The organism is Pelotomaculum schinkii (assembly GCF_004369205.1).
GTDB lineage: Bacteria > Bacillota > Desulfotomaculia > Desulfotomaculales > Pelotomaculaceae > Pelotomaculum_C > Pelotomaculum_C schinkii.
Window position 1 is genome coordinate 57,672 of the sequence record NZ_QFGA01000004.1, and the last position, 230,686, is coordinate 288,357.

Genomic DNA, 230,686 nt, shown 5'->3' on the forward strand with positions numbered 1-230,686 from the left:
GACCTTTATTCCCGAAGACAGAGGAGCGTCCGGCGGGGTGCGGCTGAAGATTACTGATTATCACAGGTTTAACCCGGCCCTGACCGGGATTTACGCCCTTACCTATGCCCATGGCTTAAACGGATTCGAGGTTCCCAAAAGTGGTGAAACGGTAGTGATGTTTGATAAGATAATGGGTACGGATAAAATCGGCCAATTTTTGGAGCAGGGGTTGTCCCCCCAGCAGATCAAGGCGGCGTACGAACCAGACTTGCAACGCTTTATTGAAGAACGCAAGCAATACCTTATTTATGGAGACGGAGACAGCTTGCTTCCTGATAAAAACAGAGAAGAGATCAAGATCGTGGTCAACGCCAGGGTAATCCCATTTGATTCCGCCCCGTATATTGACGAGCATGACCGTACCATGGTTCCCCTGCGGGCGATCGCGGAAGCGTTGGGCGCCGAAGTGGGTTGGAACGGTCAAACCAGGGTTGTTACCATCCGGAGGGACGATAAGGAAAGCCTCTTTACGATCGACAGCAATACGGCGGTCTTTAGCGGAGTGAGGGTCTCGATGGATACCTGCCCGGTCATTCGCAATGACCGCACCATGCTGCCTGTAAGGTACGTGGCCGAGTCACTGGGGGCTGAAGTTGACTGGAATCAGGACACGATGACCGTAAGCATTGAGTCTGAATAACGAAATTATATCGGACATAAGTAAAACTCCTGCAAAGGTTTAGGGAAACTCTTGCAGGAGTTTGTTGCCAAGGGCAGATATGCTTTCTTTGACAAGCTTTATGCCTCAGTAATCCTCGTCTTTTTCTACCTCTGCCTGTTCTTTTCCTTGAAAAACGATCTTGCTTGCTTCATGCCGCCCGTGCCGCCAAACATCCGGTTGATCTTTTCATGCTCAAGCTGGCGGGAGTTCAACCCTTGATAGCTCAGCTCGGTCTGTAGCTTTTGGTAGCTGCCAAGACGTTCTGCTGAGAGAATCCCTTTTTCAATCGCTGTTTTTACTGCGCAGCCCGGCTCGTTCTGATGTTTACAATCATTGAAGCGGCAGTAATTTGCCAGGTCCTCTATGTCGGCAAATGACTTGGACAGGTCGGCATTTTCTAATTGCAGCTCACGCATACCGGGAGTGTCTATGACCACACCGCCGTTTGGAAGAGCGATCAGCTGCCTGTGGGTGGTGGTATGCCTGCCTTTGTCGTCATCACCGGTTTCATAGGTCACAAGTATTTCTTCCCCCATCAGGCGGTTGATCAAGGTGGATTTCCCGACGCCGGAGGAACCGATGAAGGCTGCTGTTTTGCCTTGGCCGAGATATCTGTTTACCGCGGCATACCCCTCATCGCCCATGCTCGTGGTCACCAGTACATCAACACCCGGGGCAACAGAATGCGCTTCCGATAGTCTGGCCGAGATATCATCGCAGAGGTCTGATTTTGTCAGTATGACAACAGGGGTCGCCATACTGTCCCACGCGATTGCCAGGTATCTTTCCAGGCGGCGCAGATTAAAGTTGTTATTAAGGGACATGCAGATAAAAACAGTATCAATATTAGCGGCTACTACTTGCGTTTGATTGGACGTGCCTGCCGCCTTGCGTTCAAAAGCGCTTTGGCGCCGCAGGATGCGGTGAATGATGGCATTGCCGCCGCTGTCATCGATCCGGTCGACCATGACCCAGTCGCCGACAACGGGATAATCCGAGCTGTCCCTCGCGCTAAAGTCTATCTTGCCGGAAACCTCGGCCTGTATCTCGCTGTTTTCTGTAACTACCTTGTATAAATTTTTATGTTGTACCGATACCCTGGCCAGGTGCAAACCTTCATACATGGTTGCTTCCTGCTCAAAGCGGCCGGTCAGTCCTACTTTATATAAATTGGCTTTAGCCATTTTTTGCTGTCCTCCCATATTTTTGTGGTGAACTAGCGGGGAGGGCAGAGGGTATATTCTACTCTGCAAGCACCTCCCCGCATGATGCCGACTCGGCGCTATATGTTATAAACATAAAAATTCAACTCCTTTCATTTTGTTTTAGTATATCACATTTATACACATTTTGATTTGCATTGCACATGGGCTGGTTTCAACATAGGCATGCTATTTTGCCAATGTTTCTTTCATCCATTCCACCAGGCTCAGCCCGTACTGTTCCCGGATGTGATCCACTTCGTCCATACCCTTAATCTGCCCTTCATGTACTGAGATGACCAGATCCAGCACCGGTTCTACCTCGGACACTTCATGTGTCGATAGGAACACCGTTTGCTCCTGCAGATTCAGGTAGGAGATCATGGATTTTATAATGGAATCCCGCACCACAGGATCCAGCCCGGCCAGGGGTTCGTCCAGAAGGATGAGCGGCGCCCGGCGTGAGAGAGCCAGCAGGATTTTTAACCGGCCGCGGTTGCCCTTGGAAAGGTGCCTGACCTTTTTATTCGGGTCAAGCTGCATAAAGCTTAGGATCTCCTGTGCTTTTTGTTCATCGAAGTCAGCAAAGAGACCGGCGTTGAACTTGATAGTTTCCGCTACGGTAAAAAAAGGATAAAGAACGTCCAATTCTGAAAGGTAGGCCACCTCCGCGGCTATACGTCGTTCGGCAGTTTTTCCGTTAACAGTTACCGAACCCTGGCTGGGATGGACCAAGCCTGCCGTCAGTTTTAAAATTGTCGATTTGCCGCTGCCGTTCGGGCCCACCAGGGCGATTATTTTCCCGCGAGGCAGGTCGAAGCTCACGTTGTTTAAGGCTATCTGCCCCAAATATTTTTTGGTCACATTGGAAAAGCTTGCAATATGTTTGGACATAATGAAACTCCTCTCCTAAGCTTTAGGGTTGGACAGCTCTTTACGCACACCGTCCACAATTTCCTCCGGGCTAAAGCCCGTTTCCCTCATGTCTGCGATAAAGCTGCCGATCTGCTCACATTTTAAGTCTTCCCGCAACTGCTTCAGCCGGAAGGTATCTTCCGTAATATAAGAGCCGAGCCCTCGCCTGGTTTCGGCAATCGACAGGCGTTCCAGTTCCGTGTAAACCCGCTGGATGGTATTGGGGTTCACCCCGGTTTGTAAGGCCATTTCCCGTACTGACGGCAACTTGGCCCCGGCTTTCAGTTCGCCCCGCACCACCTGACGGCAGAGGCGCCGCATAATTTGCAGGTAAATCGGTTGGGTGTTGTTGAAGGTTTGACTCATATTGCTAAACCTCCACCTTGTGGTCGATGAGCCAGGCCGACAGGGCATATAAAGCCGCGGTCAGAAGCAGGTAGAATAGTATTTCACCGGCATAGAGCCGACCTATGGCGGCATTAACTGACAGGCGCGTTCCAAAATCAGGTAGTTCCGGAAGGCTCTGCAGTGGAATATTGATCAGTCCCCAGCGGGTAATCAGTTCATAAAGCCGGGTTTCCTGCAGCTGTCCGAAGCCCACTACAGCGACTACAAAAGCAGCTGCGCCGGCCAGCCAGCGGAACCTGCCCAGGATATTCCCGGCCAGGGCATTTACCACAGAGATCAGGGTTGCCCAGGCCCCGATGTAAATGCTCACGGCGAATGTGAAAACAGCAGCGTAAAAACCTACTTCGATAATAAAGGGAAGCCATGACGAAAGAGTAATGCCTCCCACGTCTTCCGGGATAGGGCTGACGGAAAACCCCAGCAACAACAGCGCCGCTGCTATCAGCATGATGGCCAGCATTTGCAGCAGGGCGACAGCCAGCTTGGACGACAACAGCATCCAGGCCGGTTGGGGGCAGTGCAGCCACAGGTGAGGTGTCACTTTCCATTCCCAATGAAGGCTTTTTAAGACGTAGATGGCCGGGTAAAACAACAGAAAGACCAGGAGAAAAGATGCCGGTACAATGATAATACCGATATTGTACCGGGAAGACAGGTAGACCAGCCATAGCCCTCCGATTAACAGGATGGCCAGGGCTAAGAGAGCAGAAGTGCGGGTCATGCGGAATTCCTTGTGCAACAGATTCCACCAGGCGCTCATGGTTTTTCCTCCTCAAATATACTATGAATGTGTATTAGATAAATAGTACACTAAATCACTATGGCTGTCAATGCTCTTTATAAATAGAAATTCTCTCCATGTAGCTGGAATAAAATCAAAAAGATACCGAGATATGACGCAGTGGATCTTTATTGACTGTAATCCCCTCGGCATGGTATTTTTAAACAAGGGGTTGACCCCCTTTTGTAGTGTCTGCAGGAAATGATTGTTTCCTTGAACAAGAGCTATGAACTAACGCTACGGAGGTGTTTTTTTATATGTCAAACTTAGCTGTTGGCGGCCGGGAGATTGAATTGGATGAGGACGGCTTTCTTGTTGATTTTGAGGACTGGACAGAAGATGTGGCCGGTATTTTGGCTTCTAAAGAGGGGATCGATGAATTAACTGAAAGGCACTGGCAGGTTATGAAATACCTGCGGGACTACTATAAAGAGTTTCAGATAGCTCCCATGATCAGGAAGCTTTGCAAGGATACGGGGTTGAGTTTGAAGCAGATCTACAGCCTGTTTCCATCTGGTCCGGCCAGGGGCGCCTGCAAAATAGCGGGACTTCCCAAACCGGCGGGCTGTGTTTAAACTGGCGGATCGTTCCCCCGGACGCCTTGAAAAGCGCCAGACAAGATGTAGGGATTAAGAGCCGTTATGAAATTACCATATGATAACCTGCCCGTTGTTGGCGGGTTTTCTTTTTTTAGGACACTTACATAAAAAAAGGATTACAAGAGAAAATATTAACATATTGCCAGGGGGTGAGGAACTATCTTCAAAAAACTCAGCGTTTCAAAAATGATTATCCTGTATTCTTGCTGCGCGCTGGTCCTTGCTGTAGCGGTAGTCACACTGTATTACCGCCAGGCCGCCGCCCAGACCCAGGGTGTAAGCTGGGGAAACAGCGGTGATGAGGTCACCAGTGTCCAGAATAGGCTGAGCCAGTGGGGCTATTATACCGGATCGCTGGACGGCTATTACGGCTACGACACCTACCGGGCCGTGCAGAACTTTCAGCGCAACAACGCCATTGAACCGGACGGTATTGTTGGAGATGCTACCTTGGAGGCCATGGGTCTGAGCTCTCCCGTAGCCGCACCGGCGGTTTCGAGAGGCGCTGCCACCGATCAGGGCGACGTATCCTTGCTGGCCCAGGTCATTGAAGGAGAGGCCGCTAATGAACCCTACCTGGGTAAGGTCGCTGTTGGGGCTGTCATCGCCAACCGCACCAAGAGCGCTTCTTTCCCACATACCATCAGCGGAGTGATCTTTCAGGATTTTGCCTTTGAATCCATCAGCAACGGTCAGGCTTACCGGCCGGTGACCAGTGAGTCGATTGAGGCAGCCCAGGCGGCCTTGGCAGGGTACGATCCGACAGGCGGAGCGCTGTTTTTCTGGAACCCGTCCAAACCGGTCAACCCCTGGATTTGGTCCAGGAACATTATAACCCAGATTGGAGAACACGTTTTTGCACGATAGGAGGGTAAGCTTTGAGAAGGTGGATAATCCCTGTTGTAATAGGGTTACTGGCGCTTGCAGCCGTAGGTGTCTGGGGGTACAACCAGCAACTGGCCAGGCGCGATCTGGAAAACTATCTGGGCAATAAGTACCGGCGGGCTTTTTTCGACATGGCCGGCCAGGTCCAGAACGTGGAGGTGCTTTTGTCCAAAAGCCTGGTGGCCGCCGATCCGCGACTGGAAAGCTCGCTCTTGAATGATATCCGCATGCAGGCCAACTTTGCCCAATCCAACCTGGGGCAGCTGCCCTTAAACGATGCCCTGGCCGGCCGGACGTCTAAATTTTTGACCCAGGTTGGGGATTATGCCGACAGTATGGTCAGGCAGATCAACCAGGGCCAGGCTATAGACGGTTCCAACTGGGATACGCTGAACAGTTTGTACCAACAGTCGACAGATTTAAACCGGGAGCTGCAAGGTATGCAGTACCAGGTGACCCAGAATAACCTTTATTTTGGGGAACTGCTCTCCCAGGTACGCAATAACCTGCAAAAGCAGCCGGACAACCTGGCTGTAACCAATTTCCAGGCTATGGATAAACAGATGCAGCAGTATCCTACCCTTATTTACGACGGACCGTTCTCGGAACACCTTGAGAAGACTGAGCCCGCGGCGCTTGGCGGGGAAGGTGAAGTCAGCGCGGAAGAAGCAAAAAACCGGGCGCTGGCTTACATCGATAAGAGGGCCGGCGTTCACTATCAGGCTACGGTAACCGGGGACGCCAACGGGCGTATACCGGCCTACCGGGTGGAGGTAAACCCCGGACAGGATGGTGGGGATACCACACAGTTGGATGTTTCAAGGATTGGGGGACAGGTTATTTGGATGCTGCAGGGCCGGAAGGCCGGCCAACCAGTGGTGGATATTGAGCAGGCGCGCCGGAAGGCCTTAGGCTTTTTAAAAGACCGGGGTTTCGGGGAAATGCGCTCTACCTATCACCTGCTCCATGGCAATTTTGCCACCTTCAACTGCGCAGCGTTGCAGGACGGAGTGACTATTTATCCCGACCTGGTGAAAGTTACGGTTGCCCTGGATAATGGTGAAGTTACAGGGTTAGAGACCTCCGGCTACCTGATGTCACACCGGAAGCGGGATTTACCAAAGCCTTCAATATCTCAGGAGCAGGCCAGGGCAGCCATTAATCCTCGTTTTGAGGTGTCCGGGGGCAAATTGGCCCTGATCCCTGTCGGGACCAAGGAGGAAAAACTGACTTATGAGTTTCAGGGAAAGCTGGGGCAGGAGTCCTACTTGATCTACGTGAACGCGCTCAACGGGAGAGAGGAAAACATATTGAAGCTGATCGACACTCCAGGGGGTACCTTGACCATGTAGCCCAGCTGAAAAACATTGCAGGTGTCAAGGACTGAGAAAATGTCACCCCCCTCTAAAACGTTAGGACTTAAAAGGGTGACATTTTCTCAGTCCGCTTACAGGGTGACATGATCACAGAACAAACACAACTGAAAAACATTGCAGGTTGACACCTCCCGGCGCGCGTGCTATAATTGTTTCAATTTTATGACAGGGTGATGACAGGGAAGAATGGCGCTGTATTCATTAGCGAGCCGGGGTTTGGTGCAAGCCCGGTTGAGGAAAGCGTCCGGGCCGCCCTTGAACCGCGGGCGAAAAACCTTTAGTGGGAAGTAAGCTTTGCCGGAATGCCTCCGTTAACGGGCAAAAGAGAATCGATTAGATCGTTTAAGCTTTTCGGTTAATTAGGGTGGTACCGCGAGAGTATTCCCGTCCCTTTGCTGTGAGGACGGGTTTTTTTATTGCAAACTTGGCTTTAAAAAAGGACGCTAACGAAGCAAGGAGGCTGTCACTTGAAGGAAATCCTGGAGATTTTACAGGCTGATGGACGACTTACCCCCAGGCAGATTGCGACAATGCTGAACAGGGACGAAGCGGAAGTTGCCGCCACCATTAAGGATATGGAAGAAAAAAAGATTATCCTGGGGTACTTCACTTTGATTAACTGGGATAAGGTGAAGGGGGAAAGGGTTTCCGCTATCATCGAAGTAAAGCTTTCTCCCCAGCGCGAGGTGGGGTTTGACGCAATTGCCGAGCGCATTTACCGTTTTCCGGAAGTTGGCAGTGTCCGCCTGATGTCCGGCTCATACGACCTGTCGGTGATGATCAACGGGCGCACGCTGCAAGAGGTAGCCTATTTTGTATCTAATAAACTGGCCACCATTGAAAATGTAATCAGCACCTGTACTCATTTTGTACTCAAAACCTACAAGTACCACGGGACTATCCTGGATGACGCCGAGGAAGACAGAAGGCTGGTGGTAACTCCATGACCGTAACCACTGACTGGCGCAGAAAGCTTAACCCGGTGGTCCGGGATATTCCGCCTTCCGGGATCAGGCGTTTTTTTGACCTGGTTAGCGAAATGAAGGGTGTTATTTCGCTTGGCGTGGGGGAACCGGACTTTGTCACCCCCTGGCATATCCGTGAGTCCTGTGTCTATTCTCTGGAGAAAGGCTACACGCACTATACTTCCAACCATGGTCTGCTGGAGCTGAGGGAGGAAATTGTCCGGGACATGGAGGGAAACTATAAAGTTTCCTATAACCCCTTAAATGAAATCTTGATTACCGTCGGGGTGAGCGAAGCGCTGGACCTGGCCATGCGCGCCCTCCTGTGTCCCGGTGACGAAATCCTGATCCCGGAACCATCTTACGTCTCCTACGCGCCCTGCGCCACTTTGTCCGGCGCCCGCCCGGTATACCTCAAGACCTCGGTTGAGAACGGTTTCCAGGTAACTCCGGAAATGGTGGAAAAGGCAATTACTCCTGCGACTAAGGTGTTGCTCCTGTGTTATCCCAACAATCCTACCGGGGCCACCATTGGCCGGGGGCAGCTTCTGGAAATTATGGAGGTTGTCAAGCAGCACGACCTGATCGTGATCTCTGATGAGATTTACGATAAATTGACCTACACCGGCAAACACACCTGTATACCTTCCCTGCCCGGTATGCGCGAGAGGACCATTTTGCTGAACGGTTTTTCCAAATCCTACGCCATGACCGGGTGGCGGGTGGGGTACGCGGCTGGAAATCCTGATTTTATTGAGGCGATGAAAAAAATCCACCAGTACACCGCGCTTTGCGCCCCCATCACGGGCCAGTCCGCGGCGCTGGAAGCTTTGAAAAACGGCCGGTCCCAGATGAACAATATGGTTGAGCATTACAACCGGCGCCGGCGTCTGGCTCTGCAGGCCTTTGAGGAAATGGGCCTGCCCTGTTTTGAGCCGGGCGGAGCCTTTTACGCCTTCCCTGATATCACGGGTACGGGCCTTACTTCCGAGGAATTTGCTGGAGAGCTTTTAAAAGAAGCCAAAGTGGCTGTTGTCCCCGGCAATGCTTTTGGGGAACAGGGCGAAGGGTTTGTGCGTTGTGCTTACGCAACTTCAGTGGAGGAACTCAGCGAGGCTTTCCAGCGCATGCGCCGGTTTGTCAGGCGCCGGCTGGGCCGGGGAAAAGTTTTAACAGGGTCGTTCGGGAAGCCGGAACCACTGAAAGAAGGAATTTTTCAGACGTTATAGAATTTAAAATCATGAACCTTTGCGCGTTATAGCCGGCCTCACCAACGGGGGACGGCTATTGCCATAAGTTATGCCCAATTTTTAGCCTAAGCATAGTAAAAAATATTCTTCCATCTTGCTCAGTCATGTTGTGGTTGTCACGACGCAGCCTTTGCTGGTCAGTAGTGGGCCGGATTCTATTATATTTAGAGGAAGTGTCTTAAAATGATTTGGAACCCTCGCTTTGAGTGCATGGACAGGGAAGAAATGCGCGCCCTGCAGTTGGCTCGGTTAAGAGAGACGTTGGCGCGGGTATATGACCGGGTGCCATTTTACCGTGAATCTTTTGACCGGGCCGGGGTGAAGCCCGCTGACCTGGAAACGCTGGAAGACATACGAAAGTTTCCCTTTACTGTTAAAACCGACCTGAGAGACCACTACCCGTACGGACTGTTTGCCGTACTTATGAAAGAGGTGGTGCGCCTGCACGCCTCGTCGGGCACTACCGGCAAGCCGATCGTGGTGGGCTACACCAAAAATGATCTGGAGACCTGGGCCGAGTGTATTGCCAGGATAGTGACCATGGCCGGTGTTACGGCCAGTGACGTAGCCCAGGTGACTTTTGGCTACGGCCTTTTCACCGGAGCCTTCGGGCTGCATTACGGTCTGGAAAAGGTGGGCGCCACAGTAGTGCCGTCCTCTTCCGGCAACTCGGAAAAAACGATTATGTTAATGAAGGATTTCGGCGCCACCGCCCTCATTGGCACGCCGTCCTACTGCCTGCATCTGGCCGAGGTAGCGATGGAAATGGGTATAGACCCGGTGAGCCTGCCTTTGCGCGTGGGACTTTTCGGTTCAGAGGCCTGGAGCGAGAAAATGCGCGGCGAACTGGAACGTGCCTGGGGTATCAAAGCCACCGACAATTACGGTCTAAGTGAACTTATGGGCCCGGGTGTTTCAGGCGACTGCGAGCGCTTCAGCGGCATGCATATTGCCGAGGACCATTTCCTGGTAGAGATTATCGACCCCGGGACAGGGGATCCCCTTGACTACGGGCAAAAAGGTGAGGTGGTAATCACCACTCTGACCAAGGAAGCTATCCCCATGGTGCGCTACCGTACCCGCGATATATCAGTCTTAAACCCGGCGCCGTGTGACTGTGGCAGGACCACGGTCAGAATGCGCAAGGTAACCGGCCGCACCGACGACATGCTCATTATTTCCGGGGTAAACGTATTTCCCTCGCAGATTGAAAGTGTGTTGATGGGTGTTGAAGGGATTGCGCCCCATTACCAGATCATTGTCGGCAAAAAGGGGCTACTGGATTATCTGGAAGTGCAGGTGGAGCTTACCCCCGAAAAATTCACCGGCAATTTCCGTGACCTGGAGGAACTGGAGGATAAACTACGCAGAAAGCTTTACAGTGTCCTTTCCCTGTCGGCTAAAGTCAGGCTGCTGGAGCCCAAATCACTTGAGCGGAGCACGGGCAAGGCCAAACGGGTTATTGACAACCGCCCCAAGAACGGTTTATAAACTAAGAAGAACATGTATTCATAAGCATGGTTCCCGATATAAGTGCGAATTCATTCGTACATGGCCTCAGGGGAATGCAGTATGAATTTTAAACTGTTAAGCAGTTTTTGTGCGATTGAAAATCGTACCACATGAAAACCAGCTAATAAAGTCCCAATGTGCATATTTTATTGGGAGTTTGCGTTCATTCGCATGTTGCGAGTGGAAATCGCACCTGCATTAAAGCGTTCCAGAATATTAAAAGCTGCCGGTCGGAGTGGAAAAACGGTTTCGCACCGGGCTTTTTTTATACGGATTATGACAACGGAGGGAATGTAATGAAGGAACTGCTGTCCGGCAACGCCGCCATTGCCAGGGGTGCTTATGAGTTTGGCGTGACGGTGGCTGCCGCTTACCCGGGTACCCCAAGCACGGAAATTTTGGAAAACCTGGTTTTATACCCGGGAGTTTACGCGGAGTGGGCGCCCAATGAAAAAGTGGCCATGGAAGTAGGTATCGGCGCTTCCCTGGGCGGGGCGCGCGCCCTGGTAGCCATGAAGCACGTGGGAGTCAACGTGGCCGCCGATCCCCTTATGACCTTTTCCTATACCGGGGTCAACGCAGGCTTTGTCCTGGTTTCAACTGATGACCCGGGTATGCACAGCTCACAGAACGAACAGGACAACCGCCATTACGCCCGCTTTGCCAAGATGCCCCTTCTGGAGCCAAGCGACAGCCAGGAGGCAAAGGACATGGTGGGATTGGCTCTTGACCTCAGTGAACGCTTTGATACCCCGGTGATGCTCAGGACTACAACCAGGGTGTCGCACTCACAGAGCCTGGTGGAAATTCAGGAACCGCAGCCGCGCAAGCTTAAAAACTACCTCAAGGACATCAAAAAGAACCTGATGCTGCCAACTTATGCCCGCCCGCGCCGTGTCGCGCTGGAAAAAAGTCTTACCGGTTTGAAAGAATACTCGGAAGAGAGTCCGGTGAACCGCATTGAGTGGCGGGACCGCTCCCTCGGCGTAATAACCAGCGGGATCAGCTATCAGTATGTGCGCGATGTGCTGCCCAACGCCTCGGTGTTAAAGCTGGGCTTTACCAACCCGCTCCCTGAGCAATTGATCCGCAGTTTTGCCGCAGGTGTACAAAAGTTGATCGTGGTGGAAGAGCTGGAGCCCTTTATCGAGGAACAGGTCAGGGCGATGGGTCTTGCGCTTGCCGCCGAAGGCTTTATCCCCTACACCGGGGAACTTGACCCCGGCATACTTGCCGCAGCGCTGATCAATGCGGGAATTATCACCTCCAGAGAAGGTATAGCACAGAACGGGTACAACCTTGAGGAGGCGCCGCCGGTTCCCGCGCGGCCGCCGGTTTTGTGCCCGGGTTGCTCGCACCGGGGGGTTTTCTACGCCCTGCGCCGGCTGAAACTTAACGTCAGCGGTGATATAGGCTGCTATACCCTGGGCGGGCTGCCCCCCCTGGAGGCTATGGACAGCAACATCTGCATGGGCGCCAGTATCGGCGTGGCCCACGGCATCGGGAAGGCCAACCCCGCGCTGGACGCCCGGACGGTGGCCGTAATCGGGGATTCAACTTTCCTGCACTCCGGCATTACCGGCCTGTTGGACGTGGTATACAATAAAGGCCACGCTACCGTTATTATTCTGGATAACCGCACCACCGCCATGACCGGTCACCAGCATCACCCCGGCACCGGCCGCACCCTGGCGGGCGAGCAGGCCCCGGCCGTGAACATGGAAGCGCTGGTCCGGGTTCTGGGCGTCAACAGGGTGCGGGTAATCGACCCGCTGAATTTGGCCGAGACAGAGGCCGCCATCGCAGAAGAGCTTGCGGCGAGCGAACCCTCGGTTATTATTGCGGACAAGCCATGCGCTCTTTTAACCAAAGCAACCCGGCCGGCTGTCAGGGTGCAGGCTGAAAAATGCACCGGCTGCAGAATCTGTACCCGCATCGGCTGTCCGGCCATATCTATTAAGGATAAGCGGGCGCTGGTGGATGCCGCTGTCTGTACCGGCTGCAACCTGTGCCTGCAGGTATGCCGGGAAGGCGCACTGGTAAAGGGGGAAGAGAAACATGCTTAAGTCTATCGACGTCTTGATGGTCGGTGTCGGTGGCCAGGGAACCATTTTGGCCAGCAGGGTGCTGGCCCAGGCGGCCCAGGCGGCCGGCTACGACATTAAAGTTTCGGAAATCCACGGCATGGCGCAGCGGGGCGGCAGCGTGGTCACCCAGGTCCGCCTCGGCGAAAAAGTATATTCACCTCTGATTGTCAAAGGTGGCGCTGATGTTCTTCTGGCTTTTGAAAAATTAGAGGCCTTGCGCCTTCTCTCTTACCTTAAAAAGGATGGCGTATTAATTGTCAACGACCAGGCCATTGACCCTGTGCCGGTCCTGGTGGGGGCGGCGGAGTATCCGCCTGATATTCCGGAGTACCTGTGTACCACAGTACCCGGGACGCTGGTATTCGACGCTACGGAAATAGCGGGCCGCTGCGGGACTGCCAAGGCTGCCAATGTGGTGCTGCTGGGCGCGATGGCCCGCCGCCTGCCGATTGAACGGGCGATATGGGAAAAAGCGCTGGCTGAGCGGGTGCCGGCCAAACTTTTGGAAGTCAACCAAGCTGCTTTTGCGGCTGGTTATGAGCTTGGTTAGATTCGGACAACAATTATCATTAAGGACGATAAGGACGATGTTAAAAAAGCTGCAGGTAAACCCCGGCAGCTTTTTCTTTGGTTTGTTTAACCAACCGAATTTGTTCAAATATCTGGAAAAAGGGTTGATTGAAAGGCTGTGGTGTATGCGGGGAAAGCCTTTCGCAAGACTGTCTGGGTTTACTTGACAGGCTTGGGCGGAAGTATTAATCTAAAGTGTGAACCTCCTCCGGGACAAGCCCGGAGGCTTCTCGCGGAAGTTTCTCATTTTAACGAGAGCTACCCTGTCAAGTCAAGGTCTTACGCTCTCTCGTGAGCAACAGCACTGTGTCGCCACAGCCTTGGCCCGGTCCATGGGCATCTACTACTTTGCCAAATGGCTACGTAGATACGTGCTTTCTTCAAAAGCACCACAATCTCTTTCGGGAATTAGTTTTACGCAGCAACCCATTTGACCTGCTGCAACCCCGAACTGATTGTTAAAGAGCACAGGAATATTATACCATTGGGAACGCCTGTTTGTAAAGATGCTTGTCGCCCTACCGGGCGAAGGTCTATGAATTGATTTGGGATGGTAAAAACCCAAGGAGGGTAACTAATAAATGAGCGGTTTGGTAGAGGAGGTTCGTTCCAAGCTGGCGGAAGCCCTAAAAGGCTCCTTGCAGGCAGCCCGCCGTAGCGGGGCAATCCGGGTCGACGAAGTACCTGACTTTACGGTGGAAGTGCCGCGGGAAAAAGACCATGGGGATTTTGCCACCAACCTGGCCATGCTGCTGGCAAAACCGGCCCGCATGGCGCCGCGTAAAGCAGCAGAGATTTTAACCCAGCATTTTTCCCCGGTTGACTCATGGGTGGAGCGGGTGGAAATTGCCGGTCCGGGTTTTATCAACTTTTACCTTGATCCGGCCTGGGTTTACCAGGTCATCCCGGACATCTTGCACGCCGGCAGGGACTATGGCCGGCTGGATCTGGGCCACAATAAAAAGGTCCAGGTAGAATTTGTCAGCGCCAACCCCACCGGCCTCTTACATATGGGAAACGCTCGCGGGGCGGCCCTGGGGGACAGCATCGCCGCCATCCTGGATTTTGCTGGGTATGAGGTTAGCCGCGAGTACTATATCAACGATGCCGGCAACCAGATTGAAAATTTCGGCCTTTCCCTGGAAGCCCGCTACCTCCAGTTGTTCGGCCGCGACATACCTGTGCCCGAGGGTGGCTACCACGGGGAGGATATCCTTGCGTCCGCCTGCTCGTTCCGGGACTTGAACGGAGACTCTTACCTCGAACGTGACCCGGCTGAACGTCGTGCCGCCCTGGTGCAATTTGCGCTTGAGGAAAAACTGGGGCACATTAAAAGGGTCTTAAGCGATTTCGGCGTCAAGTATGATGTCTGGTTTTCCGAGCAGTCCCTGCACGATGCGGGGGCGGTTCAGAAAACCCTGGAATTTTTAAAAGGCCGGGGTTTTATTTATGAAAATGAGGAAGCCCTCTGGTTTAAGGCCACGGAATTCGGGGTCGAAAAGGACGAGGTGGTGGTGCGCTCCAACGGTGTGCCCACCTATTTTGCAGCAGATATCGCTTATCACTGGAACAAGTTTCAGCGGGGGTTTGACTGGGTTATTAACATTTGGGGAGCAGACCACCATGGCCATGTCCCCAGGATGAAGGGAGCGGTCGCGGCCCTGGGGTATGACCCGGCAGCGCTTGATGTGGTAATTATGCAACTGGTCCGTCTGTACAAGGGGGGAGAACTTGTCCGGATGTCCAAGCGATCGGGCCAGTTTGTAACCCTTGAGGAGCTGGTGGAGGAAGTAGGAAGGGATGCTGCCCGCTACTTCTTCGTCATGCGCGGCGCCGACAGCCACCTGGACTTTGACCTGGATTTAGCAAAGGCGGAGACCAATGAAAATCCGGTATATTACATCCAGTATGCTTATGCCCGTATCTGCAGCATTTTCCGGCAGCTCACCGAGCAGGGCGGGGCGCGACCACAGCCGGATCAGATCGATTACAGTCTGCTAAAAGAAGAAGCCGAGCTGGCGCTTGCCCGCAAATTGGCGGACTTTCCCGGTGAAGTTGCTTCAGCGGCAGTAGGGCTGGCGCCGCAGCGGATTGCCCGCTATCTCCACGAGCTGGCCGGGTTGCTGCACAGTTTTTACAACAGCCACCGTGTGATCACCTCGGATCAGGCGCTTACAGCAGCCCGCCTGGTACTGATGGACGCCACCCGCATCACTTTGAAAAACGCGTTGGGCCTCCTGGGTTTGACGGCTCCGGAAAGAATGTAGGACACTGTAAATAATGTTCTCCACTGGTCTCATATGGGCCTCTACATTTTTGACAATCTATTGACATGTCAAGTGGGCACATATAAAATGTTAAAGGAGTTTAATCAGCTTTTACAGGAAATCACAGGAGGCTGGCCATGGGCAAGTTCGTGTTTGTTACCGGTGGGGTCGTTTCATCTTTGGGAAAAGGAATTACAGCCGCCTCCCTGGGGCGGCTTTTAAAAAGCCGCGGCTTGCATGTCGCTATTCAGAAGCTCGATCCTTATATCAACGTCGACCCTGGAACCATGAGCCCTTACCAGCACGGGGAGGTTTTTGTGACCGAGGACGGCGCTGAGACAGACCTGGACCTGGGTCACTATGAGCGATTCATCGACATTAATATTTCCCGCAGCTGCAATGTAACTACGGGTGGGATTTATAGTTCTGTCATCAGTAAGGAGCGAAGGGGCGACTATCTTGGCGGCACGGTGCAGGTTATCCCCCATATTACCAACGAAATAAAGGAACAGGTCCGGCGTGTGGCTGCCGAATCCAACGCGGATGTGATTATTACCGAAATCGGGGGTACGGTGGGTGACATCGAATCACAGCCCTTTCTGGAAGCGATACGCCAGTTAAAATCGGATCTCGGGCGGGGAAACGTGGTCTATATTCATGTGACCCTGGTGCCTTACCTGCGGGCGGCGAACGAGTTGAAAACCAAGCCCACCCAGCACAGTGTCAAAGAACTCCGGGGCATCGGCATTCAGCCCGACGTAATCGTCTGCCGCAGTGAATTGCCCCTTTCAAAAGAAATGGAAGAAAAGCTGGCCTTATTCTGCGACATAGACAAAGAGGCGGTGATCCAGGCATTGGATGCACCGTCTATTTACGAAGTGCCTCTGGCGCTGGAACAAGAGGGACTGGCCGATATCGTTTTAAGAAAGCTGGGTATGCAAACCGGAACGCCTGATTTATCCGAATGGTCCGAAATGGTTTACAGGCTCAAGAACCTGCGTTATTTAACCAAAATAGCATTGGTTGGGAAGTATGTTTCCCTGCACGACGCCTACCTCAGTGTGGCGGAAGCCTTGCGTCATGCAGGGTTTTACCATGAATCGGCCGTCGAGATAATATGGGTTGATTCTGAAGGCGTCACACCGGACAATGTCCATGAATTGCTGCAGGACGTGGACGGGATCCTTGTGCCGGGTGGTTTTGGTGATCGCGGTATCGAGGGTAAAATTGAAGCAATCCGCTATGCGCGTGAGAACGGTCTGCCATACCTTGGCCTCTGCCTGGGTATGCAGCTGGCAGTGATTGAGTTTTGCCGCAATGTGTTGGGCTGGCGGGATGCCAACAGCACGGAATTTAATCCTGGAACACGTTACCCGGTGATTGATTTGCTGCCGGAACAAAAAGACCTCGATATCAAAGGAGGCACGATGCGTCTGGGGGGATACCCCTGCAAGCTGCTGACCGGGTCAAAGGCCCACCAGGCCTACAAACAGGAGCTTATCGTGGAAAGACACCGCCACCGCTATGAAATGAACAATGACTTCCGTTCTGACATAGCGGGTCGGGGAATGGTTTTCAGCGGGACGCTGCCGGACGGCTACCTGGTGGAAATCATTGAGTTGCCCGAACACCCGTGGTTTGTCGCCACCCAGTTTCATCCGGAATTCAAGTCCCGTCCCAACCGGGCGCACCCACTGTTCCGGGAATTTATCGGGGCGGCCAGAAAATATAAAGAGGCCAGGTACCTTTAACCACGTGTATAAGCTTTGGATAAAACCCAAAGCTTTTTTTGCACCTTGACGGAAGCAGGAGAACCGCCCCCTTGCTTCCAAGCAGGAGAATCGTTCCATGCTTGCTTCCATCGGGAGAGGCAGGTGTGTATGATTTGGTGGTGAATATAACAAGCTATTAGCAAATTAGGAGGTTGATCGCTTTTGAAGAAACAAATTATTGCCGGGCTTATTCTGGGAGTTGCCGCGATCTCCCTGGTGTTGGCCATAGCCATGAAGCCGGTTGGCCGGACTGCTGAAAATTCGAGCGCGGGCAGGGGAGAGGTCGGCGTAATTTACATAGAAGGAACTATCGCCAGCGGCCGGAGCGTCTCTCCTTTTGAAGCCCAATCGGGCGCGGAGGCCATTGCCTCTTCTCTCAGAGAGGCAGCCAGAAAGCCGGGACTCAAGGCCGTGGTGGTCAGGTTGAACAGCCCCGGTGGCACCCCCGCGGCATCCCAGGAAATTGACGCCGAACTGCAGAGGTTAAGAAATTCAGGCAAGATAGTGGTGGCTTCCATGGGTGATGTGGCAGCTTCGGGCGCGTACTGGATCGCCGCCGGCGCCGATCAAATTGTCGCTAATCCCGGCACCATTACTGGAAGCATCGGCGTGTTTATGCAGACTACAAATTTAGAGGAGTTGTATGGTAAAATCGGTATGGACAGGGAAATTTACAAGAGCGGCCCGTACAAGGACATGGGGTCGCCGGATCGCCCGGTAACACCCGAGGAACGGGCTATCTTCCAGTCCATGGTTGACGATATTTACAACCAGTTTGTAGATGTGGTGGCCCGCGGCAGGCACAAGGATGTCGCTGAGGTCAAAGCCCTGGCGGACGGGAGGGTTTACACCGGGCGCCAGGCTAAAGAGCTCGGACTTGTAGACCAATTGGGAGATTTCCATGACGCGGTTCTCCTCGCCGGAAAAATGGCGGGGATAGCCGGAGAACCGGCGATTGTTGAAATAGGTGAAAAGAGCTTTTGGCAGGGGTTGTTTGCCGGGGTGAAGGGGAACCTTTTGCCGGGGCTGGGCTGGACGGATTTGCTGGAAGAAAATGCAAATTCCCTTAACCCTCGCTAAAGAGCCGTAAAAGGAGAAAGTTGCCATGAACGATAACACTTATAAGATCGATCAAAACTCTTCGGGTGAGGCATCCAGCTCAGGTGGCGCTGACAGGAGCGGGTTGGAGCCGCAAGAAAAACCATCATGCGCTCCCTGTTTCAACAATACCGAGGATCCAAATGTTGGCTGTGACGAGGATGAACCTGTCCAGAGCTTTCTGGAACTTGTTTACGGGGTGCTTTTTGAACCGGTCAAAACCCTGAAAAAGGCTGCCCGGCGTCCGCCGCTGGCCAATGCTCTATTGCTGGTGACCATCCTCGGATTGGCCGGGGTGTTGATGTGGCTGTTAACCATCTCAAGAGTTTTAAACCAGGCCGCCGAGCCTTCCGCCATGGTTCCTTTACCGTCAACAGCGCCGCTTTTGGTTTTGGGCGCGGTTTTAATTTTCCTGTGGGGTTATATAAAATGGTTTAGCTATAGCGCCTTTATCAGCCTTGCCGCCGAAATGCTGGGCGGGTTGGGGAGCGCCAGAAATGTTGCCGCTGTCGTTGGCCTCTCCTTAATCCCGACTATTTTAATGATTCCTGCTCAGATGCTCAACTACTACCTGGCTTCCGCGGCATTTATATGTACCACGATTTTGGTTGTATGGATCTGGGTAGCCGCACTTATGGTAATCGGGGTCAGGGAGGTCCACAGACTCTCTACAGGCCGGGCATTGCTTGCCGTACTTAGCCCGGTGTTGGTTCTGGCCGTATTCACGGGCTTACTTTTAGCCGGATTGGTGGCTGTCGCAGTGAGCATATTTTCAGGGATGAACCTGCCGGGTTATTTTTGACTGAATTAAGGAGATATTTTATTGTACACAGGAGGTTTTTAGGAAAGTCCGACGAATATTTACGTTTACATTAATTAATAAATATAGCTATTACAGGGCTGGAGTGGAATATATATGCCGGGGTAGCTTGCGATTTGCTCATTGTGGATGATCAGGCAGGTGTGCGCCGTCTCCTATATGAAGCTTTTTCTGATGAAGGATACCTTGTTGAAACAGCTTCCAGCGGGCTGGAAGCCATCATGAAGGTAAGCGATAAATCCCCTTTATTAGTCCTCCTTGATATTAAAATGCCGGGCATGAGCGGCCTGGAAACACTTGATGAGCTGCTTAAGATCATTCCTCAAACGCCGGTGGTGATGATGACTGCCTATGGTGAACTTGATATAGTGGCGGAGGCTAAAAGGAGAGGGGTAAAGCACTATATCAATAAACCTTTTGACCTTGATGAAATTCGCTACCTGATCAAGGGATTGCTTTTGGAGGAAAAGGACAGGCTGGCGATGATTAAAGAAATTGGCTGATTGCACTCTGCTTATTTAAGGGGCCGTCCTTGGTTGGTTTCTTAGATGCGGCTTTAGCTTTGGCTGGAAATCGCGTCCGGTTTGTAATTGCGGCGCTAAAACTCCGGCTGTTTTTATTTGTATGGTCAGAATGAAAAAGGACTTTTAGGAGCAGTGGCGAAGTATTATATAACAGATTGGGGACATGATCTTTTGGGGAAAGCCGGTTTCGATTTTCAAGAAAGCCCCGGATATCTTGCCTGGAATCTATCCCCTATTGTTGTAGGAGGGTTTAGCAATGGGTATTGACATAAACACCGTGCTGGCCATGCGATGCCCTGATTGCGGGAAAATGGAGTTTCATGAATTTTCCCGGTTTTCCATTGCCAGGGGGCATGCTTTCCATGTTACCTGCTCCTGCGGCGCCACCAAGCTGACCGTCAGTACAAAAAACTTAAGCTGCTACTGGCTCCAGGTTCCCTGTGTGGTATGCGAAACCAAACACCTCCGGGAGATATCCGGGAAAAGGCTATGGTCGGGAGAGGTGGTAACCCTTTCCTGTGACGATACCGATATGGAATTGGGACATATTGGACCCGCATCAAAAGTGAAAGAGATGACTGCCAGTTATGAGCAGGAATTGGAAGCCCTGGTCAATGAATTTGGCTGTGACAGTTACTTTAACAACTCCAAGATAATGTATGAAGTACTGAGTTGTCTCCACGAGATCGCCGAGCGGGGGGAACTTTACTGCCAGTGCGGTAATTATAAAATCGAGGTGGATATCTTTCCGGATCGGCTGGAACTCCAATGTAAAAATTGCGATAGCCTCAACATCATATATGCTGAAACGGAAGAGGATTTAAAAGTAATCCAGCAGGTCGACATGATCGAATTGGCCCGGCACGGCTTTAAATGCCTGGACAGTCTGGCCAACACCGGTAAGTCCAAAAAAGCCCGCCGTAAAAGGAGTAAAACATAATACTGCTTGCTTCCGGTCATACTGTTATTACCGGACCAAAAAGTTGGCTTAATTTCACTGGCATTTGACTTGGTCAAATGTCAGTTTGCGTAATTTTATCCTTCCGGCGGGAAAAGCCAATATTCGAGTTTTGTTGCGTTGTTCGCAAACAGAACCGCTCCAGTCGCGGGTATCTACCGAAAAGGAGGAAATGCTTTGTCTCTCGTACCTGTTAGTGAATTATTGAAACATGCCGAAGCCGGCGGTTATGCTGTGGGGGCATTTAACTGCAACAACATGGAAATTGTCCAGGCCATAGTTGCAGCCGCCGAGGCGGAAAATGCCCCGGTAATCATGCAGGCCAGTCAGGGGGCCATCAAATACGCGGGGATAGACTATATCGTGGCCCTGGCCAGACTGGCCGCGGAGCGCACTACCATTCCGGTGGCCCTGCACTTAGACCACGGCACCAGTTTTGAGCAGGTTATACAGTGTGTCAGGGCCGGGTTTTCCTCGGTTATGATCGACGGCTCCAAGTTGCCCCTGGAAGATAATATCGCCCTGACCAGGCGGGTGCTGGATGTAGCAAGGGCCGTAGGCGTTTCGGTAGAGGCGGAACTGGGAAAAATAGGCGGCACCGAAGATGATATCAGTGTTAGTGACCGCGACGCCCTTTTCACCGACCCCGAGGAGGCCGCCAGATTTGTCCGGGAAACCGGAGTGGATGCCCTGGCCGTGGCCATTGGCACTGCCCACGGTCAATATAAGGGAAAACCGGAGCTGGATTTCGCCCGCCTGGCCAAAATCAGATCTCTTGTCAAGATCCCCATCGTCCTGCATGGGTCATCCGGGGTCCCGGATGAAGACGTCCGCAAAGCTATCGGCCTGGGAGTGTGCAAAGTCAATATCGACACCAACATCCGCGAGGCCTTTGTTGCCGCGGCCCGCCAGGTGCTGGCAGACAACCCTAAAGAAATCGACCCGCGCAAAATGCTGGGACCGGCGAGGGAAGCCGCGATCGGGCTGATCCGGGAGAAAATCAGGGTTTTTGGCAGCTCGCATAAGGCTTAATTCTTAGCAGGCCAGGAGGTGTTAAAAGAAAATTGAAGCTTTTTCTTGATACGGCCAACATTGATGAGATTCGCAAGGCCTATGCCCTTGGTGTGATTTGCGGCGTGACTACCAACCCTTCTCTTATTGCCAAAGAAGGGCGCAATTTTGCCGAAGTGGTGCGAACCATTGCTTCTATTGTAGACGGGCCCATCAGCGCAGAGGCTGTTAGCCTTGATGCGCCCGGGATGATTGACGAGGCGAAAGCATTGGCCGCCATACACCCGAACATCGTGGTGAAAATTCCGATGACAGCCGAGGGTTTACAAGCCACGAACAGCTTGTCTAATGCGGGCATCCGTACCAATGTAACCCTGGTTTTTTCAGCCAACCAGGCCCTGTTGGCCGCCCGTGCCGGAGCCTCTTACGTCAGTCCCTTCGTCGGGAGGCTGGACGACATCAGCCTGGATGGGATGGAATTGATTTATGACATAATGGAAATCTTTAACCGCTACCAGCTGCCCACCGAGGTGATTGCCGCCAGTATTCGCCACCCCATCCATGTCATCACCGCGGCCAAGGCCGGCGCCCATATTGCCACCATACCTTACAGGGTGCTGATGCAGATGATCCAGCACCCCCTCACCGATGCCGGCATTAAAAAATTCCTTGAAGACTGGGAAACTGTGAAAAATAAGTAGAAAACACACTACCCTGAAAACAAATGTTCTGGACTTCTTAAAAATGTGGGTGCGAATTCATTCCCACAAATGCAACATTGGCTGCCACAAGTTCGGCGCCAGTGCGCCGGGTGCGATTGAAATCGCACCCGCATCGCAGATTTTCATTCTTTACCGGTACCGCGATAGCGGCATGGTAAACTGCCATAGAGAGTATATGTCAGGAGATTTTGCCTCTATCAAGCAAATGAAGTAAAATGATTTTTGTAAGGTTTTTTGATGGGAATAATAATATTGATAACAAGGACTAAAGGGGTAGGACATGTTAGCCGAAGGGATTTTGTGTTTGAAAAAGAAAATTGCCACACGTGTGCTGGAGTACCTGAAAAATTACTACGATAAGGTCATGAGCCTGCCTGATTCACCCAAAAAGATTGCCAGAGGAGTAGCTTTAGGAATTGCCTTTGACTTTTTGCCCATACCTATTATCAGCATACCGCTTTCCTACCTGGTGGCCCGCCTCATCCGCTGCAGCCCGCTGGCAGCCGTCGCTACGGTTTGTGTGTTTAAGGCGATGGTCCCTGTATTCTTCACCTTTGATATCCTGGTCGGCAAGTTTCTGTGCGGGGGTGCCCCCGAAACCGACGTTTCCATCAGTGGCTTGTCATTCGTGGGCCCTTATCTGGAAAAAGTGATTGAACACGGTTATCCTTTTCTGGTGGGCAGCCTGGTGAATGCCACACTGTTCTCCCTGGCGGTTTATTTTCTCCTGCTAATTCTTTTGGAGCGTCGCAGACGCAAGCGGAATACATAAAACCGCTCACCGTTGTTAAAAACTATCAAAATAATCGCTGGGGGGGTTGCCTTTGAATTATGCAGACTTAGAGAGTAAAACACTGGTTGAACTTTACAAAATCGCCAAGGACCTTGAGCTACCGGGCTACTATAAGTACCGCAAAAAGGAACTGATTTTTGAAATCTTAAAAACTCAGACCGAGAAGAATGGCCTTTTATATGCCAAAGGAGTACTGGATATCCTGCCTGACGGTTACGGTTTCTTAAGACCCTTCCAATACCTTCCCAGTTATGACGATATTTACGTATCCTCATCACAAATCAGGCGTTTTGACCTTCGTACGGGTGACATGGTGGCGGGTCAGGTGCGCCGGCCTAAAGAAAGCGAACGATACTTTGCCCTGCTGCGGGTAGAGCAGGTGAACGGCATTGACCCGCAGCAAGCCGAAAGCAGGCTGCATTTTGACGGACTCACCCCCCTTTATCCCATGGAGCGGATTAACCTGGAAACTGAACCGGATAAATTTTCAACCCGGATTATCGACCTGCTTGCCCCCATCGGCAAGGGCCAGCGCGGCCTGATTGTTTCCCCGCCCAAAGCCGGCAAGACCATTCTTCTTAAGGAAATTGCCAACAGTATCACCCGCAATAACCCGGAAATTACTTTGATGGTCCTTCTTATTGATGAACGGCCGGAAGAAGTAACTGATATAGAACGTTCCGTGGACGGCGAGGTTGTCAGCTCAACCTTTGACGAACCGCCGGAAAATCACGTCAAAGTTGCTGATATGGTTTTGGAGAGAGCCAAACGGCTGGTAGAGCACGGTCAGGATGTGGTTGTCCTGCTGGACAGCATCACCCGCCTGGCCAGAGCGCACAACCTGGTGGTCCCGCCAAGCGGGCGCACTCTTTCCGGCGGAGTCGACCCGGCCGCCCTGCATAAGCCCAAAAGGTTTTTTGGCGCGGCGAGGAAACTGGAAGAGGGCGGCAGCCTGACTATCCTGGCCACTGCCCTGGTTGAAACGGGGAGCAGGATGGACGATGTTATTTTCGAGGAGTTTAAAGGAACGGGCAATATGGAGCTGATTCTGGACCGGCGGCTGGCCGAAAGGAGGCTTTTCCCGGCTGTTGATGTACAGCGTTCCGGTACGCGCAAGGAAGAGCTGCTCTTATCCAGGGAAGAGCTGGAAATGATCTGGCAGTTCCGTAAATCCACCAACGGGGCAACCCCCTGGGAAGCCATGGATATGCTGGTCGAACAGATGAAGCGGACCAGGACCAACAAGGACCTGGTGGGCGCCTTTCTACACCTGCGAAGGGCCGAGGGGGGTTCCGTGAGCCGTCCCGAAAGCGGGCGCCGGGGCTCCTATACGGTAGGCGCTGACAGCAAGTAAGGGATAACAAAGTATAATAAATACCTCTTCTGGCAAAACTAGCTATTGATTTTGCTTAGAAGAGGTGTGTTTTTTTGACAAAGCAATTTTTTAATCTGCATATAAATTTGATTAGAGCTCTTACGGCGATGTTTCTGGCTGCTGTTATCCTATTGGGTACCAGTCCGGCTATGGCCCGTCTGGATGAGTTGATTGTTGGGAATAAATATATCTCACCCCCTGTGGCCCTGGTGGAGGATGACAACCAGAGCCTGTACGAGGTCAAGCCGGGCGACACCCTCACGGATATTGCCAGACTCAACGGTATTTCCCTCGAGACACTGGCCTTAGCAAACAGGCTGCCTGACCGGGATCACATTAAGGCTGGCCAGCGCTTAAAGATCCCCTCAGATTGCATCGTCCATCTGGTGCAGCCGGGGGAAACGCTGCTGGATATCTCTAAGCTCTACCACGTTAATGTAAATGTGATAGCCGCCAGAAACGGGCAGGCGGACCCAAACACCATCCTGGCGGGGCAGAAATTGATGATTCCCCGCAGTTTCCCCGCCCTTGAACCCCTTCCTTCCAGAGGTCTTGCCGCGGGATGGTTGTCCTGGCCGCTATATGGCGCCATCAGCTCACCTTTCGGTTTGCGGGATGGGAAGCCCCACGAGGGAATTGACATTGCCGTGGAAGAAGGCACACCAATCAGGGCGGCAGCGCCCGGCCGTGTGGTATTTACCGGTTCGAGAGGCACTTACGGCCTGGCCGTGATTATCGATCACGGCGATGGATTACGCACACTGTACGCCCACTGCTCAAAAATCTTGGTTGCTGAAGGAGATCCGGTGGACACAACCACAGTCCTTGCCCTTGCTGGTAATACGGGCAAGTCCACAGGACCTCACCTGCACCTGGAAGTGCTCATGAACGGCACACCCTTAGACCCGCTGAACTACCTGGAACAGGAACATTACTACGGCTAAAATGAGCTTCACCCTAAGGTGGAGCTTATTTTATTACAAAGAAGAAGCCGCCAAATCTTCTTGAAGCTCGTTTCCTGTTAAAGTTTATGGATGGAACAATAACTGCCTGATTATGGGTGCAGAAGGATTTCAACAGCAATGAGCCAAGTGTTTGCCAGGAATAGGAGTATCAATTATAATATTGCAATAGGTTGTCTTTAGGGGGAATGGCCAGTGTACCGCCTGGTTTTTGCAGGGGAAGACGGTCGCCTTTATGACCACCACAGCCTGGGGGCTACCGGCCGCACCGGGGACAGGTTTGTGGAGATAGCGGAGGAGGACCTGATTAAGCTGCCGCAAGGGGCTTCCCTGGTACTTGTGCCGGCCGGCGTCCCGCTCGGCGTAACGCGGTCCGGTCGTTTCACCCTGCTGGAGCAAAACCCGTGGAAATCCGGCCGTGCCTGGGCGGTGGGGGCACTCTTGCCCCAGGGCTATACCCGTACGCTGTTGCCTTCTTTTCAGCGCGGCAAACAAGAAAAACCGCTGCCTCTAATGGGTTATACAGCTGTAGCCTGCCGGAATGGCGAACTATATGCGGCTGCCCTGCCCACTGACGACCCCGGGCCCTGGGATCCCTCGGCATACGACAGCGGGGACCTGCCGTTCCGGGTTAAACAAAAACAAAAAGATTATCCGGCCAACCGGATCATTCGCCAGCTGGCTCATTGCGCCCTGAATTACCACTGTTTTACCGCCCAAAACATTTTTTATGGCCGCTGGGAGGGCGGGATCCCTGTTTCGCCAAGGTGCAACGCCAACTGTCTCGGGTGCATATCACTGCAGCCGGCTGAATGCTGCCCGTCACCCCAGTCGCGCATCAATTTCAACCCAACACCGCGGGAGGTGGCTGAGGTGGCGATCCCTCACCTGGAACCGGGGAACGGCGCCATCGTCAGTTTCGGGCAGGGCTGCGAGGGCGAACCTGCTCTGGCCTCGTCAGTTATTTCCGAAGCCATCGGCATGATCAGAGCTGAGACCAGTTCTGGCACCATCAATATGAACACCAACGGCGGGCATGCCGCAGGGATAGCAGAAATTTGCCGGGCCGGTCTGGACGCCATCCGTATCAGCCTGATCAGCGCCAGACCGGAGACTTACAACGCATACTACCGCCCTGCCGGCTTCGGCTTGGCAGAGGTCCGCAATTCCATTGCAAAGGCAGTTTCCGGCGGGGTTCAGGCTTCTTTGAACCTGCTCGTTTTTCCCGGTCTTACCGATCGGGAGGAGGAGGCGGCTGCTCTTATCGAGCTAATCCGCGACACCGGGGTCAATATGGTCCAGTTGAGAAACCTTAATATAGACCCCAACCTGCTCTGGCGGCATGTGCCCTTATACAGTGGTTCCACTATGGGTGTCCCGGAGTTGGTGGATGCGTTGAGAGAATTGCCCGGCTTGACCGTTGGCAGTTACAGCCACCCGTTAGCGTAATTGTCCGTACCTCAAGCGGGAGCCGGGAGGGGGCGAAATCTTAATAATGTTTGTCCTCGGGTATCCAAAGTAGCTTTTGCGGGCATGAATTCGCTGCATTTTACTTGGCCATTTTGTCAGACAAGAGCCGGCCGCCGGTTCCGATATTGTCCATATCATTTTCTTTAATCAGCGTAACAAAAGCCTGTTCAGGTATACTTAAAATCTCGCTTGCTTTTTGAGTAAGTTCCTTAACCAGCAGCGCCTTTTTGTTTCTGTCCATTTTACCTGCTTCAACTGTGATAACGGGCATAATAACACTCCTTCATTTATGAATTTCAACTTAATCTTAGCATTGTGATTTTATGGTGTAAATATGCTGCAAAAGTTTATGGCAGGCGAAAGGACGGCGAGTGCAGCAACTCTTCTTGCCCGGAACCCTGTTTGTGTTGCGGGGCAATAAAACGTATGCTATAATTAGGAAGTGTGTCCCTTTGCTATGTCAGGAAAGAGGTGAATAAAATGAAAGAAAACATTCATCCGAAGTACGGGAAAATAACAGTTTCCTGTGTGTGCGGTGCGACCTTTGAAACCGGCTCAACCCAAAAAGATATGCGCGTGGAGATTTGCTCCAAGTGCCACCCCTTCTATACCGGATCACAGCGGACCATTGAAACCGGCGGCAGGGCCGAGCGTTTCCGTAAAAAATACGGCCTGACGACGAAGTAGGGCAGGTAGCAGAGCACGAGCTCTGCTACTTTTACTATGCGGCGCCGTCCGGTTGTTTTAAGTTGGGGTAGCAGCAGGCGCCTGTTTAAAAGGAAGTGAAATAAATGTCTTCATTCCAATACGGCGGTCAGGCGGTCATTGAAGGAGTAATGATGCGTGGCCCGGATTCCCGCGCCGTAGCTGTCCGTAAGCCGGACCAGACCATTATTGTGGACGAAAAGACGGTAGGCTCCCTGACCAAGCGGGTGAAGTTTTTAAAGTGGCCCATGGTGCGCGGGGTGGTTATGCTAATCGAGTCCCTGGTTATGGGTATCGAGGCGCTTACCTTCTCAGCCGGTCAGGCCACCGGAGAAGAAGAAGAGCTAACCCCCGGCCAGATTTTCATTACGATTGCTGTTGCTCTCGGACTTGCCGTCCTGCTTTTTGCGGTTCTGCCTACTGCTGCGGCCCATATGTTGAACAGAATAGCCCCGGGCAGCTTGGTCCAGAACCTTATCGAAGGTTTCTTCCGTATTGCTATTTTTCTGGCTTATGTGGTGGCGATCGGACGGATGGCCGACATCCAGCGTGTATTCCAGTACCATGGAGCCGAGCACAAGGTCATCAACGCCTATGAGGCCGGAGACCTGCTCCAACCTGACCGTGTACAGCGGTATTCCACTTTGCATCCTCGTTGTGGCACGAGTTTCCTGCTGATTGTAATGGTCATCAGCATACTGATTTTCTCCATGTTAGGCGAGCAGGTATTGTGGTGGAGGATACTATCCCGCGTTCTCTTGCTGCCGGTTGTAGCCGGAATTTCATACGAAGCGCTTAAATTATCCGGTAAGTATGCTTCTACACCGTTATGCCGCTTTTTAATAGCGCCCGGACTGTGGTTGCAAAAACTGACTACCAGCCAACCGGACGATGGTCAGGTAGAGGTGGCCATTGCTGCTTTCGGGGCAGTGCTGAAGGAGAGCGATAAGAATGTTAAGTAAATTGGCCAGCCTGGAGGAAAGGTATGAAGAATTGGGTAACCTGATCGGGGACCCTGAAGTAATGGCAGACCTTCCTCTCTGGCAGCAGTACGTAAAAAGCCATGCCGACCTGACCGGCGTGGTTAACGTTTACCGGGAATATATGAAAATAAACAGGGAAATGCAGGAGGCGAAGGCCCTCCTGGCCGAGGATGCAGACGCCGAAATGCGGGAAATGGCCCAGCTTGAACTGGAAGAACTGGCGCCTAAAAAAGATGAGCTGGAACAGCGCCTCAAATTGCTGCTGCTGCCCAAAGACCCTAATGACGATAAAAACGTGATTGTTGAGGTACGCGCTGGTACCGGTGGGGAAGAGGCGGGACTATTTGCCGCAGACTTGTTCCGCATGTACTCCCGCTATGCCGAGCGGCAGGGATGGCACACCGAGGTGCTTGACAACAATCCCACCGACATCGGGGGTTTTAAGGAAATTATTTTTCTTATTAACGGAAAAGGCGCATACAGTCGCCTCAAGTTTGAAAGCGGTGTGCACCGCGTGCAGCGGATCCCCAGCACCGAGTCCGGGGGGCGTATTCACACGTCTGCCGCCACTGTGGCCGTATTGCCTGAGGCCGAGGAAGTCGATCTTGATATTGATCCCAACGACCTGCGCATCGATGTTTTCTGCGCGTCCGGGCACGGCGGCCAGTCTGTCAATACCACCCAGTCCGCAGTACGCATTACCCACCTGCCGAGCGGTATTGTCGTCTCCATGCAGGACGAAAAGTCACAGCATAAAAACAAGGATAAAGCTATGAAGGTACTCATGGCGCGCTTACTTGACCGTGCTGAGGAAGAGCGCCAGCAAAAGATGTCCACAACCAGAAAATCCATGGTGGGCTCCGGAGATCGCAGCGAGCGCATCCGCACCTATAATTTTCCGCAAAACAGGGTGACCGACCACCGGGTTGGGTTGACCCTGCACCGTCTTGATACGGTTTTGCTGGGTGACCTGGATGAGATTATCGACACCCTGGTTACCACCGACCAGGCTGAGCGTTTAAAACAGGATAACTGATACGGCAGGCCAGGCTTAAACACGATTTGTTCCTCTTCTCTGAAAATAACGGTACATCTGTTCAGCTCACAGAGCGAATCCAAAAAAATGCAGGTGCGAATTCATTCGCACAAACGTTACATTCGTTACACAAATCCGGCGCTGGCGGGCGATGTGCGATTGAAATGGCGCCTGCATCGCTTGGTATTTTCCATGATACGTGGCGCCGCGATCGCGGCGTGTGGAACGAACCTAAATATACACACAGTTGAGGAATGTAATTTGTCCCAAACAATAAGACAGATCCTCCAGGAAGCCAGAAGAAAATTGCAAAAGGTGGAGGGGGCCGCGCCGGCTCTGGATTCCGAAGTGCTGTTATCCCATGTCACCGGCCTCGACCGGGCCGGTTTATACCGGGAATGGGAATGCACTCTCCCGGCGCATGAGGAAAAATATTTTTGGGAAATGGTCATGCGGCGGCTTCTTGGAGAACCCGTGGCTTATCTTACAGGCTGCAAAGAATTCATGGGCCTGGACTTTAAGGTCAACCCTTCCGTTCTAATACCCAGGCCCGAGACCGAACTGCTGGTTGAAACAGCCCTGGCGCTGCTCCCGCCGGCGCCGCTGGTGATCGATGTCGGTACCGGCAGCGGGGCGATAGCGGTGAGCTTGGCTTCTTTTTTACCGGAGAGTATCGTTTATGCCACCGACTGTTCGGGAGAAGCTCTGGAAGTGGCCAGGAATAATGCTGCCAGGCATGGTGTTGGATCGCGTGTGAGGTTTTTCCGTGGTGAACTTTTAGAGCCGTTGGCAGGCGTTGTCCCTGCCAACGGGGTGGACTTAATCGCGGCCAACCTGCCCTATATATCCTCAGACGAACTTGCCGGTCTCCCCCGCAGCGTCCGGCAATTTGAACCCGTGCTGGCTCTGGACGGGGGAAAGGGTGGCCTGGAACTTTACAGGCGGCTTATCCCCACAGCCGCAATATTATTAAAAAAGGGCGGTTTGCTCTTGCTGGAAATCGGTTTCGACCAGGCCCGGGATATGCTGGGGCTGTTAGAAACCAGTTGGGAAGCCGATATTGTCAAAGACCTGGCCGGTTTGGACAGGCTGGTAGTGGCCAGGTTATGCGACGGCGCAGAATGTAAACCCGCATGACTCTGGCGAACCGGATGAGAACTTGCTCTTCTTTGACGGGGCAAAATATGAGGTAACTTTAGATGACTCAAAAGATATTGGCCACAAGGTACATAAAAGTTGACCCGCTTCATCCTGACCCCAGTGTGATCCAGGCGTCAGGGGATATCCTGGCGCAGGGAGGGCTCGTGGCCTTCCCAACAGAAACCGTTTATGGACTTGGCGCAAATGCCCTGGACGGCAGGGCGGTAATGCGGATTTTTGAGGTCAAGGGACGCCCTTCCGACAACCCCATGATTGTCCACGTGGCGGATTTAGACCAGGTCAAAGATTTAGTGGAAAGTCTCTCCAGCTCGGCGCAAGAGTTGATGCAAGCCTTCTGGCCTGGGCCGCTGACCCTGGTCCTGCCGGCTGGCGGGGTGGTGCCGCCGGAGGTGACGGCGGGACTGCCGTCCGTAGCCATCCGCATGCCCGGACACGCAGTGGCGCTGGCCTTAATCAGAGCGGCCGGGTCGCCGGTGGCGGCGCCCAGCGCCAACCTTTCAGGCCGCCCGAGTCCTACCGTGGCTGCTCACGTAATGCAGGATTTGAACGGACGAATTGATATGATCCTTGACGGGGGTCCGGCCGGGGTAGGTGTGGAGTCGACCGTTCTCGATCTGACCGGTCCGGTTCCCACGATTTTAAGGCCGGGAGGGGTTACTCCGGAGGCTTTGACGGGGATACTGGGTAAGGTGATGGTTGATCCGGCTGCGTTAAGCAGCCTGCAGGCAGCCAAACCGCGGTCTCCTGGGATGAAATATACTCATTATGCCCCCAGAGCTCCGCTCCTGCTGCTGGAAGGCGACCCGCGGGCCATCGCGGCAAAAATCAGGGAAATAGCCACAGAGTACCGCTCCAAGGGTAAGCAGGTGGGAATCCTTGCCTACTCAGACGGCGAGGATTATGCCGGGACAGGGCAGGTGGTCCTGGCCGGACAGAGGAGTAAACCGGAAACTGTAGCCGCTGGCTTATATGCAGCTTTGCGGCGTTTCAACGATTTGGAGGTCGACTATATCCTGGCTGAAGGCCTGCCGGAAAGCGGGGTAGGACTGGCTGTCATGAATCGCCTGAGAAAGGCTGCCGGAGGCAGAATTTTGCACGTTGTCGACCAGGATGCTGACAACCTTGATAAAATGCATGATGAATAAACTTCTCAGTTGGGAATAATTATCCTGAGCATAAACAAGTTTTCATCCGCTGCCGCTTCCGCGACAGCGATTATATAAGTTGTTCATGAAGGGCCAATAGGAGTGTGCCATGAGCCTTATTACCTTGATAGTTTTAGCCGTTGCCCTGGGAACAGACGCCTTTTCGCTTTGTGTCGGCATCGGCCTGGCCGGAGTCAACCGGCGCCAAATCATCCTGGTGAGTTTGACCGTGCTTATTTTCCACATTGCCATGCCTCTGACCGGCTGGTTGGCGGGTGAATTCGCCGGCAACCTGCTGGGTCGCGCGGCTGCAATTGCAGGCGCCCTGCTGCTGGTCTATCTTGGCATTAAAATGGTTTGGGAAACCTGGCGGCATCGCTTGGAGCAGGCGCCTGTCCGGGTTAATTTCAGTGTTGGCGGGTTGCTCCTGCTGGGGGCCAGTGTGAGCATGGACGCCTTGAGTGTCGGCTTTACCCTGGGGACCCACCAGGTCAACCTGCTGCTGGTGGCGGGACTAATCGGAGTTGTGGCAGGTATAATGACCTTTACCGGTCTGGTTTTTGGCCGTTTTCTGGGCGGGTGGGTCGGTGAGAGGGCACAGTTGCTGGGAGGATTGGTTCTGGTGGGTATCGGCGCCAAAATGATTTTTTGAGGTGTTATGATATGAAAATAATTTTTGTCTGTACGGGTAACACCTGCCGCAGCAGCATGGCCGGAGCCATAGCCAAGAGGCTGCTGGAAGACCGTCCGGGCTGCCAAATGGATATTGTGTTTGCCTCGGCCGGGGTGGCGGCTATAGCAGGGGAACCGGCTTCACCTGAGGCAGTCACCGCCCTGGCTGAAATGGGTATCGATTTGGACCGGCACAGAGCTGTGCTGCTGACCCCGGAAGCTGTGAGACAGGCCGATCTCGTGTTAACCATGACCATGGCCCACCAGCGGCATGTTCAGACACTGGTTCCCTCGCAAGCGGAGAAAGTGTTCACTCTCGCAGGGTACGCCAAGGCTGTTGGAGATATTGCCGACCCCATCGGGCAGCCGCTCGAAGCCTACCGCAACTGTGCCCGCAGATTGGTGGATTTAATCGGCAAAGCGCTGGACAGGCTGGGGGTGGCAAGCCAAAGCTCCGGGGGGACTTAACCAAAAGTGTTACAAGCAGCATTTGTTCGACAAGATTAAAGGGAAAATTGGAATTGCTGTAGAACTTTTGTTATGGCACAACTATATTTAAAAGAACGGTGATGCTTTTATGAAAATTGCCGTGGCCAGCGATCACGGCGGTTACATATTAAAAAAGACGGTAATCGCGCTTCTGGAGGAATCCTCCATAGCATACAAGGATTTTGGAACATTTTCAGCTGATCCGGTTGACTATCCGGACATCGCCCTGGCGGTAGCCGAAGCTGTAAGCGGCGGCGCCTATGAGCGAGGCATACTATGTTGCGGCACGGGGATCGGAGTAGCGATCGCGGCCAATAAAGTACCGGGGATCAGGGCGGGGCAGTGCCACGATACCTTTTCAGCCCGGGCTGCGCGCGAGCACAATGACGCCAACATCCTGACCATGGGTGAGCGTGTGATTGGACCCGGACTGGCCAGGGATATTGTTACAACCTGGTTGCAGGCAGAGTTCCAGGGGGGGCGCCACAGCCGCAGGGTAGATAAAATAGGAGTTATTGAAAGCAAATACAATTGTTCAAGCCGGTAAGTTTACAACCGGTTGTAGGGAGGATTTTTTATGTTGAAACGGCCCCTTGCTGAAGTTGACCCGGAAATTTCCCGTATTATTGAACTCGAAACCAAACGGCAGGAGTTTACCCTGGAATTAATCGCCTCTGAAAACGTAGCCAGCAAAGCGGTGATGGAGGCGCAGGGCACTGTCCTGACCAATAAATATGCGGAAGGCTACCCCGGGCGCCGCTATTATGGGGGTTGCGAGTACGTCGACATGGCTGAAAGCACGGCCATTGCCAGGGCCAAGGAATTGTTCGGAGTTGATTATGCCAACGTCCAGCCCCACTCCGGCAGCCAGGCCAACACCGCGGTGTACTTTGCCCTGCTGAAACCGGGCGATACCATCCTGGGCATGGACCTGGCCCACGGAGGGCACCTTACCCACGGCAGTCCCATCAACATTTCCGGCAAATACTTTAATTTCGTATTTTACGGGGTGGATCAAGACACCGGCCTTATTGATTATGAAAAGGTCCTCGCCACCGCCTGTGAGCATAAACCCAAGATGATTGTTGCGGGCGCCAGCGCCTATCCGCGCGCCATTGATTTTCGCAAAATGAAGGAAATAGCGGATGAGGTTGGAGCCTACCTGATGGTTGATATGGCCCATATCGCCGGCCTGGTCGCGGCCGGGCTGCATATGAGTCCGGCGCCGTATGCCGACATCGTTACCACCACCACCCACAAGACCCTGCGCGGCCCCAGGGGCGGCCTGATCCTGAGCAAGGATGGCGAAAGGTACGCGGCTAAAATCAACCGGGCGGTCTTTCCCGGCATTCAGGGCGGTCCTCTGATGCATGTAATAGCTGCCAAGGCCGTGGCGCTGAAAGAAGCGCTTGAGCCTGGTTTCAAAGAATACCAGCAGAATATTGTCACCAATGCCCGGGCTCTGGCCGAGGCTTTGCTGGAGCGGAAATTTGAGCTGGTTTCGGGCGGTACCGATACACACCTGGTATTGGTTGACCTGAGAGGTAAAAACATTACCGGCAGTGAAGCCCAGATTCTGTTTGACCGTGTCGGTATTACTATCAACAAGAACGCCATACCCTTTGACCCGCAGCCGCCCAATATTTCCAGCGGGATCCGCATCGGCGTCCCCGCAGTCACCACCCGCGGCCTGAAAGCGCAGGATATGGCGTTAATCGCTGAAATTATGGACTATACTATTGCCAACCGCGCTGATTCAGCCAGGTTGGACCAGGCCAGAGAACGGGTTGCTGAAATCTGCCGGAGGTACCCTCTGTATTGAGACGTGAGAAGCGGGAGTAAACAGGATCACATATGTTTAAACCCGTTAGCAATACCCGGACCCCACGACTCACGACCCACGTCCCATGTCCAAAATTGTGAGTGTGTTAGCGATAACCTGAGTTGGGCTGTCAGCACATGCAACTGCCGGGGCGGCAGCGAAATAAAATTGTAAGCGCTTGGCCAAGCGGGGAGGATAACTTGACCGGAGAAAGCAAGCAGAGGCCGACCTGGGACGAGTACTTTATCGAAATAGCCAAGGTGGTATCTACCAGGTCCACCTGCCTGAGACGTTTTTACGGGGCTGTTATCGTCCGCAACAACATCATTATCAGCACCGGTTTCAATGGTTCACCCAGGGGTGAGGCTAACTGCATTGACACGGGCAGGTGTATCCGGGAAGAACTCAAGATCCCCAAAGGAGAAAGATACGAACTGTGCGTTGCCGTCCACGCGGAACAAAACGCTATCATCAACGGCGATCCGGTGAAGATGATAGGCTCGTCTATCTACGTGACGGGTTTCAACTCGGACGGCTCCTTGGCCTCGGGCGCCCCCTGCCTGCTCTGCAGGCGAATGATCAGGAATGCCTTGATTGACAGAATCGTTTACTTGAATGAAAATGGCGAAATGGTCATCTGCAAGTGGTCGCCGGAGCAAAAAGACTGGCTGATGATTTAGACAATTATGGTATAATTTTGCTAGCCTGTCATCCTATAAGGCGGACGTGAGGTGTACAAGTGCAGAAGAAAAATATCCTTTTGCCGAAGTTGAATAATCTTTCCCCCACTATTGAATCCACAGCCCTGAAGCTGATGGAGGAAGCGGGGGAACTGGCCCAGGCCATCGGGAAACTGCGCGGCCTCTCGGGTGAAGCCAAAAGGCTCAGTGAAAAAGAGGCGATGATGAAGATAACCTATGAGCTGCTCGATGTTGCCCAGACGGCTGTATCGATGATGTTTGTGCTGGAGGAGCAGTACGGGATAGATTTGGAAAAAGCCCGTAATGAGCATATCGGCAAGCTGATTGAAAAAGGTTATCTAAAGGTTGTCTAGCGCATAGACTATTTCCAGTGGACTGGCCGGTATGGATAACCTTACATTATTCGTTATCAAGGAGATGTGTTTTTGCTTAAAGTACTGGCAGTATTCGGAACCAGGCCGGAGGCCATAAAAATGGCGCCCCTGGTTAAGGAGTTGGAAAAACACCAGGCGGAAATCGAATGCAAAGTTGCGGTTACCGCTCAACACCGCGAAATGCTGGACCAGGTTTTGCAGCTATTCGAGATCACCCCTGCTTACGACCTTAATATCATGCAGCAGGGACAAACCCTCTTTGATATAACCAATCGGGCACTGTCCGGGTTAAAGCGGGTCTTTGAGACGGAAAAGCCTGACCTGATCCTGGTGCATGGTGATACCACCACCACTTTTGTGGCTGCTCTGGCCGCCTTTTATCTGCAAATACCGGTAGGTCATGTTGAGGCCGGTTTGCGCACCCGGAAAAAATTTTCCCCGTTTCCGGAAGAAATAAACCGCCACCTGACGGGCGTTCTGGCAGATCTGAATTTTGCCCCCACAGCCACGGCGAGGCAAAACCTGCTGGCGGAAGGGGCAGAGCCGGAAACCATATTTGTGACCGGCAATACGGTTATAGACGCCCTGCTGGCCACAGTGCGGCCCGGCTACCGGTTCGATGACCCGGTGCTGAACGCACTGGATTATCATAAACACAGGGTGTTTTTAGTCACCACGCACCGCCGGGAAAATCTGGGGGAACCCATGCGTGAAATATACCAGGCGCTGCGGGAGGTGGTAGAGTCCTATCCCGATGTGCAAGTGGTCTTCCCGGTCCACAAAAACCCTGCCGTAAGAAGGGTCGTGGATGATGAGCTGGGTGGACTGGACAGGGTTCACCTCACGGAGCCTATGGATTACCAGCCGTTTGCCAACCTTATTGGACGCAGTTATCTGGTTTTGAGTGATTCCGGCGGCCTTCAGGAGGAGGCGCCTTCCCTGGGCAAGCCTGTCCTGGTGCTGCGCGATACCACCGAACGTCCGGAAGCGGTGGATGCCGGCACGGTGCTGCTGGTGGGAACCGGCCGGGAAGCGGTGGCTGCCGCCGCCAGAAAGCTGTTGGAGGACGGCGCTCACTATGACAGGATGGCCAACGCCGTCAACCCGTACGGGGATGGCCATGCTTCCCGGCGTATTGTGCAGGCCATCAGGTACCGTTTTGGCCTTTCCGGAAAACGTCCCGGGGAATTCAGGCCGGTTTAAATGTACTATAACCTGTAATATTTAACATAAATCCAATATTTATCTTCAATGGCATATATTTTGTAAGATTAGAAAAATTTTATTTAAAATTTATTATTCAAATGGAGGAATACCATTATTTTTGTAGAACAAATAAGGTTAAATACTGTTATAGGCCTCGTAGAAGCATGAGCCAGTCAGGTTGCGGTCAGTGATGGCCGAAAAAAAAGATAAAAAAATAGAAGAAAAAAGAGAAGGCCGGGGAGGCGTACTGCAGGCACTTGCCCTGACCACCACGATAGGTATGGAAATGGCTATAACGGTGGTTTTGGGATACTTTGGCGGCAGGTATCTGGACCAGATGCTCGGCACCGGGCCGTGGCTGCTTCTGGTAGGGGTCCTGGGCGGGCTTGCCGCCGGGATGCTGGGTGTATATAAAACCCTCAAAGGGTTTTTAGGGGAGTAAGGGAGTAAGAATATGCGGGATTGGGACTTTGACGGCCAGCTTGCCAGGACATTGAGGATATTGGCTTGTCTTTTGGTGTTCTTTTGCCTGGCTTTGCTTATCCGGCCCCAAGATCCGGTTTTATTGGGTCTTGGTATCGGTATTGCAACGGGCATGTGGAATGCTTTTTTTCTGGGTAAAAGGCTTCTCGCCATCGTCAGCATGGCTGTTCCCAATGCCTACGCTCATATGAAGGCCGGTTACGCCATGCGTATCTCAACCAGCATCGCGGTACTTTATTTCGTGTCGCGCACTGATTCCATTAACCTTTACGCGGCTGCGGCGGGTATTTTTGTAGCTCCCTGCATCTTTACTTTTAGTACTGTCTTGATGCTGATGGGCCTACCCAACAGGAAATCGGAGAGGCCCAATTCTTAAACATATGGGCATCAAAATTTAATATAGAAAGGGGTGAGAAAAGAGTTATGTTGAGTTTCGAAGAAGTTGAACACGAGCTAAACATATGGGGATGGCCGCACGATACATGGGATCTAGTGGTAGGCAACACCACCCTGGCTTTCAATCCAAAAACCTTGATCCTGACCTGGATTACCATGCTCCTGGTAATTCTTTTTGTTGTGGCTGCGACTAGAGGCATGGACATGCGCAGACCCAGAGGGGCGCAGAACATCATGGAGATGATGTGGGAGTTTATCAGAGGTCTGGTCAATGATAATATGAACCCCAAGATAGGCTTAGCCCTGCTCCCAATTGTAATAACCTATTTTATTTTTATTTTGTTCGCCAACTTAATTGGTCTCGTACCTACCCTCAGTTCTCCGACAGCAGATTATAATACGACGTTTGGCCTCGCCCTGTGTACCTTCATACTGATTTATATCTTTGGTATCCGGTACAAAGGTCTTGGTTACTTTAAACACTATCTGAAGCCATTCGTATTCTTCCTTCCCATTACAATCATTGAAGACTTAGCCAAGCCCGTTACGCTGACTTTCCGTCTTTATGGGAACATATACGCCGGGGAAGTGCTGATTGCCGTCCTGCTGGGCATGCTGGGAGGGTGGATCCATGTCTTTGGGGGTTTTATCGCTTCCGTAGTATGGCTTGCTTTTAGTATCTTCGTGGGTTGTATACAGGCCTTTATTTTCACCATGCTCAGCATAGCGTATGTAGGGCAGGCTGTATCTGATGAGCACTAGAATTTAATAGATTGATTTACGAGCTTGGATTTGCTTTATGATCCAACTACTTAGTTAACAATGGATTAAATTTACCTTGGAAAGGAGGGGAAATGCATGGAATTAGGAGCTGGCGCTGCTCTAGGAGCGGCTCTCGCAGTAGGCCTGGCCGCCCTTGGCGCAGGTATTGGTGACGGTATGGTTACCGGCAACGCCGTACAAGGTCTTGCCCGTCAGCCGGAGGCTAAGGGTTCCATTATGACCACCATGTTTATTTCAGTGGGTCTGATCGAAGCTATGCCCATTATTGCGGTCGTTATCGCCTTTATACTTTTGGGCAAAGCTGCCTAAGAAGGCATGTGTCAAGGCAAAAAAGGCATAGCATAATGGTCGTGTGTGGTTGGAAGTGAGTCGTTGGGAAAGATGTTGTCTTTCTGAAATCTTTCATCTTTAATCAATGACCAACGACCCCACGGCTCACGACCCACGACCAAAATGCTATCGCCTTCCTTTTGTCCACCGGGAGATGGAAGGAGGGGAACGAGTGTTAGAATTTAACGCTACAGTACTGGCGCAGATATTTGATTTTATAATTTTATTAGTTTTCTTGCGCTTAGTTGCTTATAAGCCGCTGGCTAAGCTTTTGGCTGACCGGTCGGAACATATTGCCAGCAACATCGCCGCTGCCGAACAGGAAAGGCAGCAGGCGGAACAATTGAAAGCGGGCTACGAGGCTGAAATGCGCCGCTCCCGCGAGCAGGCCCAGGAAATTATCCAGAAGGCTACCAAGGCCGGTGAAGACCAGGCTTTGGAAATCATTGAAAACAGCAAAAAAGAGGCTGCCAAGATTAAAGACGCCGCCCTGGCGGAAATTGAACGTGAAAAGCAAAAGGCGATTGCAGAACTGCGTGACCAGGTTGCTTCCCTGTCCGTACTGGTTGCTGGTAAGATCATTGATAAAAATATGGATGACCAGATCCAGCGCAGTTTGATTGATAACTTTATTAAAGAGGCAGGGGAACTGCAATGAGGGGCCCTGTAGCGGGACGTTACGCGCAAGCTTTATATGATATTGCATCTGAGGAGAAAACCTTACCGAAGTACAAGAGCATGGTCGACAGGATTGAGTCCGAACTTAAAGAGGTCAGAGGCATCCTGGACGAAAACATTGAACTGCAGAGGCTGCTTTACCACCCGCAAATCACCGCTGCAGCCAAGAAGGAATTATTAGACCAGCTTTTTAAAGGGAAAATATCTGAAGTCACGGGTAACTTTCTTGCCTTGTTGGTAGATCGCCGGCGGGAGACTTATTTTGGCGACATTGTCGATGAGTTTGTGGCATTGGCCAATGCTGACCGGGGCATCATTGATGCCAGGGTAACCACGGCGGTTGAGTTGAACGATGCGGAAAAGGGCGAACTGAGCAGCATCCTGGCCAGGCTGACCGGTAAAAAAGTACAGACCTCTTATGCTGTTGACCCGTCTATCATAGGCGGGGTTATAGTGCGTATGGGGGATAAAATTATAGACGGCAGTGTTAAGACCAGATTGACTACCCTGAAAGATCGCCTGAAGGCAATAAGTTAACTAGATAGGGGTGAACCAGTGAATGAATTTGCGACCTGAAGAAATCAGCTCGATTATTCGGCAGCAGATAGATAAGTACCAGGCCCAGATCGAGATGACGGATGTCGGTACCGTAATCAATGTCGGTGACGGTATCGCCCGTGTATACGGCTTGATGGACTGTATGTCCATGGAGCTGCTGGAATTCCCCGGCGGTGTGCTGGGGATGGCCCTCAACCTGGAGCAGGACAACATCGGCTGCGTTATTCTCGGGCCTTATAAGCATATTAAGGAGGGGGACACGGTCAAGCGCACCGGCCGGATTATATCCGTACCTGTAGGTGACGTCCTGATCGGCCGTGTAGTCAACCCCCTGGGCCAGCCGCTGGATGGCAAAGGACCCATTAACAGCGACAAATTTAACCCGGTAGAGAAAATCGCCCCCGGTGTTATGTTCCGTAAATCGGTGCACCAGCCTCTGCAGACCGGGATCAAGGCTATCGACTCTATGATTCCTATCGGCCGCGGCCAGCGGGAACTTATCCTCGGTGACCGCCAGACCGGTAAGACCGCCATCGCCGTTGACGCTATCATCAATCAAAAAGGCGGGGATGTCATTTGTATTTATGTGGCTATTGGACAGAAACAGTCTACTGTGGCTAACGTAATGCAAAAACTGCAGGATACAGGGGCTATGGACTATACCATCATCGTTTCCGCCACTGCATCTGACCCATCCCCGATGCTCTATATCGCTCCATTCGCCGGGGCAGCTATTGGTGAAGAGTTCATGGCTCAGGGCAAACATGTCCTGATTGTTTATGACGACCTGTCCAAGCAGGCTACCGCTTATCGTGAAATGTCACTTCTATTGCGCCGGCCGCCCGGACGTGAGGCCTATCCAGGAGACGTATTCAACCTGCACAGCCGGTTGTTGGAGCGTGCCTGCAAGCTGTCCGACGACCTTGGCGCAGGCTCCATGACGGCTCTGCCCATTATCGAGACCCAGGCTGGCGACGTTTCCGCATATATTCCAACTAACGTTATCTCCATCACCGACGGCCAGATCTTCCTTGAGCCCGACCTTTTCTACGCCGGTGTACGGCCCGCTGTTAACGTGGGTATCTCGGTATCCCGTGTGGGTGGCTCCGCACAGGTGAAAGGCATGAAAAAGATTGCCGGCAGCCTCCGCCTTGACCTGGCCCAGTATCGCGAACTGGCCGCCTTTGCCCAGTTCGGTTCCGACCTGGATAAATCTACCCAGGCCAGGCTGACCCGCGGCGAGCGTATGACGGAATTGTTAAAACAGGGACAGTACGTACCTATGCCGGTTGAAGAGCAGATCATGAGCATTTATGCCGCTGCCAATGGTTATCTGGACGATATGCCGATAGAAGCGGTACAACCTTTTGAAGCGGAATTGTTGAAATTCATGAAGGCTAACAAGCCCAGTATAGGTGAAACCATCAGAAAAACCGGAGAATTTGCAGCTGTTGAAAAAGAACTGCGTGCAGCCGTAGAAGAATTCAAGAGTGGTTTCAAAACTGCACGTGGCCTGTAGTAACAGAAGTCGGAGGTCAGAAATCAGAAGTCAGAATAAAAAGAATTCGCAAAGCGAATTCCAACTTAAATCCGACGTCTGACATCTGACGACTGACGACCGATTTTAAGGTAGCGGCTTTGGGGCATCAAGTTTTAGACCTGCTGCCGGCTACCTACTGCCGAATGTAAAAGGTGGTGAAAAAGTAGATGCCAAATTTGCGAGATCTTCGGCGCCGTATCAAAAGCACCCAAAACATGCAGCAGATTACCAAGGCCATGAAAGCCGTTTCGGCTGCTAAAATGCGCAAGGCACAGGAAGCTGTGACACTTGCCAGACCGTATTCCAAGCGGATAAAAAGTGTTCTTGGGCGGGTAGCCGTGGCCTCCGCTGGGGTTAATAACCCGCTGTTGGAGGTGCGCGAGCCGAAGAAAGCAGCATATATCGTTATATCAGCCGACCGGGGACTTTGCGGCGGCTTCAACAGCAATGTGATCAAACGTGCGACCCAGGAACTTAAGGCAGCGAGCGCAGAAGTAAGCCTTGTTACCATCGGTCGTAAAAGCCGTGACTTTTTTGTGCGGCGTGGATTCAATATCGCCAAGCAGTACATTGGGTTGGGCGACGACATCAAATACGGCACGGTAAGGGAAATCGCTTCCTATGTGATTGATAAGTACTCGAACCAGGACTATGATGTGGTGTACCTGATTTACAGCCAGTTTGTCAATGTGCTGGTACAAAAGCCGGTTGTCGTAAAGCTGTTGCCGGCCGAGCCGCCAACAGAAGCAGAGGGTGCCGACGAAGCGAAGAAGGTCTCTTATATTTTTGAGCCCTCGCCTGAGGCGGTACTGGCCGAGTTGCTGCCCAAATACATTGAGAACGCTATTTACCAGGGGCTTTTAGAGACGAAAGCCGGTTTTTACAGCGCTCAAATGACAGCCATGGAAAACGCCACAAAGAGTGCTTCAGAAATGATCGACAACCTTACATTGTCCATGAACCGAGCCCGCCAGGCCCAGATCACCAAGGAAATTTCCGAGATTGTCGGCGGCGTTGCGGCTTTAGAGTAACACAATTGTTGCAAAATTACGGGATTAACAGTGAATGGATCTACGTAAGTGTGAATGCATTCACCCAAGATATTAATTCCTGTAAATTCGGATCGTGGTTTAAGTTGTTGTGAAGGAGGTAAGAGAAGCGAATGAACGTTGGTAAAGTTGTGCAGGTTATCGGCGTTGTGGTGGACATCAGCTTTCCACCCGGCCAGGTGCCTGAAATTTATAATGCCATCAAAATTAAGAGTGACAAGGAAGACATGTTCGGCAGGAAAATCGACCTTACCCTGGAAGTAGCCTCACACCTGGGAAACAACATGGTCCGTACCGTGGCCATGTCCGCTACCGACGGTCTGGTACGGGGCATGGAGGCTGTAGATACAGGCGCACCTATTACAGTTCCGGTAGGCAGGGCTGCTTTGGGCCGGCTTGTCGATGTTCTGGGTGAACCTATCGATGGTAAGGGACCTGTAAACAGTGACATGAAATATCCCATCCACCGTCCGGCGCCTCCTCTGGTGGAGCAGTCAACCAAGGTGGAGCAGCTTGAAACCGGTATCAAGGTTATTGACTTGCTGGTTCCCTTCTTAAAGGGCGGTAAGATTGGACTGTTTGGCGGCGCAGGCGTAGGCAAGACCGTTATTGTTCAGGAGTTAATCAATAATATTGCCAAACAACACGGCGGTATCTCGGTGTTTGCCGGTGTGGGTGAGCGTACCCGTGAAGGAAACGACCTTTATAATGAAATGACTGAATCCGGCGTTCTGGACAAAACCACGATGGTGTTCGGCCAGATGAACGAACCGCCGGGCGCCCGTCTCCGGGTAGCTCTGACCGGCCTGTGCCTGGCAGAGTACTTCCGTGATGAAGAAGGCGCCGACACGCTGATCTTTATTGACAATATCTTCCGTTTTACCCAGGCCGGCTCCGAGGTTTCGGCGCTGCTTGGCCGGATGCCTTCTGCGGTGGGTTACCAGCCGACCCTGGCCACTGAGATGGGACAGATGCAGGAGCGGATTACCTCGACCCAGAAAGGTTCGGTTACCTCAGTGCAGGCCGTTTACGTGCCAGCCGATGACCTGACCGACCCGGCCCCGGCAACCACGTTTGCCCACCTGGACGGCACGGTTGTTCTTTCCCGCCAAATTTCCGAGCTCGGCATTTATCCGGCAGTGGATCCGCTCGACTCGACATCAAGGATCCTTGACCCGCTGATCGTGGGAAATGACCACTATGCTGTTGCCAGGGGTGTTCAGAAGGTGCTCCAGCGTTACAAGGAACTTCAGGACATCATCGCTATTCTTGGTATGGAAGAACTTTCAGACGATGACAAGCTGTTGGTGGCCCGCGCCCGGAAAATGCAGAGGTTCCTGTCGCAACCATTCCACGTGGCCGAAGCCTTTACCGGCAGGTCCGGGGTATTTGTTTCAATTAAAGATACTATTCGCAGCTTCAAGGAGATCCTTGACGGCAAACATGACGATTTGCCGGAGGATGCCTTTTTCTGGGCGGGGAGTATAGAAGACGTTGTGGAAAAAGCCAAAGAATTAGCCGGTTAATAGAGGGGAGTGCGCAATATGTCGGAAAAAAGCCAACGACTGGAAATCGTAACTCCTCAGAGAAAGGTATTCAGCGAGGACGTGAAATTTCTGGTTGCGCCCGGGACTGACGGCGAATTGGGTATCCTGCCGGAGCACGCCCCGCTTATTACATCTCTTAACATCGGCGTCCTGAGAATTCAGCAGGACCGCGACTTTATCAAGGTTGTCGTAAGCGGCGGATTTATGGAAGTCCGCAACAGCAGGGTTACGGTCCTGGCCACCTCGGCTGAGAGGGCTGACGAGATCGACGTAGCCCGGGCCGAAAAGGCCAAGAAGCGGGCCGAGGACAGGCTGGCCGCAAAAGCCGCCGACCTGGACGTGCTGCGGGCGGAGCTGGCTCTTAAGCGGGCAATAATGCGCTTAAGAGCTGCAAACGACAAGTAGATTACTACTAAAAAAGAAGATTTACCCTACCGGACCCGGAGCAATTTGCCCCGGGTATTTTTTTATTTCGTATTGCAGTAGAAATAATTGGAAATAATAGAGTATAAATATAATGCTGTACTTTTGGAGGTTACCACTTATGCTGAGAGTATTTCTCAGGGACTGTCCCCCAAAAAAGAAGTATATACTTGCCATGCTGATTGTCCTTATAGTTATTGCCCTGGCGCTGGCTCCGACGGGCCTGAAGATGTTGGCGTCATACCGGGAAGAGCGTTCCCTGATGGATATGATGAGACTTAGCGGAGCCGAATTGCAGTCTGTTAACGTAACCGGTTGGGCAAGAGTTGATGCTCCGGAGGAAATGGCCTTGGAAGTTTTGGTCAATCATACCGCTGGGTTGTTAACACTTGAGGAAGGACGGCCCATGGAAACGTGGGAGAACGCATACGCCAGGGGTGTCAAAGTCCAGGGAACCATGCCCGGAGGCGCCACTGGAGCAGTTCTTGGCCAGACCATGGAACTCTTGCAAGGCCAAAAAGTTACTCACTTAATGATCAGCCTTGGAACGGAGGCCGGTAAAGCCGGCTACTATAAGGAAAAAATCCGGCAGGCTTTAATAACGCAGAGCGCTGACGAGTACGTGGCCCTGACTTACACCGGGAAAATCAACTGGGCGTTAAACCAGGAGGAATTGTTGACCAGGGCTGAGGAAGTCATGGCCGGGGCCGGCGCCACCATTCAGGAAAAGACGGTCAAAGATAACCTGGTCAGCCTTACCGGACACAGCGATAACCTGCCTGACGGTTTGAGCTACGACGGCAAAGAGGTCAATCTTAACGTGGCCTTTCGCAGCAATATCCAGGAACAGGCCACCTATGTATACGTGGCTTCACCGGTAATTTATACGGAATATTAAGGCGGAGAGTATTTTGGAAAAACTGATCGTACGCGGCGGGGCCAGCCTTAGAGGAACCGTGAAGGTAAGCGGCGCCAAAAACGCAGTCCTGCCCATTATTGCAGCGTCTCTGTTGTCGGAGTGCGCCTGTACGCTGCAAGATATCCCCAATCTCGCAGATGTAGCCAGCATCTGCAGGGTTATTGAAAAATTGGGCGCCCGAGTATGCCGTGGTGATAAGGAAATAAACATTTCTGTCCCGGACCTGAAACAAGTTGAAGCCCCGTATGAGTACGTGCGCCTGATGCGCGCGTCTTTTCTGGTGATGGGGCCGCTTTTGGCCCGGGCCGGCAGGGCGGTAATGCCCTTGCCGGGTGGCTGCGCCATCGGTACCAGGCCAATCGACCTGCACTTGAAGGGTTTTAAAGCGCTGGGAGCTAAAATAATATATGGCCATGGCTGTATCGAAGCGGTAGCGGAAAGGCTCAAGGGAAGCCAGATATATCTTGATTTTCCAAGTGTCGGCGCCACAGAAAACCTGATCATGGCCGCCAGCCTGGCCAGAGGCGCCACAGTGATAGAAAATGCCGCGGAAGAACCTGAGATTGTAGACCTGGTTAATTTTTTAAACGCTATGGGCGCCCGCATCAAAGGGGCGGGCACCAAAATAATCAGGGTGGAAGGGGTACCCAGGCTCAGCGGAACCGTACATACCGTAATCCCGGACCGGATCGAGGCCGGCACTTTTCTGACGGCGGTGGCCATAACCGGAGGAGATGTGCTGGTTGACAACGTCATCTGCGACCACCTCAAACCTGTTACCGCCAAGTTAAGGGAGGCGGGGGTAAGGGTGGAAGAGAATGAAAACTCCATCAGGGTTTCGAGCGACAGCGAACTGCAGCCCGTTGACATCAAGACCATGCCCTATCCGGGCTTTCCCACCGATATGCAGGCCCAGTTGATGGCTGTTCTTTGCCTGGCCAGGGGAACCAGTATGATCACCGAAACTGTCTTTGAGAACCGGTTTATGCACGCCAATGAACTCAAGAGAATGGGGGCCAGGATAAAAATAGAAGGCCGCACCGCGGTTGTGCAGGGGGTGCCCCGGCTGACCGGCGCCCCCGTTAAAGCCACCGACCTGCGGGCAGGAGCGGCGCTGGTGTTGGCGGGTCTGGCCGCGGAAGGCCGCACGGAAATCGGCAATATATTCCATATCGACCGTGGCTATGACCGCCTGGAGGAAAAGCTGAGGGGCTTGGGCGCTGATATCCAGAGGTCGGCAGTGGTTTCCTGAACCGTTCCCAAGGTAGCCGCCCATACCAGCCGGCGGCGCCACATAATCGTGAAAGCACCAAACGATGCAGGTGCAATCAATCGCACACGGCGCGCCGGCGCCGGACTTGGGTAACTAACGTAATTTCTGTACGAAGGATTCACACCTGCATTTTTAAGGATTCGCTCTGTGGGCTTAAGTAGCTGTATAGTTATTTTCTAAGGAAGCAAAAGAAAGGAAGCAAAAGAACCGTCCCCCTGCTTCCTAATGATTTTGTCAGTTGATTAACCAATTTATGGTATAATATGCCAGTCCTTAAAATATACATTTATTACTAATGAGTTAGGTAACGGGGTGTCCCCTATGCGCCGGTTGACAATAGGTTCCCTGCTGCTGGCAGCTGCCCTGCTGTTTATTCTTCCCCATTTCATGAACAGGCAGTCGCCTGCCAAGTTCGGTTACGCAACAAGTACGGTAAGGTTGTACCTGCACCAGGAAAATAAGATCAAGAAGATACAGTTGGAAGAGTATCTGATTGGCGTGGTGGCTGCGGAGATGCCGGCTGAGTTCCCGCTCGAAGCCTTAAAGGCCCAGGCCGTTGCAGCCAGGACCTACGCCGTTAAACGCATGGGTACCGGGGGTGTGGCCAATCCCCTGCACCCGGGCGCTGATCTCTGCGATGATCACCGTCACGGTCAGGCCTGGCTGTCCAGGGAGGAGCTGAAAGAGCGCTGGGGTACCTTGTATTACTACAAATATTTCTACAAAGTGAAAACAGCGGTGGATGAAACCAGGGGGGAGGTCCTGACTTATCAGGAGCAGTTAATCGACCCGGCTTATCATGCTGCCTGCGGGGGTAAAACTGAGAACTCGGAAGATGTCTGGAAGTTCCAGGTCCCCTACCTGCGCAGTGTCCCCTGTCCTTACGAAGACGACCCGCAATCGGTGCAAGCAGTATCCATCAGTTTGGAACAGGTAGACCAGGCGCTGGGTACAACACTGGCAGCCGTACCGGCTTCAGGTAACAAAGCCGCGGGTGAGATGAAGGTGATCGAAAGGACGTCTTCCGGCAGGCCGAAAACCCTGGTTGTCGACGGCCAGCAGTTTCCGGCCGTATCGGTCAGGGATCTCTTGGGCTTGCGCTCAACCAATTTCACCTGGAAGCTGCAGGACGGTTCTATAACCTTTACCACCACCGGCTATGGCCATGGAGTAGGTATGTGCCAGTACGGAGCCAAGGGGATGGCCGAGCACGGCTACACTTACCGGACCATCCTGGGGCATTACTACAGCGGGGTGGAAATAACCGGCCTTGAAAACTAGGCGCCGCCGCTAACCGGTGCCCTCATGAAAACAACATGCTGCGCTGCCTTTTGCATGCGGTGCAAATTTACCGCACAAATGCTGCATTGGGCGGCAAAATCCTAATCCTATTGCTTTTCACTTGTTTTCGTGCTACACTTATTTGCGTGGAGGTGTTTTGAGTGGAGTATCAAAATATAACGCTATCTTTGCCCAAGGATGTCTTGCTAAAAGTAAAACATATTGCCGTAGAAAAGCAGATCTCGGTATCCGGTCTTTTGGCCAGGACATTAGAAGATATGGTCAGGAAAGAAGATTCTTATAAAAAAGCGCGTCAACGCCACATGGCTATTTTAAGTAATGTTCCCAACCTGGGGACAAATGGCAGTATAAGCTGGTCAAGAGGAGATATTCATGAGCGATAATCCGGTTTGGCAGTTCGTAGATACAAATATTCTGGTTTATGCTCATGATAGCGCCGCAGGATATAAGCACAACCAGGCCAAAACACTTATCGGTGAGCTTTGGAATTCCGGCTATGGTTGCCTTAGCATTCAGGTACTACAGGAGTTTTATGTGACAGTAGCGCATAAAGTACCCAATCCGCTACAGCCGGAGATAACCGCCAGGATCATTTCGGATTTATCGCAATGGCGGCTGCACGTACCGGATGTGGATGATATCCTGGAAGCCATTGATATTCAACAACGAAACAGGTTGTCCTTTTGGGATGCTATGATCATATGCAGCGCCAAAAAATTGGGCTGTACCGTGCTTTTGACCGAAGATCTCAACAATGGCCAATTTTATGAAGGCGTTAAGGCGCAAAATCCATTTATTTAATCCATTTCGATAATGACCTTATTTCCTCTAGCTTCTCCGGGGAGTATAAGCGCCGTTGTTGACCACCGGGCCGCCGCCATCCGGTGGTTTTATGCGTTTTTTAAAGGTTGCGGCCAGCAGCGCGCAAAGTATCGCCATAGCGGAGAGCGCCAGGGCGTGGACCTGGATGGCCTCTAAACCCAGATTTTTCACGGTTACCAGTCGCATGGCTTCCGCCATCCAGCTGTAAGGCAGAATTGCGGTCAGTCCGTTCACCAGAGACGGGATTTGGGTCTTGGGCCAGACGTAGCCGGAGATGATGAAAAAGGGAACGGAAAGGAGCATGATGTACCTGGTCACCTGCAATGAGTTAGCAGCCCGGACGGACAGGTAAAATCCTGCTGAGATAATGAGCGCAGCAAAGATTAAACCCATAGCCCCCACCAGCGGCATAGAGCCCTCGACTTTTACGTGCAGCAGGCGGTAGATAAACCATATCAACAGGCCAAAGTTCAACATGCTGCTTAAAAAGTATGGGAGCGACTTGCCCAAAAAGATTTTCCAGGGAGGAACCGGGGCGGCCAGATACTGTACCCAGGTATTGCGCTCCTTTTCCCTGGTAACGGTAAGGCTGACGCATAAAAGACAGATCTGGTGAATGATTAACACCACCAGCCCGATTAACATATAGGTGGTATAGCTGTAGGTGGGGTTGTACCAAACCTCGATATTGCAGGATACGGTGTTTAGAATATTGTTGATTTCCCGCGCGGGAAGTCCCAGCCCGGCCAGGAAGGCTGCGGTGTGGGCGGCGCTGAAACTGTTCACCACTTCCATCGTGTACTTGCGGATATTAAAGCCCCAGATCAGGTTGGAGGCGTCATATACTGTGAGGATCGCTGTTTGCCTGTGCTGGGCTACATCTGCCGCAAAATCCTCAGGGATCACCACGCCGGCCCGTACGGTCCCGGTTTTCATCCCTTCTTCCAACCGGGCATAGCTGTCTACCTCATGGATCACCTTAAACCGTGGGCTGTTGGCAAAGGCGTCGGCTACCTCGCGGCTTAAGGGGGATTGGTCCAGGTCCACAATGCCCAAAGGAATATCGGTTAGAACGGCCGAAGCGTAAACGATCCCGAACAGGACGGCGTACAGCAGAGGTACGGCGAATACCATCAAGGCGAGGATTTTGTCTTTGAAGACCTGTCTCATTTCAAATATAGCGATGTTTAATATCTGCCTCAAACCAAAAGGCCCCCTAGTTCCTGGAAGTTATTATGGCTGCTGTACCGTAGCATACCAGGGCGATCACGATCATTGCCAGAAAATAATGAGATATAAAGCCCCAGCCGGGATTTTTAAAGGTCAGGTAATTAAGTCCTTGAAAAAACCAGGTCTGCGGCAGGACCTTGACCAGCTGCTGGAGGTAGTGCGGCATGGCCTCAAGGGGCCAGGTATAGCCGCACAGGACAAATGACGGCAACGCAATAATCATGCCGAACCTGGAAGCGTTGACGGCGCTGTTGGAGAAACTCGACATCAGGGTCCCGATGCTGTGCAGCGAGACGGCAAAAACCAGGGTGAACAGGAAAAGCAGCCGGAAACTGCATTGCAGGGGAAGCTTAAAGATGTAAAAGGACAGGGCGTAAATGGGGAGCGCCATGATCATAAAAGCTGCGATGTGCGCCACCGACTTGCCGGCGAACAACTGCAGTTTTGACACCCCCATCGCTTTTAGCTGAAGCCGGCTATTCATGCCGGTTTCACCGATTACGTTCATGCAAGCGGCCAGCATGCAGCATTGCTGCCAAAAATTGAGAGCCAGCGCCAGTACCAGAAAGTAGGCATAGTTTAAAGCGGGGTTGAACCATCCCTCTTCACGAAAGGTGATTGACTGGTAGGCCTCCTGGGCCTCGGTCAGTTGAATGCCGCGGGCCACCAGGGTTTTAACGCCGATCTTGGCGCTGATGGCGCGGGTGACCAACAGTACGGCGTTGGTGGCGTTGGTGGCATAGGCGATATTGCTGCCGTCAATCATAATGGCGATATTGCTCTGGCGGCCCAGGGAGGTGTTTCTGGCAAAATCTTCGGGGATAACGATGCCGACAGTTACGCTTCCCCCCTGGAGCAGCTTTTCAGCCTCGGCAAAATTTTCCGGGAAAGCTACAACTTTTAAATACTCCGTGTTTCTGAATTGGTCGCTCAGTTCCCGGCTGGCCGTGGACCGGTCGAGGTCGACGACCGCTGTGGGAATCGCCTTGATCACCGGGGCGCTGTAGGTGGCGTAAAACAGGATTAGCCCCAGCAAGGGGCCGATTAACAGTATGTAACGAAGGCTGCGATCGCGCCACATATAGAAAAACTCACGCCGCATGATGGCCAGGCACTTTTTAGGCATGGCTTCCACCCGGCTGCGCAAAATTGTCCAGTCGTTGGTTCTCCCAAACCCTGCGGGCTTCTTCCGGTTGGTAGAAAGACAACGCGCCGTCCTCCAGCCAGCCGATCCGGCTCATGGAAGCGCAGAGGCTGATATTGTTGAAGGCCCAGATGCAAGTCCCTCCGCCTGCCAGAAAACCCGTCAGCTCATTGGCGATAACAGCGGTGGAAAAGGGATCAAGGCAGTTGCTTAAATCATCGGCAATTAATAACGACGGGTTGTTGAGGAGGGCGCAGGCCAAAGCCAGGCGCTGGTAAGGGCCTGGTTTCAGGTCGTGCAAGGGCTCGCTTAAGAAATCCTGCAGCTCAAGGCGCCGGATGAGGTCAAGGGCACTCTCACGCCGGCAGCCTTTAAGGGTGGCGATGAAATCAAGGTTTTCCGCCGCGTTCAGGTCTTCAAACAGGCTGGGCTGCTGGGTTACCAGGCCCAAAGCTTTTTTGAAGCTTTCTCCACGGCGGATGTCCTGGCCGAGAATTTCCACACTTCCCGAACTGAACCGGTCAACGCCGGCCAAAATATGCAGCAGGGCTGTTTTCCCGGCTCCCCTGGGGCCAAAAAGGCCAAACAGCTCCCCTCTGTAAACTTCCAGGTTAAGGCCGTTAAGCAGGATTTTTTTTCTGCTTTTCTGGACCAGGTCTTTTACTTTTACTATTGGTTCCACGCTATTCGCCCTCCTCGACCAGCCTCACCCGGGCGGTCATGCCGGTCTTTAAGACCAGGTCCGGGTTGGGGACGTCCACCTTTACTTCAAAGCTGCGGACATCGTGCTCGTACTGGTCGTTGACCGCCCTGTGCACGGCAAAATCCCCGGCGTTGTTAATCCAGACCACCTTCCCCGGTATCACCTGGCCGGGCAATGAATCCACCGTCACTTCCGCAGCCTGGCCTAGTTGGACACGCCCTATTTTGTTCTCGGTGATGAAGATTTTAATGTATGTATGCTCAACATCGGTGATTTCCAGGACCGGAGTCCCGGCATTGACCATCTCGCCCTGTTCAAGCAGCTTTTGGGTAATATAGCCTGATATAGGCGCCTTTAAAAGGGTGTTGTCCAGATAAGCCTGGGCCTCCTCAACAGCTCCCCCGGCCTGGTTGCTCTGGGCTACGCTGGCTTCATACTGGGACTGGGCGGCTTCTACCTTCAAACGCGCGGACAGCGCCTGATCGAGGCCGCTTTGTGCCTCGCGCAGCTTGTTTTGGGCCAGGTCAAAGTTGTTTTTGGCGTCATCAAAACTTTTATTGGATATAGCGCCGCTGTCGTGCAATGCCTGCGCCCGTTCAAGCTGCTGCCCGGCGTCGGTCACGCCCACTTCCGCCTGCGCGACCTTGGCCCTGGCCTGCTCTATGGCGGTCTCCACCTGCTGGCTGGTCAGAGGCACGGAACTGCCGGCCTGTCTGGCCTGCGCGCTGGCAGCCTCAAAAGCTCCTTTGGCCTGGATCAGTTTGGCCGTTAATTCGCGGCTGTCGAGGGAGGCCAGTTCCTGCCCCTGTTCGACCCTGCCGCCCTCGTCAACCAGGAGGGCGGCTATTTTGCCGGGGACTTTGAAAGAAGCCATGACCTTCTTTGCTTCAACGGTCCCGGTGGCTGTCAGGCTGTCATGGTCGCTGTTGACAGCGGCTTGATGTTTGGCCTGGAAAATGAAGAGAAATATTGTTGCTGTGATGATAAACAAAAATATAACGGAGACGGCGGCTTTCTCCCGTGTGATTTTGGCAAAGGCGTCCGGTAACATGCGAAACTCCTCCATCTTATATGTAGTAAGGAATTCGGGATGTCGTAAGGCATAGGGCGTAGGGCGCAGTTAGGGAGGTCTTTTAGCCATTAATTTTCCATATGTTAACACAACGTAAAAAGATGTTTTTACGCCTGACGCCTTATGCCTTACGCCCATTTTCAGCGGCAGATCCCGTTAAAAAAGATATCTTCGAGGGCAAGGCTGGCCGGTTCGAGCGGGATCCCTCGGGAGTAGCTGAGGTAGTGAAATGCAGTAATGGTAAGCATGCCGAAAAGGGCGGAGGTGATTATTTCCGGGTTTACGGGCCGAAAAACTTTCTTTGCAATCCCTTCCTCGAGTACGTTGCGGAACACCTGCAGGCACTTGGCCAGCATGTCGGCCAGAATTTCCCTGCTAAAGTCGGTGCTGCCCAATTCTTTTAGAAAAAGAAAGACCAGGTCTTTTTCTTTTTCGCAGAAAATGAAGTGACCGCGGATTAGTTTTCTAATTTTATCCTGTGGGCTGGCAGGGCTTTGGGCAGCTTTGGCGAGCTGCTCGTGAAAAAGGTCGATTCCCTCCCGGATAATGGCCAGGTATAGCTCCTCTTTGTTCTTAAAGTAATAATAAATAGTTCCCTTGGATACGCCGATGGCTGCGGCAATTTCCTCGACGGTGGTTTTATGGTAGCCCTTTTTGGTGAAAACCCCTGCCGCCGACTCAAATATATACTGTCTGCCTTCCTTTCCCCCTTTAAAAACCTCAGTAAATGGCAATTGACTCATATAGCGTACCCTCCCGTATCTGACTGACCAGTCAGTTATATTTTAAAATATTCCAAATCTGCCATAAAGTCAAGATCAAAACTTTCAAAAGGGGTCAATTGAAGTAGGCTGATACCCGAAGAATAACCATTCAGCACACAAAATGGTACCCAACAAACGCAGGTGCGAATTTATTCGCACCTATATTTTTAGGGATTCACTCTGTGGGCTGAACATCTGTACAGTTGTTTTCAGTACAGGAAGCAAAAGAACCGTCCCCCTGCTTCCGTTGCCCACGCCGCGATAGAGGCATCTATATCTAACAGCTCTTTCAGGAAATACCTTCTAGGCAGGTTCTTCTTTCAGCGGCGCATTTCTTCCCGGCCGGCGCATATATATCTAGAAGGAAGTTGGTACTAAGGATCTCATTCAAAACTTTGCATTATTTACGACCTCCAACTTCCAACTTCCATAATGCAGGAGGTTGGGTAAGTGCAGGAATACATACAAAAGCGGGTACTGGATATCTGTGTCTATATTTTGGAGACCCAGGCCACGGTCAGGCAGGCGGCTCAAGTATTTCAGGTCAGCAAAAGCACTGTGCACAAGGACATGACCGAGAGGCTGCCTTCGCTCAATAAACAGCTTGCCCAGGAGGTCAAAACAATCCTGGAGTACAATAAAGCCGAGCGTCACCTGCGGGGCGGCGAGGCGACCCGGAGAAAATATAAAGATTTGGCATAGTCTAGCACAGGAATTTTGTATATTGGAGTAGAATATTACCTTTTGCTGAGCCGTGGAACCTTTAGACAGGCAATCCAGGCTGCTGCTTTGGATTTTCGGTCTGGAGGACGGGCTCATTTCTTTGTAAAGCGAAAGGGGACAGGCTTATGATCGGCGGAACAGATATTGGGGTTGACCTGGGTACGGCAAATGTGCTGGTTTACGTTAGAGGGAAGGGAATTGTGCTGCAGGAGCCGTCCGTTGTAGCTATGGACAGGGACAGCGGGCGGGTCATCGCAGTGGGCGCCGAAGCCCGGAGGATGTTGGGAAGGACGCCCGGCAACATTATCGCCATCCGGCCCCTGCGTGACGGGGTAATTGCCGACTATGACGTCACCGAAAAGATGCTCCGTTACTTCATCAGCAGGGCCGATGGAAGCCGCAAACTATTTTTCCGGCCGCGGATCATGGTCTGCATCCCCTCGGGTGTAACCGGTGTTGAGGAACGGGCCGTGCGTCAGGCTGCTGTCCAGGCTGGAGCCAAGGAGGCCCACCTGATTGAAGAACCCCTTGCAGCGGCGCTCGGGGCGGGGGTGGATATTTCACAACCCAGTGGTTCCATGGTTATTGATATAGGCGGCGGGACCACCGATATTGCCGTGCTCTCACTGGGGGGCATTGTCTGCAGTAAATCACTCCGGGTAGGCGGAGACAAATTCGACGAAGCTATCGTGCGGTATATCCGCAAAGAATATAACCTGGCCATCGGTGAGCGGACGGCCGAGGAACTGAAAATGGAAGTCGGCACGGCCCACCTCTCTGACGCAGCCGACAAACAGATGGAGATCAGGGGCCGTGACATGCTTTCCGGGCTGCCCCAGGGGGTTGTGGTCACCCGCCGCCAGGTGCATGAAGCAATCAGAGAAACCCTGGATCTGGTGGTGGCCGGGGTCAAAGAGGTGCTGGAACGGACTTCCCCTGAATTGGCTGCGGATATTATCAACAGCGGCATTATCATGACCGGCGGCGGTTCCCTGCTCGACGGCATAGACCGCCTGATCAGCCAGGAAACAGGCCTTCCCGTCAACATCGCCGAGGATCCCCTGTCCTGCGTGGCCAAAGGCACCGGCCTGGCTCTCAACACCCTGGGTGTGCTCAGCGCCGCCGGCAAAGGCAAGGGCTATAAAAAGATTGTATAGCAGCCGAATAATGATTAACTAAATTAACTAAATTTTTTCGTGAACCAGGAGATCCCCAAAGTCCGTCGAAAGTATTAGGGTAGTTGTTTTGTGAAACAACGGACCTTTACATAGAAAGCTTTGGGGGTTTTTATGCGCTTTTTGACTTCTGTCAGGGGAAAGGCCCTGGCTGTGCTTTTGGCTTTGACGGCCTGCCTGACCCTGATCACTCTTTCCGGTTTTTCGGCGCCTGTACATAACGCAAACCCGGTTTCTTTTCTCAATGATCGCGCCAGGGATATAACCGGCGCTACGGCCGTAAACGTCCCGGACTTTGTTGTGCCTGGCGGCCTTACAGGAGAAGGCCAGATAGTGGCCATAGCCGATAGCGGCCTGGACACCGGACGCCTGGATGATATCCACCCGGATTTACAGAGCGTACCGGGGAAAATGCCCAAGGTCGTTATGTTAAAGTCCTGGGCCGGGCGGGATACCCCGGATGATCCCGACGGGCACGGGACCCATATGGCCGCTACCATTGCAGGCACGGGAGCCGCTTCCAATGGGAAATTCCGGGGCGTCGCGCCCGGCGCAAGTATTTATTTCCAGGGCATCCTGAACAGTGAAGGCCAACCGCAGCCGCCGGACAACCTTGAGGATTTGTTTTGGCCGGCCTATTCCGCCGGGGCGCGCGTCCATGTGGACGCTTGGGGTAGTGGGGCGGACACCTACGGTAATACTGCCGCCCAGGTTGATAAATTTGTGCGCAGCAATCCCGATTTTCTTGTCGCCTTTGGCGCGGGGAACAGCGGACCTGCGGCATCAACCATTACTACCGAAGCTAACAGTAAGAACGCCCTGGCGGTCGGCGCTTCCGAACTGCCACGGCCGGCTTTTGTAGCGGGCGCCGATGATTCCATGGCGCCAGCTGATTTTTCTTCCCGCGGACCCGCCGGGGACGGCAGGATTAAGCCAGAACTGCTGGCTCCGGCCACAGCTGTAATATCCGCCCGTTCCCGGCTGGTCGATGGGAATATGCCCGGGTACCCGGACTATACCCGCATGCAGGGAACAAGCATGGCCGCCGCGGTAGCCGGCGGCAGTGCGGCCCTTTTGCGGGAATACTTTAATAAAGAAATGAAGATGCAGTCACCCTCGGCGGCGCTGTTAAAGGCAGCGCTCATTAACGGCGCCCGCTCCCTTCCGGAAGGTCCCTCTCAAGATGGCTTCGGTATCATCGATATGGCCGGGACAACCATCGCTCTGAAAGAGGGCGCCTTCCAGATTAAAGATGAATGGATGGGGGTGGCCCAGGGAGAAGGACTGTCTTACAAATTCACGGTTACCGACACCACGGCTCCTTTTAAAGCCACTTTGGCCTGGACCGACCCGGCGGCGGAAGCCGGCAGCACCCATACGCTGGTCAATGACCTGGATCTTATTGTGCAGACTCCCGACGGGAGAATGTACTATGGCAACCATTTCCTCGGGCGAAACAGCCCGGATCGGATTAACAATGTGGAACAGGTTTACCTTCCCTCGCCGGCGCCCGGCGAATATACTGTCCGGGTGGTAGGGACCGACGTCAATCGCAGTGTCGTAAGCGGTAGTTCCGTGGCTTTACAGGATTTTGCGCTGGTCTGGGGGCAAGCCCCGGCACAGGGAGTGGTGAGTAAGGTTAATGAAGGTTACGTGGTTCTGGAACAGGGCGGCTCGTTCAGCACCTCTCAGTTGCCGCTGGTAAACCTGATCGACGACCAGATTGCTGTTTCCGACCAGGCCCACCTGTTTCCGGGGGCTTTGGTTTACCGTACTCCAGGGAAGGTCTATCTTACGGCACGGCTCTGGCGGGCGCCCGGCGCAATGGTGCTGAGGACAGCGAACGGGATCATCTTCACAGAAGCTAACCAGGACATAAGGACTGGCGGCTATAATCTGGCCGATGGGCAGGAAGTGCTGGTTAACGGGAAAGCCGGTTCGCCTGTAGAGCTGCCGAACGGTGTGGAAGTCAGCGCTACAGTAAACCCTTTTGACCAAAAAATTCGGCAGGTAAGGGTTTCCTACAATGAACAGGAAGGGATCGTTGCGGCTGTTCTTACTGAAAAAGGCGAGAAAAAGTTGTTGCTGGAGGGTTCAAAGAAATCCTATCCCATTTCGTCGAAGGCGGTCTATTCTTTCGAGGACAGCTATATCAACTCGCAAACGGAGGACCTCCCTTTCGGGACCGGTGCCCTGGAAGAGCTGGTGGAAATTCTGCCCGGTATGCCCGTCCGTATAGAGATTGCTCCTTCCAGCGGCCAGGTGGAGTATCTGGCCGTCAAGCGGCAGGTCGCACTTGGCACGGTCCGTGAAACGGTTGCAGCCAGGGGCGAAGTCCGGCTGGAAAACGGGGCTTTTTTCAGGCTGCTGACCGGAGCGCCGATCAAGAAGGACAAGGCGGACGCGTCCTTTAACGATATCAGCCCCGGCGACCACGTGGCTCTGATTGTTTTGCCTGATACCGGTGAAGCTATAGGGTTGGCGGCTTACAGCAATGTTATTTATGGTAAGGCCATTGAATTCACCAAGAAAAACAGGACACTCTATTTTTTGGGTGACGACGGTCAGTATCATTCGCTTTACCTCACCCCGGAGGCAGTAATTTATCGCTGGGGAACCAGGACCAACGAGGTGTCCATAGCGCCCGGCGGCAGGGTCAGGATCACCACCGACCCTGGCGCCAAAGAAATCTGGCAGTTGGACATAGCGGACACCTTTTTCGCCAACGGGATCTTCTCAGACTACGATGCCGCGGCCGGCACGATCACGGCAGGTGAAAGCGCCTACCTGGTTTCCGGCGCCACCCGCTATAGAAAAAACGGTTTCTCTGTACACCCGGAAGACTTGCGGCCGGGTGACAAAGTTACGCTTGAGTATACCGCAGAGCTCTCGACCGGCTGTTACGTCCTGGTTTCAGTGGATGCCGCTGGCGCCGGCGCTTCGCCGCCGCTTTTTTCCTCCATGCTTCCCCTGCCGGAGGGGCTGGCGGTGACCGGCAGTACGGGAGCGGGTAATACCGTTTACCTGTGGGGTGAGGATGGTTCCAGCCAGGACATAGCTGTGGACAGTTCAGGAAGGTTCAGCTTCTCCCTGCCGCGCAATGATAAGGACGGATACGATTTTACTTTGGTGGCGGTTGATTGCGGCACGGGTAACGTCGCCGGGAGAAGAGTAGACTTGCCGGGCGGGCTTTGGAACGGCGGCTTTGATGCGGCCAAGATTATTGCTGAAGTAATGGGACAAAACGGGTATACAGGCTTTCTGGACGAAGTTGCGATGACCCGCGCTCAGGTCGTTGCCGCCATTTCGATGTTTTTGAACTGGCCCAAAGGCGGCGCCCGGCCTATTGACTTCAAAGATGCCGCAGATATCCCGCTCACCTGTCGGGACGCGGCAGCTGAAGCCAAGCTGAGAGGGATCTTCAGGGGCGGGCCTGATGGCAGCTTTCTCCCCCTGAAAAGCCTTACCCGCGCTGAAGCCGCCGTGGTGCTGGCTGCCTTGCTGCGCGACCTGGGTGTTCAGCCGTCCAGACCCGGTGTTCTGTCCTATATGGATGCCGGGAGCATCCCGGCCTGGGCTCTCCAGGCCGTTGGCGAAATGGCCGCCACGGGGCTGATGCGGGGCCGCACGGACGGCGCCTTTGCGCCGGACGCTCCGGTGACAGCCGGTGAGATGGCAAAGATCATGGACCGCCTGTTGGAATACTTTGCAGGACGTCAGCCGCAGGAACGGACAGCATATCAAGAGGTCCGGCAACCTGGGACGGATATACAACGAGGCTAAATCTGTCCCGGTCTATCTTAAACCTGTCTACAGTAAATTGGAAAAGTTCGCCCGTCGTTTTTGGCGCTATTTGACAACCACTCAATTTTCCAATTCATTCTATTACTAAAAATATATAGATAAGAAAGGCCGGGCAGGCCTTGCTTCCTCTACGGAAATCCTGGGCTTTCGGGCCGTGCGCGGCTTGGTCATGGTCTGAGGCGTTTCAATTCAAATCAACCGGTTTTCCAGGATCCCCCATGCCGGCGCGGAGCAGGATTGCGCCACGGGAAGGCATATGGTAGAATCACAAGGAGGAACTATTAGTGTTCCTCTTTGTTTTTGGGAATATAAAAAATTTTGCGGAGCCTCTGCGCGGCCGGAACTTTTCCGGTATGCCTGTGTCTAATAAGGTAAGCGGGAGGTTCTGCGTTATCAGGAGTGGCTTCCGTGCACGATACCAGTGCCCTGGTAAGAAAAGCGCAATCAAATGATCCGCGCGCCTTCGAAGAGTTGGTGAGCTTTTACCAGAATAAAGTTTATAAGCTGTGCTACCATCTTGCCGGGAACCAGGATGACGCGCAGGATTTGTCTCAGGAAGTCTTTATCAGGGCTTATAAGGCATTGGGCAGTTTCCGCAACGAGGCTGATTTCGGTACCTGGCTGCACCGGATTACATTAAATATTTGGTTGAATATTAAACGAAAGAACAGCCGCAAAATAGTCTCGCTGGATGAACCCTACGAGTCCGGAGACGGCAGTAATATGCAGCGCGAGGTGGCCGCTTTGGACGGTGACCCGCTGGAGGCTCTTGAGGAGAAGGAATTTCACGGGCTGGTCCAAACAGCTTTGAGTAAATTGACCGAGGAGCACCGGGCGGTGCTGGTATTGCGGGAAATAGAGGGATACAGTTATGAAGAGGTCGCGTGTCTGCTTGGCTGTTCGCTGGGAACCGTAAAGTCCCGCCTCAGCCGGGCACGCGAGGTGCTGCGACGAGAGATGATGGAATTGGGGCGGCATGTCGACTTAGACGTGGCTGCCGCCAGGGAGAGAAGGTGAGGGCGTATGGATTGCCGCACGGCTGAAAGATTGATATCACTGCAGCCGGACGGCCAGCTTACCCAAGCGGAGAGTTTTGAGTTGGCCGCGCATATTGCGAATTGCCGGACTTGCGCATATGAACATTTGCTGCAAGAGCGGCTTTCCAGAACCCTGCGGGAAATTGGCCGGGCCGAGATCGAGGCCCCGGTCGAGCTGCGCAGTTCGGTTATGAACAGGCTCAAGCAGGAGCGCCGGAGTCTGTTGAAATATATTCCCGCCGCCTGGCGGAAGTCTGTGGCGGCAGCGGCGGCGTTGCTATTCATTGCAGGCAGTTCCGCGGGAGTCACGGCGGGGATTTGGAGAATGGTCGGCGATGGCGGTAAAATGGTAGTTCTGGAACCATCTCCCCCTGCTGTTTCGGCTGATGACGGTGGTGAGCACGTGGTTCCCGGCAACCCTGACGAAGCGGCCGGCGCAGGGACGGGCGGCGCCGTTGACAGTCCCGGAGTTCTCCAGGATGGAGGCGCTTCAGGAAGTTCGCCCGGCGACATTCACGAGAGTGAAGCCGGCGGCACAGAAGCCGGCCCGCCGGCAGGCGCTCCCGGCAAAACCGAGGTGGCTCAATCCGCGCCTGGCGGAGAATTCGAATTTTGCCATGAAAGCATGAAAGTAACCAAAACGTCTTTGATGTTGACAGTCAACGACATAGATTCCGCCAGGGGTAAAGCTGTTTCAATAGCAGATGCTTCCGGCGCCGCCAGCCAGGTTTTTTCGGAGCAGAACAATGGCCGGCCGGTGTTGGTGATGAGGATGACGGTCGCCTCCGATCAGGCTTCCGGGCTGATCTCTAATCTTGGCCAGGTGGGGGCGGTGGTCGACCGGCAGGACGAAAGCTCGGATTTAACGCCTCTTTATAATAAGACGCTAATTGAATACAATGATTTACTGGCTCGTCAGAGTACGGTACAGGACCCCGCGGAACAGCAAAAGATGGAAACCCAGGCCGCTTCGTACGAGCAGCAGCTTGCCGGCTGGAAAGAAGAGGCGGGCAAGAGGGTCGTCATGGTCCGGCTGGAAAGCAACTAACTGAAAATAACCGCATACGCCAAGCTGTTCAAAAGCCGGTTGAAGCGCCGGCTTTTATTGTTCCCGCGCGAAGACCGGCAGCATGGCCGGACGTTAAGGCCGGGAAGTCTTTGGAGCAAAATTTTGCCGTTTTAAAATGTTTTTTGAAAAATTTCACCGGCGGTGGAACTTTTGGGCCTGACTGGCTGTCTAATTAGTCAGGTGGCAAACGAGGGGAGAAAAAACAGGCCGGGGGAGAAACCCAACCTGTAAAACCAGCTTCCCGGTTGAATAGGTCCATATTGCTGCTTGCAACCAACCAGTCAGTATTCTCAGCCGGTCTACAGCAAGGAACTTGTTGATTACCATATGAAGGGAGATGATTAAGAGTCTTATAACGGCTCCGCTGGCAAGCGGTAAAGGTTATCGTAAAATATTTGGTTTTTAGGAGGGAATTTAGTTTGAAGCTGAAAAGAAAAGCATTATCGATCCTGATGACACTATGCTTCCTGGCGGCAATGATCGTGCCGACCGCGACACCGGCCTTCGCGTCCGGTGATTTAGTCCCCCTGGCGGCTCCTAACGTCGACGACGGCGTCGTTACCGCTCTGGGCGGGGTTTTGCTCAAGATTACTGCAGGCTCCCTGCAGAAGGATCACAGTGTTAACTTTAGCCTGCCCAGTGATTTTGTCTGGGTTAAAGCATCAGGCACTGGCAGTAACGATGTCATGACAGATACCGAGTGGCAAACTGTAAGCGGCAACACCTATGGCGAAAAAGCAGGCAACTACATTGAGGTGCCACAATACTATTCGGGAGACTACAACGGCCTGTATGGTTGCGGCCTCACGGTAAAACAGCTCAGCGACAGAGAAATCAGCGTGACCGTTGACGGCGAACCTTCATCTGGAGATGAATGTTTCCTGTATGTTTATCCCAAGAAAATCTGGGTGGAAGACGGCTACGACGGAACTATCGACCTGGTTTCAGCAATACCTAACAATTCCGGCTTCCCGAAAGGCACCGTTACCATCGGTAACGTCTCCGGTGGTGAAGTGACCGTCTCCGCAAGCGGCACGACCTCCTTTACCGATAGCGATGAGATCACCATCCGCGTTACTGAGGACACCGCCGGCGCTCTGGAAGGCGGCAATAAATCCCTGGAGTTCGAACTGCCCAGCGGCTTTGTATGGTCAAACCCAGGAAGTGTGACGCGCGTTTGGGGCAAGCAAACAGAGCTGCCAACAAATACTAATCTGTTCACCACTAATAGTAAGGGTGACACCCTGTACGTGAACTTTAGCAGCAGTTTCTCAACTACAGAGGCTATGAGCTTCGAGTTTAAGGCTACCATTACCGTGGACGACGAGACCAAAGCCAAGACGGGTGACGTCACGGTTAAGGTGAGCGGCGAAAGCGATGCCGCGCCGAGCGAGTTTTATGCCGGCGCCTACGGGACCTACGACAGCGGGATTACTGCCGGCGACCCGACGACCGTTTACGCGGGCATGCTCGAGCAGAAAATCGCCCCGATCACTATTTCTGAATCCGTTAAAGAGAGCATTATTGACGGCCGCACCCTGACCCTGGAACTGCCGGAGAACGCCCGCTGGGGTGACATCGATACCGACAGTGACAACGGCCTGAGTATTGACACTATCAGTTTCCCCGGCAAAGACGGCAAGACCGTCAAGCTCACTTTTAAAGGACCTTCCACCAAGGCCGCCGAACTGGTCCTGGACGACCTGGAAGTATCCCTGGAACCGGGCGTAACCGGCGACCTGGTGGTTAAAGTGGGCGGCACCGCCGGCCTGAGCGGCAGCCTGACCGTGGCCGAAATCATCTCGCCGATTACCGCTGAAGCCACATCCGCGCCGGAAATCAAAATCGGCACGGTGAACAAAGGCGGCGAGGTGACCATAAGCGAAACTGAAGCAGGCGCCATTAAAGAAGACAAGTGGATCGTCCTCGACCTGCCTACGGGCGTCCGCTTTGCCAACAAGCCTAGTGTAGAAGTAATTGAAGGCGACCTCGACATCGACACCGGCAGCATAAAGAGCCAGGAAGACGACAACCAGATGACCTTCCAAATTGACAGCGATAGTAGCGAAGCCAGCACGATTAAGCTGACCAACCTCAACTACATTGTTGACCGGACCGTAGCTGAAGGAAATGTCGTCTTGAAGGTCAAGGGAAGCGCTGTAGCGAACGTCAACGACGCGGGAGAAGTAACAGACTACTACGGAGATCTTTCAAATGGGTACATTGAGATCGATAATGCAGAAGCTTTCATACCGGACGCCGGTCCTGCCATTTTCTCAAGGAGCGCCACTAACGCCAGTGCTGTTGTCGCCAAGGTCGTTACCCCGGCCCCCATTGATGTCAGTGCCACCGCCTCCTTTGTTATCGGCAGCACCACCTACACCGTCAACGGTGTTGAAGCAACCATGGACGTAGCCCCGTACCTGAAGAGCGACCGGACCTTCCTGCCCGTTCGGTACGTCGCCAACGCCCTGGGCGTAGCGGATGCCAACATCATGTGGAACCAAGACGAGCAGAGCGTGGTTATCATCAAGGGCGACCGCGTGATCAAGCTCGTCATGAACAGCAACATCATGCTGATTAACGGCGTGCCGTTCACCATGGACGTTGCTCCCGAGCTGGTTGACCCGGGCCGCACCATGCTGCCCCTGCGGGCGGTTGCCCAGGCCCTGGGCGCAGATGTCCAGTGGGATGCTGCAACCCAGACCGTGACCGTTACCACCATATAGCTTGACCAAAAAACCGGGCTCTTCATGAGCCCGGTTTTTTTTCTTGGTGCGCCCGGCATGGGTGCAGTCTAACGGGTGAAAGTCCCGAGTGCGGGTTGATAGTGTCAAGCACATAGCCAAAGGCAAGGGTGTCCATCGTGAGGTGGAATCTGAAGGAAGCCGGAGGCAAACTTCTGATCTGACGAACAGAAATCACATTAGGCATATGTAGGCTGGGTAAGGTTGCCAAACAAACTGAAGCCCAAAACTATCCGGAAGTCTACGTTGTAGATGTGGCAGATAGATGGAAGGAAAGACTGCACTCTTACCCGGGGAGGCCTCACGGACGGGCTGAAACAGAGTATGAAACCCGGTTGAAACAAGATTTATCGTGAGGAGTCAGCCGAGGCCATAGTACAGAGGTGTTCTAGGCACCGACGGAAGGGCTGAACCAGCTGAACCAAAGGAGGTGCAGGTCAATGAAAGTCACTGATAGTGACAATATAAAACACAGACAACTTCGATTCGAAGACTATCTGCAAATGGTATCTGCGGAACAGAAAGAGTATGCAGAAGTGTGCGCGTCACTGAAGATGACTGAAACCGACAGCACCAACACGAACAAGCAGAAGGAAGGATTGCTGGAGCAAATTTTAGCCAGAGACAACCTGAACCGTGCCTACAAGCAGGTAAAGAGAAACAAAGGTGCAGGTGGAATTGATGGTATGCAGGTAGATGAACTACTACCCTACCTGAAAGAAAATCAGAAGGAACTTTTGCAATCCCTCCGGGACGGAAAATACCGGCCAAAACCCGTGCGCAGGGTAGAAATACCTAAAGAGAACGGAAAAACCAGAAAACTGGGGATACCAACCGTAGTGGACAGGCTTATCCAGCAAGCGATATGCCAAATCCTGACCCCAACCTTTGAGAAGCAGTTTTCAGACAATAGCTATGGATTTCGACCAGGAAGGAGCGCGCATGACGCGCTTAAAAGATGCCAGACCAATATCACAGAGGGCTATAAGTATGTAGTTGATATGGATTTGGAAAAGTATTTTGACACGGTGAACCAAAGCAAACTCATTCAAACACTGTCGGAAACGATAAAAGACGGACGAGTGATATCGCTTATCCATAGATTCCTGCGAGCAGGCGCTATGGTGGGCGGATTGTTTGAAGACAGCCCAGAAGGCGTGCCCCAAGGCGGACCCCTGAGCCCATTGCTTGGAAACATCATGCTGAATGAATGTGACCATGAACTGGAGAGGCGTGGACACCGCCTTGTCCGCTACGCAGACGACCTGATGATATTCTGCAAGAGCAGGAAGGCGGCAGAACGTACGCTAGACCATATTTTGCCGTACATCGAAGGAAAGTTATTCCTGAAAGTGAATCGGGAAAAGACGCAGGTGGCATATGTGAGCAAGGTCAAATATCTGGGATACAGCTTCTATATCTATAAAGGAGAAGGCAGGCTCAGAGTTCACCCGAAAAGCATCCGGAAACTCAAAGATAAAATCCGAGAAGTTACCGGACGCAGCAACGGAATGGGCATTGAGGCGAGGAAAACCCGACTCAACCAAGTTATTAGAGGATGGGTAAACTACTTCAAACTGGCAGATATGAAGAAAACACTCAAAGAACTGGACGAATGGACGAGAAGCCGTATTCGAATGGTGACCTGGAAACGATGGAAAAAGGTTCGGACGCGTCTCAAACGAGCAGGACTGGATGAGAAAAGGGCGTGGGATGTGGGCAAATACAAGAAAAGGCTACTGGCGAACCGCCCATAGCCCAATCTTGTTAAGAGTCCTATCCAACGAGAGGTTCAAACGTGCCGGATACCTCAGTCTGACGGAATGTTACTCTGCGAAATAATGTGTAAACTTTGGAAGCACCGTATACCGAATGGTACGTACGGTGCTGTGGGAGGTCGGCTACTCAATTAATGGGTAGCCTCCTACCCGATTATAACGAAAAGGGAGCGTAACGAAATAATATGTACCCCATGTCAAGGACAATTTGGGTTTTTGGCATTCCAATCAAATAGGTATTTATGCTATACTAACCGTGCTTTACCACGAGGGAGGATAGGGCAAAGCTGAGGAGCGACCCGAGCGCCCGTGTGGGTTTACAAGGGAGGCGGTGCTTATCAGCACCGTTTCTTTTTATTACAGCCAAGCACTGCCTCCCTGGAAACCAAAGCGAAAAACCTCGGGGTGTGGGGCAGAGCCCCACCTTCAATCTTCACCTTTTGCTTTTGGTATTGTTAAAGGGTATCTTCCTGTAACGAGATACCGGTAATACTCCCTTGGAGCTAATCTTGCCAAATCCCATTGGTATCGGTCTTTATTGTAATAAGCAGTCCAATCGCTGATTATATGGTGAATTTCTTCAAATGTTGTGCATTGAGAAATGTCAATTTCATCTTTCATGTGTCCATAAAAGGATTATTGAGGAGCGTTATCCCAACAGTTTGCCTTTCGGGACATAGACTGCCTCAGTTCACGGTCTTTTATCAGTTGGATAAACTTTATACTTGTGTAGTGTACCCCTTGATCCGAATTAATCAGAGTATCGGCTGACAAAAAGATACCATAATTCTCGATGAGCTGGTTCACAGTTTCCAGAACAAAATCGATTTCGAGAGATTTGCTCAGTACCCATGCGAGCAACTCTTTTGTACAGGCGTCGATGATAGTAGACATATAGCACCGTGGTGCCTTCCCATTAATGATGTAGGTAATATCCGTAAGCAGAACAGCACGGGGACCGTGTGTTTCAAATTCCCGGTTCAGCAGGTTGGGGGCAACGTTGTTGGTTCTTAGTGCTTTGGCCATTCTTCTGTACGGATTCGCCTTGCGAATAGGACAGATAAGTCCATGTTTCTTCATCAAACGTCGGATCTTCTTAATGTTCATATGCACTGGAGGAGCCATATGAAGAAGCCGCATGTAAATGCCGCGGGCTCCCTTGTTGTAGCCGCGAAACTTGTAAGCATCCAGAATGCTCAGGAAGTCCTTTTGATCTTGTTCCTCGCGCTGCCGTCTCAGGTCTTCTGTTTCAAGGTAGTGGTAGTATCCGGACCGCGAAACACCGGCAGCAGCGCACAGCCAGGTAATATTCAATAAGTTGTTATCTCGCTTTGTCATCTCAAGAATGACTCCGTACTTGGCAGATGCAGGGACATTCATGTTTCCGCATCTCCCCGGCCTAAAGACACAATTTTTTTTAGAAACTCTATTTCTTGATCTTTATATGCCAGTTGCTGCTCAAGGTATTTTACTTTGGCTTCCGGGTCTGTGTAGTCTTTGAGATATGACCCGTATGTTTTTAAGTCTCTGAACCCTTTTCCCGCTCGAACTTCATTTCGGATCATACCCTTCAATCCATTTACACGATTTACACGATTTACGCCAAGAATATCTGGATCGATGCCGAGCTCAATAACAATATCTCGTGGCTCTTTTCTTTCTTGTATTGAATGCCAAAACAGTTCCTTAAATTTGGCTGAGAAATGCACAATACTGGGACTTACATCCAAAACATAAGGACTTGCTCGGAGATGATTCATTTCTTCTTCAGTAAATTTCTTGTTAGCCATACGGCCATTCCTCCAATTCAGTTCAGTTTTATTGTAATACCTGTCTGAACTGGAATCAAAACCGTATTTGTCCGAGGTTAAGGGTTCCAAAAATTCACCTGTCCAAAATGAAGGGTTTTCAAAACCCACGCTGTCCATTTTCTAGGGTACATTTTAAAACACAGCCACAAAACGCCGAAAACCATTGGTATTAGGCGATTTTTTGGTGGTGTTTTGTTACAGCCCCCTTCCAAAGAGCTTTAGCTAAGAGAAGATCTATTAAGATTTTAGCCTAACAATGGTTTAAAGTATTTGCGGTTAACAATAATGGACAGGATTACCTGCTATATCTCTATTATAAAGAGTTTTTATTGATATGCCTTGATATTCCTGGAAATTGGCTGTTTATCAGTAAATTTAGATGTTGACAATATCGAAACTTGTTAATGCAACATTAGTGGAATTGTATATGAATTTAACAAAAAAATTTATTTATATCAGTCGCAGAATATGACAAATCTCTCATTATTTGCATGATATAGTAAATATATTACAAATAAATCCATTGCAACCATATTGTTCCGAGTAAAGAGGGAGGTGAATCCAATGGGCCTTGTCAATTAAAATTCTATATACCAGTGATTATTGGTCAGGGTATTCGGACAGGACGGGAGGGATGTTTTGCATAGAAGCCATCCACTAGCACCTGGGCAACTAGGAAATCAAATAAGTAATTACGATGAAGGTGGCTATGGCTGGATACTTTGGAATAACGAACGACCGTCCTGACCATATTCTGAACATATCTTTAATAGTTACTGTTTGGTGACATCGGCAGCTGGAAATTCACAAAAAATAATGTTTCAAGGGGGAGTTCAATTGAAAAAGTCAATTCAAAAGCTATTAGTCGTTTTATTAATGACAGTTATGACTCTGGGGGGTGGAGTAAGCGGAGCATGGGCTTCCTCATGGTCACAGGTAGGAAGCCTTTCAGGTGACGCGGCAAGCGTCAATACACTTGTTACGATTAACAACACATTATACGCTGGGACTGATAATGGTGTGTGGACATGGAATGGTACAACATGGTCTCAGTTAGGCACCCTCGCTTATGATGTCCAATCATTAGTCATGCTTAATGGTACATTGTATGCGGGTTCATTTTATTATGGTGTTTGGGCTTGGAACGGCAGTACATGGGCACAAGTTGGCACCCTTTCTTCACATGTTCAAGATCTTGCAGTTGTAAATAACAATTTATATGTTGCGACAGGTGATGGTGTTTATGCCAAGTCTGGTTCAAATTGGACTATATTAGGATTGGCAGGTAAACAAGTTCTTCGTCTCCTTGCAGCCAACGATACACTATACGCAGGGACGGCCCAGAACGGAGTCTATTACTATTACTATGGTGATTTTCAACCTTGCGGAAGCAACAACAAGCCATGGGGAACGCAAAACGTAGGTGACCTACATCTATACAATTATGAAGTATATGCGGGTACAAAAGGAGGCGGGGTATGGTCTTTCATTGGTTCAACTTGGTATCAAAGAGGAGGAGCCCTAAGTGATGACGTTTTTGTTCTTACTTCTGATGAGCCATTCGGAACGCTTTACGCAGGTACTAATAGTGGAGTAAAGTATTTAGGCGGTGGCACATGGAACCAAGTCGGGAGTCTCTCAAACAGAGTAGTAGGGCTTACAACAATAAACAATATATTATATGCAGGTACAAGTAATAACGGCGTGTGGGTTTATCAATAATATGAGTTCCCAATGTATTATAGACCGATCTCAAAGTCTTCAGAAATACTAGATAATATCGTGGCTCAGAACGGCTCCAGCTTCAGAGGCTGCCAGGTTCACTTTTAAAAAGATTAGGATCTGGATCTAGAATTATCCTGGCGAACAACAATCCCCCTGGAGGTATAAATTCTTTAGGGGGATTGTTTGTTTTGCTAGAAATAGGATAAGGAGCAAGTGAAAGGATTGTGGGTTTGCGGATAACTCCTACAGAGCTGGGAGTGTACACGATTATGTGTAAATGGGAATTCCTCTTTGAAATTGGTAAGCTATAAATGGCTCTTACCCGCCTGGAGGACAGCGATAGGTAAGGGTCATCCTCGTCATTACCCGTTAGGACGCCCTTTTCCCCCGCCTCGCACCGTGCGTGAGACTTTCAACTCACACGGCGCTCCATCGTACAGTGGCACTTGTCAGGCACCTTATGAGGGCAAGTTCAGTTTTTCTCTGTAGCGCAGAATTTTCTTCCAGATAATCTTCGGCAAGGACGAGTAATCGTGACCATCATGAACCTTTTCATGACATTCGCTATGAACACTGGCTAGATTGGATACCCGGTTGACCAGGTTCCGGGAGAGATTGGGGTTAATGTGGTGAAAATGAATTTTATCCATGATAAAATCACCACATACCTTGCATTTTCCCCTATCCCGGTTGAAGGCGTAGGCACGATTGAGATAGAATTCGAAGTTGTAGAGTTTTGAATCTCTGCTTTTAACCTCGGACCGTTGTGGGAGTAATAACTCGTCTGCCCTCGCCAACAACTGCTTACGAGAGGTTCTCTTCTGGTACATATCTCGACCTGTCTTGGTATAAGGCGATTCGCTCTGATTCTTCTGTCCAGCCCTAGTCCACCTGCAGAATGCCAGCAAAGTTATACCGATCGTGTATCCCCGTGACGTTATAGCTGGTGTAATCTTGCTCGTAAAGTAGTCCTGGCAGGCAGGATTTTTTTGCACATTGATTATCTAAAAGATGATTCAGAACCCTCCCCAATCTGCTAAAATATTTGCAGTTTCTTTGGGGAGGTTATTATTTTGCAAATTGAACGAAACCGCTCCGCGGTGGATAGAAACCCAAGATAGTATCAAAGCGAAATGATCCGATCTGCTCATAGTAGATACAAAAGTCATGGCTAACACAAAACAACCCCTTTAAAATGAGAATGCGGCCTGTCCGCAATATCAAACAAAGGGGTTGTTTATTTAATGATGACTAACCGTCAGGCGCTGCAACGCCTGAAAGCTGACATCCAGCTTAGGGGGCTATCCAGAAACACACTCGATTCCTATACGACTCATGTTGGGATCTTCCTTAATCACTTCAAAAAACCTATCGAGAAGCTCAATGAAATGGACGTTCGAAGTTTCCTGGGACACTTGATTGTCGAAAAGAAATTATCGCCAGGCACGGTCAATGTTTACAGTGCTTCCATTCGCTTCTTCTTCGCAGTTACGCTGAACCGGACGATGAACTATCTACAAATTCCACGCCTTAAGCGGCCTAAGAAGCTACCGGAGATTTTAACGCGGAATGAAGTTGCAGAACTAATTTCCCAGACAACGAATGCCAAACACAAAGCCCTGCTCTTAATGGCGTACGGTTCCGGCTTACGAGTCAGCGAACTTGCCAGTCTCAAAACGACGGATATTGATTCGGCATCCATGCGGGTTTTGGTGCGCGGCGGCAAAGGCCAAAAGGATCGCTATACTCTTCTGCCCGAAAGCGCTTTATTCGCGTTGCGTGACTATTGGCGCAAGTACCGCCCGAAAAGCTCAGATGGATACATTTTTCCCGGAATCAAAAATGTTGGGCATATCACAACAAGCGCAGTAGCACGAGCGATTAAAGAAGCGCTTGCCAAGACAGCTATCCAAAAGAGTGTGTCGCCGCATACCCTTCGGCACTGTTTCGCCACTCACTTATTAGAGGACGGGCTAAGTCTACTCCAAATAAAGGCTTTGCTCGGACACGCCAGCATTTCCTCAACCACGATCTATCTTCATCTGGCAAACACCACGAACGGAATAACCAGTCCGGCGGACAACATGCCTCAGAAGTTTGTGGACTGCCCATTATGATTGAAGTGCAGGACATCTTTCGGGAACATGGCGATGAATACTTGCGCCAGCATCCGCTTAATACCGTTCAAATAAAGGCATATCGCGCTATCTTGAACTGCCGGACTCATGCTTTGGGCGGGCATATAGATACATGTGACCAATGTGGCCATCAACGTATCTCTTATAATTCCTGCCGAAACAGACATTGCCCCAAATGCCAAATGCTTGCCAAAGAACAATGGATCGAAAGCCAGGAACGTTGCCTGCTTAACATTGGCTATTTCCATGTCGTGTTTACGGTGCCGAACGAATTGTATATGGTATTCCGGCAGAACCAGGAAACGATGTACACTTTATTCTTCAAAGCTGTCTCGGAAACCTTGTTAGAGTTAGGCCAAAATCCAAAATATCTCGGCGCCAAACTCGGAGTAACCGCAATTCTCCACACATGGGGGCAGAACCTTCTGTATCATCCCCACATCCATTGTGTTGTACCGGGCGGCGGGTTGACCAGCGCCGGTCATTGGAAAAACTCGCGCAAGAAGTTCTTCATTCCGGTTAAGGTATTGTCCAAGAAATTCCGGGGGAAATTTCTCGCTCTCATGCGTGCGGCTCAATTACGCTTCGATGAATCTACGAACAAACTCAATAGTTCGAGAGAATATGCCCTCTTTCTGCAGGATTTGTATAACAAGGACTGGGTAACCTATTGCAAACCGCCCTTCGGCAATACCGGCAAGGTGATTCAATATTTAAGCCGCTACACACATCGCGTGGCTATTTCCAACAATCGGATTCTGGCGCTTCAAGATGATAAAGTCACATTTAGTTGGCGGGACTATGCCGACCATAACAAGGTCAAGCAGATGACTATTACAGCCGAAGAATTTATCCGCCGCTTTATGCTCCATGTACTGCCTCGAGGATTCCGGAAGATACGACACTACGGACTTTTGGCTTCCGGAGGGAAAACCAAACGGATACAGTTATGCCGGCAACTTACGAATACACCTTTTAGCATATTCTCTAAGCCGCGTTCATTATTCGAAATCCTCATTGACAAGTTCAATGATACATTTCGTAAATGTCCCTGCTGCAGAATAGGAATGATGATACGCGCATCTCCTCTTCCGTAAAAACAAATTCCTTATACAAAAAAGCCCCTTCTATGGGGGAGGGGGAAACTATGCCCATCGACAGGCGAATTTCCCAATAATGACCCTGTTCTTTGACTGAGATTTCGCCCCATAACATCGGAACCCTTTTAGCGCCAGAAATTCTGCAACTTATACAGTTCCTTTTTCCCCATAGCACCTACCGACATCGGCGGTTCCGTTCAATCAAATTATCTGAAGCCCTACGTAGCCTCTGCTTACATGGGGTTTCTTTTTTGGGCTTCAGATAATTTGCTATTCATTCCTTGGAATCTACCTGTTAAGCTATCAATCTATGCCAAGGACAGATACTCAGTGGTCTTTCCCGTACTTATCAAGTGCCCTTGCTGCAATTCTGCAGTCAAGCTGAAACGGCACGGCTTCTATGAACGCAATGCACTAGCCAACAAACGATGTTACCGTATCAGCATCTGCCGGTACCTGTGTCCTGCCTGCTTAAAGACGGTATCTCTTTTGCCCTGGTTTCTTCTGCCTTACTTCCAACATAACCGTAATGCCATATTAAAAAGCCTGCGGGAGAGTTTTAGAAAAACAACTGCTGCCGTTGGCCGCCAACTAGCCGCTTTTTACCATAAGCGTTTCTTAGCCAATACCCCCGCCATTGTCAGTGCTTTAAGAGAACAGCACTGGCGAGAGCGACTTCCTGCGGATAAAAACAAAGGGGCCATAAAGATAGTCCGCCGGTTAAACTTCACTCGGGCAAGTGAAACGACCTTGGCAGAGGTCAATAGTTTATCCAACCGGATCTTGGCTAACTTTATGGCAAGATCATTTTAACATCTCCCCTGGGGTATGCGGCAAGTATATTTTATCCACACAACTTTTGCGTGGCGGTATATGGCCTTTTTACCATATAATTTTCACCGTGAGGTTAACCGGTTATCCTCCAATACATCTGTTGGAGGTGCTTTAAAAATGGCTTTGACCGAAGAACAGAAAATGGAGGTGGCCCTTTTCCGTTTCGGCTTGATCGCTCCCTTGCTAAACAATCAAGTTGATAATCCGAAAGTCTACCTGGAGAAGGTTTCCGCCCTAGTCTATGACGTCCCCTACTACGGAAGAAAAGAGTTCTGTGACAAAACCTTTCGCCGTTGGCTTTTGGACTACCGCAAAGACAATCTGGAAGGGCTTAAGCCTCAAAACCGTAAAGACAAGGGACAGTCAAGAGTAATCAGCGAGGACCTTGCTGAGAAAATTATAGCTTTTAGGCATGAAAACCCAGGCTTGAGCGTTATGCTTCTTTACGACCAAATGGCCAAAGAAGGGCTAATCTTGCGCTCCGAGGTTTCTTACCATTCGGTCTACCGCTTTCTCAAGAAGAAAAATCTGGCCAAACCCCTGGCGGATAAAGTCGTGGTTAAGGACCGCAAGCGCTTTGCCTACGATGAGGTAAACCGGATGTGGCAGGGCGATTATCCCGAGTTTTTTGTTATCCCGACTTTCAGATGTGAGAGGTGAATGATCGACGGGAAGTTGGCTTTTTTTGTAACCTGTTGCATCAAAAAGTCGGGATAAAAATTGAGGTTGATGGTTCCATAAATCAACTCCAATAATGAAAGTTACAGACCGTGGTCTGAATTTCAATATTGGAGGGTTTTAATTGCAAATTCCATTGGAAAGACACATCGAGCGCGTGCTAGAAGAATTAGAAAAACTAGGCATGGCGGACATTACCATTAAATCTTATGCGGGTAGTGCGTATGGCCCCATGAGAAACTACTGTGCTAGAAACGGAACCACAGATTACGAACCCGCTACGCTGAATGCTTTTCTGTGTTCCCAGAAAGAGCGTCTTGAAAAATCCGAAATATCGGAGAGGCATTTCAGGAAATTGCGCAGGGCCGTACTAATGGTTCACGATCTTTATCAGTCTGGAACACTTCATTATTGCCGATATGATGCGGGCCCCAAATACGAAATAAGCGAATATTTCGGTCTTTGTCTGCAACAGTTTCTTGAGGCGCAGCACCTAACTGAAAGGACCATCTCCAACCTCAGATCTAAAATTCTACAATTTCTTTACTATATGGAGCGTGCCGGGCACCGTGATTTCAGCGCCATATCTCCGAAGGATGTTAAGGATTATCTCTTGGTGGCCGCTGAAAAAAACAAGGGTGGAATGCCAAATGTTCTTCACGCCCTGCGACTTTTTTTCGACTATTTAAAATCGAATTCACTCATGTCAAAAGATTTCCGGCCTGTGCTGAACAAACCTGCACGTCGAAAGAAGAAATTTCTGCCATGCTTTACTCATGAGGAAGTTGAAGCTATTCTCAGGCAGATAGATACCAATACAAAACAAGGAAAAAGGGATTACGCGATCCTTTTGCTGGCATCCCATACGGGACTGCGCTCCATCGACATCGTGAATTTACGGCTTTCTGATCTCGATTGGCTAAACGACAGCATTCGTATGTTCAAAAGAAAACGGGCCGGCCATTGACACTTCCTTTGGAAACAAGCGTAGGCAACGCAATTGCCAAGTACATATTGGAAGCAAGGTCCGAATCTACTTCGGAATATGTTTTTTTAAGAACATCTGCGCCCTACAGGAAGTTGTCTGATTGCGGTTCTATGGACAACATCCTGGAGAAATACGTAAAAAGCGCTGGTATTTTACGACAACCAGGCGATGGGAAGAGTTTTCATGCCTTGCCCCGCTCCATGGGAACTTGGATGTTGGAATCCGGTGTTCCTTTGACAACAATTTCACAGGTGCTGGGCCACAAAGAACAGGATTCAGCAAAACAATACCTTTCCATGGATTATGAGAAACTTGTGTCATGTGCGCTGGATTTCCAGGAGATCCCCTTAGGAAAGGGGATCTTCGAGTGATAGATTCTTTTAAAAGTTGCTTTGCGTCGCAAATGGAGGATTTCATCCAGTACAAAAAGGCCCTGGGTTATTCTAGGAGCAGTTATGAGAAATTTCTTGCTCTCTTCGATCGTTTCTGCCTGAGTGCTTTTCCTGAAGAAAGATCGTTAACGCAAGAACTCGTGATGCAATGGGCGCGTCTCCGTCCAAACGAAACCGCGAACGGATTGAAAAGACGAATGGTCGCCATTCGCGAATTTGGGAAATACCTCAATGCCATCTGGATTGAGGGGTATGTGCTTCCCCCGGAAATGCTCGGCCCATTTAAACCATTTTTTCCATACCTCTTCAGCGATGAGGAGTTAACTGCTTTTTTCACGGCGGCGGACAACATGACTCCGCATAAGCTCTCGCCGTACAGGCAGTTTGTCGTGCCTGTGCTTTTCCGCCTTCTCTACTGCTGTGGACTGCGACCGCACGAGGTACGGCTGATCCGCTGTGCCGACATTAATCTGGAAACAGGTAGCGTCTATATCAGCGACACCAAGGTTCACCATGATCGAATAGTCGTAATGTCCTCTGATATGCTGTCTTTGTGTCGTCAATATGATACAAAGATGCGTGCTATTATGAAAAACCGGGAGTATTTCTTTTCGAGCCCACAAGGAACCGTTTACTCCGTAGCATGGGTGCAGGAGCAGTTCCGGAAGTGCTGGAAAAAAGCCGGCATTCAAAATTTCCGGGGAGCAACCACGCCACGCGTCTATGACTTTCGTTATCCGTACATAAATAAAATCCGAACCTTTCGCCAAAAGCCCGATAATCGAAGAAGGTTCAGAGCAAAAGGTTCGGATAATATTTACCGCTTCATCGCTCGCACACCGCAGAACATGGACAAGCTGCCGTCTGCGTTGCGCCACTTTTTAGGTGTGGATTTGTCGTTATCGTCTTCGAGCGTTGCCAAGGCCTTTGCCTCCTGCTCGGTGGTTATGTCCAAATAAACCATCGTTGTTTGAAGCTGGGCATGACCAAGGAGAAAGGATATTTGGACGATGTTCATGCCGTCATCCAGCCAGTGAGAGGCTTTGGCATGGCGAAGCTGATGAGCGTGAATGTCTGTGGGGACTTCGCCGCATACTGACCGCGCCGCTTGTGCATGCTTGCGAAGCTGCTTGTTAACAGCTTTCTGGCTCATCTTCCCGGCTGGACCTGTGTTCCTTGAGTAGAACACGAAAGATGACGGATTGGGTGTGGCCCCGTGAGAGTCTTTGATGTACGCCCTGAGGTGAGCCATGGCCTTTGGCAGCAAATACAGCGTTCGGATTTTGCCCCTCTTGCCGATGACTATGATGTTTGGCTTATCAACATCCAAGTGCAGTTGCTCAACTTTCATAGACAATATTTCGTCTATCCGTGCGGCGGTGCTATACATGACGACCATCAAGGCAATATCCCTGCGGCCAGCCTTTGTAGTCGGATCAGGGGCTTCAAGCAAGGCACTCACCGCTTTTTTACTCATACCAGTCACTTTTTTGGCGTGTGCTTTCCTTCGCTCAATCTGTGACGCCCCCTGCGACAAGTGAAGGTATGAAATGTCTCTGCCGCCGAGATACTTGAGAAAAGCCCTAAGCGAGGCCAACCGGTTGTTGCAGGTTTCAGAGCTGCACGTACGACTCTCCATCAGCCAAACAAGCCATTCCTCAATGTTAACGGCGCAAAAGCAAGCACCGTTGAGAGTGCTTGGATTTATGCCTTTTTCCGTTTCAAGAAAGCCAACATATAGACTGAGCGCATCACTATACGCTTTCAATGTGTGAGCGCTCCTGGTCTTCTGGGAAGGAACATATCGTTCAGGAAAGCGTTAATGTGCCTCGCAATAACGATGGACTCGTTAGTAGCTCTCATAGTCCACCTCCGGGATGACATCGCCCTCGCCGGTTTGAGCTTCGATGATGTCGGCCAGCCCCGGAACAAGCGAATAGTAGTATTTCGTACTTTCCAAAACGCGATGACCCATGCTCTTGCTCAGGTAAAGCAGTTTCGCGTTAAAATCAAACCCTATGCCCATCCAACCGTTGATGTTCTCAACGGCATAATTATGTCGGAGTTCGTATGGGACAACGTTTCTGCAGTTATGCTGACGCCACATTTTGTGGAAATTTTGTTGTACCCAGGATGCTCTGTGGAAGCCTCCGTTTCTTTCTCTGGCAGGAAAGAAGTAGACCCGGTTCGGGTACATTTTATCAATAGCGCCATCGTACTGCCGCATCAATAAAAGCATAGAATCATGCAGCACAACATAATGCTGTGCATGACCCTTGGAGTAGCGGATGTTCACAATACCGCTGTCAAGGTCAACGTCTTCACGCATCAGCGCCCGTGCCTCATTCGTCCGGATTCCACTTGAGTACAGCAGCCGGAAGAATACGGGGACTGTTATCCGCCGCGACAACTGTTCTTCTGTGGGCGGATCGGCGGATATTGAGTCACAAGCCGTAAAGAAGTTCTGTAGTTCCGCTTCAGTAAACGCGTGTGGGATATAGTCTCTTGGCTCTTTTCGGGGGACTGTTGGCTCCGTAACGGCAGTCATCCCGCGTTTACGCAGATAACGTATGAAGCTGACAATAGGATATATTCTTGATCGGCATGAATTGTTTTCTTCCGTTTCGCGCTGGGCGCACCATGAATCCGCCATATTCTGTGACAACTCAGAAACATTGGGAAAATGCTTATCACAATACTTGTCGAACAGACTCAGATTAACTTCGTAAGAGGCTTCATTCCAACGTCCGGAAGCCTTCCGATAAGAAACAAACGCCCGCATGAGCGGTGCAAGGGAGGATATAAACTCACTCATGTGCAAATACCCCCTCCGGCATCGGGAACCGTTCTATACTGAGCGCACACTCTTTTAGATGCTTAAAGTCGGCGCTCAAATATGTTTCCAGGGAATCGGGTGACGTATGACCAAGTGTTCTGCTGATAACCGGTTGAGGAACGCCGCTGCCTAGAAGTTCTGTTGCCACCCGATGGCGAAAGATGTGAAATCCCCTGCGGTCGCCAGTGCTTTGTCTGGTGTTTGCGGCTTTCATGATCTTGTTGGAAATGTTACCGATACTTCCGCTCATCAAACGCCCGTATGGCCGGTTTTCTGAAATAAATACGTATTCACACCCGGTTTCCGGGCGTTCGGACACAAGATAGTCATAAATGGCGTTGCCTACGGTAATGGAAAGCGGCAATTCGAGGGGAGCACCAGTCTTCTGCTGCCTGATACAGATTAGCTCTTTCTCCCAATCAATATCATCTATTGTCAATCCGGCAATGTCACAGCATCGCATCCCTGTATAAAGCGCTAGAGAACCAACCGCCCTGTCCCTGAACGATAGCCCCGAATCCCCATTTGCGAGAGCCTGTTTGATCTGCTCCGCTTCATCTGGCTTCAAATACTGGATGTTCTTACGGTACTCGCGCAATTCAGGCAGGTAAGCTAATATCCTTGTGAACTCCGGGCGATCAGGGTTCTCCCTTATGCAGGCTTTGAGAACTGCTGCGATGTCCTTTTTGTATGAGCAGCTTCGGCGCAGGGTGTTGTCATCGCCTATGAAAACGGATAACACAGACGCCTCTGTAATCGCGTCAAGAGTATTTATGCCTTTCTGCTGCAAAGCGTACAAAAAACTCGCACCATGGCTCGCTTCGCCTATGATTGTGGTTGCCTTCTTGTTCCGCTTGCTTTCGGATGCCCGGTAACAGTCAACTACGGCTTTGAACTTCGGCAACAATAAGTGATACAGGCCACGTTTTACAATCTGCTGTCGCTGTCGTCCGTCGGGGTACTGGCTGCGATTGTCAAAGCGTTCGATAATACCAAGACAATTCAGTTTGTCTCGCAGATAACCTCGGGAGCTTGATTTATTTGCGTACTCCAGATAAATATCCGTATACGACACATAGCCCTTTGATTCCGCTCTGGAAAGAACGTGGTCAATCTCTCGGCGCACTTTTTTAATATATGTGGCGCTATAACCGGCCTCTTCCATGTAGCCAATCAGTTTGGGATAATTATCCCTCAATTTTTGTGTATTCATGCTGTACACCTCCTGCTCGGAGTATACAGCATGAAAATAAAATCCACACCTTTCCATCAAGGAAGGGCTTATTATTGCGCTATTTTACAGAAGGTTCGGATTTTATTTATGTACGGATAATGAATAGCAAATTATCTGAAGCCCAAAAAAGAAACCCCATGTAAGCAGAGGCTACGTAGGGCTTCAGATAATTTGATTGAACGGAACCGCCGATGTCGGTAGGTGCTATGGGGAAAAAGGAACTGTATAAGTTGCAGAATTTCTGGCGCTAAAAGGGTTCCGATGTTATGGGGCGAAATCTCAGTCAAAGAACAGGGTCATTATTGGGAAATTCGCCTGTCGATGGGCATAGTTTCCCCCTCCCCCATAGAAGGGGCTTTTTTGTATAAGGAATTTGTTTTTACGGAAGAGGAGATGCGCGTATCATCATTCCTATTCTGCAGCAGGGACATTTACGAAATGTATCATTGAACTTGTCAATGAGGATTTCGAATAATGAACGCGGCTTAGAGAATATGCTAAAAGGTGTATTCGTAAGTTGCCGGCATAACTGTATCCGTTTGGTTTTCCCTCCGGAAGCCAAAAGTCCGTAGTGTCGTATCTTCCGGAATCCTCGAGGCAGTACATGGAGCATAAAGCGGCGGATAAATTCTTCGGCTGTAATAGTCATCTGCTTGACCTTGTTATGGTCGGCATAGTCCCGCCAACTAAATGTGACTTTATCATCTTGAAGCGCCAGAATCCGATTGTTGGAAATAGCCACGCGATGTGTGTAGCGGCTTAAATATTGAATCACCTTGCCGGTATTGCCGAAGGGCGGTTTGCAATAGGTTACCCAGTCCTTGTTATACAAATCCTGCAGAAAGAGGGCATATTCTCTCGAACTATTGAGTTTGTTCGTAGATTCATCGAAGCGTAATTGAGCCGCACGCATGAGAGCGAGAAATTTCCCCCGGAATTTCTTGGACAATACCTTAACCGGAATGAAGAACTTCTTGCGCGAGTTTTTCCAATGACCGGCGCTGGTCAACCCGCCGCCCGGTACAACACAATGGATGTGGGGATGATACAGAAGGTTCTGCCCCCATGTGTGGAGAATTGCGGTTACTCCGAGTTTGGCGCCGAGATATTTTGGATTTTGGCCTAACTCTAACAAGGTTTCCGAGACAGCTTTGAAGAATAAAGTGTACATCGTTTCCTGGTTCTGCCGGAATACCATATACAATTCGTTCGGCACCGTAAACACGACATGGAAATAGCCAATGTTAAGCAGGCAACGTTCCTGGCTTTCGATCCATTGTTCTTTGGCAAGCATTTGGCATTTGGGGCAATGTCTGTTTCGGCAGGAATTATAAGAGATACGTTGATGGCCACATTGGTCACATGTATCTATATGCCCGCCCAAAGCATGAGTCCGGCAGTTCAAGATAGCGCGATATGCCTTTATTTGAACGGTATTAAGCGGATGCTGGCGCAAGTATTCATCGCCATGTTCCCGAAAGATGTCCTGCACTTCAATCATAATGGGCAGTCCACAAACTTCTGAGGCATGTTGTCCGCCGGACTGGTTATTCCGTTCGTGGTGTTTGCCAGATGAAGATAGATCGTGGTTGAGGAAATGCTGGCGTGTCCGAGCAAAGCCTTTATTTGGAGTAGACTTAGCCCGTCCTCTAATAAGTGAGTGGCGAAACAGTGCCGAAGGGTATGCGGCGACACACTCTTTTGGATAGCTGTCTTGGCAAGCGCTTCTTTAATCGCTCGTGCTACTGCGCTTGTTGTGATATGCCCAACATTTTTGATTCCGGGAAAAATGTATCCATCTGAGCTTTTCGGGCGGTACTTGCGCCAATAGTCACGCAACGCGAATAAAGCGCTTTCGGGCAGAAGAGTATAGCGATCCTTTTGGCCTTTGCCGCCGCGCACCAAAACCCGCATGGATGCCGAATCAATATCCGTCGTTTTGAGACTGGCAAGTTCGCTGACTCGTAAGCCGGAACCGTACGCCATTAAGAGCAGGGCTTTGTGTTTGGCATTCGTTGTCTGGGAAATTAGTTCTGCAACTTCATTCCGCGTTAAAATCTCCGGTAGCTTCTTAGGCCGCTTAAGGCGTGGAATTTGTAGATAGTTCATCGTCCGGTTCAGCGTAACTGCGAAGAAGAAGCGAATGGAAGCACTGTAAACATTGACCGTGCCTGGCGATAATTTCTTTTCGACAATCAAGTGTCCCAGGAAACTTCGAACGTCCATTTCATTGAGCTTCTCGATAGGTTTTTTGAAGTGATTAAGGAAGATCCCAACATGAGTCGTATAGGAATCGAGTGTGTTTCTGGATAGCCCCCTAAGCTGGATGTCAGCTTTCAGGCGTTGCAGCGCCTGACGGTTAGTCATCATTAAATAAACAACCCCTTTGTTTGATATTGCGGACAGGCCGCATTCTCATTTTAAAGGGGTTGTTTTGTGTTAGCCATGACTTTTGTATCTACTATGAGCAGATCGGATCATTTCGCTTTGATACTATCTTGGGTTTCTATCCACCGCGGAGCGGTTTCGTTCAATCGCCCTTATTCCGATATCGGAATAAGGGCGATATGATGACAGGCCCTTATGTCATAGTCAATGGTAAGAAGAAGCCTACTTATCTTTTTGCCTTTATTGATGACTGTTCCCGTTTGGTTACTTTCGCCCAGTTTTCTTTTGAACAAAATTTCGACGCCATGAAAAAAGTCTATATCGAAGCGGTTATTCGCCGGGGTATACCCAAGATTGTTTACCTGGACAACGGTAAGGTTTACCGCTCTCAATTATTTCACTGGGCCTGTGCCCAAATGGGTACCACGGTTTCCCATACCGAGCCTTTCGATGCACCCAGCAAGGGGAAAATCGAACGGATTTTTCGTACGGTAAGAGAACGTTTCCTGCCACTTCTGTCTTATCCGGTGACATCCCTGGATGAATTGAACCGTGCTTTTGGAAAATGGCTGGAGGAAGACTACCATCGACGTGTTCACTCATCCCTGGGTATGTCTCCCCTCGACAAGTACTTGAGCTTGGTAAACCAGGTTAAGTTCGCCCGGGAGCCGGATTTGGTCCGGGAGTTATTCTTAAAAAGGGAGTCCCGCCGGGTTCACAATGATGCCACCGTCTCTATCGGGGGCAGGCTCTTCGAAGTGCCGCCCGCTCTAATCGGCCAGAAGGTGGAGGTGCGGTTTGAACCAAACGACTTAAGCAAGATATTGATTTATGCTAATGACAAGTTTGTAGGTAAGGGTTTACCGGTTCAATTGGCGGATAACGCCAGAATGAAGCGCAACCGCAGTGAAAATGATATTTCTCCCCAGGTATTATCTTTTCATGAAGCCCTTTTAAAAAAGGAGAGTGGTAAATGATGTTTACCGCCTTCTACTCCCTTGCTGCCAGACCTTTTGCGAAAGATATCAAAGCAGAGGAGATGTACCTGTCATCTTCCCACCAGGAACTTCTGGCCCGGCTAAATTATCTAAAACACAGCCGTGGTATCGGCATGGTGGTGGGCGAACCCGGTTCCGGCAAAACTTCCGGTCTGCGTACTTTTGTGGTTTCCCTCAATCCCTCTCTCTACCGGGTGGCCTACTTCCCGCTTTCTACGGTTACTGTTACGGATTTCTACAGGGGGCTGGCTTTTAGCCTGGGTCTTGAACCTGCTTTCCGCAAAGTGGATTTGTTCAATCAAATTCAGGAGGCTATCCAAAACAACTATTCCGGCAAGAAAGTTGTTCCTGTTATTATTCTGGACGAACTGCAGTTGGCCAGTACGAAGTTTTTCAGTGACCTCCATTTGTTGTTCAATTTTTCGATGGACTCTGAAAACCCATTTGTATTGGTACTCTGTGGAATGCCTGCTCTGGCAATTAAAATGTCGTTGACCCATAACCAACCTTTAAATCAAAGGTTAATTATGCGCTACAAGATGGCTCCCTTGACAAAAGAGGAAACAAAAAATTACTTGGAGCACCATATGCGCCTAGCCGGCTCCAACTACCCGATCTTTTCAGACACTACCGTAGAAGCTATTGCTACAGTGAGCCGGGGCTGGCCCCGCTTAATTAACAACCTTGCTACTACCAGCTTAATCTTTGGCTGTCAGAAGTTGCTTAAATATATTGATGAGGAGGCTGTGAGGCAGGCTGCTGTTGAATTAGGCATGTAACCATTATCCTATTTCGGGTCGGTCGTTGGCCGGCCTTTTCCTTAACTCATACATTTTGCAAAACATATATTGTGCAATTTTATAGTTATGCTAAACAAAAATTGTGCAAATTTTGCAGTTTGAATAGAAATTTTAAGCCTAATTATTGTGCAAATCGCTAGGACAAAGATTCTGCAAAATTACAAGCTGGTATTCCGGTTTTGTACTGAGAATGCACTGAAGTCAGATTGCTTACCTTGCTGGCTGCCACCCATTTGCCACTATGACGCTTAAGCGCTTTGTATGCGTCATAGTCTAGTATGTGACTGTATTTCCTTAGGGCTGGGTTGACTTGGGTCGCCGCCTGATAGTATTGGATAACCCCCCGAATCTGGGAGTTGACCAGGTTTATACCGGTAATGAGACGTTCTTTTCCCTTGACGCCAATTTCCGGCCTAATCCGTTTCAACCTCTTGATGTTCCAGTGGATTTCCTTGACCTTTGCCTTCAGCCTTTGTGGGGCCGGGCTCGTCTTTGTGATATAGCCAGTTCTACTCTTTCCCCGGAGCACCTTGTAGGTGAATTCCAGGAAGTGAATCGGTTTCTTGCGGATGTCCGTGATGACGGTTTTTTCCTCAGACAGGGACAGCTTGATTTCTTCATCGAGATACTTGGCAATTCTTTGCTTCCACTTCTCCGCATTGCTCCGGGCTGACGTGATTAGTACCCAATCGTCAGCATAACGCACCAGATACGCAGGTTTGAGATTGCTATTTTTCCTGAGTGTGTTATGCCACGCATACTCGGTTTTGGTTTTCTTGTTCTCCCATTCCCGAGTGACCCACTGGTCGAAGGTATCGAGGTATGCGTTGGCAAGAATTGGCGAAATCACCCCGCCCTGCTGGGTTCCCAGAGGGTTTTCCTCTAGTTCTCCCATGATTCCGGCTTTCAGCATTGTCTTGATAATCATCAGCACTCTCCGGTCACGGATACCCTTGCTCCAGAGCTTTTTAACCATTCTGGCATGGTTCACATTATCGAAGAACTTGCTGATGTCACCCTCGATCACCTAGTGGTAACCTGTTTGGTGTACCACCTCCACAACCCTTGCAAGTGCCATATGGGCGTCGCGCATGGGTCGGAAGCCGTAGGAGTGGGCAAAGAACTGAGCCTCTAATATGGGTTCGATTACTATGCGCACACACTCCTGGATTACTTTGTCGATGGCGGCAGTTATTCCTAATGGGCGCTTCTCGGTTTTACCAGGCTTGGGTATGTATACCCTGCGCACCGGAGCCGGGTGGTAATCCATCAGGGTGTCCTTAACCCGGGCAATGACATCCTGGTAGTCCTGCTCCAGGATGCTTCTCATGGTTTCGCCATCGCTGCCGGGAGTCTCGCTTCCCCTGTTTGCCTTGATGTTGTGCACTGCGGTCAGGATTACCACCTCTGATGAGATGATTTCCAGCAGTCCCTTGAAACGAGGTGATTCCCCGTTTTGTTTTGCTTCAATAGTGACGCTGTACATCCTGTCCAGTAACACCTGAAGTTCTGTTTCCGTCTGCGGTTCCCGATAGTTCAGTTGTTGTCCCGTGGCGGCCACCTCCTTTCGGAGATTTGCGCCAGACGGCGTTAGTCAGGTATGCGCAACGGCTTCCTGAACAGTTGAACTCCTTTCCTCGTAATCTGTACGACTATGCCCCTTGGCTCCGCGGGCGTTACCCCGGTTCATCGCTACTACGGGCTGATGCCCCCTGATTTTGAAGGCCATTTCCTGCCTTCGAGTTGCATCGAGTTCTATTCCCCTTCACTATCAGGGTTCCACTGTTCCCAGCGTCCCAGCCTTACATTTGCGACTTTAGCCCCCATCTCTAACCCGTCAGCCATCCCTTCGCCCACGGTTGGAGGACTCGGGACGCCGGACGTCAGAGCGACCGGCGCAGCCATCAAACCCTATATTTTGGTGGCCGCGACTGAACCCGCTTTCTGCGGCAAAGTGCCTTTCGGCACCTTGCATTTTACGAGCCGTACAGACGATGGTTCCTGATTGGTCAGCTTGGCCGCTTTGTGACCCCCGACTTACTCGACTCCATGGAGATTGCTCTCTATAGGAGCCTTTCAGCCGCCTTTACCGAGCTTCATACCCCTGCGCAATAGCACGTAGGCGCATGTCGGAGTTTCAGGGCGAGGTTGCCAACCTTCAACCCGTGCAGGAACTTCCCCTGCCAATTCAGACGCAGAGTTCGGTTTATGTAAAATGCAAACCGCCTGGTTTTACTACACATTTCTGTGTAGGCTGTCCAGGAACAGTGCACACATAGGGCTCTGCTGGAGAGCAACCCGAGGCCTAGCAGGGTTCTGCCGGGGATAGAGGGTGCATAAAAAGTCAACTATGTTCTTTTTTTCCTACTATCCTTGCCAGAACTAAAACGAAAAACTCGTTTTTTAATTATACAAGATTGCAAGTTGGCATAGTATTTTTATAGAGTTTTTGGTTTAATGCCAGTTAGTTCTTGACACAGTAAAAAACACCAGGATATACTTTACCCAGTGAAGCACCAAGGCCGGATAATGATGTTTGTAAGGGCCCGGAACAACTGCGTGTTGGAGATTCCAGGCTGAAAAAGGGGGATTGTTTATGTTCATTAAGAACAGGCGCGGGATTACTCTGCTGGCCGCTCTGCTGTGCTGCACGGTATTTCTGGCTGCGGGGGCGGGTGCCGCCCTGGCTTCGGATGATACCTACCAGGTTCTCCAGTCACCCGTGGTTAAAGACAACGCGGTATACGAACTGGGGACCATCATGGCCAGGTTTACAGCCGGGCAGCTGCAGACCAAGGATGTGCTCATTGTCCGTTTGCCCGAGGACTTTATCTGGACCACCGCGCCGCTGAAAGCGGGCCAGGCTGAGGCCGGTTCCTCCCGGCAGGGCACAGGCGACTGGAACACCATGACCGCGACATCCGATTACGTGCGGTACGGTACGGCTAATTACATTGAGGTGCCGAAGAGGATCGCAGGCGACGAGAATGGTTTGTTCCAGGATGAGGCGCCGGTCCTCAGCTTTTCTCTTCTCAGCGGCAACGAGGTCAGGATGGAGGTTACCGGCAATATAACCCCGGGCCAGGAATGCGTATTTTTCCTTTATGCCAGGCGGGTGTATGTTCCGGGCGGTTTCACCGGGCAGATACAGGTGACGTTTGACGCGCCCTCCAGTTCAGGATTTGCCGGGAACGTTTCTTCCGGCCGGACCAGCGGGACAACCTCACAACCGTCAGTTACAACGGTTCCTGAAGTCACTCCGGAACCGGCAGTAGAAGTCACTCCAACACCGGTAGTAAATGAGCCGCCCGTTGAGAATGAGGTCCAGGCAGTCTTCACCGTCGGCAAGTCCGCCTTCACCCTCAAAGGAGTGGAAACCTCCATGGATGTTGCGCCTTACCTGAAAGACGGGCGGACCTATCTCCCCATCAGGTATGCTGCCCAAGCCCTGGGCATTGAAGAATCCGGCATCGAGTGGGACGAGGCTGACCAGAGTGTGGCTATAACCGGTGAAGGCCGCAGGGTCAAAATGACCGTCGGAAGTGGAACTATGACGGTGGATGACCGGAGCGTCACCATGGACGCCCCGCCTGAATTGTCAGCGCCGGGCCGCGTCATGGTGCCTCTGAACTGGGTAACCGGGGCGTTTGGGGCCGAGGTCCAATGGGACCCGGCTTCCAATACGATAACGGTAGCAAAGATAGCAAATACCAAATAACAATAACATTTTCTTGATCCCCTTTTTAGGCTTGACAGCCCATATCAAGGGAAATATACTTATAATGGTTGATAATTAACCAGCTTAACTAATTTGTCTACAAGCGAGGTGTAACCATGCGGCGTCCGTTCATACTACTGGTAATCCTGGCGTTGCTCGCCGGTCTGTTCCCAGCCTCAGTCTGGGCCGACGAATCTGAAACTGCCCGGACGGAACTTACGTTACAGGCGGCGGTGGATAAAGCGCTGAGTATCAACAAGGGACTCAGGCAAGCGAAAAACGACTTGGAACGTTCAGCGGAAGTTAGAGATTATCTTGCTGACAGGGTTGACTATGTGCCAAGCTCGTCCTCAGCTTCTTCCGGCGCAATAAAGTCCTATCTTAACCTGACCTCAGCGGAAATATCCCGCAGTATGGCCAAGCGGTCTTTAACCGTCGAGGAAGATAAGGTGTTAATGTCCGTATACCAGGCCTATAACAGTATCCTGCAAGCCCAGGAAAAGGTGAAGGTGGACGAATTAAGTTTACAGAACAAACAATGGTTGAGGTATGTCGCTTCAGCCAGCCTAAGGGTGGGGACTATCGATCCTGTTGCCATGGCCAAGGCTGAGACTGAATACACCTCGGCCAAGACCACCCTGGAGGCGGATAACAAGGCCCTGGATGACGCCTACCAAAAATTAAACCAGCTGGTGGGGGTGTCAGCGAAGGAACGACCGGTGCTGGTGGATATCCCTGAAATTGTTCCGATGGACGTAAAAGACCTGGAAGCCGAGGTGAACAGGAAAGTAACCGGAAGTCCGTCCGTCTGGTTAAGCGAACAACAGGTTGACCTGGCCAAGCTAACCAAGAAACTGTATGATTTTACCAATACCAGTAACAGCGAACCCTATAAAGCAAAAGAAATCGATGTTGAGCAGAAAGAAATCAGCGCCAACGATACCAAGGACCAGGTGGCAAAATTGGTGCGCACCATCTACTATTCCGCAACCCAATTGGAGGAACAATATGCCGGAGCGAAGGAAGCGGTACGCCTGGCCGAAGAAAACCAGCGCGTGACTCAAGTAAAATATGACGTCGGTATGGCCACCAAAAGCGACCTTTTGAGCGCCGAGCTGGAACTCGCCCAGGCCAATCAAAAGCTGGTGGATATCAGCGCCCAGCACCAGATTTTAGTTTTGGCATTTGAGAAACCCTGGTCATATAGTTAAAATGCTCCAAACCTGACCGTTGGAGCTTGTTAGTACGGTTTAAGAAAGAAAATGGAAAAAGGCTTTTTCATATCCTGCAACAGGTGTGAAAAGGCCTTTTTTCTATTTAAAACCCGGCGCTCCAGGAACGGATTAAGCGTACGTCCCATTAGGGTTAAGGCGATAAGACAAAAAAATAAGGATTTGGGAGGTTTTATTGCGTATTTGTGGAATATTTTTATTAATATATCAACTGGGGGGGTTTTATGAAAAAGTTTATTATCGGGCTGCTCATTGGGGTAATACTCGCTTCAGCGGGTATGGCGGCAGGGGAGGAAAAACCGGTGAAAATTGTTCTCAACGGTAAGGAAGTTCAACCGGATACACCGCCTCAGATTATCGACGACCGTACCTTTGTGCCGTTGCGGTTTGTGGCTGAGTCGCTGGGGATTAATGTCAGTTGGGATGCTGATAACTGGACGGTAGTGATGACTACACCCGAGAATATGCCTCCTTACAGCCTGGTCTCATATCAGAAAATTAACGATGAGTATGGTTATGTGATCCTGGGGGAGGTTGAAAATGGGTCCAATAAAACTTACAGCGAAGGCAAGGTCAAGGCTGAAGTACTGGATGCCGGTGGCAACGTCATTGAAAAGCTGACCGCTACCTTGCCGCCTGGGATAACCCCCGGAGAAACCGCTTATTTCAAGATGCGGTCTGACTCGGATAAAAGAAACCTGGTCAGTTCAGTAAAATTCAGCTTTTCAGCAAAAGGCGAAATAGATATAACTCCTGCCGAAGTGAGTTTTAGTGAAGTAAGGTTCTCCAGAGATCCCGATATTTACAATGACTTTACCTATGTAACAGGGGAAATCGAAAGGTCTGACGATGATCTTAAAAGAAAATACAATCACCCGCTGGTGCAGGTGGCTTTGTTTGACAAAGATGGTAAATTAGTCAACTTTGGCGAAAGAGACGTGGATGATTTTGAACAGCGAAAGTACGGGGAGTTTAAGATAACTTTGGAAAAAGGACCTGACTATGCGTCCTATAAATTAAAGTGTTTTTCTGACTAGCCCAAAGTAAGCCATGCCGGAGGCGGGTAGGATTATGAAACGTAAACGCGCTGCGTCCTTTCGGCTCACGTAGCGCGTTTACTATAATGGTGTAAGGTTGGTTCCGCCTTCAAAGATTTGAAGTTGCGGCCGGCGGTTTCTTGACAAGCATAAAACAGCAACATATACTTAACCTAATAAAATATTTAGCTGTTTAAGAGTTGCGAGGAGGTCCACGATGGAAGATTCAAGCATAGAAAGATATTACTCTCGCCTTGAGGCAGTCTTTATGGAGATGGTCCGCAGGCTGCACGTTGAACTGGCCGATCAGATGATTTCGGGTATTACTGGCAGCCAGTTTTTCGTTTTAAAAACAATTCAGGGTCCAGGTCGCCTGACCGTTTCTGAGGTAGCGGAGAAACTTGGCGTGTCCCTCAGCGCCATTACCGCCCTGGTAAACCGCCTGGTTAAAGCAGGGCTGGTGGTGCGTTCCCGCGATGAACAGGACCGCAGGCTGGTCTGGCTGGAAGCAACAGCCAGGGGCAAGGAGATCCTGGCCAATTGTATAGAAGCCAGGAGAAAAGTTTCGAACAAGTATTTTGGCCAGCTGACCGTGGAGGATATGGAAAAGCTGGTGGAAATCTACGAAAAAGTCTTAACCGCGATGCGCGCGGAAGAAAAAAAGAAAAAACCTTGAGGGTTAAGCTTAACCAAGATTATTCTAAATGGCTATTTAGGATGGAGCGATGATTAATAAATAATTAGTTGATACTTTTCATAAGCTAAGCCGGGCTGACTTATTGTAGCCTTTTCCCGCCCTGCAGGCGGGTTCTTTATTAGGGGACGAAGTTTAGCGATGGGGTGCAATTTTGTACCTTTTCTGCAGCATAACAGCCGGTAATCTGGAGAATTAAGCAAATCTGTGATAGAATAGTCAAAGCATTGGCGTAATAGAGATGATAAATGAGAAAAAAGGACTTTGGCGATGAAAACGACTCTCCTTGGGGCGCCAATAGATACGCTCACCATGGAAGAAAGCGTCGAGAAGGTAGCCGGCTTCATAAAGAGCGGCCAACCGCACCGGGTATTGACGCTTAACCCTGAATTTTTATACCGGGCCCAGTTTGATCCTGAGCTGATGGAGTTTGCCAGGCGGGCTGCTCTGGTCACGCCTGACGGAATAGGTATAGTATGGGCCTGCCGGATGGCAGGTCGCCGGGTGGTTGAACGGGTCACCGGTATAGACCTGATGCTCTCTTTAGTTCACCGGGCCGCTAATGAAGGCTGGCGGGTTTACCTGTTGGGCGCGGCGCCCGGTGTGTCCGAAGAGGCTGCAGGCAGGCTGTGTCAAGGCTACCCGGGCTTGCAGGTGGCAGGTACCCACCAGGGTTATTTCAGCGATGAAGAGGCCGCCGGCGTGGCCGAAATAGTACGGCAAACCCGGCCCCAGTTGATCTTTGTGGCGCTGGGCGCGCCGAAACAGGAACAGTGGATTGATCGTTATCTGGAGCAAACAGGCGCGTCCGTTGCGGTAGGGGTAGGAGGCAGCTTTGACGTTATTGCCGGAAAGGTACGGCGGGCCCCTCGATGGCTGCAGCGCCTGCACCTGGAATGGCTGGCCCGCCTGCTCCGGGAGCCTTCCCGCTGGCGCCGCCAGCTGATCCTGCCCAGGTTTGTCTGGATGGTAATAAAAAAGTACAGGCTCTAAAGGACTTTAGTATCGTCCGGTACTGCTGCCGGATTATGAAAGCTGTTTGGATTCAGGTCGCAGGGCGTAAAACATAAAGATTTGTTTAATTTGTTTCCGGGATTGTCGCGGTTCAATTGAAGACCTGGAAGGAATGCAGTATAAATTACGCCCTACGCCCTACGGCTTACGACATCTTTTAACACGATACTATTCTATATAAAATGCCGGCGGACGCCTAATGAACCGGTCCAAGGCACAATCTTGCGGGAGACTATACATGCCCAGGGTGGTTATATCAGGATACTACGGTTTTGACAACATCGGCGACGAGGCCGTATTGCATGCCATGCTGCAGGCTTTGCGGGCTGCTGTTCCCGGCCTGGAGGCGACCGTCCTGTCGAAGGACCCGGTTTGCACAGCCAGGCAGTTCAGCGTGCGCTCGGTTTTGCGCGACAACCTTGGGCAGGTATGGCGGGCGTTGAGGGAGGCAGACCTTTTAATCAGCGGGGGCGGCGGGCTTTTGCAGGATGTGACCGGACCCAAAAGCATCATCTATTACCTCAGTATTGTGGCCATGGCCAGGCTTCTGGGCAGACCCGTATTCTTTTACGCGCAGGGTATCGGTCCGGTTCATACCACCTTGGGCAAAAACATGGTCAGGATTGTAGCCAACCGGGTTGACGCAATAACCGTCCGTGACACCGACTCCAGGGAGGAACTGACAGCCCTTGGCGTGACGCGTCCGGCCATCGAAGTCACCGCAGACCCCGTCCTTGGCCTGGACCCTGCTCTGATTGACATTGCCAGGGGGAAGGAAATTCTCTCCTCGCTTGGTCTGGGCAGTGGTCCGGTGGCCGGCATTTCCGTGCGGCCGTGGAAAAATGCAAAGGGTTATCTTGAGGTTTTGGCGCGGGGTGCCGATGATCTGGCGGCCTTAGGATGGCAGGTCCTTCTGGTGCCCATGCACCGCAACGTCGACCTGGACTGTTGCCGGGAGGTGGCGGCCCGCATGTCTGAGCCCGCCTTTCTCCTGGAGAAAAGCGCCGATTATATGGACATCCTGGCATTGACGGCCAACCTGGACCTGGCCATCGGGATGAGGCTGCATTTTCTTATTTTCAGCTCGCTCTTTGGCGTTCCACTGGTCGGCATCCCTTACGATCCCAAAGTCAACCGCTTTCTTCAATCAGTCGGCCTGCCGCCCGGCCTCAGCGCCGAACAGCTTGATTATAAGGAATTGTCGGCGAGGCTCGCGCAAGTACTGGCGGAACGGGCAAAACTGGGTTCTCAGTTGCGGGAGCGGGTTGCGCCTTTGCAAAAAGAAGCCCTGAAAAATGCTGAACTGGCAGCTGAACTTTTACGCGGCTGCGGCGTCTAATAAGTAGGGAGACGTTTTGCCAGTTCGTGCCTGCAGGATTTGGGAGAAACATGTGGAACTCTATGCCTAGGGGGAGTGGACGATGAAATTAAACAGGATCACTTTGCCGGCAGTAGTTGTGGTTACAGTTGCGCTGGTACTTGCATTATGGGGATTTACAGCCTTTGCAGGGGACGCTGACCCCGGGGGCAGCGGGGACCCGCTGGTAACTCAGAGTTACGTGGATCAGTACGTGCAGTGGAAAGTAGCCGACCTCAAAGCCGGTCAGGTGTTAAAGGGCAAGGCCGGGACGGAACTGCTGGTCAGGCGCGGGCAGGCCGTGGTTGTTGACAGTTCCGGGAACGGTATCCCCGATGTGACTGCCGGTGTGGATATTGCCGCCAATGATAAAGTAGCTCTCAATCACCTGCTGATTATTCCGCGGGAAGACGGTCGCGGCATCAAAGCAATAGATTTCGCGGTGGTCATGTACCGTGGCGGCGCCAGCATCCAATAGACCTGCTGATGAATGGGGTGAATCGTGTTGAAAGTTAGAAGGCGAAAGCTCAAGCGCAAGGCGCCTTTCATCATATGCTGCCTGTTGCTGGTGGCCCTGCTGGCAGCAGGGGGCTACGAGCTGTTCAAAAATGATATCCTTCCGCCTGTAATCGATGATCCGAACAGCCCGGATTTTAACAAGGGAAACAGGCTGAATGTCCTTCTTTTGGGCAATGACGCCCGCGGCGGCGAAAATATGGCCCGGTCCGACACCATCATCCTGGCCAGCGTGGATCCCAAAAGCAAGCAGATGTCCCTGTTGTCCATCCCGCGGGACACCAGGGTAAATATCCCCAGGCACGGTTGGGACAAAATCAACAGCGCCTCCGTGTATGGCGGTACCGATATGTCCATGAAGGTGGTTTCGGACCTGCTGGGGATACCGGTCAAGTACTATGTCCAGGTCAATTTCAACGGCTTTAAGGATATCGTGGACGCGCTCGGCGGAGTCACGCTCGATGTCGAGCAGGATATGAACCACTATGACCCGGATGATGGCGGCATTTACTCGATTAACCTGAAAAAGGGCGTCCAGCGCCTGGATGGGGATAAGGCGCTGCAGTATGTTCGCTTCCGGGACTATGCCATGGGTGACATTGAGCGCACCGCGCACCAGCAGAAATTCCTGGTGGCCCTGGCCAAAGAGATGCTGCAGCCCAGTACCATTCTCAAGCTGCCGGCGCTGGTCCCGGAAATAAACAAGTATGTTAAAACCAACCTGAGCCTCGGCGATATGATGACCCTGGCCTCAGCCGGCAAAAAATTGGAAAGCGGTAGCATTGTGGCCCAGACATTGCCGGGGCGGCCTATAAATATTGACGGGGGAAGCTACTGGGGAGTAGATCCGGATGAAGCCAAGCAGATGGTGGCCAATCTTTTCAATGGGGAGACCGTAACCAACGTTGTCCTGACCACCCCGTTGAGCGGCCTGCCGGCGAGCGCCGGGACTTCCGGCCGGTCTGAACAGCCTGAGGATGAGGAAGCCTCACCGGCCACTGAGCAGGCATCTTCCACCTCCCCGCCGGACCAAAGCGAAGACAAGGAGACAACCCCCGCCAAGCCGGGGCAGGGGTCTAAAAACGGCTCCTCGGATACCTCTGCTTCAGACGACGGTGCGATTACCATCACGCCCGTTGACGAAGACGGGGAGGATGAGGAAGAAACTTCAGGCGAAACAGAGAGCAGCAGTGACCCCCGGACCGGCTCACAAACGGGCAAGACCGGTAAGAGCGGTGTTTCCCAGGGCGACAGCGCAGAGGGATATAACCCGGGCATCCCGGGAACAACTAAAACCAGCAGTTCAGGGCGAACTTAGTCAAGTTATATGTGTAAATAGTTATTGGGAAAAATGGTTATGTATGTAAAATAAGCTTAATATGTTATTGACAATCTTGTTTTTTTAATGATATATTAATCCTATCAACAAGGATGTCTTAGAATAGTCAGGCGGTTGGGGTGACACTCATCAGGTTGACGGTTATGGCTCTACCTGTAACCTTTAGGCTTTGTGCCGGAGAACCTGACATTGCCCAAGAGGCAGTCCTATGGAAGGATAGAGTCGCTAAGTAGCGCCCCCTAAGACACGACATGCAGACAGTAATGTCTGCTTTTTCTTTTGATGTTAAAAAAAAGAGGCCAAGAGATAGATTTTGGTTAGAGCAGATCATTTCCATTATTGATGAAGAGATAGGGTTGGCGTTTGAAGAAGCTGCAACAACAAAAAGATGATTAAAATAAGCCGCCATGGTGTAATGATATGCTACCCCCAGATAGGACAGTGAAAAAGAAAAACTGACCTATCTGGGGGTAGCATATCATAACGACCGGTAGCTTTTTGGTTTTGTTTCTAGTCTACCGGTGGGGTCTCTTGTCCTTCCAGGTAGGGCAGCGCGGCGGTCATGCCTAAAAGCAGCCAGAAGTAGACGGTCATCATCGGGACTTCGAAGATGTTTTCCACGCCGTTGTGCAGGAGGACGCCCAATAGACCGGATATCAAGCCCATGGCAAGCCCCTTCAGGTAGGTATCGGTGAGCCTCCGGTAGGAGTTCAGGGCGCACCGGATACCGCACAGAAGAAGCCAGAGCAGGGCGGCAACGCCCAGTAAGCCTGATTCGGCGGCTGTCTTGAGGTAAAAGTTGTCCACGTAATTACTGCTGGGAATATGGCGGGCCGCGACCGCTCCGCCGAAACGGCCGAACCCCTCGCCAACCAGCGGGTGGTTTTGCAGCTTGTTCAGAGCCATGTTCCAGCGGGCTACACGTCCCGCCCGGGCGCTGCTGAGCAGGTAAGCGGGGGACAGCATGTAGCCGATGCGGGAGGCGATACCCGGAATAACCTTTGGCGCCGTGTAGGCGGCCGCCGCCAGGGCCAGCAGGATGCGCCAGTTGTAAAGCAGACCGTAAATAGCCAGGGCGCCGGCCATGGCCAGCCAGGCCCCGCGGGAATAGGTAAAGAAGAGACTCAGCACCATCGGCGCCAGACAAAGGGCGTAAAAATACTTCAGCAACCTGCCTCTGGCGGACAGGACCTGGCTCACCGTGATGGGGATGACCAGCACCAGGAAGCTGCCCAGGACATTGGGGCTGCCGACGATGGAAAAGACCCTGGTCCTGACGCTTTCCGTGCTGTCCAGCCAGGTGGACGGTATTTCAACCCCGATGATGTACTGGTAGACACCGTGCAGCGCCACCAGCGTGCCAAGCAGTACCAGCCAGTTCACCAGCGCCCGGACCTGCCTCTTGTTAAGCAGGAGGTTGCTGGCCACGAAGAACCAGAACAGGTACTCCACATAAACCCGCACTCCCTCCACGGCTATTTCGAGCTGTGGTGAGCGGACCAGGAAAAGGAAGGCCGCTGCCGCCAGGTAAAGCAGTATTGGTAAATCCAGCGGGGTAAGACGGTAGGTCAGCTTTCCCCGCAAGGCCATCTGCACAGGCCAGGCCAGGAAAGTGGCGACGAGCAGCAGCTCATCCCAGTAGCTTGCCAAAGAGGAGGTAGTTCCCAGTGACTCGCGCAATGCGTAGTCAATCAGGATATATGAAAAGACCAGCCACAGCAGTGTCTCCACACGGATACCGGCGAGGCTGCGCAAGGCCAGGCTGTTATTGAACACGGGCGGGAATTTGATTTTAGAAAACAGGCTTTCGGCCAGACCGCGCCTGATTGCTGCGCCGGTTATCTCAAGCGGGCGCCCTAAAGTCCCGGCAGCGGCAGTTGTTATCCGTCCCAGCAGGGAAAGGCGTACCGCTTCCTGACGGCTATAGGCTGGAGTGCCGTAAGTCCACCCGTAAACCGCGCTTTGCTGCCATGCCCGCATTGTCCCCGCAGTCAAGCGGCCAACCAAACTTTCCTGCCATACCTGTGCTTTGGCCACAAGGATCCTCCTTAAACAATAATCCTTATTATTATAAAGCAAAGCACCGGGGAAATCCAGAAGGATTGGAGGCAGGGTTCTTGTGGAAAGGCCTGTTAATTGATAAAATGGGAAAAGCAAAGTAAGGGAGCTATTTTTTGTGGGTTTGATCAAAGTTGTCCATATTATCGGCGGCGGTGAATTCGGCGGCGCCGAAAGACATATTATTAATCTGGCCGGGGCTCTTAATCCGCAAATGGTGGAGGTCACCGTTTGCTGTCTCTTTAGCGATCCCTTTGTAGGTATTGCCGCTCAAGCCGGGCTAAATGCCTTTGACGTGACCATGAGAAACAGGACTGATTTGAGTGTGGTGGGCAAGCTGGCTTCTATCATCCGCAACAATAATTTTGATATCGTCCATACCCATGGTGTTAGAGCCAACCTGCTGGGCAGGCTGGCCGCCCGCCAGGCCAATAGAAAGCCGGTGGTGACGACCGTGCACAGCCTTCTGGAAAGGGATTACCCGGGTTTCTTCAGGCGGCAGGTCAACAGCATTACCGAACGGGCCACGCGAGGCTGGACCGACCAATTTATCGCGGTTTCCCAGGGACTCAAGGCAAAGCTGGTTGCCGGCGGCGTTCCGGCCGACCGGGTTACGGTGATCTATAACGGCATTGTCATAGAGGACTTCAGTCCTTCCTCAGAAACAGCCGGCGCGAGGACTATGCTCGGCTATGGTCCTGCCGTGCCGCTGGTGGGTATCGTGGCCCGCCTGCATCCTGTCAAGGGACATCAATATTTTTTAGAGGCGGCCAGGATTGTCCTGGAGCAGCATCCGGAGGTCCGCTTTGTAGTGGTGGGCGAGGGGCCCCAGCGGCCGGCCCTTGAGGAGATGGCCGGTCAACTTGGCATAGCAGGCCAGGTTGCGTTTACCGGATTTGTATCTGAGGTGCGTTCTGTGATGGCGGATTTGGACCTGCTGGTGATATCGTCGCTCTGGGAGGGCTTTGGTCTGACAGCGGTTGAGGCTATGGCGCTGGGCATACCCGTAGTTTCAACCGAAGTCGGCGGGCTGCCTGAGGTGGTATTGCACGGGGAAACCGGCTTGTTGGCGCCGCCTGCCAATTCGGCGGCCCTGGCCAAAAATATCATCTGGATGCTGGAACATCCGCAGGCAGCCGCGGAAATGGCTAAAAAAGCAAGTCAAGTCGTTGGCGAAAAATTCACAGCCCAGGTCATGGCACGCCGTACGGAGGAGTTATATCGCCGGGTAGCGGGGTGTGAAAATTGAGAGGAGAAACGATTGTCTGCCTTTCGGCCGCCAACTGGGAAGGCATGTGGGCCCGGGCGCAACAATTCATGTCTATCTTTGCCGGCCAGGGCAACCGGGTGCTCTACGTTGACCCTCCCATCACGTATCTCTCCCCCCTGAAGAATCCTGAACTGCGCAAACAGCCCCATGACCATGTACGCAGTGTTGATGACCGGATCCGGGTTTACAGTCCTCCGGTATTATTGCCGTTCGGCAACATCTACCGGGTAGTAAACCGTTTCAACCAGCGGATACTTGCCGCCGGCCTGAAAAGAGTCTGCCGTGAACTGGGGTGGCAGCCCACCATATACTGGACCTACCTGCCCAACACGGTGGACCTGCCGCTGTCGCGGGACCTCCTGCTGGTATATGATTGCGCGGATGAACACACGGCCTTTCCCGGACTCATTAAGAGGGAAACCGTGGCGGGCATGGAAAGGGAACTGTTTGGCCGCGCCAACGTCACGCTAACCAGCGCCGGCGAGTTGTACCAGAGTAAGAAAGACCAGGCGCCGGACCTGTTATTGGCTCCCAACGGCGCCGATGTCACGCATTTCAACAAAGCCCTGCAGCCCGAACTGGAGATCCCGCCGGAAATAGCCTCCCTGCCCCGTCCGGTCGCCGGTTATGTTGGGGCGGTGAGCCGGTGGCTGGATCAGGAGCTGCTGGCAGCGGCGGCCCGTACGCACCCGGAATGGTCGCTGGTGTTGATCGGGCCTGTCGATACCGACGTGACGATTCTAAAGGCGTTGCCCAACGTCCACCTCCTGGGCCGCAAGAGTTACGCGACCCTTCCTTCCTACCTGAAAGGCCTGGACCTGGCCTTGATCCCGTTTAAAATCAACGAACTGACGCGAGGAGTGAACCCGGTTAAGCTTTATGAATACCTTGCTGCCGGCAAACCCGTGGTTTCCTCAGATTTGCCCGAGGTGCGTCCTTTCCAGCCTGCTATTGCGGTTTACCGTAATCAGCCGGAGTTTTTGAAAAAGATGGAGGAGGAACTGGCCAAAGATTCACCGCAAAAAGCAGCCGGGCGGCTGCGGCTGGCTGAGGAGAATTCCTGGCAGGCCAGAGCCGCGGTCATTGAAGAGGAGATTGCCCGCAAATTGGGCGTAGAGCGTAGGAAGCAGGGGGACGGTTCTTTTTATTCCTAATTAGGAAGCAAAAGAACCGTCCCCCTGCTTCTTTTTATTCAATAGTCACGTCCAGGATCATGCCCTTGAATTCGTAGTCAAGGGACTTGATATAGTAATCCTTGCTCCTGCGGATTTCCTGATCCCCGAGGTTGATGGTGGCGCCGGAGATGTTGGTTTTCCCCTCAACTACGACAATCAAATCCTTTAAATACGGGTCGGTCGCTTCCACCCGCCGCCCGGCGCTGTCCGTGGTAATACTGTAAGCCGGCCGGATTTTGATGTCCTTGATAACCACGTTGGTGAAGCTGGAGCCTGACGCCATCCTGTCACCTACTTTGATGCTGGTCAGCATTTCAGGCCTGATGCCCGGGGCGAGAACAGTCACCCTGACCGTCTTGCTGGCAGTGTCGCCGCCGGTCCCCCCCTTTAATTTGTAGGCGGCCCCGCCCAGGACCAGCAGTACAGCTAACAGAACCAGGAAGTCAACAATATTAATCAACCCAAAAAGTTTTCCTTTTTCGTCAACTAGTTTCATGTCTGTCCCCTTTCCACTTTCTTATTACAATATAAATCAATTCTCCCGGCAGATCAACTTGAAGTTGGTGTGAGGAGACATTGACCGTGCTGGCAAAACAAATGTTTTATTTTGTAACAACCGGGTTTATAATATAGACAAGGAGGGGTTGTATTTTTGTTGGATATTAACCAGATTCAGTCAATATTGCCCCACCGCTACCCTTTTCTTCTTGTTGACAGGATCGTTGCCGTGGAGGAAGGGCGCAAGGTGGTGGGGATTAAGAACGTCAGCGTCAATGAACCGTTCTTTCAAGGACATTACCCCGGTTATCCGGTTATGCCGGGGGTATTGATTATAGAGGCCATGGCCCAGGTGGGAGCGACGCTCCTTTTATTAATGCCTGAATTTGCCGGGAAGATTCCTCTTTTTGCCGGGATTGACAAAGCGCGCTTTCGCCGGCAGGTGGTACCGGGCGACCGGCTGAGAATTGAAGTGGAAATCCGCAAACTGCGCGGGCGGGTCGGTAAAAGTTACGCCGCTGCTTATGTGGATGAGGAAATGGCTGCCGAGGCCGAGCTGATGTTTGCGATACCTTTGGAGAAAACGTAAGATCTTGCGAAATAGGGAAATATAAAGAGCATTTTAGTGCTAATTGTCCTATTTCGTTTATTAATCGATTATTTAACCGTAAAGATTTCCTTTTCATTATTGTCACCAAGGGACGTATTACGATAAAATACGTATGATATCGTGCTTGTACTATGGGTTTTGGAGTGATGCCTGCGTGCAGATACCGGTCACGGCTATCCTGCTGGCATTAGGGGTGGTCCTGTTGATTACCCCCCTGGTCAGGAAGTGGGCTTTTAAATGGGGCGCCCTGGATCGTCCGAATCAGAGAAAAGTGCACCAGCAGGTAATGCCCAGGCTTGGCGGCCTGGCTGTTTTTATCGCCTTTACAACGGCGGTCCTGCTGACGCAGCAGATCTCCGGCCACATCATAGGCTTGCTGCTGGGCGGGGGTCTGATTATACTTCTGGGCTTTGTTGACGACACCCGGGGGATCAGTCCCAGAGTCAAGCTGGCCGGTCAGCTGGTTGCCGCGTGTGCCGTTGCCGTTATACCATTCTTCGGACTCAGGGTGGAAATTTTGACCAACCCCTTTTCCGAGGAATATTTTGCGCTCGGCCTGCTGAGTATCCCGGTAACCGTGCTGTGGATTGTTTCAGTCACCAACGCGGTGAACCTTATCGACGGGTTGGACGGTCTGGCCGGGGGCACCGTTTGCATTGCCAGTCTGACCCTGGCCGCGGTGGTTTGGATTGAGACGAACAGAAACGCTGCAGGCGCTTCCCCGGGACAGTACGAGGCCATAGCCCTGGCGCTGATCCTGGCTGCCGCGGTGCTTGGTTTCCTGCGCTACAATTTTTATCCGGCCAAGATCTTTCTCGGGGACACGGGTTCGATGTACCTCGGGTTCAGTGTAGCCGTCCTGTCTGTGATGGGTCTGGCAAAAAGCGCAACCTTCATTTCAGTTATCATACCTGTGGTTATTCTGGGGATACCCCTGCTGGATACTATCTGCGCTATTATCAGGCGTTTCAACGGGCAAAAGCCAATCTTTCAGCCGGATAAGCAACACCTGCACCACCGCCTGATGAAAATGGGACTCAACCACCGTCAGGCCGTTTTGTGCATCTACGGGGTAAACATCGTGCTGGGCCTGAGCGCCATATTGCTGACTCTGCTTACTCCCAAACAGGCCATTATCTTCCTGGTGGTTTTATCGACCGCCGTGCTGATATTGGCGAACAAGCTGGGCGTCACCGGAGCGAGAAGCCGGGCGGCCTATACAACTCAACCGAATAAACAGCAGCGGTCCTCACACATGTAGGACCGCTGTTTGGTCATCAGGAGTTAAATTGCTCGAAGTATCTCATTTATTAGCGTAAAAGGAGTGGTTTTATGATAAAAAAAGTAAGAAAAGCGATCATCCCGGCTGCGGGCAGGGGCCTGCGTTTTTTGCCCGCCACCAAGGCCCAGCCGAAGGAAATGCTTCCCATAGTAGATAAGCCTGCCATTCAGTACATTATTGAGGAGGCAGTTGGCTCCGGTATAGACCAGCTCCTGATCATAACAGGAAGTAACAAGCGTGCTATTGAGGATCACTTCGATAAAGCCCTCGAGCTGGAGGCGCATCTGAAAGAAAAAGGGAAAAAAGATCTTCTGGAACTGGTTCGGGACATCAGTGATCTGGTAGACCTCCATTACATACGCCAAAAAGAGCAGCTGGGTCTGGGCCACGCCGTTTATTACGCCAGGCAGTTTATCGGTGAAGAACCCTTTGGCGTGCTGTTGGGTGACGATATCGTGCAGAGCGACACACCCTGCCTGCGGCAGTTGACGGACCTTTACGACGAGGTACAGTCCTCGGTGATCGCGGTGATGGAAGTGCCTTTAGAGGACGTGAGCAAGTACGGGATCCTGGATGCGGTTGAGGAAAGCCCCGGGGTCTACCGGATTAAGGATTTGGTGGAGAAGCCTCCTGTGGATAAAGCTCCTTCCCGCCTGGCCGTGATGGGACGCTATGTGATTGAACCTCGCATATTTCCGGTTTTGGCTGAAACCAGGCCCGGAGCCGGAGGAGAAATTCAGCTTACCGACGCCCTGCGGGTCCTGTGCCGTGAGAAGCCCATTTATGGGCTGGCTTTCCAGGGCAGGCGCTATGATGTTGGTGATAAGCTTGGGTTTCTCAAAGCAACGGTGGAGTTTGCTTTGGCCCGGCCGGACCTTGCCGGCGAATTCAGGAAGTACCTGCTGGCCTTGGGCAGCCGGCTCTCCAGTGAGGGGGCTGTCGATTGAAAGTTGTGGTAACCGGGGGCGCCGGGTTTATCGGTTCCCATATTGTAGACACATTGTTGGAATCGGGTATGCAGGTTGCGGTTGTGGACGACCTTTCCACCGGCCGGTTTGAAAATATAAACCCGGCGGTTGATTTTTACCATGTCAAGGTTGAGGACGCGGAATTGGGCGAGGTATTGGCGAGGGTCAAACCGGACGCCGTAATCCACCAGGCCGCGCAAATTGACGTCCAGCGCTCTTTGCAGGAGCCTCTCGCCGACGCCAGAATTAATATTCTGGGCGCCATCAACCTGCTCGAAGCCTGCCGCCGCAATCGTGTCGGCAAAGTTATTTACGCCTCTTCCGCAGCCGTGTACGGCAGGCCGGCCTACCTGCCTGTTGATGAGGACCACGTGATTGAACCCCAATCTCCATATGGGGCTTCAAAGCATACCGTGGAGCATTACCTGAAAATCTACAGTGAGATTTACGGGATTAAAACCACCGTCCTGCGCTATTCCAACGTTTGCGGCCCCCGCCAGGACGCCTCCGGGGAAGGCGGCGTGGTGGCGGTATTTGCGGATCGTTTTTTAAACGGCAAGCGCCCCAAGATTTTTGGAGACGGCGAGCAGACCAGGGATTTTATCTATGTGGGGGACGTGGCTTCAGCCAATCTGGCCGCGCTATTCCAGGGCCACGGAAAAATACTGAACGTCAGTACGGGTACCAGGATCTCCGTCAACAACTTGTTCAAGATTATGAAGGAATTGACCAATAGCCCGCTGGAGCCCGAGTATTGCCCGCCCCGTCCCGGTGATATTACTCATAGTTACCTGGCCAACAACCGGGCCCGGGAGGCTCTGAACTGGGCTCCCCGCGTCAGCCTGGAGGCTGGACTGCGGCGGACGTTGGAATATTACCGGGTGGAAAACAAGTAAAACAGGAGTGTAGTATTAGCGATAGCAACTCTTGCATAATTCAGGCTGCGGGACTTAAATCCGGCAGCTTTTTTGTCTTCCTATGGGTTCATGTGGGCGCCCCGGAATATTATTTCCAGGCTTTCCTGGGTGTGTTGACGCGATATGGGCGGTCCTTATGGACCGGTAGCCGGGGTTGCCGTCTGACTAGTTCCAGGTAGTCTTCAAACATTTTTTTGCGTTCTCCCAGTTTATGTATAACTTCCTGCTTTCGCACAGTTACCCCTCCTGCTTCAAATTTGCCTTAAGGCAAAGAGACGCGCGGCTGTGCATAATCACAACTCCCCCCGGAAAACTTAGCTTTGGGATGAAGGAAAGTTATGAGCATGTTTGATCGGCGCCATTTTATAGATTATACTGGGAGGAGCGGCAGAATATGAATCATCGTCTGGAAAATTTTACCCGGGCAGCATATATTTAAGAAACGAACTGTATAAAAGGCTTTAAGCATAGTGATTAAAACAGGGATTCCAATTACTTAGTTACCGGGAGGATTGTGATGAAGAGGATATCGTTTGGCACTGATGGCTGGCGCGGCATTCTTGCCGAGGATTTCACTTTTGACAACGTGAGGCTGGTGGCGCGGGCCGTAGCCCGCTATATAAACGCCCACAACCTGGCGGCGAAGGGCATTGTGGTGGGTTACGACAACCGCTTTATGTCTGAGCGGTTTGCATCTGAGATAGCGAGAGTATTGGCTGAACAGGGCATAACCGTTTATCTGACCGCGCGTTCAACTCCTACCCCGGTAGTTGCCCTGGCAGTGTGGCTGCAGCAGGCGGGAGGCGCTGTGATGCTTACAGCCAGCCACAACCCGCCGGAATACAACGGTTTTAAATTCATTCCGGAATACGCCGGGCCTGCGCTGCCCCATATTACCGCGGAAATCGAAGACAACATCAGGCAACTGCAGGGCACGGGTACAACCGGTGAAGACGGCCGGACGGTATCCTCCAAAGCCTCCGTCATTACTATCGATCCGCATAGCGATTATGCCGAGCACCTGGCCAGTCTGGTGGATTTGAACGCTATCGGCAAGGCCGGGCTGAAGATCGCGGTAGATCCCATGTGCGGAGCGGGCGTGGGGTACCTGGAAGACCTATTAACCAGGGCCGGGGCGGAAGTAGTGGCCATCCACTGCCACCGTGACCCGCTATTTGGAGGAAGCCTGCCGGAGCCAACCGCCAAGTCTCTCCAGGAACTGCGGCGAATAGTGGTAGAGGGAGGCGCCCGGCTGGGCCTGGCGCTGGACGGCGACGCCGACCGTTTTGGAATTATTGACGCCAACGGAGAATTCATTACCCCCAACCAGTTCCTGCCGCTTTTGTATTACCACCTGCTCACCTTCCGGGGGCTGGAGGGTCCTGTGGCGCGGACCGTAGCCACCACCCACCTGCTGGACCGCATGGCTGATCGGAAGGGGCTCAAAGTGTTTGAAACCCCGGTGGGCTTTAAGTACATCGGGCAGTGCATATTGGAGCAAGGCGTAATAGTGGGCGGTGAGGAGAGCGGCGGTTTATCCATACAGGGTCACGTTCCGGAAAAAGACGGCATCCTGGCGGGGTTGCTGGCAGCGGAAATGGTGGCTGTGCACGGCAAGAGCCTGACCGATCTGCTGGAAGATATCGCCGGAGAATACGGCCACCTCTACAGCGAACGCCTGGATGTGCATACTTCCCCAGCCGATAAGGAGAGAGTATTGGGTGTTCTGCAAAGTTTCATGCCGGAGGAGGTTGCCGGTCGAAAAGTGACCGGGAGTTCCTCCGTCGACGGGGTTAAGCTGCTGCTTGAGGGAGGCGCATGGTTGTTGATCCGGGCCTCAGGGACCGAACCGTTGTTTAGAATTTACGTGGAAGCCGAAAGCCATGAAGAAATCAAAGAAATCCAGGCGGCAACAAGAAGTTTGCTGGGGATTTAGATTAAGCCTGTTATAACGGACAAAAGTTTTGAGAGTAGGTAATCTGCTCTGAGAATGTAGGTGCGAATTCATTCGCACACTGACCTGCTGAAAATGCACTATGAAAAGGTCTTTGTAGAAGTCCCTTAAACTGCTCCGCAGTTTTTGTGCGATTGAAATCGCACCTACATCGCTTAGCATCAATGCTCTGCTGACCTATTATTAGATTGTTTTGACCCTAAAGGAATACAGCATATTCCCACGTCTCACGTCCCATGTCTCACGTCTCAAAAAAGAAGGATTTGCCGGACTGTTGTAGAAAGAAGTATGCGGTGTTGAAATATGACGACAGGTAGATTTATTTTCAAGGCGACGTTACTGCTCGCCTTTTTTAGCTTAATGTCAAAGGTGCTGGGGCTGGTGCGCGATATTGTGATAGCCAACCAGTTCGGTACCTCCATGCCCTATGACTGCTACCAAATAGCTATAAAAATGCCAAATATGCTTTTTACTATCGTTAGCGGGGCGCTGGCCACGGTGATCGTGCCGGTGTTTGTCGAGTACGCTGGCAAGGGAAGGAGAAATGAGGCCTGGAAGATATTCAACACGGTCATGGTCGTCGTTTCCCTGTTTTACCTGGCAGCCTCTTTAGTCGGCATCCTGGGCGCGCCTCTCCTGGTTAAGCTGCTGGCGCCCGGTTATCAGGGTGAGCAATGGCGGTTGATCGTGGAACTGCTTCGCATCCTGCTGCCGCTGATGGTTTTTACCGGACTGGCTTCTCTCTTTACAGGTCTTTTAAATGCCAATAATACCTTCGGGTTGCCGGCTTTTAGTACTTCGGTCAACAATATTTTAATAATTATATTTACGCTTACCCTTTACTCTTTTTACGGTATTTACGGGCTGGCTCTGGGTACGGTGCTGGCCGCTGTCGGGATGGCCCTGGTCCAGCTGCCGGTCTTGTTCAAGTCCGGCTTCCGCCTGAATCTAGACATTGACCTCAAGCATCCTGGAGTACGGCAGGTTTATTACCTGGCTTTGCCGTCCGTACTGGGCATAACCATCAACCAGGCCCCTATTCTGATTAACGTAGTGCTGGGTACCTGGCTGCCGGAGGGAAGCCTCTCAGCGCTTAGTTACGCCGACAGGTTGAACCAGTTTCCCCTGGGTTTATTCGGGATGGCTTTGAGTACAGCTGTTTTCCCCACGCTGTCGGCGCGGGCTGCGGGAGGTGACCGGGACGGGGTTGCCGTTGTTCTGGCCAACTCGCTCAAAGCCGTAGCGCTGATTACTGTTCCCGCCAGTGTGGGTTTGATGGTCCTAAGTAAACCTATCGTGTCCCTGACCTTTGAGAGAGGGGCTTTTAATCAAGGCTCAGCAGAAATAACTTCTGCAGCCGTCTTTTTTTACGCCATCGGCTTGCTGGGACAAGCTGGAGTATTCCTGCTGACGCGGGTCTTTTACTCTCTCCAGGACACCCGTACGCCGGTAAAAATTGCTGTTGTGGCGGTTCTGCTCAACCTGGTCATGAGTTTAATCCTGATCAAACCCCTGCAGCTGGGGGGCCTGGCCCTGGCCAGTTCTCTGTACAGCCTGGCCAACATGACCCTGTTGATGGTGTTCCTTGGGAAAAAATTACCTGGTCTTTACCATAATGGATTGCTAAAATTCGGTCTGGCCGTGCTGGTCTCCGCCGGATTGATGGCTGCAGCCACCTATGCGGCAAACCGCGCACTGGATGGTTGGCTCTCCGGTACTGCCGGGCTGGTTCTCCAGGTTGGGCTGGCCGGCGCGGCCGGTCTGGCGGTTTACCTGGCCGCCGTCCTGCTGCTGGGGGCTCGCGAGGTCCGGTATTTCTGGCGTACGGCCAGAGGAAGCAGGGCGGACAGCTGATAATTCCAGATGAAATTATTTGAGGCTGACAGGCGCCAAATCGTTGCTCCCGGCATAAGGTGTGGGGAGGAGGTGTCAGCAATGGCTTTTAAAATTTCAGAACTCGTCCAGAGAGATATTGTCAACCTGATCGATGGTTCTAAATTAGGAGCTGTAAAAGATGTCCAAATCGACCTGGCAACCGGACAGGTGCTTGCCCTGGTTCTTGGCTCAGGCGAAAGGAAATTCTATGGGCTTCTGGACGCGGGCCGGGATGTAGTGGTTCCCTGGGAAAAGATCAGAAAAATCGGGATCCACACCGTGCTGGTTGAAGCAGAGACTCCATCTACTCGTCCATTAATGGCAAAGTGGTCCGGGTAAACCGTTTTGTTGACAATGTTTACCCGTTTTTGTTAGAATTACTGTGATTCCTGTTATGTTGTGTTAAGAGGGAGTCTACTGCCCCCCATTCGAAACCTCTGCCCAGGGGGTTTATTTTATGGATGGGCTAGTCTTACATAAGGGGGAGTTAAAGTGAGCAGACGACTTTTTACCTCTGAGTCGGTAACTGAGGGTCACCCCGACAAAATTGCCGACCAGATTTCCGATGGAGTGCTGGATTCCATATTTGAAAAGGACCCGTCAGCCAGAGTAGCCTGTGAGACTCTGGTTACCACCGGACTGATCCTGGTCAGCGGTGAGATTACCTGCAACTGCTATGTGGATATTCCCAAAATAGCCCGCGAGACGGTGCGGGAGATTGGCTACACGCGAGCCAAGTATGGCTTCGATTGCGATACCTGCGCGGTCTTGACTTCCATAGATGAGCAGTCCAGTGATATCGCCCAGGGTGTAGACCGTGCTCTTGAGGTCCGTGACGGCCGGGACCTTGAAGATATTTTGGAAGCCACCGGGGCCGGCGACCAGGGGATGATGTTCGGCTACGCTGTAAATGAGACGCCGGAGCTGATGCCGATGCCGATATCACTGGCGCACCAACTATCCAGGCGGCTGGCCGTAGTCCGCAAGGCGAAATTGCTGCCATACCTGCGCCCCGACGGTAAAACTCAGGTGACTGTTGAGTATGAGGACAACCGTCCGGTACGCGTCGACACTATCGTAGTATCGACCCAGCATGATGCCAAGATGACCCTGGAGGAAATTCAAAAAGACATTATAGAACATGTAATCATGCCGGTAATTCCGCCGGAATATGTCGACGGGACTACCCGTTTCCTGGTTAACCCGAGCGGACGCTTCGTCATTGGCGGTCCCCAGGGTGACACCGGCCTGACCGGCCGTAAAATTATTGTGGATACTTACGGCGGCATGGCCCGCCATGGCGGCGGGGCCTTTTCAGGCAAGGATCCCACCAAAGTTGACCGCTCAGCCAGCTATGCCGCCCGCTATGTGGCCAAGAATATCGTAGCCGCGGGACTGGCCGACAGGTGTGAATTCCAGGTGGCTTACGCCATCGGGGTGGCCCGTCCGGTGTCTATTGCCGTAGAAACTTTTGGTACCGGCAAGGTTGATGAAAATACCCTGGTCAATCTGGTCCGGGAGCACTTTGACTTGAGGCCAGCCGGCATCATCAAGGAACTGGACCTGCGCCGCCCCATCTACCGGCAGGTTGCCGCGTACGGGCATTTCGGGCGCAACGACCTTGATTTGCCATGGGAGCGCACCGATAAGGCGGAAGCGCTCCGGCGCGGGGCAGGACTGTAGCATTTTTCAATGCAGGTGGAAAATTAGCGCCTGCATTTTTCTTTTCAGATAGACATTGCGACCAACCCATCGTTACTGCATTTATAGGTGAAAATAACATCGCAACCGCCGGTTGACAAATCTCTAAGTGCAGATGGTGGCAACGCAACTGCCAGCTTTTTTATAATGGCATTACCAAACGAAAGGGGTGTCAGTCTTCACTTTCCCCGGACGCCTGCCAATAGCGGATATAATTGGTCAGCTTATCCACGTGGTTGTCGAACCGTTGCTCACCCTCGCATACGCTCCAGACGGATACGCCGTTATTAACTAAATATTCAACGACAAAGGGCGTCTCATCGTCGCGCCAGCCGATCCGGTCAAACATAAAGACCAGGAGAATATCGAATTTTCTGAGGTAGGCGTCCTCTCGAATTAACCGTAATGCGTTCCGCTCATTTAGGGCCGATTTATACCCGGATATTCCCTTCTCGGTGAATTCCCGTATAATTTCCCACCCCTGCTTTTTTGCAAACGCGCAGTAGACGGTTTGCTGCATAGGGATGTCGTTTTCCTCTTTTTATTTCCATTGGAAATACGATACAAACAATAAACTCTGTTCATGGTACTCAATCTTTTCCTGTTTTTTCAACCACAGCCTAAGTGTCGGCGCCTTCGGCAGCCCACGCCTCAAATAAAAAATGCCATAAACATTTGGACGGGTCTTCCGCTTGGAAATGGAGCGTGACTTTGTGATCATCGATGAGCATTTGGGCGGTGCCGGCTTTGGGGTCATATGAAACCTTTGTCGTTGGAAGTTGCATATCATGCATGGACAGTTACCTCCTGTGTTTTTAGATATATAAAAAACCGCCTGACGGCGGCTGAGTTTCAGTATTTAAGCGGATTGATTCGCTTTTGGTATTATGTGTTTTGAATGCCATGCAGTTGGGAGCGTGAATGAGTTACACCTAAAAAGTGAAATACAGAATATAATCTTTGGGAAGCAACGAGCGATCTTTACTTTAATTTAATTGCTTCACAGATTTACCCTTACCCTTGCGTCGTAATATGGTTTTGCCGTTTTGGGTTGGGTGTCTGCTATGTTTACTCTCATGCCCATTTTGGATATAATAAGGGCGTGAAAGTAAGGTGATTTTTAATGAGTAAATTTGAAATCCTCGATTGTCTTTTGCAAGAGAATAATGGCTTTTTGAAAACTTCCGATGCTACCAAAGCAGGAATCTCAAGAACGTATCTGGGTGAATATGTTCGTGACAGGGGTCTCGCCCGTGTCACTCAAGGCTTGTATATGGCACAGGATGCATGGGATGACGGGATGTATGTCATCCAGGTGCGCTATCCTGAAGCGATCTTTTCTCACGAAACCGCCTTGTACTTGCTAAAACTCGCAAACCGCGAACCGCTCCAATATACCGTGACGCTAAAGACCGGAGCAAATTCGGCAGGACTGACGAAACAAGGTATAAAGGTCTATAAGGTCAAGGATACCCTCTTTGAAAAAGGCATTACGGAAGCTCAATCCCCTGCGGGGCATACGTTGAGAGTTTATAACCCTGAACGGACGATCTGCGATTTATTCCGCAGCAGGAGGAATATCGAAATTCAGGATTTGCAAACGGCAGTCAAGGAATATGTGCGCCTTAAGAATAAAAATATCCCTTTGCTGATGCGTTACGCAAAGTCTTTTTCTGTTGAAAAAACTGTCAGGCAGTATTTGGGGGTGCTTCTGTAATGCTTCGTACTTTAACGCAATTGAAAGCCTTGGTACGCAACATGTCAAAAGGTGATAGCACAAAAGCGCAGATAATTATCCGCAATTACGTTATGGAGCGTTTCCTTGAACGGTTGTCACTGTCTCCATACAGAAACAATCTCATATTGAAGGGCGGCACTTTGGTTGCCGCCATGGTCGGGCTGGACAACCGCTCGACATTGGATATTGACGCAACGATCAAAGACTTGCCTTTATCTGTTGAAAGCGCCAGGAAAATCGTTGAGGAAATTACTGCCGTTGAAATAGAAGATGGGATGTCATTCGAGATAAAAAGCGTTGCAACGATTATGGATGAGTTGGACTATCCCGGAATTCGGGTCATGCTGGACACCATGCTTGAAAAGATGCATACACCCCTAAAAATCGATTTCTCCACGGGAGACATGATAACACCAGGTGAAGTATCTTACTCATTCAGATTGTTATTCGAAGATCGCTCCATATCCATACTGGCCTATAACCTGGAAACGGTCCTGGCCGAGAAGATTGAAACCCTTCTCTCCCGCGGAACAGCCAATACCCGTATGCGGGATTTTTATGATATTTTTGCCCTCGAAACCACACAGTCTCACAACATCGACAAAGATGTGCTACGTGCGGCATTTACTAACACTAGTGAAAAAAGAGGTTCTTTGGCCGTCGTCAGTAACATGGATTTGATTCTGGATGAAATTGAGAGCAGCCCTGATATAGCGGCTCTATGGAAAAGCTATCAGCGCAAATTTGATTATGCTACCGATATCGGTTGGGAAGATGTGATACAGGCGGTCAGGGGACTGTGTAATGCCGTTAAACCATAGAATATAGTAGAAAGTAGTACTGCTAAAGGATACGTTATATCTGCTATAACAAAACAAGGCATAAATTATGTGGACTCCCACATCATAAGTCCTTCTGGCTCAGGATTGATCATCCACGGCGTATTTTTAATGTAAATACTGCCTCTTTGATTGCCTTAATCCCTTGATTTACTGACTTTTTCAAAAAATGCTATAGTACCACTCGCACCATTGAAAAGACCGTTGACATAATCGACGGTCTTTTCGACGGTTTTCTATTTTTTGGTGAACTCTTGCGCGAGCGCACACCCCCATTTTTTCGGCAACAGTGAATATATCCAGCAGCCGAGGCAAAACCCTAAAAAAGACTCCAATGCGGCGCATATCAATAAAATGCCTAAAACGGCACTACCTGCGTACAGGAGATTGGCTGAATATAGAATAGCTGTAAGCACCGAGAAAATCACACCGATTCGCGCCGCAAACACTTTAGGCCCGCTGTCAACCAATTTTTGAGGGAGTTTTAAACCGGAGACGGTCCCCCTTGCCAGTGTTGCCAGCGGACTGTATTTGGGCTTGAGAAACTCTCTAATAATAAAATCCAGCGCCAGAATCACGGAGATAATAGCGGCTGCCCGCGTCGAGACCAGTAATGCTGCCAATAAAGCCGACCCGGCAATGACAAATACGAAACCGGCGGCCACGCGAACTGTTGTATTGTCGCGCTGTTCGCCTGAAACAGGACATGAAAAACTGATCGCCATATATACCTCCTCGTAAAATACATATAATACCTATATGTTATATGTATTATATTACATTAATTTCCAGATCTTGTCAAGGGACCTTTGCGGATTTTGCGATCTTTCTTGCATGGAAATTAAAGCTTGATGATGAAAATCCGATCCGCGATATTGCCGGTCTACTTGAATCGTGCGGAATAAAAGTGTTAACGCTATTGAAGAAGATAAAATCACCATGAGCCGTGGAGCAGAAATTCTTAGGCAGGATCTGGAATCAATGCGGAATATGATTTCTTCATGGGTGTGAATAAATGGGGAGAAAAATGGATGCGACAATCCTGGTGTTCCACATACCGCCAGCGCGGCGGCAGAAAATGGAATGATTTCCTGCTTGCACAGAAATCACCCCAGGCCCCCCCGCTGCATAGGGTGCAGTAAAAACTCCGGGGGGTGAGCCATTGAAGCTTTTCTTGCTGACACTGGCAGCGCTGTTGCTGGCAGGGGCTTACTACTTGAGCAAACTGGGCGAGCGTTACCGTAAATCCGGTAATGAAGCAGTCAGGCTCATAATTGTGATGAAGGACCAGGAGCCGTGGGCGGAGGGCTTTATGCGCAAACTCTGCCGTTAAACCCTTTGGTTTTAGGCGATTTTTGTAGTTTGTTTTGTGGCAGCCCCATAAATTCATGGTCCCGTTAACATGGTTTTTCCGGTTTTTAATCCAAATTGTTGTTTATATGATAAAATTATACAAATGTTTCGGTTGCATTTTAGTTAGTAGATGCTAACATATAAGTGACCAACTGATTGAAAGATTAATAACCGGTTTTTTATTGAACTAGGAGGGTGTTGCAAAACTCCGTAATATTGACTTAATGGGACCATAAAATCCATTAAATAATAGGCAAAAACCCCTGTTTCATTGGGATCGGAGTTCTGATTTCATCAAGAAGCTGGTATGGCTTTTCATCCATGCAGATGACCGGATACAGTCTACAATATTGTTTCTGATACAGATCTAAAACGTCTTCCATGCAAGCAACGAAGGCAGCGTTCTGTTCGGGCGGAATGCACCAACATTTACGGAGGTGAGGCTTGAGTTCGTTTTTTTAAAAGCCGTCCCACGGCTACATGGGAGATGCTGTCAATGTAGTGCAGTCCGACCGCCTTATCGGCCAATAATCTCAATGTCCATCTGGACCACCCCGGTGGTGGAGCGCTGCAGCTGAGCGCAATAATCTTTGCTTCCACTTCTCCGGTAAGCTTGGGTTCAACCGGAGGCGTCTTGCGTTTCTTTCTGTCGAGTGCAACCTGAAGCCCGTGCTCTGAATACTGCTGCCGTTGGTATGTACTGTCCGCGGGTGGACATGAAAGAGTTCTGCAATCTCGGCTTCGCTCTTTTTGCCACTTTCACTGTTCTCATCGGCGGCCAGCAGCACATTGGCGTGCATGATAGATTTGGCTGAAGCTGTGCCTTTGGAGATAATCTTTAAAAGTGTTTTACGTTCGCTCTCAGAAAGACGTACATGGTTTCTTACTTTTGGCAAGGCATACCCCTCCCCTCTGGGAAGAGTATATCATGGAAATCAGTTCTTATGTAGTTTTAGTATTAACAAACTACTAGTTTGCCCGGTACCTGCAAACATTGGACAAAATGGTTGCTTTCCCAAATCGGCTTTTAAAATTGATTTGGAGGCTAAAACCTGTCAGTGTCCTGTCGGTAAATTGGCAGTTGAAATAATCTATGACAAGAAAACAAATCGGCTGAAAGTATTTGTCTTTTCCCAGGAAGAATGTCAAAACTGGCCTTTGTTAAGCCAGTGTACCAAAAGCAAAAAAGGCAGACGCACCGTTACGGTGAATCAGTATGAGCGTTATCTGCAGGAAGCACGGGTCTTTCAGCAAACTGAAGAATTTAAGCAAGAATATCCCGAGCGCTGCAAGATCGAAAACAAGCAGGCAGAGATGGTGCATCACGGTCTTCACCAAGCCCATTCAATTTTTAAAATTCACCATAGGCAGTGAGCTTAAAAAAACAGGTTTTATGCAACACCCTCCTAGAAAGCTGTCGGTGAAGTCCGTTCTCATATAGGTGGAGTGGTAAAGGAAAACCTGGAGATGAACCTTCAGAAGCCTTTGAATTGTCATTTGATTTAGAAAATAATAGTTATAAAACAGAAAAAATAGTAGATCCTCAAAAACTAGAAAAGATAAATTCCGAATCTACTAAGGCAACTGAAATGAAATCTCAATCAGCTAGAGCTAGTTCATCAGTCGGGTTAACACTAAAAACTTCTGATCCTATAGGTATTGTTGTTTGTGAGACTTGGCAATGCATGTATTACGATTATAATGGGACAAGCATAAGTAACGTTTCTCGTAATGGAGATGACTGGGCCGCCAATCCTACAAGTGCAGGTACTCATTGGTATAAGTATGGACTTACTTGGGGGCCGCTTGAAGTATATAGTTGGTATGCGAGGTCTAATTCAAAAGGCGAGTACTATAACTATGACTTTGGAAATAAAAATGAAATAACTGAGGTTACACACGACATAACATTAAAAGCGTATTATGATGGATCTTGTGAATGGTTTTGGGTATGGGAATATTCTGGTGAAGCTTGGCAGTTGCTTAGACTAAGTGTTGTGCCATGGCAATAGTGATCATTATGTGCATTACAGCAAAACTAGTATATTATCAACATTAAAACGATAATATAAATTGTTTTCATGGTATACTCTTCTCAGGGCCTCGTCAAAGTCACTTTTTAACACAATATATAGTATTTCTATAGACAATGGACATCTATATATCGTAAAAAAGTTTGACTTTGACGGGGCCCTGATACTCTCCCTAGAGGGGAAGTGATATGCCTTGCCGAAAGTGAGATACCATGTCCGTCTTCCTGAGAGTGAACGGAAAACCTTGCTCAAGATGGTTTCCAAAGGTTCCGCCTCAGCAAAATCCATCATGCACGCCAATGTGCTGTTGGCTGCTGATGAGAACAGTGAGGGCGGTAGAAAGAGCGAAGCCGAGATAGCACAACTCTTTCATGTTCACCCCCAGACTGTTCACACCATTCGGCAAATGTATTCTGAAAAAGGGCTACAGGCTGCGCTCAGCAGAAAGAAGCGGGAGACACCGCCCGTTGCACCCAAGATTACCGGCGAGATAGAGGCCAAGATCATTGCGCTCAGTTGCAGATCTCTGCCACCGGGACGATCCAGATGGTCATTAAGGCTGCTGGCAGATAAGGCGTTTGAACTACACTACATTGACAGTATCTCCTATGAGGCCGTGGGACGGCTTTTAAAAAAACGAACTAAAACCTCATCTTCGTAAGTGTTGGTGCATTCCGCCTGAACACAACGCCGCCTTCGTCGCCTGTATGGAAGACATTCTGGACTTGTACCAGAAGCAATATTGTAGACTATATCCGGGCATCTGCATGGACGAAAAACCTTACCAGCTTCTTGATGAAACCAGGGGCCCGATCCCGATGAAGCCCGGGAAGGCGGAACGCCGGGACGGAGAATATGTCAGAAACGGAACCTGCAGCATCTTTGTCTTCACAGAACCACTGGCCGGTTGGAGGCACGTGGCAGCCTGTGAAAGAAGAACTCGGGTTGACTGGGCAAATCAAGTCCGGGAACTGCTTGAGGTTTATTATCCAAAAGCACATAAGATCCGATTAGTGATGGATAACCTGAACACTCATACTCTGGCATCGCTCTACGAAGCATTTACGCCGGATATGGCCAGAAGCCTGGCCAACCGTTTGGAAATCCACTATACACCCAAGCACGGAAGTTGGCTCAACATAGCCGAAATCGAACTGAGCGTAATGACCAAACAGTGCCTGGAACGCCGGATTTCTTCAATCAATTCCCTCAGCCTTGAACTGGCGGAATGGGAAACTACAAGAAATAGAAACCAAAAAGCTGTTGACTGGCAGTTCACGACCGATGATGCAAGAATCAAGCTAAAGCGGCTTTATCCACAGTTTAAGAGTTGACACTGTACTAGTAAAGTTGTATTTAATTTATAATAAAGATGGTGTAATTAGTAGTATGAATTTATTGATTCTTATCATATTATTTTTGGGCATTGTTTTGTTTTTAATGATATTTTTTTTAATGATAAAAACATCTTTCCCTAACTGCTTTAATGGTTTAAGGTTAGACACGGATTTACTTATAAAAGAAATTAAAAAAAAGTTGACATTCTTCATAATCATAACTTTTTTATTTTTTTTATGGAGTTTATGTATTTCCACGGGAATAATTTTTTTCTACTTGTACCCATTAGTTCAAACGTGGTTTTACGACAATCTGCTATTAACTTGCCTCTTTATCATAGCTCCTTATTCGATTATCTTAATGGTATTAAAGAAAAAATAAGGTTTCAACCAAAGGGACGGTTCTTTTGGTTGGATAGACCTTTATGTCTTTGGAAACAATAGGGACGGTTTTTTAAAGGGTCCAATTGGAAGTTTGCTGAGAAAAAAGGCTCAAATATCAGGTAACACCTGGTTTTGAGCCTTAATCATCTAACGTTCAAGTTCAAGGGGGCAAAGGTGACCAATTGTTGCCGAGAATCAATCAATAATAATATGCTTAAGATGATTTTAGCCCGGCAATGCCGGGCTAAAATCCCCCCCATAAATCATACCGCCCACCGCCCCACACACATGGCAGCACCGGACAGCACCTGCACAACCCTCGGCAGGCGAAGCCAACGCGCGAAGAAGAGGAGCGCCCAGGCGGGTATATGCAGCTGTGAGGAATATTACTGTGGAGTCCAGTACGGTAAATATGATTTACACCGTCTCCTTGATACCTTTTGTATATGTTTTTCTAACGGAGACCCATCAAGAGAATGGCAACTTGGGATTGAGTCGGATGGAGTTCATGCTGTTGAGGAGTTCGTCTTTGCTCGGTACTGGATGTTTTTGCAGGTTTACTTCCATAAAACACGCCGTATCTACGATTATTACTTAGTAAATTTTTTAAAGTTAGCCCTTGACAGAGAAAGGAGACAATCCTACCCAATTGATTTAAAAGAATATCTAAGCTGGAATGATCAAAAGGTTTTACAATTAATTGAAAAATATAGTATTAATGGTAGTAATATTTGGGCGCATAATTTAAACAGGAGACAGCACATTAAAGAAGCATTTGTATCAACCCCTCATCCCGAGGAAAATGAAGATGAGAGAAAAGATGAGTTAGGCAGGATTGCCTTTGTGATTAGTGAAGCTAGAAAGAAATTTCCCGTAGACAAGGAACCTGATAGGTATTACATAGATCAATCCAAAACATCATCATCAAAATATCTTATTGAAATACCTAAATTCATTACGGAAACACAAGAAGATGAGGACAATAAGCTTTTTGCTGTTCCTGTCTTTGATAAATTAACAAAAAAAATTAAATCTATACAGGATTTTTCAAATACCAGTGAAGAATTTATCAGATAAGAAAAAAATAAATGTTTTACGTATTTATGCTGATAAAGATATTATTGTAGACGTTAAAGAGTTTTGCAATCAAATGTTTGAAGATGGTTATAATAAATACATTGTAGAATTACAGCAATTAAGAAAAGAATTTGAAGAAGCCAAAAATAAACTTGATAACATGGAATTAGAACGAAAGAAAAGCAAGGATGAAATTAAATAAGGAGGTGATAACGTGGAAGCCAAGACATTTGCAGCCTTTCTGGTGGACTCACTGGGTCAGATAAAAGGGAAGAAGGCTTTTCAAAAGTTTGTTTATCTAGCTAAAGCACATGGAATATCTATAAATCATGCTTATAAAATGCATTATTACGGACCATATAGCGAGACTTTAGCGGAAGAGTTTGATGATATTTACCGTGAAGATGTGGTTGACCTAAAAAAACAAAATGATTATATTTATGTCAAAGGTTCAAAAACCAAAGAAGCTCTAACCCAGGGACAGGAAGAAATTAAGGATCACCAAGCGCCGCTTGAGCTTCTCTTACAAAGGTTTGGCCACATGACACCTCGCGAACTTGAAATTTACTCAACAACACATTTTGTATGGAGAATCCAATTGATATTCAAGAGACCAACAGACAGAAACACTATAATAGAAGAAACCAAGAAAGCAAAATTCCCGAAATTTAATATCCATGAAATAGAACGTGCCTATGATGATTTAGTAGAATGGGGTTTAATAAATTCCAAATGATTTTCCTGCTATAAACGCCCGGCTAAGCCGGGCTATATTTATACCAAAAGAGGGCTCCCCCATGTCCGACACCCCGCTCTCAAAGAAAACAAAACAAAATACTTCATCGCCCAAGGCCACTTTCTGATACAGAAGAAAATCAGGATTTTTTCGCTATAGTAAAAGAAGCAGACAAAAGAGCAGCCTGGAAAATTGTTAAGGTTGAGTTAGCATTAAGCATGACAAGGACAAGTATAAAATAGACCGTATTGATGAATTAAGCGATCCTGGGGAAAAGGGCTCATAACCATCGTTCACGCTCTTCCTGACAAAAAGGCTTATATAGTTAAGCTTGCTTAGCGGGAAACAGCGGGAAACAGCGGGAAACGTTTTTCTGGCAAAATACCATGTTGTTTAAAACAAAAAGCTCAAAGGTTAAGTGAGAGCTTTAAGTTATATACAGGTGTTATTTTGTCTTTCCTCGTACGTTTAAGCCTGGCGCCTATCCATCTTGCAACTCATCCAAGACTTCATTGCTTGCCATGTCCCGGTCTCCGAAAAGGCCACCCGGCCCGGATTAAATCGTTTGCGCAAACCGGCAATGATTTGCTGCATAGTATACCTACGCACCGTTATGGGAGTGGCTGGCCTTTCCGTTATGTCTTGTCATGCCTTTGTGCAGGCCTGCGGGGAGCCGCCGGTTGGGTGCCGGGGGGAGTCGACCAGGGTAATGCTGTTTAAAATAATTTCTTCTTCAGCGGTTAGCCTGCCGTTGCTGTAGTATCGGCGGCGAATCTCAGCCCGCGGGATGATCGCGCTAAGCTCATTGACAGGCGGGAAAGCTGAGCAGCGGTTTATTTTGACCCGGACACCCCCTATGGTGATTTCCAGCTGGTTTTCAAGTTCGCAGTTTTGAGCTGCTTCACCATGAGATGGTTTAACGTTTTTCTTTGGTTGTTTCTTTCTGCTAAAGGGTTTAAAAAGAAACATGTTTCGCAATCCCTTTTTACCTAGCATATGGACGTGACAATCCTGGTGTTCCACATACCGCCATCGCGGCGACAGAAAATGGAATGATTTCCTGCTTGCACAGAAATCACCCCAGGCCCCCCCGCTGCATAGGGTGCAGTAAAAACTCCCGGGGGTGAGCCATTGAAGCTTTTTTTGCTGACACTGGCAGTGCTGTTGCTGGCAGGGGCTTACTACTTGAGCAAACTGGGCGAGCGTTACCGTAAATCCGGTAATGAAGCGGTCAGGCTCATAATTGTGATGAAAGACCAGGAGCCATGGGTGGAGGGCTTTATGCGCAAACTCATTCGTTTCACAAGGGGGATGCCCTACCTGAAAATTCTGGTGGTTGACGACGGGTCCAGCGACCAAACGCGGGAAGTGCTGGCGCGCCTGCAAAGGGTCTATCCCTTCGGCCTTACCCACGAACGAAATGCTATGGAGGCGGAAAGGAACCCTGCCGGCGATCATTTTTTTGACGCCAGAGGGCTGACCGGCAGCGCCCTGCTCAACGCGCCTGTATTTTGCCAACTTAAAGCTTTAAACGCAGGTAAATCCTCCGGTTTGTCGAAATAACCAGGCGAGGTGGATTTTCTTGCGCCCTAAAGAGGGTTTTTTCCATTTTACAACTAGCTGGCTGGTAGTGATCCTGGCGGTGTGGCAGCTCTGCCGCCTTTTCCCGTCCCTGGATTTAGACCAGACCGGTGAGCTGCTGGTAATTGTTTTTCTGGGAGTGCTGGCCGAATTGCTGGCCGTGTCCTTTCCGCACGGGCAGCTTTCGGGTTCCTTTACCTTGATCATAGCAACATTTTTGATTTACGGCCCGGCAGCCACGGCCTGGGTTAGCGGGCTTGCCACGATTTTTGGTCAGGGCATTGCCAACCGGGGCAACCCCCTGCGTACCACCCTTTTCAATACCGGACAGTACGTTCTGGCAGCGGTGTCCGCCGGCTGGGCTTTTTACTTATGCGGCGGCGCTCCGGGCCTGGTCAGCCTGCCCAATGCCTTGCCCCTGATAGCCTTTACGGGCGCCTATATTGTTGTTAACCACCTGCTGGTATATTTGTATTTACTGCCGCAAAGGCGACGCATGCCGCATCTGGCCTGGCTTGACACGATCAAGTGGGACGGGTTGACCTACCTCTTTACCGTGCCCCTGGGCCTGTTGGTCGCCATGATTTACCCGTTTGTCGGCATGGCCGGCGCGCTGATGCTCTTTTTTTCCGTACTGGGACTGCAGGTTATTCTACGTTTCTACGTGCGGCTCCAGGTTACCAATAAGGAACTTACAGCTTTTTATGAAACCGCGCGTTACCTGGAAGAAAACCCCGGCTCGGTTAAAATTCTCGAGCAAGTCCTGACCAACGCCAGGAAGGCTATTCACTACCATAGCGCGGCAGCCTACTTCCGGTCCGGCGAAAGGGATACTTACCTTCCGGCGGCCATTGACGGGCCATACGCTAAACAGCTTGGTTCCACGGCAGTTTACACCGGGGAGGGTATAACCGGGTCGGTAGTTGCCAACAGGGAGCCGGAAATCATTTACGATGCCAGGCTCGATCCCCGTACAAGGAGTGATACCGGCCTGTGCCAGGTGATGCGTTCGTTAATCGTGGCGCCGCTGTGTGCGGGGGGGGAAACCCTGGGAGTAGTGGTGCTGGGCGATAAGCGGCCGCTGGCCTTTGATCAAAACCACCTGCATATCGTGGCCGTACTGTGCAGCCAGGCAGCCGTGGCGGTTGAAAACTCCGTTTTGCATGACCGGTTGGGACAGGTGTTATCCCATGATACCCTCACCGGATTGATCAATTTCAGCAGTTTTGCCGAACTGGCGGCAGAACTGTGTGATAGCGCTGGTGAGGCCGGGTATCCGGTGGGGATGCTCCTGGTGGACATAGACCGTTTTAAAAACTATAACCTGCGTTACGGGCGCCAGGCCGGGGAAAGGGTTCTGGCCGAACTGGCCGCGCTGGTTGAAGAGGACGCCCGCAGGGACGACCTGATTGCCCGCTACGGCGGGGACGAGTTTGTTCTCCTCCTGCCCGGCGCGGAGGGGGCGCGGTTGATGGGTATAGCAGAAGACTTGAGAGTAAGAGTTCGCGAGCATGCTTTCCGGCGTGCGGGGGGTGTGAGTACGAGGATTACCGTCAGCGTCGGATTGGCTGAATTTCCCCGGGACGCCGGGGACCTGACCGGCCTGCTGCTGGCCGGCCAGCGCGCCCTGGACAAGGCCAAGGAGGCTGGCGGGAACCGGGTCGTTGCAGCCGCCGTCTCCATTGTCGAGTAAATCGTAGCAAGCAGCAGTAAGCAGATGGAGGGAGACACTATTTGCTGACCATCTGGAAAGATCTGCTGGATTTGATTTTCCCTCGCAGGCCGGAATGTCCGTTTTGCGGCGCAGCCAGCCCAAGAGGAGAGCCCTGCGGCGGTTGCCTGGCTACTATGGGGAGCTATCATGGGGAACGGCCTTGCACCCGCTGTGGCCGGCTGGCTGAAAAGGGGGCGGCGCTAAGGCATAACGGCGCCGGACACCTTTGTTACGACTGCCGTAAAAGGGACTGGCCCTTTACCCTGGCCCGGGCCGGCGGACCATATGAAGGGGTATTAAAAGAAGCTATCCACCGCTTCAAGTATGCCGGGCGCCGCAGCCTGGCCATCCACCTGGCGGCGCTGATGGTTGATGCGTACAGGTTGGAACCCCGCTACCAGACGGCCAGCCTTATTGTACCGGTGCCCCTGTCCAGGGAAAAGCTGCGCTTAAGGGGGTTCAACCAGGCAGAGCTGTTGGCTGTTGAGGTGGGCAGGGCGCTGGGTATGCCTGTTAACGGGAGTTGCCTGGTCAAGGACTTTGATACTCCTCCCCAGGCCGGGCTGAACCGGGTTGCCAGAGAATCTAACCTTAAAGGCGCGTTTAGCGTGAAGAGGCCTGATGTAATCCGGGATCAGGTGGTTGTAATCATTGACGACGTTTTCACCACCGGCAGCACCATGTCTGCGGCTGCGGCAGCACTAAGGCGGGCCGGGGCCAGGCAGGCGCTCGGCCTGACTGCGGCCACGGGCCGTTATATTTAAGGAGTTTAATAATCGGTGAACGATGGATATGTCTATAAACACAGGTTCAGGTACGCGCTGTGTGCGAGCCGGCCTATATGAGCAAAAAGACGATATCCATACGGCATGTTTTGCTTAATGTGAAAGCCTAAGAATAACCAAGCAATTATCATAAAAAGTGAGATTATAAGGGAGAAGATCAATTTGCGTAAATATTTTTTCGTCGTTATTATTCTGTATATACTGTTTTCCTTTGCTGGCTTTGCCCAAGCTGCGCCCCAGGTGGTTCTTGATGGGCAAACCCTCAGCTTCGATGTCCAACCAACTATTGAAAACGGTAGAACATTGGTCCCTCTCAGGACTATATTTGAAGCCCTGGGTGCGGAAGTCAATTGGGACGATACTACACAGACTGTGACAGCAAAAAAGGATCATACTGAATTAAAATTGGTTATAGGTGGTCAGGCATTTAAAAACGGCGCACCCGTTCACCTGGATGTTCCAGCGCAGGTGATAGACGGCAGGACTATGATACCGGCCCGGTTCGTCGCTGAGGCGCTGGGGGCAAATGTTGGTTGGGATGAAGCCACGAACTCGGTACTTATTACAACCTCATCGGATCCTGTATCTTCCACACCTGCAGGGCCGGCAGGTCTTAGCCGGGCCAATCCGTTACCGGCCGGCCAGAGTCTTATAACGCAAGACGGCTTACAGATAAGCGTCAAAGGCTGTATCCAGGGTACTGAGGCCTGGAAGATGGTTAAAAATGTAAATACATCTAACGAACCGCCCGAGGATGGGAAAAAGTATATTCTAATTTCCATAAACGTAAAGAATATTTCCGGCCAAAAATCGCCACTTGTTAATTCTTATGACTTCCAATTAGAGGGGCGCCTAGATGAAAATGAAGTATTTAGATCCTATCAAGCATCTGTTGAGTTACCTGACAGCGGGCGCTTCAAGGAGCTATACGGAGAAATATACAACGGGAAAGAAATTACCGGTGGAATTTGTTTCTATGTACCCGCAAATGAAAGTAGCTTTGTTTTAAAATGGTTGAAACCATCGGACCCTGCAAATTGGAGGTATTTTGAGGTGAAGTAAGATTAGCCCATTGAGAGCAGTCCATCATAGAGGAAGAGGAACTTGCCTTTGAGAGTGTTTTGGAATATTCACCACCGGCAGCGCTATGTCTGCAGTTGCCGCAACTTTACGGCAGTAGGGGCCTGGCAGGTCCTGGGCTTGACTCGCGGCAACAGGTCGTTATATTTGAGGTTTCAGTATAAATAATGGCTTTCTACACCTGGTTTTTTACGAATCTGCAGTTTTTCACCACTGAGAGAAAACCAATCGCCAAGGGGTGTGTCCTTTTCGCCAGGACCTCCTGGCACAGGTGTTTGGGTGTTGCCCTTGAGGCATTCTTTTGTTTCAAATATTCTACAAGAAACGTGCCAGCGATTTACATATTATGACAAAACATTTTGTTCGTTAAGGAAGTATTCAACACTTCAGCTGTTGATTTTATAAGTTATTAACACGTTTATCCACATTATCCACAGGCTTTTCTTCACAAACACTGATCAACAAGGAATTTTTCGACATTCCATGGCCAGCATGCTTTACTTCAACCTGGTGTGATACCGGCGCCGTGATCCCGTCGATTTTAGAAACCAGGATCAATAGTGGCAACGCTTGACAATGATATTTTCCCTGTGATACTATTTCCTTAGTTAGGTTGAATGCTCGCAGTAACAAGCTTTAGGAGGTATGTTTGTGTTAGGTAAGGTCAAGTGGTTCAACCAGGAAAAGGGTTATGGTTTCATCGAGCGGGAGGATGGTGGAGATGTTTTTGTCCACTTCTCGGCGATTAATGAAGAAGGCTTTAAGACCTTAAACGAGGGTCAAAAGGTTGAATTTGATATCGTCGAAGGCGCGCGGGGGCCGCAGGCGGCCAACGTTGTTAAATTATAAATGTTCGCTACGCCCCAGCTAAAGCCTGGGGTTTTTGCTTCTCCGCCCTTATTTAGCAGGATTTTTTACTTGTTTGGGTAATAATATACTAATAGAGAGTGGAAGGAGTGTTGGTGGATGAACGTACAAGTACGCGGCCGGAACATTGAAGTCACGAGCGCATTAAAGGAATACGTCGGTAAGCGAGTCGGCAAGCTGGATAAATACATTGACAATCTGGGGGACGCCCAGGTGACCATGACGGTTGAAAAGGATTCGCACCGGATTGAAGTAACCATTCCCATTAACGGGATGATTTTGCGGGGGGAAGAATCAACCGGCGATATGTATGCCTCCATCGACCTGGTGGTGGAAAAGCTTGAGAAGCAGATTGGCAAATACAAGGGCAAGCTGCAAAAGAGAGGCGTCCGCTATGTCAACGACCAGCGGGTTCCGGCAGCGCTTGAGGAAGATACACCGAGGATGGTAAGGACCAAGCGCTTTGCCATCAAACCTATGCCGGTGGATGAGGCCGTTCTCCAGATGAACCTCTTGGGCCATAATTTCTTTGTGTTCTCCAATGCTGAGACAGAGCAGGTGAACGTAGTTTACAAACGCAAGGACGGTAACTACGGCCTGATCGAGCCTGAGTTTTAACCGGAAAATTATATCTTTACAACCTGTTGGAATCAGTAAGACTTTTCGGCGCGCCCTGGGGTGCGCCGTTCTTGGTCTCTCAAACATTGACGATTTCCAGTTGGATGAAGTATAATATTTGGATAGTTAATATAGTTAAACGTTTTGTGCCTGCCTCCTGTTTCCGGGAACTTCCTACATGGCTGGTTTTCCGGATGGAGGGGCGTTCAGGGTAGTTCACATAACGCTGCTGTGCCGCCGGCAAAGGATAAGATATCACGTGCAGGCGCGATTTCAATCGCACCACAATTGTTGTTGAATTGCTCCGCGCGCCGTACTCTCTTATTAGGAATGAACTAAAGATGCTTTGACAGGATTTGCTGGAAAGAGGTGGTTTAAATGCTCGGGTTTATAAAGAACTGGCTTGACGATAATGCCCGCGAGGTCAAAAAGCTGCAGCGGGTCGTGGATGAAACCAATCAGCATGAACCTGCCATGATGCGTTTATCGGAGGACGAGCTTAAGGCCATGACGCCTGCCTTCAAGGCCAGGCTGGAGCGGGGGGAAACGCTGGACGAGATCCAGCCCGAGGCCTTTGCCGTAGTGCGGGAGGCTTCCCGGCGGGTGCTGGGAATGAGGCATTTTGACGTCCAACTGATGGGCGGCATGGTGCTGCATCAGGGCCGCATCGCCGAAATGAGGACCGGTGAAGGGAAAACCCTGGTAGCCACATTGCCGGTTTACTTGAACGCCCTGACCGGCAAAGGGGTCCACGTGGTTACGGTGAACGACTACCTGGCCCGCCGCGACAGCGAGTGGATGGGCCAGATTTACCGCTACCTGGGTTTAAGTGTGGGACTGATCGTACACGGGCTGGACTGGAATGAGCGCAGGCGTTCTTACCTTTCCGATGTCACCTACGGGACCAACAACGAGTTTGGTTTTGACTACCTGCGTGACAATATGGCCCATCACCCGGACCACCTGGTCCAGCGGGAACTCAACTACGCCATCGTGGACGAGGTGGACAGCATCCTCGTCGACGAGGCCAGGACCCCTCTGATTATCTCCGGCCAGGCGGAGAAATCGAACGACCTGTACTATACTTTTGCGAAGATTGTACCGCGGCTAAGCCGTGATGTAGACTACAACGTGGATGAAAAGGCCCACAGCGCCACGATCACCGAGTCCGGAGTGGCCAAGGTGGAGAAAATCCTCGGCGTGGAAAACCTGTATGATGATAAAAATATCGAGCTGACCCACCATTTAAACCAGGCTCTTAAGGCTCACGGGCTGATGAAGAGGGATAAGGACTACGTGGTGAAGGACGGCGAGGTCATTATCGTCGACGAGTTTACCGGCCGGCTGATGTTCGGGCGCCGTTACAGCGATGGACTGCACCAGGCTATTGAAGCGAAGGAAGGCGTCAAGATCGAGCGGGAGTCCCAGACCCTGGCCACGATCACCTTCCAGAATTACTTCAGGATGTACGATAAGCTGGCCGGTATGACCGGTACCGCGGAAACCGAGGAACAGGAGTTTAAAAAGATTTACGGCCTGGACGTGGTGGTCGTTCCGACCAATAAGCCGATGATCCGTAAAGATTTGTCCGACGTGATCTATAAAACGGAGCAGGCCAAGTTCCGCGCGGTGGTCGATGAGATCGCCGAGCGTCACGCCAAGGGCCAGCCGGTCCTGGTCGGCACCATCTCGATTGAAAAATCAGAAGTCTTAAGCGGTATGCTGAAGCGAAAAGGTATTCCCCACCAGGTCCTCAACGCCAAGTACCACGATAAAGAGGCCGAGATCGTGGCGCAAGCCGGGCGGCGCGGCGCCGTGACCATTGCCACCAACATGGCCGGACGCGGTACCGACATCGTGCTGGGCGGCAACCCCGAGTTTCTGGCCCGCCAGGAGCTAAGAAAGCAGGAACATAATTTCGAAACAGCGGGTGAACTCACGGGCGCTCCGGCCGAAACAGATGAACAAGCTTATCAGGCCTTGCTTGAGAAATACCAGCGGCAGACTGAAGAGGAACGGCAGCGCGTGGTGGCGCTTGGCGGCCTGCACATCTTTGGGACCGAGCGCCATGAAAGCAGGCGGATTGACAACCAGCTGCGCGGCCGTTGCGGGCGGCAGGGCGATCCCGGCTCCACCCAGTTCTACAGCTCTCTGGAAGATGACCTGATGCGCCTGTTCGGTTCGGATAATATTTCGGGCATCATGGACCGTCTCGGCATTGAAGAGGACGTGCCGATTGAGCACAGCATGATCACCAAGTCAATTGAGACAGCCCAGAAGCGTGTGGAGAACCGCAACTTCGACACCCGCAAGCACGTACTCGAGTACGACGACGTAATGAACCAGCAGCGGGAACTGATCTACGCCCAGCGGCGCCAAGTCCTTACCGGAGAGAATTTGAAAGACAATATCCGGGACATGATTGAAAGCTGCGTCCAGCGGGCTGTTGGAAACTATGCCCCGGAGGGGGTTATACCCGAGGAATGGGATTTAAAAGGACTCCTGGAATATGCCGAACAGTATTTCCTGCCCGGCCACACGTTTACCCCGGATGACCTGGAAGACATGGGCCGCAACGAACTGCAGGAATTCCTGGTGGAAAAGTCACGTGAGGCTTATGAGGCCAGGGAAGAGGAACTTGGTCCGGAAACCATGCGGGAGATTGAGCGGGCGGTCATGCTCCGCATTGTTGACGAAAAGTGGATGGACCACCTGGACGCCATGGACCAGCTGCGTGAGGGTATCAACCTCCGCGCCTACGGACAGAAGGACCCCCTCATTGAGTACAAGTTTGAAGGCTATGAGATGTTCCAAAACATGATCGATACCATCCAGGACGAGGTGGTCCGCTACATTTTCCGGGTGAACCTGGTCCGGCCCCAGCAGGAAAAAGCTCGCCAGGTGGTGGAAAACCGCTATGCGGAAGAGGGCCAGAAACAGCCGGCCCGCCGGGAAGACAAAGTGGGAAGGAATGACCCGTGCCCCTGCGGCAGCGGTAAGAAATACAAGAAGTGCTGCGGCCGGGCGGCAGCGGTTTAAATAGCAAAAAGGTAGGTGTGCCATGTTTTCAGAATTAAAACGGGACCTGGAGCCCCTTGGCAGACGAGTTGAAGATTTGAGGGTTTCTCTTTGACATAGCTGAAAAAGGGAACGAAATCGAGCGTTTGGAAAAGCAAATGCTGGACGGGGGTTTTTGGGACGAACCCGAAAAGGCCCAGAAGGTGGTCCAGCAGGTGTCGGCATTGCGGGATAAGGTCGCTGTCTTTGAGACGCTGGCCAGAGACTTTGAGGAATTGGAAATACTTTGTGAACTCGGCGAGGAGGCTGATGACCAGGAAATCGCCGCGGAAGTAAAGGAGGGGCTCAACGCTGTCCAGCAAAGGATAGCGGATTTGGAACTGGCCGTGCTCCTGAACGGGCCTTACGACCGTGGCAATGCTATCCTGGCCCTGCACGCGGGGGCCGGGGGCACCGAGGCGCAGGACTGGGTGGAAATGCTCCTGCGCATGTACAGCCGGTGGGCCGAGCGGCGCCGCTTCAAGGTGGAAATCCTGGATCTGCTGCCGGGAGATGAGGCCGGTACCAAGAGCGCCACCATCGAGGTCAGCGGCCCCAATGCTTATGGTTATCTCCGTTCAGAAAAAGGAGTGCACCGGCTGGTGCGGATTTCTCCCTTTGACGCGGCCGGACGCCGCCATACCTCTTTCGCATCCGTGGATGTCCTGCCTGAGGCGGAAGATGACGTAGAGGTAGAGATTAACCCGGAAGATTTAAAGATTGACACCTTTCGTTCCGGCGGAGCGGGAGGCCAGCACGTTAACAAAACTGATTCGGCGGTACGGATTACCCATCTCCCTACGGGGATAGTGGTGAACTGCCAGAATGAACGCTCCCAGATCTCCAACCGTCTGGCGGCCATGAAGATGCTCAGGGCCAAACTGATCGATATTGAGCTGCGCAAGAAAGAGGCTGAAATTGCCGCCCTGCGCAGTGACCAGCAGGAAATAGCCTGGGGCAGCCAGATCAGGTCCTATGTTTTTCACCCGTACAGCCTGGTCAAGGACCACCGTACCGGGGAAGAAGTGGGCAATGTCAACGCGGTAATGGACGGTGAAATAGACTCCTTCATCTCCGCCTACCTGAGGGAAAAGGCCCGCGGCGCGAGTAATAAAATATAGCTGTTGGAAGAAGCTCCTGCGGGAGCTTCTTTTTTTACGGGAAATATTTAAAGAACAACTGGTTCTCAAAAAGCCTCTGGGGTAGTGGGTTTGGGGTTAGGACTCCCAAGTCATTGTCTAAAAATATGCTTTTCTCCACATGATAAAGTTTAGGTTGCTGACAGTAAGTTCATCTATGCGGGATGGAGCCTTGATGAAAACAGTCTACGAGATTGCTGGAGTAAGCCTGGGAGTTCTGCTGGTCGCCCTGGGACTGGATATGTTCCTGATCCCCAACAAAATCGCGGCCGGGGGTGTCAGCGGTATCGCCACCATTCTTCATTATCTGGTCGGGGCGCCGGTGGGGGCCGCCATCCTCGCTCTGAACATACCTCTCTTTGCCATGGGTATTTACCGCCTGGGACTTCGTTTTGGCTTTCGTTCCCTGTATGGCACAATCACGCTTTCACTGGCTGTGGACCTGCTGGCCCCGGCCTTGCCGGTACCAACCAATGATATCCTGCTGGCCAGCCTTTTCGGGGGAGTTTTGACTGGGTTAGGTATGGGACTTGTCTTCAGACACAGGGGGACTACCGGGGGCACCGACCTGGCAGCCGCGGTCCTGCGCACATATACCGGGGTAAACATCGGGCAACTGCTGTTCCTGGTGGACGGCGCCGTGGTTTTAGCAGCGGGGGTTGCCTTTCGTTCGGCAGAGTTGGCCATGTATGCCCTGATCACAATATTTATCACCGCCTGGCTGATTGACGTGGTGCAGGAAGGGATCAGCTATGCCAAGGCCTTCCTGATTATCTCCGAACGTCCGGACGAGATAGCTGAGGCGATCCTGGCCGGCTTGGACCGGGGAGCAACCGCCTGGCCCGCCCAAGGTGTCTATACCGGAGCCCGGAGGGAAGTCCTGCTTTCGGTAGTCGACCGTGCGGAGGTTACCCGTCTCAAGGAAATTGTGCATGGGGTAGACCCGCGAGCCTTTGTAATTCTGGCTGATGTGCACGAGGTCCTCGGCGAGGGTTTTAAGGAGTACAAGTAGGCTTTGAGATTTTTCATTTTCTGCCTTTTTGAGAAGGAGTATCACCATATCCGTCGAATACCTAAGTCGAATATCCATGTGATATGTAGAGCGCCGTCGCCAAGCGTACAGATCAGGCGCCTTATATCATAAAAATTTAGCGCTGGTAAACACCGCCATTTACAGACGAGCAAAAAGCCAGTGAATGAAAAGCGAGGTGCGGCGGTTGATCCAGTTGTACAATGTGACCAAGACTTACGACAATGGAGTTAAGGCTCTTTCAGACGTGACCCTGCGTATACACAAGGGTGAATTTGTTTTTCTGGTTGGTCCCAGCGGGGCCGGTAAATCAACTCTTACCAAACTGCTTTACCGGGAAGTACTGCCCAGCCGCGGCCAGATCATTTTAGACGGCAAAAGCCTGGTCCGCATGCGGCCGGGTGAAGTTCCCTACCTGCGCCGCAAAATCGGGATGATATTTCAAGACTTCCGCCTGCTCCCCCAGAAAACCGTATTCGAGAACGTGGCGTTTGCCCTTGAGGTCATAGGAGCCGCGCGGCGGGACATTAAAAGGTCGGTTCCAACGGTGCTTTCCATGGTGGGGTTGGACGCCAAGGCCGGTGTTTTCCCCCAGCACCTCTCGGGTGGTGAACAGCAGCGGGTTTCCATCGCGCGGGCTATCGTCAATAACCCGTTTTTAATTATCGCCGACGAGCCTACGGGGAACCTGGACCCGGAAACCTCCTGGGAGCTGATGAACCTGCTTTTGGACATCAACCTTCGCGGCACCACCATCATTATGGCCACCCATGCCTGGGATATCGTAGACTCCTTGAAAAAACGGGTAATTGAGCTGGCCGGCGGTAAGCTGGTGCGGGACGAGAAAGAAGGTGCTTACCGCTGTGAGGCTTAGCACAATAAAATATTATTTTCGCGAAGCCTTCCAGTCGGTTTTGCGCAACAGTTGGCTGTCATTAGCCTCGATCGGGGTCGTTGCCGTGTCCCTGTTAATTTTGGGCGGTTCCCTTTTGCTGGTGCTGAACGCCAACAACATCGCAGCCAATTTGGAATCCAGTGTTGAAATATCCGTATTTTTAAAAGATGAGACGAGCTCCGACCAGATCGAGGAACTGGAAAACAGGATCAAGGTCCGGCCTGAAGTGGCTGAAGTTCATTTTGTTTCCAAGGCGCAAGCCCTGGAAGAAATGAAAAAAAACCTTGGCGACAACCAGGATGTCCTGGCCGGGCTGGAGGAAAAGAACCCCTTGCCGGATGCTTTACGCATCAAAACCATCTCTGTTGAACAGGTGGAGCCCCTGGCCCGCCAACTGGAATCCTTCGAACAGGTGGACCAGGTGCGGTACGGGCAAGGGGTAGTGGAAAAGCTACTGGCCCTCAGCAAGTGGGTGCGGACCGCCGGTTTGGTGACCATGCTCCTGTTGGGGATTGCGGCGGTTTTCCTGATTGCCACCACCATCCGCCTTTCTGTTTTTGCCAGGCGCAAAGAAATAGGGATTATGAAGATGCTGGGGGCCACCAACTGGTTTGTGCGCTTCCCCTTTCTGCTGGAAGGAATGTTTCTGGGACTGATCGGCTCTTTACTGGCCGTTATCGCCGTATATTTTGGGTATCTCTCATTGATCGACAGGATTGAGATATCCCTGCCTTTTTTCCAACTGGTTAGTGACCGCAGCGTGCTTGTTCCCCTTGTAGAGGCTTTGCTGGGCCTGGGCCTGGGGATCGGGGTGGCCGGCAGTATGATCAGTTTGCGTAAGTTTTTAAACGCCTAAAAAGAATCAGGAGTGATTGATGTGGCCGCGGGTTTGATTAAGAAGAGGGTATTGCCGATCGCGATGGCGCTGGTTTTTCTACTGGGAGCCGGTATCGCCTTTGGCGACGAACTGGAAGACCGGCTGCAACAAACCAGGACGCAGTTGGAGCAGAAAAGAGTCGAGACCAATAAGGCCAGAGGTGTGGTAAGTGATTATACCAGCCAGGTAGCGTATCTTAACCAGTCAATCAATGAAAAAAACTTAAAAATCAACGATCTTGAGGTAAGCCTGGAACAGGTCAGGAATAACCTGGCCAGGACCGAGAAAGAGCTCGAAGAGGCCGAGGTTAGGCTCAACCAGAGTACCGAGCTGCTTAACAAACGTGTGCGCAACATTTATGAGGCGGGCAATGTCAGTTATATGGAAGTACTATTTGAGTCCAAGGACTTTAGTGACTTTGTAAACCGCTTTGAACTGCTGAGAAGGGTGATCCAGCAGGACGTCTCCACTATTGACCTGGTCAAAGCAGACCGTGAAAAGTTGAACACCAAAAAGGAAGAACAGGATCAACAGCAAAAAGAACTCCAGTCGCTGATAGCGGAACAGGAATCCGCCCGCCAGGAACTGGCCATGAAACAGGGTGAGAAAAATGCTCTTTTGAGCCAGGCCAAGGATAATATGTGGGACCTCGAGGCAGAGGCCGCCCGGCTGGAGGCGCAGGAACAAGAAATCCTGAGAGAGATAGCCCGCAACCAATCCAATCCTGACCGGCCGCAATCCGAGGGTCCTTTTGCGTGGCCTGTACCCAGTTGCAGCGCGATATCCTCCTATTTCGGACCCCGTGCCCATCCCATCCTTGGGACCAGCCGCATGCACAACGGAATTGATATCCCGGGCAACTACGGAGCCGCGGTGGTGGCGGCACAGGACGGTACCGTCATCGACGTGGGTTCCATGGACGGTTACGGCAATGTTGTGATGATTGACCACGGCGGCGGCCTGACCACACTTTATTCCCACCTGTCCGCCCAACTGGTGAGCTACGGGCAGGAAGTCAGGAAAGGCGACACTATCGCCAAGATAGGCAGCACAGGTCTTTCCACCGGGCCGCACCTGGATTTCTCAGTGCGGGTGAACGGGAACCCGGTGAACCCGCTCAATTATTTTTAGTGTAAATTAGCCTTGTAAGGTTGAAATGGGAGGGCCGGACCAAAGCCGGCCCTTTCATAATATAATGCTCGGGATGTCAGGCGGTTATGCCCTGCCGGATTACCGCCCGACAGGATGAGGCCGCCGCTTCCAGGGTGGTTTTTATTTTGCAAGAACAAAATATTAAGCGCGCGGGCTTGATATTGGACATGTTTACCAGATTGTAGTAGTATAATAACGTATGTACAAAGATAGGGCGGTGCATCTATTTGGAATCTAAGCAATCCTTCTTCAGGGGCAGGGGCGGCAGGCTCTTTTCGGTCCTGGCGGTTTTGATAGTGATCGTTTTTCTGGCCGGGGGAATTCTTCTGGCCACCAATTACAAACACCTGGGCAACCTGGTGAAGGTGGTTACCCTGGTCCGGACGCAGTACCTCCAGACGGTTGACACGACCCAGTTGGTGGACGGCGCCATTAAAGGGATGGTGGGTTCTTTAAACGACCCCTACTCGGTTTATCTGGACCCTAAAACTTATGCCCAGCTCCATGAGCAGATTAAGGGGTCCTTTGGGGGGTTGGGCATTCTGGTGGGAATCAAAGATCAGTACCTGACGGTGGTCAGAGCCTATAAGGGTACACCGGCTGCTAAAGCAGGCATTGTTGCCGGAGACGTCATCACTAAAATCGATGACCGTGACGCCAGAGGGATTGATTTGGAAACCGCGATCAGCCTCATGCGCGGGGAAGTGGGCTCTAAAGTGACTCTAACCATTGACCGGAAAGAAACGACCGAGCCCCTACAGTTCACCAGAGAGTTAATCCGGGAGGAAATCAGCGTTCCCACGGTAGAGAGCCAGGTACTCCCCGGCACGGCTATTGGCTATGCTGTGGTCAGCCAGTTTACCGAGCACACCTCCGAGGAGATGAAGGAAAACCTGGCCAAGCTGCAAAAAGAGCAGGTTAAAGGACTAATTTTGGATCTCAGGGACAACCCCGGCGGGGAGCTTATCGCTGCGGTTAACGTAGCCAAGAATTTTATCCCGAAGGGCCCCATTGTCTTTATCGACTACCGTTTTGGCAGGGATCAGGAGTTCTCTTCCGAGGGCCGGACGGCCCAGCTTCCCCTGATCGTGTTAATTAACGGGGGCAGCGCCAGCGCGGCGGAAATTCTGGCCGGGGCGGTAAAAGACACCGGCGCGGGGACTCTGGTCGGCGTCAAAACTTTCGGCAAGGGGATTGTGCAAACCGTATTTCCTCTCGATAACGGGGCCGGGTTGAAACTTACCACAGCCCGCTACCTCACGCCCAACCGCAACGACATCCATGAAATAGGCATCCAGCCGGACGTTCTGGTGCAACCGGAGGAGAATAGTGTCCTTGACGTACAGCTTGACCGAGCTGTTGAATTAATGAAGCAAAAGATTGCGGGATAAATACTTTTACGGCCGTGGGTTTCCCCGCGGCTTTTTAACATGACCTGAAGCCAGTACTCGCTGCTTGTGATAAATTTAGGAGCACTTATTTTCAGGGTTGAATATTTTTGCCTGAGCTTGGATGAGGTGAAGGAGTTGTTTCCCTTCCTGCTGATAATCCCGCTAATCCTGCAAGCTTTTCTCGGCGCCTTTATGGACCCGCAGTTTTTATCTATTTTCCTGGTGGTAATGGTCTTAATCGCCGTTCAGTACAGACGTATGGAAAAAGTACGGGAAAGCTTTTTCGGGCGGGGCGGCGGGCGGATCTTCCCCAGTACCCTGGCTGCCGCCGGCTTTGGGCTGCTGGGGGGGTTGGCCGGCAGCATAGTGATGGTTGTAATTGGCCTGACGCTTTCCGAATCCGGGCTGATTTACCTGTGGCCGGTGGCAATTTTGTTGATGCTGATAAATATGCGGTTTTTGTGCTTTTCCTACGCCGGCGGGGTGTTGGCGCTGTCCAACCTGACCCTGGGTTTTCCTGATATTAACGTGCCGCAGATTATAGCCCTGGTTGCCGTGCTGCATATGGTGGAGAGTTTTTTAATCCTGGCCAGCGGGCACCTGGGGGCGGTTCCGGCATACATCAAAGGGCATGGCGGTAAGGTTACCGGTGGGTTTACGCTGCAAAAATTCTGGCCTATTCCTATAGTTGTACTGGCGGTTGTGACCGGCGGCACGGTCGAAAACGGTATCAATATGCCGGAATGGTGGCCGCTGCTCAAGACGGGTGTGCCAGGCAATCCTCAGGACCTGATCTATGCGCTGCTGCCTGTGGTGGCGGGCCTTGGTTACGGTGACATCGCCACGGCCAGGAGCCCTCAGGAAAAAAGCCGTCTCACCGCGCTATTTCTTGGCGCCTACAGCCTGACCCTGCTGGTCTTGGCGGTACTGGCCCAGCATAGTGAGACATTGGCGCTGGCTGCGGCAGTATTCTCATTTTTGGGCCACGAGGCGGTTATTTTTGCCGGCCGGAGGATTGAAATCGTGAAGCCCCCCTTGTACGTGCCGCCTGAAAAGGGAGTCAGGCTGCTTGACGTGCAACCCGGGGGGGCCGCCTGGCAGGCGGGTTTGCGTTCCGGAGATGTAATCCTGGCTTTGAACGGCGAAACGGTGGCTGGCCGCGACGCTTTATTCCAGCGCCTGAAGGGGACATTTTACCCCGTAACGGTAGATTACTTCAGCCACACGTCAAAAGAAAACCTGCGGGCCACCATCCGGCCGCCCGTTCAGGGGTTGAACTGGGGTCTGCTTCCGGTACCTGGGGAGGACGAGGACCAGTACGTCGAAATGATGACGACCGGGCCGTTGGGGCGGTGGCTGCAGCAATGGTGGGGTAAAATTAGAAGTTGACACATTTAAAAAGATGGGGATATAATCATCACAGAGGCAGGCCAAGGAGGCCTGGACAGGGTTGACATCAGGTTGAAAAACAAAGCCACGAAGGCTCTGTCCCACCTGGGATATACCTTGGTGGTTTTTTTCAAGGGAGGTGTGCTTTGATGTGCGAGGCGAATGCTTACCTGAGAAAGCAGGGCGAAGAAGATGAACTGTTCCTGGAGATGGTTGACCATGTGCTTCCCCACGAAGATGGCCTGATGCTGGAGGATATCTTTGGCAAAAGGAAAATGATCAAGGCCAAGATCGTGGAGCTGGCTCTGGTAGACCACAAGATAATCCTGGAGCGGGCATAACAGGCGGACTTTAATTCCACGGAATACCGGGTTTTGCCGGCGCCGTGGTTTTTATTTGGGAAAGGGTGGGAGAAGCGACGATGAACCCGGTAATTTACCGCCCGGACCACAACTTGAGCGAAATTAATAGTTTAGCTGAACTAAAAGACCTGACCGTGCGATGCGCTCGCTGCGCACTGCGGGACGGCTGTTCCAGGGTTGTTTTCGGAGAGGGAAATCCGAATGCGCGCTTAATGCTGATCGGTGAGGGACCCGGGGCGGATGAAGACCGGCTGGGGCGGCCTTTTGTGGGTAGGGCGGGCCAGCTGCTTGATAAAATCCTGGAAGCCATCAGCCTGGAAAGGTTTGCCCATACCTATATAGCCAATGTGGTTAAATGTCGTCCGCCCGGCAACAGGGCGCCGCGGCCGGAAGAGGCGCAAGCTTGCCTGCCCTGGCTCTACCGGCAGATTGAGCTGGTTTCCCCCGGTATTATTGTCCTTTTAGGAAACAGCGCTTTGCGGAACCTGGTTGATCCGGACGCCAGCATTACACCAATGCGAGGTCAGTGGCTGGTGAGTAAAAGCGGCATTAAAATCATGCCTACCTTTCACCCTTCCGCCCTGCTGCGGGATTCCGGCAAGAAGCGTCCGGTATGGGAAGATTTCCAGAAAGTAAGGGACGAATTCCTGAAACTCGCGGAATCCTAGATTTTACAAATAAAATTAATTTTAACCTCCCGGTACAAAAAAGGTTGCGGTTAAAGCCTTGTATCAGGAGGTTATTTTTTCCTTGCGGTCCCAATGCCGCCAGCTACAAAGCCGTAGCATTTTTTATCTCAGTAGAACAGATTCCTTCACAAATTTCCTGGACAGGAGAAAACTCTGTATCCGGCCATGCAGTAATGCCCTCTTTTCTGGCCTGGTTCAGCAGGGCGATATATCGCCGCTCAGCTGCGTTGATTTTAAAAATGGCATATTCGGCCAGGTCTCCATCGATGTAGTCCAGTTCCTTTAAGGCCTGCCGCCATTCCTCACGAGCGTTTTGCACGGCGGCGTCCAGTTGAAGTGTCGATGTCTTTTCCACCATTATTTCCCTTATGCGGGACATTTCTGTTATAGGTATTGTTTTTAAGATTGACATTAAATTCATCCCAATCACCTCCCCTATATTATATTTTTTACTAGATGGAAATAGAAGGGCCTTCTACAGTAATATACAATAATTCCCATATATTTCATCCGACTATTCATTCAATATTTAGACAGCATTTTAAGCATAATATCAGCAAGAAAAACAATGGGGTGATTGGTTTGGAAAGTTCTTCACACAGTGGCGGTAAAAGAAAATTAATTTTAATTCTTATCATCATGGCCATCATCCCTTTTCTTCACGCGTGTGGCAAAAAGGAGGCGCAGAGAAAGCCGGCCAGTAACGGCGGCGGCCAGGAAATCAAGATAGCGGTAAGCCTGGCCAGCATGGAGAGGGATGGCAATCAGATTATAAAGAAGACCATGAACGGGCGTACGGGTCAGACCGATCAGCAGGGCGGGCAAAACGGTCAGCAAAGTGGACAGCAGAGCACACAAAGCAGCAAGAACGAGCAGGATGTAGTACCGGTCCAGACCCAAGGTGGAGGCGCCCAGGGGAATCAAGGCGGCGGTCAGCAAAAGATCAGCATCACCTGGTTGGATGCCAGGAACGACCCCATACAGCAAGAAAAAGACCTGGACCAACTGGCCGGCCAGAATATTAAGGCTGTCATTCTCCAGGCGGTTGACCCGGCGGCGGCTCCCAGGCTTGTGCGCAAGCTGGCCCAGTCCAATATCAAGGTGATTGCTTTTGAGACACTCCCAACAAATTCCCCTGTAGACGGCTATATTGCTTCAGACCACGCCAGGGCCGGGGAGCTTGAAGCACGCTACCTCCTGGAAGCGGCACAAGGCAAATCAACACCGATGAATACTGTCCTGCTCATGGGAGATAAAAACGACCAGACATCGAAGGAAATAGCCTCCTCGGTACTTGCTAACCTCAATGGCCAGGCTCAAGTAAGGGTGGTCCTGGCTAAAAACCACGATGGCGGCGATCCGCAGCTCGCAACGGCAACCCTTGACCAGGCGCTGGTGAGCAGCAACAACCAAATTGACGCTGTGTTAGCCACCGACGGCAAGATGGCTGCCGCCGCCGCCGAGATGTTGAAAAGCAGGGGTTTGAGCCAGCGGGTAATTACCGTGGGCGTGGGCGCCGACCAGCAGGCCTCCCGCGCGCTGGCGGCGGGTGACCACAAAGCAGAGGTGGACCTCATGCCCGAGGTCATGGCTCAGCATGCTTTTGACGCCGCGGTAGGCCTGGCCACCACCGGGCACTGGCAGTATGAGAAACAGGTCAAAAACGGAGATTTTGACGTGCCTGCCAAGATTACCCCGGTGCGTTTAGTGACAAAGGACGAGTCATACCTACTGGAGCAGCGCTGGGGCAAACTGACAGGCCAGGAGGGACAGCAGGGGCAGCAAGGTGGTCAACAGCAGGGACAGCAGCAAGGACAGCAGCAAGGACAACAACAGGGACAACAACAGGGACAACAACAGGGACAGCAACAGGGACAGCAACAGCAAGGGCAGCAAGGGCAGCAAGGGCAAAGCGGACGCACAACAACCCTGCGGGTAACCACCCAGGATGGAAAGACAGTTGAGATGCAGATTAATGGGGAAATCAAAAAAATTGAAACCGTCGACGGAACAGGCCCCCAAGCAGGCGGCGGTCAAAACGGCGGCGGAGGCCAGTCAGGTTCCGGCGGGGGCGGAAGTTAAGGTTTGTTTATTTAAACAAAAAAAGGCGCCTGGGCGGGTATGGTTTTATGAACCGTACCCGTTTTGTTTATTCATTATTCATAAATGACAAACTAACTTAAGGGGTAGATTTTTAGTGTCTGAACAGTATCAGGTAATAGTTGCAGCCATAGTGTTTATTGCCACTTATGTGGTAATCGTATCCGAAAAGATCCACCGCATGGTGGCGGCCTTTATTGGAGCGGGACTGCTGTTGCTGTTGGGGGTAATTAAGTTTGAAGCGGCGGCGCATGCCGTCGATTACAATACCATCGGGCTGCTGGTGGGGATGATGCTTATCGTCGGCATCACCAGAAACACAGGTGTTTTTGAATTCCTATCCATTAAGGCCGCTAAAGGGGCGGGGGGAGAACCTGTGAGGTTGATTGCGGCATTAGCCTTGGTTACCGCCATTTTATCGGCCTTGTTGGATAATGTTACCACCGTCCTGCTGATTGCGCCGGTGACACTGGTTATTGCCGGCATGCTGAAAATCAGCCCCCTGCCATTCTTGATTTCAGAGATTATCGCTTCCAATATTGGCGGTACTGCTACTTTAATCGGGGACCCTCCGAACATTATGATTGGCAGCGCCACACGGCTTGGCTTTATGGACTTTGTGATCAATCTCGCTCCAGTAGTAGCAGTAATTTATATTATCACTTTCTTTCTTATTCGCTTGATTTATGGCCGGCAACTAACAGTACGGCCGGATTTAAAGGCCAAATTAATGGATCTGGATGCACAGGATGAGATCAAGGATCCGGCGCTGCTGCGAAAATGCCTGCTGGTGCTCGCCCTGACCATCCTCGGCTTCGTACTGCACCAGTTTATTCACCTGGAATCTGCTGTGATTGCCCTGTCCGGCGCCAGCCTGTTGCTCTTGCTGACCCGGGAAGACCCGGAGCATGCTCTGCAGTCTGTGGAGTGGCCGGTAATATTCTTCTTTATCGGCCTGTTTGTGGTGGTAGGGGCGCTGGAAGAGGTGGGGATTATCCAGGCGATGGCCAAATGGGCCCTGGACGTTACCAGCGGCAGCCTTTTGCCCACCGGTATATTGATTCTCTGGCTTTCCGCCATAGCGTCCTCCTTTGTGGACAACATTCCCTTTGTGGCCACTATGATTCCTCTATTGCAGGAAATGAGCCGCCTGGGCGGCATCACCGACATCAACTTCCTCTGGTGGTCCCTGGCCCTTGGGGCCTGCCTGGGGGGTAACGGAACGATTGTTGGGGCCTCCGCCAACTTAATAGTGGTTGGTATCGCTGAAAGAAAAGGACATCATATCAGTTTTCTGGGTTTTATGAAAATAGCATTCCCGCTGATGCTGATGTCCATTGTAATCTCCACGGGCTATCTGCTGATTTGGTACAATAACCGCCTGGCTGCTATTGCCGGCAGCCTGTGTACAGCCGTGGTCCTGTACTTGCTTTTTAAAGTAATTCAAGGGAAAGCGGAAAAACGCTTTCATCACTAAGTGAGTCCTGGGAGTTCCACGTGCCGCTATCAGGTTACAATGTGATTTGCGCAGGTTTTTTTCAATGAGTGTTTTATCTTAAATCCAGAATCCTTGCTCAAGACCAAACATACTTTTGGTCTCTTTGCCTTTATGATATACTATTAGTATGAATGTCTTTCCAGAAAGGTCAAGCTATGCGAGCTTTTCAGCTGAAATCGGAATACACTCCCCGGGGCGATCAGCCGGAGGCTATCGCCGCCCTGGTGGAAGGCTTGAATAAGGGTTACCGGGGGCAGGTGCTCCTGGGCGCCACCGGTACGGGTAAAACCTTTACCATGGCCAATGTGATCCAGGCCGTGCAGCGGCCGGCGCTGGTGCTGGCGCCAAATAAAACCCTGGCCGCTCAGCTGTGCGGCGAGTTTAAGGAGTTTTTTCCCGACAACGCGGTTGAGTATTTTGTCAGCTATTATGACTACTACCAGCCGGAGGCATATATCGCCCACACGGACACTTATATTGAGAAGGACTCCTCCATCAACGACGAAATCGACAAGCTGCGCCACTCCGCCACCTGCGCCCTTTTTGAGCGCCGGGACGTCATTATTGTGGCCAGCGTATCCTGTATATACGGTTTGGGTGACCCGGAGGAGTACAGTACCCTGGTGCTTTCCCTGCGCCAGGGGGAGAACTACGACCGGGACGCCGTCCTGCGCAAGCTGGTGAGTATCCAGTATGACCGCAATGACATCAACTTTACCAGGGGTAAGTTCCGGGTAAGGGGCGACGTCGTCGAGATCTTTCCGGTTTCCAACACCGAAAGAGCGATCAGAGTGGATTTTAACGGCGATACGGTGGAAAGGATGCTGGAGTTCGACGTGTTGACCGGGGAAATCCTGGGCAGGCGCAGCCACGTCTCAATCTTTCCGGCCAGCCATTACGCCACCTCCCGTGAAAAAATGGAGCGGGCGCTTGCATCTATTGAGGCCGAACTGGCGGAGCGACTGGCTGAACTTAACGCCAAAGGAAAACTTTTAGAGGCCCAGCGACTGGAGCAGCGGACCAACTACGATATGGAAATGATGCGGGAGATGGGCTTTTGCAGCGGGATTGAAAACTATTCCCGCCACCTTACGGGGCGGCAGCCCGGCCAGCCGCCCTATACGCTGCTGGATTATTTTCCGGATGACTTTATCTTGTTCGTTGACGAGTCTCATGTGGCAGTACCCCAGGTGGGCGGTATGTACGAGGGTGACCGTTCCCGCAAGCAGACGCTGGTGGAGTACGGTTTCCGGCTGCCCTCGGCCTTTGACAACCGGCCGCTGACCTTTCCGGAATTTGCGGAGCGGATCAAACAGGTTATTTACACCTCGGCCACCCCCGGCCCCTATGAGCAAAAGCACAGCAGCCAGGTGGTGGAGCAGATTATCCGGCCCACCGGCCTGGTCGATCCCGCTGTCAGCGTCCGCCCCACACGCGGCCAGATCGACGACCTTTTAGGTGAAATCCGTTTAAGGGTCAGCCGCGGGGAAAGAGTGCTGGTGACTACTCTGACCAAGAAGATGGCAGAAGACCTCACTGATTACTTCCGTGAGGTGGCGGTCAAAGTCCGCTACCTGCACTCGGATATCAAAACCATCGAGCGCATGGAAATCTTACGGGACCTGCGCCTGGGGACCTTTGATGTGCTGGTGGGCATAAATCTGTTAAGAGAAGGCCTGGACCTGCCGGAGGTCAGCCTGGTGGCTATACTGGACGCCGACAAGGAAGGCTTCCTTCGTTCCGAGCGCTCCCTGGTGCAGACCATTGGCCGGGCGGCCCGTAATGTTGACGGCAGGGTGATCATGTACGCCGATCAAATTACGGATTCCATGCAGAGGGCGATAGATGAGACCGAGCGCCGCCGCAAGATCCAAATGGAGTACAACCGAAAGCACGGGATAACGCCTGAGACAGTCCGCAAATCGGTGCGTGAGGTGATCGAGGCCACCCGTGCCGCAGAACCCAAGGCCGTTTATGAAATCGCTTCTACAGGTAAAAAAATGACCAAGGCCAAGTTGAAGCGGCACATAGCCTCCCTTGAAAAAGAGATGCGGGAGGCGGCCCGCGAGCTGGCCTTCGAACGGGCGGCCCAGCTCAGGGATATGATCATTGAGCTGCGCCTCCAACTGAGGGGCGAGCACGGGCTTGGCCCGGGAATTCCCGGGGTGGAAGAGCCAAGCTAGATTAGGAAGCAGGGGGACGGTTCTTTTGCTTCCAAATTTGGAAGCAAAAGAACCGTCCCCCTGCTTCCTGCCTTACGACCCTACGACAAAAAATTTACTTGCTTTGTGACCTACGGACTGCGACAACTTAAAATATCTACCAATGACTGAGGAGTATTTATGTTGGACAAGATTTTAGTCAAGGGCGCCCGCGCCCACAACCTTAAAAATATTGATGTTGAAATCCCCCGTGACAAGTTGGTGGTCATTACCGGGCTCTCCGGTTCGGGCAAGTCCTCCCTGGCCTTTGACACCATCTACGCCGAGGGCCAGAGGCGCTATGTGGAGTCTTTGTCCTCTTACGCCCGCCAGTTCCTGGGGCAGATGGATAAGCCCGATGTGGACTACATCGAGGGACTCTCTCCCGCCATTTCCATCGACCAAAAAACAACCAGCCACAACCCGCGTTCCACCGTCGGCACGGTTACCGAGATTTACGACTACCTGCGCCTGCTTTTTGCCAGGGTGGGACGACCGCACTGTCCCAAATGCGGCAAGCCAATCACCCGGCAGGCTGTGGAGCAGATGGTGGACCTTCTGGCCTCCCGGCCAGAAGGTACCAGGCTGCAGATCCTGGCGCCGGTGGTGCGGGGCAAGAAGGGCGAGCACGCCAAAATCCTGGAGGAGATCCGCCGCAACGGGTTTGCCCGGGTCAGGGTGGACGGCGAGGTGCTGGACGCCTTTGAAGAAATCAGTTTGGACAAGAACAAAAAGCACACCATCGAGGTGGTGGTGGACCGCGTCATCCTGCGACCAGGCTCCGAAAGGAGGCTGGCCGACTCGCTGGAGACGGCCTTGAAGCAGGGTGACGGTGTGGCCATGGCGGCGCTGGAAGGGGAAGAAATCACCTTCAGCCAAAACTTTGCCTGCGTTGACTGCGGTATCAGCATCACTGAGATCACACCCCGCCTGTTCTCCTTTAACAGCCCCTACGGGGCCTGCCCGGAGTGCACCGGACTGGGGATTAAAAAAGAAATTGACCCGGACCTGGTCATACCGGATCGCCGCCGGTCAATAGCCGGCGGGGCTATCGGGGGGATGAACAAGGGGGGATACTACTACCAATTCCTTGAAGGATTGGCCGGGTACTATGGCTTTAGCCTTGATACTCCCGTGGCAGAGCTCGCTCCCGAGCACCTGGACGTTATTTTATACGGGACGGGCGGCAAGAAGTTTCATTTTGTCCTGGAGAGTGAAATATACAACCGCCGGCACGAGATGTACGTGCCCTTTGAGGGCGTCATAAACAACCTGGCCAGGCGTTACAAGGAAACCTCTTCCGAGAGCCAGCGGGAAGATCTTGAAATGTATATGAGCAGCAAGCCCTGTCCCGCCTGTCAGGGGGCGAGGCTCAAGCCGGAAGCGCTGGCAGTTAAAATTGGCGACCGGTCTATCACGGCTGTGACGCGCTTATCCGTTGTGGAAGCTTTGTCTTTTTTCGAAGGGCTGGAGCTGTCCAGCCGTGAACAGCTCATCGCCAGGCAGATTTTAAAGGAAATTAACGAGCGACTGGGGTTCCTGGTCAACGTAGGGTTGGACTACCTGACTTTAGACCGGGCGGCGGGGACGCTATCAGGGGGCGAGGCCCAGCGTATCCGGCTGGCTACCCAGATCGGCTCCGGCCTGATGGGAGTGCTGTACATTCTGGATGAGCCCAGCATCGGGCTGCACCAGCGGGATAACCACCGCCTGCTGCAGACACTGGAGCGGCTGCGGGATCTGGGCAACACCTTGATCGTGGTCGAGCACGACGAGGATACCATGCTCGCCGCCGATCATATCATCGATATCGGGCCCGGGGCAGGCGTGCATGGCGGACGGGTGGTGGCAGCGGGCAATTACCGTGAGATTTCGGATAACCCGGATTCTATTACCGGCCAGTACTTAAGCGGCAAGAAATTCATCCCGGTGCCGTCTATCCGCCGCAGGCCCAACGGCAAGGCGGTGGAGGTGCTGGGCGCCGTGGAAAACAACTTGAAGCGTATTGATGCGGCTTTTCCTCTGGGGGTCTTCACCTGTGTAACCGGGGTATCCGGGTCGGGTAAAAGCACCCTGGTCAACGATATATTATACCGCAAGCTATCCCAGGAACTGCACGGGGCCAGGACCCAGCCCGGCAGCTGCCGGGCTGTACGGGGTATCGAGTTCCTGGACAAGGTTATTGACGTCAACCAATCCCCCATCGGGCGCACACCACGTTCCAACCCGGCCACCTACACCGGTGTGTTCAATGATATCCGCGACCTCTTTTCACAGACCCCGGAAGCGAAGATGCGAGGCTACAAGCTTGGCCGCTTCAGCTTCAATGTCAAGGGGGGCCGCTGTGAAGCCTGCCAGGGGGACGGCATTATCAAGATCGAAATGCACTTCCTGCCGGATGTATACGTACCCTGCGAGGTCTGCAAGGGCCTGCGCTACAACCGGGAGACGCTGGAGGTCCGCTATAAGGGCAGCAACATCGCGGATGTGCTGGACATGACTGTGGAGCAGGCGGTCGAGTTCTTTCGTCATATCCCCAAGATCCACCGCAAGCTGAAGACCCTGCAGGACGTCGGGCTGGGCTACATCCGCCTGGGCCAGCCGGCTACAACTCTTTCCGGCGGCGAGGCCCAGCGGGTGAAACTGGCCACCGAGCTTTCCAGGCGTTCGAACGGCAAGACCTTTTATATCCTCGACGAGCCCACCACCGGACTGCATACCGCCGATATCGACAAGCTGCTTAAGGTTTTGCACCGGCTGGTTGAGGCGGGCGACACCGTGGTGGTAATCGAGCACAACCTGGATGTGATCAAGACTGCCGATTATATCATCGACCTGGGGCCGGAGGGCGGGGATAAAGGCGGACAGGTAATCGCCACCGGCACGCCGGAGCAGATAGCGGCTGTGCCCGGCTCATATACGGGGCAGTATTTGAAAAAGGTTTTGGAAAAAGGCGCCCGGCAGGGTATGGAGCTGTGGGAAAAAGAGGCCGGTGTCTTTGTTGAAGCGATCCAAAGAACGGGTAGTTAGAGGAATGGCGTCTTAGCTGCGCTTCTGCCCTGAAAATATACACAAAGCGCTTAAAAAATGTAGGTGCGAATTCATTCCCACAAATGCTACCTTATATGCCCAAGTTCGGCGCTGGCGCGCCGTTGTGCGATTGAAATGGCGCCTACATCGGCTGGTGTTTTCATGATACCTGGCGCCGGGATAGCGGCGTGGGCAACTGATAATAACCACATGAAAAAACAGCTAAGGGCTGCCATAGAATTGTTTGTGCAATTTTGGATTTCGTCTACTTTTGGGTCATCCTAGTTGTATATTCAGCTATGTGTACAATGGTGATTAAACATGCAGATTGAAGAAAAGCTGAAAAACCTTCCAGCCAGGCCCGGTGTCTATCTTTACCGGAACGCCGAGGGGAAAATTATATACGTGGGCAAGGCCGTTTCCCTAAAAAACAGGGTCCGCTCCTATTTCCAGACAGGCGCCAGCCATCCTCCCAAAACCCGTGTGATGGTGGAGAAAATCGCCGACCTGGATTTCATTGTGACCGATTCGGAAGTTGAGGCCTTAATCCTGGAGCAAAACCTGATCAAGGAGTATCGCCCCCACTACAACATCCTGCTCAAGGACGACAAAAGCTACCCTTACCTCAAGGTAACCCTGGGGGAAGACTTTCCCAGGGTCATGATTACCCGGCGCCATGTCAAGGACGGTTCCAGGTATTTCGGGCCCTATACCAGGGTGGGCGCCGTCAATGAGACATTGCGCCTGCTGAAAAAGCTATTCCCCTTCCGTGCCTGCAATCAAAAGGAACCACCCCCCAGGCAGCGGCCATGCCTGAACCAGCACATCAGCCGCTGCCTGGGACCCTGCTGCGGGCTGGTGGACAGGGAAAAATACCGCGCCATGATCCAGGAGGTCTGCATGTTTCTGGAGGGAAGGCAGGAAGACCTCTTGAAGAGTCTGCTGACCAGGATGGAGGAGGCAGCTGGCAAGCTTGAGTTTGAAAAGGCTGCCCGCCTGCGGGACCAGATCCAGGCTGTACGCGAAGTAGTTGAAAAGCAAAAGATCATCTCAGGAGGATTTGAGGACCGTGATGTGGTCGCTATGGCCGGCGTCCGGGACGAAACCTGCGTGATGGTTTTTTTTATACGGGGCGGCAAGCTTATCGGGCGCGAACATTTCATGTTGAAAGGAACGGAAGGCTTGAGCCGGGCGGATGTAACAGGCGCCTTTATCAAGCAGTATTACAGTTCTGTTGATATCATCCCGGGGGAAATCCTCCTGGCGGAAGAGTTAAAAGAAGAGGCGGGCGTTATTGAAAAGTGGCTAACCGGGAAACGGGGCGCCAGGGTTCACCTGAAAACCCCCAGGCGCGGTGAGAAGAAGAAGCTGGTGGAGATGGTGGCCAAAAACGCTGTTCTCACCCTGGATCAGATTCACTCGGAGGAAGCGGCGCGCCGCGACGACACGAAAGCGGCGTTGGCCGGACTGGCCGCGGCGCTGGGCCTGGAACAACCGCCGCAGCGCCTGGAGTGTTATGACATCTCCAACACCCAGGGCCATGCAAGCGTGGCGTCAATGGCAGTCCTCGAAGGCGGCAGACCGGCCAAAGACCAGTACCGCCGCTTTAAAATCAGTACGGTGGAGGGACCGGATGACTTCGCTTCGATGCAGGAGGCTCTGCGCAGGCGCTTTACCAGGGCCAGGGAGGAACGGGAACTGCTGAACACCGGTCAAATGTCCAGCAAGGAGGCAAAATTCCACCGCCTGCCGGACCTGGTTATTGTGGACGGGGGCAAGGGGCAGCTTTCGGCGGCCCGTCATGTGATGCGAGAACTGGGCTTTGCCCATATCCCTGCCTGCGGCCTGGCCAAACAGGAGGAACTGCTCTTTATCGAAGGGGCGCCCGACCCCGTTGTTCTGCCAAAAGAGTCCCCATCTCTCCACCTGGTGCAGCGCCTGCGCGACGAAGCCCACCGCTTCGCCGTGACCTACCACCGCAACCTGCGCGGCAAGGCGGGACTCAAGTCTTTGCTGGACGAGGTGGAAGGTATCGGCGAGGTGCGCCGCCGGGCGCTCTTGAAGGCCTTTGGCTCACTGTCCGACATTGAAAAGGCGACACCGGAGCAGCTGGCCGCTGTGGAGGGCATGAACAGAAAAGCCGCCCGCGCCGTCTACGACTTCTTCCACCACTAACGAAGCAGAGGGACGGTTCTTTTGCTTCCTTTTTTTGCTAAGGAGGCAAGGGGAAGGAGCTATGATTGTTTCCTTATCTCCCCTCATATGTTGTAATGTGGTAAAATAATACAAACAATGAGGGGAGGGTTGTACATGCCTCGACAAGCAAGAGACAAGAGTAAAACCGGGATTTATCATGTCATGCTGCGGGGTATCAACAAACAGAAGATATTCCATGATGATGGAGATAGGGAAAAGTTTATTAATATATTGAAGCGCAATAAAAGAGAGAGTCAAATAAAGGTTTATGGTTGGTGTCTGATGGAAAATCATATCCACCTACTTTTGGGAGAAGGAAAAGAAGATATATCTATCTCCATGAAAAGGATAGGCGTAGGCTTTGTTTGGTATTACAATGGTAAGTACAAGCGCACGGGGCACTTATTTCAAGATCGTTACAGGAGTGAGAAGGTAGAAACAGACGAGTATTTGCTAACGGTTATCCGCTATATACACCAAAACCCAGTTAAAGCAGGGCTAGTGAAAGATTCTAAGGATTGGCCATGGAGTAGTTGCGGGGTATACTACGGAGAATGTGATTGTCAGGTGGATTTTGCAGATAGGGAAATGATTCTCGGTATGTTTTCTGAGGATGAATCAATAGCAGTAAGCAGGTTCAAGGAGTATAACGAGCAAGTTAATGAGGATGCCTGTTTGGATGAAGAAAACAAAAGGATGACTGATGAAGAAGCAAAACATGAGATTATGAAAATAGTTGTTGGACGGGGTTTGGATAAAGTACAGGATCTCCCCAAAAAAGACAGAAAAGAAATAATCAGAGCGGTGAAGAGAATCAAGGGAGTCTCACAGAGACAGGCTGCAAGGATATTAGGAGTATCCGATAATTTACTATTTAAAGTTTAAAGCAAAAAAGGAAGCAAAAGAACCGTCCCCTTGCTTCCCTTTGCTTCCGGTGGGAGGGCTTATGACAAAAATTAAACTTATTGCAGCAGACCTGGATGATACCATATTATCCAGGGACAGAATCATCACCCGCCGGGTTAAAGACGCTGTTGCGGCAGTGCGCGCGGCGGGTGTTCATTTCACTGTTTCCACGGGCCGCATGTTCTCTGCGGCGGCACATTTTGCCCGTCAACTGGATATTGAACTGCCCCTCATCACCTACCAGGGGGCGCTGGTGAAGAATTCATTATCCGATGAGGTCCTGCGCTACCGCCCGCTGCCGCAGGTTTATGCCAGGGAACTGATCACCCGGGTACACCAGCTGGGCTACCATATGAACGGTTACCTGGAGGACCGGTTGCTGGTCGAAAGGGACGATGAGTTGGGACGTCGCTACGCCGCCAACAATGGCGTGGAAATGGTGGTAGTGGGCGATTTTAACGAGTACTTCCATGATGACCCGACCAAGCTGGTGGTCATTGCTGAAGAGCAGCAGGTAACCCAGTTGCTGGCCGAATTGGCTCCAACCTACCAGGGGAAGGTGCACCTGTCCAAATCACTGCCGGGATACTTGGAATTTTCCCATATCCAGGCGACTAAAGGGGACGCCCTGGCGTACCTGGCCCGCTATTTTGGCGTGCCAACAGAAGAGGTCATGGCCATAGGAGATAGCTATAACGATATGGAGATGCTGCAATATGCCGGAGTGGGGGTAGCCGTGGCCAACGCCCGGGATGATGTCAAGCTGATCGCTGATTATGTAACCTCCCAATCATACGGTGATGGTGTCGTGGAAGCTCTTGAAAAGTATGTCCTGAATAGCCCCGTACATGATTGAACTGGCTCAAGGGAAAACTAACCTGAAAACGAGGTGCGAATTCATTCGCACAAAAGTTACATTAGCCACACAAGTACGGCGCCGGCGCGTGTGTGCGATTGAAATCGCACCTACATCGATTGGTGTTTTCATAATACGCGGCGCCGCTGGCAGCGTGGGCAGCTAACCTGTAATCGTCGCATATGGGCGCTAAGATGTTGGTGCGAATTTGTTTTCATACTCTGCTGGCGTTGCAACAGCGGCATGGTCAACTAACTGCAATTAGCGAGGGGGGACCGAAGTGCCCGAGCAGTTTGTCATCGGAGTCGACCTGGGTGGGACGAAAATCCTGACCGCGCTGGCCAATAGAGAGGGTCACGTGCTTGCTGAACAAAAAATCCCCACCGAAGCCGCCAAAGGGCAGCAGCATGTGGTCGCTCAGATCGTCCAAAGCGTCGAACAAGTCCGTAAAAAAGCCGGGGTGAAGCCTGAACAAGTGCCGGCCCTGGCCCTGGGCGCTCCCGGCCCGCTTGATAGCTGTAAGGGCATCATCCACTTCGCACCAAACCTGGCCTGGCATGATCTGCCAATCCGCCAGGTTTTGGAGCGGCGGCTTTCCATACCGGTATTGCTGGACAACGACGCCAACCTGGCCGCGCTGGGAGAGCATGTCTACGGCGCCGGACGGGGCGAGGATAACATGGTTTACATAACAGTCAGCACCGGCATTGGCGGGGGACTGATCTTTGGCGGCAGGCTCTACCGTGGTTTTGCGGACGTGGCCGGAGAGATCGGCCACATGACCGTTTTCCCCGACGGGCCTCTGTGCGGCTGCGGTAACAGAGGCTGCCTGGAGGCGCTGGCTTCCGGTACTGCTATTGCCCGGGATGCCAGGGAGCTGGCTGCCTGCGGCAGGGGCGCCCAAATTCTGGCAGCGGCAGGTGGAGATGCTGCCGGCATCACCGCCGTAACGGTCGCGGCGGCCGCAGCTGCCGGGGATAATACGGCGGAGTCAATTATCGCCCGGGCTGCCCGCTACCTGGGTATCGGCATTGCCAACATCATCAACCTGTTAAACCCGTCACTGGTAGTACTGGGCGGGGGAGTCATGGATATAGGAGAACCGGTCTGGCAAAACCTTCGCACGGAAGTCCAGGCGCGTACCCTGGAAGAAGCCGGGAAGAGCGCGCGTCTTGCCGCAGCGGAACTGGGCGGTCGCGCGGGGGTCATGGGAGCTATTGCTCTGGCGCAGCGTTGCGCCTTTGGCGTCATGGACAACCAAACCTGGAAATAAGCGTTCAGCATACGACAGCGATATTTTTATTTAAGTTCTTACTTTTTTAGCCTGGCGGCTATATTGTGAAGGGACGGTCACGATGTACTATTTTGGTAAGGAAAACTGGCGCACCCTGGAACGGGGTATTGAGAAGGAGTGGCTGGTTACCAACGGCATCGGCGGCTATGCCTCCAGCACCATTGTTAACCTCAACACCCGCAAATACCACGGGTTGCTGGTAGCAGCCCATAATCCGCCGGGCTTTAGGGTACTGCACCTGACCAAGCTGGACGAACGCTTCCAGGCCGGCTCCTGCACCTACAACCTGGCCGCCAACGACAACCGATCGGGGTTCGCGGAGTACGGCTTCATCCACCTTCAGCAGGTCAGTGTTGAACCGCTTCCCACCTTTACCTATAGTTTTGGGGATATTACCCTGGTCAAGACTATCTTCATGGCGTACGGCCGGAATACCACCGTAATTCACTACCAGGCGCGCAATGGCGCGGAACCGGCTGTGCTTACCCTGGTCCCCCTGGTCAACTGCCGGGGGCATCATTACATCACCACGCAGGGGGAAATTAACTTCACCCAGCAGCTTAAGGAGGGCGGCGTTTCCATTAAAGGCAGGGAGGAAATACCCCCGTTGCTGCTTTCCAGCAGTTCCGGCGGATATATACCGGGCGACAGCTGGTACGCCGGCATGGCCTATGCGGCGGAGCGGGAGCGGGGCGAAAACCCTTATGAAGACCACTATATCCCCGGCCGTTTTGAAATTCCCTTTGCGCCGGGGGAGAGTAAAACTTTTACCGTGGTTGCGTCTACCGAGGACATTGATAATTTAGATGGGGAAGAGCTGCTGGCCGCGGAAAGACGCCATTTGCAGGGATTGGCCCGGCAGGCCGGCTACGATGACCACCTGGCCCGCCGTCTGGTGCGGGCGGCAGACGCCTTTATCGTAGAACGGCGTTCAACCGGCAAAAAAACCGTCATTGCCGGTTATCCCTGGTTTGCCGACTGGGGCCGTGACGCCATGATTGCCCTGCCTGGTCTGGCCCTGGTGACAAAACGTTTTGACGACGCCCGTGAGGTCCTGCTTACTTTCGCCAAACATCGCAGGAGGGGGCTTTTGCCAAACGCCTTCTTTGACGGGGCCAGGGAGCCGGTTTACAATGCCGTGGACGCCTCACTCTGGTTTGTCCACGCGGTTTACAAATACCTGAACTACACCAAAGACCTGGACTTTGTGCGGGAACAGCTTTATCCCGTCGTAAAAGATATTGTCCACTGGTATATGACAGGGACCGATTTCAACATCGGCATGGACTCAGACGGCCTTATTTCAGCAGGCTCACCCGATATACAGCTGACCTGGATGGACGCCAAGGTAGACCAGTGGGTGGTGACACCCCGGCACGGCAAGGCGGTAGAGATCAATGCTCTCTGGTACAACTCCGTCTGTATACTGAATATGCTGTCATCTATGGTTGGCGAGAGTCCGGCTTACCCGGAACTGCCTGCTAGAATAAAAGATAATTTCATTAAATGTTTTTGGAACGAAGAGAATCACTACCTCAATGATGTCATTACCCCGGACGGGCCGGAGGACGGTCTGCGGCCCAATCAACTGATGGCCGTGAGTCTTCCCTACACCATGCTGACACAGGAGATGGGGAGAAGCGTGGTACAGAGAGTATGGCAGGAACTGTACCTTACCTATGGTATCCGCAGTTTGTCTCCCTTTGACGAGCGCTACCAGGGAGTATACCTGGGAGACCGTTTGCGGCGTGATGGAGCCTACCACCAGGGAACTGCCTGGAGCTGGCTGATTGGTCCGTTTATCACCGCCTACCGGCGGGTTAACAACTACAGTCCGGAAAGCCGGGTCCAGGCCCGGCGCTTTATCCTGCCCTTCCGGGACCAGTTGCGTGACCACGGGGTAGGATATATATCCGAAATTTTTGACGCCGACGAGCCGGCCATGCCGCGGGGTTGCATTGCCCAGGCCTGGGGGGTGGCGGAAGTGCTGCGTGCCCTGGTCGAAGACGTACTGGAAATCCAGCCAATCGAAGAGACAAGCCAATACAGGAAAACTGACTGGTAGTTCCAAGCCACACTGTATCAATTTTGTTCCAACGATTATAACTTTGGGGAATAGGGCAATACTAGATTCCGTCTCATATGCTGGTAAATACACTTTGTTTTGGATATGTTATGCCCTTGAAATGTCACTATTACTGTGGCGTATATTAAAGATGGAATAAAAAATCATTGTATGGGGAGTGGTTGAATGAACGAAATAATCAGCGTTGATATTGGCCATTTAATAAGCGAAAGGGACAAGTTGAATTTTATTTCCCTCTCTGATTTCAATGCTTTGGAAAATAAGTATGGTCATGTTTTCAAAGAATTCCAGATGTCATTACAGGGAAAAAAATCATACCTGACTCTTTCATTAGAAGAAGAACGCTCAATCCCCGCTATTAAGTCGCTGGCTAAAAATATCGCGGCCAAGTATGAGAACGTACTGGTTTTAGGCATAGGCGGGTCGGCCCTTGGCGCCAGGGCTGTCATACAATACCTCAAGGGCCCTTTGTATAACCTGATTCAACAAGAACACCCGCGCCTTTTCATCCTGGACAACATAGATCCGGTGTTGGTTAAATATTATGAAGATGTCATCGATATCGGCAAAACACTTATAATTTATGTCAGTAAATCCGGTTCCACCCCGGAAACAGCGGCGTTATTTATACACTTCTATCATAGATTTAAAGAAGCGGGAGGAGATACTGCCGATATTGTTATATGTTGTGACCCGGGTGACAATGGTATAAACCATATAGCAAAATCCCTGGGGTGCAGGTTGCTTCATATACCGCACAATCTACCCGGCAGGTATTCTGTCTTGTCTTCGGTCGGCTTCCTGCCCTCGGAAATTATCGGCATAGACAGCGGGCAATTATTAGAAGGAGCGCATATAGCGCACCAATCCATCATTAGCGATGGTCCGCAGCAGAATGCCTTGTTTGCTTTAGGCGCATCTCTGTTCGAGCTGGCGCTTAAAGGCAAATCCATCCATGTACTTTTTAATTACAGCAATTTATTGTCTGAGTTCGGCCTGTGGTTTGTGCAGCTGTGGGCGGAAAGCCTGGGTAAAAAACAATCTCTTGCAAATAACGTGGTAAACGCGGGAACCACGCCGCTTACCTGTTTGGGTGCTACAGATCAGCATTCAATTCTACAGCTTTTTAAAGAGGGTCCCGCGGACAAGGTATTTGGCTTTATGAAAATTAACAATGTCGCTGACGGGATTCAGTTTACAAACGAATTTCCAACTGAAAAAGAGTACTCCTATTTTGCAGGCCGCACGATGCAGGAACAGCTCCATGTAGAGCAGCTTGCTACCGAAATGAGCCTGGTTAAAGATGGAAAGCCATGTTACAGTATTACTTTAAAAGATGTTTCTCCAAAGACGCTGGGCGGTTTATTTTATTTCTTTGAAGCGCTGGTGGTTTTTACTGCGAATTTGTGGGATATTAACGCATATGACCAGCCTGGTGTTGAAGAAGGTAAAAATATTACTTATTCTTTAATGGGAAGACAAGACTACAACCATAAAAAATCTAAATACGAACAAGAAGTATCAATGTATAATGCGGAACGCAGGATATATAGCATCTAACTTATGAGGAGCTGCGGGACAATCAGGTTTTTTGCAGACTACCATACTCACACAACCTACAGCGACGGCCGGGGCACCCCGGCCGAAAACATCCAGGCAGCCTCATTAAAGGGCCTGGAGGTACTGGCTATCACTGACCACGGTCCTAAAAACATCGGCACCGGGGTGGCCAGCCCGGATACTTTTCTTGCGATCAAGGAAGAAGTGGCTGAGCTTGCCGGCCGTTTTCCGGCTGTGAAAGTGCTGGTTGGCGCGGAGGCGGCGGTAACCGGCCGGGACGGGCGCCTGGAGCTGCCCGACCACATTATTGACCAATTGGACCTTTTGATTGCCGGGCTTCACCCGTATTACCTGCCGGACTCCCTGGGGGACGCCCTGCATTTTACCCTGCCCAACCTGGTGGTCAGGCTCAACAGAAGTGTCTGGGCCAAGATGCGCAATACCAACACCAAAGCCCTGGTTGGAGCGGTACACCACTACCCTGTCAGTTTCACCAGCCATCCCGGACTGATGATGCCGGTGGACCTGGATGAATTGGCCCGGGCCTGCGCTGTCAGAGAAACATCCCTTGAAGTAAATACGGGACACAATTATAATAAAGAAGAAATAGTACATGCCGCCGCCCGTTGGGGGGCCAAGCTGGTTGTCAACAGCGACGCCCATTTCCCTGCGACAGTGGGGAACCTGGACGAAGGGTCGGCGCTGCTGGAACGTCTGAATTTCCCCGCAGAGATGGTAATCAACGCAGTGCATTGAGACGTGAGACGTGGGAATGCATGACCGGTCTTTGGGTCAATAAACCTGTTAGACCATCATGTTGTTGATATAGGGCAGGTAGAGGATGAAAATTTAGCGATGTAGGCGCCATTTCAATCGCACAACGGAGCGTTAACGCCGTATTTGTGTGACGGTAGTAACATTTGTGCGAATGAACCAACCATGATTTTTCATCACATAATACCAATGAAAATGCACACTGGGGAGTGACCATGGGGAGACATATTTCACGTTATTTGCCTACACCTGTCTCAACAATATTGCTCGAAAAGGCTTGACTCGCGGGCTTGGGGTTATCCGGAGCGAGCGGAGCACCTGGGTGCGTTCCTTAGCGCGTGCGTAGCTTAAAGTCAAAGCCTAAATAGCGCGTAGCTACCGGATGGCTGTCTGTAGATGCGGTCGGTATGACGCTCTTGTTTCACAAATGGAGAATTGCGAAGAGAGCGGAGGATAACCCCAAGCCCACTACCCTAAAGGCTTTTCGAAAACCAGCTAACAATGACCTTTACCATGTTGCAGAAATGCCTAACATACTCACGACCCACGTCCCACGACTCACGACTCACGTCCCAACTGGGGGGGTATCGATGGTGCCATCGAAGTTCATCATTGTTACCGGACTTTCCGGCGCAGGCAAGACTCAGGCAATGCGCAGTCTGGAGGACCTGGGCTTCTTTTGTGTGGACAACCTCCCGCCTACTCTCATTCCAAAATTTGCTGAACTATGCGCACAGGCCGCCAGTAAAATTAATAAAATAGCATTAGCCGTTGACATCAGGGGTGGAGAGTTTTTCAACACCCTATTTGAAGTACTCTCCGAAATTGACGACCAGGGTATAGGTTACGAAATCCTTTTTCTGGAGGCATCGGACGAAACACTGGTGCGCCGGTATAAAGAATCCCGCAGACGGCACCCTTTAAGCTCACACGGGGAAGTCCTCGATGTAATCAGGGAAGAGCGCAACCGTCTACGGGAATTGCGGGGCAGGGCTAATAAAATTATTGATACGTCCAATATGACGGTACAGCAGCTTAAAGAAGAAATAGCTTCGGTGTTCGCAGATGCCGCGGGTACCTCCAGGCTGCATATCACCGTAATTTCTTTTGGCTTTAAATTTGGCATTCCTCTGGATTCGGATCTGGTTATCGACGTACGCTTTCTGCCCAACCCGCATTACGAGCCGCCTTTGCGTCCCTTTTCCGGCAATGACAGGATCGTCAGGGACTTTGTTTTTGCTTCCCCGGTAACGACGGAATTCATGCAAAAGTTTGTTGATTTCGTGGAATTTTTGATACCCAACTACACGAAAGAGGGTAAGACCACCCTTATGGTGGCCATCGGCTGCACCGGCGGCAGGCACCGCTCGGTGGCCCTGGCCAACAGGCTCGGAGAAATTCTGAATAAAAAGGACTTGCACGTAACTGTAAGGCACCGGGATATTAAAAGATCATAGAGGTGGAAGACATGCTGAAGTGGCTGTACCCGGGCATGCGGGTTAAACGGTGGCTGCTGCTTGCTCTAGCTGGACTGCTCGTGATCTCATTCGGGGTGGATCTCTTGATGGAAGGGAGACTCTTGGGAGACTTTGCCCGCCCTATTCACAGGTTGGAGTGGTGGCTCCTGGGGGACGAATACCAGCATCTAGCAGGTATGATAACCATGGCGGCAGGGCTGCTGGTGATGGCCAGGGGGTTGCTGAGAGTCTTTCACTCCATTGCCGGGGCGCTTGCTCCCGACCAGGAGGGCCGGATGGCCGAGATTATCTACGCCAGGCGCAGCCTGGGTCGTGGCCCCAAGATCGTGGTCATGGGCGGCGGGACCGGACTTTCAGTGCTTTTGCGCGGTCTAAAAGAATATACCAGCAACCTCACCGCCATTGTTACGGTAGCTGATGACGGGGGCAGTTCCGGACGCCTGCGGGGCGACCTGGGTATCCTGCCGCCGGGCGATATCAGGAACTGCCTGGTGGCCCTGGCCGACAAGGAGCCTCTGATGGAAGAGCTGCTGCAATACCGCTTTACCACGGGTGAATTGGCGGGTCACAGCATCGGCAACCTGCTCCTCGCTGCCTTGACCGAAATAACCGGGGGGATAGATCAGGCGGTACGTGGCTTGAGCAAGGTCCTGGCTATCCGCGGGCATGTACTGCCGGCCACACTCACGGACATCACCCTGTGCGCGGAATTGGCCGACGGTACTGTGGTGCACGGTGAGTCTAACATTTCCCATGGAGCCGGCCTGATTAAAAGGGTTTTTCTCAAACCGGCGCGCTGTCTGCCGCTGGCCGAGGCGCTGGTTGCCATCCGTTCGGCCGACGCCGTGGTTCTAGGCCCGGGCAGCCTCTATACCAGTATTATCCCCAATCTTTTGGTGAAAGGGATTCCCGAGGCGCTGGCCAGGACCCCGGCTATAAAAATTTACGTCTGCAACGTGATGACCCAGCCGGGTGAAACCGGCGGTTATACCGCCTCCTCACACCTGCGGACCATTCAGAATCATGCTGGAAAATTTATCGACTATGCCGTGGTCAACACCGGCCAGGTGCCGTACAGGTTGCGTGCCCGCTACCGGCAGGAGGGGGCGGAGCCGGTGGTGGCTGATCTGGAGGAAATAGAGAAGCTGGGTATAACCGCGGTGGGTGAGGACCTGACGCAACAGACAGAAGTGGTGCGGCACCACCCGGATAAACTGGCGCAGGCTGTGGTAAGGCTAATATTCTCAGCTAAAGGGCAGTATGAAAAAGTTAGGTATATTAACGACCAGCAAAATAATAAAGAGCAGGAATTTACCAACGTAAAGATTTAATGGTCCAATATAGATTAAAAGACGTGGAAAATATAACGGCAGGGTAACCCTGTCGTTGTTTTATGGTATAATATATGCAAGAGAAAAGAGGGGTCCGGGTTGTCCTTTTCAGCTGTCGCCAAAAATGAACTGGCGCGGGTTGCGGCCCAGCGCTCCTGCTGTTTTATGGCCGAACTGGCCGCACTTGTCAAGATGGATGGCAGCATCCAGATCAGCGGCGCCAGGCAGGTAAGTCTTAATATTGTAACTGAAAATGTCGCTGTGGCCAGAAAAACATTTTCCCTGATCAGGAAGCTTTTTGGACTTCACACAGAAGTCCGGGTGCAGCGGAACAACCGCCTTCGTAAGAACAATGTCTACATGGTCCACCTGCCTCCTCAGCCGGGTATGGACGAAATTCTCAAGCGTTTGGGGATGGTGGACGGCGCCGGCCGGCTGGAAAGCAAGGTCAGGGAAAGCCTGGTGCACCGAGACTGCTGCCGGCGTTCTTACCTCAGAGGAGTGTTTCTGGGTGGAGGCTCGGTCAATAACCCGGAAGGCAACTACCACCTGGAAATCACCACCGGCCAGGAATATTTCGCCAACTTCGTGGCGCGGCTCATGGATAAGTACCAGCTTAATGCCCGGGTGAGCCGTCGCAAAAACTGGTTCGTGATTTATCTCAAAGAAAGTGAACAGATTTCCGCCTTTTTAAACGTCATCGGGGCGCACTCCGCCTTGTTAAATTTTGAAAATGCCAGAATATACAAAGACATGCGCAATCAAGTCAACCGCCTGGTCAACTGCGAGACGGCCAACCTGAACAAGACGGTTAACGCGGCAGTACGCCAGCTTGAGAATATCGAACTGATCAGCAGTACTCTGGGGCTGGAGAAACTTCCCGAGAGCTTACGGGAAACAGCCGAACTGAGGATCAAATACCCGGACGCCAGTCTGAAAGAACTCGGCGGCTTGATGGCGCCGCAGCTCGGCAAGTCAGGGGTCAACCACCGCCTGCGCAAGCTGGAAGAAATCGCGGATAGAATTCGGAAGCGTTAACTATGCGAAGAATTGAGAGATTCCCCTCCCCTGGAGAAAAAAATTCCATGCAGTACTTTTCCCGGATTGTGGGCCTTCCCAGGTTATCCTTTAATTTTCTGATACTCAGCTTTTGCCGCTACCTGCCGTGGTTGGGCCTGAAAAACTGGCTCTACCGCCGGTTGCTGAACGTGCAAATCGGTAAAAATGTCTCGGTAGGACTGATGGCCATGTTCGACGTTTTTTTCCCGCAACTGATTTCCATCGGAGAAAACAGCATTATCGGTTATAACGCCACTGTCCTGACCCATGAATTCCTGGTGCAGGAGTATCGCAAAGGGCAGGTCGAGATCGGCCGCGGGGTCGTAATCGGCAACAACACCGTTATTTTACCAGGTGTATCGATTGGGGACGGGGCTGTGGTGGGCGCCTGTTCCCTGGTCAACAAGGACATCCCGTCGGGAGCCCTGGCGGCCGGTGTTCCGGCCAGAGTCATACGCGTGTTAAAAGACGAAGAATAAGAGCACTAGATCTGAATTGATATGAAAATAGTTTTGCAGCCTAATATAAATGCGAGTGTATCGCAATGGTAAAGGTCATTGTTAACTGGTTCTCGAAAAGCCTTTGGGGTAGTGGGCTTGGGGTTATCCTCCGCTCTCTTCGCAATTCTCCATTTGCATAATGAGGGCATCATATCCACCGCATCTACAGACAGCCATCAGGTAGCTACGCCCTATTTAAGCTTTCCTGCATGCAACGCACGCGCTAAGGAACGCACCCAGGTGCTCCGCTCGCTCCGGAAAACCCCAAGCCCGCAAGTCAAGCCTTTTCGAGCAATATTCTTGAGACAGGTGAGGCAAAAGACGTGAGATATGTCTCCCCCATTGATACTCTACATTATGCATTTTCATTGGTATTATAAGAGACTGAGTAAAGGCGGTATTCCCAGACACTGATGTTAAGCCTGTGGCGGGACTTTTGGAAGGATCCCCGGCAGCCGCGTTTTATGGCGCCCCTGCTGGTAATAAACGTGCTCGGTTCTGCATATGGGTATTTCTGGTACCGGGAGCAGTTGGCGGAAACCTCATTTTATCTTTGGCCTTTTGTGCCGGATAGCCCGTTGTCGACCACCCTTTTCGCTGTAGCTCTGCTGTTTCACCTGACCGGCGCTAACAAGACCATGTTCCAGGTCCTGGCCTGTACCGTATCCATTAAGTACGGGATTTGGGCGGTTATCATGATTACCAATTACTGGTCCAGCGGCGGTCCCGTGGCCCCAACCGAAACAATGCTATGGCTATCCCACCTGGGCATGGCGGCTGAAGGAGCCATATTTTTAAGGACTTACAGGTTCGGAATAAACGTGGTGATTATTACCGGCGCCTGGATGCTGGTTAATGACCTGATGGACTATGGAGCCGGCCTGCACCCTTACCTTTTTATGGCCGGACAGGATACCCTGGCCATGGCTGCGGCGCTTGCTCTGACGGTTCTGCTCACGTGTGTCCTATCATTTTCGGGACGGTCAGGCGTATGAAACAATTACCTTACGAATATCGTGCTATAAGTGACTGCCAGGCAGGAAAACATCAATGGTTAGAGAATTAATAATAATCAAGAAATTTGTCCATTAATGTTGAGGGGCTGTATTAAGGAGAGTGAACGTCATGCGTATGGGCTATGGTCTGAACGTAGAGCAGTCGCAAAAACTAATCATGACCCCTGAACTGCGTCAGGCTATAACTGTGCTGCAGCTCTCGTCCCTGGAGCTTTCCACCTACATTGAGCAGCAGTTTGAAGAAAACCCCCTGCTTGAGTTGAGAGAAGAAGAGGTTGATAGAGAGCAGATCGCGGCAGCTGAGGATAAGCAGGTTGAACCGGCAGATGAACGTAAAGAATACGACCTGGACTGGGAGGAATACTTCCATGACAGCAGTGATCTGGGTATGGTCCGCCAGGAAAGAGTGCAGGACCAGCAGGATTACGGCTATGAGAACTTTTTGTTCAAGACTCCCACGCTGTCCGAGCACCTGTTGTTCCAGCTCAACATGAGTTCTTGTCAGTTCAGGGACCGGATTATCGGTGAATACCTGATCGGCAATATAGATGAAAACGGTTATCTCCGTGTTTCCCTGCGAGAGGTGGCCTCCAAGCTGAACATCAATGAATCCGAAGCCTACCGGGCGCTGAATCTAATCCAGAGCTTCGATCCTATCGGGGTGGGGGCCAGGGATTTGGTGGAATGTCTATTGATCCAGGTTAACCAGTTAGGGATTGAAAACGATATTCTTAAAGAACTAATAAAAGAACATCTGGTAGACCTGTCCAAAGGCAAAGTCAACCGGATTGCCCAGGACCTGGGGATTACCGTACAGGAGGTCCAGAAGGCGGCTGATATTTTGAAAACGCTGGATCCCAAGCCGGGGCGGAATTTTGCCAATCCGAACGACACTCGCTATATCGTCCCTGATATTTTTCTGGAGAAGGTTGATGGTGAGTACATCATTCTGGTCAACGACGGCACGATTCCCCGTATTACAATCAACGCCGCCTATCGCTCAGTTCTCTCCAAGGACAAAAACTTCGATACCAGGACTCGCCGCTTCGTGGAAAGCAAGCTCAACGCCGCGGCCTGGTTGATCCGGAGCATTGAACAGCGGCGCCTCACCCTGTACAAGGTGGCGAAGTGCCTGGTGGAACTCCAGAGAGATTTTTTGGACCACGGCGTGAAATATTTAAAACCGCTCAACCTGAAAAAAGTTGCCGCTCTGGTTAACCTGCATGAATCGACGGTCAGCCGGGCCACCTCGAACAAGTATATACAGACCCCGCAGGGTGTTTTTGATATGAAATACTTCTTTTCAACCGGCTTGAACAATTCAGCCGGGACCACTACCTCTGCCGAGAGCATTAAAAAAATGCTGCAGGAGATAGTAGCCGCTGAGGATGCCAGGCTCCCGCTTGACGACCAGAAAATCTCCGAGCTGTTCATGCAGAAAGGGATCCGCATTTCCAGGCGGACGGTAGCCAAATACCGTGATGAATTGAATATTCCCGCCATTCGCAAACGAAAAAGGTATTGATATAAGGTTTTCCTTCCGGGGTACTGACAGAACTTGTTAGTACCCCGGAATTTACTTTTAATCTTTTTGGCCGGGAGGAACTTAACAGGCATAAAGAGAATAGAGTATATACTATTTACATAAAAAGTGGCTAATCAGGCATACTAATGAAAGGAGCAGGCAGTACTAATGGCTTGTAAAATTGGAATTAATGGTCTTGGAAGGATAGGACGTGACGTTTTAAGAGGCGCGCTAAAATGCCCTGACTTTGAGGTTGTGGGGGTCAATCACAAATCCCGCCGGATCGAGGTAACCGACACCTACGCCCAGTCGGTAGCGCATATGCTCAAATATGACTCGCTCTACGGAATTTTTGATGCGGATGTACAGTCCAGGACAGGCGCCATTATCGTCGACGGCCATGAAATACCAATTCTGGCCGAAGGGGATCCTGCACGCTTGCCCTGGAAGGAACTCGGCGCTGATATTGTGGTGGAATCTACCGGCAGGTTCAACAGGCCCGACGAAGCATCCGCACATATCAGGGCCGGCGCTAAAAAGGTAGTCTTAAGCGCGCCCTCCAAAATGGGCGAATGCCTGACCGTGGTGCTGGGAGTTAACGAGGACCAGTACGATCCCTCGGTGGACCATGTGATTTCCAACGCGTCCTGTACCACAAACTGCCTGGCTCCGGTAGCCAAAGTCTTAAACGACACCTTCGGCATCGTTAAAGGACTGATGACCACCGTCCACGCCTATACCAACGACCAGCAGCTTCTCGATATGCCGCACCGCGACGCGCGGCGGGGCAGGGCCGCCAACATGTCCATCATTCCCACTTCTACCGGAGCTGCCAAGGCGGTCGGGTTGGTGCTGCCGGAGCTCAAGGGCAAGCTGAGCGGGTTTTCCATGCGGGTCCCTGTCCCCACTGTTTCGGTGGTGGACCTGGTGGTAGATCTGGCCCGGCCGGCCTCCCGCGACGAAATAAATAACGCCTTGAAGGAAGCCGCGCAGGGGTATCTCAAGGGTATTGTGGATTATTGTGAACTCCCGCTGGTTTCGATTGATTTCAAGGGCAACCCCCACTCGGCAATCATCGACGCGCTTTCTACCATGGTGATCGAGGGGAACATGGCCAAGGTCATTGCCTGGTACGACAACGAGTGGGGTTATTCGCAAAGGGTGCTGGATCTGGTTACTTTTATTGCAAACAAAGGATTTTAGTAATTGCAAGTGATTTCCGTGTACCTCCGTTAGCTGTTCATGATAAACTTATTTCGTATTATAAAAGCGCTGTAAGACAATCTCGCAAAGGGCTGAACGGAAGTGCGGCGCGTCTTGGTGTGCCCGCCGATCCGGTTAATAAATGTGCGGGCTTGTTTTTGACAGCGCTTTGCGAGGATTATGGATAGGAGGTGTTTACACATAAGCAAGAAGACGATTAGGGATATCGAGGTCGCCGGCAAGCGGGTACTGGTTCGGGTTGATTTTAACGTCCCTCTCGATAAAAACGGCCAAGTCACCGACGACACACGCATACGCGCGGCGCTTCCCACCATCGAATATCTGGTTCAGCAAAAAGCCAGGATTATCCTTGTTTCCCACCTTGGACGCCCCAAGGGGCAGGTGAACGAAAAATATATGATGGATCCTGTAGCCACGCACCTGTCCAGGTTATTAGGCAAGCAGGTTTTAAAGGTGGATGACTGCATTGGAGATGTTTCCCGCCAGGCAGTTGAGAGGATGCAGGAGGGAGATGTGCTCCTCCTGGAGAACGTCCGCTTTTACTCCGAGGAAGAAAAGAACGATGAGAACTTTGCCAGGCAGCTTGCGGAATTGGCCGATGTGTACGTGAATGACGCTTTTGGCACAGCCCACCGCGCCCATGCTTCTACAGCGGGTGTGGCCGAATACCTGCCTGCGGTGGCAGGTCTTTTGATGGAAAAGGAACTGGAGATGCTGGGCAGGCTTTTGGCCAGCCCGGAGCGGCCTTTCCTCGCCATTATCGGCGGGGCCAAGGTTTCGGACAAAATCGCGGTGATTTCCAACCTCCTGAACAGGGTGGATACCCTTATTATCGGGGGCGGCATGGCCAATACCTTTCTCAAGGCGCAGGGCTATGATATTGGGAATTCCCTCCTGGAGGTTGACCGGGTGGATATGGCCAAAACCTTGATGGCTGACGCCAAGAGCAGGGGAGTAAAACTTCTCCTGCCGGTTGACGTGGTGGTGGCGCTGGGGGCTGATCCCAATGCTGAGCAGGCGATTGTGCCGGTGGACAAAATCCCGGCCGATTGGATGGCGCTTGATATCGGTCCCAAGTCGATTGAATATTTTGCCGGGGCCATCAAAACATCAAAAACAGTGGTATGGAACGGTCCCATGGGTGTATTTGAAATGGCGCCCTTCGCCAGGGGGACGGAAGCCATCGCCCGGGAACTTGGCGGGATTAAAGGCATCACGGTAGTTGGCGGCGGGGATTCGGTGGCGGCGGTGACCAAGGCCGGCGTGGCTGATAATATCACCCACATATCCACCGGCGGCGGGGCCACCCTGGAATTCCTGGAAGGCCAAAAACTGCCCGGCGTCGAGGCCCTGCAGGACAAATAAGCCGCTAAACAGAGTATGTGCAATTACATATATATGGATATGCAGTAGAAATCCTTAAACTGCTACGCAGTTTTTGTGCGATTAAAATTGCACCTACAGCAAAAACAGCTTAAAGATGATAATGTGGGCGCATATTTTCATTGGTTCATTCGCACAAATACCCTAAAGAAATGCAGCATATCCCTACGCCTTACGCCCAATGACCTACGACTAATATGGGGGTGGATGTTACGTCACGCAGACCTATAATCGCCGGCAACTGGAAAATGTTTAAAACCTTGTCCGAGGCGGCCGCCCTGGTAGAGGGAGTGAAACCACTGGACGCCGTGACCGGCGGGGTGGATGTGGTGGTTTGCCCGCCTTTTACAGCCCTCGACAGGGTGGTGGGGGTACTGCGTGGTACCGGTATAGCGGTGGGGGCTCAAGATGTCTACTGGGAGGACAGCGGCGCCTTTACCGGGGAAATATCACCGGTCATGCTCAAAGATATAGGCTGCCGCTATGTAATAATCGGCCATTCCGAGCGCAGGCAGTTTTTCGGCGAAACAGACGAGAAGGTTAACCGCAAGATCAAGGCGGTGCTGAAACATGGCCTGGTCCCCATTATGTGTGTGGGAGAAACCCTGGCCGAGCGGGAGGCAGGCCGGACCGAAGAAGTAATACATACTCAGGCGTCGGCAGGCCTGGCGGGGCTTGCGCCAGACCAGGCGGGCGGCCTGGTAATCGCCTACGAGCCGGTCTGGGCCATCGGCACAGGCAAAACAGCCTCTGACCAGGACGCCCAACAGGTCATCGCCTATATCCGCTCCCTGGTAAGAGATTGGTACGGCGCCCCTGCGGCTGATCAGGTGCGCATCCAGTATGGCGGCAGCGTTAAGCCGAACAATACAGCCGGCCTGATGGCGCAGCCGGACATTGACGGGGCGCTTGTCGGCGGCGCCAGCCTGGAAGCAGCAAGTTTTACAGGCATTGTACAGGCAGCGCATGATAAGTCGTAAGTCGCAAGGCGTAGGGCGTAAGTATATAATGCATTCCTCAGGGGTTAGAATTATATGCGAATTATTTGTACCTGATTTGATTGACTGGGGATACTGGAACAAATTGCTTTAGATACTAATGCCGCTATTGCAGCGCCGAGTACACTGTGCCACATTGATGGACAAACTTTGTATAACAGTAATTGTATTTTAATGCACTGTACGCCCACGACTTACGCCTTACGCCCTAAATTGGAGGTATATTTTGACAGCAGTGAAAAGGCCCCTGGTCCTGGTGATCCTGGATGGCTGGGGGATTAGTTCCAAAGTGGAAGGCAACGCTATCGCCCACGCCGACATTCCGAATTTCAAAAATTTCCTGGCCGGTTACCCGCACTGTGTCCTGGCCTGCTCCGGCGAAGAGGTGGGACTGCCGGAGGGCCAGATGGGCAACTCCGAAGTGGGACACTTAAATATTGGCTCCGGGCGCGTGGTTTACCAGGAGCTGACCAGGATTACCCGCTCCATTAAGGACGGCAGCTTCTACAAGAACCCGGTGCTGCTGGAAGCGGTGAACCAGGCCAAAATTAAAAACAGATCACTGCACCTGATGGGCCTTTTGTCCGACGGCGGGGTGCACAGCCACCTCACCCATCTTTACGCCCTGATGGAACTGGCCGCCAGGGAAGGAATGCGCAATGTTTACATACATACCTTTCTTGACGGGCGCGATGTGCCGCCGGAAAGTGCCGGAGAGTATTTTAATCAGCTGGAAGAGAAGCTAAGCAAATACGGTTATGCAGTCGCTACCGTAATGGGCCGTTACTACGCCATGGACCGCGACCGCCGCTGGGATCGCACCGAGCGCGCTTACAACGCCATGGTCTACGGCGAGGGCATCCCCGCCGCTGGCCCGCTGGAAGCTGTTGACCTGGGCTACGCCAGGGGTGAGACAGATGAATTTATCCAGCCCACAGTAATCACGAAGGGGACCGGAGGCCCGGTGGCGCGAGTTGAGGAGGGAGACTCGCTAATCTTTTTCAATTTCCGTCCGGACCGCGCCCGCCAGATTACAAGGGCTTTTGTAGATCAGGAATTCACAGGCTTTAAGAGGCGAGAGGGTTATCCCGGAGTTTATTTCACCTGCATGACCATGTACGATAAGACCATCGAGGCGTCGGTGGCCTTCCGGCCGCAGGAATTACATAACACCCTTGGCGAGGTCCTGAGCAAGTATGGTATTGCTCAGCTGCGCGTGGCCGAGACGGAGAAATACGCCCACGTCACCTTTTTCTTCAACGGTGGCGTGGAGGCGCCCAACCCTGGTGAAGAAAGGATCCTGGTTCCCTCGCCCAAAGTGGCCACCTATGACCAGAAGCCGGAGATGAGCGCCAACGAGGTCACGGAAAAGCTTCTGGAACAGCTGCGGCAGGATAAGTTCGAGGTTATTATTGTGAATTATGCCAACCCGGACATGGTTGGTCACACCGGGGACATGGGCGCTGCAATAGCGGCCCTGGAGACCGTGGATCGCTGCCTGGGGCGGCTGGTCCGGGCCGTGCTGGAGAAAAACGGCGCCGTCCTGGTCACGGCGGACCACGGCAACGCAGACGAGATGAAGGACGGGGAAGGGCATACTTTTACGGCCCACAGCACCAACCCGGTCCCGTTTATTCTGATAAGGCGTGACACTGCCGGAGTCACCGTGCGGGACGGCAGCCTGCAGGATATTGCTCCCACCATCCTCCAACTGCTGGGGATACCCAAACCGGAGGAGATGACCGGAGATACATTAATCAGGCATGACATCTTGTAATTGAGGAGGAATACAAAGTGTCCAGTATCATTGAAGAAATCATCGCCCGGGAAATTTTGGATTCCCGGGGCAACCCTACCGTTGAGGTGGATGTTTACCTGGAAGACGGCAGCATGGGCAGGGCGGCAGTGCCCTCCGGCGCCTCTACCGGCGCATCGGAAGCAGTGGAACTGCGGGATGACGATGAGGAGCGCTATAACGGCAAGGGAGTTTTAAAGGCAGTCGACAACGTCAACTCGATCCTGGCTCCTGAGATAGAGGGGTATGACGCCACCGACCAGCTCGGCATCGACCGGGCCATGATTGAACTGGACGGTACTCCTAACAAGGGCAAGCTCGGCGCCAACGCCATCCTGGGGGTTTCCATCGCCGCAGCCAAGGCCGCTGCCGAATCGCTCGGGCTGCCCCTTTACCAGTATCTCGGAGGTACCAACAGCAAGGTGCTGCCGGTTCCGATGATGAACATTTTAAACGGCGGCAAGCATGCCGACAACAACGTCGATATCCAGGAATTCATGATCATGCCGGTGGGCGCGGGCAGCTTTGCCGAAGCACTGCGCATGGGCGCCGAGGTCTACCACACTCTGAAAAAGGTGTTGAAAAAGAAAGGTCTGAATACGGCTGTCGGTGATGAGGGCGGTTTTGCCCCCATGCTGGGGTCCAATGAAGAAGCCCTCGCTGTCATTGTGGAAGCAATCAGCGCCGCCGGCTACAAGCCTGGCGAGCAAATAGCCCTGGCACTGGATCCCGCCGCCACGGAATTCTATAAAGAAGGCCGGTACGTTTTTGAGGCCGAAGGTAAGAGCCGCACAGCGGAAGAAATGGTGGACTACTACACCATGCTGGTGGAGAAATACCCGATTATCTCGATTGAAGACGGCCTGGCTGAGGACGACTGGGACGGCTGGCGCAAGCTCACCGAAAGACTGGGTAAAAAAATCCAGCTGGTGGGGGACGACATTTTCGTCACCAACACGGAGCTTTTAAGGCGGGGCATTAAGAGCGGGGTGGCCAACTCGATCCTGATTAAGTTAAACCAGATCGGTACCATTACCGAGACACTGGACGCCATCGAGATGGCCCGGCAGGCCGGTTACACCGCCGTGGTCTCACACCGTTCAGGCGAAACCGACGACACTACCATTGCCGACCTGGTGGTGGCCACCAACGCCGGCCAGATTAAGACCGGGGCGCCTGCCCGTACGGACCGCGTGGCCAAGTACAACCAACTGATCCGTATTGAGGAGGAGCTGGAGGGACTTTCTCTCTACCGGGGCGCCAAAAGCCTTTACAATATTAATTTTTAAACAGGTAACCTGCCGCTAATACTAAACGACCAACACATGATACTAAGAGTTCGCACCAACATTGTTTGGAGAAGCGCTCTCTGTGTGTCTGTAAATCCGGGAGCAGTCAAATATTTGTTTGTTGCAATTGTCTGTTATAGGACAGTATGGTATAATATATTGGTTTAAAAGTTGGGGAGGTGATTTCGTGGAGGTTGTAAAGATTATCCTATACGTCCTGCACATCCTTTCTGCCATTGCCCTTATTGCTGCGATTGTGCTGCAGTCAGGCAAGAGCGCCGGCCTGTCCGGTTCCATTGCCGGCGGGGCCGAGGCTATCTTTGGGGGTAAGAAAAAGGGACTGGACGAGCTCCTGAGCAAGATTACCGTTGGCGTATCAATACTTTTTGCTCTGACTTCCCTCGTTTTAGTTATATTGAGCAGGCAATAGCAAAGTGTAACCACACGCAACAAACGCCGGGTAACCCCGGCTTTTTTGTATTGTCCCAAGTTGTCATAAATAGGCTTATTTGTTAAAATAGACAAAGACCTTTTTAGGCATCATCATGCCGCTGCGCAGCGCCGGCAGCGGATGAAAACTTGGCAATGTGGGCGCCATTTCAATAGCACACGGTGTGCCAGCCGAACTTGTGGCAGCCAATGCTGCATTTGTGCGAATCAATTCGACCTACATTTTCTTGAAGCGTTCTATGTGTGTTTTCAGGTAGAAGGAGGCTCATGCAATGTCCAAACTGCTTAAAGACAGCAACCATATGTGTTTTGCCTGCAGCCCCAAAAACCCTATCGGGTTGAAGCTGGTATTCGAGCATGAAGGGGATATCTGCCGCGCCTCCTTCATCGCCGGACCCGAGCACCAGGGCTGGAACGGGGTGATGCACGGCGGTTTGTTAACCACAATACTGGATGAGGTTATGGCCCAATGGCTCTGGAGCAGGGAGCTGTCTGCCATGACTGCGGAAATGACGACACGTTTTGTCAATCCGGTACCCATAGGAGCGAAGCTGACCATAGAAAGCAGGCTGGTTGCCAACAAACGCCGCTTGTTCTTGATGGAGGCCGATGCCCTGCTCCCGGACGGCAGTGTGGCCGCCAAAGCAACCGCCAAGTTTATGCCGGTAAAAGTATAGAATTAAAACATAATGGGATGAATTAATAGAAGTTAACGGGCTTTCAAGTTGCTTACAGAACTTCAGTATGATGACTGAGGCGTAGGGCCATAGGGCGTAAGGCGTAAAAACATAAAAGATTAGACGAATATGTTTGAAGTAGTATAAAAAAGGTGTTAAAGCGGGAGCGAATTTATATTGTACAAAGCAACGTGAAGGGAGAATTGATCTACTTGGAAAGAACAGAAGCCTTGGCATTGCTGAAAGAAAACCTTACCAACCGGAACCTGTTTAACCATTCCCTCGCCGTTGAAGCCGTAATGCGCCGCCTGGCAAGGCATTTCGAGCAGGATGAGGAAAAATGGGGTCTGGCCGGTTTGCTGCATGACATCGACTACGACCGCACCAAGGACGACCCGGCCAGGCACAGCCTTGAGGGCGCGGAGATGCTGGCGGAGTTGGGCTTGCCTGCGGATATCGTTTACGCTATCAAAGTCCACAATGAGTTCCACGGCCTCCCCCGCCTGTCCTTAATGGACCAGGCCCTGTACGCCACTGACCCGCTGACCGGTTTCATTGTGGCCGGCGCCCTGATCCGGCCGGAGAAAAAGCTGGCCGCCGTTGAAGTTCCCTTTCTAATGAAGCGGTTTAACGAAAAGGCCTTTGCCCGTGGAGCCAACCGTGAGACAATGAAAGCCTGCTCCGAGCTGGGACTTTCCCTGGAAGAATTCGTGGGTCTAGGCCTGGAGGCCATGAAGAGCATTGCCGCGGAGATGAAGCTGTAACCACCCGTCTTGACAATTCCGGGCCAACTGCTATAATTAGAATACGCAGAAATATGTTTGCCAGGCTATAACAGTCTTATATACTGTGTATGGAACTCATTTACACACGCCGCTTTGCCGGCATAGCTTTATAGACTGCTTTGTTTCTAGTTTACGAAACGCCCTTATCCCTGAGATTGGAAAAGGGTTTAATTTTTCGGGAGAACCGGCATGAACGTCAAGAATGTCACCGAGAACAGAAAGGCCCGGCACGAGTACCATATTATGGAGACCTTTGAGGCCGGCATCGCCCTGTTCGGGACCGAGGTCAAATCCCTCCGCGCCGGCAAGGCCAACCTGCAGGACAGCTTCGCCCGCGTTGAAAACGCCGAACTGATGCTATATAATATGCATATAAGCCCCTACGAGCAGGGGAACCAGTTCAACCACGAACCCAAGCGCACGCGCAGGCTGCTGATGCACAAGTATGAAATCATGCGGCTGCTCGGCAAGACCAGGGAGAAGGGCCTGGCGCTGATCCCGCTCAAGGTGTACTTCAAGAACGGTCTGGCCAAGGTCGAGTTAGCCCTGGCCAAAGGCAAAAAGCTGTACGACCGCAGGGACGACATCGCCGCCAAAGACGCCAAGCGGGAAATGGACCGGGCGATGAAGGAAAGGTCAAAGCTTAATTATTAAGATTCATCACGGAGGGGAAAGCTGATTAATGTAGGTGCGAATTCATTCGCACAAATGTTTATAGAAAAACGAAAATATGTTTTTGTCACGTTTAACCCGGTAGAAAACAACCCGATAATAATTATGGGGGCGTAAAGGTTTCGACGGGGGAAGCGGTGGCAGGAGGAGCGAGCCGGGGTTCCATCAGCCCGCAACACGGTGGAAAACTATAATTGCCAAGAACGAATACGCTTTAGCAGCTTAATTGCTGTCTAACCTTCTACCCGCGCTGGGCCCGTGGCCCGGGCTAGGGGGTCATTGAAACGGGCTGGCTTGAACCCAATTCTCGGAGGGTTCAAGTAAGATTCATCGAGATAGTTCCAACGGAGCCCGGCTGTAGGCGCCCGCGGAGCGAAACCTAAACTGCAGCCTGCGCTCGGAGATACTCCTGTGGTCGGTCCTTCGGACGGTGGGTTCGATTCCCCCCGCCTCCACCAAATATTCTACCATCTATTGATAAAAAGAATTTTATTGGCGGGTGGTTTTTGTTTTGCCTAAAAGCCCAGTAATAAAGCCGTTTCCGCCGTTTTGCGGAGCGGCTTTTGTTGTTTTACGGCCGTTTATTTTGGCGATGATAAGATTACCCCCGGACATTTTCCTGTGGTGTTGGCCGGGATAATCGTTAAAAGATAGCAGGGTGTGCACCGCCAATAAGTAATCGTTGAAAATTAGGGGAAACGTTAATTTTTATTTACTAATTTTTTATTCCCTGATGGCCTAAAATACATCGACAAGTGGCCTAATTTTCTATTGACATTAACACCGCTGCGTGCCTGGTCAGTCTAAACCACCACAACGTCAACGATAGAAAAAATACCATTCCTGTTATTCCTCGTCCAAAGAGGTGCATGCGCTTATCCTCAGCTGAATTTATTGTTGTCGCCATTTTGACTCTCTCAAAGCTCCTGTTATTGTTTCTAATCACGTTTCACCTTATAGTACTCAAGAACTTCAAGAATTGCTGCGTCGTTGGTATTATAATCCTCCTCCGTGAAACGGTTTTTTGCAACGATTGCTTTGAGCGTTAAGCTTTGTTCATCAGTTAGAGAGTTAAATTTTTGCCACCATTCGTTAGTCAGGTCACACTCGTCGTCATAGTGTACCTCTTTCCCTTTGAATTTGCCGTACTGTTCTCTTTTGATTTTGTCATACTTATATCTATAAATTATCATTGCCTCTGGCATCCAGAGTATTTTCCTGAATTCGTCAACGTTACACCCAAATGCTTCTTCGAAGAAAGTTTTTCCTCGACCAATCTTACCTTTAGTTGCATTTAAAACGGCTTGTATGGCACGAATGAATTTTCTGTTCCAATGAACACCAATGTAATCGCGATTGTCAAAGTAATCAGGGTCATCAATGGGGTGATATTTCATTGGGAAAGAATAAATTGTCACACCAAGTTCTTCACACAACTCAACGTTGAGTTTCATTCTCTCGTACAAATCCTCTGGTTTATCCTTATAATTATAGAGCAAGTAATTTGATAAATCATTGATGTTGTATTTTGCTGCCAACTTTACAGCTTTAATATATGTGTCTTTCATTGTAGAATAGTGGTCAAACGCTATTCTCAAGGGGCGGATGTTGATTTCAGACAATTTTTTCATCTTCTCATCTGTTACAAGTCTTGCGTCAACGCCCTGGTTGAAGTCAATATACCTTGCTCGAGTAACCCGCTTGAAGTATTTTTCGTAGAGCGGTCGAGCGATTGTGTCAAACTCAAGGATTGATTCACGCTTAGCGTAAACTGCGTACAGCAAATCCGCTTTTTCCCTTGCCAAATAGAATTCAGCTTGCTCTTTCTCTGGAAGCCGCTCTGAAATTCTGTCATATAGTCCAATTATCTTTTTCATATATGCTCGAACATTGCGGCGTTCCTTTTTTGGGGCACGAAGATTATTGATAGCGATTTCGTACTCGCTTGGTGGTGTGTAAGACGCCCCCCGTCCGAAACCGCAGGCCTTGATCTCATCAATGATTTCATCGAAACGCTCGGACGCAAACACGTTATTGTCCATAAGCAGCAAATCCTTCTGTGCTCCGAACATAGCGTCCGCTTTCTCAAGTTGAGGCTTAAGACTGATATAATTACAATAGTGTGGTTCTAAGCGTGGGACAGCACAATAATCACAGCGGTTTGTGCAGCCGCGAGTCATATAGGCAAAATATGCATTACTTGCGGGATATCTATAGTCTATCTCCTCTAAAATAGAGTAGTCTAATGGCAACTCATCTATTATAACTTCACTATCACTATTAAGGACACCCGGCTTGTTAAGCAACCCTATAATCGGCATAACTCCGGTGTCTTCATAAATCTTATTCGGTATTATGCTCGCAGCTATACCGCCAACCAATATTTTCCCTCTCTTCTTTAGGAACTTCTTTGCATAATTTATCGTGTCAACAGTTTCTTTCCAATAAAATGTAAATAAAGTTGTAATGCATATTACATCAAATTGAGGGAATCGTTCGTCTATATATTTTTTCCTATATAGTTTCAGAAGGGATTCATTATCACTTCCTCTGAATCCTGGAATTGCTTCGATAGGCGCATACTTCCCGGTTTTAATGAACTGAAACAATTGTGAAGCGTATTTCGCCTGCGTCGAATCACAAACCTCCAGAAGGTACTCTTCGCACAGAAGCGAAGCGGCAAACTCCTTAAGGTTCCCCTTGAAAAAGCGGACATCATTGCCCCGATCGCGATAGTAGGTTGCAAGTTTCATCAAACCCATCGGCGGGTATTTGTTTTTGTATTTTGGTTCAAGTAAAAGAATTCTTCCCATTATGAAAGACCATCTTCAATTTTACTTATTATCATTTCGGCTGTTTTGCTGTCGGTTGCCGAAATGATTATATCGAATATTTTTGAAATGAGTTTGCGCTCATCTCTGTTATAAGCTGAAAGCTTATCCGTTCTGCGTACGGGGCGGGCTGGTTTCGGTGGGCCTGCAGATGGAGTTGTTGAAACTGGTTCTTGAGGATGTTCTTTCTCAATACGTTCGATAACTTTAGCAAAGATGCCGTCGGCTTTTTCTTTTGTTTTAACAATTATAATTTGTGCGTTTTCTGCCTGTTTTTTAGCGACTTGAACTTTTTCATATTCAATAGTACGATACTCTTTACTAACAAAGCTACCTTTCTTGTCTTTTTCAACAAACTCAGCTTCCTTTACCTTATATGCATCGATTTTCTTATAGGCACTGTTGACCGCTGAGCCGTCATAATAAATTTTGTGCAATTCCTCATTGAAGAAGCGTCTAAGTAACTTCTCAAAATAGGCACGAGTAGGATTTTCGTTAAAATAGTCCCGCTGAGAATTAGGTATCAAATCTTTGGCTACAGCGAACACTTCACCAACAAAATAGCTGTTTCCTCTATCTTCTTTAAACAGCTTCTGCAACGCGTCCTCACCGCCGATTTGAATGTTCTCTTTACGCAGCCTGAGACCACGCATTTGGTTTATTTTCGGGATAGCCTGCTTGAATTGGGTAAGACCTACCCACATCCACGCAATTAGATTGCCATTTTCGTCACGAAAATCTTTAAAAACCACATCAAATACTTCATCTATTTTACTGTTATCAGCCTTTTTTAAGATGGTGGTATACTTCTTGAATATTGGTTCACCATCAAGAGTGATAGAATACTCATCAATGTGATAGGCTATCTCCTTTGCATGCTTTTTTACTTTTTCCCGATAATGGAAAGTATTTTGATAGGGTGCAGGCGCAACGAATGATAGATACTCTCTTATCTTTTTTGTGTCGAGTAAATCCTCGTTTTCTTTGTTTATGCCAATCAGCTCTACCTTAAAGAAATGGGCATTAATATCTTTCGTTTTCTTACTCTCGAATTTGTTTATAGCGCGAAGAACCTCGCTCGCCGTACGCTTTTTGCCACGCGAATTTTCGTCAATCAGTTGGCGCATCATCTCTGCGTCGCAACGCATAATCGAAATAGTGCCTTCGCCCTTTACCGAGGATGTAAACACAAGCTCCTTGCAATGGGGCAAGCCCACAAAGTCTACCTATTCCCCGGAATCCCTTATCTTTACCTATTTGCTTGTCAGAATCTGCAATGTTACCGAGTGTTCGCTCAAACTCGGATGCAGGAATACCAGTGGCGTTATCTTCAATGCTTATCGTACGCTGACTGAAATCAAGCCATATTTCGATCTTGCCTTCCCCTTCCCGGAGAAGGCCTTCGGCGACCGCTTTATCGATTTGGTCGCATGAATTCTGTATGTACTCCCGATATATAACCTTAGAATCTTGATACATACCGGTAGTCAGATTTTCAATGATGTTAGCGCCAAAGACATATTCTTGCATGGCTTTTCTCCTCACTTAAACTGCTTGTAAATTGGCCTAGGGAAACGGATTTTCAACAACGAACGGAACACCGGGTTCTGAATTAGATAATCACCTTGCTCAAGACGGGTCAGCATATTTTTATAGGTGGTGGGCAGGCTTCCGTAATTCTTAGTAGTTGTTTCAATCGAATTTGTCCGTCCGTAGGCATGTGTCGAACAGTTTCCTGTAACACGGTCATGGATTGCGGAGCGAAACTGCTCTGCTCCAAACAAGATAACACCCAAGGAACGTCCACGCTCTGTAACGTCCAACAACTCACGGAGAATGGGGGACGTCTTTCGAAGCATACTTATTTAACTCATCTATAAAAACAATTATCCTTGAAGGAGGTGCGACATCAGTTTCCGCATCATATTCGCCAAGTTTCAGATTGTATATCGTACGTACTGCATCGCCAAAAACAAAAGCTTGTTTATCTTCCGGCAATTTTGCGATATCAATGACAACTACGTCGTTTTTGCCAATTTTTTTAAGCTCGTCGGCTAAGCGACACTCGTTCCTTTCAGGGACAACCCTGTTGGCAAACATTTCATCTTGAATGGCTTTGCGAACAATACGCTTAAACTTACGCCAACTTAACACAGAAATATCGTTGCTTCCTTTTTGCCCGGATCCTTTCTGCGAATTTTCGGTGACTTTGTCAATAAAATCTGCCCACGTTGATAGTCCTTTGAAGTCCGGGTCGTCTTCATCAATAATTTTACTGATGATGGATTCCATTGTTTGTGCAGGGTCATCAATATTTGAAAACATCATTTCGATGCTCTCTTTATCGCTCGAATATACATACTTGTATTTTTTTAACTGACCGTCTTCCATATAACGTGCAATATCACTTTTTGGGAGATATGTGCTTTGCTTAGCTGAGTTGCTGTCATAATATGGAATGAAATATTTCACGTTTTTGAAGGGTTCGGGGGACAAACCTAAATTCTTATACTCAAAAAGAGTTTCTTCTTTAGCATTTGGCATATCTTGGACAAAATCGTTTTCTCTGTCTATGGCCATAAGGTCGCAGCCTTTGACGTTGAAAATAACGAAGGCAACGCTGTCATCAGAATTCGTCATACTGAGGTATTGATCTTGAATCGCCTTCATTAAAAAAATAGCGTATGATGTTTTTGACGCAAGCCCCGAAATTCCTGAAATGTTAAGGTGTGCGCCCTCCGGACCAAGTATGAACTTTGAATTCAGCTTTACCGGCAATGTAACCTCGTCTTTTGTACCCTCATACATTTTCAGTGAACCGCATACAAGCGGATTTTGTATTTTGTCTAGTCCTAGAGCCATAGTGATTTCTTCGGCGGAGGCTAAGTAAACTTTAGCGTTGTTGTGAACGGGAGTATAGAGATTATTACTGTTGAACGAAACTTTGGCTTCAGCATAATTCATTCCGATGCGCAATGTCGGCTCGTCTATTTCAACATCGCCGAAATCACAGGAAATGAAATTGGTCAGGAAACTTTGCGCATCCGTAATGTGAGAGATGTTTTCAATAACGCCAAAAGTGAACGATTTGTCGATGTGTTCCACTTTAACGATATCGAAAGCATGAAGCTGAAGATTCGCATCTGTCCAAAAATTAAACTTGTCCATGGTTGTAGGCGCTTTTTCAGTAGCCAACACTCGTCCGATAAGCTTGTTCATTTTTTGTCCTCCTCAGAATAAATGTAAAAAGCTATCTGCACTAAGATATCTTGATTTGACAAACGACTCCGTCAAGTATATCGGGTAGATATGGTTTGCCCATCTTAAATCTGAGCCATAGCACACAGGATTTCGTTCGTTGATTAAGTATGTGCTCAATGTATCAACCAATTCGCTGTTCATACCTTCACTCACTTCCTCGTCTGTAACGAGTATTTTTTCAATTTTAAGGATTCCATCAAAAGGCGACCGTGTTCTATGTTGGTCTCGTAGTCTTATATACCAAACGGCAAACTGTACGTCACCTAAGTAATCTGGGTTTTCATAACAAGACACAGGTGTTCTGTGGTAAAGAGGCAAATCGGCTATAAAACCCGGATTTGGTTTTCCATTGACGTCCAAACAGACCTCGGGGTTGAAATTCTTTGAAGCCCCTAAAACCCAGCTGTAATTATTTTTAAAAGTTTGGTAGCTTTTCTTGTCCTTCTTATCTTTCTGAGTAGGTCTATATTCCAATGAACCATCTTTAATAAGATAGTTATCCTGATTCAACTTGCCTTCTCGGACAAGTTCGGCAACAAGTTCTTTTTCACATTCAATCATCTTATCCTGAACACAAGCTGTCGCTTTATCTTCAAATTTCATTTCCTCATTCTTCGAGGTTCTATAGGGAAGTATGGCACTGAACTCTACACCAATCTTTTTTAGTTCCTTGCACTCATTTATCTTTTTAGTAGTTGCTTGGAAGAATCCCGGTTTTCCTCCGGCGTTAGCAATATCCGGCATTGAGAGAACGATTTCTCGCTTAAACTTTTCAGGCACCATTCTTTTGTCGACACGGCGGCAACACCCAACGCCAATTTGACCTGCGATTATTGGGAAAATCATGCTTCTGCTTCCATCATAATAAGCTCTGTCATCCACTTTAAATACGCGACGTGAACCGTCAAGGAAATAGCTCAAAATCTGGTCGTTTTGCTGAGTAATTATCTTGCACAAGCGACTAAGATCAATATATTTCGTATGCTTTGTGGTCTCGGCAGTCTTTTTCCATACAATTTGATTGTTTCCATAATCAATAGTTGGCCGTTCGGTCGTATCTAAACTATATTTATGAGCCTTATAGCTCTTGCCGCCAGTTTCCTCCGTAAGGATGTCACGTATTTTCACATGAGGTTTGCTGCCGTCGTTTCGGCTTGCCATCTGTTTTTCCTCCTAAGGTTTACTCAATGTACTAGGATTTACTAGTCATGCGACGTTCTTTCAATAATTCATCACAAAGTTAAAAGCCTATTCATTCTCTGAATTGCCCTTTTCGGCCGCGCTGCCGGAACGTATCCACTCATCCACTTCGGAAAGCTTAAACTTCCACTGCCTACCGACCTTGTGCGCCGGCATATTGCGGTTATTAATCCATTGCAGCACCGTTTCACGGCTCACATCGAGATAGTCGGTAATCGTATCCATTGATGACCATTTTTCAATATTGAGGTTGTCTTTGCTCATCTAAATGAACCTCCATTTTCTACTTAATCCAGCATCAATAATCTATTTTATATTCCACGAACGTTCAAATAGCTCATTTCCATTATCCGAGAGGTGTAACACCATGGTCTGTTTGAGTATTTCCGTTTAGAATACGACCCTTTTTTATCAAGCACAATAAAAACCTGCTTGGGGCTCTGACTGTAGAGCTCCATTATTTTTTCAAGCGGTTCATTGGCTATTTGCTTCAAAAGTCATGAACCAACGAAGGCAATACAGTTAATTGCATCACCGACAAGTTAAAGACAACTAAACCTTTAGCTCCGTAATGATCGACTGATTCCACCAAATATACCCAAAAGTCATTATATCATTTATTTATGTATACTTCACTAATTTTACCTGTAACTTGGCTTTAATGCTTATAAATACGCATTAAAGCACGCAACACGAAGTCCAATTAAATTACCAAGAAAAGGAGAGCCAACAAGATGCGAGAGATCAAGAACAGCAATGGCAAACTGGTCTGCCGTATAGATGAAATGGCCAGCATCTTCGAGATCGTGCATAAGGGCTACAAGACGCTGATCCGCTTCAAACCTGATGGTACGGCAGAGGTTATCAACTCGGAGGCCGCTTAACAGTGAACATAAGTTAATAACGAAATCCCGCAGAACCGCAGGACGGGTAGGATTACACCAAAAACTGGTATTCCCGCCCGTCTCTTTTCGTTTCTACGGATTTTTCAAAGCCAAATTTTTCAAAACCAAATGATTCAAATTATGACAAGACAATTCAAAACCAGCCATAAAAAGCTCACCACTTACATCTACTACGATGCTGATGGCAGAAAACTAATCGAACTGAAGCTTGCTCGAAAACGGCGCAATAGAGGCAGATATTGAGCTACTTCATTACTGGGATGACGCGGAAGTGGATGAGCAGCACTACATTGATTACTGTATCTCACACCTTAACGCCTACTATCGTGAACGGATGATAAAAAGAATTCGGTTCAGATCCATGCATATGTCCACGGTGTGGTAGTGAGATGGAGTTGGTAAAAATATGGCACCCGAAATATGGGGATTCTATGACATTTTTTCGGAGGGGACGGAGGTGTTTGATTGTGGCAAAAAACAAGAAAGAAAAAGAAAAGGCCATCTGTAAAACAGGAGGCAATGGTAATCTATCGTTGTTTGCAGTGTAATATGGAAGAGGAAATCTTTACAGCCCTAGCTTAACCAAGGGGTGGCTTTCCTCCGGTATGTTTTCCCTGAAGCGCTGCCGGTTAAGTTGTTTTTTTATCCCCAGCAGAGTTGGAAGGATTTTCACTGTGAATTCAGAATATTTCCAGGGAGTGGCATAATTCTACAGAAGAGGATATTCTCAAAATAAGCTTTTTTCAATTGTAGTGCTACCTCTGGGGAATAAATTATGCAAACAGCCTTATTAGAGGGACAAAAAATTTTGGCCACTGACCCCCTATGGGATCAACGAAAGGAAGAGATTCGGGTTCTTTGTAATGGTAAAGCTGTTTGCCCCGTTTGTAGGTAACCAATAATATGTAGGTGGCTCTTTAGCTTGATGCGGAAATATGGACTAAATGAAGACATTTGATAATTTTGATCGTAGGAATTGCGATTTGAGTTTATATAAAGGGATGATTATCCTTTGACTAAAGAAGAACTCCGGGAGCTCATTTACGAAGTGCAGTCCTTCCTCAGTGAGCAGGATAACCTTGAGGTTAAAGCTGCCGCCAAAGGAGCGCCAAAAATTTATGACAGCCTGTCTTCCCTGAGTAACCGGTCAGGCGGTGGCATTATTATCTTTGGTTTGGATGAAGAGAGTGATTTTAAGCCTGTAGGAGTTTATAACCTGGAAGACCTTATGAAAAAAGTGGGGGAAGTTGCTGCACAAATGGAACCACCTGTGCGTACCATCTTCACCTCCTTAAAGCTCGAGGGTGTAAAAGTATTAGCAGCAGAAATCCCTGAATGTCCCACTGAACTGAAACCTTGTTACTATAAGCCGGCGGGTCTGCATGGAGGTTCCTATATAAGAGTGGCAGATGGCGACCGCAAGATGACTGATTATGAAATATACATGTTTGTAAGCAGCAGGGGCCAGGTCACGGAAGACCTGCAGCCGGTGATTAGAGCCAAACCGGAAGATTTGGATGAGCAAGCGATTGAAAATTATCTTCCCAGAATAAAAGAAAAAAAGCCGGTATCCCGATTGTTATCGATCCCTCGTGAGCAATTGCTTAAAGCTTTAAACATCCTTACTGAACATGAAGGACAATTGGTGCCGACTCTAGCTGGCATGTTGATGTTTGGTATATTTCCACAGCAATTCTTTCCATCCTTGTTTGTGGCCTTTTTGATGTATGCTGGTACCAATGAAAATGTGAAAGGTCCTCGTGGGGAGAGATTTTTGGACAACCGGAGAATTGAAGGAACCATCCCAGAAATTGTGGTTGAGGCGGAAAAAGACTAACTATTGACTTCGATGAGGGCAAGAAGCTAAGAAGGTATGGCAGCAATGATTATCCACCACACTGGAAAAAGTTGCTGGCCGTTTTCAAGAAATATGGATTTGGAACAAGAGAATAAAATGTTTGGAGGGGCATATGTGATTATTCGATTTATTTTAGAAAAAAGTATAATCCAAACTTAAGGGGACAGCCTCGCTGCTTCGATCAGCTGTCCCCAAAACAAAAATAAACGCCTTATTTTACATCAATTTGGACTTTACAAAAAGTTCGGACACACTCACAATTGAGGATAAATATACCATCTGGTAGCCGGCATTAAACCGGCCATTCAGAGAATGTGTATTTATATTCTTTGACGTCATCCGGTATCTTTTCAATAGGCATATTTTTCGGCACCGTTTCCGTACCGGCTTCCAAAGCAGTATCGTAATACCAGCATTTAAATTTGATCATGTTCAGAGTCCTCTCTATCTCTGCCAACTGCTTTTCAGCAGCAGCTTTGCGTTCGTAAAACATATCTCTGCGCTGCTGCAAGGTGGTATCACCCTCTTTGCACCAATCCATAAACTGTTTGATATCCTTAATCTGCATCCCGGTGGATTTCAGACATTCAATGATTTTCAGCGTTTCGATTTCTGAATCAGTGAACACGCGAATGCCTCCGCTGCTGCGTCCAACATCGGGAAAAGTCCTTCACGGTCATAGTAGCGCAGTGTCGATGCTGCTATTCCCATTTTATTGGCAATTTCACCAATAGAGTAGTACATCTATATTGTCCTCCACATTTTTTGAAAACTTTCATAAAACCTCTTGACTTAAACCTAACTTTAAGTTGTATAACTACTATACAACCGCAAAGGGGGGATGTCAAAACAAAGTTTTCTGTACGTCGAGGTGAGATTATGAAAAATACAGCCGCTTTGGCTTGTCTTTTTTACCCGGTCAGGAATTCCTGTCACTGGATTCTGCCAATGAGCAAGTTAGATCCTGGGTCAGGGATGTAGCCGATCAGCGGATTCATGGAACTGTTCATGAAAAGCCGGCAGAGCGTTTCAAACGGGAAAACCTTCGGCCACTTGGCAACAAGCCGCCATATCTCATGCAAACATGCCAACTTCGGAAGGTTGCTATTGATTGTCTGGTATCATATAAAGCCAACTGTTACTCTGTACCCTGGCAATATGTAAATCAAACCGTAGAAATTCAGGAAGGTTCTAATGGCTGGCTTTGCATTTACCACAAGGGAACTCTTATCGCCAAACATCTTATAGCAGAACAAAAACACCAGGTTATCATGGATAAAGAGCATTACCGGGGTCTCTCACCCAAATGGGAGAACATTGCTAAGGTGAAACTTTTACCCGAGGTGCAAGTAAGAAGCCTTGAGGTTTATGAGTCACTGGTCTCCGGAGGTGCTCTCATTGGATAACCCTCAACTGCTAAGGCTTCAGGAAAACTTGAAAAAGTTGAAAATGAACAGGACAGGTCAACGCCTCGAGACTCTACTTCAGGAAGCGAGCAAGAATGAAATTAGTTACACGGATTTTCTGGACAGGCTGTTGGAAGAAGAAATTGCCCTAAAGTTTGAAAAACAGATAGCTTTGAATACCACCATGGCCAAGTTGCCTTTTGTTAAAACCCTTGAGGCCTTTGATTTTACATCCATAGAACCAAGGATAATCCGGGAACTGGCGACCTGTACTTTTATTGAAAGAGCCGAGAATGTAGTATTCTTAGGGCCCCCTGGGACTGGGAAGACGCATTTATCAGTGGCCCTGGGGCTTAAATCCATCCAGAAGCGTTACCGGACTTTGTTTACCCCTGCTGCAGCTCTGATTGCTGCCTTGAATAGGGCTTACACAGAAAACCGTTTAGAGGATAAGCTTAAATTCTATTGTACGCCCAGGCTGTTGATCATTGATGAAATCGGCTATGTGCCAGTTGATGTCCACGGAGCACACCTACTGTTCCAGCTTATCTCCAGGAGATATGAAAAAGGGTCAATAATCATGACCAGTCTACTCCATCACAGCACTGTCATAAATGTCAAAGGCGAGTCTTACCGGTTAAAAGAGAAGCAACGTGCCGGGATAATCAAAAAGCCGCTGGATATTACACCTCCAGAAGGGGGTGGCCTATCGGATACCCTCACCTAATTTATTCTGTCTGAACTAAGTAGGGGTCAAAATTCAAATGCCAAAAAGGGTCAATTTTCAAGTGCCATTGACACAGGGGACAGATCAGGGGGCTGTCGGTAGCATTTAGCACAGTCAAAAAGTGAGAACCCTGGGTCATCCGGGCACACGTGTAAGCCCATGGTTACACTGGAGGAGATATCGTCATCCAGCAGCCCCGCCTCCCGGCATAGAGCTCTCTTACCTTCGGCAGTGTAATCGGTTTCGGGGGATAAGTATTGAAAAAAACAAGTCTTACACTGTTGAAGTCTCGTTGTAGCATGGAGATTATCATGATGTTATAATGGGTTATACGAGGTGGATAATGATGATTTACCTTGATGTATGTTGTCTGAACCGTCCGTTTGATGACCAGACCCAAGAGAGGATCCGGCTTGAATCTGAAGCTGTTTTGTCAATTCTTTCTGCTTGTGAAACAGGTAAATGGTACTTGGTAGGTAGTGAAGCCATTGATTATGAAATCTCAGTTTTCTAAAATAACCCCAAATTTAATTCGTACGACATTAGCTGTGGTGCTGGCTAATCGAAACGTGAGTTATTCTTTCCCGGGCTTTATTTCGACTGCAAGAGTTTTTGTTAAGAGGACAGAATTTTCCTGGGTTGGAGCCTTATCGTATTTTTTTTGTTCAAAATAAATTAGTGTTATTTCAGAATCCAGCCAAAGTCATTATGATAGATCATTTGCCTAGTCATACCACCATCAATACAGATGTTCTCGCCTGTAATGAACTCTGCTTTGTCGCTGCAGAGGTAAAGCACCATATTGGCAATGTCCAATGGGTTACCTACTCTTCCTGCCGGATGCTGATAAGCATCCGGGCCTTTGTAGATTGTAAACGCTGTATCTATCCAGCCCGGCGATATGGAATTCACCCTAACCTTTCCGGCAAGGCTTATCGCCATTGCATGCGTCAGTGCCGCGAGACCGCCCTTGGCCGCAGTATAGCTTTCTTCGCGTTCGATACATCCCGGCCCGTTTTGCTGGGCAATGGCCAACCATGTTTCTGCCTTTTCTTTGCGTATGTTGCGTTTAATGATGAAGTCAGCTTTTGTTTCAAGCCGTTAGACTAAGTGTTGGGGGATTCACAGGAATATTTCCTTAACTGTCGAAATTAAAGTGGCTGGCAGCTCTTTTTTCTGACAGCCCGCTGCTGACCGGCGACTTGCCGGGGCAGGGCAAATTACTGGCCGGACAAGCCGAAGCCTGGGTTAAATCATTGTCCGGGCAAACAGGGGGTTTAGGTTTCCGTACTTGTTTCAGGCTGGAGCCGCCGCCAGATCCGGTAGATGAAGGGCAAAAGCCGCAAAAAAAAGGAATCCACAGAGGACAACGTAAAGATGAAAATCGTGACTGGTTCCTTTCTTTTCATTTGCAGGCGAGTGACGATCCCAGCCTATTAATCCCGGCTGAAGTGGTGTGGAAAGAATCGAAAACTTCGCTGAGGCTCCTGGGCCGCAAATTTGAAAACCCGCAGGAGCGTCTGCTGGCCGACCTGGGCAGGGCAGCACGGTTTGGTTAAAGATAAAAAGACGTTTAACCTATTAATAGAAAAAAGTTACAGTGAAGTGAGCAAAAAGGCTCTGGATGTCGCTTATGGGCTGGAAGACGAGGAGGAAAAATAAGATTGAAAGCTAATAAGCATTCGCAATTTGTATCGATCTCGCTCGAAGAGTTTACAAAACTTCACGCCAGAAATAATCCGTTAGATAAACCGGAGCAGGTCAGAAGGTTAATTATACAAGCTGTTAAAAGGAAAGCGGCTGGAGCAAAATGTATTCACTGTGGACAACCCATCTGGGCCATAGGGTCAGCTTTTGTCGGTTGGAACGGGTGTTTTACTTGTATTACCGGGGAAGCTTCATGCCATGATGACTATGAAATTGATGAGGTTTGTTTTATCTAATGAAGATTAAATGGAATTAGACCACTTGGGGGTAAAGGAATTGCAGAATGAAGTAACCACAGATTTAGCGTCTCAGCTTGCCAAGGACTTTACAGAAGACTGTTATATTGATGTTATTTTATCTGAGCATCCGGAATTAAAAGTCTTATGGGAGCACAGGATTAGTTTAAGCTCTCCAATAGATATTAACGGTACAAATCCGGTACTGCATGTTTTATTGGAAGCTGTCGTGGAAAAACAAGTGCAGGATAAGAATCCACCGGAAACAAAGGTAACGGTGGAGAGGTTAGTAAAGGAAGGATTCTCCGGTCATGCGGCCAGGGCAGCCGTAGCTTCTCTGCTGATACCCTATATATTTAAAGCGTTGAAAGAAAAGGAACCCTTTAATGAAGAGAGTTTTGTAAACCGGATGGGGATTCTGGGGCGTACGCTCGGAAAGGTGGGGCGTAATGACCGTTGCCCTTGCGGAAGCGGCAAAAAATATAAAAAATGTTGTGAAGAAATCAGGGAGTATCTGGAGGTAAACCACAGTGCCGGTTTGCTCATACTGGGACAGGGAGCTTATGCCGCGAGAGATTACCTGTTAAGTCAAACACCGGATAGTCCGGAGGTGCAAATGGAAAACAGGCACCATATCGCCTGGTACCTGGCTGAAAACGGTGATCTTGAAGGAGCAGTGGCGGTATTCAAGGAAAACATTGCCTGTGCGGAACAGGTTAATGACGAAGGTTTGCTAAATAATGCTCTTCATGACCTGGAGGAATTGTGCTTGGATTATGATGAGTTGTCTAATGAAGGTGAATGGGTAACGACAAAGCTGCTGGCCCTGGCGAAAACGGATGAAGAAAGTGGTTTTTGCCGGTGCAACCGTGCAGACATGCTGGCAGTCGCTGGTAAAGAGGATGAAGCTGAAAAGGAATACCAGCGGATGTTTTCTGAATTACCCGACTGGCATTTTGGACGCTATAGATATGCCATGTTTCTAGATGAATTAGATAGAACTGAAGAGGCCATAGAAGTATTACAGGCCTTAATTGTAAAAGGGGACCTGATAGACCGGGAGACCTTTGATGCTGCCCGGAGTTTATTGGAAGATCTTACAGAGTTAGAATAATATGCAGAATTTAAATCCAGAAGTAAACAAAGCAAAAGAAAGGTTGCTATTTTTTCGTGGCCATTTTAAAGGGACAAAATACACCCTTTGATAACGATGGCAGCAGTTTAAAATTTTATTCGGAATTTATTCGGATTCTGGATTAACCGGAAGTTGGCAGAGCAGTAGTTTGAAAAATCTGTTTCAAATGCCCTTACTCATAGATTAGGGAGAATTGTAATGTGTAGAAAATAGTTGCCTTGTAGATATAGAACCAATAGTATCTCGACGCCAGCGTGGCCGTCGCCTCAGCGAAGGTATGGTGGTGGCAACAGTCTTAAAGACGGTCCGTCCTAGCTGTCATTTGCAGCTTGCAAACGTCAGCTAGGACGGGCTTTCAGGGTTTCTTTAAGGTTATGTTTGTCCGCTGTTGATTTGAAACGGTACGGTCCGCCTCCACCAAATATACCAGTAAAATCAAGGTTTTTAAATGTGACTGGGAAGCATAACTCTGCCATTTGGCAGAGTTATGCTTCCTTTTTAATAAGAAAAGAGCCCGTAGCAAAGCATTTAGACTTATAGCCCAGACGTTTATATTATAACAGTATTAATGTATATGTTCGGCACGCCCTCTTCCTGATTACTCTTAATGTAATAAATTCTACTGGTATATGAAGAAATGTGTCCGGAGGTAAAAAACTATAGCTGGCAGCATATGAGTTATTTGCAATACATTCCAATCAATGCAATCTATATACAGGTTAAGATTTTTGATATAATTGTTTAGTAACTGACAACCTTAATGTGCTTGGACAGTTATGCCTGGGATTATTCATTAACATAAATATATACTGTATTTAATTGATTGATGTGAAAAAATTTCATATGGAAGGGTGATAACTATGCTGTCAAATGAAATGGAGGCGCTGATACAGGAACGCCGGAGGACAGAAAAAATTAAGAAAAAGAACCAGATTCCATATGTTGTTATAATATTGATAATTGTATCAATTCTGTCAATGTTCCTTTGGAGAAATAATCATAGCGATATTGTCTTTTGGATTGTAGGTATAGCAATTGGAATTGTTTTAAGGTACTCTAGATTTTGTTTTGCAGGAGCCTTTAGAGATCCTTTTCTTATAAAAAATACAAAGCTGATGAGGGCATTACTCCTTTCCTTGATGATAAGTACTATAGGGTTTGCCATAATTCAATATGGATACCTAAAGAATAATACCGGTTTAAATCCCTAATTTTAGAGTCTACTCCCCTTATTCTCTTGTTTACATAGAATTAATAAATATTGCTCACGGAACAGGAAAACCAATAAGCCTCAATTCATTTATTGTGAACAGCTAAGGCGACATGACTGGCAAGCCTTGACTCGCCGTGAGGTTGTCGAATCAGGGGCGGGCGAGGGTACGGTAGACGGTATCATTGATTATCTCGCCCGCCCCCGGTCTAGTATTCTGCCACGGCGGTCAAGGCCAAGCCGCTACGCGGTTGCCAGCCATGTCTGGGCCAAATGGTCAAGGCGAAACCTCTTAATTAAAGGGGAACAAGCTCTGGTCCCGGCATCCGGTATCTTAAGAGGCAATTAGCTAAACTCTAATGATAAAGGGTTTGAGTTCACCTGCACGCAGTCTCTGCCGGAATTCGTAAGGCGAAAAGTCATACAAGCTACCATGTATACGCCGTTCATTATAAAACTGAATGTATTCACTAACTATCTGATAGGCTTCTTGATATGATGAAAATTCGTACCGACTCAAACATTCTAACTCAAGTAAGGCGTGAAAAGACTCTATATGGGCATTTTTATTCGGTGTTTTAGGTGGAATCCGCTCATGTTCGACAGTAAATTTCACACAGGCCTCTTCGAACACATGGCTTATAAATTGGGGACCGTTATCGCTTCGGATGACTGGTCGGATATCAGTTTCAAAGAGCTGCCGTTTCCACAAAGCCCGTTGCAGGATCTGGGCGGCATGTTTCCCTTCACAAGATAGTCCCAGGTGGTAATCTACAATCATTCGGTCATAAACATCAATGAAGCTCATCAGGTAGAAAAAACGGTCTTCTTTAGCAACGTAGCAATACTTTAAGTCTACTTCCCATAGTTGATCAGAGACTGTAATCTGGCGATTGGCTGCCAAGCGTCTGGGGTGATTAACCTTAATCCGCCGCTGTGGCGCCAGTATATCTAGCTCTTTGCAAAGCCTGTAAACTTTTTTATGGTTAATTATCAGGTTGTGCTGCCGGCGCAGGCAAATAGCTAATTTCCGGTATCCGTAAGTACTTTCTTCCCCGGCAACCAGTTCCATCAACCATTCCTTGATTTGTTCATCACTTACCAGCTGCCGGTCCTTTGTCCAAGAATATATGGTGTTGGGCCTTCCGCTTCTTGGGCTATGTTTTTTGGAAGTCTGACTCTCTGATTTTTTTCGATGGTAGTAAGTTGCTTCAAGAACACCAACAATTTTCAATACCATTTTGCATGCATGTCCCCGAGCAATCCACTTGTTGGCTATTTCTATTCTGTCGGATAGCCCGGGCGAGTCTTTTTTACCAGGTCCCTAAGTATGGAAATCTCTAAATCTTTTTCACCAAGCAACTTCTTAAGAGTGTTATTTTCCTTTTCTATTTGCTTGAATTCCTGGGGTGATGGAATGTATGCCGCTACCTTTTTAGCATTTCCATCCGTTTCCTTCCAAGCTTTGTATTTAGATTCTTGAATCCAGCGGTATAATGATTTTTCACTAATTCCGTGCCGCTTGGCAACTGAAAGAGCATTACCGACTTCCTGGGCTTCTTTAACAAGCTGCTCTTTGAAATCCTGAGGATATCTTTTACGTTTCATCCATACCCCTCCGTTAATATTAGTTTATATTAATAAGGGGGTATGGCTCAAACTCAATTAAGGGGCTTAATAGATACCATGGATTATACTCTTATTCCGGGAGCTATAAATCCTGTAGGCCTTCATACAATGATTGGAGCCTTTATCTTTGGTATTGGGATGACTATTGCAGGAGGATGCGCATCAGGTGTGCTCATGAGAATAGGGGAAGGACATGTTTTGCCGTGGGTTGCCCTGTTGGGATTTTTTATTGGAACTACACTTGGAGCTAAAAATTATTCTTTTTGGTATGACAACATTATTAGTAAAGCAAGGGTAGTTTATTTTCCGGAGCATATAAGTTTAGAAGTTGTTGTTATAGTGCAGATAATTGTTTTGGTAGGATTGTACAAGCTTGCAGCCTGGTATGAAAAAAAGAGTGTTCAAGGATAAATTATGGGAGGGCATTTCATGGCGGTAAGGGATCTTGATTGTTTGTATGAGGCGTGTCCTATTCCTTTGATTAAGACCATGAAGGAATTAAGAACAATGAATTCCGGGGACATTTTGGTGGTACATTCGGATCAAAGTTGTGTTGGAGTTATTATGGTGGAGTGGGCAGAGCAGAACAACTATCAAGTAAAACTAGTTGAAACAGAGAATGGAGAATGGGAAGTATATATTCAAAAACCATAACACTCACAGAAAGGATTGGGTAAAGTCTATGATGGAATGCCTAAAAAAACCCTGGACCTATTGGGTGGGTGGAGTCTTGCTTGGAGTGCTTAATGTAGTTTTACTGGCTCTTAGCGGCACTGTGTGGCAAGTTACTGGTGGTTTTTTGCTCTGGGGCGCCGGAGCTTTAGAATTGGCCGGATTTGAACCATTCAAATGGGAATTTTTTAAACTTCATCATGCTAAATATGGAGAAATAATTTTAAACCATAATATATTTATTAACAAATACACTATCTTAAATGTCGGTGTCATTGTAGGTTCCTTGCTTGCAACCTTGTTAGCTTCCCAATTTAAAATAGGAAAAGCAAAGAATATAAAACAGGTTGTGTTTGCTCTTATAGGGGGAATTATGATGGGTTATGGTGCAAGACTAGCTGCCGGCTGTAATATTGGAAGTTTTTTTAGCGGGATTCCGTCATTTTCCCTGCATGCGTGGGTCTTTTGGATTTTTGTTGTTTTAGGTGCATGGTTAGGAACTAAGATTTTAATAAAATATTTATTATAAGTAGAATGGGACATGCTCTTTTAGCAAAACCCCCTTTTATTTGAAACAATGAAATCCACAAACAATTGCTCATACTGAGTAAAAACATAGTCTTTTCTAAAGGCTATATAATAATCAAAAGTAATCTTAAGGTCATTTACCTGTATTTGTCCAAGGGAACCTTCTTTTTGTTCTTTTTTAATAATCAGTTTGGGTAAAAATGAAAAGCCTTTTCCTGCAGAAATAGAAGATTTAATTGCTTCAGGTGAATTTAAATCATATATAACATTTAATTGTTCTGTATTGACCCCTTCTTCTTGTAACGCTTTTTCCGCCAGGTATCTTGTGCTGGAGTTTTTTTCTCTCAAAATTAATGGCATTTCTTTTAGTTCTTCTATGGTAATCACTCTATTGGTGTTGGAAGCACTGCCTACTAATACAAGTTCATCCGAAGCCAAATATTTGGTGACTATATTACCTTTTTGGGGATTACCCTGAATGATTCCAATATTAATAGTATGGTTAAGCAGCTTTTCTATAACTTCAGTAGAGTTCATTAATTCAATACTTATATCCACTTCATTATGAAGTTTTTTAAAGATATATATACTACAGGGGAGTGCATACTCCCCTACACTTTTACAAGATCCGATAATTAGCTTTGGATTATTCTCTTGCAAGTTCTTCAGGTCTCTTTCTATGTTTCCTTTAATGGATAAAATAGTACTTGCATAATTATATACTACTTTCCCCTCTTCTGTAAGCTCAACACCTTTATTGCTTCGTATTAAAAGCTTTGCTCCGATTTCCCCTTCTAAATGCTTAATTTGCATGCTAAGCCCAGGTTGTGTAAGATGAAGGTCAGCTGCTGCCTTTGAGATACTATTGTGTATGACAGTTGAGTAAAACGACTTAAGATATTCAAAGTTCATGTAGTTTCACATCCCCAGAGTGGAATACCCCGCATATATGCATATTCCGTTGCGTGAGTGGGGCTTGAGTATTTGATGTTGTGCATGCGTTCCCAAGGATTGTGCATATCTTCACTTGCCGTTAAACATCTTCTCCCCATAATAAATGAGAACCTTGACCATACGATTGAACAGGCATGCCCGGGCGTAGAAATTGGGCTGGCCGCCATTCCCAGAGAACAGGAGATGAAGGTTTTGCCACTGCCTGTGGCTGCGGGAATGATGATGTTGTGGTATCCCTGGATATAGTTGCAGGCAGCAAGCCTTGTAATCTGGGCCTTGTCTAACTTTCGGTCGGGGTGGTATTTGATGTCTTTGATGCAGGCTGTGCTGATAGCAAAGCCTGCATTTTTGATGAGACGGATCGTGTCCGTTACTTTTGGGAGAAGTACAATCCGTACGTCGGCCATGCACAATTTCAGCGGTAGCTTGCTCAATCTCGGCAATTAACATGCACACGACGGCATATTACATTCATTATCTACTCTCTATTTTACTATCAGGTCCAATAAAAATAAACACAACTTATTTTACCATTAATAACATGAAGATTGAGATAGAATTCACAAAAAAGTTTAATCGGTTGCTATTAGGCTTGCTCCGTTAAAATTGACACAGAAAACGTCGTGTTTTCTCTTATTTTCAGATAGTTTCACAGGTAACACCTTGCTTTTTTAAAGTTTGGGTTATTCTTGGGATATCATAAATTTAACAAGACTGTGGCCTTTCTAATATCGCGTTTCCTCCATTTACCGTGTCCATTAACTGGGGTAAAGCTATATAAGTAGTTTTAATGAATGGATAGGGGTGTTTGAGGATTATCGCAAATAAGCAAAATACTTCTGAAAAAATACTAACCATTGGGACAGTAGTTGTTATTTTAGTTATATGGTTTGTAGCAACAACATTTATATGGGTTGATCCCAAATTAGTGCCATCACCACAATCGGTATGGACTGCTTTAGTTGATATTATACAAAACGGGTATAAGAATTATACATTACTGCAGCATATAGGAGCAAGTATACAAAGGCTTGTTATTGCTTTCCTTGTGGCTACTGTCATTGCAGCACCTTTAGGACTTACAAGTGGTTATAATGCAAAAGTACGAGCTATATTTGAACTGGTAATAGAATTTTATAGGCCACTTCCGCCACTAGCCTACTACACAATTTTGGTTTTATGGTTGGGAATTGAAAATAAATCTAAGATTGCGCTTTTATTTTTAGCTTGTTTTGCACCCATATACATTTCCTGCGTGTCCGCAGTGATAAAAATAAAAGAAGATTACATCAATAGCGCATATACAGTAGGCGCCAACAAGTGGCAAGTATTTATTCACGTAATATTCCCCGCATGTTTACCGGATATGTTTACAGGATTAAGAACGGCTTTAGGCGTTGGTTATACCACTCTGGTATCGGCTGAAATGGTTGCAGCAAGGTCCGGTATGGGTTGGATGGTATTAGATGCAAGCCGTTTTTTAAGAAGTGACATTATCTTTTTAGGAATTATCATAATGGGTATTACTGGTATTTTATTGGATAAAAGTATACAAGTTATTGAACACAAGGTTGTTCCCTGGAAAGGGAAAGAATAACCGTAAACACTAGGGCAGAATTGGGAGCATTTATTATGAAATTAAAAAGGACATTGGCAAGTGTTATCATGCTTACAGTAATAGTGATGTTAGCAGGATGTGGAGCTTCAAAAAAGACTACGGAGAATCCAGATCAAAATAATGCTTCATCAGATAAACCGAAAGTCGTAAATATAGGGACCCAACAGATGCCTAATGATGAGAAAATCGCAATTGCAAAGGGTTTTTTCGAAGAAGAGCTTGGAGTTAAGGTGAACATTATTGAATTTCAAGCAGGTGAAATAAGAAATGCGATGGTTGCAAAGAGTATTGATTTTGCCTTGCTTGGCTCATCTTCTGCAACGCTTGGGATTGCAAACGGTATGGATGCCGAGTTGATTTGGATACATGAGGTTTTAGGTAATGCAGAAAGATTGGTAGCTAAAAACAATTCAGATATTAATTCAATAAAGGATCTCGCAGGTAAAAAAGTAGCAACACCATTTGCTTCAACAGCACATTATAGCCTGTTAAAGGCTTTAGAGTTAAACGGCATTTCTGAAAAAGATGTAACACTGCTTGATATGCAAATGCCTGATATTTATGCAGCATGGCAAAGAGGAGACATTGACGCAGCATATGCATGGGAGCCTACACTTTCTAACCTTTTAAAGGATGGTAAAACGGTAATTTCGAGTAAGGATCTGGCTGCAAATGGTGTGGTTACATCTAACCTAGAAATTGTTAGAAAGGATTTCGCTAAGAAATACCCCGATATTGTAGCAAAGTATATTAAAGCTCTAAACAAAGCTGTTAATCTTTATAATCAAAACCAGGCTGAGGCTGTTAAAACCATTGCAAAGGCTTTAAACATTACGGAGGAAGAGGCGCTAAAACAGACTAAAGGCTCCATCTGGCTTACTGCTGAACAACAGTTAGACCCTGCTTATTTTGGAACAAGCTCTAAAAAGGGGAATTTAGTAGGCTCATTAAAAGATACAGCTGATTTCCTGTATAAACAAAAGAGCCTTGTATCTGAACCAAAACTATCTACTTTTGAGCAGGCTGTAAATCCATCCTATATAGAAAACGCTTTAAAATAGAACGCGAATGGAGAATTCTGTATGGATGAAAGAAAGTATAAAGCAAATTATGTTGTGACATTAAAGAATATAAATTTTAGGTATTCCGGTGAAAAAGGGGGAGTTACCGCCCTTCAAGACATAAACTTAGGCATTAAAGAAGGGGAGTTTTTATGCGTACTTGGCCCATCAGGCTGTGGCAAAAGTACCTTATTAAAGATTATTGCAGGATTTCTTCAATCATCTGCTGGTGAAGCAAGGATGGACAATGAACCTATCCATGGGCCTGACTGGCATCGAGGGGTTATTTTTCAAAGTCCTACCTTATATCCTTGGTTGAATGTTCAAGACAATATTGGTTTTGGCCTTAAAATGAGAAAGTTCCCCCAAAATGAGATTGAAGAATTGACAAACAGGTATTTTGAACTTGTCGGCTTGAAGGGTTTTGAAAGGCATAAACCCTATGAACTATCCGGAGGTATGAAGCAAAGAGCTTCTCTTGCCAGGATTTTAGTGAATAAGCCGAGGATGCTTTTAATGGACGAGCCCTTTGGATCGTTAGATTCTTTAACAAGGCAAAATATGCAGACGTTGATAAGAGAAATCTGGACCAAAACAGAAAATACAGTTTTCCTTATCACCCATGATGTTGATGAAGCTTTAGCTCTTGCCACAAGGATTATAGTAATGTCAAGCAGGCCGGGCAGGATTCTTAAGGAATTTCAAACAAGCTTCACTTATCAAATTTCCGGTGTGGGGCATGAAAAGGCAAGATATAAACCGGAATATATGGAGATCAGGGAAGAAATTTTAAATATTATTAACAGCCAAAGTGAAGCGCTGAAGTTTTCATCACCTGAACGTTAATTTTGTGTCCAGGTTTGTCTAACTGTCATAGTGGTAGTCAATTAGCTAGCTATTATGACAGTGATAGGTTTGGACATTTTGAAATGATATGAATATCCTTTGAGAGGAAGTGATCCTAATTTTAAATGTTGTTCAGTGATTGTGGATAACCCAGATAACAGATCACAATTAAGGTATTAGGAGGGAAAGTCTGAAATCCTTAGCAAACGCATGTAACCAGGGAAAAGAGCATGCCAAATAAGCCGTTCACAAGACGACTAAATGGCAATTTATGTATTTTTTGTGAGTGAAAAAGATCAGGTTGCGACAGTCATTATTCGGTACCCCTGAGCTTGAGCCAATAAGATTGCTTGTTCTACCGTGATTTCACGGTTTACTGGACGAACATCAGAGGTTTTATACAAAACAGGGTCATAGGGTTCTTGGTTCTTCAAAATGTGATAGATGGCCGTTAACAGCATTCTTGCTATCGCAATAATGGCGCGTTTGTGGCCTCTGCGCCTCTTTAGTTGTAAGTAGCGGTTTCGGATTTCGGGATGTTTTTCGCTTTTGACTACAGCGGTGGCGCACTGTACCAAAAGAGGCTTGATGTAGCAGCCGGCTCTCGAAATCCTAACTGACTTTTTCTTGCCGGCACTCTCATTGTTCGTGGGTGTAAGTCCTGCCCAAGAGCACAGATGCTTGGCTGTCGGGAACACATCCATATTCACACCGATTTCCGAAACCACGGCAATGGCGGAAAACAGGTTTTTGAAGGACGGAACAGTCAAGATCAAGTTGATCTCTTTGGAGTAGGACTCGGCAAGAGAAAGGATAATGGTTTCCAGATCTGCTTTGCGGGATTCGAGGTCTTCGTAGTGTTGTTTAATGACTTTGATTTTACCGGCCTGTTCGGACGTAATAAGCCCGTCAATCGCGAGTTCCAATTCTGGGATCTTCCCTTTTAAGGAGCCGTGAATGAGCGCTTCGATGTCAAAAGACGTATCGGTCGGATTGTCCAGCAACTTGTCGATAATATTCATGGAGCTTTTGCCGAACGTATCGGAAACGACATTTCCAAGCTGAATGTTAGAGACCGTCAAGCTGTTCTGGAACCGGTTTTTCTCACTTGACGAAAAGTTTGTTAGTTTAAAGCGGTAGCGCATCAGGTCGCGCAGTTGCCGGATGGGCAAGGGAGGCATAAAGCTTGCCGCAACAAGGTCATGCTTGAACAAATCGGCAATCCACCTAGCATCTTTCTTGTCTGTCTTTTTGCCACGAATGGCCTTGACGTACTTCGGGTGAGCCAGCGTGATGTTGCAGGAAGGCTCCAGAATATTGAACACGGGGATCCAGTATTTCCCGGTGGATTCCATACACACATCCCTGCAGTCATGCTCACAAAGCCACTGTGACAGCTCATTCAATCCTTTGGTAAAGGTTGAAAAGCGATGGCGTTTGTAGGTCGTGACGCCTTGGCTGTTGGTGGAAGCGATACAGGCCACAACGAAGGTTTTATGAACGTCGATGCCACAACAGATCGGGTAGACAATTTTTAAAGCCATAGGGAAACTCCTTTCAAGATATACAGGGATAGTCAGCAGGGACTGATGGCCCAGCAATAAACGAGTTGTTTATACAAAGATAAGTCTGCGTGCTCGAAGTCACACTTATTTGTGCTTGGAAAGGCCATCTACACATATAAACATGCGGTCACCTCATAATTGGGGCGGCCCACTCACCTCCGCGTGATTTGTAGTGTGCTTGTATCCCTGTAACTTAAGAATACAAAAAAATCGCTCAAGGCTAACGGATTTCATTCCGTTTTGTGCCTTGAGCGAAGCGAAAGGAATGGGTATAAACATGAAAAAGGCTGAACAGATTTTAGGATTTATAGTGATCATTTTAGCATTATTAATAGGCACGACATTCTTAAAACCGGACATGCTATTTAGGCTTGTAATAGGTATAGGGCTTGGTTACTCATTGATGAGGGCTTACACAGGATTTGCAGGCAGTGTCAACCGTGCCTTCAACACCGGATCAACAAAATTAATGAGAACAATGATGTTTATGTTTTTTATCTCGTGCATATTAACAACTGCTTTTTTGTTTAAGGCAGACCCAACTACCTATAGCCTCTGGATAAATCCAATTAATTTTGGTTTGCTTCTTGGTGGACTGCTGTTTGGATTTGGTATGGCACTTTCATCCTGCTGCGCCTCCGGAGTGCTTACCGACCTTGTAACCGGCCTGCCCAGAGCTTTTGTTACATTGGTGTTCTTCGGTTTAGGAGTCTATTTAGGATTTCCTGTACAGAACACTGCATCCTGGGTCAAGCAATCCTGGTTTACATCACCGGTAGGCCAAAAATTAGCAAAAGGTGTATTCCTTCCGGACCTGTTCAAATGGGATGGTCTTAACGGTTATCTTGGCGCATTAGTATTAACAGCAATATTTTGTGGAATTGCTGTCTATATATCATATTGTTATGAAAGAAGACGTAAGGAGAATAACACATACACTGGCCACAACACGGAAATAGCTCAGGATTTGGATGAAAAGTTCGATAGCAAACAATTTAAGTTATTTAGTGAAGCAACCTATAATCGTTATTTTGTGAAACCCTGGACTTTGAAGCAGGGGGCTATAGCACTCAGTATATTATTCGCCATATTAATGGGTGTTACTAAAGCAGGATGGGGAGCATCCACACCTTATGGAATTTGGTTTGGTAAAGTCCTAATGGTTTTTGGAGTTTCTGCAGATTCAGTTGCTGCCTTTGCCAAAATGAAACCGGATGCCTTTATTCAGCCGTTCTTTCAAAATGCCGTTTCAGTACAGAACTTTGGAATAATACTCGGAACAGCCATATATTTGTTAACTGCCGGTGTATTCAAAAAGATATTCATGTCAGAGATGCATATTACACTAAGAGAAGTATTGCTGTTCGCGTTAGGCGGCCTCTCTATGGGGTTTGGTACAAGGCTATCAAACGGATGCAATGTGGGTGCATTGTATACACCCATTGCAAACTTTTCACTTTCAGGTTGGATTTTTTTAATATTCCTGGTCTTAGGTGCAATCACAGGAAATATACTTGCCAAGAAGGCATTTGCACGATAGTAGAATAATTAACGGGATTATAAACTATTCGCGGTTGCATGGCTGTAAATTTCTGTTGCATGTCCAAGCTTTGATTTTTGAGATAGATAAAAATAATAGTTCTAATAAAAGAGAGGTCATTATTATGAGCAAGAGAATACTCGTTGTCGGGGGAGTAGCCGGAGGAGCTTCAGTTGCAGCAAGGGCACGCAGAATCGATGAGGCGGCTGAGGTAATCATGTTTGATAGGGGCCCTCATGTATCTTTTTCTAACTGCTCGTTACCGTTTCATTTAAGTGGTATTGTACAAAACAGTGATGATTTAGTTATGATGAGTCCGGAGAAGTTTAAAAAACAATACAACATTGAAGCAAGAGTTAACAGTGAAGTTACGAAGATAAAGAGAGAAGAAAAGAAGATAGTAGTAAAAAATCTGATTACTGGAGAAGAATATGAAGAGCCCTATGATAAACTGGTTTTATCTCCAGGTGCTAGCGCAATTCTCCCAAAAAGCATTGAAGAGATAACCAGACCCAATGTATTCACAGTAAGGAATGTAGTAGATATAAAGAAACTCCATGACTATATTGTTGTGTACAATATTGAGGATGTGGCAGTTGTTGGTGGTGGATTCATAGGTGTGGAAGCAGCAGAGAACTTGCGTTTGGCCGGTAAGAATGTCAGCCTCATAGAAGCATTTGACCAGATAATGGCGCCTTTTGATTATGACATGGCTCAGATACTTCAAAAGGAAATGATAGATAAGGGAGTAAACCTAATAATAGGTGATGGATTGAAGAAAATAAATGAAGACTCCCTAGAATTACAGTCAGGTAAGAAGGTAGCTGCAAAAGTAGTTGTGATGGCAATTGGTGTTAGTCCTGAAACCCGTCTTGCCAGGGAAGCAGGACTTGAAATCGGGGTAACAGGCGGCATCAAGGTTGACCATAACTATTTGACTAATGATAAAGATATTTATGCTGTAGGCGATGCTATAGAGGTTTATAATCGATTGACCCATAAACCTTCAAGGTTAGCCCTTGCAGGCCCGGCACAAAGACAAGCCAGAGCAGCAGCTGACAATATGTATAACATTCCCCACAATAACAAGGGTGTAATAGGTTCATCTGTAGTTCATGTATTTGATTTAGGAGCCGCATCCACAGGGTTGAATGAAAAAACTGCAAAAGCAGCAGGAATTTCCTATGATTTCGTATATATAATCCCGGGAGACAAAGTGGGATTAATGCCGGATAGCTGTCCGATGCATTTCAAACTTATATATGAATATCCAACAGGTAGAATACTTGGAGCTCAAGCAATAGGAAAAGGGAACGTAGATAAGAGGATAGATGTAATTGCCACAATGATTACAATGGGTGGAACGTTGGAAGACTTAAAGGAATTGGAGTTATGTTATGCACCTTTATTCAGTACCGCCAAGGATGTAGTGAATCATGCAGCTTTAGTAGGACTCAACCTCCTGTACGGAAGGTTTAAACAAGTTCCAGTGACCAAGGTTAGAGAATTGGTGGAAAATGATGAATTTATCGTAGATGTAAGAGAGAAAGATGAATATGCAGAAGGACACCTTAAGAATGCTATCAACATTCCATTAAGTGAAATAAGGCAGAGACTGGATGAAATTCCAAAAGATGAGCCGGTATATCTACATTGTCGTTCCAGCCAGAGAAGCTACAATGCAGTTATGGCACTCCAAAATCTTGGGTATAACAATATAATCAACATATCCGGTTCATATCTTGGAATATGCTGCTACGAATATTATCAAGACCAGGTAAGCGGAAGGGAAAAGATCGTTACGGAATATAACTTCAAATAAAGATTGATTTGATGAGAAAAATTAGAACAGGATAGATGTATTTGCCTTAGCGGTATTAATGTTGAATTAAAGGTTTAAAATAAACCATTCTTCTCAGCAGATATATGGAAGCAATAAGCGAGTAGTTTTCTACTCGCTTTTTTATGTCTATTTGGTTATGATGTAGGTACTAAAAAGTCGCGAATCCGTGCTGCGTAAGGGAATTTATTATTACCGGCTATCAGACCGAAAAGTTGGGTATATCTTAGTCGATGAGCTACAGGAGGTACCATGCTCTGGGTTTAATTGGGGAAGATAACTCTTTAGCTTATGTTTTTCTACTGTTGATTTGAAACGGTACGGACCGCCTCCACCATCAATTTAGGTGATTATAGATGCCATGCGGTCAAAGCCGCATGGCATCCGCCTTTTCGGGGTTTTTTACCCTCGTTTTTTGTGCCTTTGTTTTATAGATGACATAGGCTTGTCCGATAGCGATTTGAAAAGGGTGAAAACAGCTTTGAAAGAAAAACTGGGGAGATAATAAATAAAGAAGGGGAATGTAAAATGTGGAAATGCCCGAAATGCGGACGCAGCTTCAAAAACACGAATCAAGACCATTATTGCGGTTCGGTAGCAACAATTGATGACTACATCGCCGCGCAAGCCGAGGACGTTCAGCCACTCCTGCGACAAATCCGCGAAACGATACGCGCCGCCGCGCCGAACGCCAAAGAGAAAGTCTCGTGGCAGATGCCTACGTTCTGGCAGGGCGAGAACCTTATCCACTTCGCGGCGGCGAGGAAACATATCGGCATTTATCCAGGGGGCCAGGCGGTCGGCGTGTTCTCCGAGCGGTTGAAGGATTACAAGACCTCCAAAGGCGCGATACAACTGCCGCTCGGCAAGCCGATTGACTATGAGTTAATCGCCGACATCACACGCTGGCGGGTACAACAGTTGGAGGAGGATCAGAAATGAAAAACGACCTCCTTGGACTACCGTAAGTCCCTCGGGAAACCTTGTATACCTTAAGAATTTGTTTGAGCAATTTTTGATTCTGGGTTTTATTACATAAGCATATATATTTATTTTGACAACATATCAATATTTTGATAAAATATGAGTACAAAGCGGATAGGAGGTGTTGTTATGGCCACTATCAGGCCAAGTTCAGACTTACGCAATAAATACAATGAAATCTCAGAGTTTTGTAACAAATATAACGAGCCGGTGTTTATCACCAAGAATGGTACAGGCGATTTGGTTATCTTGTCAAATGCCGAGTATGAGCGTTTGAGCGGAAAATACGAACTGTCCCGCCTGCTTGACGAAGCTCTGGCATCCATGAAAAAAGGAACAGGCCGTCCGGCAGAGGAAGTATTTGCTGAGATTGAGAGGGAATTCGGCTTTGACAGAATATAAGGTTGTCATCGAATTCCCCGCTCAGAGGGATTTGCAAGGTATTCTCCGTTATATAACTGCCACGCTAAAAGAACCTGTGATTGCCAGGCGAATTTACATATCAATCAAGGAGCAGATTCTGACACTGAGTCAAATGCCGTTGCGGCACAGCGTTGTTCAGGATCAACAGTATGCCGCAATTGGAGTCCGCAAGCTGTTGGTTGAAAACTATATCGCATTCTATATTGTTAACGAAGCAAAGTGCGAAGTCCATGTACTGCGTATCCTCTATAACCGCAGAGAGTGGCAAAATATTTTATAGAACTATTGGTTATATACATATTGATGAAGAGGCATCTTTTGTTACCTAACTTTCCATGTTAAAAGCTACATTTTCTTGTTAAAATGCACAAGAAAATGTAGTTTATTTATATATTATGATGGCGGAACTGGACAGTATCGACGCGATCGTGATTGGATCGCCAGTATATTATGCAGGACCGACCGGCCAACTTACCGCGTTTTTGGACCGGTTGTTCTTTAGTGTTGCTTTATGGCGCGGCCGTGTCTGGCCGTGCTCGGTCATCCTTGTGGGTCTGGTAAAGCGGGGCCTTGCAGTACATTCAGGAGCGGCTGCTCCTGTTCCCAGTAGGGTTATTGCTGCTGTACCTACTACCATATTCCCGGTGCGGTTGCCCCATTTCCAATGCCGGGCCGCTGTCCGGCATTGAAAGTTGTTAGAGAATATAGATCACAGTAAAACTGGATTTACCAGTAGTGAGCTTATAAGGGTAATTTCCTCTTTAAAAGGCTTATATGAAACAAAAAAGCCGGAGCTTAAACCGGCTTTCTTTAATAAGGATGTCCTGTTTTTGGAAAGTTGTAAACAGGAATTTGAATTAATTTTTTATTGGCAGGTGGAGTCTTGCGTAAACGATCCAGTTCTTCACACACTTCGGGCTCAAAATACTGCTCACCACAATTATCGCAAACCCAAGAGGGAACGTTCTCTATCAATGTCAAATCATTACCCCACCAGTTTTCAGCTGTAATCAATTTTTTGGTCGTTTTACCGCCGCACAAGAAACACTTTTTAATCATTTTGTCAATTCACCCCACGTGTTTTAGGATCCTTCCACTTGGGAGGCTCGGGAAAATATGCGGTTATTATAACAAAGGTGCCTGAAGGGTCAAAAGCACAAACGGAGTGTACCGGCTGACCATCTTTAGTATGACCCAGCACAAGACAACTGTGGCCACGCTGGTCTTCAGGGTAATCTTCAATAATCTCTCCATTCGCTATGGCGATGACTAGGTCAAAATCTCTTATGCATCGCTGTCCTGCCCTTATTCTGGCGTGACGGCTTAAAACCCATTCACCTTTAAGTATTTTATCACGGATTTTCAAGATATCCAATGTATCGTCCCACATATAAAGCAAAGGGATTTGAACACTCACGGTTTAAGTCCCTTTGCTTTATGATTATGCCGATATTTTGGAGTAGCCGATGGTTTATTGTGTTCAAGCTGTTCCTGCCGGAAGCGCACCCGCCGCCTGCAACGCTGTCCGCCTCGCCAGAGGAAGATGGTTGCAAGCTTTATCGAGATTGCGCATCACCTTGGTCATTTGTTTCATGTGTTATGTGTGCGAAATAAATTGGACGCTGGATGAGTAGATTAAGGATACATTAGCTTGTCATTGATAAAAATTTAGAAAAAATAGTATAATATCTCTAAAATATCAAGGAAGGAAGTTTATCGATGATAGGTGTAGAAATCGATATGATCGTATCCGACAGCCTAAAAGCGTTAAGTTTATATGAAAAAATTTTTAATGTGGAGCGCATTGAGGTCACAGCTTACAGCAAAGGGAAAAATGAGGCTGTTTTTAATATGTATGGCACGCGGTTTCACATGCTTGATGAAAACCCTGACTTTATGCTTGTAGCGCCGAAACTCAGTGATCCCAAGCCTATGTGGTGCAACATCATCGTATCCGATATAAGAGAAACTTTCTCAAAGGCGCTTAATGCAGGATGCATTGAAGTACAGCCAATCACCGAGCTTGACGATTTCGGTGTGATAAACGCGATATTTACTGACCCGTTCGGCTATATGTGGATGCTCCATCAAATCGTGCGCGAGGTTAGCTTTGAGGAGCGCTGCGGCATCATGGAGGAGAAATTAGGGAAATAGTGGGTGCTTTCATGAAATAACTTATGGAGAAAATACATCTATTGACAACTTGATTTTTTAGGCTATAGTTAAATCATAAGTAGTAAGTGATAAGTAATAACTAATCTATAAGGAGATAATACCATGAAAGATCTGTCAATTTCTCAGGAATATGTATTATGTTCTTTAAACAAAAAAGGGAAATTCCCTGCACTTAGTACAGAAATTCCCGTTTGTGTTTTGGCAGGCGGGTTAACCGAACTGCTAGCAAGCAATTGTATTCAAATAGACGAAAAGAATAAGGTTTGCGTGATAGGCAATTTAAGCGAGAAACAATTCCATTTGAAATCTCTTTTTGACTGGCTCAATACATCCAAACCAATGAAAATCGAAAAAATTACTCAGGAATATAGCCTGACCTTTACCGATAAGAGACTGAATGCATTGGTAACGGATATTGGAAATTCTTTGGCTGACAGAGGTTGTGTGACCTCTCGAAAAGGCGGCATCTTCGGCAATAAATTTTATTTTATCCCCAATCCGGACGAAGTTGATAAAGTGATACAAAAGATAAGAGCGGAGTTGCTTGAAAACGGAACCATATCCGATGAAACAGTGGCACTGGTTAGTCTGCTGGAAAAAAGCCATCAGATAAAAAAATATTTTTCTAAATATGAGTCTGAACAATTAAAGGCCCGTTTAAAAGAAATCAAAGAAGCTCCTTCCAATCAGTTGGTAAAGCAAATGGTGGATTATGTTGATATGATTATCGCTGTTACTGCCGTTGCCGCGATATCGACAGCGCATTAAGGGAGTTTTGTATCGTGTCAAGGCAGAGAAGCATAGAAGTGATAGAGAGCTCTCCATACGTTACGATTGGAGAACTGGTAAGATTAACAGGCGTGAGATACAGCACACTCAAATTTTATACCGAAGAAGGCATGTTAGTTTTTGAACAAGCGGAAGAAAATTTAACGAGAAGATATAAACGTGTCGATACGATCCAGCGTATTTCCTACATTAAAAGTTTGAGAGCGGAAGGCAAAACCATTCCGCAAATTAAAGATATTCTCAACCAAACAAAATAAAGTATAATACGTCAAAACAGGTCTACGGGCTTTTTGAAAGCAATTTCAGAAAGCCCGTTTTCCATAGATGCATCTAAATCGGAGTTCTTATAAAGTTCAGGATGTAACAAATTTCTTTACAGAACATATGTTCTGTAATATGATAAAGACTGTAAGGAGTTGAGCGGGTTGGATGTTTTTCATAAGCTGAAAATATTGACCGGTGCGGCAAAATATGATGTGGCCTGTACTTCCAGCGGAGTGGATAGAAAGGCGGCTGCCGGGGGTATTGGCAGCGCAGTGGCCTGCGGCGTATGTCACAGCTTTGCGGCGGATGGACGATGTGTTTCGCTGTTAAAGGTGCTTATGACCAATGTTTGCGTCTATGATTGCCAATACTGCGTCAACCGCCGTTCTAACGACTCGCCGCGGACAACCTTTACACCTCGTGAGTTGGCGGAAGTGACCTTCAATTTTTACCGTCGCAATTACATTGAAGGTCTTTTTCTGAGTTCAGGTGTGCTTAAGAATCCCGACTATACCTGTGAGCAAATGCTGGAGGCTCTGCGCATACTGCGGGAGGAGTACCGTTTTGCCGGGTATATTCACGCCAAAATTATTCCGGGTGCCGACAGCCGACTGATTGACCGAATCGGCGCGCTGGCGGATCGGATAAGCGTGAATATTGAGCTTCCCTCTCAAAACGGTTTGCGGCTGCTGGCCCCGGACAAATCAAAGCACGCTATTTTGGGGCCGATGGGATACATTCATAACCACATAAAAGAGAGTTCCTCAGACAGGAAAAGATATCGGCACGGACCAAAGTTCGCCCCTGCTGGACAGAGCACCCAGATGATTATAGGAGCCACGCCGGACACGGATTTTCAGATTTTAAATTTAACCGAAAGCCTATATGAAACATACAAGCTAAACCGGGTTTTCTTTTCTGCTTATATGCCGGTAGCTGAAAACGCCATTTTGCCGGCCATAGGCACAAAACCGCAGCTTCTGCGGGAGCACCGCCTTTACCAGGCGGACTGGCTGCTGCGGTTTTACGGTTTTACCGCCCGGGAACTTTTGGACGAGCGGCACCAAAGCTTTAATCCCTATTTGGATCCCAAATGCAACTGGGCCCTTAACCATATGGAGTTTTTCCCAATGGACGTAAACCGTGCGTCCTATAACGACCTGCTCCGGGTGCCGGGCATCGGTGTAACAAGTGTTAAGCGGATTATAACTGCCCGCCGCACCGCTGCTCTCAATTTCGACGCGCTCAGAAAGCTGGGGGTCGTACTTAAACGCGCCCAGTATTTCATCACCTGCGGTGGTAAAATCGCGGACGGCCTGAAAATCACTTGGGATGCGGTGCTGAGGGCTTTGATGTCTGAAAAAGCCTGGGGCATGTATAACGAGAATTCCCCCCCGCATCCGGCAGCGGAGCAGCTTTCTCTTTTTGATGAGTCGTTATCCTGTCAGGAGGATGTTCAGAAATGCTTGACCGGTCAAATATGATTTATCTTTACGACGGCAGCTTCAATGGGTTGCTGTGCTGTGTCTTTGAGAGTTATGACAAGAGAGAAATGCCGGCGGAGATTTTAACACCGGACATACCGCAAGCCATACTCTTTCCGGTTAAAGAAATTATGACCGATCCGCAGAAAGCAAACCGGGTGCTGGCCTCTATTCCGAAAAAAATGGGGCATGCGGCCCTGGATTTCCTGCGGCATGCCTTTTTAACCTGTCTTCCTCAAAAGGAACTGCATATCCTGCGGTTTATGCGCATGGGCTACTGTCACGGCCCCTCCGTGATGGCTATCCTGGCCAATGACGCAATGCATATACTCTTTAAAGCCGTAAAGCATTTGAAAAACGAAAGCCACCTGCTGAAAGGGTTCCTGCGCTTTTCTGTTTTTCACAACGTCCTCGTAGGCGAAATAGAGCCTAAAAACTATGTACTTCCTTTGCTGAGGCAGCATTTCTGCCAACGCTATCCGGAGGAAAGCTTTTTTATTTTTGACAAAACCCATGGTATGGCGCTGGCGTACCACCCTTACCAGTCCGCAATCATTGCTGTTGAAGATCTGGTACTGCCCGAACCTGATAAAAAGGAACAATCTTTCCGCGAGCTGTGGCGGCTCTTCTACGAGACGATTGAGGTGAAGGGGCGGCACAACCCCCAGTGCCGTATGAGTCATATGCCAAAGCGCTACTGGAAATACATGACTGAATTTAACCGCCCGCAGGAATCCCTGCCAATGTCGGCATATCCCGGCGGTAAAAAACTTCTTGACGGCGGCTCCGACTTTATTAAAATGCACCCCCCACTATATTGACATTTAAGCTCCAGGTATAGCATCAAAAGATAGTAACCCTTTTGCTAATGTGCTGGAAAGAGCGGAGCAGACTGCAACCGAAGGTGATTATAAAAGATCGCTGGAACTTTACCTGTGTGTTCTTCACCAAATGCTCGCCCTGCTGGAGTCCGCCGATGATTCCGGTGGAGATATCGGGGGAGTTATTGAAAGCTCCTCAATGAAGCTGCAAGAAAAATCTACGACGGATGGTCCGATTGGCGGTTGAGCCTGCTGGAAACCTGTGCTAACCTTGTTATTGACGGTCATCAAAGGAGAATATTTGAAAGACAATTGAACTCGACCGTTGAAGAATTGAATAATTCAATAAAAGAATGGGCAAAGTCGGCTAAGTCTCTCCTTTTACATCTGGTACTATCTGCATCTTAAGGAATAAAGGGTACCCTGGGCCTCTTCCTTTGCGTGGAGACCGACCACTGCCGGCACACTGGAAGATTATCAAGGTATAGCATTTCAGTGGTCGGATAAACCTCTAACCAACGGAACTATCCTGTCAGTCTATTCATATTATATGCTAGAAATGACTGATTTTAAGAGGTGATGAATGGTGTATTACAATCAGGACTTTTATCATACACCCATCGTGTTTACTAAAGCACAAGTGGATGTAAGGAATTATATGCGTATGCTATGGGAACAGCATGATGTTTGGACATGGTCAACCATAACAAGCCTGGTATTTGGTTTGCCGAATGTAGACTCCGTTGTCGCTAGATTACTTCGTAATCCCGTAGATTTTGAGCATGCGCTGCAGCCTTACTACGGAGAAAGAATTGCTGCGAAATTTCGGGATTTGTTCAAGGAGCATCTTGTTATAGCTGCAGATCTTGTCAAAGCAGCAAAAGCCGGAGATAATAAGGCAGCAGCAGAAGCAGAAAGGAAATGGTATGCTAATGCTGATGCAATCGCTGTTTTCTTAGGAAATATCAATCCTTATTGGTCTCAGGAGCATTGGAGAAGGATGATGTACCGCCACCTAGCATTAGTTAAAGCAGAAGCAGTTAACATGCTTACCGGACAGTATGAGGCAAGCATCGCAGCGTATGATGAAAATGAGATACACACTTTAGGAATGGCTGACGTAATGGCTGAGGGAATAATTAAGCAGTTCCATATATATTAAGGGATTAGTTCCAAAAAATAATCGCTTATTTTTGAACATTGCACTTTATACCCCACTGACAAGGAGCCTGAAATTATTGGGCAGCCATATTACAACTTTGACTGCCTTGAATTATTCCACATGGAATAATATCGTTAAAAAGAGGCTTTTAGCCCCCCCATATTCAAATCAGCTTATCCATAGCTACAAACCCTATTACGGCTGCTCCCGGAACGTGACGCACCCCGTCCTCCGGGAAACCTTCGCCCCAATTATGGAACTAGCTTTGCGCAGGAGCGCGCGGGCTGCCATCACTGAGCTGTTTGTCTAATTCACGTCTGGCGGATTTGGGCCTGGTTGACCAGGACCGCCTCCTGGCCGGGTATCAAGATTACTGCGAACATGGCCAGCCTAACAGGGGCGAGCCCATTTACGCGGCGGTGACGTTGGAACTTATGGGTATATATGCCAACACTTTTGGCCTAAAGAATGATTATGACAATATCCAGCGACTAAAGAGCCAGGCCCAGAAGATATGCTAAAAACCGGGTGTTTTCTTTTGTGATGCTGCTGTTTTTTCTGTTCATCTATCTGATCATCATCGTCCAAGTCGCTGGGCCAAATGTTTCAATGAAATAGGTTGTATTTATCCTATCTTGCGTATAATATAAAAGTAGGAGGTGCTTTGAATGAATATTAACACAAATAGCCTGGTATCCATTACCGAGGCCAACCAGAATTTCTCCAAGGTGGCCCGCCTGGTTGATGAGAATGGTGTCGCAATCATTTTGAAAAACAATGTACCGCGGTACATTATTACCGAATTCAGCCAATATCAGGCGGAACAGGTGACGGATAACGAAGATGTGAAAAGCGTTGCTAGTCGCCTGATTGCCAAGCACCGTGCCGCATTCGAGAAACTTGCCAAATGAAACGGCTGAGTGTCCCGCAGATTGTGCTGATGCACAGCACATTGATTAAAGAAACCGGAGGCATGGACGGGATTCGTGATGAGAGCCTGCTGGATTCGGCGGTCAACGCCCCCTTTCAGACCTATGGCGGAGAATATCTGTATAAATCGCTGGAGGCGAAAGCGGCGCGGTTGGGTTATTTCCTCATTAAAAACCATCCCTTTGTTGACGGTAATAAAAGAATCGGGATGCTGGCTATGATGGTTTTTCTTGAACTGAACGGTACCGGCCTTGCCTGTACGGATCAAGATATCGTTGAAACAGGCTTAAGGATTGCCGCCGGTGAGATGGATGATAAAGAGCTTTTGGAGTGGATTCTAAGACATAATTAACCGTTTTTTTGCAAAAAAAACCTTGTTTTAAGCCAAAACAAGCTGCATCTAAATTGATCACACATTACAGAATTTTAGGTTGAAATAGATGCAAGTCCATTTCGGCCAGTAAATAGAAGGTTTTGCGGGCTTTCTGAGAGCAATTTCGGAAAGCCCGCTTTCCATAGATGCAACGCTTGTAGTGGCCCATAAGTTCCGCCCTAAGAAGGCTTATCCTTCCATTTTCGATTTGGGCCGGCAGGTAAGATATATACTAAGTACGAACCATCAGCATGTCATGATCATGACATTCCGGTGGTTTTATGATTGCACGATTGATTTGTACTTCGTGGGGAGTATGAAAAGAAAATATTGGGGGATAAAAATTGTGGTAGTTATAGTGTGCAACCAAAGGTTGCGCCTGAAGCAACGATAAATCTCTTTACGGAATTCAAATCCGTCACTATTATTAAACTACGAAAAAAATAAGAAGGGGGGATATTTATGGAATTATCAGCCCGGATAAAAGAGGAAAGAAATAAATTAAATCTATCCCAGGATGCGCTGGCTCACAAGCTTCATGTCAGTCGTCAAGCCATATCAAAATGGGAGAGAGGACAGAGCTATCCTGATTTGGAGAAACTGATTGAGTTTAGTGATATTTTCGGAATTACACTGGATGAACTGGTAAAAGGGGATAAAAAGCTGGAAAGGAAACTGGTCAATGATGGAGGAAATCTGATGAGAGGAAGATCTATTTTTGGATATGTACTAATTGCGGTCGGAATCCTGACAGGTTTCTGGGGCGGGAGTATGTATCCCGTCGGTCTCATGAATGAGGATTTTATGTCGTTTCTAATCGGTGCTTCTCTTCTGATTACGCTGGGAATCCCGCTCGTAAAGGATATCCCAAAGTGGATCGTCCTCGGGTCTCTTTATCTGACGCTTCTACTGTCCGTTGTATATATGATAAGCCTGAAGATGGGTTTATGGGTAACGCTCATTGGAATTGTAATGCTACTCGGCTTAGGGTGGTGGCTTACTACGAAAATAACAGATAAATGTTAAATTGAAATAGCAACCGAAGAAAATAAATCAATATAATGAAATGAAGACTTGGTGAAATGAACACCTTGATGAAAGAAGGAAGTTGAACGATGAAAAATCAAATCGTAATAATTGTAATTAGTTTCATTTGTCTAAGTATTCTAGCCGTATGCTTGTTTTATAAGAATGGTCCGTCACCGACTACGCAACAAAGTCAAGCAGACAGGACATCTCAGGTGAATGCCCAGGTCTTTACGCTTCAGGAATTAAGCAAATTTGACGGACAAAACGGGAATCCTGCCTATATCGCAGTTAATGGAATTGTGTATGATGTTACAAAAGTGCGACAGTGGAAAAACGGAAATCATCAAGGCTGTAGCGCCGGTAAAGATCTGACTGCAGACTTTCCTCATAAAGCCTCAATACTGGCCAAAGTTCCAATTGTGGGGAAACTTTCAGGAAATTAAGATTATTGTTCATCAAAGACAAAGAATTTTGTCGAAAGCCATCGTATAATCTTTTGATTGTACGCCGAGGCCCTTGCGGGGATCATTGAAAAGCTAGGCGGGGTTGACAAAGCCTTTATGTCCCTGATGCTGTATGTTTTTGCTATTTTGATTTCTGTTTACTGCCTGATGTCCGCCGGTATTCTGCGTGGAGAGGAATCGGCCAGAGAGAAACCTTTTTATCCCTGCCGGTGAAAAGGTCCGGATTTTGCCTGAGTCATCTTTTGTTTGTATTCCTTGGCACGGCGGTGATCGCTCTTGTCTCAGGTATTGGTGTTGGGCTGGGCGCGGCGCTCTCTACCGGGACGCCAGGTGAATTTACACGGCTGCTTCTGGAAATGGTCAGGAAAATCCCAGCTATTTGGGTCATGGGAGGCCTTGCCGTGTTTTTCTTTGGCCTGCTGCCCGGATGGATGAACGGGGCGAGTTTTGCTTTGCTGGTTTTATTTGTGATGTTGGAGGTGCTCTGGGAACAGCAGAGCATCAGCGCGGCGGTATATGGCCTGTCACCGTTCTCCTATGTGTATCCCGCAAACGATGTTGCTGTTTTCACGTTGGCGGGCCTGTGCCTTGTATCCGCTGCACTGGCCATACTGGGCCTTTATCTGTTCAAGCGTCGTGACCTGCAGACCTAACGCAATGTCAAAAGCGCGCCAAAGAGGCTAACAGGGCATTCTCCATGTCAGGGGTATGATTTTCGTTTTTTCATAAAAAGTATTACCAGCAGAACGAGAATGGCACATATAAGCAGTGGCGGCTCATCAAGCGTTACGGTGGGGATTTGTTCATTGTTGTTTAGAATTCTCTCCTGCAAATCCAGCAGTTCCTGTTCCTGCTCCGGTGTCTCAACCACAATGAATGCTGTCTGGGGTGTCAAGATTCTTGCCCTGAAGCCGGCTCGAATCAGTTCCAAAGGGTTCGGTTTCCCGTTCAACAAATATCTTTGCTGCGCCGCATCAAGAAGAATAGCGTCCTTATACCGGTTGCCTGTTAAAGTAATGCTGTCCGATTCCATATCGCCCAGCACTAATTCGCATGCATCATTGTCCGATACATAGATTCCATTGAAGTCAAGGACTGGCTCTACAATAGGGTTCTTTAATCTGCTTCCCGCCTTGTTGTCTTCATAAGAATATGGTGTTAAAGTCAGGTCGTGATTCAAAGCATAATAGAAAGGACTTTCAGGGAATCTGTCGGACAAAGGATAAATATTTTCAGGGAAAACAGCTCCGGGCATATTATCGGATACGGCAATTATAACTGGGAAACTTTTGCTGCTTTCTTTACTTAAAATCATTCTTACCGCCCTATAAAAATTGAACCCGCATTCGGTTTTAAATTTTGCCTTCTTCATATCCGCAAGAGAATGGGATTCAACTCTATGGGAAGCAAAAATCACTTCAGCCCGGGTGATTTTATTGGCCTTTGCATATTCTTCAATTTGCTCAATATGCCATGCTATGTCGCTGTTTTTTGAGCAGTCAATAACAAAGTGGTATTCGGGTGTTCTTTCAACACGCTTCAAACCGGCTTTTTGCAAAGGCGAAAGCAGGACCGCTCCTTCAACAGCTGTTTCTTTTTGCGCCACGTCTCCGCCCAGTGAAATAATATTGTTGTCCAAATTAATATTTAATGGATGATTGTGAAGAATTTCAAAGCCTGTCTGTCTTACCTCGTGTTCGTTGAATGGAAAGACACTGAGTTCCAAAGTATTCCTGCCTGTATAGTACAGCAGGCCCGGATCGCGGCGTGTGTTTACAATTTTCCGGTAAATGAACATGGCGGCCCGGCGGTCGGCAAGAATACCCTCTTTTCTTTCTCCGAGTACATCAAGGTAATAGTCGCTGATATATGCGCCTTCCGGCAGTTTGAAGGTAGTAACATACTCTCCATTTCCCTCTCCTGTAGGATTTTCCAGTGTCAAATCAACCCATGACCTGTACACTCCTGTTTCCTCAGAAAACTCTGTTTTGCTTTTCACAGCTGCAAGCCGTACCCGGTTATTTACCATATCCGAATTGGAAAGACCGGCGTCAATTAGACTGTGCCCCGAGTCAAAAAACAGATTTTCAAGTGCCAGGATATTGTGCTGTGATATGACCTTCCCATCCAGAACAAAATTTGTGTAAAAGGCTGATATTATGGGTGTGTTTCCAGGGGCATAACCAGTTATACCCCTTGTTAAATCATAGCTGCCCTTCACGTTTTTTAATGTTCTATGAAGGCGTGCCAAATCAATCGTTTTGGCAACCTCAACACTGTTATGATCCAAATACTGCACGGCAGCTTCAAAATTATCCTTATCGCTCCAGAATGTAGATATCATGCAGACGGGCAGGGTGATGATCCCGGCACAAAAGACAGCTATTATGCGAGGCGTTCCCCATGCCTTTGGCAGACCGGCCCATTCCTTGATTATATGCCAACCCTGCCAGATTGCAGCGAAGGCGGGCGCCAAAATGAAAATTCCCAATCCGTAAAAAACGAGCCCTACTGCTCCCATGGGGAGAATCGGCAGGAAGACGATGAAAAAATACAGTATATATGTATAACAAACCGCCTTCAGATAAAACACCAAGAGCCTGAGCTTTTGGTCCTTTACTGCAGGAAGCAGCATTAGGAATCCGTTTAACGCTGCAATAATATAGAAGGCAGGGCTTGAAAAATCGCCGAACATGCCGACGGAATCAGCACTGGACCAAAGGCCCGCTTTGCCCTGATTAATTGCCAGACCTCCCAATGGCAAGAGCAGCGATACAAAAGTTGTAATCATATAATACCTTTTGGTGGAAGGGCTGTTGCATGCACAGTCAGGATTTTCTCGCTTCCAAACAAGCAGCATTTTCACTGACAGCAGTGTTATTGTATAAACGCCTGCTATGATAGAGATCATAAGTATGGCGTTTAAATTGATGCCGTTTATAATATTCATCATTATAAACCAGATAAATGGAACTGCAATTAATCCAGCATAACCGGCTGTATCATTACTCTTTTCAGCTGATGTTGTGTTAAACGCTGTGCCGTATATGCCATACAAGACAGGGATCATGCATAATACGATAAACACCAGCCGCGGGCTGACAAAACCTGTTCTGTTAAATAAATCTTCATTGAACAGCAGCATACATGCTGTAAACAACGCATAAACAGTTGAAATTGCTGTGAATACCCTTGTGTCCGTGGAGGATTCCCTGCGTTTTATGAGGGCGTAAATTGAAAATATTCCCATTAACAGCAGAGTTACGGTGCCCGAGAGCGCTATTGATTCAATATTTAACTCTCCGGGCCTAAAGGTAAGGTAACCTAACAGCATCAGCTGAGGCAGTGTCACAAACAATAATATGTAAACGGGTTTAGTAACTGCTTTCATTATCATCACTTCCAATTAATTGATTGACTGCTATATAGCTTGCCGCCAGAGCTGCAAAATAAAGAGAAATGCCTATACCTGAATGCAGGAGTGCAAATTTCTCGTGGGTTACAAACGGTATCGAACCAACAATTCTGATACAGCTGATTAAGACCCCGGCTGCAGCAGCTCCGACAAGACATGTTATAAACCATAGCGCCTTGTGAAAGCCGTTAAAATGCTTTGCGAACATACAGGCATTCATTAAAAACATCAAAACAATAAAGTGATAACCCATACATTCCCGACCAATGTTGAATGTACAATCAATAGATGAATATCCAATCCCGTTTGTGTACACCAGCGGAATGTTGTAAAAAATCTCTGCCGCTTTTGCGTGAGGATAAAGTAATATCTTTAAGACAGCATCCTGTGTGGTTTTAAACCCATATATCAAATACAGACCAACCAGGACAGTAAGAAAATAAAAAAGAATATTCTGTACTTTATCTGTCATTGCCGTCATGCTCCGTATCCATGTATTCCAGAATATCGCCCGGTTGACACTTTAATGCCTTGCAGATTTCTTCCAGTGTGGAAAATCGAATTGCCCTTGCTTTGTTGTTTTTTAGAATTGATAAATTTGCAGGAGTGATGTTTACCAGTTCCGCAAGCTCTATCAGCCCAATTTTTCTTTTTGCCATCATTACGTCCAGATTAACGATAATCGGCACTGTTCATCACTCCTTACACCGTTAAGTCATTTTCTTCTTTATACTGTACCGCCTGTTTGAACACATCTGCCAGAACCAGCGAGAACAAGCCCGCGATAGCAAAGATAATAACAATGATGGCTGTTGCCAGTGTAAACCAGAACAAGCATTTTGTTATGTATAAAGCTGAAATGACAAAAGAGGCAGCTGCCATTTTCCGCAGAGCGTCGACATTTTTCATGGTAAACGGGTCGGTATGCAAAAGCGTTTGAAAAATACATCTCAGCGTCCATAAAATATAGAGCGCTGCGATGCCTGACAACATTAGTACAGCTGTTAATTGCAGGCGGATGCCTTCAGCTATAAGGGCATGTGGAATCAGCTTGTAAATAATTACCGGAACAGATGCGCAAACCAGAATACCGCTGTAAAACATAAAATCCATTAGTATCTTGGTAAGGTGGTGTAGAGTTTTTTTATTTTGCATGAAAAAGACCTCCCGAGAACTTTATCAAGCAGCATTATAGCACGATGGATTTTGAAATACAATATATTTTTATTGATAAACAATAAATTTACATTGAAATTCAATATATAATGCGGGTCGAGTCTAGCGGTATAATTAGCTGCTTAATGCAGTTACGTCCTACCCGCGTAGTGATTGCTTATCCTGTGATAAAATAAAAGAGAATGGAAAAAGGAGGGCATGCATTATGGAGCAACAAACAAAACCCCTGGGAGAATAGCCGGCTTGTTGATAGCCTGGGTAGATGAATCAACCATTTATGGAATATATGGCTAAGGATGCTAATAGATTAGGAATCCCAAATAGAAACAAATTTGTAGACCAACGCATACGCTGTCTAAAATCTTGCTCATCGGAATAATTTGCTCTAACCCTATCTCCGCTGACTAATGCTCCAGAAAAAATAGCAGCTAATACCATTGGCACAACCCCAACCATTAGCAATCCGTTAACGACCATATTGGGGTTATCAAGAAATAAAGAGACAACCAGGCCTGAAATTGCAATAACTAAACCAATAATAAATGAACGCATAAAATACACCTGCTCCTTTGAATTTTTTATTTCCAATATATTCATGTTGATTGATCTGTAAGTATGATTTCATCTAGTAATAATTTCCATATAAAATCGTGTCCTCCTTTTTTTATTTCAGGAATAAAAAATATGCGCACAAATTGCTACAACTATAGATAACCAACTGAAAACTAGACCTTCAATTTAACAATGTCCGGCGATACTTATAATAATAATCTCAAATAATTCGTCTAATGCGATTTTACGGCGTCAGGTTGACACTGTCAAATGCGTGGGCTTCGTTGACGATCCAGGCATGGAAGATATATAATACGGGACGATAGGAATTTTGAAAAGGAGAATAGCTATGATTACTCTAACCAATGAAGAATTGCAATACCTGGAAATTGATAGTTTCCTGCCCAAGATGTTTAACAGTTTTCACTTTAGCGGCAAAAGCCTCATGGGTTATGAAATGATTCTCAATGTAAAATCCCCCTTATCGGAAAGGCTAACTGAAGAGTATCACAATAATTCAGGTGAACCTCCTGTAATGATGAAAATGCTAAATACCCAATTTATAATCAAAAGCCTGGAAACAACACCAACCCGGAAGCTTATAGTGGAAACCACCGGCAAGGCGGATAGTTTACACGATCTGGTAGCAGCCGGTTTAAAAATTAATACTTCGGCGGAATCGAGAGATCCTTCTTTTTAGGAGATCGTAGTGTCCTGCATTAACCGGTATTATTTATACGGTTACCCTCATATTGGCCCCCTAAAAGTATCCTACGAATTAACGCTGACACCGTTTGGTCTTTAACGGAAAAGAACCTGATATTTGGACTGGTTGGAAAGGCCCGATTTTTACCACCAGCCCTTTTTCTTTGATGATTCAATCATCCTGTCCATTGAAGCGACTTCAAAGCCCAAAAAAATATCATTGATATTGTCAGGCGCCTGTTGCCGGTATGTACTTTAGCTATGGCTCAGCAGCAAGGCGATATATAGTGAATCCCCCCAAATCACGATCCCGTTCCATGTGCCCTTGAATATATCTCGCCAAAAGCACTGGATGCAGTGAAGGATAATTCAACTGAGGGCCCAGGAAAACAGTGTCAATTTCCCGCCGGGAAATGGCTGCGATAACTTCTGATTCTCCGCTGCGGCCGAAAGCCGTGGCCAGCGGATAATCAAAAGAGGTGGGGTTTTTCAAGCCGGACACGAGGTAGTAGAACCCGGCATAAGGACTGAGGATAAATGCCCGTTCATTTAAAGCAACTTCTTCAGTAAAGCTTTGGGCAAAGCTGTGGATCTCTTTCAGCTTATCGCTATTAATTAAGACGCCGCGAAAATGAGGAAGGTTCGATATCTGATAGTCAGCGGTTGAAACCTTCACCAAGGGATTAATAAGCATAAAAGCCAGGCCGGTACCGAACCATAATACCGGTCCTGCTTGAATCAGACGTATCCATCGCGTGGTCAGGTACGGTTTGGCCAGGAGCCAGGCATAAGTCAACCCGATCAGGAGTTCGGGAATCACAAAAGTCAAGTGTGTTCTGCTGGCGCGTGGGAATATCCCTAAGAAGGCGGCGCCGACAAAAAGAAACACTGTTGTTGTTAAATTCCGCTTATCATTACCGGGATGAAGCCAGGCTGCCAGAAGGGCGCCAAACGTTAGAAGTGGTAAAAGGAACGGCGCCAGCAGGTAAATCTTTTTCAAATTATCTAAGGACCCTATATTTCTAAGGAGATCCGCTAACTGGTTGAGCCCGTCGAGATAAGAGATTCTTCCCAGGCGGATATATGTCCCTTTGTTGAAAAATCCGTAATCAAGGAGTTTTTCGGTTCCGCCGCTGAACCAGACCGGCAGGAAAACCAGCGCTGAGACTAAAAAAAATGCGGACAAAACGATAATAATATCAGCCGGCTTGCTCTGCCTCTTCGATCGTATGGAGCTGGAATTGAAGGTTAGCGTTAGTAAAAGCGCACCCAGAGCATAAATTCCAATATTTTGTTTCGATGCAAAACACAGCCCCGCGGCCAATTCGGCCGCAGCCAAAGCGCCTGTGGATTTGCCCTTGACGGCACGGTTTACCGCCTTTCCGCTTTTTGTCCACACTAGAGTGGCATAAAAGCATATGAGAAAGAAAAGATTTGCCAGGGGTTGGTAAACAGCAACCTCGGGCGGCGCATAGACTATCAGCGCCAGGACCAACAGGTATGGAAATCCCTGATTGAAGCCAAGCGCCTGGACGATTCGGCAAGATAAAAGAACAGTCAACACCAGACAGAGCGCCGTGATTCCTTTAACGACCAGGATCTCCGTACCGAATAAAGCGGTAAAGATAGCGGTCAGGTAGATCGAGAGGGGGGTGGCGCCAAAAAACACGTCGCGATAAAGGACCTCCCCCGATGTAACGCGGTGCGCCACCTGTAAAAACCAGCTTGCATCCGCCATATTGAAACCCTCGGTGATACTAAGACAAAAGCATAAGGCAAACAAGCTCAACCCGCTGAAAATCCAGAAACTTAACCTCACCTGAACCGGGTTGGTTTTTACCTGTAAGGGGCATTCTTCCTTGATACCGCTCACGGCAGCTCGCCTCTGAAGAGCTGGAATGGTAAGAATGGACGCCAGATAACCACCCGTTCCAATGTACTTTCAAGCCTGGCCCCCCACGGCCTGTTCACCAAAAAAGGTGGAAAGAACCCAAAGCGAGTCATTTTAAGCCGGCGGAAACCGGCTTCCTTCATCGCATGGAAGACTGAAGACGGACGCATGCGCATAATGCCTTTGTCGCCCTGCCATGTCATCTCGGGTGTGACCAGGAGCTGGACGTAGTAAAGGAAGTTGTATGGATTTGGCTCGAGGAAAGATACGCGCCCCCCGTGTTTTAACAGGCGGGTTATAGCTTTGAAACACAGCGGCAGGCTATGAAGATGGTGAAGGACAAAAAAGCCTACAACCGCGTCAAACTGCCCATCCAACGCAGGGGGATGATCGGCTATATCCGTGCAGTGCAAAGAAATATTATAGCGCCCGCCGTCAAATAAGCGCAGTTGTTCCAAGAGAAACGGTGAGAGATCGAGGCCTTCCACCTGCAAACCCCGCTGAGCCAAAAGGAGAGTGTACCGGCCCTTACCGCAACCGACCTCCAACAGCCGCTCGCCCGGCACAATGCCGGCAAAGCGCAGCAGTTCATCGACGTGGCGCCGCAGGTAAAGGGTTTCCTGCGGTACCATGTGAGGTTTTTTTGAATGCTCATAATAGCGCGTCTGCATCAGATTGTGCCTGTGTAATTCTTGCCGGTAATCTTGGTTCAAGACTCTTTTCCCCTCCCAATGGATTTTCAACGGCGTGGAGAAAACGGACTCCGGTGTATGTTTTAACTGGAACCGGACTGACGAAATGCCCCGGAAAGGGTTTGCCGCTGTTCCATTTCCAGGCAAGAACCCGGGCAGCTGTGAGACAGCCGGTTCTCAGGCGCTTCCAGGAGCTATAGGCGGAGCCGCCGTCAGGACGGCGGGCCCGTACCACCGGAACAGAAGCCACGGACAGCCCGGTGCAGCCAATCATGGCCACTGCGAAAGGATGGGGCTCATTGATGGCCAGAAGGCGTTCACCCATTTGCCGGCTTATCACAAAAAACATGCCGGCGTCAGCGGGAACGCCGCACAAAAGGTGAAGTAGTCCCTTGAAAAGGCGGGAGGTGACCAGCCTCAACCTTGATTCATAGCGACCGCGCCTGCCGGCAAAAACGGCGTCGAACCCCTCCTTCATCTTGGACAGAAGGACAGGAATTGCCTCCGGCGGATCCTGCAGATCCGCATCCATCACTACCATAGCTTTACCCCTGGCAAATCTCAGCCCGGTCAACGCTGCCCGGTGTTGACCGGTATTTTGTTCCAGGGCCAGCGCGGCTACCCGGGAATCATCCCGGGCCAGTTCCTCCAGGACGGCAAAGGAGCCTTCGGGGCAGGAGTCGTCCACGAAAATAATTTCATAACTGCTCCGTCCTGTTTCAAAAACTTTACGCAGGCGGCTATGAAGTTCGCGAAGTGTTTCCCGGTTCCGGTATACAGGAATAACAACGGTGACCTCCGGGTCTTGAAGAGCAGCTGCTGCAGGCGCTTCATCATTTGTCCTTCCCCGGAACGGTAACTGAGTTTCATATGGCATTTCAAACCTCCGTTTGCAATGGCGCAAAACTGCCGGGACCGGAAACAGCGTCCCTTGCTCCCGGACCTGGTAATTCCTGCGAAAGGCCATCGTAGTCATCCTGATGAAGAAGAAACCAGGCGATGGTTTTCTCCAGCCCGGCCCGGAGCGGATGCCGGGGCTCCCACCCCAGCAAGCTCCCGGCCTTCCCAATATCGGCCACCCAGTGGGCTTTATCGGAGGCACGAGCGGGGTAAGCCCCCACCCGTACCTTGATCCGCCGTCCGGTCACGGCTTGAATCAGGTCAACGACTTCCTCGTTGCTCCATTGCTTTCCGGTCCCTATATTAATGATTTCACCGGTACAGATCCTTACCGCTCTCAGGGCAAGCAGGCAAGCTTCCACCAGGTCTTCGACAAAAATAAAATCCCGCCGGAAGCCGGCGGCAGTCAAAGCCAGCTCATGGTCACCCAGTGCTGCCCTGATAGCTGTAGGAATAAGGCGTGACGGTGATTCCCAGGGGCCGTAGACTGAAAATGCCCTCAGCGCCACAACCGGCCGGCCGTTCGCTCTGGCATGCTGCTGGCAAAGCAGTGTCGCCGCAGCCTTGGCCGTACCATAGAAAGTTAGAGGCTCCGGGCAGTCCAATTCCCGCATGGGCCCGTGCTTCGCGCCGTATTCCGAAGAGCCCCCCAAATGAACAAAGAGCTGATAGTCCAAAGGCGCAGTTGCCTCTAAAAGGTTAAATGTACCAAGAATATTGGTTCTTAAAATCTCGTAGCGCTCCTGAAAAGCAGGAGATACGCCCTGTGCCGCGAGATGATAAATAATTTCCGGGCTTGTTTCCAGCACTATTTTTTTCAGCCCTTCACGGTCAGTTATGTCTACTGCATGAAGGTATAAATCAGGAAGTAGTTTTTCAATTCTCCACAAGTTTGAGTTCGGTCGGATAATTGCATGGACTTCAGCGCCGTACCGGAGCAGCGCCTGAACCAGATTGGCGCCAATAAACCCTGCCGCTCCGGTAACCAGTACGTGCCTGCCCTGTAGTTCATGCATAACAGAGGGGCTCCTTTCTGTCCCTGGACCGCGACATCACGCCGCGCCAGGCCCGGACCGCGTTTTCGAGAGCGTGCCGGTCCCGGGCCACGTCCTCAGGCGACCTCTGTTGTGCTTCTTTCAGCGCTCCAAGAAGGCGGTGAATCTCGGCGGCCATATCACGCCCCCGGATATCCCTGTGAAAAGAGCGCCGTAAAAAACTGTAACGGCAGCCCAGCCTGGCCATTTCAGCAATGAGCAGGCGGCAGGGGATGGGGTGGCCGCGTTCCGGCAAGGTAAGCCCGCCAAAGCCGAATGGAACTGTGAAAAAAGGCCGGGTATTCTCAACCGTTCCATCAACCAGGGCAGTAAAGATATTTGGTGTTTTTCGCTCAATGGCCAGATCGTTTAAGCCGGCGTAGACCCGGGATAACGGCAGGCGGGCTAATTGTCCGGCAAGCTTAAGCGCGGCAACGGTCTCAACTAAAATACCCACTCCACAACGGCCTCCGGCCCAGTCCAGAACCATTTCAACTTCTTCCAACGTCCGGACCATGGGGAGCAGAATTTCATCTGCTCCAGCTTTAACAGCCTGCGCCACTTCTTCTGCTGTTGTCGTGCCGTAACCGTTTATCCGGCAAATGACCTTCGCTTCGGTGCAGGCCCGAACCCGTCGCAAGTCTTCAAGGGTATCATAATTAATTTGGGTATCGGCCAGAGCTTGTCGCTGTTCCTTGTTCAGGGATTCCCAGTCAACCATGATGCTGTCAATCCCTGCGGCAACCGCTTGCCGGATGAATACAGGATCGGTCGAAAAAAGCACCAGTTCAAACTTATCAGTCATACTTACCTCCTCCCGTAGACAACAACCAGCGACGAATCCCAGGGCCCACGGGTGAGCTTTCCAAGTTTTATTTCTAATACGTTACCTGCCTTCAGAAGACAGTGCCTTCCATAAAAAATGAAAAATCTTCATCCCGGTTTACAATATATGAATTTGTTCTGGCTTATGACAGATAGGTTTTGATGTATCTTTTTGCCAAATCATGCTTGGCCGCGAGTCCGCCGATATAAGATTGACCTGGAAAATTTATTGTGATATACTCACAACAGACAACCTTAGTATATTACATAAGTTGTCAGTATGTATTAAACTTAATATTACTCCATATTCGCTTAATTCTTCTTTAGGAGAAGCGGGGGAACCAATTTCCGGGGGTGAATCGATAGTCGGCCGGACTTCAACCGGTTGCCGGCATCGTAGGGCTACTCTTTCGGCCCGAATCCGTCAGCTAACTTCGTAGGCGTTGAAAGGGAGGAAACAGGCGGTCTATAACCAGGCTTGGGCCTGCTTGACCTCTTTTACCCCCGGAAGATATATGCCGGGGGCTTTGTGTTCCTGGAATGGGGTGGCTAAATAATGGCTGCATGAAGCTGCGAGCAATCAGAATAAAAGTCAGGAGGTATGCCGCTTGAAAATTACGATTGGGATGTTCGGCTTTGGCAGGACGGGGTCAGTGGTGGCCAAAGAGATCATAAAAGATGAAATCTGCGAGTTAAGCTGGGTATTGAGAAAATCAACAGCCATGGAAGGCAAATATGCAAGCCGCTTGTTAGGCTTTGATCATAATGAAGGAATGATCTATTCTATAGAAGATATAGATTCCGAAGCTTTTTATCAAGATAATCATGTGGATGTAATCATTGACTTTTCATCTGCCAGTGCGATTGAGAATTATGAACAAGCGGCCCAGTATGGAACTCGCATCGTGTCGGCTATCTCAAAATATGATAGATTTCATCTGGAGCAGTTAAAGGCGCTGGGCAAGCAAACGGCGGTGTTGTATTCTCCTAACATCACTCTGGGCATTAATTTCTTGATCGAGGCTTCTAAAGTACTGCAAAGGATCGCTCCCCACGCTGATATCGAAATTATCGAAGAGCATTTCCGTGATAAAAGGGATGTTTCTGGAACAGCTTTGAGGATTGCGGAAGACCTGGGTCTTGATAAAAGGCAACATGTGAATTCCATCCGCGTTGGGGGGATAGTCGGTAAACATGAAGTGATTTTTGGCCTTCCCAATCAGACCATACGGATAGTACATGAATCATTAAATAGGGCGGCTTTTGGACAAGGAGCTATTTATGCTGCCAAATGGTTGATGGGTAAAGACAAAGGTATCTACACTATGGAGGAAGCTGTGGCCTTGAACTTTGTCAATAATACCCATGTTTTTGAAGTTGATGAGTAACTTGTTGGATTATAACAGAGTTCATTCCAACGGGGCGCGCATGCACTCCAATAGGATCGGTGCCGATACAGTTTTGACTTAAACTTATTTTCATTGCATAACATACAAAAACATTTTAAAATATTATTTAGAAAGAATGATAAGTCTCCAGTTGTTCATATTACTTTGAAGGAGAGGCATGAATTATGTTTAAAAAAATACTCGTACCGGTTGACGGCTCAAAATTTTCGGATCTGGCTATTGAAAAAGCAAAAGAAATAGCAGGCGCATTCGGCAGTGAAATTATGATATTAAATGTATTGGAAGTCTCTAAAATTGATTATCCGTCTAATCCTTATAAATTTTCACCGGAACTTATCGAAAATTATCAAAAAGAAAGCAGGATAATATCCAGCAAAATTTTAAACGAAGCCCAAAACATGCTTGAGGATATGTCGAATAAGGTCAGCATCCATTCGGTTGAGGGGAATCCTTCTGAAGAGATTGTCAATTATGTAAATTCTCATGATATTGATCTTGTGATCATGGGATCCAGCGGAATGAGCGGCGTGCTTAATTTATTAGGCAGTGTAACCCGCAAAGTTACGCTTGGTATTGAAAAACCAATTTTGATCGTAAGGTAAAATTAATTTGCAAATACTGTGTAAAAGGGGCATTTCGATTCAAATTATTTAAATCGAAATGCCCCTTTTCAATGTGTATTCTTAAAGTTTGCTATCATATTATGCGGAAAGCGGATCATTGTCTAGAGAGCAGGGGGGTTGCCGCCCGAGCTGCATTAATGTCTGAGTTTATTATGAAATTCGACCCAACCGGCAGGCCATGCGGTTTGCCTGGGCTCTGCCGGTTGCCTGGTTGATCTGTTCGGGCAACTACCTGTTTAATCCGTGTCCGAAGCCCATACCCTCGCCGTTTTTCATTGAACCATTTCCGTTACCCTTGCCATTCGCATTGCCCATACCACTTCCATCGCAAACACCGGTTCCGTTACCAATACCTTTGCCCTGTCCAAAGCCTGCGCCGTAATTCTTGCCCATTCCGGCATTGCCGTTTCCGTTACAGGCAGCCTGGCGGTTCTGTAGATTGTTATAAATGTTGTCTGCCTGTTCCTGTGTAAGCCTGCCGTCCTCTACTCGCTGGTCAAGCATGATTTTCTTTTGCTCAAGCATTTGTGTTTTAAACTCATCCAGTTTGCCTGCTTCATTTGCTATTGTGCCGTAGGTCTTTCCTGCGGCACGCTCATTGTAAAGCTCCGAAACTGTTTTACCTGTCAATTCGGCTGTTATTTCTGCCGGTGTTTTTGCTGTTGCCGCATAGGCGGCGCCTGCCGCGCCCAGAACCCCTGCGACTGTTGCCACCACAAGCAGTTTCCTGAAGTTGATCATGAAATCACGCTCCTTATCTTTTTTTTGCAGCTTGTATTTTTATTATAAGGAACAATTGTGATAGAAGTATGTTAGAAGACTGAAAGAACGGTGATAGTCTTGAAAAAGAATATCATTTTTGAAGCTCAAACCAGAAGGTTGTGCCGGCCCCCTTTTTGCTTTCCACTCCATAAGGCGCCTGGTGCGCTTCCAGTACGCTCTTGACGATGGCGAGTCCCAGTCCTGTGCCAAGGACGTTTTTACCGGCAGTCTTTTTAGCTTTATAGTACCTGTCCCAAATATGGGGAAGATCCTCTTCCGCTATACCGCTACCCGTGTCCGTAACCTCGACACGGACAACTTGCAAGTGGTCAATCACCTTGACTGTAACAGTCCCGCCCGGGGGTGTATGCTTGATGCCATTATTGATCAGGTTGTAAAATACCTGCTCAATTCTTTTTTCATCCGCTTCCACAAGCGCATGTTTTGAATCTTGCAGTATGATTTGCACACCAGTTTTCTCGCTTATAACATCATATCGTTTTATAACCGTGTCAAGCACATCCTTTATTGGGAAACGGCTTTTATTAAGACGGGCATAGCCCGCCTGGAGCTGGGAAAGGTTTAGGATGTCGTCTACAATTTCACTGAGGCGTTCTGTCTCTTCAATGATCATGCCAAGCTGTTTTTCGCGTTTTTCCGGAGCATTTCCGCTGACGTCCCGGATGGTTTCAGCATACCCTCTGATAATGCTTAAAGGCGTGCGGAGTTCGTGGGAGATGTTGGAAATTAAATCTTTTCTAAGTTGTTCAATTTTGGCTAACTGTTGTCCCAGGTAATTGATGGTTTCTGCCAGTTTGCCGATTTCATCCTGTTTGTTCGATTTTATTCTTGCTGAAAAATCGCCTGAAGCCATTGTTTCAGACACTTTTTTGATTTCCAGTATGGGCCGGGTAAAGCTTCGGGAGAGGAAGAAGGAGAGCAGCAGGGCAGCAGTCAAAAGGACCAGGGTGATATAAAACAGCTGCCATTTTAAGATCAAGGCAGTGTCTTCAACAGGAGCCAGTGGCATATTGATCAACATCACGGCGGACAATGCCCCGGATTGTTTGACCGGCAGGCCCAAGAGCATAAATTCATAGCCGAAACGTGGGTGAGTCAGTGGAATGGTGACCTCCTTGCCGCTCAAAACGGCCTGAAAAGCTTCCGCCCTGGCAATGTTTCTTTGCATGGGTATGTGCATGCTTGTTGAATCCGTGGTATAGATGGAGTTTCTGTCCAGATCCAGCAACTCGATATTCAGGTTGTTATTAAAAGCAAAAGCATCCAGCTTATCCTTGAATTCGGCCCTGCTCCCGTCATAAAGCAATTTGGCAATGGAAGCGCCTTGATTTTTGACATCCGATATGCGCATGCGGGTATAAAAGCTTTCCAGAAATACAATTTGGAAAAGCCATAAAAGTATCAATACCATCATTACAAGCGCCATCATCCCGGCCCAAAGCTTAAAGCCGATGCTTTTCATTTTTTGACTCCCGCTTCAAATTTGTAACCGGTCCCCCAGACGGTAACGATGAATTTCCTGTAGTCTTTTAGGCTTTCCCTCAGCATTTTAACATGGGTATCCACGGTCCTGTCATTGCCCGCAAAATCATAGCCCCATACCTTTTCAAGAAGCTGTTCCCTGGAAAATACCCTGTTGGGGTTCCTGATAAAAAAATTGAGCAGCTCATACTCTTTTGGCGTAAGGTCAATAATATTACCATCCACATAGACATTGCGCGCAGCAAACTCTACCACCAGGCCTTCAAAGATAGCTTTATTCTCCGGCGCCGCCTCCGGTAATGGTGAAACGCTTCTTCTGATAATGGCTTTCATGCGGGCCAGCAGTTCTTTTGGGCTGAATGGCTTTACAATGTAATCGTCCACTCCCAGTTCGAAGCCAAAAAGCTTATCGTATTCCTCACCCCTTGCTGTCAGCATGATCACAGGCACATTGGAGGTTTTTCTGATTTCCGTGCACACGCTCCAGCCATCCATTCTGGGCATCATAATATCAAGCACAATAAGGGAATACTTGTTTTGTTTGAACAGCGCCAAAGCCTCAACTCCGTCTGATGCCTCGTCAACCGAATATCCCTCAAGGCTGATATACTCCTTGATCATATCCCGGATGCGTTCTTCATCGTCAACAATCAGTATCCTTGCCTTATGCACAAAAAAACACCTCTTAACAAAAGATACAACCCTTAACATATATTAATTCTGCTTCAAATATTCAAAAACAAGAAAATCTCTAACCGGGGTAATGTAAAAAAAAGTTGCTTTTCTAATGTTATTTAAAGGTTTAACAGCTATAATAATGGAAGCTCCAAAATCTTATGTTTTATACCTGCTACAAACATTGGAGGATCCGGCATGAAGACGAAGCGGGAACGCAAGATTCTTATTTTATACGCCAGTTATGGCGACGGGCATGTACAGGTTTCCAAAGCATTGCAGCAGCGTTTTTTGGAGAGAGGGCTCCACAATGTGCTGATGTTAGATTTGTACGCTAACGCGCATCCCCTGATGGATGCGGTTACGCGTTTTGCTTATCTGATGAGTTGTTCTTTTTGCCCCAAGCTTTATGGTTGGAGTTACTATCTTACGCAAAACATGCAGCATAAATGGACACCGGTAAACTTTTTAAACACCTTTGGTATCGGCGCCTTAAGAGAGATCATCCGAGTAGAAAGGCCTGACGCTGTTATCAATACATTTCCCATGGCGGTCATGGCGGAGCTACGCAAGCAAACTGGACTCCAAATTCCCATTTTTACGGTATTAACTGATTTTGTCCTCCATGACCGGTGGATTCATCAGGAGATCGATCATTATTTTGTGGCAAACGAAGAATTAAAAACAGCCATTATTAACAAAGGAATACCGGCCGAACGCGTCAAAGTCAGTGGAATTCCCTTAAGAAAGGCGTTCTGTCAAACGTACAACAAAAATCAATTATTCCTGCGCTACGGGCTGGAGCCTTCAAAAAAGATCGTTTTAATTATGGCCGGCGCATACGGCGTAATGCGGAACTTGAAAAAAATATGCCGGGCACTGTTGGATTTGGAAGATATTCAGATTTTATTGGTTTGCGGGAAAAATCAAGCATTGAAAGAAAGAATTGAAGCCAGCTTTGCTCAGAAGCCTAATATCTATATTTTTGGCTTTGTTGAACATATTCAAGAACTGATGTCTATATCTTCTTGTATGATCACAAAAGCAGGGGGTATTACACTCTCAGAGGCGCTGTCATTGCAGCTGCCGGTAATTGTTTTTCGTCCCTTGCCGGGACAGGAGAAGGAAAACGCTTATTTTCTGGCAAATAAAGGGGCTGCAAAGATTGCCTGTAAAATAGAAGAACTGGTCCAGCATCTTGAGCAGATTTTGTATGAAAGACAGCAGGTGAGCCAAATGAAAAAGGCTATTTATGCGCTTCAGAGAAAGGACGCCTCTGAAGCGATTGTGCTTGATATTTTAAACGAGCTTGATGGCGCGGGCGTTTAGGCGCCCGCGCCATGCGTCCGGCAATGCTAGCATTTTGAGAGACCACAGCTTCTGCAAATCAAACATCCTTCGGCTCTTTCAAGTTTTTCTCCACATTCGCATAACAGAGTATCGTCGACAAGGATTTCTCCGGCTCCGTTGTAATCGCTGAACTGTTTTTTCAACTCCGCTTTGATCTCGGCGATCTTATATGCGATGGCCGAGGCGCAGGACTTACCTTGTGAAAGGTTTTTGCCTTTGCCTTTGGCCAGCATGTAAGAAGGGCAGGAGTGCGTACCCTGCAGCTGCTCAACGATTTCTTCAAGGGAGATACCGCCGCGGATCGCCAGGCTGATCAGCCTGGAGGTGGCTTCCGTGTAAACCAGGCACCCGCCGTCTGAGCCGGTCGTAATGAAGGTCTCCAAAATTTCACCGCTGTCCGGTTGATAGTTGACGGTGAGATACAGCTTGCCGCAGCCTGTATCCAGACGGTGAGTCATGCCGTGGGCGCTGACCGGCCTGGGCAGTATTTCACCGCGACGGAGGACAAATTTCTCCGGCGCGTCTTCCTGCCGGCCCACGGTAACCGTACCTTCTTTACAACCGTCCCGGAAAACGGTGATGCCTTTGAGTCCCAGACTATATGCCATTCTATAACATGTTTCAATATCTTCCGTGGTTGCGGCGCCGGGCAGATTGATGGTCTTGCTGACAGCATTATCCACATGTTTTTGAATTTCGGCCTGCATCAAGATGTGATCCGCAGGGGCTATATCCTGCGCGCCTTTAAAAATTCGTGCGATTTCTACAGGGATCTCCTTGATCCCCTGGCAAGTGCCGCGCCGGGCGACCTCCTCCAGGATGCTGTTAGAAACGCCGTATAGTTGGCACGCTTCCAGGAATAACGGGCTGAATACTTCGAAATCCCCTGCTACATTGGTCGATTTTTTGTAAGCGACTGCAAATATCGGTTCGATG

The 230,686-nt window shown here is 49.6% G+C and carries 232 protein-coding genes, 1 other RNA gene, 5 pseudogenes, 1 riboswitch and 1 other annotated feature (2 of these 240 only partly in view); of the genes and pseudogenes, 175 read left to right on the forward strand and 63 right to left on the reverse strand.

All coding sequences use genetic code 11. The annotated features are described in order from the left end of the window. Positions 1–682 carry the 3' portion of an exo-beta-N-acetylmuramidase NamZ domain-containing protein gene (locus tag Psch_RS19310; RefSeq protein WP_243120417.1) on the forward strand. 887 nt of this gene lie to the left of the window's left edge, so the window shows 682 of its 1,569 coding nt (coding positions 888–1,569); the start codon falls outside the window, past its left edge; the stop codon is at positions 680–682. A 125-nt stretch (positions 683–807) separates the two neighbouring features. On the opposite strand, the gene rsgA is transcribed toward Psch_RS19310, so the two are convergent. The 4 genes from rsgA to Psch_RS19330 all read right to left on the reverse strand — a co-directional run bounded on the left by rsgA (position 808) and on the right by Psch_RS19330 (position 3,988). Then, positions 808–1,887, reverse strand: coding sequence for a ribosome small subunit-dependent GTPase A (rsgA, locus tag Psch_RS19315; RefSeq protein ID WP_134216758.1), 1,080 nt, complete (start codon positions 1,885–1,887; stop codon positions 808–810). 207 nt (positions 1,888–2,094) lie between these two features. Beyond that, positions 2,095–2,799, reverse strand: a complete 705-nt coding sequence (locus Psch_RS19320; RefSeq protein ID WP_134216757.1) for an ABC transporter ATP-binding protein — start codon at positions 2,797–2,799, stop codon at positions 2,095–2,097. A 15-nt stretch (positions 2,800–2,814) separates the two neighbouring features. Further along, positions 2,815–3,186 carry a GntR family transcriptional regulator gene (locus Psch_RS19325; RefSeq protein ID WP_134216756.1) on the reverse strand — a complete coding sequence of 124 codons (372 nt, stop codon included), beginning with the start codon at positions 3,184–3,186 and terminating at the stop codon, positions 2,815–2,817. Positions 3,187–3,190: 4 nt separating this feature from the next. Beyond that, a complete protein-coding gene (locus Psch_RS19330; RefSeq protein ID WP_134216755.1) occupies positions 3,191–3,988 on the reverse strand; it encodes a hypothetical protein in 798 nt (265 codons plus the stop codon). 278 nt (positions 3,989–4,266) lie between these two features. On the opposite strand from Psch_RS19330, the gene Psch_RS19335 reads away from it, so the two are divergent. The 20 genes from Psch_RS19335 (at position 4,267) to Psch_RS19430 (ending at position 27,004) form a co-directional block, all read left to right on the forward strand. Then, positions 4,267–4,584, forward strand: coding sequence for a TusE/DsrC/DsvC family sulfur relay protein (locus Psch_RS19335; RefSeq protein WP_134216754.1), 318 nt, complete (start codon positions 4,267–4,269; stop codon positions 4,582–4,584). Positions 4,585–4,794: 210 nt separating this feature from the next. After that, complete coding sequence (gene sleB / locus Psch_RS19340) at positions 4,795–5,475, forward strand: spore cortex-lytic enzyme (protein ID WP_134216753.1); 681 nt, start codon at positions 4,795–4,797, stop codon at positions 5,473–5,475. A gap of 11 nt (positions 5,476–5,486) precedes the next feature. After that, entirely contained in the window at positions 5,487–6,845 is a 1,359-nt protein-coding gene (gene ypeB / locus Psch_RS19345) for a germination protein YpeB (RefSeq protein ID WP_134216752.1), read from the forward strand. A 188-nt stretch (positions 6,846–7,033) separates the two neighbouring features. Continuing rightward, positions 7,034–7,264, forward strand: a binding site (T-box leader). A 72-nt stretch (positions 7,265–7,336) separates the two neighbouring features. Continuing rightward, complete coding sequence (locus Psch_RS19350) at positions 7,337–7,816, forward strand: Lrp/AsnC family transcriptional regulator (protein ID WP_134216751.1); 480 nt, start codon at positions 7,337–7,339, stop codon at positions 7,814–7,816. Beyond that, the gene (locus Psch_RS19355) at positions 7,813–9,063 is read left to right on the forward strand and encodes an aminotransferase class I/II-fold pyridoxal phosphate-dependent enzyme (protein WP_134216750.1); all 1,251 of its coding nucleotides are present in this window, start codon (positions 7,813–7,815) and stop codon (positions 9,061–9,063) included. Before Psch_RS19350 ends, Psch_RS19355 begins: the two co-directional genes overlap by 4 nt. A 204-nt stretch (positions 9,064–9,267) precedes the next feature. Next, positions 9,268–10,575 carry a phenylacetate--CoA ligase family protein gene (locus Psch_RS19360; protein WP_134216749.1) on the forward strand — a complete coding sequence of 436 codons (1,308 nt, stop codon included), beginning with the start codon at positions 9,268–9,270 and terminating at the stop codon, positions 10,573–10,575. Positions 10,576–10,892: 317 nt separating this feature from the next. Next, positions 10,893–12,662, forward strand: a complete 1,770-nt coding sequence (gene iorA / locus Psch_RS19365) for an indolepyruvate ferredoxin oxidoreductase subunit alpha (RefSeq protein ID WP_134216748.1) — start codon at positions 10,893–10,895, stop codon at positions 12,660–12,662. After that, a complete protein-coding gene (locus tag Psch_RS19370) occupies positions 12,655–13,233 on the forward strand; it encodes an indolepyruvate oxidoreductase subunit beta (RefSeq protein ID WP_134216747.1) in 579 nt (192 codons plus the stop codon). Before iorA ends, Psch_RS19370 begins: the two co-directional genes overlap by 8 nt. A gap of 601 nt (positions 13,234–13,834) precedes the next feature. Beyond that, complete coding sequence (gene argS, locus Psch_RS19375) at positions 13,835–15,520, forward strand: arginine--tRNA ligase (protein WP_134216746.1); 1,686 nt, start codon at positions 13,835–13,837, stop codon at positions 15,518–15,520. Positions 15,521–15,657: 137 nt separating this feature from the next. Continuing rightward, positions 15,658–17,271 (forward strand): CTP synthase, encoded by a 1,614-nt coding sequence (gene pyrG, locus Psch_RS19380; protein ID WP_134216745.1) that lies wholly within the window; start codon positions 15,658–15,660, stop codon positions 17,269–17,271. Between the two features lie 183 nt (positions 17,272–17,454). Beyond that, positions 17,455–18,372: a signal peptide peptidase SppA gene (gene sppA, locus Psch_RS19385; protein WP_134216744.1), complete on the forward strand. Its 918-nt coding sequence runs from the start codon at positions 17,455–17,457 to the stop codon at positions 18,370–18,372. 25 nt (positions 18,373–18,397) lie between these two features. Continuing rightward, positions 18,398–19,192, forward strand: coding sequence for a Yip1 family protein (locus tag Psch_RS19390; protein WP_134216743.1), 795 nt, complete (start codon positions 18,398–18,400; stop codon positions 19,190–19,192). A gap of 143 nt (positions 19,193–19,335) precedes the next feature. Further along, a complete protein-coding gene (locus Psch_RS19395; protein WP_345789110.1) occupies positions 19,336–19,713 on the forward strand; it encodes a response regulator in 378 nt (125 codons plus the stop codon). 277 nt (positions 19,714–19,990) lie between these two features. Next, complete coding sequence (locus Psch_RS19400) at positions 19,991–20,674, forward strand: hypothetical protein (RefSeq protein ID WP_190259399.1); 684 nt, start codon at positions 19,991–19,993, stop codon at positions 20,672–20,674. A gap of 195 nt (positions 20,675–20,869) precedes the next feature. Further along, positions 20,870–21,724, forward strand: a complete 855-nt coding sequence (locus Psch_RS19405; RefSeq protein WP_134216741.1) for a class II fructose-1,6-bisphosphate aldolase — start codon at positions 20,870–20,872, stop codon at positions 21,722–21,724. Positions 21,725–21,756: 32 nt separating this feature from the next. Further along, complete coding sequence (gene fsa, locus Psch_RS19410) at positions 21,757–22,404, forward strand: fructose-6-phosphate aldolase (RefSeq protein ID WP_134216740.1); 648 nt, start codon at positions 21,757–21,759, stop codon at positions 22,402–22,404. A 325-nt stretch (positions 22,405–22,729) separates the two neighbouring features. Continuing rightward, entirely contained in the window at positions 22,730–23,197 is a 468-nt protein-coding gene (locus Psch_RS19415) for a DUF2062 domain-containing protein (RefSeq protein ID WP_243120415.1), read from the forward strand. A 52-nt stretch (positions 23,198–23,249) separates the two neighbouring features. Next, positions 23,250–24,572 carry a transcription termination factor Rho gene (rho, locus tag Psch_RS19420; protein WP_190259400.1) on the forward strand — a complete coding sequence of 441 codons (1,323 nt, stop codon included), beginning with the start codon at positions 23,250–23,252 and terminating at the stop codon, positions 24,570–24,572. Positions 24,573–24,646: 74 nt separating this feature from the next. Next, positions 24,647–25,537: a M23 family metallopeptidase gene (locus tag Psch_RS19425; protein WP_190259401.1), complete on the forward strand. Its 891-nt coding sequence runs from the start codon at positions 24,647–24,649 to the stop codon at positions 25,535–25,537. 213 nt (positions 25,538–25,750) lie between these two features. Next, positions 25,751–27,004, forward strand: a complete 1,254-nt coding sequence (locus Psch_RS19430; protein ID WP_190259402.1) for a radical SAM family protein — start codon at positions 25,751–25,753, stop codon at positions 27,002–27,004. Positions 27,005–27,104: 100 nt separating this feature from the next. Here the strand turns inward: Psch_RS19430 and dmpI are convergent, their stop codons facing one another. Further along, on the reverse strand, positions 27,105–27,296 hold the full coding sequence (gene dmpI / locus Psch_RS19435) for a 4-oxalocrotonate tautomerase DmpI (protein ID WP_134216735.1): 192 nt from the start codon (positions 27,294–27,296) through the stop codon (positions 27,105–27,107). 209 nt (positions 27,297–27,505) lie between these two features. Here dmpI and rpmE point away from each other — a divergent pair, with 209 nt between their 5' ends. The 27 genes from rpmE to Psch_RS19570 all read left to right on the forward strand — a co-directional run bounded on the left by rpmE (position 27,506) and on the right by Psch_RS19570 (position 49,401). Next, positions 27,506–27,712: a 50S ribosomal protein L31 gene (rpmE, locus tag Psch_RS19440; RefSeq protein ID WP_134216734.1), complete on the forward strand. Its 207-nt coding sequence runs from the start codon at positions 27,506–27,508 to the stop codon at positions 27,710–27,712. 104 nt (positions 27,713–27,816) lie between these two features. Continuing rightward, positions 27,817–28,692 carry a DUF1385 domain-containing protein gene (locus Psch_RS19445; protein WP_134216733.1) on the forward strand — a complete coding sequence of 292 codons (876 nt, stop codon included), beginning with the start codon at positions 27,817–27,819 and terminating at the stop codon, positions 28,690–28,692. Beyond that, entirely contained in the window at positions 28,682–29,749 is a 1,068-nt protein-coding gene (gene prfA / locus Psch_RS19450) for a peptide chain release factor 1 (protein ID WP_134216732.1), read from the forward strand. Before Psch_RS19445 ends, prfA begins: the two co-directional genes overlap by 11 nt. 261 nt (positions 29,750–30,010) lie before the next feature. Continuing rightward, positions 30,011–30,886 (forward strand): peptide chain release factor N(5)-glutamine methyltransferase, encoded by an 876-nt coding sequence (prmC, locus tag Psch_RS19455; protein WP_243120414.1) that lies wholly within the window; start codon positions 30,011–30,013, stop codon positions 30,884–30,886. Between the two features lie 62 nt (positions 30,887–30,948). Beyond that, positions 30,949–32,055: an L-threonylcarbamoyladenylate synthase gene (locus Psch_RS19460; protein WP_134216731.1), complete on the forward strand. Its 1,107-nt coding sequence runs from the start codon at positions 30,949–30,951 to the stop codon at positions 32,053–32,055. Between the two features lie 109 nt (positions 32,056–32,164). Then, positions 32,165–32,707: a manganese efflux pump MntP gene (locus Psch_RS19465; RefSeq protein ID WP_190259403.1), complete on the forward strand. Its 543-nt coding sequence runs from the start codon at positions 32,165–32,167 to the stop codon at positions 32,705–32,707. An 11-nt stretch (positions 32,708–32,718) separates the two neighbouring features. After that, positions 32,719–33,195 (forward strand): low molecular weight protein arginine phosphatase, encoded by a 477-nt coding sequence (locus Psch_RS19470; RefSeq protein ID WP_134216729.1) that lies wholly within the window; start codon positions 32,719–32,721, stop codon positions 33,193–33,195. Positions 33,196–33,304: 109 nt separating this feature from the next. Next, positions 33,305–33,763, forward strand: coding sequence for a ribose 5-phosphate isomerase B (gene rpiB, locus Psch_RS19475; RefSeq protein ID WP_134216728.1), 459 nt, complete (start codon positions 33,305–33,307; stop codon positions 33,761–33,763). Between the two features lie 30 nt (positions 33,764–33,793). After that, on the forward strand, positions 33,794–35,038 hold the full coding sequence (gene glyA, locus Psch_RS19480) for a serine hydroxymethyltransferase (protein ID WP_134216727.1): 1,245 nt from the start codon (positions 33,794–33,796) through the stop codon (positions 35,036–35,038). Between the two features lie 200 nt (positions 35,039–35,238). After that, on the forward strand, positions 35,239–35,718 hold the full coding sequence (locus Psch_RS19485) for a deoxycytidylate deaminase (RefSeq protein ID WP_243120413.1): 480 nt from the start codon (positions 35,239–35,241) through the stop codon (positions 35,716–35,718). A gap of 59 nt (positions 35,719–35,777) precedes the next feature. After that, on the forward strand, positions 35,778–36,092 hold the full coding sequence (locus Psch_RS19490) for a MazG-like family protein (RefSeq protein WP_134216725.1): 315 nt from the start codon (positions 35,778–35,780) through the stop codon (positions 36,090–36,092). A 72-nt stretch (positions 36,093–36,164) separates the two neighbouring features. Beyond that, positions 36,165–37,316: a non-hydrolyzing UDP-N-acetylglucosamine 2-epimerase gene (gene wecB, locus Psch_RS19495; RefSeq protein WP_134216724.1), complete on the forward strand. Its 1,152-nt coding sequence runs from the start codon at positions 36,165–36,167 to the stop codon at positions 37,314–37,316. A gap of 193 nt (positions 37,317–37,509) precedes the next feature. Continuing rightward, positions 37,510–37,761, forward strand: coding sequence for an AtpZ/AtpI family protein (locus Psch_RS19500; RefSeq protein ID WP_134216723.1), 252 nt, complete (start codon positions 37,510–37,512; stop codon positions 37,759–37,761). A gap of 12 nt (positions 37,762–37,773) precedes the next feature. After that, positions 37,774–38,178 carry an ATP synthase subunit I gene (locus Psch_RS19505; RefSeq protein WP_190259404.1) on the forward strand — a complete coding sequence of 135 codons (405 nt, stop codon included), beginning with the start codon at positions 37,774–37,776 and terminating at the stop codon, positions 38,176–38,178. A gap of 47 nt (positions 38,179–38,225) precedes the next feature. After that, on the forward strand, positions 38,226–38,960 hold the full coding sequence (atpB, locus tag Psch_RS19510) for a F0F1 ATP synthase subunit A (RefSeq protein WP_134216721.1): 735 nt from the start codon (positions 38,226–38,228) through the stop codon (positions 38,958–38,960). A 96-nt stretch (positions 38,961–39,056) separates the two neighbouring features. Beyond that, positions 39,057–39,290, forward strand: a complete 234-nt coding sequence (atpE, locus tag Psch_RS19515; protein ID WP_134216720.1) for a F0F1 ATP synthase subunit C — start codon at positions 39,057–39,059, stop codon at positions 39,288–39,290. A gap of 193 nt (positions 39,291–39,483) precedes the next feature. Next, complete coding sequence (gene atpF / locus Psch_RS19520; protein WP_243120412.1) at positions 39,484–39,969, forward strand: F0F1 ATP synthase subunit B; 486 nt, start codon at positions 39,484–39,486, stop codon at positions 39,967–39,969. Continuing rightward, entirely contained in the window at positions 39,966–40,526 is a 561-nt protein-coding gene (locus Psch_RS19525) for a F0F1 ATP synthase subunit delta (protein ID WP_134216718.1), read from the forward strand. Before atpF ends, Psch_RS19525 begins: the two co-directional genes overlap by 4 nt. Before the next feature lie 22 nt (positions 40,527–40,548). After that, positions 40,549–42,066 carry a F0F1 ATP synthase subunit alpha gene (gene atpA / locus Psch_RS19530; protein ID WP_190259405.1) on the forward strand — a complete coding sequence of 506 codons (1,518 nt, stop codon included), beginning with the start codon at positions 40,549–40,551 and terminating at the stop codon, positions 42,064–42,066. A gap of 188 nt (positions 42,067–42,254) precedes the next feature. Continuing rightward, positions 42,255–43,118 carry an ATP synthase F1 subunit gamma gene (gene atpG, locus Psch_RS19535; RefSeq protein WP_134216716.1) on the forward strand — a complete coding sequence of 288 codons (864 nt, stop codon included), beginning with the start codon at positions 42,255–42,257 and terminating at the stop codon, positions 43,116–43,118. Positions 43,119–43,249: 131 nt separating this feature from the next. After that, on the forward strand, positions 43,250–44,662 hold the full coding sequence (gene atpD, locus Psch_RS19540) for a F0F1 ATP synthase subunit beta (RefSeq protein WP_190259406.1): 1,413 nt from the start codon (positions 43,250–43,252) through the stop codon (positions 44,660–44,662). Between the two features lie 18 nt (positions 44,663–44,680). Further along, positions 44,681–45,088, forward strand: a complete 408-nt coding sequence (locus tag Psch_RS19545; RefSeq protein WP_190259407.1) for a F0F1 ATP synthase subunit epsilon — start codon at positions 44,681–44,683, stop codon at positions 45,086–45,088. A gap of 139 nt (positions 45,089–45,227) precedes the next feature. Beyond that, complete coding sequence (locus Psch_RS19550; RefSeq protein WP_190259408.1) at positions 45,228–46,004, forward strand: YwmB family TATA-box binding protein; 777 nt, start codon at positions 45,228–45,230, stop codon at positions 46,002–46,004. A gap of 13 nt (positions 46,005–46,017) precedes the next feature. After that, positions 46,018–47,277: a UDP-N-acetylglucosamine 1-carboxyvinyltransferase gene (gene murA, locus Psch_RS19555; protein ID WP_190259409.1), complete on the forward strand. Its 1,260-nt coding sequence runs from the start codon at positions 46,018–46,020 to the stop codon at positions 47,275–47,277. Positions 47,278–47,619: 342 nt separating this feature from the next. Continuing rightward, positions 47,620–48,579, forward strand: coding sequence for a stage II sporulation protein D (gene spoIID / locus Psch_RS19560; protein ID WP_190259410.1), 960 nt, complete (start codon positions 47,620–47,622; stop codon positions 48,577–48,579). A 161-nt stretch (positions 48,580–48,740) separates the two neighbouring features. Then, a complete protein-coding gene (locus tag Psch_RS19565; RefSeq protein ID WP_190259411.1) occupies positions 48,741–48,983 on the forward strand; it encodes a CopG family transcriptional regulator in 243 nt (80 codons plus the stop codon). Then, positions 48,973–49,401 (forward strand): PIN domain-containing protein, encoded by a 429-nt coding sequence (locus Psch_RS19570; RefSeq protein ID WP_190259412.1) that lies wholly within the window; start codon positions 48,973–48,975, stop codon positions 49,399–49,401. Before Psch_RS19565 ends, Psch_RS19570 begins: the two co-directional genes overlap by 11 nt. 27 nt (positions 49,402–49,428) lie before the next feature. Here the strand turns inward: Psch_RS19570 and Psch_RS19575 are convergent, their stop codons facing one another. The 5 genes from Psch_RS19575 to Psch_RS19595 form a co-directional block, all read right to left on the reverse strand. Beyond that, positions 49,429–50,625, reverse strand: a complete 1,197-nt coding sequence (locus tag Psch_RS19575) for an ABC transporter permease (RefSeq protein WP_190259413.1) — start codon at positions 50,623–50,625, stop codon at positions 49,429–49,431. A gap of 13 nt (positions 50,626–50,638) precedes the next feature. Further along, positions 50,639–51,778 carry an ABC transporter permease gene (locus Psch_RS19580; RefSeq protein ID WP_190259414.1) on the reverse strand — a complete coding sequence of 380 codons (1,140 nt, stop codon included), beginning with the start codon at positions 51,776–51,778 and terminating at the stop codon, positions 50,639–50,641. Then, positions 51,771–52,478 carry an ATP-binding cassette domain-containing protein gene (locus Psch_RS19585; RefSeq protein ID WP_190259415.1) on the reverse strand — a complete coding sequence of 236 codons (708 nt, stop codon included), beginning with the start codon at positions 52,476–52,478 and terminating at the stop codon, positions 51,771–51,773. Before Psch_RS19585 ends, Psch_RS19580 begins: the two co-directional genes overlap by 8 nt. A gap of 1 nt (position 52,479) precedes the next feature. Then, positions 52,480–53,550 carry an HlyD family secretion protein gene (locus Psch_RS19590; RefSeq protein WP_190259416.1) on the reverse strand — a complete coding sequence of 357 codons (1,071 nt, stop codon included), beginning with the start codon at positions 53,548–53,550 and terminating at the stop codon, positions 52,480–52,482. A 161-nt stretch (positions 53,551–53,711) separates the two neighbouring features. After that, positions 53,712–54,314 carry a TetR/AcrR family transcriptional regulator gene (locus Psch_RS19595; protein ID WP_190259417.1) on the reverse strand — a complete coding sequence of 201 codons (603 nt, stop codon included), beginning with the start codon at positions 54,312–54,314 and terminating at the stop codon, positions 53,712–53,714. Positions 54,315–54,785: 471 nt separating this feature from the next. Between Psch_RS19595 and spoIIID the strand changes: the two genes are divergently transcribed. The 7 genes and pseudogenes from spoIIID to ltrA all read left to right on the forward strand — a co-directional run bounded on the left by spoIIID (position 54,786) and on the right by ltrA (position 66,732). Next, entirely contained in the window at positions 54,786–55,037 is a 252-nt protein-coding gene (spoIIID, locus tag Psch_RS19600; protein WP_134216705.1) for a sporulation transcriptional regulator SpoIIID, read from the forward strand. A gap of 146 nt (positions 55,038–55,183) precedes the next feature. Further along, positions 55,184–56,215 carry a rod shape-determining protein gene (gene mreB, locus Psch_RS19605; protein WP_190259418.1) on the forward strand — a complete coding sequence of 344 codons (1,032 nt, stop codon included), beginning with the start codon at positions 55,184–55,186 and terminating at the stop codon, positions 56,213–56,215. Between the two features lie 132 nt (positions 56,216–56,347). Continuing rightward, positions 56,348–60,016 carry a S8 family serine peptidase gene (locus Psch_RS19610; protein WP_190259419.1) on the forward strand — a complete coding sequence of 1,223 codons (3,669 nt, stop codon included), beginning with the start codon at positions 56,348–56,350 and terminating at the stop codon, positions 60,014–60,016. Between the two features lie 429 nt (positions 60,017–60,445). Next, the gene (locus Psch_RS19615; RefSeq protein ID WP_190259420.1) at positions 60,446–61,054 is read left to right on the forward strand and encodes an RNA polymerase sigma factor; all 609 of its coding nucleotides are present in this window, start codon (positions 60,446–60,448) and stop codon (positions 61,052–61,054) included. A 6-nt stretch (positions 61,055–61,060) separates the two neighbouring features. Further along, complete coding sequence (locus Psch_RS19620; protein WP_190259421.1) at positions 61,061–62,122, forward strand: anti-sigma factor family protein; 1,062 nt, start codon at positions 61,061–61,063, stop codon at positions 62,120–62,122. 440 nt (positions 62,123–62,562) lie between these two features. Continuing rightward, entirely contained in the window at positions 62,563–64,872 is a 2,310-nt protein-coding gene (locus Psch_RS19625; protein ID WP_243124248.1) for a copper amine oxidase N-terminal domain-containing protein, read from the forward strand. A 458-nt stretch (positions 64,873–65,330) separates the two neighbouring features. Next, positions 65,331–66,732: pseudogene (gene ltrA, locus Psch_RS19630) on the forward strand (group II intron reverse transcriptase/maturase). Between the two features lie 362 nt (positions 66,733–67,094). Here ltrA and Psch_RS21770 read toward each other — a convergent pair. From Psch_RS21770 to Psch_RS19645, 3 genes and pseudogenes are all read right to left on the reverse strand, one after another. Further along, positions 67,095–67,292 (reverse strand): annotated as a pseudogene (locus Psch_RS21770) (hypothetical protein); the annotation flags it as partial. Positions 67,293–67,304: 12 nt separating this feature from the next. After that, positions 67,305–68,006, reverse strand: a complete 702-nt coding sequence (locus Psch_RS19640; protein ID WP_190259423.1) for an IS3 family transposase — start codon at positions 68,004–68,006, stop codon at positions 67,305–67,307. A gap of 38 nt (positions 68,007–68,044) precedes the next feature. Next, positions 68,045–68,458, reverse strand: coding sequence for an HTH domain-containing protein (locus tag Psch_RS19645; RefSeq protein ID WP_190259424.1), 414 nt, complete (start codon positions 68,456–68,458; stop codon positions 68,045–68,047). Positions 68,459–69,316: 858 nt separating this feature from the next. On the opposite strand from Psch_RS19645, the gene Psch_RS19650 reads away from it, so the two are divergent. Next, positions 69,317–70,201 carry a ligand-binding sensor domain-containing protein gene (locus tag Psch_RS19650; RefSeq protein WP_190259425.1) on the forward strand — a complete coding sequence of 295 codons (885 nt, stop codon included), beginning with the start codon at positions 69,317–69,319 and terminating at the stop codon, positions 70,199–70,201. A 461-nt stretch (positions 70,202–70,662) separates the two neighbouring features. Here Psch_RS19650 and Psch_RS19655 read toward each other — a convergent pair whose 3' ends face one another. Next, positions 70,663–71,034 (reverse strand): HNH endonuclease, encoded by a 372-nt coding sequence (locus Psch_RS19655; protein ID WP_190259426.1) that lies wholly within the window; start codon positions 71,032–71,034, stop codon positions 70,663–70,665. Between the two features lie 414 nt (positions 71,035–71,448). On the opposite strand from Psch_RS19655, the gene Psch_RS19660 reads away from it, so the two are divergent. The 7 genes and pseudogenes from Psch_RS19660 to Psch_RS21290 all read left to right on the forward strand — a co-directional run. Further along, on the forward strand, positions 71,449–72,321 hold the full coding sequence (locus tag Psch_RS19660) for a tyrosine-type recombinase/integrase (RefSeq protein ID WP_134220427.1): 873 nt from the start codon (positions 71,449–71,451) through the stop codon (positions 72,319–72,321). Beyond that, positions 72,318–73,439 carry an IS91 family transposase gene (locus Psch_RS19665; protein ID WP_134220426.1) on the forward strand — a complete coding sequence of 374 codons (1,122 nt, stop codon included), beginning with the start codon at positions 72,318–72,320 and terminating at the stop codon, positions 73,437–73,439. The genes Psch_RS19660 and Psch_RS19665 overlap by 4 nt, the downstream gene beginning before the upstream one ends. A 240-nt stretch (positions 73,440–73,679) precedes the next feature. Then, positions 73,680–74,255 carry a transposase family protein gene (locus Psch_RS21280; RefSeq protein ID WP_243124250.1) on the forward strand — a complete coding sequence of 192 codons (576 nt, stop codon included), beginning with the start codon at positions 73,680–73,682 and terminating at the stop codon, positions 74,253–74,255. Positions 74,256–74,393: 138 nt separating this feature from the next. Next, complete coding sequence (locus tag Psch_RS19675) at positions 74,394–74,936, forward strand: helix-turn-helix domain-containing protein (protein WP_206663800.1); 543 nt, start codon at positions 74,394–74,396, stop codon at positions 74,934–74,936. A gap of 142 nt (positions 74,937–75,078) precedes the next feature. Continuing rightward, positions 75,079–75,921 carry a tyrosine-type recombinase/integrase gene (locus Psch_RS21500; RefSeq protein ID WP_190259428.1) on the forward strand — a complete coding sequence of 281 codons (843 nt, stop codon included), beginning with the start codon at positions 75,079–75,081 and terminating at the stop codon, positions 75,919–75,921. Positions 75,922–75,929: 8 nt separating this feature from the next. Continuing rightward, positions 75,930–76,313: a tyrosine-type recombinase/integrase gene (locus Psch_RS21505; RefSeq protein ID WP_282432497.1), complete on the forward strand. Its 384-nt coding sequence runs from the start codon at positions 75,930–75,932 to the stop codon at positions 76,311–76,313. 371 nt (positions 76,314–76,684) lie between these two features. Further along, positions 76,685–77,017: pseudogene (locus Psch_RS21290) on the forward strand (tyrosine-type recombinase/integrase); the annotation flags it as partial. Positions 77,018–77,151: 134 nt separating this feature from the next. Here Psch_RS21290 and Psch_RS19690 read toward each other — a convergent pair. From Psch_RS19690 to Psch_RS19710, 5 genes are all read right to left on the reverse strand, one after another. Then, the gene (locus tag Psch_RS19690; RefSeq protein WP_190259430.1) at positions 77,152–78,102 is read right to left on the reverse strand and encodes a tyrosine-type recombinase/integrase; all 951 of its coding nucleotides are present in this window, start codon (positions 78,100–78,102) and stop codon (positions 77,152–77,154) included. Between the two features lie 81 nt (positions 78,103–78,183). Further along, a complete protein-coding gene (locus tag Psch_RS19695) occupies positions 78,184–79,149 on the reverse strand; it encodes a tyrosine-type recombinase/integrase (protein WP_190259431.1) in 966 nt (321 codons plus the stop codon). Further along, positions 79,142–80,383: a tyrosine-type recombinase/integrase gene (locus tag Psch_RS19700; RefSeq protein ID WP_190259432.1), complete on the reverse strand. Its 1,242-nt coding sequence runs from the start codon at positions 80,381–80,383 to the stop codon at positions 79,142–79,144. The genes Psch_RS19695 and Psch_RS19700 overlap by 8 nt, the downstream gene beginning before the upstream one ends. A 400-nt stretch (positions 80,384–80,783) precedes the next feature. After that, positions 80,784–81,905 carry an IS91 family transposase gene (locus tag Psch_RS19705; RefSeq protein WP_134220426.1) on the reverse strand — a complete coding sequence of 374 codons (1,122 nt, stop codon included), beginning with the start codon at positions 81,903–81,905 and terminating at the stop codon, positions 80,784–80,786. After that, complete coding sequence (locus tag Psch_RS19710) at positions 81,902–82,774, reverse strand: tyrosine-type recombinase/integrase (protein ID WP_134220427.1); 873 nt, start codon at positions 82,772–82,774, stop codon at positions 81,902–81,904. Before Psch_RS19710 ends, Psch_RS19705 begins: the two co-directional genes overlap by 4 nt. A 197-nt stretch (positions 82,775–82,971) precedes the next feature. Here Psch_RS19710 and Psch_RS19715 point away from each other — a divergent pair, with 197 nt between their 5' ends. Together Psch_RS19715 and Psch_RS19720 are read left to right on the forward strand one after the other, a co-directional pair. Continuing rightward, on the forward strand, positions 82,972–83,769 hold the full coding sequence (locus Psch_RS19715; protein WP_206663801.1) for a Mu transposase C-terminal domain-containing protein: 798 nt from the start codon (positions 82,972–82,974) through the stop codon (positions 83,767–83,769). Continuing rightward, complete coding sequence (locus tag Psch_RS19720) at positions 83,766–84,569, forward strand: ExeA family protein (protein WP_243124251.1); 804 nt, start codon at positions 83,766–83,768, stop codon at positions 84,567–84,569. The genes Psch_RS19715 and Psch_RS19720 overlap by 4 nt, the downstream gene beginning before the upstream one ends. 157 nt (positions 84,570–84,726) lie before the next feature. Here Psch_RS19720 and Psch_RS19725 read toward each other — a convergent pair whose 3' ends face one another. From Psch_RS19725 to Psch_RS19735, 3 genes are all read right to left on the reverse strand, one after another. Further along, complete coding sequence (locus Psch_RS19725) at positions 84,727–85,617, reverse strand: reverse transcriptase domain-containing protein (protein WP_190259433.1); 891 nt, start codon at positions 85,615–85,617, stop codon at positions 84,727–84,729. After that, positions 85,618–86,151, reverse strand: a complete 534-nt coding sequence (locus tag Psch_RS19730) for a reverse transcriptase family protein (protein ID WP_190259434.1) — start codon at positions 86,149–86,151, stop codon at positions 85,618–85,620. Between the two features lie 194 nt (positions 86,152–86,345). Next, complete coding sequence (locus Psch_RS19735) at positions 86,346–86,495, reverse strand: hypothetical protein (RefSeq protein WP_190259435.1); 150 nt, start codon at positions 86,493–86,495, stop codon at positions 86,346–86,348. 691 nt (positions 86,496–87,186) lie between these two features. Here Psch_RS19735 and Psch_RS19740 point away from each other — a divergent pair. From Psch_RS19740 to Psch_RS19775, 8 genes are all read left to right on the forward strand, one after another. Beyond that, on the forward strand, positions 87,187–88,308 hold the full coding sequence (locus Psch_RS19740; protein WP_190259436.1) for a copper amine oxidase N-terminal domain-containing protein: 1,122 nt from the start codon (positions 87,187–87,189) through the stop codon (positions 88,306–88,308). A gap of 116 nt (positions 88,309–88,424) precedes the next feature. Next, positions 88,425–89,519, forward strand: a complete 1,095-nt coding sequence (locus Psch_RS19745) for a TolC family protein (RefSeq protein ID WP_190259437.1) — start codon at positions 88,425–88,427, stop codon at positions 89,517–89,519. A 245-nt stretch (positions 89,520–89,764) separates the two neighbouring features. Continuing rightward, positions 89,765–90,577 (forward strand): stalk domain-containing protein, encoded by an 813-nt coding sequence (locus Psch_RS19750; RefSeq protein ID WP_190259438.1) that lies wholly within the window; start codon positions 89,765–89,767, stop codon positions 90,575–90,577. Positions 90,578–90,794: 217 nt separating this feature from the next. Then, a complete protein-coding gene (locus Psch_RS19755; protein ID WP_190259439.1) occupies positions 90,795–91,253 on the forward strand; it encodes a MarR family winged helix-turn-helix transcriptional regulator in 459 nt (152 codons plus the stop codon). Positions 91,254–91,541: 288 nt separating this feature from the next. Then, on the forward strand, positions 91,542–92,264 hold the full coding sequence (locus tag Psch_RS19760; protein ID WP_190259440.1) for a WecB/TagA/CpsF family glycosyltransferase: 723 nt from the start codon (positions 91,542–91,544) through the stop codon (positions 92,262–92,264). A 259-nt stretch (positions 92,265–92,523) separates the two neighbouring features. Beyond that, on the forward strand, positions 92,524–93,624 hold the full coding sequence (csaB, locus tag Psch_RS19765; RefSeq protein ID WP_190259441.1) for a polysaccharide pyruvyl transferase CsaB: 1,101 nt from the start codon (positions 92,524–92,526) through the stop codon (positions 93,622–93,624). Between the two features lie 82 nt (positions 93,625–93,706). Next, positions 93,707–94,120 carry a hypothetical protein gene (locus tag Psch_RS19770; RefSeq protein ID WP_190259442.1) on the forward strand — a complete coding sequence of 138 codons (414 nt, stop codon included), beginning with the start codon at positions 93,707–93,709 and terminating at the stop codon, positions 94,118–94,120. Between the two features lie 24 nt (positions 94,121–94,144). After that, on the forward strand, positions 94,145–95,476 hold the full coding sequence (locus Psch_RS19775) for an LCP family protein (RefSeq protein ID WP_243124252.1): 1,332 nt from the start codon (positions 94,145–94,147) through the stop codon (positions 95,474–95,476). A gap of 531 nt (positions 95,477–96,007) precedes the next feature. On the opposite strand, the gene Psch_RS19780 is transcribed toward Psch_RS19775, so the two are convergent. After that, entirely contained in the window at positions 96,008–97,534 is a 1,527-nt protein-coding gene (locus tag Psch_RS19780) for an O-antigen ligase family protein (protein ID WP_190259443.1), read from the reverse strand. Between the two features lie 139 nt (positions 97,535–97,673). Between Psch_RS19780 and Psch_RS19785 the strand changes: the two genes are divergently transcribed. Then, positions 97,674–98,804, forward strand: coding sequence for a glycosyltransferase family 4 protein (locus Psch_RS19785; RefSeq protein ID WP_190259444.1), 1,131 nt, complete (start codon positions 97,674–97,676; stop codon positions 98,802–98,804). After that, complete coding sequence (locus Psch_RS19790; protein WP_243124253.1) at positions 98,801–99,979, forward strand: glycosyltransferase; 1,179 nt, start codon at positions 98,801–98,803, stop codon at positions 99,977–99,979. Before Psch_RS19785 ends, Psch_RS19790 begins: the two co-directional genes overlap by 4 nt. A gap of 34 nt (positions 99,980–100,013) precedes the next feature. On the opposite strand, the gene Psch_RS19795 is transcribed toward Psch_RS19790, so the two are convergent. Further along, positions 100,014–100,496 (reverse strand): DUF4330 domain-containing protein, encoded by a 483-nt coding sequence (locus tag Psch_RS19795; RefSeq protein WP_134216690.1) that lies wholly within the window; start codon positions 100,494–100,496, stop codon positions 100,014–100,016. Positions 100,497–100,652: 156 nt separating this feature from the next. Between Psch_RS19795 and fabZ the strand changes: the two genes are divergently transcribed. From fabZ to Psch_RS19815, 4 genes are all read left to right on the forward strand, one after another. Further along, entirely contained in the window at positions 100,653–101,087 is a 435-nt protein-coding gene (gene fabZ, locus Psch_RS19800; protein WP_134216689.1) for a 3-hydroxyacyl-ACP dehydratase FabZ, read from the forward strand. A gap of 175 nt (positions 101,088–101,262) precedes the next feature. Then, entirely contained in the window at positions 101,263–102,369 is a 1,107-nt protein-coding gene (locus tag Psch_RS19805; RefSeq protein WP_134216688.1) for a glycosyltransferase family 4 protein, read from the forward strand. A gap of 71 nt (positions 102,370–102,440) precedes the next feature. Then, entirely contained in the window at positions 102,441–103,337 is an 897-nt protein-coding gene (gene galU / locus Psch_RS19810) for a UTP--glucose-1-phosphate uridylyltransferase GalU (protein ID WP_134216687.1), read from the forward strand. Beyond that, on the forward strand, positions 103,334–104,254 hold the full coding sequence (locus Psch_RS19815; protein WP_134216686.1) for an SDR family oxidoreductase: 921 nt from the start codon (positions 103,334–103,336) through the stop codon (positions 104,252–104,254). The genes galU and Psch_RS19815 overlap by 4 nt, the downstream gene beginning before the upstream one ends. Before the next feature lie 109 nt (positions 104,255–104,363). On the opposite strand, the gene Psch_RS19820 is transcribed toward Psch_RS19815, so the two are convergent. Beyond that, complete coding sequence (locus Psch_RS19820) at positions 104,364–104,510, reverse strand: hypothetical protein (RefSeq protein ID WP_190259446.1); 147 nt, start codon at positions 104,508–104,510, stop codon at positions 104,364–104,366. 282 nt (positions 104,511–104,792) lie between these two features. Between Psch_RS19820 and Psch_RS19825 the strand changes: the two genes are divergently transcribed. The 4 genes from Psch_RS19825 to metK all read left to right on the forward strand — a co-directional run bounded on the left by Psch_RS19825 (position 104,793) and on the right by metK (position 109,787). Beyond that, positions 104,793–106,211 (forward strand): phosphoglucomutase/phosphomannomutase family protein, encoded by a 1,419-nt coding sequence (locus Psch_RS19825; RefSeq protein ID WP_190259447.1) that lies wholly within the window; start codon positions 104,793–104,795, stop codon positions 106,209–106,211. Positions 106,212–106,532: 321 nt separating this feature from the next. Next, positions 106,533–108,083 carry a murein biosynthesis integral membrane protein MurJ gene (gene murJ, locus Psch_RS19830; RefSeq protein ID WP_190259448.1) on the forward strand — a complete coding sequence of 517 codons (1,551 nt, stop codon included), beginning with the start codon at positions 106,533–106,535 and terminating at the stop codon, positions 108,081–108,083. Positions 108,084–108,164: 81 nt separating this feature from the next. Beyond that, a complete protein-coding gene (locus Psch_RS19835) occupies positions 108,165–108,443 on the forward strand; it encodes a YlmC/YmxH family sporulation protein (RefSeq protein WP_190259449.1) in 279 nt (92 codons plus the stop codon). Positions 108,444–108,596: 153 nt separating this feature from the next. Next, entirely contained in the window at positions 108,597–109,787 is a 1,191-nt protein-coding gene (metK, locus tag Psch_RS19840; protein WP_190259450.1) for a methionine adenosyltransferase, read from the forward strand. 190 nt (positions 109,788–109,977) lie between these two features. On the opposite strand, the gene Psch_RS19845 is transcribed toward metK, so the two are convergent. Then, a complete protein-coding gene (locus Psch_RS19845) occupies positions 109,978–110,325 on the reverse strand; it encodes a recombinase family protein (RefSeq protein ID WP_243124254.1) in 348 nt (115 codons plus the stop codon). A gap of 100 nt (positions 110,326–110,425) precedes the next feature. Next, positions 110,426–110,599, reverse strand: a complete 174-nt coding sequence (locus Psch_RS19850; protein ID WP_190259451.1) for a hypothetical protein — start codon at positions 110,597–110,599, stop codon at positions 110,426–110,428. 329 nt (positions 110,600–110,928) lie between these two features. On the opposite strand from Psch_RS19850, the gene Psch_RS19855 reads away from it, so the two are divergent. Together Psch_RS19855 and Psch_RS19860 are read left to right on the forward strand one after the other, a co-directional pair. Beyond that, positions 110,929–111,522 carry a type IV toxin-antitoxin system AbiEi family antitoxin domain-containing protein gene (locus tag Psch_RS19855; RefSeq protein WP_190259452.1) on the forward strand — a complete coding sequence of 198 codons (594 nt, stop codon included), beginning with the start codon at positions 110,929–110,931 and terminating at the stop codon, positions 111,520–111,522. Then, positions 111,522–112,364, forward strand: coding sequence for a nucleotidyl transferase AbiEii/AbiGii toxin family protein (locus tag Psch_RS19860; protein ID WP_190259453.1), 843 nt, complete (start codon positions 111,522–111,524; stop codon positions 112,362–112,364). Before Psch_RS19855 ends, Psch_RS19860 begins: the two co-directional genes overlap by 1 nt. 254 nt (positions 112,365–112,618) lie before the next feature. Here the strand turns inward: Psch_RS19860 and Psch_RS19865 are convergent, their stop codons facing one another. Further along, on the reverse strand, positions 112,619–113,107 hold the full coding sequence (locus tag Psch_RS19865) for a DUF4395 domain-containing protein (RefSeq protein ID WP_190259454.1): 489 nt from the start codon (positions 113,105–113,107) through the stop codon (positions 112,619–112,621). Positions 113,108–113,544: 437 nt separating this feature from the next. Between Psch_RS19865 and Psch_RS19870 the strand changes: the two genes are divergently transcribed. Beyond that, positions 113,545–113,715, forward strand: a complete 171-nt coding sequence (locus Psch_RS19870) for a hypothetical protein (protein ID WP_190259455.1) — start codon at positions 113,545–113,547, stop codon at positions 113,713–113,715. A gap of 449 nt (positions 113,716–114,164) precedes the next feature. Here the strand turns inward: Psch_RS19870 and Psch_RS21775 are convergent. Both Psch_RS21775 and Psch_RS21295 read right to left on the reverse strand, forming a co-directional pair. Next, a pseudogene (locus Psch_RS21775) lies at positions 114,165–114,365 on the reverse strand (helix-turn-helix domain-containing protein); the annotation flags it as partial. Beyond that, complete coding sequence (locus Psch_RS21295) at positions 114,269–114,631, reverse strand: hypothetical protein (protein ID WP_243124255.1); 363 nt, start codon at positions 114,629–114,631, stop codon at positions 114,269–114,271. The gene Psch_RS21295 and the pseudogene Psch_RS21775, both read right to left, overlap by 97 nt. Here Psch_RS21295 and Psch_RS21510 point away from each other — a divergent pair. The 7 genes from Psch_RS21510 (at position 114,534) to Psch_RS19905 (ending at position 119,302) form a co-directional block, all read left to right on the forward strand. Beyond that, entirely contained in the window at positions 114,534–115,109 is a 576-nt protein-coding gene (locus Psch_RS21510; protein WP_282432489.1) for a transposase, read from the forward strand. The two genes, Psch_RS21295 and Psch_RS21510, sit on opposite strands and share 98 nt — an antisense overlap. Positions 115,110–115,225: 116 nt before the next feature. Next, positions 115,226–115,747: a hypothetical protein gene (locus Psch_RS19885; protein WP_190259456.1), complete on the forward strand. Its 522-nt coding sequence runs from the start codon at positions 115,226–115,228 to the stop codon at positions 115,745–115,747. Between the two features lie 223 nt (positions 115,748–115,970). Further along, positions 115,971–116,429, forward strand: a complete 459-nt coding sequence (locus Psch_RS20995) for a helix-turn-helix domain-containing protein (protein ID WP_243124274.1) — start codon at positions 115,971–115,973, stop codon at positions 116,427–116,429. 10 nt (positions 116,430–116,439) lie between these two features. Further along, a complete protein-coding gene (locus tag Psch_RS21000) occupies positions 116,440–117,102 on the forward strand; it encodes an IS630 family transposase (RefSeq protein ID WP_206663808.1) in 663 nt (220 codons plus the stop codon). Positions 117,103–117,663: 561 nt separating this feature from the next. After that, the gene (locus tag Psch_RS19895) at positions 117,664–118,566 is read left to right on the forward strand and encodes an HD domain-containing protein (protein ID WP_190259457.1); all 903 of its coding nucleotides are present in this window, start codon (positions 117,664–117,666) and stop codon (positions 118,564–118,566) included. Next, on the forward strand, positions 118,547–118,768 hold the full coding sequence (locus tag Psch_RS19900) for a hypothetical protein (protein ID WP_190259458.1): 222 nt from the start codon (positions 118,547–118,549) through the stop codon (positions 118,766–118,768). The genes Psch_RS19895 and Psch_RS19900 overlap by 20 nt, the downstream gene beginning before the upstream one ends. A 12-nt stretch (positions 118,769–118,780) precedes the next feature. Then, a complete protein-coding gene (locus tag Psch_RS19905) occupies positions 118,781–119,302 on the forward strand; it encodes a hypothetical protein (protein ID WP_190259459.1) in 522 nt (173 codons plus the stop codon). A gap of 645 nt (positions 119,303–119,947) precedes the next feature. Here Psch_RS19905 and Psch_RS19910 read toward each other — a convergent pair. After that, on the reverse strand, positions 119,948–120,271 hold the full coding sequence (locus Psch_RS19910) for a hypothetical protein (RefSeq protein ID WP_190259460.1): 324 nt from the start codon (positions 120,269–120,271) through the stop codon (positions 119,948–119,950). 162 nt (positions 120,272–120,433) lie between these two features. Between Psch_RS19910 and Psch_RS19915 the strand changes: the two genes are divergently transcribed. From Psch_RS19915 to Psch_RS19990, 16 genes are all read left to right on the forward strand, one after another. Then, positions 120,434–120,865, forward strand: coding sequence for a glycosyltransferase family protein (locus tag Psch_RS19915; RefSeq protein WP_190259461.1), 432 nt, complete (start codon positions 120,434–120,436; stop codon positions 120,863–120,865). Positions 120,866–120,884: 19 nt separating this feature from the next. Next, positions 120,885–122,576 (forward strand): sensor domain-containing diguanylate cyclase, encoded by a 1,692-nt coding sequence (locus Psch_RS19920; protein WP_190259462.1) that lies wholly within the window; start codon positions 120,885–120,887, stop codon positions 122,574–122,576. Positions 122,577–122,617: 41 nt separating this feature from the next. Next, the gene (locus Psch_RS19925) at positions 122,618–123,361 is read left to right on the forward strand and encodes a ComF family protein (RefSeq protein WP_190259463.1); all 744 of its coding nucleotides are present in this window, start codon (positions 122,618–122,620) and stop codon (positions 123,359–123,361) included. A gap of 183 nt (positions 123,362–123,544) precedes the next feature. Beyond that, complete coding sequence (locus Psch_RS19930; protein ID WP_190259464.1) at positions 123,545–124,444, forward strand: stalk domain-containing protein; 900 nt, start codon at positions 123,545–123,547, stop codon at positions 124,442–124,444. A 663-nt stretch (positions 124,445–125,107) separates the two neighbouring features. Further along, positions 125,108–125,311 (forward strand): cold-shock protein, encoded by a 204-nt coding sequence (locus Psch_RS19935; protein ID WP_190259465.1) that lies wholly within the window; start codon positions 125,108–125,110, stop codon positions 125,309–125,311. 117 nt (positions 125,312–125,428) lie between these two features. After that, a complete protein-coding gene (hpf, locus tag Psch_RS19940; RefSeq protein WP_134216675.1) occupies positions 125,429–125,947 on the forward strand; it encodes a ribosome hibernation-promoting factor, HPF/YfiA family in 519 nt (172 codons plus the stop codon). A gap of 378 nt (positions 125,948–126,325) precedes the next feature. Then, positions 126,326–128,986, forward strand: a complete 2,661-nt coding sequence (gene secA / locus Psch_RS19945) for a preprotein translocase subunit SecA (RefSeq protein ID WP_190259466.1) — start codon at positions 126,326–126,328, stop codon at positions 128,984–128,986. Between the two features lie 22 nt (positions 128,987–129,008). Continuing rightward, a protein-coding gene (gene prfB / locus Psch_RS19950) for a peptide chain release factor 2 (RefSeq protein WP_190259467.1) occupies positions 129,009–130,125 on the forward strand; the annotation gives its coding sequence in 2 pieces (ribosomal slippage) (positions 129,009–129,077 and positions 129,079–130,125; 1,116 coding nt in all). 193 nt (positions 130,126–130,318) lie between these two features. Continuing rightward, positions 130,319–131,155 carry a YitT family protein gene (locus tag Psch_RS19955; RefSeq protein WP_190259468.1) on the forward strand — a complete coding sequence of 279 codons (837 nt, stop codon included), beginning with the start codon at positions 130,319–130,321 and terminating at the stop codon, positions 131,153–131,155. A gap of 205 nt (positions 131,156–131,360) precedes the next feature. Beyond that, complete coding sequence (gene ftsE, locus Psch_RS19960) at positions 131,361–132,047, forward strand: cell division ATP-binding protein FtsE (protein WP_190259583.1); 687 nt, start codon at positions 131,361–131,363, stop codon at positions 132,045–132,047. Continuing rightward, positions 132,037–132,924: a permease-like cell division protein FtsX gene (gene ftsX / locus Psch_RS19965; protein ID WP_190259469.1), complete on the forward strand. Its 888-nt coding sequence runs from the start codon at positions 132,037–132,039 to the stop codon at positions 132,922–132,924. The genes ftsE and ftsX overlap by 11 nt, the downstream gene beginning before the upstream one ends. Positions 132,925–132,945: 21 nt before the next feature. Next, positions 132,946–134,076: a murein hydrolase activator EnvC family protein gene (locus Psch_RS19970; protein WP_243124257.1), complete on the forward strand. Its 1,131-nt coding sequence runs from the start codon at positions 132,946–132,948 to the stop codon at positions 134,074–134,076. Positions 134,077–134,324: 248 nt separating this feature from the next. Further along, positions 134,325–135,488, forward strand: coding sequence for a S41 family peptidase (locus Psch_RS19975; RefSeq protein ID WP_190259470.1), 1,164 nt, complete (start codon positions 134,325–134,327; stop codon positions 135,486–135,488). A gap of 126 nt (positions 135,489–135,614) precedes the next feature. Next, positions 135,615–136,877 (forward strand): PDZ domain-containing protein, encoded by a 1,263-nt coding sequence (locus tag Psch_RS19980; protein WP_243124258.1) that lies wholly within the window; start codon positions 135,615–135,617, stop codon positions 136,875–136,877. A gap of 149 nt (positions 136,878–137,026) precedes the next feature. After that, entirely contained in the window at positions 137,027–137,218 is a 192-nt protein-coding gene (locus Psch_RS19985) for a CooT family nickel-binding protein (RefSeq protein ID WP_190259472.1), read from the forward strand. 80 nt (positions 137,219–137,298) lie between these two features. After that, positions 137,299–137,907 (forward strand): uracil-DNA glycosylase, encoded by a 609-nt coding sequence (locus Psch_RS19990; RefSeq protein WP_190259473.1) that lies wholly within the window; start codon positions 137,299–137,301, stop codon positions 137,905–137,907. Between the two features lie 103 nt (positions 137,908–138,010). Here Psch_RS19990 and Psch_RS19995 read toward each other — a convergent pair whose 3' ends face one another. Further along, a complete protein-coding gene (locus Psch_RS19995; RefSeq protein ID WP_134216666.1) occupies positions 138,011–138,349 on the reverse strand; it encodes a DUF2508 family protein in 339 nt (112 codons plus the stop codon). A gap of 161 nt (positions 138,350–138,510) precedes the next feature. On the opposite strand from Psch_RS19995, the gene Psch_RS20000 reads away from it, so the two are divergent. The 27 genes from Psch_RS20000 to ssrA all read left to right on the forward strand — a co-directional run bounded on the left by Psch_RS20000 (position 138,511) and on the right by ssrA (position 173,069). Further along, complete coding sequence (locus Psch_RS20000) at positions 138,511–140,010, forward strand: substrate-binding domain-containing protein (RefSeq protein WP_190259474.1); 1,500 nt, start codon at positions 138,511–138,513, stop codon at positions 140,008–140,010. Positions 140,011–140,125: 115 nt separating this feature from the next. Further along, complete coding sequence (locus Psch_RS20005; protein ID WP_190259475.1) at positions 140,126–141,505, forward strand: ArsB/NhaD family transporter; 1,380 nt, start codon at positions 140,126–140,128, stop codon at positions 141,503–141,505. Between the two features lie 176 nt (positions 141,506–141,681). Further along, complete coding sequence (uvrB, locus tag Psch_RS20010) at positions 141,682–143,709, forward strand: excinuclease ABC subunit UvrB (protein ID WP_190259476.1); 2,028 nt, start codon at positions 141,682–141,684, stop codon at positions 143,707–143,709. A 159-nt stretch (positions 143,710–143,868) separates the two neighbouring features. Further along, entirely contained in the window at positions 143,869–146,757 is a 2,889-nt protein-coding gene (gene uvrA / locus Psch_RS20015) for an excinuclease ABC subunit UvrA (RefSeq protein ID WP_190259477.1), read from the forward strand. A gap of 321 nt (positions 146,758–147,078) precedes the next feature. Then, positions 147,079–148,932, forward strand: a complete 1,854-nt coding sequence (gene uvrC, locus Psch_RS20020; RefSeq protein ID WP_190259478.1) for an excinuclease ABC subunit UvrC — start codon at positions 147,079–147,081, stop codon at positions 148,930–148,932. Between the two features lie 135 nt (positions 148,933–149,067). Then, a complete protein-coding gene (locus Psch_RS20025; RefSeq protein ID WP_190259479.1) occupies positions 149,068–149,838 on the forward strand; it encodes an REP-associated tyrosine transposase in 771 nt (256 codons plus the stop codon). Between the two features lie 61 nt (positions 149,839–149,899). Further along, positions 149,900–150,715 carry a Cof-type HAD-IIB family hydrolase gene (locus tag Psch_RS20030; RefSeq protein WP_190259480.1) on the forward strand — a complete coding sequence of 272 codons (816 nt, stop codon included), beginning with the start codon at positions 149,900–149,902 and terminating at the stop codon, positions 150,713–150,715. 280 nt (positions 150,716–150,995) lie between these two features. After that, positions 150,996–151,988, forward strand: a complete 993-nt coding sequence (locus Psch_RS20035; RefSeq protein WP_190259481.1) for an ROK family protein — start codon at positions 150,996–150,998, stop codon at positions 151,986–151,988. Between the two features lie 82 nt (positions 151,989–152,070). Further along, positions 152,071–154,074, forward strand: a complete 2,004-nt coding sequence (locus Psch_RS20040) for an amylo-alpha-1,6-glucosidase (RefSeq protein WP_190259482.1) — start codon at positions 152,071–152,073, stop codon at positions 154,072–154,074. Positions 154,075–154,260: 186 nt separating this feature from the next. Then, positions 154,261–155,655: a glucose-6-phosphate isomerase gene (locus Psch_RS20045; protein WP_190259483.1), complete on the forward strand. Its 1,395-nt coding sequence runs from the start codon at positions 154,261–154,263 to the stop codon at positions 155,653–155,655. A gap of 3 nt (positions 155,656–155,658) precedes the next feature. After that, the gene (locus Psch_RS20050) at positions 155,659–156,411 is read left to right on the forward strand and encodes a PHP domain-containing protein (protein ID WP_243124259.1); all 753 of its coding nucleotides are present in this window, start codon (positions 155,659–155,661) and stop codon (positions 156,409–156,411) included. A 608-nt stretch (positions 156,412–157,019) separates the two neighbouring features. Continuing rightward, positions 157,020–157,886, forward strand: coding sequence for an RNase adapter RapZ (gene rapZ, locus Psch_RS20055; protein WP_190259484.1), 867 nt, complete (start codon positions 157,020–157,022; stop codon positions 157,884–157,886). 11 nt (positions 157,887–157,897) lie between these two features. Further along, entirely contained in the window at positions 157,898–159,238 is a 1,341-nt protein-coding gene (locus tag Psch_RS20060) for a gluconeogenesis factor YvcK family protein (protein ID WP_243124260.1), read from the forward strand. Positions 159,239–159,337: 99 nt separating this feature from the next. Beyond that, positions 159,338–160,276, forward strand: a complete 939-nt coding sequence (gene whiA, locus Psch_RS20065; RefSeq protein WP_134219655.1) for a DNA-binding protein WhiA — start codon at positions 159,338–159,340, stop codon at positions 160,274–160,276. Positions 160,277–160,278: 2 nt separating this feature from the next. After that, positions 160,279–160,776, forward strand: coding sequence for an acyltransferase (locus Psch_RS20070; protein WP_190259485.1), 498 nt, complete (start codon positions 160,279–160,281; stop codon positions 160,774–160,776). Positions 160,777–161,210: 434 nt separating this feature from the next. Then, positions 161,211–161,792, forward strand: coding sequence for a DUF1405 domain-containing protein (locus Psch_RS20075; protein WP_190259486.1), 582 nt, complete (start codon positions 161,211–161,213; stop codon positions 161,790–161,792). Positions 161,793–161,922: 130 nt separating this feature from the next. Beyond that, positions 161,923–163,338, forward strand: coding sequence for an RNA polymerase factor sigma-54 (rpoN, locus tag Psch_RS20080; protein WP_134219658.1), 1,416 nt, complete (start codon positions 161,923–161,925; stop codon positions 163,336–163,338). 168 nt (positions 163,339–163,506) lie between these two features. Further along, on the forward strand, positions 163,507–164,541 hold the full coding sequence (gap, locus tag Psch_RS20085) for a type I glyceraldehyde-3-phosphate dehydrogenase (RefSeq protein ID WP_190259487.1): 1,035 nt from the start codon (positions 163,507–163,509) through the stop codon (positions 164,539–164,541). A 201-nt stretch (positions 164,542–164,742) separates the two neighbouring features. Beyond that, positions 164,743–165,927, forward strand: a complete 1,185-nt coding sequence (locus Psch_RS20090) for a phosphoglycerate kinase (RefSeq protein WP_190259587.1) — start codon at positions 164,743–164,745, stop codon at positions 165,925–165,927. A gap of 221 nt (positions 165,928–166,148) precedes the next feature. Then, positions 166,149–166,925 (forward strand): triose-phosphate isomerase, encoded by a 777-nt coding sequence (tpiA, locus tag Psch_RS20095; RefSeq protein WP_282432490.1) that lies wholly within the window; start codon positions 166,149–166,151, stop codon positions 166,923–166,925. 244 nt (positions 166,926–167,169) lie between these two features. Continuing rightward, positions 167,170–168,720 carry a 2,3-bisphosphoglycerate-independent phosphoglycerate mutase gene (gene gpmI / locus Psch_RS20100; RefSeq protein ID WP_282432491.1) on the forward strand — a complete coding sequence of 517 codons (1,551 nt, stop codon included), beginning with the start codon at positions 167,170–167,172 and terminating at the stop codon, positions 168,718–168,720. 17 nt (positions 168,721–168,737) lie between these two features. Further along, a complete protein-coding gene (gene eno / locus Psch_RS20105; protein WP_190259489.1) occupies positions 168,738–170,027 on the forward strand; it encodes a phosphopyruvate hydratase in 1,290 nt (429 codons plus the stop codon). 187 nt (positions 170,028–170,214) lie between these two features. Beyond that, positions 170,215–170,457: a preprotein translocase subunit SecG gene (secG, locus tag Psch_RS20110; RefSeq protein WP_134219663.1), complete on the forward strand. Its 243-nt coding sequence runs from the start codon at positions 170,215–170,217 to the stop codon at positions 170,455–170,457. Between the two features lie 292 nt (positions 170,458–170,749). Then, positions 170,750–171,154 (forward strand): PaaI family thioesterase, encoded by a 405-nt coding sequence (locus Psch_RS20115; RefSeq protein WP_190259490.1) that lies wholly within the window; start codon positions 170,750–170,752, stop codon positions 171,152–171,154. 212 nt (positions 171,155–171,366) lie between these two features. Continuing rightward, the gene (locus tag Psch_RS20120) at positions 171,367–171,918 is read left to right on the forward strand and encodes an HD domain-containing protein (protein ID WP_190259491.1); all 552 of its coding nucleotides are present in this window, start codon (positions 171,367–171,369) and stop codon (positions 171,916–171,918) included. 210 nt (positions 171,919–172,128) lie between these two features. Next, positions 172,129–172,593 carry an SsrA-binding protein SmpB gene (smpB, locus tag Psch_RS20125; RefSeq protein WP_190259492.1) on the forward strand — a complete coding sequence of 155 codons (465 nt, stop codon included), beginning with the start codon at positions 172,129–172,131 and terminating at the stop codon, positions 172,591–172,593. Between the two features lie 125 nt (positions 172,594–172,718). Beyond that, positions 172,719–173,069, forward strand: a transfer-messenger RNA (tmRNA) gene (ssrA, locus tag Psch_RS20130). A 480-nt stretch (positions 173,070–173,549) separates the two neighbouring features. On the opposite strand, the gene Psch_RS20135 is transcribed toward ssrA, so the two are convergent. The 7 genes from Psch_RS20135 to Psch_RS20155 form a co-directional block, all read right to left on the reverse strand. Continuing rightward, complete coding sequence (locus Psch_RS20135) at positions 173,550–175,424, reverse strand: radical SAM protein (RefSeq protein ID WP_190259493.1); 1,875 nt, start codon at positions 175,422–175,424, stop codon at positions 173,550–173,552. Further along, positions 175,424–176,590, reverse strand: a complete 1,167-nt coding sequence (locus Psch_RS20140) for an ATP-binding protein (RefSeq protein ID WP_243124261.1) — start codon at positions 176,588–176,590, stop codon at positions 175,424–175,426. Before Psch_RS20140 ends, Psch_RS20135 begins: the two co-directional genes overlap by 1 nt. After that, a complete protein-coding gene (locus tag Psch_RS21300) occupies positions 176,553–176,972 on the reverse strand; it encodes an ATP-binding protein (RefSeq protein ID WP_243124262.1) in 420 nt (139 codons plus the stop codon). Before Psch_RS21300 ends, Psch_RS20140 begins: the two co-directional genes overlap by 38 nt. Positions 176,973–176,983: 11 nt before the next feature. Continuing rightward, complete coding sequence (locus tag Psch_RS21305; RefSeq protein WP_243124263.1) at positions 176,984–177,301, reverse strand: ATP-binding protein; 318 nt, start codon at positions 177,299–177,301, stop codon at positions 176,984–176,986. Then, positions 177,270–178,661: an ATP-binding protein gene (locus Psch_RS20145; protein WP_243124264.1), complete on the reverse strand. Its 1,392-nt coding sequence runs from the start codon at positions 178,659–178,661 to the stop codon at positions 177,270–177,272. The genes Psch_RS21305 and Psch_RS20145 overlap by 32 nt, the downstream gene beginning before the upstream one ends. A 12-nt stretch (positions 178,662–178,673) precedes the next feature. Beyond that, the gene (locus tag Psch_RS20150) at positions 178,674–179,864 is read right to left on the reverse strand and encodes a hypothetical protein (RefSeq protein ID WP_190259494.1); all 1,191 of its coding nucleotides are present in this window, start codon (positions 179,862–179,864) and stop codon (positions 178,674–178,676) included. An 87-nt stretch (positions 179,865–179,951) separates the two neighbouring features. Next, on the reverse strand, positions 179,952–180,167 hold the full coding sequence (locus Psch_RS20155; RefSeq protein ID WP_190259495.1) for a helix-turn-helix domain-containing protein: 216 nt from the start codon (positions 180,165–180,167) through the stop codon (positions 179,952–179,954). A gap of 470 nt (positions 180,168–180,637) precedes the next feature. Here Psch_RS20155 and Psch_RS20160 point away from each other — a divergent pair, with 470 nt between their 5' ends. Next, positions 180,638–180,787, forward strand: a complete 150-nt coding sequence (locus Psch_RS20160; RefSeq protein WP_190259496.1) for a hypothetical protein — start codon at positions 180,638–180,640, stop codon at positions 180,785–180,787. A gap of 1,033 nt (positions 180,788–181,820) precedes the next feature. Next, on the forward strand, positions 181,821–182,645 hold the full coding sequence (locus tag Psch_RS20165; RefSeq protein WP_190259497.1) for an AlbA family DNA-binding domain-containing protein: 825 nt from the start codon (positions 181,821–181,823) through the stop codon (positions 182,643–182,645). 313 nt (positions 182,646–182,958) lie between these two features. Here Psch_RS20165 and Psch_RS20170 read toward each other — a convergent pair whose 3' ends face one another. Both Psch_RS20170 and Psch_RS21550 read right to left on the reverse strand, forming a co-directional pair. Next, positions 182,959–183,294, reverse strand: a complete 336-nt coding sequence (locus Psch_RS20170) for a MerR family DNA-binding protein (RefSeq protein ID WP_345789107.1) — start codon at positions 183,292–183,294, stop codon at positions 182,959–182,961. Then, positions 183,264–183,410: a MerR family DNA-binding transcriptional regulator gene (locus Psch_RS21550; protein WP_345789108.1), complete on the reverse strand. Its 147-nt coding sequence runs from the start codon at positions 183,408–183,410 to the stop codon at positions 183,264–183,266. Before Psch_RS21550 ends, Psch_RS20170 begins: the two co-directional genes overlap by 31 nt. 158 nt (positions 183,411–183,568) lie before the next feature. Here Psch_RS21550 and Psch_RS20175 point away from each other — a divergent pair, with 158 nt between their 5' ends. From Psch_RS20175 to Psch_RS20185, 3 genes are all read left to right on the forward strand, one after another. Then, a complete protein-coding gene (locus Psch_RS20175; protein WP_190259498.1) occupies positions 183,569–184,072 on the forward strand; it encodes a Mu transposase domain-containing protein in 504 nt (167 codons plus the stop codon). A 7-nt stretch (positions 184,073–184,079) separates the two neighbouring features. Beyond that, positions 184,080–184,799 (forward strand): ATP-binding protein, encoded by a 720-nt coding sequence (locus Psch_RS20180; RefSeq protein WP_282432498.1) that lies wholly within the window; start codon positions 184,080–184,082, stop codon positions 184,797–184,799. Between the two features lie 343 nt (positions 184,800–185,142). Beyond that, positions 185,143–185,313 carry a hypothetical protein gene (locus Psch_RS20185; protein ID WP_206663803.1) on the forward strand — a complete coding sequence of 57 codons (171 nt, stop codon included), beginning with the start codon at positions 185,143–185,145 and terminating at the stop codon, positions 185,311–185,313. 167 nt (positions 185,314–185,480) lie between these two features. Here the strand turns inward: Psch_RS20185 and Psch_RS20190 are convergent. Then, positions 185,481–185,894 (reverse strand): annotated as a pseudogene (locus Psch_RS20190) (SDR family oxidoreductase); the annotation flags it as partial. 107 nt (positions 185,895–186,001) lie between these two features. On the opposite strand from Psch_RS20190, the gene Psch_RS20195 reads away from it, so the two are divergent. From Psch_RS20195 to Psch_RS20215, 5 genes are all read left to right on the forward strand, one after another. Beyond that, positions 186,002–186,358: a hypothetical protein gene (locus Psch_RS20195; protein ID WP_190259499.1), complete on the forward strand. Its 357-nt coding sequence runs from the start codon at positions 186,002–186,004 to the stop codon at positions 186,356–186,358. A 105-nt stretch (positions 186,359–186,463) separates the two neighbouring features. Further along, a complete protein-coding gene (locus Psch_RS20200) occupies positions 186,464–186,742 on the forward strand; it encodes a hypothetical protein (protein WP_190259500.1) in 279 nt (92 codons plus the stop codon). A gap of 40 nt (positions 186,743–186,782) precedes the next feature. After that, positions 186,783–187,856, forward strand: a complete 1,074-nt coding sequence (locus tag Psch_RS20205; protein WP_206663804.1) for a DUF1841 family protein — start codon at positions 186,783–186,785, stop codon at positions 187,854–187,856. 881 nt (positions 187,857–188,737) lie between these two features. Next, entirely contained in the window at positions 188,738–189,088 is a 351-nt protein-coding gene (locus Psch_RS20210; protein ID WP_190259502.1) for a YeeE/YedE thiosulfate transporter family protein, read from the forward strand. Between the two features lie 126 nt (positions 189,089–189,214). Continuing rightward, a complete protein-coding gene (locus Psch_RS20215) occupies positions 189,215–189,436 on the forward strand; it encodes a hypothetical protein (protein WP_134220457.1) in 222 nt (73 codons plus the stop codon). On the opposite strand, the gene Psch_RS20220 is transcribed toward Psch_RS20215, so the two are convergent. Both Psch_RS20220 and Psch_RS20225 read right to left on the reverse strand, forming a co-directional pair. After that, a complete protein-coding gene (locus tag Psch_RS20220) occupies positions 189,437–190,327 on the reverse strand; it encodes an IS3 family transposase (RefSeq protein WP_134220456.1) in 891 nt (296 codons plus the stop codon). Between the two features lie 41 nt (positions 190,328–190,368). Continuing rightward, positions 190,369–190,695 (reverse strand): transposase, encoded by a 327-nt coding sequence (locus Psch_RS20225; RefSeq protein WP_134220455.1) that lies wholly within the window; start codon positions 190,693–190,695, stop codon positions 190,369–190,371. Between the two features lie 42 nt (positions 190,696–190,737). Here Psch_RS20225 and Psch_RS20230 point away from each other — a divergent pair, with 42 nt between their 5' ends. The 3 genes from Psch_RS20230 to Psch_RS20240 are packed head-to-tail and all read left to right on the forward strand — an operon-like array spanning position 190,738 to position 191,917. Then, complete coding sequence (locus Psch_RS20230) at positions 190,738–191,127, forward strand: YeeE/YedE thiosulfate transporter family protein (RefSeq protein WP_190259503.1); 390 nt, start codon at positions 190,738–190,740, stop codon at positions 191,125–191,127. An 18-nt stretch (positions 191,128–191,145) separates the two neighbouring features. Beyond that, positions 191,146–191,370, forward strand: a complete 225-nt coding sequence (locus Psch_RS20235) for a sulfurtransferase TusA family protein (protein WP_190259504.1) — start codon at positions 191,146–191,148, stop codon at positions 191,368–191,370. A gap of 28 nt (positions 191,371–191,398) precedes the next feature. Continuing rightward, positions 191,399–191,917: a YeeE/YedE thiosulfate transporter family protein gene (locus Psch_RS20240; protein ID WP_427910128.1), complete on the forward strand. Its 519-nt coding sequence runs from the start codon at positions 191,399–191,401 to the stop codon at positions 191,915–191,917. Between the two features lie 20 nt (positions 191,918–191,937). On the opposite strand, the gene Psch_RS20245 is transcribed toward Psch_RS20240, so the two are convergent. Both Psch_RS20245 and Psch_RS20250 read right to left on the reverse strand, forming a co-directional pair. Then, positions 191,938–192,828, reverse strand: a complete 891-nt coding sequence (locus Psch_RS20245; RefSeq protein ID WP_190259506.1) for a LysR family transcriptional regulator — start codon at positions 192,826–192,828, stop codon at positions 191,938–191,940. Continuing rightward, on the reverse strand, positions 192,825–193,313 hold the full coding sequence (locus tag Psch_RS20250) for an ATP-binding protein (RefSeq protein ID WP_243124265.1): 489 nt from the start codon (positions 193,311–193,313) through the stop codon (positions 192,825–192,827). Before Psch_RS20250 ends, Psch_RS20245 begins: the two co-directional genes overlap by 4 nt. 371 nt (positions 193,314–193,684) lie before the next feature. On the opposite strand from Psch_RS20250, the gene Psch_RS20255 reads away from it, so the two are divergent. From Psch_RS20255 to Psch_RS20265, 3 genes are read left to right on the forward strand one after another with little or no spacing between them, the layout of a single operon-like run. Then, positions 193,685–194,467, forward strand: coding sequence for an ABC transporter permease (locus Psch_RS20255; RefSeq protein ID WP_206663809.1), 783 nt, complete (start codon positions 193,685–193,687; stop codon positions 194,465–194,467). A 35-nt stretch (positions 194,468–194,502) separates the two neighbouring features. After that, positions 194,503–195,549, forward strand: coding sequence for a taurine ABC transporter substrate-binding protein (locus tag Psch_RS20260; protein WP_190259507.1), 1,047 nt, complete (start codon positions 194,503–194,505; stop codon positions 195,547–195,549). Positions 195,550–195,570: 21 nt separating this feature from the next. Beyond that, positions 195,571–196,395, forward strand: coding sequence for an ABC transporter ATP-binding protein (locus tag Psch_RS20265; RefSeq protein ID WP_190259508.1), 825 nt, complete (start codon positions 195,571–195,573; stop codon positions 196,393–196,395). A gap of 296 nt (positions 196,396–196,691) precedes the next feature. Here Psch_RS20265 and Psch_RS20270 read toward each other — a convergent pair whose 3' ends face one another. Next, a complete protein-coding gene (locus Psch_RS20270) occupies positions 196,692–197,939 on the reverse strand; it encodes an IS110 family RNA-guided transposase (RefSeq protein ID WP_190259509.1) in 1,248 nt (415 codons plus the stop codon). A gap of 298 nt (positions 197,940–198,237) precedes the next feature. Between Psch_RS20270 and Psch_RS20275 the strand changes: the two genes are divergently transcribed. The 6 genes from Psch_RS20275 to Psch_RS21310 all read left to right on the forward strand — a co-directional run bounded on the left by Psch_RS20275 (position 198,238) and on the right by Psch_RS21310 (position 203,436). Next, positions 198,238–199,500: a YeeE/YedE family protein gene (locus Psch_RS20275; protein ID WP_190259510.1), complete on the forward strand. Its 1,263-nt coding sequence runs from the start codon at positions 198,238–198,240 to the stop codon at positions 199,498–199,500. 124 nt (positions 199,501–199,624) lie between these two features. Beyond that, positions 199,625–201,322, forward strand: a complete 1,698-nt coding sequence (locus Psch_RS20280; protein WP_190259511.1) for an FAD-dependent oxidoreductase — start codon at positions 199,625–199,627, stop codon at positions 201,320–201,322. A gap of 546 nt (positions 201,323–201,868) precedes the next feature. Continuing rightward, positions 201,869–202,282, forward strand: coding sequence for an iron chaperone (locus Psch_RS20285; RefSeq protein ID WP_190259512.1), 414 nt, complete (start codon positions 201,869–201,871; stop codon positions 202,280–202,282). Between the two features lie 171 nt (positions 202,283–202,453). Beyond that, the gene (locus tag Psch_RS20290; protein WP_190259513.1) at positions 202,454–202,726 is read left to right on the forward strand and encodes a type II toxin-antitoxin system prevent-host-death family antitoxin; all 273 of its coding nucleotides are present in this window, start codon (positions 202,454–202,456) and stop codon (positions 202,724–202,726) included. Beyond that, positions 202,713–203,027, forward strand: a complete 315-nt coding sequence (locus Psch_RS20295; protein WP_190259514.1) for a type II toxin-antitoxin system RelE/ParE family toxin — start codon at positions 202,713–202,715, stop codon at positions 203,025–203,027. The genes Psch_RS20290 and Psch_RS20295 overlap by 14 nt, the downstream gene beginning before the upstream one ends. Before the next feature lie 118 nt (positions 203,028–203,145). Then, complete coding sequence (locus tag Psch_RS21310; protein WP_243124276.1) at positions 203,146–203,436, forward strand: NAD(P)H-dependent oxidoreductase; 291 nt, start codon at positions 203,146–203,148, stop codon at positions 203,434–203,436. 121 nt (positions 203,437–203,557) lie between these two features. On the opposite strand, the gene Psch_RS20305 is transcribed toward Psch_RS21310, so the two are convergent. Together Psch_RS20305 and Psch_RS20310 are read right to left on the reverse strand one after the other, a co-directional pair. Then, positions 203,558–203,806 (reverse strand): type II toxin-antitoxin system MqsA family antitoxin, encoded by a 249-nt coding sequence (locus Psch_RS20305; RefSeq protein WP_190259515.1) that lies wholly within the window; start codon positions 203,804–203,806, stop codon positions 203,558–203,560. A 4-nt stretch (positions 203,807–203,810) separates the two neighbouring features. Continuing rightward, on the reverse strand, positions 203,811–204,164 hold the full coding sequence (locus Psch_RS20310; RefSeq protein ID WP_243124267.1) for a DUF4258 domain-containing protein: 354 nt from the start codon (positions 204,162–204,164) through the stop codon (positions 203,811–203,813). Positions 204,165–204,466: 302 nt separating this feature from the next. Between Psch_RS20310 and Psch_RS20315 the strand changes: the two genes are divergently transcribed. The 13 genes from Psch_RS20315 to Psch_RS20375 all read left to right on the forward strand — a co-directional run bounded on the left by Psch_RS20315 (position 204,467) and on the right by Psch_RS20375 (position 212,891). Then, positions 204,467–204,901 carry a VOC family protein gene (locus tag Psch_RS20315; RefSeq protein WP_190259516.1) on the forward strand — a complete coding sequence of 145 codons (435 nt, stop codon included), beginning with the start codon at positions 204,467–204,469 and terminating at the stop codon, positions 204,899–204,901. A 123-nt stretch (positions 204,902–205,024) separates the two neighbouring features. Then, positions 205,025–205,690, forward strand: coding sequence for a GOLPH3/VPS74 family protein (locus tag Psch_RS20320; protein ID WP_190259517.1), 666 nt, complete (start codon positions 205,025–205,027; stop codon positions 205,688–205,690). Positions 205,691–205,704: 14 nt separating this feature from the next. Next, a complete protein-coding gene (locus Psch_RS20325; protein ID WP_190259518.1) occupies positions 205,705–205,968 on the forward strand; it encodes a helix-turn-helix domain-containing protein in 264 nt (87 codons plus the stop codon). A gap of 168 nt (positions 205,969–206,136) precedes the next feature. Continuing rightward, positions 206,137–207,459, forward strand: a complete 1,323-nt coding sequence (locus tag Psch_RS20330) for a putative DNA modification/repair radical SAM protein (protein ID WP_190259519.1) — start codon at positions 206,137–206,139, stop codon at positions 207,457–207,459. Continuing rightward, the gene (locus Psch_RS20335) at positions 207,438–208,280 is read left to right on the forward strand and encodes a TIGR03915 family putative DNA repair protein (protein ID WP_190259520.1); all 843 of its coding nucleotides are present in this window, start codon (positions 207,438–207,440) and stop codon (positions 208,278–208,280) included. Before Psch_RS20330 ends, Psch_RS20335 begins: the two co-directional genes overlap by 22 nt. Before the next feature lie 49 nt (positions 208,281–208,329). Further along, positions 208,330–208,527: a hypothetical protein gene (locus tag Psch_RS20340; protein ID WP_190259521.1), complete on the forward strand. Its 198-nt coding sequence runs from the start codon at positions 208,330–208,332 to the stop codon at positions 208,525–208,527. A 336-nt stretch (positions 208,528–208,863) separates the two neighbouring features. After that, the gene (locus Psch_RS20345) at positions 208,864–209,442 is read left to right on the forward strand and encodes an acetylglutamate kinase (protein WP_243124268.1); all 579 of its coding nucleotides are present in this window, start codon (positions 208,864–208,866) and stop codon (positions 209,440–209,442) included. A gap of 302 nt (positions 209,443–209,744) precedes the next feature. After that, a complete protein-coding gene (locus Psch_RS20350; protein ID WP_190259522.1) occupies positions 209,745–209,963 on the forward strand; it encodes a hypothetical protein in 219 nt (72 codons plus the stop codon). Between the two features lie 147 nt (positions 209,964–210,110). Next, a complete protein-coding gene (locus Psch_RS20355) occupies positions 210,111–210,353 on the forward strand; it encodes a type II toxin-antitoxin system Phd/YefM family antitoxin (RefSeq protein ID WP_190259523.1) in 243 nt (80 codons plus the stop codon). After that, positions 210,350–210,724, forward strand: coding sequence for a type II toxin-antitoxin system death-on-curing family toxin (locus Psch_RS20360; RefSeq protein WP_190259524.1), 375 nt, complete (start codon positions 210,350–210,352; stop codon positions 210,722–210,724). The genes Psch_RS20355 and Psch_RS20360 overlap by 4 nt, the downstream gene beginning before the upstream one ends. Positions 210,725–211,207: 483 nt before the next feature. After that, on the forward strand, positions 211,208–211,771 hold the full coding sequence (locus tag Psch_RS20365) for a helix-turn-helix domain-containing protein (protein WP_190259525.1): 564 nt from the start codon (positions 211,208–211,210) through the stop codon (positions 211,769–211,771). Positions 211,772–211,860: 89 nt separating this feature from the next. Further along, entirely contained in the window at positions 211,861–212,217 is a 357-nt protein-coding gene (locus Psch_RS21315) for a cytochrome b5 domain-containing protein (protein ID WP_243124269.1), read from the forward strand. A gap of 263 nt (positions 212,218–212,480) precedes the next feature. After that, a complete protein-coding gene (locus Psch_RS20375) occupies positions 212,481–212,891 on the forward strand; it encodes a hypothetical protein (protein ID WP_190259526.1) in 411 nt (136 codons plus the stop codon). Between the two features lie 47 nt (positions 212,892–212,938). On the opposite strand, the gene Psch_RS20380 is transcribed toward Psch_RS20375, so the two are convergent. The 5 genes from Psch_RS20380 to Psch_RS20400 form a co-directional block, all read right to left on the reverse strand. Next, positions 212,939–215,629: an MSEP-CTERM sorting domain-containing protein gene (locus Psch_RS20380; RefSeq protein WP_190259527.1), complete on the reverse strand. Its 2,691-nt coding sequence runs from the start codon at positions 215,627–215,629 to the stop codon at positions 212,939–212,941. Beyond that, complete coding sequence (xrtK, locus tag Psch_RS20385) at positions 215,613–216,125, reverse strand: exosortase K (protein WP_190259528.1); 513 nt, start codon at positions 216,123–216,125, stop codon at positions 215,613–215,615. Before xrtK ends, Psch_RS20380 begins: the two co-directional genes overlap by 17 nt. Next, positions 216,115–216,342: a helix-turn-helix domain-containing protein gene (locus tag Psch_RS20390; protein ID WP_134218638.1), complete on the reverse strand. Its 228-nt coding sequence runs from the start codon at positions 216,340–216,342 to the stop codon at positions 216,115–216,117. Before Psch_RS20390 ends, xrtK begins: the two co-directional genes overlap by 11 nt. A 13-nt stretch (positions 216,343–216,355) precedes the next feature. Continuing rightward, on the reverse strand, positions 216,356–216,808 hold the full coding sequence (locus tag Psch_RS20395) for a DUF2975 domain-containing protein (protein ID WP_134218639.1): 453 nt from the start codon (positions 216,806–216,808) through the stop codon (positions 216,356–216,358). 288 nt (positions 216,809–217,096) lie between these two features. After that, positions 217,097–217,381, reverse strand: coding sequence for a DUF5316 domain-containing protein (locus Psch_RS20400; RefSeq protein ID WP_134218640.1), 285 nt, complete (start codon positions 217,379–217,381; stop codon positions 217,097–217,099). A gap of 349 nt (positions 217,382–217,730) precedes the next feature. Between Psch_RS20400 and Psch_RS20405 the strand changes: the two genes are divergently transcribed. After that, positions 217,731–218,081 (forward strand): hypothetical protein, encoded by a 351-nt coding sequence (locus Psch_RS20405; protein ID WP_134218641.1) that lies wholly within the window; start codon positions 217,731–217,733, stop codon positions 218,079–218,081. Between the two features lie 264 nt (positions 218,082–218,345). On the opposite strand, the gene Psch_RS20410 is transcribed toward Psch_RS20405, so the two are convergent. Genes Psch_RS20410 through Psch_RS20430 form a run of 5 tightly spaced genes read right to left on the reverse strand, consistent with a single transcriptional unit; the run spans position 218,346 to position 223,408 of the window. Continuing rightward, a complete protein-coding gene (locus Psch_RS20410) occupies positions 218,346–219,959 on the reverse strand; it encodes a glycosyltransferase family 39 protein (RefSeq protein ID WP_190259529.1) in 1,614 nt (537 codons plus the stop codon). Further along, the gene (locus Psch_RS20415) at positions 219,956–220,690 is read right to left on the reverse strand and encodes a class I SAM-dependent methyltransferase (RefSeq protein WP_134218643.1); all 735 of its coding nucleotides are present in this window, start codon (positions 220,688–220,690) and stop codon (positions 219,956–219,958) included. Before Psch_RS20415 ends, Psch_RS20410 begins: the two co-directional genes overlap by 4 nt. Continuing rightward, positions 220,629–221,546 (reverse strand): glycosyltransferase family 2 protein, encoded by a 918-nt coding sequence (locus Psch_RS20420; protein WP_190259530.1) that lies wholly within the window; start codon positions 221,544–221,546, stop codon positions 220,629–220,631. Before Psch_RS20420 ends, Psch_RS20415 begins: the two co-directional genes overlap by 62 nt. 1 nt (position 221,547) lies before the next feature. After that, positions 221,548–222,585 carry an NAD-dependent epimerase/dehydratase family protein gene (locus tag Psch_RS20425; RefSeq protein ID WP_134218645.1) on the reverse strand — a complete coding sequence of 346 codons (1,038 nt, stop codon included), beginning with the start codon at positions 222,583–222,585 and terminating at the stop codon, positions 221,548–221,550. Next, on the reverse strand, positions 222,578–223,408 hold the full coding sequence (locus tag Psch_RS20430; protein ID WP_134218646.1) for an aldolase/citrate lyase family protein: 831 nt from the start codon (positions 223,406–223,408) through the stop codon (positions 222,578–222,580). The genes Psch_RS20425 and Psch_RS20430 overlap by 8 nt, the downstream gene beginning before the upstream one ends. A 319-nt stretch (positions 223,409–223,727) precedes the next feature. Next, a riboswitch (cyclic di-AMP (ydaO/yuaA leader) is annotated at positions 223,728–223,887 on the forward strand. A 149-nt stretch (positions 223,888–224,036) separates the two neighbouring features. Here Psch_RS20430 and Psch_RS20435 point away from each other — a divergent pair. Continuing rightward, the gene (locus Psch_RS20435) at positions 224,037–224,816 is read left to right on the forward strand and encodes a 4-hydroxy-tetrahydrodipicolinate reductase (protein WP_205079559.1); all 780 of its coding nucleotides are present in this window, start codon (positions 224,037–224,039) and stop codon (positions 224,814–224,816) included. 185 nt (positions 224,817–225,001) lie between these two features. Continuing rightward, positions 225,002–225,439, forward strand: a complete 438-nt coding sequence (locus tag Psch_RS20440) for a universal stress protein (RefSeq protein WP_134218647.1) — start codon at positions 225,002–225,004, stop codon at positions 225,437–225,439. A gap of 249 nt (positions 225,440–225,688) precedes the next feature. On the opposite strand, the gene Psch_RS20445 is transcribed toward Psch_RS20440, so the two are convergent. From Psch_RS20445 to Psch_RS20455, 3 genes are all read right to left on the reverse strand, one after another. Continuing rightward, positions 225,689–226,201 (reverse strand): DUF2680 domain-containing protein, encoded by a 513-nt coding sequence (locus tag Psch_RS20445; RefSeq protein WP_190259531.1) that lies wholly within the window; start codon positions 226,199–226,201, stop codon positions 225,689–225,691. 112 nt (positions 226,202–226,313) lie between these two features. Then, on the reverse strand, positions 226,314–227,705 hold the full coding sequence (locus Psch_RS20450; protein ID WP_134218648.1) for a sensor histidine kinase: 1,392 nt from the start codon (positions 227,703–227,705) through the stop codon (positions 226,314–226,316). Next, positions 227,702–228,397: a response regulator transcription factor gene (locus Psch_RS20455; RefSeq protein WP_427910129.1), complete on the reverse strand. Its 696-nt coding sequence runs from the start codon at positions 228,395–228,397 to the stop codon at positions 227,702–227,704. The genes Psch_RS20450 and Psch_RS20455 overlap by 4 nt, the downstream gene beginning before the upstream one ends. A 201-nt stretch (positions 228,398–228,598) precedes the next feature. Here Psch_RS20455 and Psch_RS20460 point away from each other — a divergent pair, with 201 nt between their 5' ends. Further along, entirely contained in the window at positions 228,599–229,729 is a 1,131-nt protein-coding gene (locus tag Psch_RS20460) for an MGDG synthase family glycosyltransferase (RefSeq protein ID WP_134218650.1), read from the forward strand. Between the two features lie 26 nt (positions 229,730–229,755). On the opposite strand, the gene Psch_RS20465 is transcribed toward Psch_RS20460, so the two are convergent. Continuing rightward, positions 229,756–230,686: the end of an adenosylcobalamin-dependent ribonucleoside-diphosphate reductase gene (locus Psch_RS20465; RefSeq protein ID WP_190259532.1), read on the reverse strand. 1,268 nt of this gene lie beyond the right edge of the window; 931 of the gene's 2,199 nt are visible here — the last part of the coding sequence; its start codon lies beyond the right edge, outside the window; it ends in the stop codon at positions 229,756–229,758.

Excerpts from the sequence above, each read along its gene's own strand:
- Psch_RS19330 (WP_134216755.1), bottom strand. The coding sequence starts at position 3,988 with ATGAGCGCCTGGTGGAATCTGTTGCACAAGGAATTCCGCATGACCCGC.
- Psch_RS19610 (WP_190259419.1), top strand. The coding sequence starts at position 56,348 with ATGCGCTTTTTGACTTCTGTCAGGGGAAAGGCCCTGGCTGTGCTTTTG.
- Psch_RS19695 (WP_190259431.1), bottom strand. The coding sequence starts at position 79,149 with ATGAGTGAGTTTATATCCTCCCTTGCACCGCTCATGCGGGCGTTTGTT.
- Psch_RS19745 (WP_190259437.1), top strand. The coding sequence starts at position 88,425 with ATGCGGCGTCCGTTCATACTACTGGTAATCCTGGCGTTGCTCGCCGGT.
- Psch_RS19660 (WP_134220427.1), top strand. The coding sequence starts at position 71,449 with ATGATGACTAACCGTCAGGCGCTGCAACGCCTGAAAGCTGACATCCAG.
- Psch_RS19400 (WP_190259399.1), top strand. The coding sequence starts at position 19,991 with ATGGGTATTGACATAAACACCGTGCTGGCCATGCGATGCCCTGATTGC.
- Psch_RS20145 (WP_243124264.1), bottom strand. The coding sequence starts at position 178,661 with ATGAACAAGCTTATCGGACGAGTGTTGGCTACTGAAAAAGCGCCTACA.
- Psch_RS19715 (WP_206663801.1), top strand. The coding sequence starts at position 82,972 with ATGATGACAGGCCCTTATGTCATAGTCAATGGTAAGAAGAAGCCTACT.
- Psch_RS20315 (WP_190259516.1), top strand. The coding sequence starts at position 204,467 with ATGATAGGTGTAGAAATCGATATGATCGTATCCGACAGCCTAAAAGCG.
- Psch_RS19390 (WP_134216743.1), top strand. The coding sequence starts at position 18,398 with ATGAACGATAACACTTATAAGATCGATCAAAACTCTTCGGGTGAGGCA.
- dmpI (WP_134216735.1), bottom strand. The coding sequence starts at position 27,296 with ATGCCCGTTATCACAGTTGAAGCAGGTAAAATGGACAGAAACAAAAAG.
- Psch_RS20040 (WP_190259482.1), top strand. The coding sequence starts at position 152,071 with ATGTACTATTTTGGTAAGGAAAACTGGCGCACCCTGGAACGGGGTATT.
- mreB (WP_190259418.1), top strand. The coding sequence starts at position 55,184 with ATGATCGGCGGAACAGATATTGGGGTTGACCTGGGTACGGCAAATGTG.
- Psch_RS19595 (WP_190259417.1), bottom strand. The coding sequence starts at position 54,314 with ATGAGTCAATTGCCATTTACTGAGGTTTTTAAAGGGGGAAAGGAAGGC.
- hpf (WP_134216675.1), top strand. The coding sequence starts at position 125,429 with ATGAACGTACAAGTACGCGGCCGGAACATTGAAGTCACGAGCGCATTA.
- Psch_RS20070 (WP_190259485.1), top strand. The coding sequence starts at position 160,279 with ATGCGAAGAATTGAGAGATTCCCCTCCCCTGGAGAAAAAAATTCCATG.
- Psch_RS20225 (WP_134220455.1), bottom strand. The coding sequence starts at position 190,695 with ATGAAACGTAAAAGATATCCTCAGGATTTCAAAGAGCAGCTTGTTAAA.
- Psch_RS19570 (WP_190259412.1), top strand. The coding sequence starts at position 48,973 with ATGAGCGATAATCCGGTTTGGCAGTTCGTAGATACAAATATTCTGGTT.
- Psch_RS19760 (WP_190259440.1), top strand. The coding sequence starts at position 91,542 with ATGAAAACGACTCTCCTTGGGGCGCCAATAGATACGCTCACCATGGAA.
- Psch_RS20155 (WP_190259495.1), bottom strand. The coding sequence starts at position 180,167 with ATGAGCAAAGACAACCTCAATATTGAAAAATGGTCATCAATGGATACG.
- Psch_RS19505 (WP_190259404.1), top strand. The coding sequence starts at position 37,774 with ATGCGGGATTGGGACTTTGACGGCCAGCTTGCCAGGACATTGAGGATA.
- Psch_RS20305 (WP_190259515.1), bottom strand. The coding sequence starts at position 203,806 with ATGATTAAAAAGTGTTTCTTGTGCGGCGGTAAAACGACCAAAAAATTG.
- Psch_RS19655 (WP_190259426.1), bottom strand. The coding sequence starts at position 71,034 with ATGTACCAGAAGAGAACCTCTCGTAAGCAGTTGTTGGCGAGGGCAGAC.
- Psch_RS19835 (WP_190259449.1), top strand. The coding sequence starts at position 108,165 with ATGGCTTTTAAAATTTCAGAACTCGTCCAGAGAGATATTGTCAACCTG.
- Psch_RS19855 (WP_190259452.1), top strand. The coding sequence starts at position 110,929 with ATGAGTAAATTTGAAATCCTCGATTGTCTTTTGCAAGAGAATAATGGC.
- Psch_RS19355 (WP_134216750.1), top strand. The coding sequence starts at position 7,813 with ATGACCGTAACCACTGACTGGCGCAGAAAGCTTAACCCGGTGGTCCGG.
- Psch_RS19860 (WP_190259453.1), top strand. The coding sequence starts at position 111,522 with ATGCTTCGTACTTTAACGCAATTGAAAGCCTTGGTACGCAACATGTCA.
- Psch_RS21305 (WP_243124263.1), bottom strand. The coding sequence starts at position 177,301 with ATGCTTCGAAAGACGTCCCCCATTCTCCGTGAGTTGTTGGACGTTACA.
- Psch_RS19590 (WP_190259416.1), bottom strand. The coding sequence starts at position 53,550 with ATGTTACCGGACGCCTTTGCCAAAATCACACGGGAGAAAGCCGCCGTC.
- Psch_RS19545 (WP_190259407.1), top strand. The coding sequence starts at position 44,681 with ATGTCGGAAAAAAGCCAACGACTGGAAATCGTAACTCCTCAGAGAAAG.
- csaB (WP_190259441.1), top strand. The coding sequence starts at position 92,524 with ATGCCCAGGGTGGTTATATCAGGATACTACGGTTTTGACAACATCGGC.
- uvrC (WP_190259478.1), top strand. The coding sequence starts at position 147,079 with ATGCAGATTGAAGAAAAGCTGAAAAACCTTCCAGCCAGGCCCGGTGTC.
- Psch_RS19465 (WP_190259403.1), top strand. The coding sequence starts at position 32,165 with ATGAGCCTTATTACCTTGATAGTTTTAGCCGTTGCCCTGGGAACAGAC.
- Psch_RS19740 (WP_190259436.1), top strand. The coding sequence starts at position 87,187 with ATGTTCATTAAGAACAGGCGCGGGATTACTCTGCTGGCCGCTCTGCTG.
- Psch_RS19370 (WP_134216747.1), top strand. The coding sequence starts at position 12,655 with ATGCTTAAGTCTATCGACGTCTTGATGGTCGGTGTCGGTGGCCAGGGA.
- rapZ (WP_190259484.1), top strand. The coding sequence starts at position 157,020 with ATGGTGCCATCGAAGTTCATCATTGTTACCGGACTTTCCGGCGCAGGC.
- Psch_RS19700 (WP_190259432.1), bottom strand. The coding sequence starts at position 80,383 with ATGAATACACAAAAATTGAGGGATAATTATCCCAAACTGATTGGCTAC.
- Psch_RS19665 (WP_134220426.1), top strand. The coding sequence starts at position 72,318 with ATGATTGAAGTGCAGGACATCTTTCGGGAACATGGCGATGAATACTTG.
- Psch_RS19955 (WP_190259468.1), top strand. The coding sequence starts at position 130,319 with ATGAAAACAGTCTACGAGATTGCTGGAGTAAGCCTGGGAGTTCTGCTG.
- Psch_RS20150 (WP_190259494.1), bottom strand. The coding sequence starts at position 179,864 with ATGGCAAGCCGAAACGACGGCAGCAAACCTCATGTGAAAATACGTGAC.
- Psch_RS20270 (WP_190259509.1), bottom strand. The coding sequence starts at position 197,939 with ATGGCTTTAAAAATTGTCTACCCGATCTGTTGTGGCATCGACGTTCAT.
- Psch_RS19705 (WP_134220426.1), bottom strand. The coding sequence starts at position 81,905 with ATGATTGAAGTGCAGGACATCTTTCGGGAACATGGCGATGAATACTTG.
- Psch_RS20335 (WP_190259520.1), top strand. The coding sequence starts at position 207,438 with ATGCTTGACCGGTCAAATATGATTTATCTTTACGACGGCAGCTTCAAT.
- rpiB (WP_134216728.1), top strand. The coding sequence starts at position 33,305 with ATGAAAATTGCCGTGGCCAGCGATCACGGCGGTTACATATTAAAAAAG.
- Psch_RS20185 (WP_206663803.1), top strand. The coding sequence starts at position 185,143 with ATGATGATTTACCTTGATGTATGTTGTCTGAACCGTCCGTTTGATGAC.
- glyA (WP_134216727.1), top strand. The coding sequence starts at position 33,794 with ATGTTGAAACGGCCCCTTGCTGAAGTTGACCCGGAAATTTCCCGTATT.
- Psch_RS20030 (WP_190259480.1), top strand. The coding sequence starts at position 149,900 with ATGACAAAAATTAAACTTATTGCAGCAGACCTGGATGATACCATATTA.
- Psch_RS20445 (WP_190259531.1), bottom strand. The coding sequence starts at position 226,201 with ATGATCAACTTCAGGAAACTGCTTGTGGTGGCAACAGTCGCAGGGGTT.
- Psch_RS20025 (WP_190259479.1), top strand. The coding sequence starts at position 149,068 with ATGCCTCGACAAGCAAGAGACAAGAGTAAAACCGGGATTTATCATGTC.
- Psch_RS20135 (WP_190259493.1), bottom strand. The coding sequence starts at position 175,424 with ATGGGAAGAATTCTTTTACTTGAACCAAAATACAAAAACAAATACCCG.
- Psch_RS20115 (WP_190259490.1), top strand. The coding sequence starts at position 170,750 with ATGTCCAAACTGCTTAAAGACAGCAACCATATGTGTTTTGCCTGCAGC.
- Psch_RS20160 (WP_190259496.1), top strand. The coding sequence starts at position 180,638 with ATGCGAGAGATCAAGAACAGCAATGGCAAACTGGTCTGCCGTATAGAT.
- galU (WP_134216687.1), top strand. The coding sequence starts at position 102,441 with ATGATAAAAAAAGTAAGAAAAGCGATCATCCCGGCTGCGGGCAGGGGC.
- gap (WP_190259487.1), top strand. The coding sequence starts at position 163,507 with ATGGCTTGTAAAATTGGAATTAATGGTCTTGGAAGGATAGGACGTGAC.
- Psch_RS20405 (WP_134218641.1), top strand. The coding sequence starts at position 217,731 with ATGATTACTCTAACCAATGAAGAATTGCAATACCTGGAAATTGATAGT.
- Psch_RS19910 (WP_190259460.1), bottom strand. The coding sequence starts at position 120,271 with ATGTTTCTTTTTAAACCCTTTAGCAGAAAGAAACAACCAAAGAAAAAC.
- Psch_RS20345 (WP_243124268.1), top strand. The coding sequence starts at position 208,864 with ATGGTGTATTACAATCAGGACTTTTATCATACACCCATCGTGTTTACT.
- murJ (WP_190259448.1), top strand. The coding sequence starts at position 106,533 with ATGACGACAGGTAGATTTATTTTCAAGGCGACGTTACTGCTCGCCTTT.
- Psch_RS19360 (WP_134216749.1), top strand. The coding sequence starts at position 9,268 with ATGATTTGGAACCCTCGCTTTGAGTGCATGGACAGGGAAGAAATGCGC.
- argS (WP_134216746.1), top strand. The coding sequence starts at position 13,835 with ATGAGCGGTTTGGTAGAGGAGGTTCGTTCCAAGCTGGCGGAAGCCCTA.
- Psch_RS20265 (WP_190259508.1), top strand. The coding sequence starts at position 195,571 with ATGGATGAAAGAAAGTATAAAGCAAATTATGTTGTGACATTAAAGAAT.
- Psch_RS20245 (WP_190259506.1), bottom strand. The coding sequence starts at position 192,828 with ATGAACTTTGAATATCTTAAGTCGTTTTACTCAACTGTCATACACAAT.
- uvrA (WP_190259477.1), top strand. The coding sequence starts at position 143,869 with ATGTTGGACAAGATTTTAGTCAAGGGCGCCCGCGCCCACAACCTTAAA.
- Psch_RS19500 (WP_134216723.1), top strand. The coding sequence starts at position 37,510 with ATGGCCGAAAAAAAAGATAAAAAAATAGAAGAAAAAAGAGAAGGCCGG.
- Psch_RS19845 (WP_243124254.1), bottom strand. The coding sequence starts at position 110,325 with ATGCAGCAAACCGTCTACTGCGCGTTTGCAAAAAAGCAGGGGTGGGAA.
- Psch_RS20230 (WP_190259503.1), top strand. The coding sequence starts at position 190,738 with ATGGCTCAAACTCAATTAAGGGGCTTAATAGATACCATGGATTATACT.
- pyrG (WP_134216745.1), top strand. The coding sequence starts at position 15,658 with ATGGGCAAGTTCGTGTTTGTTACCGGTGGGGTCGTTTCATCTTTGGGA.
- Psch_RS20440 (WP_134218647.1), top strand. The coding sequence starts at position 225,002 with ATGTTTAAAAAAATACTCGTACCGGTTGACGGCTCAAAATTTTCGGAT.
- Psch_RS19445 (WP_134216733.1), top strand. The coding sequence starts at position 27,817 with ATGTCTTCATTCCAATACGGCGGTCAGGCGGTCATTGAAGGAGTAATG.
- Psch_RS20355 (WP_190259523.1), top strand. The coding sequence starts at position 210,111 with ATGAATATTAACACAAATAGCCTGGTATCCATTACCGAGGCCAACCAG.
- Psch_RS21550 (WP_345789108.1), bottom strand. The coding sequence starts at position 183,410 with ATGTACTACTCTATTGGTGAAATTGCCAATAAAATGGGAATAGCAGCA.
- Psch_RS20320 (WP_190259517.1), top strand. The coding sequence starts at position 205,025 with ATGAAAGATCTGTCAATTTCTCAGGAATATGTATTATGTTCTTTAAAC.
- Psch_RS20260 (WP_190259507.1), top strand. The coding sequence starts at position 194,503 with ATGAAATTAAAAAGGACATTGGCAAGTGTTATCATGCTTACAGTAATA.
- Psch_RS19935 (WP_190259465.1), top strand. The coding sequence starts at position 125,108 with ATGTTTGTGTTAGGTAAGGTCAAGTGGTTCAACCAGGAAAAGGGTTAT.
- Psch_RS20290 (WP_190259513.1), top strand. The coding sequence starts at position 202,454 with ATGGCCACTATCAGGCCAAGTTCAGACTTACGCAATAAATACAATGAA.
- uvrB (WP_190259476.1), top strand. The coding sequence starts at position 141,682 with ATGCGAGCTTTTCAGCTGAAATCGGAATACACTCCCCGGGGCGATCAG.
- Psch_RS19620 (WP_190259421.1), top strand. The coding sequence starts at position 61,061 with ATGGATTGCCGCACGGCTGAAAGATTGATATCACTGCAGCCGGACGGC.
- Psch_RS19675 (WP_206663800.1), top strand. The coding sequence starts at position 74,394 with ATGGCTTTGACCGAAGAACAGAAAATGGAGGTGGCCCTTTTCCGTTTC.
- Psch_RS19645 (WP_190259424.1), bottom strand. The coding sequence starts at position 68,458 with ATGGCTAACAAGAAATTTACTGAAGAAGAAATGAATCATCTCCGAGCA.
- Psch_RS20275 (WP_190259510.1), top strand. The coding sequence starts at position 198,238 with ATGAAAAAGGCTGAACAGATTTTAGGATTTATAGTGATCATTTTAGCA.
- Psch_RS21510 (WP_282432489.1), top strand. The coding sequence starts at position 114,534 with ATGATAGATTTGGCTGAAGCTGTGCCTTTGGAGATAATCTTTAAAAGT.
- Psch_RS21300 (WP_243124262.1), bottom strand. The coding sequence starts at position 176,972 with ATGCAAGAATATGTCTTTGGCGCTAACATCATTGAAAATCTGACTACC.
- Psch_RS20365 (WP_190259525.1), top strand. The coding sequence starts at position 211,208 with ATGGAATTATCAGCCCGGATAAAAGAGGAAAGAAATAAATTAAATCTA.
- secA (WP_190259466.1), top strand. The coding sequence starts at position 126,326 with ATGCTCGGGTTTATAAAGAACTGGCTTGACGATAATGCCCGCGAGGTC.
- Psch_RS19640 (WP_190259423.1), bottom strand. The coding sequence starts at position 68,006 with ATGACAAAGCGAGATAACAACTTATTGAATATTACCTGGCTGTGCGCT.
- rsgA (WP_134216758.1), bottom strand. The coding sequence starts at position 1,887 with ATGGCTAAAGCCAATTTATATAAAGTAGGACTGACCGGCCGCTTTGAG.
- Psch_RS19320 (WP_134216757.1), bottom strand. The coding sequence starts at position 2,799 with ATGTCCAAACATATTGCAAGCTTTTCCAATGTGACCAAAAAATATTTG.
- atpG (WP_134216716.1), top strand. The coding sequence starts at position 42,255 with ATGCCAAATTTGCGAGATCTTCGGCGCCGTATCAAAAGCACCCAAAAC.
- Psch_RS20220 (WP_134220456.1), bottom strand. The coding sequence starts at position 190,327 with ATGGTATTGAAAATTGTTGGTGTTCTTGAAGCAACTTACTACCATCGA.
- Psch_RS19460 (WP_134216731.1), top strand. The coding sequence starts at position 30,949 with ATGACTCAAAAGATATTGGCCACAAGGTACATAAAAGTTGACCCGCTT.
- Psch_RS20420 (WP_190259530.1), bottom strand. The coding sequence starts at position 221,546 with ATGCCATATGAAACTCAGTTACCGTTCCGGGGAAGGACAAATGATGAA.
- Psch_RS20280 (WP_190259511.1), top strand. The coding sequence starts at position 199,625 with ATGAGCAAGAGAATACTCGTTGTCGGGGGAGTAGCCGGAGGAGCTTCA.
- Psch_RS19525 (WP_134216718.1), top strand. The coding sequence starts at position 39,966 with ATGAGGGGCCCTGTAGCGGGACGTTACGCGCAAGCTTTATATGATATT.
- Psch_RS19850 (WP_190259451.1), bottom strand. The coding sequence starts at position 110,599 with ATGCATGATATGCAACTTCCAACGACAAAGGTTTCATATGACCCCAAA.
- Psch_RS20235 (WP_190259504.1), top strand. The coding sequence starts at position 191,146 with ATGGCGGTAAGGGATCTTGATTGTTTGTATGAGGCGTGTCCTATTCCT.
- Psch_RS20140 (WP_243124261.1), bottom strand. The coding sequence starts at position 176,590 with ATGCGTTGCGACGCAGAGATGATGCGCCAACTGATTGACGAAAATTCG.
- Psch_RS19335 (WP_134216754.1), top strand. The coding sequence starts at position 4,267 with ATGTCAAACTTAGCTGTTGGCGGCCGGGAGATTGAATTGGATGAGGAC.
- Psch_RS19755 (WP_190259439.1), top strand. The coding sequence starts at position 90,795 with ATGGAAGATTCAAGCATAGAAAGATATTACTCTCGCCTTGAGGCAGTC.
- sleB (WP_134216753.1), top strand. The coding sequence starts at position 4,795 with ATGATTATCCTGTATTCTTGCTGCGCGCTGGTCCTTGCTGTAGCGGTA.
- Psch_RS21280 (WP_243124250.1), top strand. The coding sequence starts at position 73,680 with ATGGGGTTTCTTTTTTGGGCTTCAGATAATTTGCTATTCATTCCTTGG.
- atpD (WP_190259406.1), top strand. The coding sequence starts at position 43,250 with ATGAACGTTGGTAAAGTTGTGCAGGTTATCGGCGTTGTGGTGGACATC.
- atpA (WP_190259405.1), top strand. The coding sequence starts at position 40,549 with ATGAATTTGCGACCTGAAGAAATCAGCTCGATTATTCGGCAGCAGATA.
- spoIID (WP_190259410.1), top strand. The coding sequence starts at position 47,620 with ATGCGCCGGTTGACAATAGGTTCCCTGCTGCTGGCAGCTGCCCTGCTG.
- Psch_RS19720 (WP_243124251.1), top strand. The coding sequence starts at position 83,766 with ATGATGTTTACCGCCTTCTACTCCCTTGCTGCCAGACCTTTTGCGAAA.
- Psch_RS19470 (WP_134216729.1), top strand. The coding sequence starts at position 32,719 with ATGAAAATAATTTTTGTCTGTACGGGTAACACCTGCCGCAGCAGCATG.
- Psch_RS19550 (WP_190259408.1), top strand. The coding sequence starts at position 45,228 with ATGCTGAGAGTATTTCTCAGGGACTGTCCCCCAAAAAAGAAGTATATA.
- Psch_RS20050 (WP_243124259.1), top strand. The coding sequence starts at position 155,659 with ATGAGGAGCTGCGGGACAATCAGGTTTTTTGCAGACTACCATACTCAC.
- Psch_RS20380 (WP_190259527.1), bottom strand. The coding sequence starts at position 215,629 with ATGAAAGCAGTTACTAAACCCGTTTACATATTATTGTTTGTGACACTG.
- Psch_RS19710 (WP_134220427.1), bottom strand. The coding sequence starts at position 82,774 with ATGATGACTAACCGTCAGGCGCTGCAACGCCTGAAAGCTGACATCCAG.
- Psch_RS20450 (WP_134218648.1), bottom strand. The coding sequence starts at position 227,705 with ATGAAAAGCATCGGCTTTAAGCTTTGGGCCGGGATGATGGCGCTTGTA.
- Psch_RS19580 (WP_190259414.1), bottom strand. The coding sequence starts at position 51,778 with ATGCCTAAAAAGTGCCTGGCCATCATGCGGCGTGAGTTTTTCTATATG.
- Psch_RS19865 (WP_190259454.1), bottom strand. The coding sequence starts at position 113,107 with ATGGCGATCAGTTTTTCATGTCCTGTTTCAGGCGAACAGCGCGACAAT.
- Psch_RS20460 (WP_134218650.1), top strand. The coding sequence starts at position 228,599 with ATGAAGACGAAGCGGGAACGCAAGATTCTTATTTTATACGCCAGTTAT.
- Psch_RS20240 (WP_427910128.1), top strand. The coding sequence starts at position 191,399 with ATGATGGAATGCCTAAAAAAACCCTGGACCTATTGGGTGGGTGGAGTC.
- atpB (WP_134216721.1), top strand. The coding sequence starts at position 38,226 with ATGTTGAGTTTCGAAGAAGTTGAACACGAGCTAAACATATGGGGATGG.
- Psch_RS20060 (WP_243124260.1), top strand. The coding sequence starts at position 157,898 with ATGCTGAAGTGGCTGTACCCGGGCATGCGGGTTAAACGGTGGCTGCTG.
- Psch_RS20360 (WP_190259524.1), top strand. The coding sequence starts at position 210,350 with ATGAAACGGCTGAGTGTCCCGCAGATTGTGCTGATGCACAGCACATTG.
- Psch_RS21310 (WP_243124276.1), top strand. The coding sequence starts at position 203,146 with ATGGCGGAACTGGACAGTATCGACGCGATCGTGATTGGATCGCCAGTA.
- Psch_RS20045 (WP_190259483.1), top strand. The coding sequence starts at position 154,261 with ATGAACGAAATAATCAGCGTTGATATTGGCCATTTAATAAGCGAAAGG.
- rpoN (WP_134219658.1), top strand. The coding sequence starts at position 161,923 with ATGCGTATGGGCTATGGTCTGAACGTAGAGCAGTCGCAAAAACTAATC.
- prfA (WP_134216732.1), top strand. The coding sequence starts at position 28,682 with ATGTTAAGTAAATTGGCCAGCCTGGAGGAAAGGTATGAAGAATTGGGT.
- Psch_RS19985 (WP_190259472.1), top strand. The coding sequence starts at position 137,027 with ATGTGCGAGGCGAATGCTTACCTGAGAAAGCAGGGCGAAGAAGATGAA.
- Psch_RS20210 (WP_190259502.1), top strand. The coding sequence starts at position 188,738 with ATGCTGTCAAATGAAATGGAGGCGCTGATACAGGAACGCCGGAGGACA.
- rpmE (WP_134216734.1), top strand. The coding sequence starts at position 27,506 with ATGAAAGAAAACATTCATCCGAAGTACGGGAAAATAACAGTTTCCTGT.
- smpB (WP_190259492.1), top strand. The coding sequence starts at position 172,129 with ATGAACGTCAAGAATGTCACCGAGAACAGAAAGGCCCGGCACGAGTAC.
- Psch_RS20285 (WP_190259512.1), top strand. The coding sequence starts at position 201,869 with ATGTGGAAATGCCCGAAATGCGGACGCAGCTTCAAAAACACGAATCAA.
- Psch_RS19770 (WP_190259442.1), top strand. The coding sequence starts at position 93,707 with ATGAAATTAAACAGGATCACTTTGCCGGCAGTAGTTGTGGTTACAGTT.
- Psch_RS20430 (WP_134218646.1), bottom strand. The coding sequence starts at position 223,408 with ATGACTGATAAGTTTGAACTGGTGCTTTTTTCGACCGATCCTGTATTC.
- Psch_RS21315 (WP_243124269.1), top strand. The coding sequence starts at position 211,861 with ATGAAAAATCAAATCGTAATAATTGTAATTAGTTTCATTTGTCTAAGT.
- Psch_RS20075 (WP_190259486.1), top strand. The coding sequence starts at position 161,211 with ATGTTAAGCCTGTGGCGGGACTTTTGGAAGGATCCCCGGCAGCCGCGT.
- Psch_RS19795 (WP_134216690.1), bottom strand. The coding sequence starts at position 100,496 with ATGAAACTAGTTGACGAAAAAGGAAAACTTTTTGGGTTGATTAATATT.
- Psch_RS19825 (WP_190259447.1), top strand. The coding sequence starts at position 104,793 with ATGAAGAGGATATCGTTTGGCACTGATGGCTGGCGCGGCATTCTTGCC.
- atpE (WP_134216720.1), top strand. The coding sequence starts at position 39,057 with ATGGAATTAGGAGCTGGCGCTGCTCTAGGAGCGGCTCTCGCAGTAGGC.
- Psch_RS20395 (WP_134218639.1), bottom strand. The coding sequence starts at position 216,808 with ATGCAAAATAAAAAAACTCTACACCACCTTACCAAGATACTAATGGAT.
- Psch_RS19990 (WP_190259473.1), top strand. The coding sequence starts at position 137,299 with ATGAACCCGGTAATTTACCGCCCGGACCACAACTTGAGCGAAATTAAT.
- Psch_RS19325 (WP_134216756.1), bottom strand. The coding sequence starts at position 3,186 with ATGAGTCAAACCTTCAACAACACCCAACCGATTTACCTGCAAATTATG.
- Psch_RS20425 (WP_134218645.1), bottom strand. The coding sequence starts at position 222,585 with ATGCATGAACTACAGGGCAGGCACGTACTGGTTACCGGAGCGGCAGGG.
- Psch_RS20400 (WP_134218640.1), bottom strand. The coding sequence starts at position 217,381 with ATGCGTTCATTTATTATTGGTTTAGTTATTGCAATTTCAGGCCTGGTT.
- Psch_RS19995 (WP_134216666.1), bottom strand. The coding sequence starts at position 138,349 with ATGAATTTAATGTCAATCTTAAAAACAATACCTATAACAGAAATGTCC.
- Psch_RS19750 (WP_190259438.1), top strand. The coding sequence starts at position 89,765 with ATGAAAAAGTTTATTATCGGGCTGCTCATTGGGGTAATACTCGCTTCA.
- xrtK (WP_190259528.1), bottom strand. The coding sequence starts at position 216,125 with ATGACAGATAAAGTACAGAATATTCTTTTTTATTTTCTTACTGTCCTG.
- Psch_RS19735 (WP_190259435.1), bottom strand. The coding sequence starts at position 86,495 with ATGGCTGCGCCGGTCGCTCTGACGTCCGGCGTCCCGAGTCCTCCAACC.
- iorA (WP_134216748.1), top strand. The coding sequence starts at position 10,893 with ATGAAGGAACTGCTGTCCGGCAACGCCGCCATTGCCAGGGGTGCTTAT.